The sequence below is a fragment of the Pseudomonas entomophila genome (assembly GCF_029193575.1).
In the GTDB taxonomy this organism is placed as follows: Bacteria; Pseudomonadota; Gammaproteobacteria; order Pseudomonadales; family Pseudomonadaceae; genus Aquipseudomonas; species Aquipseudomonas entomophila_G.
Genome location: NZ_JARGCS010000047.1, coordinates 1 through 227,974 on the forward strand (window position 1 = coordinate 1; position 227,974 = coordinate 227,974).

The 227,974-nt window shown below is 64.8% G+C and carries 200 protein-coding genes, 1 other RNA gene and 6 pseudogenes (1 of these 207 cut by a window edge); 93 read left to right on the forward strand and 114 right to left on the reverse strand.

What is annotated here, in order from left to right; genetic code table 11:
* The 3 genes from P0Y43_RS21465 to P0Y43_RS21475 all read right to left on the reverse strand — a co-directional run.
* Positions 1-1,001 (reverse strand): polyamine ABC transporter substrate-binding protein (locus tag P0Y43_RS21465; protein WP_275639283.1); only part of this gene is annotated, 1,001 nt, incomplete at its 3' end.
* Positions 1,002-1,160: 159 nt separating this feature from the next.
* Positions 1,161-2,522 carry an aspartate aminotransferase family protein gene (locus P0Y43_RS21470; RefSeq protein WP_275639284.1) on the reverse strand — a complete coding sequence of 454 codons (1,362 nt, stop codon included), beginning with the start codon at positions 2,520-2,522 and terminating at the stop codon, positions 1,161-1,163.
* A 48-nt stretch (positions 2,523-2,570) separates the two neighbouring features.
* Positions 2,571-3,929, reverse strand: a complete 1,359-nt coding sequence (locus P0Y43_RS21475; RefSeq protein WP_275639285.1) for a glutamine synthetase family protein — start codon at positions 3,927-3,929, stop codon at positions 2,571-2,573.
* A 668-nt stretch (positions 3,930-4,597) separates the two neighbouring features.
* On the opposite strand from P0Y43_RS21475, the gene P0Y43_RS21480 reads away from it, so the two are divergent.
* Positions 4,598-5,974, forward strand: a complete 1,377-nt coding sequence (locus P0Y43_RS21480) for a glutamine synthetase family protein (protein WP_275639286.1) — start codon at positions 4,598-4,600, stop codon at positions 5,972-5,974.
* A 68-nt stretch (positions 5,975-6,042) separates the two neighbouring features.
* Here P0Y43_RS21480 and argA read toward each other — a convergent pair whose 3' ends face one another.
* A complete protein-coding gene (gene argA / locus P0Y43_RS21485; protein WP_275639287.1) occupies positions 6,043-7,341 on the reverse strand; it encodes an amino-acid N-acetyltransferase in 1,299 nt (432 codons plus the stop codon).
* Positions 7,342-7,467: 126 nt separating this feature from the next.
* Complete coding sequence (argE, locus tag P0Y43_RS21490; RefSeq protein WP_275639288.1) at positions 7,468-8,610, reverse strand: acetylornithine deacetylase; 1,143 nt, start codon at positions 8,608-8,610, stop codon at positions 7,468-7,470.
* A 123-nt stretch (positions 8,611-8,733) separates the two neighbouring features.
* Between argE and P0Y43_RS21495 the strand changes: the two genes are divergently transcribed.
* Entirely contained in the window at positions 8,734-10,101 is a 1,368-nt protein-coding gene (locus P0Y43_RS21495) for a CYTH domain-containing protein (protein WP_275639289.1), read from the forward strand.
* 74 nt (positions 10,102-10,175) lie between these two features.
* Here the strand turns inward: P0Y43_RS21495 and P0Y43_RS21500 are convergent, their stop codons facing one another.
* The gene (locus tag P0Y43_RS21500) at positions 10,176-10,646 is read right to left on the reverse strand and encodes an Lrp/AsnC family transcriptional regulator (RefSeq protein ID WP_275639290.1); all 471 of its coding nucleotides are present in this window, start codon (positions 10,644-10,646) and stop codon (positions 10,176-10,178) included.
* A gap of 126 nt (positions 10,647-10,772) precedes the next feature.
* Between P0Y43_RS21500 and P0Y43_RS21505 the strand changes: the two genes are divergently transcribed.
* From P0Y43_RS21505 to P0Y43_RS21520, 4 genes are all read left to right on the forward strand, one after another.
* Positions 10,773-11,126 (forward strand): hypothetical protein, encoded by a 354-nt coding sequence (locus tag P0Y43_RS21505; protein WP_275639291.1) that lies wholly within the window; start codon positions 10,773-10,775, stop codon positions 11,124-11,126.
* A gap of 37 nt (positions 11,127-11,163) precedes the next feature.
* Positions 11,164-12,834, forward strand: a complete 1,671-nt coding sequence (locus P0Y43_RS21510) for a GspE/PulE family protein (protein ID WP_275639292.1) — start codon at positions 11,164-11,166, stop codon at positions 12,832-12,834.
* Between the two features lie 90 nt (positions 12,835-12,924).
* Entirely contained in the window at positions 12,925-13,239 is a 315-nt protein-coding gene (locus tag P0Y43_RS21515; RefSeq protein WP_275639293.1) for a DUF2388 domain-containing protein, read from the forward strand.
* Between the two features lie 113 nt (positions 13,240-13,352).
* Positions 13,353-13,661: a DUF2388 domain-containing protein gene (locus P0Y43_RS21520; protein ID WP_275639294.1), complete on the forward strand. Its 309-nt coding sequence runs from the start codon at positions 13,353-13,355 to the stop codon at positions 13,659-13,661.
* 35 nt (positions 13,662-13,696) lie between these two features.
* Here the strand turns inward: P0Y43_RS21520 and gcvP are convergent, their stop codons facing one another.
* From gcvP to P0Y43_RS21570, 10 genes are all read right to left on the reverse strand, one after another.
* Positions 13,697-16,570, reverse strand: a complete 2,874-nt coding sequence (gcvP, locus tag P0Y43_RS21525; RefSeq protein ID WP_275639295.1) for an aminomethyl-transferring glycine dehydrogenase — start codon at positions 16,568-16,570, stop codon at positions 13,697-13,699.
* 176 nt (positions 16,571-16,746) lie between these two features.
* The gene (gene gcvH / locus P0Y43_RS21530; protein WP_275639296.1) at positions 16,747-17,130 is read right to left on the reverse strand and encodes a glycine cleavage system protein GcvH; all 384 of its coding nucleotides are present in this window, start codon (positions 17,128-17,130) and stop codon (positions 16,747-16,749) included.
* 52 nt (positions 17,131-17,182) lie between these two features.
* On the reverse strand, positions 17,183-18,265 hold the full coding sequence (gene gcvT, locus P0Y43_RS21535; RefSeq protein WP_275639297.1) for a glycine cleavage system aminomethyltransferase GcvT: 1,083 nt from the start codon (positions 18,263-18,265) through the stop codon (positions 17,183-17,185).
* A 123-nt stretch (positions 18,266-18,388) separates the two neighbouring features.
* Positions 18,389-20,011, reverse strand: coding sequence for an ABC transporter permease (locus P0Y43_RS21540; RefSeq protein ID WP_275639298.1), 1,623 nt, complete (start codon positions 20,009-20,011; stop codon positions 18,389-18,391).
* Between the two features lie 134 nt (positions 20,012-20,145).
* The gene (locus P0Y43_RS21545; RefSeq protein WP_275639299.1) at positions 20,146-21,147 is read right to left on the reverse strand and encodes an extracellular solute-binding protein; all 1,002 of its coding nucleotides are present in this window, start codon (positions 21,145-21,147) and stop codon (positions 20,146-20,148) included.
* A 147-nt stretch (positions 21,148-21,294) separates the two neighbouring features.
* The gene (locus P0Y43_RS21550; RefSeq protein WP_275639566.1) at positions 21,295-22,512 is read right to left on the reverse strand and encodes a 2-octaprenyl-3-methyl-6-methoxy-1,4-benzoquinol hydroxylase; all 1,218 of its coding nucleotides are present in this window, start codon (positions 22,510-22,512) and stop codon (positions 21,295-21,297) included.
* Between the two features lie 9 nt (positions 22,513-22,521).
* Complete coding sequence (locus P0Y43_RS21555) at positions 22,522-23,004, reverse strand: DUF4442 domain-containing protein (RefSeq protein ID WP_275639300.1); 483 nt, start codon at positions 23,002-23,004, stop codon at positions 22,522-22,524.
* The gene (gene ubiH / locus P0Y43_RS21560; RefSeq protein ID WP_275639301.1) at positions 23,001-24,200 is read right to left on the reverse strand and encodes a 2-octaprenyl-6-methoxyphenyl hydroxylase; all 1,200 of its coding nucleotides are present in this window, start codon (positions 24,198-24,200) and stop codon (positions 23,001-23,003) included. The genes P0Y43_RS21555 and ubiH overlap by 4 nt, the downstream gene beginning before the upstream one ends.
* Positions 24,197-25,531, reverse strand: coding sequence for a Xaa-Pro aminopeptidase (gene pepP, locus P0Y43_RS21565; RefSeq protein WP_275639302.1), 1,335 nt, complete (start codon positions 25,529-25,531; stop codon positions 24,197-24,199). The genes ubiH and pepP overlap by 4 nt, the downstream gene beginning before the upstream one ends.
* A gap of 22 nt (positions 25,532-25,553) precedes the next feature.
* A complete protein-coding gene (locus tag P0Y43_RS21570) occupies positions 25,554-26,108 on the reverse strand; it encodes a YecA family protein (protein ID WP_275639303.1) in 555 nt (184 codons plus the stop codon).
* 154 nt (positions 26,109-26,262) lie between these two features.
* Between P0Y43_RS21570 and P0Y43_RS21575 the strand changes: the two genes are divergently transcribed.
* The 4 genes from P0Y43_RS21575 (at position 26,263) to P0Y43_RS21590 (ending at position 27,678) form a co-directional block, all read left to right on the forward strand.
* Positions 26,263-26,472 carry a TIGR02449 family protein gene (locus P0Y43_RS21575; protein WP_275639304.1) on the forward strand — a complete coding sequence of 70 codons (210 nt, stop codon included), beginning with the start codon at positions 26,263-26,265 and terminating at the stop codon, positions 26,470-26,472.
* On the forward strand, positions 26,469-26,786 hold the full coding sequence (locus tag P0Y43_RS21580) for a cell division protein ZapA (RefSeq protein WP_275639305.1): 318 nt from the start codon (positions 26,469-26,471) through the stop codon (positions 26,784-26,786). The genes P0Y43_RS21575 and P0Y43_RS21580 overlap by 4 nt, the downstream gene beginning before the upstream one ends.
* An 18-nt stretch (positions 26,787-26,804) precedes the next feature.
* A non-coding RNA gene (gene ssrS / locus P0Y43_RS21585) (6S RNA) lies at positions 26,805-26,984 on the forward strand.
* A gap of 85 nt (positions 26,985-27,069) precedes the next feature.
* Positions 27,070-27,678: a 5-formyltetrahydrofolate cyclo-ligase gene (locus tag P0Y43_RS21590; RefSeq protein WP_275639306.1), complete on the forward strand. Its 609-nt coding sequence runs from the start codon at positions 27,070-27,072 to the stop codon at positions 27,676-27,678.
* Between the two features lie 18 nt (positions 27,679-27,696).
* Here P0Y43_RS21590 and P0Y43_RS21595 read toward each other — a convergent pair whose 3' ends face one another.
* Positions 27,697-27,846, reverse strand: a complete 150-nt coding sequence (locus P0Y43_RS21595) for a hypothetical protein (protein ID WP_275639307.1) — start codon at positions 27,844-27,846, stop codon at positions 27,697-27,699.
* Between the two features lie 174 nt (positions 27,847-28,020).
* On the opposite strand from P0Y43_RS21595, the gene P0Y43_RS21600 reads away from it, so the two are divergent.
* Positions 28,021-28,473 carry an EVE domain-containing protein gene (locus tag P0Y43_RS21600; protein WP_275639308.1) on the forward strand — a complete coding sequence of 151 codons (453 nt, stop codon included), beginning with the start codon at positions 28,021-28,023 and terminating at the stop codon, positions 28,471-28,473.
* A 40-nt stretch (positions 28,474-28,513) separates the two neighbouring features.
* Here P0Y43_RS21600 and P0Y43_RS21605 read toward each other — a convergent pair whose 3' ends face one another.
* Positions 28,514-28,918, reverse strand: coding sequence for a flagellar basal body-associated protein FliL (locus tag P0Y43_RS21605; RefSeq protein ID WP_275639309.1), 405 nt, complete (start codon positions 28,916-28,918; stop codon positions 28,514-28,516).
* 156 nt (positions 28,919-29,074) lie between these two features.
* Here P0Y43_RS21605 and P0Y43_RS21610 point away from each other — a divergent pair, with 156 nt between their 5' ends.
* On the forward strand, positions 29,075-30,052 hold the full coding sequence (locus P0Y43_RS21610; RefSeq protein ID WP_275639310.1) for an NADPH:quinone oxidoreductase family protein: 978 nt from the start codon (positions 29,075-29,077) through the stop codon (positions 30,050-30,052).
* Between the two features lie 125 nt (positions 30,053-30,177).
* Here P0Y43_RS21610 and P0Y43_RS21615 read toward each other — a convergent pair whose 3' ends face one another.
* From P0Y43_RS21615 to trxA, 5 genes are all read right to left on the reverse strand, one after another.
* Entirely contained in the window at positions 30,178-30,828 is a 651-nt protein-coding gene (locus P0Y43_RS21615) for a gamma-glutamylcyclotransferase (protein ID WP_275639311.1), read from the reverse strand.
* Between the two features lie 294 nt (positions 30,829-31,122).
* Positions 31,123-32,091 carry a CDP-6-deoxy-delta-3,4-glucoseen reductase gene (locus P0Y43_RS21620; RefSeq protein ID WP_275639312.1) on the reverse strand — a complete coding sequence of 323 codons (969 nt, stop codon included), beginning with the start codon at positions 32,089-32,091 and terminating at the stop codon, positions 31,123-31,125.
* Positions 32,091-33,557 carry a 4-hydroxy-3-polyprenylbenzoate decarboxylase gene (gene ubiD, locus P0Y43_RS21625; protein ID WP_275639313.1) on the reverse strand — a complete coding sequence of 489 codons (1,467 nt, stop codon included), beginning with the start codon at positions 33,555-33,557 and terminating at the stop codon, positions 32,091-32,093. Before ubiD ends, P0Y43_RS21620 begins: the two co-directional genes overlap by 1 nt.
* A gap of 192 nt (positions 33,558-33,749) precedes the next feature.
* Positions 33,750-35,009 (reverse strand): transcription termination factor Rho, encoded by a 1,260-nt coding sequence (gene rho, locus P0Y43_RS21630; RefSeq protein ID WP_043212134.1) that lies wholly within the window; start codon positions 35,007-35,009, stop codon positions 33,750-33,752.
* 365 nt (positions 35,010-35,374) lie between these two features.
* A complete protein-coding gene (trxA, locus tag P0Y43_RS21635; RefSeq protein ID WP_275639314.1) occupies positions 35,375-35,704 on the reverse strand; it encodes a thioredoxin TrxA in 330 nt (109 codons plus the stop codon).
* A gap of 280 nt (positions 35,705-35,984) precedes the next feature.
* Between trxA and ppx the strand changes: the two genes are divergently transcribed.
* Entirely contained in the window at positions 35,985-37,487 is a 1,503-nt protein-coding gene (gene ppx, locus P0Y43_RS21640) for an exopolyphosphatase (protein WP_275639315.1), read from the forward strand.
* Here ppx and ppk1 read toward each other — a convergent pair.
* On the reverse strand, positions 37,474-39,711 hold the full coding sequence (gene ppk1 / locus P0Y43_RS21645; RefSeq protein ID WP_275639316.1) for a polyphosphate kinase 1: 2,238 nt from the start codon (positions 39,709-39,711) through the stop codon (positions 37,474-37,476). The two genes, ppx and ppk1, sit on opposite strands and share 14 nt — an antisense overlap.
* A gap of 20 nt (positions 39,712-39,731) precedes the next feature.
* Entirely contained in the window at positions 39,732-40,742 is a 1,011-nt protein-coding gene (gene hemB, locus P0Y43_RS21650; RefSeq protein ID WP_275639317.1) for a porphobilinogen synthase, read from the reverse strand.
* A gap of 208 nt (positions 40,743-40,950) precedes the next feature.
* Here hemB and P0Y43_RS21655 point away from each other — a divergent pair, with 208 nt between their 5' ends.
* Positions 40,951-41,595 carry a DedA family protein gene (locus P0Y43_RS21655; RefSeq protein WP_275639318.1) on the forward strand — a complete coding sequence of 215 codons (645 nt, stop codon included), beginning with the start codon at positions 40,951-40,953 and terminating at the stop codon, positions 41,593-41,595.
* Between the two features lie 501 nt (positions 41,596-42,096).
* Here the strand turns inward: P0Y43_RS21655 and P0Y43_RS21660 are convergent.
* Positions 42,097-42,723, reverse strand: a pseudogene (locus P0Y43_RS21660) (sterol desaturase family protein); the annotation flags it as partial.
* A 112-nt stretch (positions 42,724-42,835) separates the two neighbouring features.
* On the opposite strand from P0Y43_RS21660, the gene elbB reads away from it, so the two are divergent.
* Positions 42,836-43,501, forward strand: a complete 666-nt coding sequence (gene elbB / locus P0Y43_RS21665; RefSeq protein WP_275639319.1) for an isoprenoid biosynthesis glyoxalase ElbB — start codon at positions 42,836-42,838, stop codon at positions 43,499-43,501.
* Positions 43,502-43,562: 61 nt separating this feature from the next.
* Here the strand turns inward: elbB and P0Y43_RS21670 are convergent, their stop codons facing one another.
* Entirely contained in the window at positions 43,563-44,015 is a 453-nt protein-coding gene (locus P0Y43_RS21670; RefSeq protein WP_275639320.1) for a YaiI/YqxD family protein, read from the reverse strand.
* Positions 44,016-44,100: 85 nt separating this feature from the next.
* Positions 44,101-46,032 carry a cytochrome c/FTR1 family iron permease gene (locus P0Y43_RS21675; protein ID WP_275639321.1) on the reverse strand — a complete coding sequence of 644 codons (1,932 nt, stop codon included), beginning with the start codon at positions 46,030-46,032 and terminating at the stop codon, positions 44,101-44,103.
* Positions 46,033-46,308: 276 nt separating this feature from the next.
* Here P0Y43_RS21675 and P0Y43_RS21680 point away from each other — a divergent pair, with 276 nt between their 5' ends.
* Genes P0Y43_RS21680 through P0Y43_RS21695 form a run of 4 tightly spaced genes read left to right on the forward strand, consistent with a single transcriptional unit; the run spans position 46,309 to position 49,444 of the window.
* Positions 46,309-47,703, forward strand: coding sequence for a COG3014 family protein (locus P0Y43_RS21680; RefSeq protein WP_275639322.1), 1,395 nt, complete (start codon positions 46,309-46,311; stop codon positions 47,701-47,703).
* A gap of 15 nt (positions 47,704-47,718) precedes the next feature.
* Positions 47,719-48,087: a YcfL family protein gene (locus P0Y43_RS21685; RefSeq protein WP_275639323.1), complete on the forward strand. Its 369-nt coding sequence runs from the start codon at positions 47,719-47,721 to the stop codon at positions 48,085-48,087.
* Positions 48,088-48,109: 22 nt separating this feature from the next.
* On the forward strand, positions 48,110-48,697 hold the full coding sequence (gene lpoB, locus P0Y43_RS21690) for a penicillin-binding protein activator LpoB (RefSeq protein WP_275639324.1): 588 nt from the start codon (positions 48,110-48,112) through the stop codon (positions 48,695-48,697).
* A 3-nt stretch (positions 48,698-48,700) separates the two neighbouring features.
* Positions 48,701-49,444, forward strand: coding sequence for a penicillin-binding protein activator LpoB (locus P0Y43_RS21695; protein ID WP_275639325.1), 744 nt, complete (start codon positions 48,701-48,703; stop codon positions 49,442-49,444).
* A gap of 131 nt (positions 49,445-49,575) precedes the next feature.
* Here the strand turns inward: P0Y43_RS21695 and amaA are convergent, their stop codons facing one another.
* Both amaA and amaB read right to left on the reverse strand, forming a co-directional pair.
* Complete coding sequence (gene amaA, locus P0Y43_RS21700; RefSeq protein ID WP_275639326.1) at positions 49,576-50,862, reverse strand: L-pipecolate oxidase; 1,287 nt, start codon at positions 50,860-50,862, stop codon at positions 49,576-49,578.
* A 129-nt stretch (positions 50,863-50,991) separates the two neighbouring features.
* Entirely contained in the window at positions 50,992-52,482 is a 1,491-nt protein-coding gene (gene amaB / locus P0Y43_RS21705) for an L-piperidine-6-carboxylate dehydrogenase (RefSeq protein ID WP_275639327.1), read from the reverse strand.
* Positions 52,483-52,620: 138 nt separating this feature from the next.
* On the opposite strand from amaB, the gene P0Y43_RS21710 reads away from it, so the two are divergent.
* Positions 52,621-53,511: a LysR family transcriptional regulator gene (locus P0Y43_RS21710; RefSeq protein WP_275639328.1), complete on the forward strand. Its 891-nt coding sequence runs from the start codon at positions 52,621-52,623 to the stop codon at positions 53,509-53,511.
* Between the two features lie 121 nt (positions 53,512-53,632).
* The gene (gene hglS / locus P0Y43_RS21715; protein WP_275639329.1) at positions 53,633-55,018 is read left to right on the forward strand and encodes a 2-oxoadipate dioxygenase/decarboxylase HglS; all 1,386 of its coding nucleotides are present in this window, start codon (positions 53,633-53,635) and stop codon (positions 55,016-55,018) included.
* A 104-nt stretch (positions 55,019-55,122) separates the two neighbouring features.
* Here the strand turns inward: hglS and P0Y43_RS21720 are convergent, their stop codons facing one another.
* Both P0Y43_RS21720 and P0Y43_RS21725 read right to left on the reverse strand, forming a co-directional pair.
* Positions 55,123-57,096 (reverse strand): methyl-accepting chemotaxis protein, encoded by a 1,974-nt coding sequence (locus P0Y43_RS21720; protein ID WP_275639330.1) that lies wholly within the window; start codon positions 57,094-57,096, stop codon positions 55,123-55,125.
* 241 nt (positions 57,097-57,337) lie between these two features.
* Positions 57,338-58,264 (reverse strand): LysR substrate-binding domain-containing protein, encoded by a 927-nt coding sequence (locus tag P0Y43_RS21725; RefSeq protein WP_275639331.1) that lies wholly within the window; start codon positions 58,262-58,264, stop codon positions 57,338-57,340.
* 154 nt (positions 58,265-58,418) lie between these two features.
* On the opposite strand from P0Y43_RS21725, the gene P0Y43_RS21730 reads away from it, so the two are divergent.
* Positions 58,419-59,801 (forward strand): NorM family multidrug efflux MATE transporter, encoded by a 1,383-nt coding sequence (locus P0Y43_RS21730; protein WP_275639332.1) that lies wholly within the window; start codon positions 58,419-58,421, stop codon positions 59,799-59,801.
* Positions 59,802-59,834: 33 nt separating this feature from the next.
* Here P0Y43_RS21730 and P0Y43_RS21735 read toward each other — a convergent pair whose 3' ends face one another.
* Complete coding sequence (locus tag P0Y43_RS21735; RefSeq protein WP_275639333.1) at positions 59,835-61,499, reverse strand: putative bifunctional diguanylate cyclase/phosphodiesterase; 1,665 nt, start codon at positions 61,497-61,499, stop codon at positions 59,835-59,837.
* 251 nt (positions 61,500-61,750) lie between these two features.
* On the opposite strand from P0Y43_RS21735, the gene rep reads away from it, so the two are divergent.
* Complete coding sequence (gene rep / locus P0Y43_RS21740) at positions 61,751-63,760, forward strand: DNA helicase Rep (RefSeq protein WP_275639334.1); 2,010 nt, start codon at positions 61,751-61,753, stop codon at positions 63,758-63,760.
* A 74-nt stretch (positions 63,761-63,834) separates the two neighbouring features.
* A complete protein-coding gene (xpt, locus tag P0Y43_RS21745) occupies positions 63,835-64,407 on the forward strand; it encodes a xanthine phosphoribosyltransferase (protein ID WP_275639335.1) in 573 nt (190 codons plus the stop codon).
* Positions 64,408-64,438: 31 nt separating this feature from the next.
* Here xpt and P0Y43_RS21750 read toward each other — a convergent pair whose 3' ends face one another.
* The 5 genes from P0Y43_RS21750 to dadA form a co-directional block, all read right to left on the reverse strand.
* Positions 64,439-66,304: an acetyl-CoA hydrolase/transferase C-terminal domain-containing protein gene (locus tag P0Y43_RS21750; RefSeq protein ID WP_275639336.1), complete on the reverse strand. Its 1,866-nt coding sequence runs from the start codon at positions 66,302-66,304 to the stop codon at positions 64,439-64,441.
* A 146-nt stretch (positions 66,305-66,450) separates the two neighbouring features.
* Positions 66,451-66,855 carry a c-type cytochrome gene (locus tag P0Y43_RS21755; protein ID WP_275639567.1) on the reverse strand — a complete coding sequence of 135 codons (405 nt, stop codon included), beginning with the start codon at positions 66,853-66,855 and terminating at the stop codon, positions 66,451-66,453.
* 153 nt (positions 66,856-67,008) lie between these two features.
* Positions 67,009-67,557, reverse strand: a complete 549-nt coding sequence (locus P0Y43_RS21760) for a cupin domain-containing protein (RefSeq protein ID WP_275639337.1) — start codon at positions 67,555-67,557, stop codon at positions 67,009-67,011.
* A 110-nt stretch (positions 67,558-67,667) separates the two neighbouring features.
* Positions 67,668-68,741: an alanine racemase gene (gene alr / locus P0Y43_RS21765; protein WP_275639338.1), complete on the reverse strand. Its 1,074-nt coding sequence runs from the start codon at positions 68,739-68,741 to the stop codon at positions 67,668-67,670.
* Positions 68,742-68,856: 115 nt separating this feature from the next.
* Positions 68,857-70,158: a D-amino acid dehydrogenase gene (gene dadA, locus P0Y43_RS21770; protein ID WP_275639339.1), complete on the reverse strand. Its 1,302-nt coding sequence runs from the start codon at positions 70,156-70,158 to the stop codon at positions 68,857-68,859.
* A 155-nt stretch (positions 70,159-70,313) separates the two neighbouring features.
* On the opposite strand from dadA, the gene P0Y43_RS21775 reads away from it, so the two are divergent.
* Positions 70,314-70,802, forward strand: a complete 489-nt coding sequence (locus tag P0Y43_RS21775; RefSeq protein ID WP_275639340.1) for an Lrp/AsnC ligand binding domain-containing protein — start codon at positions 70,314-70,316, stop codon at positions 70,800-70,802.
* 3 nt (positions 70,803-70,805) lie between these two features.
* Here P0Y43_RS21775 and P0Y43_RS21780 read toward each other — a convergent pair whose 3' ends face one another.
* On the reverse strand, positions 70,806-71,159 hold the full coding sequence (locus P0Y43_RS21780) for a YkgJ family cysteine cluster protein (protein WP_275639341.1): 354 nt from the start codon (positions 71,157-71,159) through the stop codon (positions 70,806-70,808).
* A 131-nt stretch (positions 71,160-71,290) separates the two neighbouring features.
* On the opposite strand from P0Y43_RS21780, the gene P0Y43_RS21785 reads away from it, so the two are divergent.
* Positions 71,291-72,583 carry an NAD(P)/FAD-dependent oxidoreductase gene (locus tag P0Y43_RS21785; RefSeq protein ID WP_275639342.1) on the forward strand — a complete coding sequence of 431 codons (1,293 nt, stop codon included), beginning with the start codon at positions 71,291-71,293 and terminating at the stop codon, positions 72,581-72,583.
* A 24-nt stretch (positions 72,584-72,607) separates the two neighbouring features.
* Here P0Y43_RS21785 and P0Y43_RS21790 read toward each other — a convergent pair whose 3' ends face one another.
* Positions 72,608-72,838 carry a DUF1127 domain-containing protein gene (locus P0Y43_RS21790; protein WP_275639343.1) on the reverse strand — a complete coding sequence of 77 codons (231 nt, stop codon included), beginning with the start codon at positions 72,836-72,838 and terminating at the stop codon, positions 72,608-72,610.
* 178 nt (positions 72,839-73,016) lie between these two features.
* Between P0Y43_RS21790 and P0Y43_RS21795 the strand changes: the two genes are divergently transcribed.
* Both P0Y43_RS21795 and P0Y43_RS21800 read left to right on the forward strand, forming a co-directional pair.
* Positions 73,017-74,447 carry a PLP-dependent aminotransferase family protein gene (locus P0Y43_RS21795; RefSeq protein WP_275639344.1) on the forward strand — a complete coding sequence of 477 codons (1,431 nt, stop codon included), beginning with the start codon at positions 73,017-73,019 and terminating at the stop codon, positions 74,445-74,447.
* A gap of 60 nt (positions 74,448-74,507) precedes the next feature.
* The gene (locus P0Y43_RS21800) at positions 74,508-76,064 is read left to right on the forward strand and encodes a phospholipase D family protein (protein WP_275639345.1); all 1,557 of its coding nucleotides are present in this window, start codon (positions 74,508-74,510) and stop codon (positions 76,062-76,064) included.
* Between the two features lie 10 nt (positions 76,065-76,074).
* Here P0Y43_RS21800 and P0Y43_RS21805 read toward each other — a convergent pair whose 3' ends face one another.
* Both P0Y43_RS21805 and P0Y43_RS21810 read right to left on the reverse strand, forming a co-directional pair.
* Positions 76,075-77,214 (reverse strand): MFS transporter, encoded by a 1,140-nt coding sequence (locus P0Y43_RS21805; protein WP_275639346.1) that lies wholly within the window; start codon positions 77,212-77,214, stop codon positions 76,075-76,077.
* A 178-nt stretch (positions 77,215-77,392) separates the two neighbouring features.
* A complete protein-coding gene (locus P0Y43_RS21810) occupies positions 77,393-78,886 on the reverse strand; it encodes an aldehyde dehydrogenase (protein ID WP_275639347.1) in 1,494 nt (497 codons plus the stop codon).
* A gap of 195 nt (positions 78,887-79,081) precedes the next feature.
* On the opposite strand from P0Y43_RS21810, the gene P0Y43_RS21815 reads away from it, so the two are divergent.
* Positions 79,082-79,453 carry a cupin domain-containing protein gene (locus P0Y43_RS21815; protein WP_275639348.1) on the forward strand — a complete coding sequence of 124 codons (372 nt, stop codon included), beginning with the start codon at positions 79,082-79,084 and terminating at the stop codon, positions 79,451-79,453.
* 82 nt (positions 79,454-79,535) lie between these two features.
* Complete coding sequence (locus tag P0Y43_RS21820; RefSeq protein WP_275639349.1) at positions 79,536-79,736, forward strand: I78 family peptidase inhibitor; 201 nt, start codon at positions 79,536-79,538, stop codon at positions 79,734-79,736.
* Between the two features lie 72 nt (positions 79,737-79,808).
* Here the strand turns inward: P0Y43_RS21820 and rpmG are convergent, their stop codons facing one another.
* Together rpmG and rpmB are read right to left on the reverse strand one after the other, a co-directional pair.
* A complete protein-coding gene (rpmG, locus tag P0Y43_RS21825; RefSeq protein WP_012703270.1) occupies positions 79,809-79,964 on the reverse strand; it encodes a 50S ribosomal protein L33 in 156 nt (51 codons plus the stop codon).
* Between the two features lie 10 nt (positions 79,965-79,974).
* Positions 79,975-80,211, reverse strand: coding sequence for a 50S ribosomal protein L28 (gene rpmB / locus P0Y43_RS21830; protein ID WP_003258972.1), 237 nt, complete (start codon positions 80,209-80,211; stop codon positions 79,975-79,977).
* A 368-nt stretch (positions 80,212-80,579) separates the two neighbouring features.
* Here rpmB and P0Y43_RS21835 point away from each other — a divergent pair, with 368 nt between their 5' ends.
* On the forward strand, positions 80,580-82,166 hold the full coding sequence (locus P0Y43_RS21835) for an ABC transporter substrate-binding protein (RefSeq protein WP_275639350.1): 1,587 nt from the start codon (positions 80,580-80,582) through the stop codon (positions 82,164-82,166).
* 63 nt (positions 82,167-82,229) lie between these two features.
* On the opposite strand, the gene radC is transcribed toward P0Y43_RS21835, so the two are convergent.
* On the reverse strand, positions 82,230-82,910 hold the full coding sequence (radC, locus tag P0Y43_RS21840; RefSeq protein ID WP_275639351.1) for a RadC family protein: 681 nt from the start codon (positions 82,908-82,910) through the stop codon (positions 82,230-82,232).
* A gap of 125 nt (positions 82,911-83,035) precedes the next feature.
* Here radC and coaBC point away from each other — a divergent pair, with 125 nt between their 5' ends.
* The 4 genes and pseudogenes from coaBC (at position 83,036) to argB (ending at position 87,147) form a co-directional block, all read left to right on the forward strand.
* Entirely contained in the window at positions 83,036-84,247 is a 1,212-nt protein-coding gene (coaBC, locus tag P0Y43_RS21845) for a bifunctional phosphopantothenoylcysteine decarboxylase/phosphopantothenate--cysteine ligase CoaBC (RefSeq protein ID WP_275639352.1), read from the forward strand.
* A gap of 5 nt (positions 84,248-84,252) precedes the next feature.
* The gene (dut, locus tag P0Y43_RS21850; protein ID WP_275639353.1) at positions 84,253-84,708 is read left to right on the forward strand and encodes a dUTP diphosphatase; all 456 of its coding nucleotides are present in this window, start codon (positions 84,253-84,255) and stop codon (positions 84,706-84,708) included.
* Between the two features lie 129 nt (positions 84,709-84,837).
* A pseudogene (locus P0Y43_RS21855) lies at positions 84,838-86,211 on the forward strand (phosphomannomutase/phosphoglucomutase); the annotation flags it as partial.
* A gap of 30 nt (positions 86,212-86,241) precedes the next feature.
* The gene (argB, locus tag P0Y43_RS21860; RefSeq protein ID WP_275639354.1) at positions 86,242-87,147 is read left to right on the forward strand and encodes an acetylglutamate kinase; all 906 of its coding nucleotides are present in this window, start codon (positions 86,242-86,244) and stop codon (positions 87,145-87,147) included.
* Positions 87,148-87,246: 99 nt separating this feature from the next.
* On the opposite strand, the gene pyrE is transcribed toward argB, so the two are convergent.
* Positions 87,247-87,888 carry an orotate phosphoribosyltransferase gene (gene pyrE / locus P0Y43_RS21865; protein WP_275639355.1) on the reverse strand — a complete coding sequence of 214 codons (642 nt, stop codon included), beginning with the start codon at positions 87,886-87,888 and terminating at the stop codon, positions 87,247-87,249.
* A gap of 80 nt (positions 87,889-87,968) precedes the next feature.
* Here pyrE and P0Y43_RS21870 point away from each other — a divergent pair, with 80 nt between their 5' ends.
* Positions 87,969-88,748 (forward strand): exodeoxyribonuclease III, encoded by a 780-nt coding sequence (locus P0Y43_RS21870; protein ID WP_275639356.1) that lies wholly within the window; start codon positions 87,969-87,971, stop codon positions 88,746-88,748.
* 109 nt (positions 88,749-88,857) lie between these two features.
* On the opposite strand, the gene P0Y43_RS21875 is transcribed toward P0Y43_RS21870, so the two are convergent.
* On the reverse strand, positions 88,858-89,226 hold the full coding sequence (locus P0Y43_RS21875; protein WP_275639357.1) for a DUF4870 domain-containing protein: 369 nt from the start codon (positions 89,224-89,226) through the stop codon (positions 88,858-88,860).
* 24 nt (positions 89,227-89,250) lie between these two features.
* Positions 89,251-89,973 (reverse strand): ribonuclease PH, encoded by a 723-nt coding sequence (rph, locus tag P0Y43_RS21880; protein WP_275639358.1) that lies wholly within the window; start codon positions 89,971-89,973, stop codon positions 89,251-89,253.
* Positions 89,974-90,198: 225 nt separating this feature from the next.
* Here rph and P0Y43_RS21885 point away from each other — a divergent pair, with 225 nt between their 5' ends.
* Both P0Y43_RS21885 and gmk read left to right on the forward strand, forming a co-directional pair.
* Complete coding sequence (locus P0Y43_RS21885) at positions 90,199-91,062, forward strand: YicC/YloC family endoribonuclease (RefSeq protein ID WP_275639359.1); 864 nt, start codon at positions 90,199-90,201, stop codon at positions 91,060-91,062.
* A 13-nt stretch (positions 91,063-91,075) separates the two neighbouring features.
* Positions 91,076-91,696: a guanylate kinase gene (gene gmk, locus P0Y43_RS21890; protein WP_275639360.1), complete on the forward strand. Its 621-nt coding sequence runs from the start codon at positions 91,076-91,078 to the stop codon at positions 91,694-91,696.
* 127 nt (positions 91,697-91,823) lie between these two features.
* Here gmk and P0Y43_RS21895 read toward each other — a convergent pair whose 3' ends face one another.
* From P0Y43_RS21895 to P0Y43_RS21905, 3 genes are all read right to left on the reverse strand, one after another.
* Positions 91,824-93,368, reverse strand: coding sequence for an APC family permease (locus P0Y43_RS21895; protein ID WP_275639361.1), 1,545 nt, complete (start codon positions 93,366-93,368; stop codon positions 91,824-91,826).
* A 116-nt stretch (positions 93,369-93,484) separates the two neighbouring features.
* Positions 93,485-94,258 (reverse strand): gamma-glutamyl-gamma-aminobutyrate hydrolase family protein, encoded by a 774-nt coding sequence (locus P0Y43_RS21900; RefSeq protein ID WP_275639362.1) that lies wholly within the window; start codon positions 94,256-94,258, stop codon positions 93,485-93,487.
* 4 nt (positions 94,259-94,262) lie between these two features.
* The gene (locus tag P0Y43_RS21905) at positions 94,263-95,645 is read right to left on the reverse strand and encodes a glutamine synthetase family protein (RefSeq protein ID WP_275639363.1); all 1,383 of its coding nucleotides are present in this window, start codon (positions 95,643-95,645) and stop codon (positions 94,263-94,265) included.
* Positions 95,646-95,851: 206 nt separating this feature from the next.
* Between P0Y43_RS21905 and P0Y43_RS21910 the strand changes: the two genes are divergently transcribed.
* From P0Y43_RS21910 to P0Y43_RS21930, 5 genes are all read left to right on the forward strand, one after another.
* Complete coding sequence (locus P0Y43_RS21910; RefSeq protein WP_275639364.1) at positions 95,852-96,727, forward strand: LysR family transcriptional regulator; 876 nt, start codon at positions 95,852-95,854, stop codon at positions 96,725-96,727.
* 160 nt (positions 96,728-96,887) lie between these two features.
* The gene (rpoZ, locus tag P0Y43_RS21915) at positions 96,888-97,151 is read left to right on the forward strand and encodes a DNA-directed RNA polymerase subunit omega (RefSeq protein WP_008091595.1); all 264 of its coding nucleotides are present in this window, start codon (positions 96,888-96,890) and stop codon (positions 97,149-97,151) included.
* A 59-nt stretch (positions 97,152-97,210) separates the two neighbouring features.
* Entirely contained in the window at positions 97,211-99,319 is a 2,109-nt protein-coding gene (gene spoT / locus P0Y43_RS21920) for a bifunctional GTP diphosphokinase/guanosine-3',5'-bis pyrophosphate 3'-pyrophosphohydrolase (protein ID WP_275639365.1), read from the forward strand.
* 23 nt (positions 99,320-99,342) lie between these two features.
* Complete coding sequence (locus P0Y43_RS21925; RefSeq protein WP_275639366.1) at positions 99,343-99,723, forward strand: RidA family protein; 381 nt, start codon at positions 99,343-99,345, stop codon at positions 99,721-99,723.
* 56 nt (positions 99,724-99,779) lie between these two features.
* A complete protein-coding gene (locus P0Y43_RS21930; RefSeq protein ID WP_275639367.1) occupies positions 99,780-100,511 on the forward strand; it encodes a hypothetical protein in 732 nt (243 codons plus the stop codon).
* A 104-nt stretch (positions 100,512-100,615) separates the two neighbouring features.
* Here P0Y43_RS21930 and P0Y43_RS21935 read toward each other — a convergent pair.
* From P0Y43_RS21935 to P0Y43_RS21945, 3 genes and pseudogenes are all read right to left on the reverse strand, one after another.
* Positions 100,616-100,887: pseudogene (locus P0Y43_RS21935) on the reverse strand (DUF3077 domain-containing protein).
* Between the two features lie 16 nt (positions 100,888-100,903).
* On the reverse strand, positions 100,904-101,152 hold the full coding sequence (locus P0Y43_RS21940; RefSeq protein WP_275639368.1) for a hypothetical protein: 249 nt from the start codon (positions 101,150-101,152) through the stop codon (positions 100,904-100,906).
* A 364-nt stretch (positions 101,153-101,516) separates the two neighbouring features.
* Positions 101,517-102,374, reverse strand: coding sequence for an SDR family oxidoreductase (locus tag P0Y43_RS21945; protein ID WP_275639369.1), 858 nt, complete (start codon positions 102,372-102,374; stop codon positions 101,517-101,519).
* A 193-nt stretch (positions 102,375-102,567) separates the two neighbouring features.
* Here P0Y43_RS21945 and exbB point away from each other — a divergent pair, with 193 nt between their 5' ends.
* The 6 genes from exbB (at position 102,568) to P0Y43_RS21975 (ending at position 109,277) form a co-directional block, all read left to right on the forward strand.
* On the forward strand, positions 102,568-103,527 hold the full coding sequence (gene exbB, locus P0Y43_RS21950) for a tonB-system energizer ExbB (RefSeq protein WP_275639370.1): 960 nt from the start codon (positions 102,568-102,570) through the stop codon (positions 103,525-103,527).
* Positions 103,528-103,530: 3 nt separating this feature from the next.
* Positions 103,531-103,959, forward strand: coding sequence for a TonB system transport protein ExbD (exbD, locus tag P0Y43_RS21955; protein WP_275639371.1), 429 nt, complete (start codon positions 103,531-103,533; stop codon positions 103,957-103,959).
* Complete coding sequence (locus P0Y43_RS21960; RefSeq protein ID WP_275639372.1) at positions 103,956-104,690, forward strand: energy transducer TonB; 735 nt, start codon at positions 103,956-103,958, stop codon at positions 104,688-104,690. Before exbD ends, P0Y43_RS21960 begins: the two co-directional genes overlap by 4 nt.
* 93 nt (positions 104,691-104,783) lie before the next feature.
* Complete coding sequence (locus P0Y43_RS21965) at positions 104,784-105,710, forward strand: hydrogen peroxide-inducible genes activator (protein WP_275639373.1); 927 nt, start codon at positions 104,784-104,786, stop codon at positions 105,708-105,710.
* A gap of 4 nt (positions 105,711-105,714) precedes the next feature.
* The gene (gene recG / locus P0Y43_RS21970) at positions 105,715-107,793 is read left to right on the forward strand and encodes an ATP-dependent DNA helicase RecG (protein ID WP_275639374.1); all 2,079 of its coding nucleotides are present in this window, start codon (positions 105,715-105,717) and stop codon (positions 107,791-107,793) included.
* Between the two features lie 80 nt (positions 107,794-107,873).
* Entirely contained in the window at positions 107,874-109,277 is a 1,404-nt protein-coding gene (locus tag P0Y43_RS21975; RefSeq protein WP_275639375.1) for an HDOD domain-containing protein, read from the forward strand.
* Positions 109,278-109,340: 63 nt separating this feature from the next.
* Here P0Y43_RS21975 and P0Y43_RS21980 read toward each other — a convergent pair whose 3' ends face one another.
* The 4 genes from P0Y43_RS21980 to P0Y43_RS21995 form a co-directional block, all read right to left on the reverse strand.
* Entirely contained in the window at positions 109,341-109,715 is a 375-nt protein-coding gene (locus tag P0Y43_RS21980; RefSeq protein WP_275639376.1) for a helicase, read from the reverse strand.
* Positions 109,716-109,874: 159 nt separating this feature from the next.
* Positions 109,875-110,183, reverse strand: coding sequence for an HU family DNA-binding protein (locus P0Y43_RS21985; protein WP_275639377.1), 309 nt, complete (start codon positions 110,181-110,183; stop codon positions 109,875-109,877).
* A gap of 188 nt (positions 110,184-110,371) precedes the next feature.
* Complete coding sequence (locus tag P0Y43_RS21990) at positions 110,372-111,520, reverse strand: NAD(P)/FAD-dependent oxidoreductase (protein WP_275639378.1); 1,149 nt, start codon at positions 111,518-111,520, stop codon at positions 110,372-110,374.
* 36 nt (positions 111,521-111,556) lie between these two features.
* Positions 111,557-111,724: a rubredoxin gene (locus P0Y43_RS21995; RefSeq protein WP_011536423.1), complete on the reverse strand. Its 168-nt coding sequence runs from the start codon at positions 111,722-111,724 to the stop codon at positions 111,557-111,559.
* 165 nt (positions 111,725-111,889) lie between these two features.
* On the opposite strand from P0Y43_RS21995, the gene P0Y43_RS22000 reads away from it, so the two are divergent.
* Positions 111,890-112,447, forward strand: coding sequence for a chorismate--pyruvate lyase family protein (locus tag P0Y43_RS22000; protein ID WP_275639379.1), 558 nt, complete (start codon positions 111,890-111,892; stop codon positions 112,445-112,447).
* Positions 112,447-113,337 carry a 4-hydroxybenzoate octaprenyltransferase gene (gene ubiA / locus P0Y43_RS22005; RefSeq protein WP_275639380.1) on the forward strand — a complete coding sequence of 297 codons (891 nt, stop codon included), beginning with the start codon at positions 112,447-112,449 and terminating at the stop codon, positions 113,335-113,337. The genes P0Y43_RS22000 and ubiA overlap by 1 nt, the downstream gene beginning before the upstream one ends.
* A 94-nt stretch (positions 113,338-113,431) precedes the next feature.
* Here the strand turns inward: ubiA and P0Y43_RS22010 are convergent, their stop codons facing one another.
* On the reverse strand, positions 113,432-113,800 hold the full coding sequence (locus P0Y43_RS22010; RefSeq protein ID WP_275639381.1) for a COG4315 family predicted lipoprotein: 369 nt from the start codon (positions 113,798-113,800) through the stop codon (positions 113,432-113,434).
* Between the two features lie 173 nt (positions 113,801-113,973).
* Here P0Y43_RS22010 and phoB point away from each other — a divergent pair, with 173 nt between their 5' ends.
* From phoB to P0Y43_RS22025, 3 genes are all read left to right on the forward strand, one after another.
* Positions 113,974-114,663, forward strand: a complete 690-nt coding sequence (gene phoB / locus P0Y43_RS22015) for a phosphate regulon transcriptional regulator PhoB (protein ID WP_003253341.1) — start codon at positions 113,974-113,976, stop codon at positions 114,661-114,663.
* Between the two features lie 45 nt (positions 114,664-114,708).
* Positions 114,709-116,016 carry a phosphate regulon sensor histidine kinase PhoR gene (gene phoR / locus P0Y43_RS22020; protein WP_275639382.1) on the forward strand — a complete coding sequence of 436 codons (1,308 nt, stop codon included), beginning with the start codon at positions 114,709-114,711 and terminating at the stop codon, positions 116,014-116,016.
* 153 nt (positions 116,017-116,169) lie between these two features.
* Positions 116,170-117,510: a hemolysin family protein gene (locus P0Y43_RS22025; RefSeq protein ID WP_275639383.1), complete on the forward strand. Its 1,341-nt coding sequence runs from the start codon at positions 116,170-116,172 to the stop codon at positions 117,508-117,510.
* 9 nt (positions 117,511-117,519) lie between these two features.
* Here the strand turns inward: P0Y43_RS22025 and P0Y43_RS22030 are convergent, their stop codons facing one another.
* The 8 genes from P0Y43_RS22030 to P0Y43_RS22065 all read right to left on the reverse strand — a co-directional run bounded on the left by P0Y43_RS22030 (position 117,520) and on the right by P0Y43_RS22065 (position 128,060).
* The gene (locus P0Y43_RS22030) at positions 117,520-118,416 is read right to left on the reverse strand and encodes a M23 family metallopeptidase (protein ID WP_275639384.1); all 897 of its coding nucleotides are present in this window, start codon (positions 118,414-118,416) and stop codon (positions 117,520-117,522) included.
* 139 nt (positions 118,417-118,555) lie between these two features.
* Positions 118,556-119,461 carry a response regulator gene (locus P0Y43_RS22035; protein ID WP_275639385.1) on the reverse strand — a complete coding sequence of 302 codons (906 nt, stop codon included), beginning with the start codon at positions 119,459-119,461 and terminating at the stop codon, positions 118,556-118,558.
* Positions 119,462-119,626: 165 nt separating this feature from the next.
* Positions 119,627-120,397, reverse strand: coding sequence for a phosphate signaling complex protein PhoU (gene phoU, locus P0Y43_RS22040; RefSeq protein ID WP_275639386.1), 771 nt, complete (start codon positions 120,395-120,397; stop codon positions 119,627-119,629).
* 131 nt (positions 120,398-120,528) lie between these two features.
* Entirely contained in the window at positions 120,529-121,362 is an 834-nt protein-coding gene (pstB, locus tag P0Y43_RS22045; RefSeq protein WP_275639387.1) for a phosphate ABC transporter ATP-binding protein PstB, read from the reverse strand.
* A 72-nt stretch (positions 121,363-121,434) separates the two neighbouring features.
* Positions 121,435-123,105 (reverse strand): phosphate ABC transporter permease PstA, encoded by a 1,671-nt coding sequence (gene pstA / locus P0Y43_RS22050; protein ID WP_275639388.1) that lies wholly within the window; start codon positions 123,103-123,105, stop codon positions 121,435-121,437.
* A 17-nt stretch (positions 123,106-123,122) separates the two neighbouring features.
* Entirely contained in the window at positions 123,123-125,411 is a 2,289-nt protein-coding gene (locus P0Y43_RS22055; RefSeq protein ID WP_275639389.1) for an ABC transporter permease subunit, read from the reverse strand.
* Between the two features lie 145 nt (positions 125,412-125,556).
* The gene (locus P0Y43_RS22060) at positions 125,557-126,555 is read right to left on the reverse strand and encodes a phosphate ABC transporter substrate-binding protein PstS (RefSeq protein WP_275639390.1); all 999 of its coding nucleotides are present in this window, start codon (positions 126,553-126,555) and stop codon (positions 125,557-125,559) included.
* 215 nt (positions 126,556-126,770) lie between these two features.
* The gene (locus P0Y43_RS22065; RefSeq protein ID WP_275639391.1) at positions 126,771-128,060 is read right to left on the reverse strand and encodes an MFS transporter; all 1,290 of its coding nucleotides are present in this window, start codon (positions 128,058-128,060) and stop codon (positions 126,771-126,773) included.
* A gap of 362 nt (positions 128,061-128,422) precedes the next feature.
* On the opposite strand from P0Y43_RS22065, the gene P0Y43_RS22070 reads away from it, so the two are divergent.
* A complete protein-coding gene (locus P0Y43_RS22070; RefSeq protein WP_275639392.1) occupies positions 128,423-128,821 on the forward strand; it encodes an acyl-CoA thioesterase in 399 nt (132 codons plus the stop codon).
* Between the two features lie 72 nt (positions 128,822-128,893).
* The gene (locus tag P0Y43_RS22075; protein ID WP_275639393.1) at positions 128,894-129,790 is read left to right on the forward strand and encodes a D-hexose-6-phosphate mutarotase; all 897 of its coding nucleotides are present in this window, start codon (positions 128,894-128,896) and stop codon (positions 129,788-129,790) included.
* A gap of 37 nt (positions 129,791-129,827) precedes the next feature.
* Here P0Y43_RS22075 and P0Y43_RS22080 read toward each other — a convergent pair whose 3' ends face one another.
* The 5 genes from P0Y43_RS22080 to P0Y43_RS22100 form a co-directional block, all read right to left on the reverse strand.
* Positions 129,828-130,397 carry a DUF3299 domain-containing protein gene (locus tag P0Y43_RS22080; RefSeq protein ID WP_275639394.1) on the reverse strand — a complete coding sequence of 190 codons (570 nt, stop codon included), beginning with the start codon at positions 130,395-130,397 and terminating at the stop codon, positions 129,828-129,830.
* A gap of 12 nt (positions 130,398-130,409) precedes the next feature.
* Positions 130,410-130,655, reverse strand: coding sequence for a GlsB/YeaQ/YmgE family stress response membrane protein (locus P0Y43_RS22085; protein WP_054892962.1), 246 nt, complete (start codon positions 130,653-130,655; stop codon positions 130,410-130,412).
* A gap of 95 nt (positions 130,656-130,750) precedes the next feature.
* A complete protein-coding gene (locus P0Y43_RS22090; protein WP_275639395.1) occupies positions 130,751-131,833 on the reverse strand; it encodes a 5-(carboxyamino)imidazole ribonucleotide synthase in 1,083 nt (360 codons plus the stop codon).
* A gap of 10 nt (positions 131,834-131,843) precedes the next feature.
* On the reverse strand, positions 131,844-132,335 hold the full coding sequence (gene purE / locus P0Y43_RS22095) for a 5-(carboxyamino)imidazole ribonucleotide mutase (protein WP_186670110.1): 492 nt from the start codon (positions 132,333-132,335) through the stop codon (positions 131,844-131,846).
* Between the two features lie 172 nt (positions 132,336-132,507).
* A complete protein-coding gene (locus tag P0Y43_RS22100) occupies positions 132,508-133,449 on the reverse strand; it encodes a LysR substrate-binding domain-containing protein (RefSeq protein ID WP_275639396.1) in 942 nt (313 codons plus the stop codon).
* A 180-nt stretch (positions 133,450-133,629) separates the two neighbouring features.
* Here P0Y43_RS22100 and aspA point away from each other — a divergent pair, with 180 nt between their 5' ends.
* The 4 genes from aspA (at position 133,630) to P0Y43_RS22120 (ending at position 138,530) form a co-directional block, all read left to right on the forward strand.
* Complete coding sequence (gene aspA, locus P0Y43_RS22105; protein ID WP_275639397.1) at positions 133,630-135,054, forward strand: aspartate ammonia-lyase; 1,425 nt, start codon at positions 133,630-133,632, stop codon at positions 135,052-135,054.
* 174 nt (positions 135,055-135,228) lie between these two features.
* Positions 135,229-136,221, forward strand: a complete 993-nt coding sequence (locus P0Y43_RS22110) for an AraC family transcriptional regulator (protein ID WP_275639398.1) — start codon at positions 135,229-135,231, stop codon at positions 136,219-136,221.
* A gap of 162 nt (positions 136,222-136,383) precedes the next feature.
* Positions 136,384-137,424 (forward strand): histone deacetylase family protein, encoded by a 1,041-nt coding sequence (locus P0Y43_RS22115; protein WP_275639399.1) that lies wholly within the window; start codon positions 136,384-136,386, stop codon positions 137,422-137,424.
* Positions 137,425-137,426: 2 nt separating this feature from the next.
* Positions 137,427-138,530, forward strand: coding sequence for a polyamine ABC transporter substrate-binding protein (locus P0Y43_RS22120; RefSeq protein WP_275639400.1), 1,104 nt, complete (start codon positions 137,427-137,429; stop codon positions 138,528-138,530).
* Positions 138,531-138,623: 93 nt separating this feature from the next.
* On the opposite strand, the gene P0Y43_RS22125 is transcribed toward P0Y43_RS22120, so the two are convergent.
* Positions 138,624-140,150 carry a PLP-dependent aminotransferase family protein gene (locus P0Y43_RS22125; protein ID WP_275639401.1) on the reverse strand — a complete coding sequence of 509 codons (1,527 nt, stop codon included), beginning with the start codon at positions 140,148-140,150 and terminating at the stop codon, positions 138,624-138,626.
* Between the two features lie 90 nt (positions 140,151-140,240).
* Here P0Y43_RS22125 and P0Y43_RS22130 point away from each other — a divergent pair, with 90 nt between their 5' ends.
* Genes P0Y43_RS22130 through P0Y43_RS22140 form a run of 3 tightly spaced genes read left to right on the forward strand, consistent with a single transcriptional unit; the run spans position 140,241 to position 142,013 of the window.
* Positions 140,241-140,870, forward strand: coding sequence for an FMN-binding negative transcriptional regulator (locus P0Y43_RS22130; RefSeq protein WP_275639402.1), 630 nt, complete (start codon positions 140,241-140,243; stop codon positions 140,868-140,870).
* A gap of 11 nt (positions 140,871-140,881) precedes the next feature.
* A complete protein-coding gene (locus P0Y43_RS22135) occupies positions 140,882-141,328 on the forward strand; it encodes a GNAT family N-acetyltransferase (protein WP_275639403.1) in 447 nt (148 codons plus the stop codon).
* A gap of 13 nt (positions 141,329-141,341) precedes the next feature.
* A complete protein-coding gene (locus P0Y43_RS22140; protein WP_275639404.1) occupies positions 141,342-142,013 on the forward strand; it encodes a GNAT family N-acetyltransferase in 672 nt (223 codons plus the stop codon).
* A gap of 125 nt (positions 142,014-142,138) precedes the next feature.
* Here the strand turns inward: P0Y43_RS22140 and oadA are convergent, their stop codons facing one another.
* On the reverse strand, positions 142,139-143,947 hold the full coding sequence (gene oadA / locus P0Y43_RS22145; RefSeq protein WP_275639405.1) for a sodium-extruding oxaloacetate decarboxylase subunit alpha: 1,809 nt from the start codon (positions 143,945-143,947) through the stop codon (positions 142,139-142,141).
* Positions 143,948-143,958: 11 nt separating this feature from the next.
* On the reverse strand, positions 143,959-145,374 hold the full coding sequence (locus P0Y43_RS22150) for an acetyl-CoA carboxylase biotin carboxylase subunit (RefSeq protein ID WP_275639406.1): 1,416 nt from the start codon (positions 145,372-145,374) through the stop codon (positions 143,959-143,961).
* A 189-nt stretch (positions 145,375-145,563) separates the two neighbouring features.
* On the opposite strand from P0Y43_RS22150, the gene P0Y43_RS22155 reads away from it, so the two are divergent.
* Positions 145,564-146,526 (forward strand): LysR family transcriptional regulator, encoded by a 963-nt coding sequence (locus P0Y43_RS22155; RefSeq protein ID WP_275639407.1) that lies wholly within the window; start codon positions 145,564-145,566, stop codon positions 146,524-146,526.
* Here the strand turns inward: P0Y43_RS22155 and P0Y43_RS22160 are convergent.
* A complete protein-coding gene (locus P0Y43_RS22160) occupies positions 146,468-146,686 on the reverse strand; it encodes a PA3496 family putative envelope integrity protein (RefSeq protein WP_275639408.1) in 219 nt (72 codons plus the stop codon). The genes P0Y43_RS22155 and P0Y43_RS22160 overlap by 59 nt on opposite strands.
* A gap of 199 nt (positions 146,687-146,885) precedes the next feature.
* Positions 146,886-147,752 carry a transcriptional regulator HexR gene (gene hexR, locus P0Y43_RS22165; protein ID WP_275639409.1) on the reverse strand — a complete coding sequence of 289 codons (867 nt, stop codon included), beginning with the start codon at positions 147,750-147,752 and terminating at the stop codon, positions 146,886-146,888.
* A gap of 104 nt (positions 147,753-147,856) precedes the next feature.
* Between hexR and zwf the strand changes: the two genes are divergently transcribed.
* A complete protein-coding gene (gene zwf / locus P0Y43_RS22170) occupies positions 147,857-149,299 on the forward strand; it encodes a glucose-6-phosphate dehydrogenase (protein ID WP_275639410.1) in 1,443 nt (480 codons plus the stop codon).
* Between the two features lie 85 nt (positions 149,300-149,384).
* Entirely contained in the window at positions 149,385-149,690 is a 306-nt protein-coding gene (locus P0Y43_RS22175) for a hypothetical protein (RefSeq protein WP_275639411.1), read from the forward strand.
* 44 nt (positions 149,691-149,734) lie between these two features.
* Here the strand turns inward: P0Y43_RS22175 and P0Y43_RS22180 are convergent, their stop codons facing one another.
* On the reverse strand, positions 149,735-152,602 hold the full coding sequence (locus P0Y43_RS22180) for an EAL domain-containing protein (RefSeq protein WP_275639412.1): 2,868 nt from the start codon (positions 152,600-152,602) through the stop codon (positions 149,735-149,737).
* Between the two features lie 230 nt (positions 152,603-152,832).
* Here P0Y43_RS22180 and uvrD point away from each other — a divergent pair, with 230 nt between their 5' ends.
* The 3 genes from uvrD (at position 152,833) to P0Y43_RS22195 (ending at position 156,623) form a co-directional block, all read left to right on the forward strand.
* Positions 152,833-155,019 (forward strand): DNA helicase II, encoded by a 2,187-nt coding sequence (uvrD, locus tag P0Y43_RS22185; RefSeq protein ID WP_275639413.1) that lies wholly within the window; start codon positions 152,833-152,835, stop codon positions 155,017-155,019.
* Between the two features lie 229 nt (positions 155,020-155,248).
* Positions 155,249-156,100, forward strand: coding sequence for a Tim44 domain-containing protein (locus P0Y43_RS22190; RefSeq protein ID WP_275639414.1), 852 nt, complete (start codon positions 155,249-155,251; stop codon positions 156,098-156,100).
* 115 nt (positions 156,101-156,215) lie between these two features.
* Complete coding sequence (locus tag P0Y43_RS22195) at positions 156,216-156,623, forward strand: SMI1/KNR4 family protein (RefSeq protein WP_275639415.1); 408 nt, start codon at positions 156,216-156,218, stop codon at positions 156,621-156,623.
* A gap of 174 nt (positions 156,624-156,797) precedes the next feature.
* Here the strand turns inward: P0Y43_RS22195 and P0Y43_RS22200 are convergent, their stop codons facing one another.
* Entirely contained in the window at positions 156,798-158,558 is a 1,761-nt protein-coding gene (locus P0Y43_RS22200) for a cation:proton antiporter (RefSeq protein WP_275639416.1), read from the reverse strand.
* 321 nt (positions 158,559-158,879) lie between these two features.
* Between P0Y43_RS22200 and P0Y43_RS22205 the strand changes: the two genes are divergently transcribed.
* A complete protein-coding gene (locus P0Y43_RS22205) occupies positions 158,880-159,362 on the forward strand; it encodes an acyl-CoA thioesterase (protein WP_275639417.1) in 483 nt (160 codons plus the stop codon).
* On the opposite strand, the gene pdxY is transcribed toward P0Y43_RS22205, so the two are convergent.
* On the reverse strand, positions 159,359-160,231 hold the full coding sequence (gene pdxY / locus P0Y43_RS22210; protein WP_275639418.1) for a pyridoxal kinase PdxY: 873 nt from the start codon (positions 160,229-160,231) through the stop codon (positions 159,359-159,361). The genes P0Y43_RS22205 and pdxY overlap by 4 nt on opposite strands.
* A gap of 121 nt (positions 160,232-160,352) precedes the next feature.
* On the opposite strand from pdxY, the gene P0Y43_RS22215 reads away from it, so the two are divergent.
* Positions 160,353-160,745: a DUF3301 domain-containing protein gene (locus P0Y43_RS22215; RefSeq protein ID WP_275639419.1), complete on the forward strand. Its 393-nt coding sequence runs from the start codon at positions 160,353-160,355 to the stop codon at positions 160,743-160,745.
* Between the two features lies 1 nt (position 160,746).
* Here P0Y43_RS22215 and P0Y43_RS22220 read toward each other — a convergent pair whose 3' ends face one another.
* The 3 genes from P0Y43_RS22220 to zigA all read right to left on the reverse strand — a co-directional run bounded on the left by P0Y43_RS22220 (position 160,747) and on the right by zigA (position 163,672).
* Positions 160,747-161,721 carry a CobW family GTP-binding protein gene (locus tag P0Y43_RS22220; protein WP_275639420.1) on the reverse strand — a complete coding sequence of 325 codons (975 nt, stop codon included), beginning with the start codon at positions 161,719-161,721 and terminating at the stop codon, positions 160,747-160,749.
* 113 nt (positions 161,722-161,834) lie between these two features.
* Positions 161,835-162,467, reverse strand: coding sequence for a DUF1826 domain-containing protein (locus tag P0Y43_RS22225; protein ID WP_275639421.1), 633 nt, complete (start codon positions 162,465-162,467; stop codon positions 161,835-161,837).
* A complete protein-coding gene (gene zigA / locus P0Y43_RS22230) occupies positions 162,464-163,672 on the reverse strand; it encodes a zinc metallochaperone GTPase ZigA (RefSeq protein ID WP_275639422.1) in 1,209 nt (402 codons plus the stop codon). Before zigA ends, P0Y43_RS22225 begins: the two co-directional genes overlap by 4 nt.
* A gap of 172 nt (positions 163,673-163,844) precedes the next feature.
* Between zigA and P0Y43_RS22235 the strand changes: the two genes are divergently transcribed.
* Together P0Y43_RS22235 and folE2 are read left to right on the forward strand one after the other, a co-directional pair.
* Positions 163,845-164,162 carry a glutamine synthetase gene (locus P0Y43_RS22235; protein WP_275639568.1) on the forward strand — a complete coding sequence of 106 codons (318 nt, stop codon included), beginning with the start codon at positions 163,845-163,847 and terminating at the stop codon, positions 164,160-164,162.
* A gap of 25 nt (positions 164,163-164,187) precedes the next feature.
* The gene (gene folE2, locus P0Y43_RS22240; RefSeq protein ID WP_275639423.1) at positions 164,188-165,075 is read left to right on the forward strand and encodes a GTP cyclohydrolase FolE2; all 888 of its coding nucleotides are present in this window, start codon (positions 164,188-164,190) and stop codon (positions 165,073-165,075) included.
* Positions 165,076-165,079: 4 nt separating this feature from the next.
* Here the strand turns inward: folE2 and P0Y43_RS22245 are convergent, their stop codons facing one another.
* Positions 165,080-165,610 carry a DUF3617 domain-containing protein gene (locus P0Y43_RS22245; protein ID WP_275639424.1) on the reverse strand — a complete coding sequence of 177 codons (531 nt, stop codon included), beginning with the start codon at positions 165,608-165,610 and terminating at the stop codon, positions 165,080-165,082.
* Between the two features lie 129 nt (positions 165,611-165,739).
* Here P0Y43_RS22245 and cls point away from each other — a divergent pair, with 129 nt between their 5' ends.
* Positions 165,740-167,179 (forward strand): cardiolipin synthase, encoded by a 1,440-nt coding sequence (gene cls, locus P0Y43_RS22250; protein WP_275639425.1) that lies wholly within the window; start codon positions 165,740-165,742, stop codon positions 167,177-167,179.
* A gap of 47 nt (positions 167,180-167,226) precedes the next feature.
* Here cls and cfaB read toward each other — a convergent pair whose 3' ends face one another.
* Positions 167,227-168,411: a C17 cyclopropane fatty acid synthase CfaB gene (gene cfaB / locus P0Y43_RS22255; protein ID WP_275639426.1), complete on the reverse strand. Its 1,185-nt coding sequence runs from the start codon at positions 168,409-168,411 to the stop codon at positions 167,227-167,229.
* Between the two features lie 207 nt (positions 168,412-168,618).
* Here cfaB and lpdA point away from each other — a divergent pair, with 207 nt between their 5' ends.
* Positions 168,619-170,019 carry a dihydrolipoyl dehydrogenase gene (lpdA, locus tag P0Y43_RS22260; protein WP_275639427.1) on the forward strand — a complete coding sequence of 467 codons (1,401 nt, stop codon included), beginning with the start codon at positions 168,619-168,621 and terminating at the stop codon, positions 170,017-170,019.
* A 298-nt stretch (positions 170,020-170,317) separates the two neighbouring features.
* On the opposite strand, the pseudogene P0Y43_RS22265 reads toward lpdA, so the two are convergent.
* Positions 170,318-170,482 (reverse strand): annotated as a pseudogene (locus P0Y43_RS22265) (IS5/IS1182 family transposase); the annotation flags it as partial.
* Between the two features lie 618 nt (positions 170,483-171,100).
* On the opposite strand from P0Y43_RS22265, the gene P0Y43_RS22270 reads away from it, so the two are divergent.
* The 5 genes from P0Y43_RS22270 (at position 171,101) to P0Y43_RS22290 (ending at position 181,816) form a co-directional block, all read left to right on the forward strand.
* On the forward strand, positions 171,101-175,942 hold the full coding sequence (locus tag P0Y43_RS22270; protein WP_275639428.1) for a BapA/Bap/LapF family large adhesin: 4,842 nt from the start codon (positions 171,101-171,103) through the stop codon (positions 175,940-175,942).
* A 185-nt stretch (positions 175,943-176,127) separates the two neighbouring features.
* Positions 176,128-177,525, forward strand: coding sequence for a TolC family outer membrane protein (locus P0Y43_RS22275; RefSeq protein WP_275639429.1), 1,398 nt, complete (start codon positions 176,128-176,130; stop codon positions 177,523-177,525).
* Positions 177,522-179,705, forward strand: coding sequence for a type I secretion system permease/ATPase (locus P0Y43_RS22280; protein WP_275639430.1), 2,184 nt, complete (start codon positions 177,522-177,524; stop codon positions 179,703-179,705). The genes P0Y43_RS22275 and P0Y43_RS22280 overlap by 4 nt, the downstream gene beginning before the upstream one ends.
* Positions 179,706-179,731: 26 nt before the next feature.
* Positions 179,732-180,922 (forward strand): HlyD family efflux transporter periplasmic adaptor subunit, encoded by a 1,191-nt coding sequence (locus P0Y43_RS22285; protein WP_430540272.1) that lies wholly within the window; start codon positions 179,732-179,734, stop codon positions 180,920-180,922.
* Between the two features lie 9 nt (positions 180,923-180,931).
* Complete coding sequence (locus P0Y43_RS22290) at positions 180,932-181,816, forward strand: alpha/beta hydrolase (RefSeq protein ID WP_275639431.1); 885 nt, start codon at positions 180,932-180,934, stop codon at positions 181,814-181,816.
* On the opposite strand, the gene P0Y43_RS22295 is transcribed toward P0Y43_RS22290, so the two are convergent.
* From P0Y43_RS22295 to rpmH, 25 genes and pseudogenes are all read right to left on the reverse strand, one after another.
* Positions 181,813-184,965, reverse strand: a complete 3,153-nt coding sequence (locus P0Y43_RS22295; RefSeq protein WP_275639432.1) for a Mur ligase family protein — start codon at positions 184,963-184,965, stop codon at positions 181,813-181,815. The two genes, P0Y43_RS22290 and P0Y43_RS22295, sit on opposite strands and share 4 nt — an antisense overlap.
* Before the next feature lie 203 nt (positions 184,966-185,168).
* A pseudogene (locus P0Y43_RS22300) lies at positions 185,169-185,381 on the reverse strand (hypothetical protein); the annotation flags it as partial.
* A gap of 52 nt (positions 185,382-185,433) precedes the next feature.
* Positions 185,434-185,637, reverse strand: coding sequence for a hypothetical protein (locus P0Y43_RS22305; protein ID WP_275639433.1), 204 nt, complete (start codon positions 185,635-185,637; stop codon positions 185,434-185,436).
* Between the two features lie 93 nt (positions 185,638-185,730).
* Positions 185,731-186,203, reverse strand: a pseudogene (locus P0Y43_RS22310) (transposase); the annotation flags it as partial.
* Positions 186,204-186,617: 414 nt separating this feature from the next.
* A complete protein-coding gene (gene glmS / locus P0Y43_RS22315) occupies positions 186,618-188,453 on the reverse strand; it encodes a glutamine--fructose-6-phosphate transaminase (isomerizing) (protein ID WP_275639434.1) in 1,836 nt (611 codons plus the stop codon).
* 2 nt (positions 188,454-188,455) lie between these two features.
* Positions 188,456-189,232: a DeoR family transcriptional regulator gene (locus P0Y43_RS22320; RefSeq protein WP_275639435.1), complete on the reverse strand. Its 777-nt coding sequence runs from the start codon at positions 189,230-189,232 to the stop codon at positions 188,456-188,458.
* A 118-nt stretch (positions 189,233-189,350) separates the two neighbouring features.
* On the reverse strand, positions 189,351-190,718 hold the full coding sequence (glmU, locus tag P0Y43_RS22325) for a bifunctional UDP-N-acetylglucosamine diphosphorylase/glucosamine-1-phosphate N-acetyltransferase GlmU (protein WP_275639436.1): 1,368 nt from the start codon (positions 190,716-190,718) through the stop codon (positions 189,351-189,353).
* 112 nt (positions 190,719-190,830) lie between these two features.
* A complete protein-coding gene (locus tag P0Y43_RS22330) occupies positions 190,831-191,256 on the reverse strand; it encodes a F0F1 ATP synthase subunit epsilon (protein WP_043214185.1) in 426 nt (141 codons plus the stop codon).
* 44 nt (positions 191,257-191,300) lie between these two features.
* Positions 191,301-192,677 (reverse strand): F0F1 ATP synthase subunit beta, encoded by a 1,377-nt coding sequence (gene atpD / locus P0Y43_RS22335; RefSeq protein WP_275639437.1) that lies wholly within the window; start codon positions 192,675-192,677, stop codon positions 191,301-191,303.
* 27 nt (positions 192,678-192,704) lie between these two features.
* The gene (atpG, locus tag P0Y43_RS22340) at positions 192,705-193,565 is read right to left on the reverse strand and encodes a F0F1 ATP synthase subunit gamma (protein ID WP_003253195.1); all 861 of its coding nucleotides are present in this window, start codon (positions 193,563-193,565) and stop codon (positions 192,705-192,707) included.
* 48 nt (positions 193,566-193,613) lie between these two features.
* Positions 193,614-195,158: a F0F1 ATP synthase subunit alpha gene (gene atpA, locus P0Y43_RS22345; protein ID WP_275639438.1), complete on the reverse strand. Its 1,545-nt coding sequence runs from the start codon at positions 195,156-195,158 to the stop codon at positions 193,614-193,616.
* Positions 195,159-195,179: 21 nt separating this feature from the next.
* On the reverse strand, positions 195,180-195,716 hold the full coding sequence (locus P0Y43_RS22350) for a F0F1 ATP synthase subunit delta (RefSeq protein ID WP_275639439.1): 537 nt from the start codon (positions 195,714-195,716) through the stop codon (positions 195,180-195,182).
* 12 nt (positions 195,717-195,728) lie between these two features.
* The gene (locus P0Y43_RS22355) at positions 195,729-196,199 is read right to left on the reverse strand and encodes a F0F1 ATP synthase subunit B (protein ID WP_023383136.1); all 471 of its coding nucleotides are present in this window, start codon (positions 196,197-196,199) and stop codon (positions 195,729-195,731) included.
* A 57-nt stretch (positions 196,200-196,256) separates the two neighbouring features.
* Positions 196,257-196,514 carry a F0F1 ATP synthase subunit C gene (gene atpE, locus P0Y43_RS22360; RefSeq protein WP_003097235.1) on the reverse strand — a complete coding sequence of 86 codons (258 nt, stop codon included), beginning with the start codon at positions 196,512-196,514 and terminating at the stop codon, positions 196,257-196,259.
* Positions 196,515-196,658: 144 nt separating this feature from the next.
* Positions 196,659-197,528: a F0F1 ATP synthase subunit A gene (gene atpB / locus P0Y43_RS22365; RefSeq protein ID WP_275639440.1), complete on the reverse strand. Its 870-nt coding sequence runs from the start codon at positions 197,526-197,528 to the stop codon at positions 196,659-196,661.
* Positions 197,529-197,544: 16 nt separating this feature from the next.
* Positions 197,545-197,952: a F0F1 ATP synthase subunit I gene (locus tag P0Y43_RS22370; protein ID WP_275639441.1), complete on the reverse strand. Its 408-nt coding sequence runs from the start codon at positions 197,950-197,952 to the stop codon at positions 197,545-197,547.
* A gap of 149 nt (positions 197,953-198,101) precedes the next feature.
* On the reverse strand, positions 198,102-198,974 hold the full coding sequence (locus tag P0Y43_RS22375; RefSeq protein ID WP_275639442.1) for a ParB/RepB/Spo0J family partition protein: 873 nt from the start codon (positions 198,972-198,974) through the stop codon (positions 198,102-198,104).
* A 9-nt stretch (positions 198,975-198,983) separates the two neighbouring features.
* Positions 198,984-199,775, reverse strand: a complete 792-nt coding sequence (locus tag P0Y43_RS22380) for a ParA family protein (RefSeq protein ID WP_275639443.1) — start codon at positions 199,773-199,775, stop codon at positions 198,984-198,986.
* 18 nt (positions 199,776-199,793) lie between these two features.
* The gene (gene rsmG / locus P0Y43_RS22385; protein WP_275639444.1) at positions 199,794-200,444 is read right to left on the reverse strand and encodes a 16S rRNA (guanine(527)-N(7))-methyltransferase RsmG; all 651 of its coding nucleotides are present in this window, start codon (positions 200,442-200,444) and stop codon (positions 199,794-199,796) included.
* Positions 200,441-202,333, reverse strand: coding sequence for a tRNA uridine-5-carboxymethylaminomethyl(34) synthesis enzyme MnmG (gene mnmG, locus P0Y43_RS22390; protein ID WP_275639445.1), 1,893 nt, complete (start codon positions 202,331-202,333; stop codon positions 200,441-200,443). Before mnmG ends, rsmG begins: the two co-directional genes overlap by 4 nt.
* 555 nt (positions 202,334-202,888) lie before the next feature.
* The gene (mnmE, locus tag P0Y43_RS22395; protein WP_275639446.1) at positions 202,889-204,259 is read right to left on the reverse strand and encodes a tRNA uridine-5-carboxymethylaminomethyl(34) synthesis GTPase MnmE; all 1,371 of its coding nucleotides are present in this window, start codon (positions 204,257-204,259) and stop codon (positions 202,889-202,891) included.
* Between the two features lie 85 nt (positions 204,260-204,344).
* Positions 204,345-206,027 carry a membrane protein insertase YidC gene (gene yidC, locus P0Y43_RS22400; RefSeq protein WP_275639447.1) on the reverse strand — a complete coding sequence of 561 codons (1,683 nt, stop codon included), beginning with the start codon at positions 206,025-206,027 and terminating at the stop codon, positions 204,345-204,347.
* 2 nt (positions 206,028-206,029) lie between these two features.
* Positions 206,030-206,275 (reverse strand): membrane protein insertion efficiency factor YidD, encoded by a 246-nt coding sequence (gene yidD, locus P0Y43_RS22405; RefSeq protein WP_275639448.1) that lies wholly within the window; start codon positions 206,273-206,275, stop codon positions 206,030-206,032.
* A complete protein-coding gene (gene rnpA / locus P0Y43_RS22410; protein WP_275639570.1) occupies positions 206,268-206,672 on the reverse strand; it encodes a ribonuclease P protein component in 405 nt (134 codons plus the stop codon). Before rnpA ends, yidD begins: the two co-directional genes overlap by 8 nt.
* Positions 206,673-206,685: 13 nt before the next feature.
* Complete coding sequence (gene rpmH, locus P0Y43_RS22415; protein WP_003253163.1) at positions 206,686-206,820, reverse strand: 50S ribosomal protein L34; 135 nt, start codon at positions 206,818-206,820, stop codon at positions 206,686-206,688.
* A gap of 582 nt (positions 206,821-207,402) precedes the next feature.
* Between rpmH and dnaA the strand changes: the two genes are divergently transcribed.
* The 8 genes from dnaA (at position 207,403) to P0Y43_RS22455 (ending at position 218,121) form a co-directional block, all read left to right on the forward strand.
* Positions 207,403-208,938, forward strand: coding sequence for a chromosomal replication initiator protein DnaA (gene dnaA / locus P0Y43_RS22420; protein ID WP_275639449.1), 1,536 nt, complete (start codon positions 207,403-207,405; stop codon positions 208,936-208,938).
* A 40-nt stretch (positions 208,939-208,978) separates the two neighbouring features.
* Positions 208,979-210,082: a DNA polymerase III subunit beta gene (gene dnaN, locus P0Y43_RS22425; protein WP_275639450.1), complete on the forward strand. Its 1,104-nt coding sequence runs from the start codon at positions 208,979-208,981 to the stop codon at positions 210,080-210,082.
* A gap of 15 nt (positions 210,083-210,097) precedes the next feature.
* On the forward strand, positions 210,098-211,201 hold the full coding sequence (gene recF, locus P0Y43_RS22430) for a DNA replication/repair protein RecF (RefSeq protein WP_275639451.1): 1,104 nt from the start codon (positions 210,098-210,100) through the stop codon (positions 211,199-211,201).
* 4 nt (positions 211,202-211,205) lie between these two features.
* Positions 211,206-213,626, forward strand: coding sequence for a DNA topoisomerase (ATP-hydrolyzing) subunit B (gene gyrB / locus P0Y43_RS22435; protein WP_275639452.1), 2,421 nt, complete (start codon positions 211,206-211,208; stop codon positions 213,624-213,626).
* A 343-nt stretch (positions 213,627-213,969) separates the two neighbouring features.
* Positions 213,970-214,785 (forward strand): hypothetical protein, encoded by an 816-nt coding sequence (locus P0Y43_RS22440; protein ID WP_275639453.1) that lies wholly within the window; start codon positions 213,970-213,972, stop codon positions 214,783-214,785.
* Positions 214,782-215,666, forward strand: coding sequence for a hypothetical protein (locus P0Y43_RS22445; protein WP_275639454.1), 885 nt, complete (start codon positions 214,782-214,784; stop codon positions 215,664-215,666). The genes P0Y43_RS22440 and P0Y43_RS22445 overlap by 4 nt, the downstream gene beginning before the upstream one ends.
* Before the next feature lie 22 nt (positions 215,667-215,688).
* Complete coding sequence (locus P0Y43_RS22450; RefSeq protein WP_275639455.1) at positions 215,689-217,272, forward strand: asparaginase domain-containing protein; 1,584 nt, start codon at positions 215,689-215,691, stop codon at positions 217,270-217,272.
* A gap of 30 nt (positions 217,273-217,302) precedes the next feature.
* Positions 217,303-218,121: a hypothetical protein gene (locus P0Y43_RS22455; RefSeq protein WP_275639456.1), complete on the forward strand. Its 819-nt coding sequence runs from the start codon at positions 217,303-217,305 to the stop codon at positions 218,119-218,121.
* Between the two features lie 65 nt (positions 218,122-218,186).
* On the opposite strand, the gene P0Y43_RS22460 is transcribed toward P0Y43_RS22455, so the two are convergent.
* Positions 218,187-219,476 (reverse strand): sigma-54 interaction domain-containing protein, encoded by a 1,290-nt coding sequence (locus tag P0Y43_RS22460; RefSeq protein WP_275639457.1) that lies wholly within the window; start codon positions 219,474-219,476, stop codon positions 218,187-218,189.
* A 224-nt stretch (positions 219,477-219,700) separates the two neighbouring features.
* On the opposite strand from P0Y43_RS22460, the gene P0Y43_RS22465 reads away from it, so the two are divergent.
* From P0Y43_RS22465 to P0Y43_RS22475, 3 genes are all read left to right on the forward strand, one after another.
* Positions 219,701-220,585 carry an MBL fold metallo-hydrolase gene (locus P0Y43_RS22465; protein ID WP_275639458.1) on the forward strand — a complete coding sequence of 295 codons (885 nt, stop codon included), beginning with the start codon at positions 219,701-219,703 and terminating at the stop codon, positions 220,583-220,585.
* Between the two features lie 104 nt (positions 220,586-220,689).
* Positions 220,690-221,937 (forward strand): NAD(P)/FAD-dependent oxidoreductase, encoded by a 1,248-nt coding sequence (locus P0Y43_RS22470; RefSeq protein WP_275639459.1) that lies wholly within the window; start codon positions 220,690-220,692, stop codon positions 221,935-221,937.
* Positions 221,934-222,752 (forward strand): sulfite exporter TauE/SafE family protein, encoded by an 819-nt coding sequence (locus P0Y43_RS22475; RefSeq protein ID WP_275639460.1) that lies wholly within the window; start codon positions 221,934-221,936, stop codon positions 222,750-222,752. Before P0Y43_RS22470 ends, P0Y43_RS22475 begins: the two co-directional genes overlap by 4 nt.
* Here the strand turns inward: P0Y43_RS22475 and P0Y43_RS22480 are convergent.
* Entirely contained in the window at positions 222,741-223,628 is an 888-nt protein-coding gene (locus P0Y43_RS22480) for a LysR family transcriptional regulator (RefSeq protein WP_275639461.1), read from the reverse strand. The two genes, P0Y43_RS22475 and P0Y43_RS22480, sit on opposite strands and share 12 nt — an antisense overlap.
* Positions 223,629-223,837: 209 nt before the next feature.
* On the opposite strand from P0Y43_RS22480, the gene P0Y43_RS22485 reads away from it, so the two are divergent.
* Together P0Y43_RS22485 and P0Y43_RS22490 are read left to right on the forward strand one after the other, a co-directional pair.
* Complete coding sequence (locus P0Y43_RS22485; RefSeq protein WP_275639462.1) at positions 223,838-225,487, forward strand: GMC family oxidoreductase; 1,650 nt, start codon at positions 223,838-223,840, stop codon at positions 225,485-225,487.
* A 97-nt stretch (positions 225,488-225,584) separates the two neighbouring features.
* A complete protein-coding gene (locus tag P0Y43_RS22490; protein WP_275639463.1) occupies positions 225,585-227,204 on the forward strand; it encodes an MFS transporter in 1,620 nt (539 codons plus the stop codon).
* Positions 227,205-227,419: 215 nt separating this feature from the next.
* Here P0Y43_RS22490 and P0Y43_RS22495 read toward each other — a convergent pair whose 3' ends face one another.
* Positions 227,420-227,974, reverse strand: partial view of a lysophospholipid acyltransferase family protein gene (locus P0Y43_RS22495; RefSeq protein ID WP_275639464.1) — the 3' portion only. 216 nt of this gene lie beyond the right edge of the window; only the last 555 of its 771 coding nucleotides appear in the window; the start codon falls outside the window, past its right edge — the gene reads right to left on this strand; the stop codon is at positions 227,420-227,422.

Below are 227,974 nucleotides of genomic sequence, written 5' to 3' on the forward strand. Positions count from 1 at the left end.
GCCGGCGGGTAGATGCTCGGGTCGCTGGTGATGTCCTTGTCGACGAACGGGGTCGCGGCCTTGTTGCCGTTCGGGAAGCGCACGGCGTTGGTGATCTCGGCCATGACTTCAGGCTGCATCAGGAAGTCCATGAACTGGTAGGCGGCTTCCTTGTGCTCGGCATCCTTGGGGATGGCGACCATGTCGTAGAAGGTACCAGCGCCTTCTTTCGGAATGACGTAGTCCAGCTTGACCTTGTCGCCGGCTTCGTGGGCGCGGGCCTTGGACTGCTCCAGGTCGCCCGAGTAGCCAACGGCCACGCAGATGTTGCCGTTGGCCAGGTCACCGATGTACTTGGAGGAGTGGAAGTAGGTGATCGAAGGACGGACCTTCAGGAACAGCGCCTCGGCGGCGGCCAGGTCTTCCTTCTTGGTGCTGTCGCTCGGCAGGCCCAGGTAGTGCAGCGCAGCCGGAAGCATTTCGGTCGGCGCGTCGAGGAAGCTCACGCCGCAGCTCTTGAGCTTGGCGATGTTCTCCGGCTTGAACACGGCGTCCCACGAGTCGATCTTGTCCACGCCCAGCGCGGCCTTGACCTTCGCCGGGTTGTAGCCGATGCCGATGGAGCCCCACATGTACGGGAAGGCGTGCTTGTTGCCTTTGTCGCTGGCGTCGCCGACAGCCTTGAGCAGGTCTTCGTCGAGGTTCTTCCAGTTCGGCAGCTTGGAGCGGTCGAGCTCCTCATAGACACCGGCCTTGATCTGCTTGGCCAGGAAGTTGTTCGACGGCACGACGATGTCGTAGCCCGACTTGCCGGCCAGCAGCTTGGCTTCCAGGGTTTCGTTGCTGTCGAAGACGTCGTACTTGACCTTGATGCCGGTCTGCTTCTCGAACTTGGCGATGGTGTCCGGCGCGATGTAGTCCGACCAGTTGTAGACGTTCAGCACCTTGTCGTCAGCCTGAACAGCGGTGGCCATGGCACCCATGAGGGCTGCGGCCAGCAACGTCTTGCCCATTTTCTTCATGCGTTAATGCTCCAGAATTTTTTAGTAGCCATCTGTTCAGCAGCCAGGTCCCGCAGGGCGACTGGAACAGCCGCTAGTCTGGCAAGTTACGAGGCGCGGTTTCAAGAAAACCAAGGGCCTCGCCACCACTTAATGTCGCATTGCTAGCCTAGCAAACGCTCAGCGTATCGCTTCGAGGGTCAGGTCCAGGCACTTGCGCGCCTTTTCCACCAGTTCATCGACCTCTTCGCGGCTGATCACCAGCGGCGGCGCGATGATCATGGTGTCACCGACCGCGCGCATGATCAGGCCATTGTCGAAGCAGAAGTTGCGGCAGACCATGCCCACGCCCTTGCCTTCGTAACGGCTGCGGGTCGCCTTGTCCTTGACCAGCTCGATCGCGCCGAGCAGGCCCAGGCCGCGCACCTCGCCCACCAGCGGGTGGTCCTGCAGCTCACGCAGGCGTTTTTGCAAGTACGGTGCCACTTCCTCGCGGGCGCGTTCGATGATCTTCTCGTCACGCAGGATCCGCAGGTTTTCCAGCCCCACCGCCGCCGCCACCGGGTGGCCGGAGTAGGTGAAGCCGTGGTTGAAATCGCCACCTTCGCTGAGCACCTTGGCCACCTTGTCACGGACGATCACGCCCCCCATGGGGATGTAGCCGGAAGTCAGGCCCTTGGCGATGGTCATCAGGTCGGGCGCAAGGCCGTAGTAGTCGGAGCCGAACCACTCGCCGGTACGACCGAACCCGCAGATCACCTCGTCGGCGACGAACAGGATGTCGTACTTGGCGAGGATCTCCTTGACCTTCGGCCAGTAGCTATCCGGCGGGATGATCACCCCGCCGGCGCCCTGGATCGGCTCGGCGATGAAGGCGGCGACGTTGTCCTCGCCGACTTCCAGGATCTTGCGCTCCAACTGCTCGGCGGCCCACACACCGAACTGCTCGGGGGTCATGTCGCCGCCTTCGCCGAACCAATAAGGCTGCGGGATGTGCACGATGCCAGGGATCGGCAAGCCGCCCTGCTCATGCATGCCGCTCATGCCGCCCAGGCTTGCGCCAGCGACGGTGGAGCCGTGGTAGCCGTTGACCCGGCCGATGATCGTCTGCTTGTGCGGCTTGCCCTTGAGCGCCCAGTAATGGCGGACCATGCGCAGCACGGTGTCGTTGCCCTCGGAGCCGGAACCGGTGAAGAACACGTGGCTCATGCCCTCGGGCGCCACGTCGGTGATCGCCTTGGCCAGCTCCAGCGCGGGCGGGTGAGCGGTCTGGAAGAACAGGTTGTAGTACGGCAGTTCGCGCATCTGCTTCTCGGCCGCCTGCACCAGCTCTTCACGGCCATAGCCGACCGCCACGCACCACAGGCCGGCCATGCCGTCGAGGATCTTGTGGCCCTCGCTGTCCCACAAATGCACACCCTGGGCCTTGGTGATGATCCGCGGCCCCTTCGCCTTCAGCTGCTTGTAGTCGCTGAAGGGTGCCAGGTGGTGCTCGCCGCTCAGGTTCTGCCATTCACGGGTTTGCGGGTTGTTGACGCTCATCTGCTTCTCCACTATCCAACGGCCGCCATCACGCGGCCACAGGGTTGATCACACGGCAAACAGCAGGAACTCACGCTCCCAGGAGCTGATGACGCGTTTGAAGTTTTCATGTTCGGCGCGTTTGGTGGCGACGTAGCCGGTGATGAACTTCTTGCCCAGGTACTGCGCCAGTGCCTGGCTGTTCTCCATGCGCTCCAGGGCGTCCTCGATGGTCAGCGGCAGGCGCAGGTTGCGGCGCTCGTAGCCACGCCCCTGGACCGGCGCGCTGGCCTCGATGCCCTCGACCATGCCGATGTAGCCGCACAGCAGGCTGGCGGCGATCGCCAGGTAGGGGTTGGCGTCGGCGCCCGGCAGGCGGTTCTCGACGCGGCGGTTCTGCGGGCCGGCATCCGGCACGCGCAGGCCCACGGTGCGGTTCTCCTCGCCCCACTCGACGTTCACCGGCGCCGAGGTGTCGGGCAGGAAGCGGCGGAACGAGTTGACGTTCGGCGCGAACAGCGGCAACGCCTCGGGGATGAGCTTCTGCAGGCCGCCGATGTGGTGCAGGAACAGCGTGCTCATGCTGCCGTCTTCATTGGAGAAGATGTTCTTGCCAGTGGCGATGTCGATCACGCTCTGGTGCAGGTGCATCGCACTGCCCGGCTCGCCGGTCATGGGCTTGGCCATGAAGGTGGCGGCCACGTTGTGCTTGAGCGCGGCCTCGCGCATGGTGCGCTTGAACACCAGGATCTGGTCGGCCAGGTGCAGCGCGTCGCCGTGACGGAAGTTGATCTCCATCTGCGCCGTGCCGTCTTCGTGGATCAGCGTGTCGAGGTCCAGCTGTTGCAGTTCGCACCAGTCGTAGACGTCCTCGAACAGCGGGTCGAATTCGTTGGCGGCCTCGATGGAGAACGACTGGCGGCCGGTCTCCGGGCGGCCGGAGCGGCCCACTGGCGGCTGCAGCGGGAAGTCCGGGTCTTCGCTGCGCTTGGTCAGGTAGAACTCCATCTCGGGCGCGACGATCGGCTGCCAGCCTTTGTCGGCGTAGAGCTTGAGGACTTTCTTCAGCACGTTGCGCGGCGACAGCTCGACCGGGTTGCCCTTCTTGTCGTAGGTGTCGTGGATCACCTGGGCGGTCGGCTCGATGGCCCAAGGGACGAGGAACACGGCGTCCTGATCGGGGCGGCAGATCATGTCGATGTCGGCCGGGTCGAGCAGTTCGTAATAGATGTCGTCGTCGACGTAGTCGCCGGTCACAGTTTGCAACAAAACGCTTTCGGGCAAGCGCATGCCTTTTTCGGCGATGAACTTGTTGGTCGGCGAGATCTTGCCGCGGGTGATGCCGGTCAGGTCGCTGATCAGGCATTCGACTTCGGTGATCTTGTGCTCTTTCAACCAATCGGTGAGCTGGTCGAGGTTGTTACTCATAAATACCTCAGGAGGTAATGTGGCCCGGTCAATGGTGAACGGGCGCTACTGACGCCTGGCGTCGCTCAAGGACGGCGCGCTCGGCACCGCGGGGCCGGCGAAGGCCCGCGCCTTGATTCTGGATGGAGTGGATTGCTAAAGCAAAAACCCCGGCGCAGGTCGACAGTGGATACACGCCATGGGCGGGTGTCCGTAACGAAAGCAAAGGGCAGGAAGGAAGAAAAGCGTGCAGTAAACTGCTACGGGGCATGGGCTGACTGTGCCGCGCGTCAATTATTGCGGCCAGTTGGCTCCAAGAGGGGACCCAGCGCGCGATGGCCTTTCGACAGGCGGTGAAAATACCTGACTGCGCGGCGTAGGCGGCGCGTTCAGGTCGCGGCAAGCGGACCATGTGACCCTCGTATTATTACTGTTATGGGTTGAGACCGAGCTTAGCGTCGTTCATTTTTTTTCACAACACCTCCGTAAAAAATAAAAGACGCTTCGTCCGAGATAGCCCTTCACAGTGAAAATAGCGGATAATGCGACGCCCCGATATGCAGCAAAAACGCCGCCGGCGTGCCATTTCAGGGCATCAGGGAGTTGGCTTGACATCACTATGGCTTTTCGATTGACTGGTCTTGCAAGCCCCCCTTGATTGATATTTTTAACAACAAAGGTGTTGCATCATGTCGGTACCCCCGCGTGCCGTTCAGCTTAACGAAGCGAACGCGTTCCTTAAGGAACATCCTGAGGTTCTCTACGTTGACCTTCTGATTGCAGATATGAATGGTGTGGTGCGTGGCAAGCGCATCGAGCGCACCAGCCTCCACAAGGTTTACGAGAAAGGCATCAACCTGCCTGCCTCCCTCTTCGCCCTGGACATCAACGGCTCGACCGTCGAAAGCACGGGCCTTGGCCTGGACATCGGCGATGCCGACCGTATCTGCTACCCGATCCCCGACACTCTCTCCAACGAGCCCTGGCAGAAGCGCCCGACCGCCCAGCTGCTGATGACCATGCACGAGCTCGAAGGAGAGCCGTTCTTCGCCGACCCGCGAGAAGTGCTGCGTCAGGTGGTGAGCAAGTTCACCGAAATGGGCCTGACCATCTGCGCCGCCTTCGAACTGGAGTTCTACCTGATCGACCAGGAGAACGTGAACGGCCGCCCACAGCCGCCACGCTCCCCGATTTCCGGCAAGCGCCCGCAGTCGACCCAGGTGTACCTGATCGACGACCTCGACGAATACGCCGACTGCCTGCAGGACATCCTGGAAGGCGCCAAGGAGCAGGGCATCCCGGCCGACGCGATCGTCAAGGAAAGCGCCCCGGCGCAGTTCGAAGTCAACCTGCACCATGTCGCCGACCCGCTGAAGGCCTGTGACTACGCGGTGCTGCTCAAGCGCCTGATCAAGAACATCGCCTACGACCATGAAATGGACACCACCTTCATGGCCAAGCCCTACCCGGGCCAGGCAGGCAACGGCCTCCATGTGCACATCTCCGTGCTGGACAAAGATGGCAACAACATCTTCACCAGCGAGGATCCCGAGCAGAACGCCGCGCTACGTCACGCTGTCGGCGGTGTGCTCGAGACCCTGCCCGCGTCGATGGCGTTCCTCTGCCCGAACGTCAACTCGTACCGCCGTTTCGGCGCCCAGTTCTACGTGCCGAACGCGCCGAGCTGGGGCCTGGACAACCGCACCGTGGCCCTGCGCGTGCCGACCGGCTCGCCCGACGCCGTGCGCATCGAGCACCGCGTGGCCGGTGCCGACGCCAACCCGTACCTGATGATGGCCGCCGTGCTGGCCGGTGTGCACCATGGCCTGACCAACAAGGTCGAGCCGGGTGAGCCGATCGAAGGCAACTCGTACGAGCAGCTGGAGCAGAGCCTGCCGAACAACCTGCGCGATGCCCTGCGCGAGCTGGACGACAGCGAAATCCTGAACAAGTACATCGATCCGAAGTACATCGACATCTTCGTCGCGTGCAAGGAGAGCGAGCTGGAAGAGTTCGAGCATTCGATCTCCGACCTCGAGTACAACTGGTACCTGCATACCGTGTGAATGAAAACGCCGCCCCTTGGGGCGGCGTTTTTCATTGGGTCTTGCCCCGCGATAGCGGCGGCACTGGCTTACAACGACTTCTCGAAAATCTTCGAATTGCGCTGGTAGTTGTACAACGACGCCCGCGCCGCCGGCAGCCGCTCCACACCGCTGGGCGCGAACCCCCGCTCACGGAACCAGTGCGCCGTGCGGGTGGTCAGCACGAACAGGGTATTGAGCCCCATCTGCCGCGCCCGCGCCTCGATGCGTTCGAGCAACTCATCGCCGCGCCCGCCATGACGGTACTCAGGGTTCACCGCCAAACACGCCAGCTCCCCCGCCTCGGAATCGGCAATCGGGTACAACGCCGCACAGGCGATGATCATGCCCTCGCGCTCGACCACGCTGAACTGCTCGATCTCACGCTCCAGCACCTCGCGCGAACGGCGCACCAGGATGCCTTGCTCCTCCAGCGGGCTGATCAGCTCCAGCAGGCCACCGACATCGTCGATGGTCGCCTCGCGCACCACTTCGAACTGCTCCTGGGACACCAGCGTACCGCCACCGCCGCGAGTGAACAGCTCGGTCAACAGCGCGCCATCCTCGGCATAGCTGACGATATGGCTACGCGCGACCCCGCCCTTGCAGGCCTCGGCGGCGGCATCCAGCAGCTCACCCTGGTAGTCGCTGCCCAGGCGTTGCAAGTGCGCGGGCACCTGCTGCGGGCGCAGCTCGCGCACCAGCTTGCCCTGCTCGTCCAGCAGGCCCGGCGCGGCGCCGAACAGCAGCAGTTTGTCGGCGCCCAGCTCGATGGCGGCGCGGGTGGCCACGTCTTCGCAGGCCAGGTTGAAGATCTCGCCCGTGGGCGAATAACCCAGCGGCGACAGCAACACGATGGAACGCTCGTCGAGCAGGCGGTTGATGCCTTTGCGGTCGACCCGGCGTACTTCGCCGGTATGGTGGTAGTCGACGCCCTCGAGCACACCGATCGGCCGCGCGGTGACCAGGTTGCCCGAGGCCACGCGCAGGCGCGAACCCTGCATCGGCGAAGCGGCCATGTCCATCGACAGGCGCGCCTCGATGGCCAGGCGCAGCGCGCCCACCGCGTCGATCACGCAATCCAAGGTGGCCGCATCGGTGATGCGCAACCCATGGTGGTAGTGCGGGGTCAGGCCACGGGCGGCCAGACGGCTTTCGATCTGCGGCCGCGAACCGTGCACCAGCACCAGGCGCACACCGAGGCTGTGCAGCAGCACCAGGTCGTGGACGATGTTGCCGAAGTTGGGATGTTCCACGCCATCGCCGGGCAGCATGACCACGAAGGTGCAGTCCCGGTGGGCGTTGATGTAGGGAGAGGCATGACGCAGCCAGTTGACGTAATCGGGCATGACAGGGCCTGTGGATAAGTGAACGAGAACGGTGAAGGCGCACAACGTTCGAAAGTCATCGTCGGAACAGGCTTGCGGTCACGCGCGGTCTCCTCATAGGCAGGAACGAATCAGGGCAATGGACGTTTAACTGAGGCAATAGTGCCGGATCAGGTCACGCAATAGACGCACGGTAGGCTCGATTCGTGACATTTCAAGGTACTCGCCCGGCTGGTGCGCGCAGCTGATGTCGCCGGGGCCGAGCACGATGGTCTGGCAGCCAAGCTGCTGAAGATAAGGCGCTTCGGTGCCAAAGGCCACCGATTCGGCGCGGTGGCCGGTGAGGCGCTCGGCCAACTGCACCAATTCAGCGTCGGCGCTTTGCTCGAACGGCGGCACTTCGGGGAACAGCGGCGCGTAGTCGATGCGCACATCATGGCGCTCGGCCAGGGGCACCAGCTTCTCGCGGATCGCCGCGCGCAGCTGCGCCGGGTCCATGCCTGGCAGGGGGCGCAGGTCGAACTCCAGGGCGCATTGGCCGCAGATGCGGTTGGGGTTGTCGCCGCCGTGGATGCAGCCGAAGTTCATCGTCGGCGTCGGCACCGTGAACTGCGCGTTGCGGTACGTCTGCTGCCACTGCTGGCGCAGGCCCATCAGCTCGCCCATCACCGCGTGCATGGCCTCCATGGCGCTGCGGCCGAGGGTCGGATCCGACGAATGGCCGCTGCGCCCGAGAATCTCGATGCGTTCCATGAGGATGCCCTTGTGCATGCGGATCGGTTTCAGCCCGGTGGGCTCGCCGATCACCGCCGCCCGCCCGAGCGGCGCGCCGGCCTCAGCCAACGCGCGAGCGCCGGACATCGAGCTTTCCTCGTCGCAGGTGGCGAGGATCAGCAGTGGCTGCTTGAAGCCGTGCTCCAGCAGCGGCAACACGGCCTCGATCACCAAGGCGAAGAAGCCTTTCATGTCGCAGCTGCCCAGGCCCACCCAGCGGCCATCCACCTCGGTGAGCTTGAGCGGGTCGCTGGCCCACAGCTGCGGGTCGTAGGGCACGGTATCACTGTGCCCGGCGAGCACCAGGCCGCCAGGGCCGGTGCCGCGGCTGGCGAGCAGGTTGAACTTGCCCGGCGTGACCTGCTGGATCTCACAGTCGAAGCCCAGGTCACCCAGCCAGCTGGCCAGCAGGTCGATCACCGGGCGGTTGGACTGGTCCAGCGCGGCCTGGGTGCAACTGACCGACGGGGCGGCGATCAAGGCGGCGAACTGGTCTTTCAACGACGGCAACGGCATGCGCAAATTCCTCGGAAGCGTGGGTCCATCATAACCCTGGGGCGTCATCGCGGGGCAAGCCCGCCCGGTCACTGCCCGACTCCTGTAGACTGCCCCCAAACGATGCCCTCCTTCGAGCCCGCGATGCACAAAGAAACCGAACTCAAACTCCGCGCCAGCCGCGAGACCCTTGCCGCCCTGCGCGAGCACCCCTTGCTGAAGAAGCGCAACAAGTCCGGCTGGCAGACCCGCGAACTGCTCAACCAGTACTTCGACACCCCCGCGCGCGACCTCGCCGCTGCGCGTGTCGCCCTGCGCCTGCGGCGCGACGGCGAGGTCATCATCCAGACCCTCAAGTGCCGCGGCCAGAGCGTCGCCGGCCTGTCCGAGCGCAACGAGTACGAGTGGTACCTGGACAAGGTCAAGCTGGACCTGAAGAAACTCGACGCCACTTGCTGGCCCGAGCAGTTGGCCGACCTGGACAAGAAAACCATCAAGCCGCTGTTCACCACCGACTTCACCCGCGAATACGCCGAGATCTCCTGGGGTCGCGGCAAGGCCAAGGTGGTCATCGAGGCGGCCCTGGACCAAGGCTTCGTGATCGCCGGCAAGCGCAAGGAGCCGATCTGCGAGCTGGAGCTGGAACTGCGCGAAGGCGCCCCTGAAGCGCTGCTGGAGCTGGCCGCGGAACTCGCCGCCAGCCTGCCGCTGATGCCCTGCGACATCAGCAAGGCCGAGCGCGGCTACCGCCTGCTGGAGCCGGACAGCTACGAGCTGAGCCTACCCGCCACCGAACTGGACGCCGAAACCCCGCTGGACGACGCCTACGCCGCCCTCGCCTGGCAACTGCTGGGCAGCAGCCAGCGCCTGGCCGAGCAGTACCGTCACAACGGCCACTGGCGCTTGTTGCAGGACTGGGTCGAGTGCCTGGCCGAACTGCGCGCCCTGACCAGCAGCCTGGGCCAGGCCGCGCCGCGCGCCACCACCCGCGCCCTGCGCGCCAGTCTCGATGCGCTGCTGGAAGACTGGCGCCCGCTGGTGCAGGCCGGTAACGACGACGAAGACATCCGTCGCGCCGCCCCCGAGCAGTTCGCCGAAGAGCTGGAAGACCCGCGCTGGGGCCAGTTCTCGCTGGAGACCTCGCGCTGGCTGCTGGCCCGCGCCTGGACCGTTGAACGCAGCGGCCGTGGCGAGCGCCAGGGCAAGGCGCAGCTCGCCAGCTGGCTGGCGCACCTGCTGGGTGAGGAAGGCCGCGCATTGAAGCTGCCACTGTACGTCCAGCGCCCGGAAGACCTGGCCGAGCAATTGCCGCGCATCGAGCAGGTGCTGGCCTGGCTGCACCACGCCCGCCCGGTGCTCGACGCCCCGCAGATGGACCGCCTGTATGGCGACCTGAAGAAACTGCACGCCCTGGCCGAGCAGCCGCTGTCGGATGAGCTGCTGGAGGCGCGTATCGAGCAGGCGCGCGCGGTGGAGCAGAGCCGCGGCTGGAAGCACCTGATCAAGGGCTGAGCCCATCGCCGGGCAAGCCCGCCCCTACAGGTTCAGCGCCATCCCTGTAGGCGCGGGCTTGCCCGGCGATGGCTTCACCGTCCCAGCGGCAGGCTGGTCGTGGACTTGATTTCCGACAACGCGACAATCGAGTTCACCTCCTGGATCCCCGGCACGTTCGATAGCTTTTCGAAGAAGAACCGCTCGTACGCTTCGATATCCGACGTCACGATCCGCAACAGAAAATCCACCGACCCCATCAGCACATAACACTCCAGCACCTCCGGAAACCCGCGAATCGCCTCGGTGAACTCGGTGAAGTTCGAACGCCCATGGGCATTGAGCTTGACCTCGGCGAAGATCTGCGTGTTGAGCCCGACCTTCTTGCGATCCAGCAGGGTCACCTGCCCACGGATCACGCCCTCCTCCTTCAAACGCTGGATCCGCCGCCAGCACGGTGACTGCGACAACCCCACACGCTCGGCGATCTGCGCGCTGGACAGCGAGGCGTCCTCTTGCAGCAGCTCGAGAATGCGCCGGTCGTAAGCATCCAATTCACCCAGCATTAATAATTCCCTATCAAGACATATCAAGAATTGATCAATTCGCCCATGTGGCGATTTACCGGAATCATAGCGAAGAAATACCGCCAACGACCTGCAAGAATTTCCCCATCCTCGATGGAGACCTTCATGACCGCGCTCACCTCGCCCCGCCTCGACACCTGGGCCGCCAGCACACCCCATACCCGCGTGCGCTACCGCCTGCGGGCCGAAGCCGAACCGGACACCCTGTGCCGAGTGCTGAACCTGTTCGCCCTGCAATTTCTCACCCCGCACAGCGTGCAGGTGAGCCAACTCGACGACCTGCTGGCAATCGAGATCGGCATTGGCGGCCTGAGCTGGCACCGGGCCGAAGTGATCGCGCAGAAGATGCGTAACTTGGTGTGCGTCGCCGAGGTCGATCTGCACGCGGACGTGCATGCCCTGGCGTCGGTGCAAAACCCAGTAACCCATTGCCGCCCCGCGTCCGCCTCCGCCAACTAGCCTTTCCAGCACCTCAGCCCTTGGCACGGATGCCAACATGCTCACCGACGATACCCACAACCTAGACCTCAGGCGCCTGCTCGATGCGCTGCTCGCCGACCAGCGCCTGAACGCCACCGACGTGCTGCGCGCACTCGCCCAGGCCACCCGCCAACCCGCCGACCACCCGTTGGAAACGCTCGCCAGCCTGAACCTGCCCGACCGCTCGCAACCTGGCGCCCCGCTGGACCTCGACACCCTGGGTCACTGGCTGGCGGGCAAGGCCGGCCAACCCTACCTGCGCATCGACCCCTTGCAGCTCGACCTGGCCCAGGTCGGCGGCCTGATTTCCCCCGCCTTCGCCCAGCGCCATGGCATCCTCGCCGTGGCGGCGGACGCGCACGGCGTCACCGTGGCCAGCGCGCAGCCCTTCCAACGCGAGTGGGAAGCCGACCTCGCCCACAGCCTGGGCCGCCCTATCCACCGTGTGGTGGCCAGCCCGGTGCAAATCCGCCAAGTGGCCGAGACCTGCCGGCACCTCTCGCGCTCGGTACAGGGTGCCCATGCGCAGCAGCACAGCCGCCTCGGCGAGCTGGAGCAGCTGCTGGAGCTAGGCAATCGCCAGGCCAGCAGCAATGCCGACGACGCCCATATCGTGCATATCGTCGACTGGCTGTTGCAGTACGCTGTCGAACAGCGGGCCAATGACATCCACCTCGAGCCGCGCCGCGAGCAAGGCCAACTGCGCTACCGCATCGATGGCCTGCTGCACGCGGTGTACGCCTTCCCGGCGGGCGTCACCCTGGCGTTGGTCAGCCGCTTCAAGCACCTGGGGCGCATGGACGTCGCGGAAAAGCGCCGCCCCCAGGACGGCCGCCTGAAAAGCCGGCTGCCCGGTGGCGGCGAAGTCGAGCTGCGCCTGTCGACCCTGCCGACCGCGTTCGGCGAGAAGCTCGTGCTGCGCCTGTTCGACCCTGGGGAACACCGCGAAGGCTTCGACCACCTGGGCCTGGACGGCGACCTGCGAGCGGCCTGGCAGGCGCTGCTGCGACGCCGTCAGGGCATCATCCTGGTCACCGGCCCCACGGGCTCGGGCAAGACCAGCACGCTCTACGCCAGCCTGCGCCAGCTGGCCACGCCACAGGTCAACCTGTGCACCATCGAAGACCCCATCGAACGGCTGGAGCCGGCGTTCAACCAACTGCAAGTCCAACCCGCACTCGACCTGGGCTTCGCCAACGGCGCGCGCGCCCTGCTGCGCCAAGACCCGGACATCATCATGATCGGCGAGATCCGCGACCACGAGACCGCCCAGGTAGCAGTACAAGCGGCACTCACCGGCCACCTGGTGCTCTCCACCCTGCACACCGACGATGCCTGCAGCGCGGTCACCCGCCTGCAGGAGCTGGGTGTGGCCGACTACCTGATCAAGGCCACACTGATCGGCGTGATGGCCCAGCGCCTGGTCCGCACGCTATGCGCCAGCTGTCAGGGCGCCGTCGGCGTATGCGGGGTCTGTCGCGGCACGGGCTACCACGGCCGCACGGGCCTCTTCGAGCTGCTGCTGCCGAGCGCGGCGTTGCGCGCGCGCATCGGCCCCGGCGCCGACCTCGGTGCCTTGCGCCAACAGGCTCTCGCCGACGGCTTGCGTGACCTGCGCCGCTGTGGCGAGGACAAGGTTGCCCGAGGCCTGACCCGCCTGGATGAGGTGCTGCGAGCCTGCGGCTGAAGCGCGAAAGCGCTGCGTACAGGGAACTTGCTTCACCTCGGCGCGATCCAACTCGTCATCTCCAGCCCTCACCAATCGAGGTGATCCACCATGCGTCTCAAAACCGCCATCGCAGCCGCTGCCCTGCTTTCGCTGCCCATTGGCTCCGCCATGGCCGATGGCTTCTGGCGCAACGTCATTTCCTCCGGCGCGACCACCGGGTCGACCTACCTGACCTTCAAGGACCACAAGTTGATCGCCGCCGCACAGGACGATGCCAGCAGCTTCGTCGCCAGCGATGGCGCCGTCCGCGGTCCGTACCTGGAGGCGGCGATGCGCCAGGTGCGGGCAGACAACCCCGGCGTGCAGGCCAGCGACATGGAGCTGGCGAACGCGATCCTGGCGAAGAACACCGTCGCGCCCTGATACACCGCGCTGAACGAGACCCTTCCTACCCGTCATTAGGATGGCTGTGGGACGGGATGCGCACCTTCGACCGCTAGCATGGGGGCTCCCGTTTTCAGCCACGGAGCCCCTCCATGCGCCCTCTACTCATCGCCCTACCCTGGCTACTGTTCACCAGCGGGTTCGCCCACGCATCGGGCACGTCTCGCGCACTGGTGTCCACCGGCAGCCTGTTTTCCTCCAGCTACCTGACCTCCTCGGACCGCAAGCTGGTGTCCGCCGCCCAGGACGACGCCAGCGTCTTCATCGCCAGCGAAGGCAGCGTGCGCGGTCCTTATCTCGAAGCGGCCCTGCGCCAGGTGCGCGCGGCACACCCTGACCTGCGCGCCACCGACATGGAGCTCGCCAGCGCGGTGCTGGCAAACCCGCCCACCCTCGATTGAACCCACGGGGGTGTGCTGGCCACGGCCCCCCCCTCTCAGCGATACGCCTCCACCGGCACGCACGCGCAGAACAGGTTCCTGTCCCCATAGACGTTGTCGACCCGGTTCACCGCTGGCCAGTATTTATGCTGGCGCACGTGAGCGCTGGGGGCGATCCCCTGCTCCAGCGAATAGGGCCGGCTCCACGGCGCCAGCACGTCGGCCAAGGTATGCGGGGCGTGCTTGAGCGGGTTGTCCTCGGCGGGCCAGTTACCCTCCTGCACCTCGGCGATTTCCGCGCGAATCGCCAGCATCGCCTCGATGAAGCGGTCCAGCTCGGCCTTCGACTCGCTCTCGGTCGGCTCCACCATCAAGGTGCCCGGCACCGGGAAGGACATGGTCGGCGCATGGAAGCCGTAGTCCATCAAACGCTTGGCCACGTCCTCCTCGCTGATGCCGGTCTGCGCCTTGAGCGGGCGCAGGTCGAGGATGCACTCATGGGCCACGCGCTGGTTGCGCCCGCGATACAGCACCGGGAAGGCCCCACAGAGCTGGCTGGCCAGGTAGTTGGCCGAGAGGATCGCCACTTCGCTGGCGTCGGCCAGTTGCGGCCCCATCATGGCGATGTACATCCAACTGATCGGCAGGATGCTCGCACTGCCCCAGGGCGCGGCGCTGACCGCGCTGTTGTTCGGGTCCAGGCCTGGCACCGGCACGACCGGATGACTGGCGACGAACGGCTTGAGGTGCTTGCCGACGCCGATCGGCCCCATGCCCGGGCCGCCACCGCCGTGGGGAATGCAGAAGGTCTTGTGCAGGTTCATGTGCGAGACGTCGGCACCGATGTCGGCCGGGCGCGCCAGGCCCACCTGGGCATTGAGGTTGGCGCCGTCCATGTACACCTGGCCACCGTGCTGGTGCACCACCTCGCAGATTTCGCGGATGCCCTCCTCGTACACGCCGTGGGTCGAGGGGTAGGTGACCATCAGGCACGACAACCGGTCACCCGCCTCGCGGGCCTTGGCCTTGAGGTCGTCGAGGTCGACGTTGCCGGCGTCGTCGCATTCGACGATCACCACGTCCATGCCGGCCATCTGCGCCGACGCCGGGTTGGTGCCGTGGGCCGACGACGGTATCAGGCACAGGGTGCGCTGAGGCTGGTGGCGACTGCGGTGGTAGCGGGTAATGGCCATCAGCCCGGCGTACTCGCCCTGGGCGCCGGAGTTGGGCTGCATGCAGATGGCGTCGAAGCCGGTGATGGCGCACAACCAGCTTTCCAGCTCGTCGATCATCGCCTTGTAGCCCTGCACCTGAGCGGCCGGGGCGAAGGGATGCAGCAAGGCGAAGCCAGGCCAGGTGATGGGGATCATCTCACTGGTGGCGTTGAGCTTCATGGTGCAGGAGCCAAGCGGGATCATCGACTGGTTCAGTGCCAGGTCCTTGTTCTCCAGTTGCTTGAGGTAGCGCAGCATCTCGGTTTCGCTGTGGTGCAGGTTGAACACCGGGTGTTCGAGGAACGGGGTGGAGCGCGACAACGCGCTGGGGATGCCGCCGGGCAGGGTCTGGCGGTCGAGTGTGGCGACGTCCAGGCCATGGTCGACGCCAAGGAAGATATCGAACAGGCGCAGCACGGTTTCTTCCGTGCAGGTTTCGTCGAGGCTCACGCCCAGGTGGCCGCGCCCCAGGATACGCAGGTTGATGCGCGCGTCCTCGGCACTTTCGATCACCGCCGCCTGGGTGCCACCAACCTCCAGGGTCAGGGTATCGAAGAAGTGCGCATTCAGGCGCTTGACGCCCTTGGCCTCCAGCCCGGCAGCGAGCACCTGGGTCAGCCGGTGCACCCGCTGGGCGATGCGCCGCAACCCCTCGGGGCCGTGGTAGACGGCGTAGAAGCCAGCAATGTTGGCCAGCAGCACCTGGGCGGTGCAGATGTTGGAGTTGGCCTTCTCACGGCGGATGTGTTGCTCGCGGGTTTGCAGGGCCATGCGCAACGCGGTGTTGCCGCGGGCATCGCGGGACACGCCGATGATGCGCCCGGGCATGGCGCGCTTGTAGTCATCGCGGCAGGCGAAGTACGCCGCGTGCGGCCCGCCATAGCCCATCGGCACGCCGAAGCGCTGGCTCGAGCCGAGCACCACGTCGGCGCCCAGCTCACCGGGAGGCGTGAGCAGCACCAGGCTGAGGATGTCGGCGGCCACGCAGGCCACGGCCTGCTGGCCATGCAACTGGTCGATCAACGGGCGCAGGTCGCGCACCTCGCCATGGGTGTCGGGGTATTGCAGCAGGGCACCGAACACCGGCTGCTTGCCGAGGTTGTCCAACGCGTCGACGATCAGTTCGAAGCCGAAGCCTTCGGCGCGGGTGCGCAGCACCGACAGGGTCTGCGGATGGCAGTGTTCGTCGGCGAAGAAGGCGTTGCTCTTGCTGCGCGCCACGCGCTTGGCCAGTGCCATGGCCTCGGCGGCGGCGGTGGCTTCGTCGAGCAGCGAGGCGTTGGCCAGCGGTAGGCCGGTGAGGTCGATGACCATCTGCTGGTAGTTGAGCAGCGCCTCCAGGCGGCCCTGGGCGATCTCTGGCTGGTAGGGGGTGTAGGCGGTGTACCAGCCGGGGTTCTCCAGCACGTTGCGCAGGATGACCGTGGGGGTGACGGTGGCGTGGTAGCCCATGCCGATCAGGCTGGACCACAGCTGGTTCTGGTTGGCGTAGCCGGCGAGCTTGGCCAGGGCGGCCTGCTCATCGAGGGCAGGCGGCAGGTCGAGCGGGCGGCCGAGGCGGATGCCCGGGGGCACGGTCTGGTCGATCAGCTCGCTGCGCGTGGTGACACCAAGGGTGCCGAGCATGGCCTGCTGCTCCGCGGTATCGGGGCCCAGGTGGCGACGCAGGAACGGGTTGTGCTCGTGCAGTTGATGCAGGGGGGGCGACTGGGACATGGCGACGTTCTCTTCCTGGACCAGTTCTCGGGGAGACTTACAAGTCTAGGAAGGGATCGGCGATGTTGCTGTAAATCGATGGTGGCCGTGCCGGCCCTATCACGGGGCAAGCCCGCTCCTACAAGGTTTCGCATGTCCCTGTGTGAGCGGGCTTGCCCCGCGATGGGGCCATCGGGTCATTCGCCGATGGCAGCCTTGTAACCGACAGCGTCCAGCAGCTTGTCCAGTTCGGCCGCGTCACTTGGCTTGAGCTTGAAGATCCACGCCTGGTAGGGCTCTTCGTTGAGCAGCTCCGGGCTGTCGGCCAGTTCTTCGTTGACCGCGATCACCTCGCCGCCCACGGGCGCGTAGATATCCGATGCGGCCTTGACCGACTCGACCACGCCCGCCGCATCGCCTGCTGCGAACACCTTGCCGACTTCCGCCAGCTCGACGAACACCACGTCACCCAGGGCCTGCTGGGCGTGGTCGCTGATACCGACGGTCACGCTGCCATCGGCTTCCAGGCGGGCCCATTCATGACTTTCGGCAAAACGCAGATCAGCGGGGATATTGCTCATGTCTTGTATTCCTCGATTGGCTCAGCGGTCCGCCCGCCGGTAATAATGGTGTTCAGATCAAGATCTTGCCGTGGCGCACGAAGGTCGGTTTGACCACCCGCACCGGGTACCACTTGCCGCGGATCTCCACCTCGGCGCGGTCGCCAGTGGCCATCGGCACACGCGCCAGGGCAATGGACTTGCTCAGCGTAGGCGAGAAACTACCACTGGTGATCTCCCCTTCGCCAATCCCCGCGACCCGCACGGTCTGGTGGGCGCGCAGCACCCCACGCTCCTCCAGCACCAGGCCGACCAGTTTTTCCTTCACGCCCTGCTCGATTTCCGCGAGCAGCGCGGCACGGCCGATGAACTCACGCCCGGCAGGCTCCCAGGCGATCGCCCAACCGAGGTTGGAGGTCAGCGGGGTATGGGTTTCGTCGATGTCCTGGCCATACAGGTTCATGCCCGCCTCCAGGCGCAGCGTGTCACGCGCGCCGAGGCCACTGGGCGCGATACCGGCGCCGACCAGGTCGTTGAAGAACGCCGGGGCTTGGTCGCCCGGCAGGATGATTTCCAGGCCGTCTTCGCCGGTGTAGCCAGTACGGGCGATGAACCAGTCACCTTCGGGCATGCCTTCGAAAGGGCGCAGCTCACGGATCAGTGCGGCACGCGCGGCGCTGAGCAGCGCGCCGACCTTTTCCCGGGCCTGTGGCCCCTGGATGGCGAGGATGGCGAGCTCGGGACGCTCGTGAAAGCTGACGGCGTAGTCGACGCTGCTGGCGCCCAGCCAGGCAAGCACCTTGTCGCGGGTGGCGGCGTTGGCCACCAGGCGATAGCCCGCTTCAGTGCGGTAGGCGATCAAGTCGTCGATGACGCCGCCCTCAGCATTGAGGAGCGGGCTGTACAGGGCCTTTCCAGGGGCGTCGAGGCGGGCCACGTCGTTGGCCAGCAGGTGTTGCAACCAGGCCGTGGCAGCGGCACCGTCGATGTCGATGACGGTCATGTGGGAAACATCGAAGACCCCGCAGTCACTGCGCACCTGATGGTGCTCCTCGACCTGCGAGCCGTAGTGCAGGGGCATGTCCCAACCGCCGAAATCGACCGTCTTGGCACCCAGCGCCAAGTGCAGGTCATACAAGGGCGTACGCTGTCCCATGGGTTTCTCCTTCCGGGCGTGGCGAAGCGGCGGCGGGGGTGGCGTTGATAACTCACCTGTTGTTGTAGGACCCGCCGCTGCGAATGCCGCGCATTGTAGCCGCAAGGGCGCGGCCTGGCACCCTCAGCGACGCTGCCCCGGCCGCTGGGCCGAGCGACGGATCAGGCCGATCACCGGCAGCAGGCCGACCAGCACCAGGGTCAACGCCGGCAGCGAGGCCCGCGCCCACTCGCCCTCGCTGGTCATCTCGAACACCCGTACCGCCAGGGTGTCCCAGCCGAACGGGCGCATCAGCAAGGTGGCGGGCATTTCCTTGAGCACGTCGACGAACACCAGCAGCGCGGCGCTGAGCGCGCCGGGCACCAGCAACGGCAGATACACCTTGAAAAACAATCTCGGCCCAGCCACCCCCAGGCTACGCGCTGCCTCCGGCAGCGACGGGCGGATGCGTTCCAGGCTGCTTTCCAGCGGCCCGTAGGCCACCGCGACGAAACGCACCAGGTAGGCCAGCAGCAGCGCCGAGAGGCTGCCCAGCAGCAGCGGCTTGCCGGCGCCACCCAGCCAGGTGGACAACGGCACCACCAGCTGGTTATCCAGGTAGCTGAAGGCCAGCATGATCGAGACCGCCAGCACCGACCCGGGCAACGCGTAGCCAAGGTTGGCCAGGCCGACCCCCGCTCGAATCGCCGGGGTAGGTGCCTGACGCCTGGCGAAGGCCAGCAGCAGCGCCGCGCAGACCGTGACCAAGGCGGCCATGGCCCCCAGGTAGAGGGTATGCAGGATCAACCCGGCATAGCGCTCGTCGAGGTCGTGCCGACCCCGCTGCCAGAACCACACCAGCAATTGCAGCAACGGGATGACGAACGCACAGGCGAACACCAGCAGGCACCAGCCGCTGGCCGCCAGCGCCTTGACGCCGCGCAGGTGGTACAGCGCATGCCCCCTGGGCCGCTCGTTGCCGGTACGGCTGGCGCCCCGCGCGCGGCGCTCGCCATACAGCACCAGCATCACCGCCAGCAGCAGCAGGCTGGCCAGCTGGGCGGCGCTGGAGAGGCTGAAGAAGCCATACCAGGTCTTGTAGATCGCCGTGGTGAAGGTGTCGAAGTTGAACACCGAAACGGCGCCGAAGTCCGCCAGGGTTTCCATCAGCGCCAGGGCGATACCCGCGCCGATGGCCGGCCGCGCCATGGGCAGGGCCACGCGCCAGAACGCCTGCAACGGCGACAGGCCGAGCACCCGCGCCGCCTCCATCAGGCCCTTGCCCTGAGCCAGGAAGGCCGTGCGCGCCAGCAGGTAGACATAGGGGTAGAACACCAGCACCAGCACGGTGATCACCCCGCCGGTGGAGCGCACCCGCGGCAGGCGCATCGGCCCGAACACCTCGCGCAGCGCGCTTTGCACCGGGCCGGCGAAGTCCAGCAGGCCGACGAAGACGAACGCCAGCACATAGGCGGGGATGGCGAACGGCAGCATCAGTGCCCAGTCCAGCCAGCGCCGGCCGGGGAATTCGCAGAGGCTGGTGAGCCAGGCCAGGCTCACCCCCAGCACGGTGACGCCGATGCCGACCCCGAGCACCAGCGTCAGGGTATTGCCCAGCAGACGGCCCATCTGCGTGTCGAGCAGGTGCGACCAGATCTGCAGGTCGATCGACTGCCACGACAGCAGCAAAACGCTCAACGGCAGCAGCACCAGGGCGGCGATGAAGGAGACCGGCAGATACCAGTGGCGTTGGGGGGTGTGGGGCAATGCGGGAATCTCGGTTGGAGTTGCGAACGCATCGCGGGGCAAGCCCGCGCCTACAGAAGTTGCGCCGAACCCTGTAGGAGCGGATTTGCCCGCGATAGGGGCCTCGATTACCCCGGGAGCATAAAGCCTGCCGCTTAGTTCCAGCCAGCCCGATCCATCAAGCGAATGGCCTCGGCCTGGCGCTTGCCAGCCACTTCCACCGGAATGTCGTCAGCCTTGAAGCTGCCCCACGCCGCCACTTCGTCGGAAGGCTTGACCTTCGGGTTGGCCGGGAATTCCTGGTTGATGTCGGCGAACAGCTTCTGCGCCTCCTCGCCGGTCATCCACTCCACCAGTTGCTTCGCCGCCTCCGGGTGCGGCGCGTGCTTGGTCAGGCCGATGCCCGAGAGGTTGACGTGCACGCCACGGTCCTTCTGGTTGGGCCAGAACAGCTTGATCGGCAGGTTCGGCTTTTCCTTGTGCAGGCGGCCGTAGTAGTAGGTGTTGACCACACCCACGTCGCACTGGCCGGCCTCGATGGCGTGCAGCAGCGCGGTGTCGTCGGAGAACACGTCGGTGGACAGGTTGTTGACCCAACCCTTGATCAGTTGCTCGGTCTTCGCCTCGCCGTGATTCTCGATCAGCGTGGCGGTCAGCGACTGGTTGTAGACCTTCTTCGCCGTGCGCAGGCACAGGCGGCCTTCCCACTGCTTGTCGGCCAGAGCCTCGTAGGTGCTCAGCTCCCCGGGCTTGACCCGCTCGGTGGAATACACGATGGTCCGCGCGCGCAGGCTCAGGCCGGTCCAGTCATGGGACGAGGCGCGGTATTGGGCGGGGATGTTCTGGTCGATGACGGCCGACTTGATCGGTTGCAGGATACCCATCTGCTCGGCCTGCCAGAGGTTGCCAGCGTCCACGGTGAGCAGCAGGTCGGCGACGCCGTTCTGGCCCTCGGCCTTGATGCGCTGCATCAGCGGGGCTTCCTTGTCGGTGATGAACTTGATCTTCACGCCGGTCTTGGCGGTATAGGCGTCGAACACCGGCTTGATCAGCTCGTCGATGCGCGAGGAATACACCACCACTTCATCCGCCGCCTGGGCGGTGCCACCGAACAGGGTCAGGGCCAGGGCGGCCAGTAGGGGCTTGCGTGGCAACATGGAAGTGCTCCTCGGGTAAGTGAGGTGCAAATGGTAGTGAATCCCATTTTGCGGCTCATCCATACAGCCGTTACTGGATGTTGCAGAGCAGTCGCCGTGAGCCAGCGGTGGCCCTATCGCGGGGCAAGCCCGCGCCTACAGGTACGTTCAGGGCTTGGCCAGCTCCGGCAGGTCGCCGCTCAACCCCAGCGCCTGGCGCACGAACACCGCCTTGGCCTCGGGCATCCCCTCCACCAGCTTCAACCCGGTGTTGCGCAACCAGCGCAGCGGCAGCGGGTTGGCCTGGAACAACCGCTCGAAGCCCTCCATCGCCGCCATCAACGCCAGGTTATGCGGCATGCGCCGGCGCTCGTAGCGGCTCAGCACCTTCACGTCCGCCAGCCGCTCGCCGCGCTCGCAGGCGTGCACCAGCTCCTCGGCCAGCACCGCGGCGTCGAGGAAGCCCAGGTTCACGCCCTGCCCGGCCAGCGGGTGGATGGTGTGCGCGGCATCGCCGATCAGCGCCAGCCCTTCGTCCACGTAGCGCTTGGCGTGGCGCTGGCGCAGCGGCACGCAGAGCCGACGGTCAGCGTGCTCGACCTGCCCCAAGCGGCCTTCGAACGCGCGCTCCAGGGCCCGGCAGAAGGCCGCGTCGTCCAGCGCCATCAACTGCTCGGCCTGCTCCGGGGTGGTCGACCAGACGATCGAGCACCACGCCTGCCCACCGTCACGCGACAGCGGCAGGAAGGCCAGCGGGCCTTCGTCGGTGAAGCGCTGCCAGGCCGTGGCCCGGTGCGCCTCGCTGCAACGCACGCTGGTGACGATGGCGTGGTGCAGGTAATCCCATTCGCGGGTTTCGCAACCGGCGAGGCGGCGCACCGCCGAGTTGGCACCGTCGGCAGCGATGACCAACGGCGTGCGCAGGCGGCGGCCATCGGCCAGGGTCAGCAGCCATTCGTCACCCGAGCGGCGCAGTTGCTCCAGGCGCGCGTTGGGCAGCAGGCCCACGTCGCTGTCGTGCAGGCGCTCCAGCAGGCCGTCCTGCACCACGCGGTTCTCGACGATATGCCCGAGCACCTGGGCGTGCACGCTGGCCGCCGAAAAGTGGATGTGCCCGGTACCGCTGCCATCCCACACCTGCATGTCGGAATACGGCGCCACGCGCCGCCGGGCGATGCCGTCCCAAGCGCCGAGGCGCTCGAGGATGCGCTGGCTGGCGGCCGAAAGCGCGCTGACCCGCGGCTCGAACGGCGAATCGCCCTCGAACGGCTTGACCGACAGCGGCCCGCCATCGAGCAGCAACACCTCCAGGCCGCTGTGGCGCAGGGCCAACGCCAGGGCGCTGCCGACCATACCGGCACCGACAATCAACAGATCCGCGCGCATCTCCATGCCTTACGCCAGCCTCGCTTGCGGCTTGAGCCGCACATATAGGGTTTTGTCGACCCGCGCCACCAGCTCGCCGGCGCCGTCGCGGATGTCGACCTGCAAACGCGGCAGGTACTTCTTGCCGCTGGCGGTCTGCTGGCGGATGTCCTCCAGCAGCGCGTCATCGATGTGGAATTCGGCGAACACCGGGCCCTTGCCGGGCGCGATGAAGTCGATGCTGGCGGCCTTGTCCCAGACGATGTACTCGGGGCCCAGTTGCTCGATCAGCAGCAGCATGTAGAACGGGTCGACCATCGAATAGAGGCTGCCGCCGAACTGGGTGCCGACGTAGTTGCGGTTCCAGCGGGTCAGCTTCATGCGCACCTTGACGCTGCGCATGTCCGGGCTGATGTGCTGGATGCGGATGCCGGCGCCGATATACGGCGGGTAGCAATTGAGCAGCCAGCGCAGCAGACGGGCACGACGCGCGAGTTTGCGGGGCTCGCTCATGCGCGGCCCCGCTGCTCGGGGCGGGTGCCCAGGCCCATGGCCTGGCGGGCGAACCAGCTTTTCGCCGGGGGGAGCAGGTCCAGGCCGAGCAGGCCGAGGTTGCGCCCGGCGGTCAGCAGCGGCTGGTTGCTGCCGAACAGGCGGGTGACCTGGTCGGAGAAGCCGATGGTCAGGGCCTGGTCCAGGCGCTGGCGCTGGTGGTAGGCCTGCAGGGTGGCGAGGTCGCCGGGGTGCTGCGGGCCGCCCAGCAGCGCGTCGGCCAGGGCCTGCACGTCGCGCAGGGACAGGTTGAAGCCTTGGCCGGCGATCGGGTGCAGGCTGTGCGCGGCGTTGCCCAGCACCACCAGGTGCGGGCGCACCTGCTCTTCGGCCTCGACCAGCGACAGCGGGTACAGGTGCCGCACGCCGACCTGGCGCAGCGCGCCCAGGCGGTAACCGAAGGCGTCCTGCAACTCGCGCAGGAAGCTGCGCTCGTCGACCTCGGCCAGGCGCTGGGCGTCCATCCCCTGGCGGGTCCAGACCAGCGCGCAGCGGTGCTCCGGCAACGGCAGCAGGGCCATCGGGCCCTGCTCGGTGAAACGTTCGAAGGCCTGGCCACCGTGGGCCTGGCCGGGGGTGATGTTGGCGATCAGCGCGCTCTGCGCGTAGGGCGTGCGACGCACGTGGATACCCAACTGCTCGCGCAAGCCGGAGCGGCCACCATCGGCCAGCACCGCCAGGTCGCATTCCAGGCTGGTGTCGTCATCCAGTTGCAGGCGATAGCCGCCCTCGATGGCCTGCATCGCCTTGACCTCGGCCGGGCAGCGCCAACTGACCACCTCGCGGTCCAGGGCCTGCCACAGGCACTGGCCGAGCCAGGCGTTTTCCACCACGTAGCCCAAGGCGGGCACACCCTCCTCGGCGGCGTCCAGGCGGGTGGCGCCGAAGCGGCCGCGGTCGGACACCTGGATCTGCCGGATCGGCTCGGCGCGCGGGTCGATCGCCTGCCACAGGCCAAGCTGCTGGTAGATCTGCCGGGTGCCGAACGACAGCGCCGAGGAGCGCGCGTCATAGCTGGGCTGGAAGCTGTCACCGGGGGCGAACGGTTCGATCAGCAACAGCTTCCAGCCGCGCGCCTTGGCCCCGGCCTGAAGGGCCAGCGCCAGGCTGGCGCCGACCAGGCCGCCGCCGATGATCGCCAGGTTGACCCGGCTCATGCCACGCGCCTGCGCGCATCGGCCATCAGTGCCTCGATCTCGGCGACCGTCTTCGGCACGCCCGAGGTGAGAATTTCACAACCTTGCCGGGTCACCACCACGTCGTCCTCGATCCTCACGCCGATGCCGCGCCACTTCTTCGCGACGTCCTGGTTGTCGGCGGCAATGTAGATGCCCGGTTCGACGGTCAGCGCCATGCCCGGCTCGAGCACCCGCCACTGGCCGCCGACCTTGTATTCGCCCACATCGTGCACATCCATGCCAAGCCAGTGCCCGGCGCGGTGCATGTAGAAGGCGCGGTAGGCCTCGCTGTCGATCAGCGCCCGCACCTCGCCCTTGAGCAGGCCCAGTTCCACCAGGCCCTCGGTGATCACCCGCACGGTCGCCTCGTGGGCGTGGTTCCAGTGCTTGCCGGGGGCGATCTCGGCGAAGGCGGCCTCCTGGGCCTTGAGCACCAGTTCGTAGATCGCCTTCTGCTCCGGCGAGAAGCGCCCGCTGACCGGGAAGGTGCGGGTGATGTCGCTGGCGTAGCAGTCGATCTCGCAGCCGGCGTCGATCAGCACCAGGTCGCCGTCCTTGAGCGGCGCGTCGTTCTGCTGGTAATGCAGGATGCAAGCGTTGCGCCCGGCGGCGACGATCGAGCCGTAGGCCGGCATCTTCGCCCCGCCCTTGCGGAACTCGTAGTCCAGCTCGGCTTCCAGGCTGAACTCGTGCAGCCCGGCGCGGCAAGCCTGCATGGCCCGCACGTGGGCGCGCGCGGAAATCGCCGCAGCCTCGCGCATCACCTTCACTTCCGCCGCCGACTTGTACAGGCGCATGTCGTGCAGCAGGTGATCCAGGGCAACGAATTCGTTCGGCGGCTGGGCGCCGAGGCGTGCCTTGGAGCGGATCACGTTGATCCACTCCATCAGCCGGCGGTCGAACTCGGGGTTGCTGCCCATGGCGGTATAGACCCGGTCGCGGCCTTCGATCAGGCCGGGCAGGATCTCGTCGAGGTCGGTGATGGGGAACGCGTCGTCGGCGCCGAAATCGCGCACCGCGCCTTCCTGGCCGGCGCGCAGGCCGTCCCACAGCTCACGCTCGGGGTTGCGTTCGCGGCAAAACAGCACGTATTCGCCGTGCTCGCGGCCGGGGATCAGGGCGATCACCGCCTCGGGCTCGGGGAAGCCGCTGAGGTACTGGAAATCGCTGTCCTGGCGGTACACGTGCTCGACGTCGCGGTTGCGGATGGCGACTGCGGCGGCCGGCAGGATGGCGATGCTGTTGGGGACCATCTGCGCCATCAGCGCCTTGCGCCGACGGGCGTACTCCGCCTTGGGTATGTGGCTCATGGGCAAACGACCCCCGGGAAAATCAATGCAGCGATGGCTTGGGTGCGGGCGCTTCGGGCTGGGCCAGCTCGGTGTACAGCAACAGCGGGGCGACGCGCAGGTACTCCATGACTTCCATGTAGTCGCTCTCGCCGTCCTCGGACTCTTCCAGCGCTTCCTGCACCTGGGAAATGGCCACCAGGTCCTGGAGCACTTCCTTGGCGTCAGTGGACAGGTCCTTGCCTCCGGCGTTCAGGCCGAAGCCGGCGATGAAGCCTTGGCACCACTGGCCCAGGGCGGTGGCGCGCTCGCTCAGCGGCGACTCGTCGCTGGGCAGCAGCAGGACGATGGCGACGTCTTCGCCGGTCAGCTCGGCCTTGACCATCTCTTGCAGGCCGATCAGCGCGGCGCGCACGTTGGCCTCGGGTTCGTTTTCCAGCACCCCGGCGGCATCGGCCAGCCAGGCCTCGGCATCGAAGCCGGCACCGGCGCAGCTGCGGCCGATCAACAGGCCGTGCAGCTCGGCGGGGGAAACAGGGTGACCGTTGCTCGAAAGCAGCGTGGCGAAGGCGGTGTAGGGCGATTGGGTATTGGGCATGGGCGGCTAGGCGCCAGACGGCGCATATGACTAGAATGAAGACCTTGTATCCTAGCACCGGCAGGCGCGCCAAGACCATCTGCACTGGCCCTCCGGCCCCGGCACAAGGCATGATCGCCCAGCGATCGACGACGGAACGAAGCGAGTGCACCCCATGCAAGAGAACGACCTGCAGGCGCTGATGAGCCGATTCGAGTTGCTGATCGAGCGCGTCGAGCAACTAAAACGGCAAAATGCACTCCTACTAGCGCAGGAAAAATCCTGGCGTGAGGAGCGTACCCACCTCATCGAAAAGAACGAGATTGCACGGCGCAAGGTCGAATCGATGATCCTGCGCCTCAAGGCCTTGGAGCAAGACTCATGAGTTCAAGCAACAGCGTCACCGTCCAGATCCTCGACAAGGAATACTCGATCATCTGTCCGCCCGAGGAGCGCAACAACCTGGTCAGCGCCGCGCGCTACCTGGACGGCAAGATGCGCGAGATCCGCAGCAGCGGCAAGGTGATCGGCGCCGACCGTATCGCCGTGATGGCCGCGCTGAACATCACCCATGAGCTGCTGCACCGCCAGGAGCGCCCGGAAGTCGCCAGCGGCGGCACCACCCGCGAGCAGGTGCGCGACCTGCTGGAACGCGTCGACCAGGCACTGGGCGACGACACGGGTACCAAAAACGGCTGAGCTTGATATACTGGCGGCCACTCCCTGGGGGATGCGCCAGTCGGTTATGTCCCTGAGCCGATACGCACAACCACGGGGGTTGCACGCTGGGGCAGGTGTGCATGTCCGCCCGACGGAAAGCCTTAACGCCCCCTGCAATCTCCACCTTGAACTTTCGGGTTCAAGGGCTACACCGATAGCGGTTTCATCGGGGAGCCTGAATTCAAATGCCCGCCTCCCAAGGCGGGTTTTTCATTTTGGCCGACAGCAACCTGCGGCCATCGCCTCCGGGACCGCCTGTGCCATGACCGACACCGCGCCGCTCACCCGCCCCCAGTTGCGCCGACTGCTGCGCAACGCCCGCCGCGCCCTGACGCCCGCCGAACAACGCCAGGCCGCGCTTGGCCTGTACCGCCAACTGGCCCAGCACCCGCTGTTCCGCCGCGCCCGGCACATCGCCCTGTACCTGCCCAACGATGGCGAGATCGACCCGCGCCTGCTGCTGCGCGAGGCCCAGCGCCGAGGCAAACGCGCCTACTTGCCGGTGCTGCACGCCTGGCCGCGCACGCGCATGGTGTTCCAGCGTTTCGAGCAAGGGGAAACACTGCGGCGCAACCGCTTTCGCATTCCGGAACCCGTGACCGATCGCCGGCGCCAACGGCCGGTGTGGGCGCTGGACGTGATCCTGCTGCCGCTGGTGGGGTTCGACGAGGTGGGCGGGCGCCTGGGCATGGGGGGCGGCTTCTACGACCGCAGCCTGGCCTACCAGGCACGCCGCAAGGCGTGGAAGAAACCGCTGCTGTTGGGGCTGGCGCATGAATGCCAGAAGGTCGAGCGGCTGGCCCAGGCCAGTTGGGATGTGCCGCTGCGCGGAACGGTCTCGGACCGTGGCTGGTACCTGGCGCCGAATTGAGCGGCGCCGGCGGAGGGCTTAGCGTTGCTGCTGGGTGTGCTCGACGGGCGTCTGGTAGGCCGCGTCCATCTTTCGCTCCCAGAAACCCTGCGCATAACCGGTGGTGACGACGCCCAGGCCGAAGATAAAGGCCAGAATCCAGAGCACATCCGGTTTGCGTTGTTTCATCAGAGCCCCCCTAAGGCAAACTGATCGGCTCGGCAGCCTTCTTGGTGCTGCCGGAGCATGGTCCTTAAAATCGGCGCATTTTCCGATAACCTGAGTCGGCACGCAAACGCTGACGCCAACCGACTGTCGGTTTGATGCAACAGGTTATTTCAAACTTTGTCAGGAGCAGCATCCATGGCCTACTGGCTGATGAAATCCGAGCCCGACGAGCTGTCCATCGAAGCCTTGGGCCGCCTCGGCCAGGCCCGCTGGGACGGGGTGCGCAACTACCAGGCGCGCAATTTCATACGCGCGATGAGCGTGGGCGACGCGTTCTTCTTCTACCACTCCAGCTGCCCGCAACCGGGTATCGCCGGGATCGCCAAGATCATTGCCGCGGCCTACCCCGACCCCACCGCGCTGGACCCGCAGAGCCACTACTTCGACGCCAAGGCCAGTGCCGACAAGAACCCCTGGAGCGCGGTGGACGTGGCCCATGTGCAGACCTTCCGCCAGGTGCTGGGGCTCGGCCTGCTCAAGCAGCAGGCGGCGCTGGAGGAGCTGGCGCTGGTGCAAAAAGGCAGCCGGCTTTCAGTGATGCCGGTGACCCCGGAGCAGTGGGCGGCGATCGTGGCGCTGAGCGCCTGACCCCATCGCGGGGAAAACCCGTGATGGGCGGGCCGTCAGCTCATTGCACGATCAGGTTGTTGAACAGCAGGTCCTCGACGATCGGTTTGCCTTCCTCGGTGTTCATCACCTGCTGCACCTGCTTCAGCGCTTCCTGGCGCAGCGCTTCCTTGGCCTCGACGTTGTTCATGTTATCCACACCCTGCTGGGTGAACAGCGCCACCAGCTGGTTGCGAATCAGCGGCTCATGGTGCTTGACCGCCGCCGCCGCGGCATCGCCGCTCACGCGCAGGGCCACGTCGGCCTTGTACACGCGCAGCTTCGGGCCGCCGTCGAGGGCGTAGTTGCCAACCAGGGGCGGGCTGAGGTTGATGTACGCCACTTTAGGCTCGCCTTCCTTGCCCTCCTCGGCCATGGCCGCCACCGGCAACATCAGGGCCAGCACCATCAAGATCCACGCTTTCACGAATTCGCTCCTCAATACAGTTGGCGCCAGCTTACCCAGCCCGCCATTCAAACCCAAGCCCGGGCTTATGCCGGCTCATCAGGGCCGGCCATGCTCGTTGACCGGCACCCTCGCCCTCCTACACTTATCGGCCACCACTCGCAAAGGAATAGCCCGATGAAAGCCGTGTTGTGCAAAACCCTGGGCCCCGCGCGGGACCTGGTCCTGGAAGAGGTGCCCGGCCCGACGCCGAAGAAGAACGAGATCCTGCTCGACGTGCATGCCGCCGGGGTCAATTTCCCCGACACCCTGATCATCGAAGGCAAGTACCAGTTCCAGCCGCCGCTGCCGTTCTCGCCGGGCGGTGAGGCCGCCGGCGTGGTGGCCGCCGTGGGTGAGAAGGCTGGCGCGTTCAAGGTCGGCGACCGAGTCATGGCGCTGACCGGCTGGGGCGCGTTCGCCGAGCAGGTGGCGGTGCCGTTCTACAACGTGCTGCCGATTCCGCCGAGCATGGACTTCACCACCGCCGCCGCCTTCGGCATGACCTACGGCACCTCCATGCACGCCCTGACCCAGCGCGGCCAGCTCAAGGCCGGGGAAACCCTGCTGGTGCTCGGCGCTTCGGGCGGCGTGGGGCTGGCAGCAGTGGAGATCGGCAAGGCCCTGGGCGCGCGGGTGATCGCCGCAGCCAGCAGCGCCGAGAAGCTGGCGGTGGCCAAGGCCGCCGGTGCCGACGAGTTGATCGACTACAGCCAGGCCAGCCTCAAGGACGAGATCAAGCGCCTGACCGGCGGCCAGGGCGTGGACGTGGTCTACGACCCGGTCGGCGGTGAGCTGTTCGACCAGGCCGTGCGCGGCCTGGCCTGGAATGGCCGGTTGTTGGTGGTGGGCTTTGCCAGCGGAACGATCCCGCAGTTGCCGGTGAACCTGGCATTGCTCAAGGGCGCGGCGGTGATCGGTGTGTTCTGGGGCGCGTTCGCCCAGCGCCAGCCGGAAGACAACGCCGCCAACTTCCGCCAGCTGTTCGCCTGGCATGCCGAAGGCAAGCTCAAGCCACTGGTGTCGCAGACCTATGCGCTGGCAGAGGCGGGGGCGGCGATCGAGCGGCTGGGGCAGCGCCAGGCGGTGGGTAAATTGGTGGTGGTGGCCAAGTAGGCGTGGCAGTGGTCATGCCCGCCCTATCGCGGGGCAAGCCCGCTCCTAAAAGGGCCCCGTTGGTTTTGAATACAGCGGGGTCCCTGCGGTGGGCTTGACCCGCGAGACTGCGAACGCCGGAAAACCTATACCTCGCGCAGGTTGTGGCAGCGACGGAAACGCGCCTCCAGGTTGCGGTCCGGCATCTGGTGGCTGCGCAGCGCGTTCAGGGTCTGCTCCACGTAATCCCGGGTAGTGCCGAAGCGCCCCTTGGCGCTGGCCAGAATCTGGCTCAACAGTGTGTCCGGCAGGTTGCCGGCGTAGCACGGCAGGTGCCGCTCCAGCACGAAGCCCAATGCCTGCACCTTGCTGCCATCGCCCAACCGGCAGCTCAGCCAGTGCGGTCGGTAAGCCGGGTAGGGCATCTCGCGTTGCCACAAGGCCATCAGCGAATCCTCCAGGCAGCTTTCTTCCAGACGGTAAGCGAAGCCACTGCAGGAACCGCCACGGTCGAGACCAAACACCAGGCCCGGGGTTTCGGGCGTACCGCGGTGCTCGTGGGACCACAGGTAGAGGCCGCGATGATAGCCATGCACACGCGCACGCTGGCGCTCGACCGAATGGCATTCGGGTCGCCAGATCAGCGAACCGTAGGCGAACAACCACACCGGGCCACCTTTGTGCTCGGCCATGGTGAGTTTCATCGAACTGAACAATTGTTCGGGGGTCGACGGTTGCCCGAAGTCGAGGGTCGGGGGATAGGAAACCTGCCAGGACATACTTTCACTTGCCGACATGATATGCCGCCACTGTTCCACATGAACTTATCGAAAGACTTTGCTGCGTGAGTCTGTGCCGGCCCTGTCGCGGGCTCGCCCCGCGAAGGGAACACCGCTACCGTAAGACAAATAGCGGTAAAACCTCAACCCCCGCCGGCAAAGTTTCACACGTATTTACGACGACTGGAAAGTAATGTTTCGAGTATAGCGAAAGTTATTATCGGCGGTGACGACAATACCCGCCTTATAATCAACAATAACAACTTCGGTTATTAGCAAGTACGGCACGCTATTGCAGCGTGCCGTACTCATTCAGCCACGCGGCGCGTAGGCGAATACGTCCGCGCGCATACGGTGGGCATCCATCCCCGCCTCGACCAGCGCATCCAGGGTGCCGTAGACCATGTTCGGCGAGCCGCTGGCATAGACGTGCACGCTGTTGAGGTCGGTGATGTCCTCGCACACCGCTTCATGCAGCATGCCGCAGCGCCCTTCCCAGCCACACAGGTCGCTGACCACCTTGTGCAGGAACAGGTTGGGCAAGCGCTCCCACTCCGGCCAATGCTCGATGCAATAGAACTCCTCGGGCCGACGCACCCCCCAGTACAGGTGCACCGGGTGCTTGAAACCGTGGGCGCGGCAGTGCTCGACCAGGCTGTGCATCTGGCCCATGCCGGTGCCAGCGGCGATCAGCACCAACGGGCCGTCGGGCAGCTCGGCCAGGTGGGCGTCGCCGAACGGCAGTTCGATGCGGGCGATGCGCTCGCGCTGCAACTGTTCGATCAGCGCCTGGGCGCTGCTCTCGCGCGCCAGCACGTGCAGCTCCAGGTCGCGCCCGCCATGGGGCGCCGAGGCCAGCGAGAAGGCGGCCTTGTCGGCCCCCTCGCGCTCGATCATCAAGTACTGCCCGGCGTGGTAGCGCGGCGGCTTGCCTGCCGGCGCACGCAGGCGCACGCGCCAGACGTCGCCGCCGACCTCAGTGCATTCGCTCACCGTACAGGCCAGCTTGCGCACCGGCAGCTCGCCCAGGGCCAGCACACCATCCCAGAGCAACACGCAGTCCTCCAAAGGCTCGGCGATGCAGGTGAACAGCTCGCCGTGGTCACGGACCTCGCCATCCTGACGCACCCGCCCTTCCACCAGCAACGCGGCACACACATGGCAATTGCCATTGCGGCAGCTGTTCGGGCAGTCATAACCCAGGCGCCGCGCCGCATCCAGAATCCGCTCACCCGGTTCGATCGCCAGTACCGCACCGGACGGCTGCAAGGTCACCTGCATCAATCTATTCCCAACTGGTCCCACAACTCATCGATACGGCGGGTGACGGCATCGTCCTTGACGATGACCCGGCCCCATTCGCGTGTAGTCTCGCCCGGCCACTTGTGGGTCGCATCCAGGCCCATCTTCGACCCCAGCCCCGACACCGGCGACGCAAAGTCCAGGTAGTCGATCGGCGTGTTTTCGATCATCACCGTATCACGCTTGGGGTCCATGCGCGTGGTGATGGCCCAGATCACGTCGTTCCAGTCGCGGGCGTTGACGTCATCGTCGGTGACGATAACGAACTTGGTGTACATGAACTGTCTCAGGAACGACCACACACCCAGCATCACGCGCTTGGCGTGCCCGGGGTACTGCTTTTTCATGGTCACCACCGCCATGCGGTAGGAGCAGCCTTCCGGGGGCAGGTAGAAGTCGACGATCTCGGGGAACTGCTTCTGCAGAATCGGCACGAACACCTCGTTCAGCGCCACGCCGAGGATCGCCGGTTCATCCGGCGGTCGGCCGGTGTAGGTGCTGTGGTAGATCGGGTTGCGCCGATGGGTGATGCGCTCGACCGTGAACACCGGGAAGCTGTCCACCTCGTTGTAGTAGCCGGTGTGGTCGCCATAGGGGCCTTCCGGGGCCATCTCGCCGGGGTGGATCACCCCTTCGAGGATGATCTCGGCGGTGGCCGGCACTTGCAGGTCGCTGCCCCGGCACTTCACCAGCTCGGTGCGATTGCCACGCAGCAGACCGGCGAAGGCGTATTCAGAGAGGGTATCGGGCACCGGGGTGACAGCGCCGAGGATGGTCGCCGGGTCAGCGCCCAGGGCCACGGCCACGGGGAACGGCTGCCCGGGGTGCTTCTCGCACCACTCGCGGTAATCCAGCGCGCCGCCACGGTGGCTCAGCCAGCGCATGATCACCTTGTTGCGGCCGATCACCTGCTGGCGGTAGATGCCCAGGTTCTGGCGGTCCTTATTGGGGCCGCGGGTGACGGTCAGGCCCCAGGTGATCAGCGGTGCCACATCGCCGGGCCAGCAATGCTGGATCGGCAACTGGCCGAGGTCGACATCCTCGCCCTCGACCACCACCTCCTGGCACACGGCGTCCTTGACCACCTTCGGCGCCATCGACACGACCTTCTTGAAGATCGGCAGTTTCGACCAGGCATCCTTCAGGCCCTTCGGTGGCTCGGGCTCCTTGAGGAACGCCAGCAGCTTGCCGATCTCGCGCAGTTCGCCGACCGACTCGGCGCCCATGCCCATGGCCACACGTTCCGGGGTGCCGAACAGGTTGCCCAGCACCGGGATGTCGAAGCCGGTGGGTTTCTCGAACAGCAGCGCCGGGCCTTTCGCGCGCAGGGTGCGGTCGCAGACTTCGGTCATTTCCAGGACGGGGGAAATCGGGACCTGGATGCGCTTGAGTTCGCCGCGCTGCTCCAGGCCACGGATAAAGTCGCGCAAGTCGCGGTACTGCATGCGTGAGCCTCGTGTTGGCCGAATCGATCAGGGTGCAGAGTGTACCTTGTTTGGCCGAATGAGTTGGGGCCGCTGCGCGGCCCATCACGCAACGAGCCCGCTCCCACAAGAACCGGTGTGATCCCTGTGGGAGCGGGCTCGCCCCGCGATGGGCTGCGCAGCAGCCCCAGTCAATGCCTTGTCGAGCGGCGCTTACTTGCGCTTCATCGACAGGAAGAACTCGTCGTTGGTCTTGGTCTGCTTGAGCTTGTCGACCAGGAACTCGATGGCCGCGACTTCATCCATCGGGTGCAGCAGCTTGCGCAGGATCCACATGCGCTGCAGCTCGTCGTCGGCAGTCAGCAGCTCTTCGCGGCGGGTGCCCGACTTGTTGATGTTGATGGCCGGGAACACGCGCTTCTCGGCGATGCGGCGGTCCAGCGGCAGCTCCATGTTGCCGGTGCCCTTGAACTCTTCGTAGATCACCTCGTCCATCTTCGAACCGGTCTCGACCAGCGCGGTGGCGATGATGGTCAGCGAACCGCCCTCCTCGATGTTACGGGCGGCACCGAAGAAGCGCTTGGGCTTTTCCAGGGCATGGGCGTCGACACCACCGGTCAGCACCTTGCCGGAGCTCGGGATGACGGTGTTGTAGGCACGCGCCAGGCGGGTGATGGAGTCGAGCAGGATGACCACGTCCTTCTTGTGCTCGACCAGGCGCTTGGCCTTCTCGATGACCATCTCGGCGACCTGCACGTGGCGGGTCGGCGGCTCGTCGAAGGTCGAGGCGACCACTTCGCCGCGCACGGTGCGCTGCATCTCGGTCACTTCTTCCGGGCGCTCGTCGATCAGCAGGACGATCAGGTGGCACTCGGGGTTGTTGCGGGTGATGTTGGCCGCGATGTTCTGCAGCATGATCGTCTTACCGGCTTTCGGCGGAGCGACGATCAGGCCACGCTGGCCTTTGCCGATCGGGGCGCACAGGTCGATGACGCGGCCAGTGAGGTCTTCGGTGGAGCCGTTACCGGCTTCCATCTTCAGGCGCTCGTTGGGGAACAGCGGCGTCAGGTTCTCGAACAGGATCTTGTTCTTCGCGTTTTCCGGGCGGTCGAAGTTGATGGTGTCGACCTTCAGCAGGGCGAAGTAACGCTCCCCTTCCTTCGGCGGGCGGATCTTGCCGACGATGGTGTCGCCGGTGCGCAGGTTGAAGCGGCGGATCTGGCTGGGCGAGACGTAGATATCGTCAGGGCCGGCCAGATACGAAGCATCTGCCGAACGCAGGAAACCGAATCCATCCTGGAGAATCTCCAGCACGCCGTCACCCGAGATCTCTTCGCCGCTTTTCGCGTGTTTCTTCAACAGGGCGAAAATCACGTCCTGCTTGCGCGAACGGGCCATGTTTTCGATGCCCATCTGTTCGGCCATTTCCAGCAGATCGGTAATCGGCTTTTGCTTGAGTTCTGTCAGGTTCATAAGGGGAGTGACGTAATCATGTAAGAAGGGGGGGAATTAAGCTTCTGGCTTAATGAAGCCGCGCCGCAAGATTGGCGACAGGATCGCGTACTGATTCGAATTAGGGATGCGTCGGCGACGGCGTGCAGGGGGCACTGGAGAAGCAGTGCGAGGCCGAATGTAACACTTGCTTTTTTCGACGTCTACTGGTTTTGCCCAGTCTTTGTGACGCGGCGCAACCCCTGTGGGAGCGGGCTCTTCCCACGATTACGGTGGGTCAGGCGACCTGTATTGCCCCTGCTGGCGCTATCACGGGGCAAACCCGCGCCCATAGGCGAAGGTGCTCGATACACAGAAAAAGCCCCGCTTTCGCGGGGCTTTTGGAATCACAGGTGGGCGTCGAGGAACGCGGCCAGCTGGGACTTGGACAGCGCGCCGACCTTGGTGGCCTCGACGTTGCCGTTCTTGAACAGCATCAGCGTCGGGATGCCACGCACGCCATGCTTGGCCGGGGTTTCGGCGTTCTCGTCGATGTTCAGCTTGGCGACGGTCAGCTTGCCCTCGTAGGTGGAGGCGATGTCGTCCAGGACAGGCGCGATCATCTTGCAAGGGCCGCACCATTCAGCCCAGTAGTCGACCAGCACCGGGCCTTCAGCCTTCAGCACGTCGGCCTCGAAGCTGGCGTCGGTGACGTGTTTGATCAGATCGCTGCTCATGGATATCTCCAGAATCGTAGGCAAAAAAAAACGTGGCCCATCATAGCCGCACCAAACGCCGACAGGAAGCCGAACTCGATTGAGTGTAACTATAGTTGTGCAAGACGCCACGCATCGAAACGGTCACACATGCGTCATAAGATTGTCCGGTAGCTTTAATAGATGCCTCCCACAGGCCCATTGCACGTTGCCCTGCATCAAAGCCTTGCCGTGCCATGCGTTGGCGTAAGCCCACGATCGTGGCACGATTGCCGGGTTATCGACCGAGAACATCGAGATCATGCCGCATACCACCGCGAAGAACCTGTCTTTGATCGCCGCCATCGACCTGGGCTCCAACAGCTTCCACATGGTCGTGGCCAAGGCCCACCTCAGCGAGATCCGCATTCTCGAACGGCTCGGGGAAAAGGTTCAGCTGGCCGCCGGCATCGATGAAGAGCGCAAGCTCAGTGAAGAAGCCATGCAGCGCGGCCTGGAGTGCCTCAAGCGCTTCGCCCAGCTGATCAACGGCATGCCCGCTGGCGCCGTGCGCATCGTCGGCACCAATGCCCTGCGCGAGGCACGCAACCGCAACGAATTCATCCTGCGCGCCGAAGCCATCCTCGGCCACCCGGTCGAAGTCATCTCCGGCCGTGAAGAAGCCCGCCTCATCTACCTGGGCGTTTCCCACACCCTGGCCGACACCCCCGGCAAGCGCCTGGTCGCCGACATCGGCGGCGGCAGTACCGAATTCATCATCGGCCAACGTTTCGAGCCGCTGCTGCGCGAAAGCCTGCAGATGGGCTGCGTCAGCTACACCCAACGCTACTTCCGCGACGGCAAGATCACTCCGGCGCGCTACGCCCAGGCTTACACCGCCGCACGCCTGGAACTGATGAGCATCGAAAACGCCCTGCACCGCCTGACCTGGGACGAGGCCATCGGCTCATCCGGGACCATTCGCGCCATCGGCGCGGCGATCAAGGCCAACGGCCAGGGCAACGGCGAGGTCAACGCCGAGGGCCTGAGCTCGCTCAAGCGCAAACTGTTCAAGCTCGGCGAAACCGACAAGATCGACTTCGACGGGGTCAAGCCCGACCGCCGGGCGATCTTCCCGGCCGGCCTGGCGATCCTCGAGGCGATCTTCGACGCCCTGGAACTGCAACGCATGGACCACTGCGACGGCGCCCTGCGCGAAGGCGTGCTGTACGACCTGCTGGGCCGCCACCACCACGAGGACGTGCGCGAACGCACCCTGAACTCGTTGATGGAACGCTACCACGTCGACCAGGGCCAGGCCGCGCGGGTCGAGCGCAAGGCGCTGCACGCCTTCGACCAGGTGGCCAAGGCGTGGCAGCTTGACGAGGGTAACTGGCGCGATTTGCTGGGCTGGGCGGCGAAGGTTCACGAAGTGGGGCTGGACATCGCCCATTACCATTACCACAAGCACGGCGCCTACCTGATCGAGCACTCCGACCTGTCCGGTTTCTCCCGCGAGGACCAGCAGATGCTGGCCCTGCTGGTGCGCGGCCACCGCCGCAACATCCCCAAGGACAAGTTCGCCGAGTTCGGCGACGAGGGCGTCAAGCTGATCCGCCTGTGCGTGCTGCTGCGCTTCGCCATCCTGTTCCACCATATCCGCGGCACCCAGCAGATGCCCAAGGTGCAGCTGCAAGCGAGCGAAGAAAGCCTGGCAGTGGTGTTCCCGGAAGGTTGGCTGGAACAGAACCAGCTGACCCAGGCCGACTTCGCCAACGAGGCGGAGTGGCTGGCCCGGGTCGGCTTCGTCCTCAGCGTACGTTGAGGACCGGGTTGCTCAGGCGCTCCAACAGGGTCGCCTGGGCACTGCGCGGGTTCTGGTTGCCGGTCGGCGTGCTGCGCACGTAGCGCCCGTCCGGTTGCAGGGTCCAGGCCTGGGTGTTGTCGGTCAGGTAACCCTCCAGCTCCTTCTTCACCCGCAGCAGCAACTTCTTGCCCTCCACCGGGAAGCAGGTCTCGACGCGCTTGTCGAGGTTGCGCTCCATCCAGTCGGCGCTGGACAGGTAAATCTGCTCCTCGCCGCCATTGAGGAAGTAGAACACCCGGGTGTGCTCGAGGAAGCGACCGATGATCGAGCGCACGTTGATGTTGTGCGACACCCCAGGAATGCCCGGGCGCAGGCAGCACATGCCACGCACCACCAGGTCGATGCGCACGCCAGCCTGGCTGGCCTTGTACAGCGCCTTGATGACCTTGGCGTCGGTCAGCGAGTTGAACTTGGCGATGATGTGCGCCGGCTTGCCCTCGACCGCGAACTGGGTCTCGCGGGCGATCATGTCGAGCATGCCCTTCTTCAGGGTGAACGGCGCGTGCAGCAGCTTCTTCATGCGCAAGGTCTTGCCCATGCCGATCAGTTGGCTGAACAGCTTGCCGACGTCCTCGGTCAGGGCGTCGTCGGAGGTCAGCAGGCTGTAGTCGGTGTACAGGCGGGCGTTGCCAGCGTGGTAGTTGCCGGTGCCCAGGTGCGCGTAGCGGACGATCTCGCCCTGCTCGCGGCGCAAAATCAGCATCATCTTGGCGTGGGTCTTGAAGCCCACCACGCCGTAGATCACCACCGCGCCCGCCGCTTGCAGGCGGCTGGCCATCTGCAGGTTGGACTCTTCGTCGAAGCGCGCGCGCAACTCGATCACCGCGGTGACTTCCTTGCCGTTGCGCGCCGCGTCCACCAGCGCGTCGACGATCTCCGAGTTGGCCCCGGAACGGTACAGGGTCTGGCGCACCGCGAGCACGTGCGGGTCCTTGGCGGCCTGGCGCAGCAGGTCGATCACCGGAGTGAAGGACTCGAACGGGTGCATCAGCAGCATGTCCTGCTTGCCGATCACGCTGAAGATGTTGTCGGCGTTCTGCAAGATCTTCGGGATCGCCGGTGTGAACGGCGTGTATTGCAGCTCCGGGTGGCTGTCCAACCCGGTGATGCTGAACAGCCGGGTCAGGTTGACCGGGCCGTTGACCTGGTACAGCTCGCTCTCGCTCAGGCTGAACTGCTTGAGCAGGTAGTCGGAGAGGTGTTTCGGGCAGGTGTCGGCCACTTCCAGGCGCACCGCGTCACCGTAGCGGCGCGAGAACAATTCGCCACGCAGGGCGCGGGCGAGGTCGTCGACTTCTTCGGAGTCCAGCGCCAGGTCGGCGTTGCGGGTCAGGCGGAACTGGTAGCAACCCTTGACCTTCATGCCCTGGAACAGGTCGTCGGCGTGGGCGTGGATCATCGACGACAGGAACACGTAGTTGTCGCCAGCGCCACCGACCTCTTCCGGCACACGGATCACCCGTGGCAGCAGACGCGGCGCCGGGATGATCGCCAGGCCCGAGTCGCGCCCGAAGGCGTCCACGCCCTCCAGCTCGACGATGAAGTTCAGGCTCTTGTTCACCAACAGCGGGAATGGGTGGGTCGGGTCGAGGCCGATCGGGGTGATGATCGGCGCGATCTCGTCGCGGAAATAGCGGCGCACCCAAGTCTTGAGCTTGGGGGTCCAGTAGCGGCGGCGAATGAAGCGGATCTGGTGTTTCTCCAGCTCCGGCAGCAGCACGTCGTTGAGGATCGCGTACTGGCGCTCCACCTCGCTGTGCACCAGCTCGCTGATGCGCGCCAGCGCCTGATGCGGCTGCAGGCCGTCGGCGCCGGCTTGCTCGCGGGCGAAGTTGATCTGCTTCTTCAAGCCCGCCACGCGGATCTCGAAGAACTCATCGAGGTTGCTGGAGAAGATCAACAGGAACTTCAGGCGTTCGAGCAGCGGGTAGGACTCATCCAGCGCCTGTTCCAGCACACGGATGTTGAACTGCAGCTGCGAGAGCTCGCGATGAATGTACAGGCTGCTGTCGTCCAGGCCGGGGACGGGGACCGCCGGCGCCGGTGCCGGCGCGGGGGCGGCGGCCTCGGCCGGCACCTCAGGCGCAGGCTCCGGCGGCAGGTCCGGAGGCGTCTGCAGCAGCTCTTCCGGGAGGGCCTGGGCTTCCTTGATCTCGACAGGTGTGAGCACTTCGTTATTCATCTGACGTTCCTGTGAGGGCGTTACTGCCCTCTCAACAATTGCGCGGCACGCACGGCGAAATAGGTCAGGATGCCATCGGCGCCTGCCCGTTTGAAAGCAGTGAGGGATTCGAGGATGACGGCCTCGCTGAGCCAGCCGTTCTGGATCGCCGCCATGTGCATGGCGTATTCGCCGCTGACCTGGTACACGAAGGTCGGCACGCGGAACTCGGTCTTCACCCGATGGACGATGTCCAGGTACGGCATGCCCGGCTTGACCATGACCATGTCGGCGCCTTCGGCGAGGTCGGTGGCCACTTCGTGCAGGGCTTCGTCGCTGTTGGCCGGGTCCATCTGGTAGGAAGCCTTGTTGGCCTTGCCCAGGTTCAGCGCCGAGCCGACCGCGTCGCGGAACGGGCCGTAGTAGGCGCTGGCGTACTTGGCCGAGTAGGCCATGATGCGCACGTTGACGTGGCCGGCCAGCTCCAGCGCTTCGCGGATCGCCTGCAAGCGGCCATCCATCATGTCCGACGGGGCCACCACCTGGGCGCCAGCCTCGGCGTGCGACAGCGCCTGGCGCACCAGGGCATCGACGGTAATATCGTTTTGTACGTAGCCTTCTTCGTCGAGGATGCCGTCCTGCCCGTGGGTGGTGAACGGGTCCAGGGCCACGTCGGTGATCACCCCCAGCTCCGGGAAGCGCGCGCGCAGGGCGCGGGTGGCGCGCTGGGCGATGCCGTCCGGGTTCCAGGCTTCGGCGCCGTCGAGGGATTTCTTCTCGCTCGGGGTCACCGGGAACAGCGCCAGTGCCGGGATGCCCAGCCGTACCCATTCCTGTGCGGCTTCGAGCAGCAGGTCGATCGACAGACGCTCGACGCCCGGCATCGACGGCACTTCCTCGCGGCGGCCCTCGCCGTCCAGCACGAATACCGGGAGGATCAGGTCATCGACGGTCAGGGTGTTTTCACGCACCAGGCGACGGGAGAAATCGTCCCGGCGGTTGCGACGCAGGCGGGTGGCAGGAAACAGGCGGTTGGCGGGGGTAAAGCTCACGGCAGACTCCTGAGCCCGCGCAGGCGGGCTAGCGCGACAGTTATAAGCGGCCATTATGACGCCTGTGTTACACCCTGGGGCAACCCTGCGACTTGTGGCCGCAGGCATTGTCCTTGTAGGAAATGTTCACCTCAAGACACATTTGGACACTTTCACGAACGCGCGCGAAGGGTTAGGCTGCGCGTTCATTTCGCCAGCACGCCAGAAAATGCTTCAACAATTCCTGAACGATTTCGGCTATTTTGCCCTTTTTCTCGGCACGTTCTTCGAGGGCGAGACCATTCTCGTGCTCGCGGGTTTTCTGGCGTTTCGCGAATACATGGACATCAAGCTGGTGGTCGCGGTGGCCTTCTGCGGCAGCTATGCCGGCGACCAGCTGTGGTACTTCATGGGCCGCCGCCACGGGCGCAAGATCCTCGCCCGCAAGCCGCGCTGGCAGGCCATGGGTGACCGGGCGCTGGAGCACATCCGCCGCCACCCGGATATCTGGGTGCTGAGCTTCCGTTTCGTCTACGGTCTGCGCACGGTGATGCCAGTGGCCATCGGCCTGTCCGGCTACCCGCCGCGTCGCTACCTGCTGCTCAACGGCATTGGCGCGGCAATCTGGGCCGTGGCCCTGGGCCTGGCCGCCTACCACTTCGGCGCCATCCTCGAAGGCCTGCTGGGCAGCATCAAGAAATACGAGCTATGGGTGCTCGGTGCCCTGCTGCTGCTCGGCGGCCTGCTGTGGCTGCGCCGGCGCTTTCGCAATGTGCGCGCCGAGCGCCGCGCGGCGGCAGAGCACCAGGCCGCCCAGGCTGAGCAGGCTGTAGCCCAGGAGCAGCAGCCAGAACAGGGGCGTGACCAGCACTAGCCCGAACGCGCCGGCCAGGTACAGCGCTGGCGCATTCGACAGCAACCGCAACACCTCCACGCGCCCTGCCCAGGGCCGATCCTCCAGCGCCGCCCCGAGCGCGAACAAGCCGAGCGCCATCACTGTCCAGCCCAGCACCAGGGCCGCGGCCGGCACCCGCTCGGCCACGTCCATCAGGTAACTGCCCAAGGCGATGTACACGGCGAACTGCGCCACCACGTACAACTGCCAGGCCCTGCCCAAAGGCACCTCGAACTTGCGAAACCGCGCCAGGTCCGGCTTGGCCTGTGGATAACCCTGCGCCACGTCCGCCGGGCGCCAGCCGGTGGGCATGAACCAGATGCGCAGCTTGTCCCACAGGCTGCGGGTGCGCCGCGCGTCGCGCCACAGCTGGGCATAGAACTGCAGGTTGGCCCACAGCGGGTTCCAGCTGGCCAGGGGCGTGGTCACGCCGAACACCACTGGCTCGCGCGCGTCCTCTTCCTGGAAGGTGCCGAACAGGCGGTCCCAGAGAATGAACACGCCTCCGTAGTTGCGATCCAAGTACACAGGATTCTGCGCATGGTGGACGCGATGATTGGACGGCGTGATGAACACCCACTCCAGCCAGCCCAGCTTGGGCACATGGCGCGTGTGCACCCAGAACTGATACAGCAGGTTCAGCGAGGCCACGGTGACGAACACCACCAGCGGCACGCCGAGCAGCGCCAGCGGCAGATAGAAGACCCACGAGAAGATGAAACCGCTGCTGGTCTGGCGCAGCGCCGTGGTGAGGTTGTACTCCTCGCTCTGGTGATGCACCGAGTGCGCCGCCCACAGCACGTTGCGCTCATGGCCCAGGCGGTGCAGCCAGTAGTAGCACAGGTCGTAGAGCACGAACGCCAGCGCCCACACCCACCAGGCGTCCGCCGGCAAGCGCAGCAGCGCCAGGTGCTCGACAGCCAGCGCGTAGCTCACCAGCCCCACGCCCTTGGTCAGCAGCCCGGTGCTGGTCGACAGCGCGCCCGTGCTCAGGCTGTTGATGGCGTCGGCCAGGCGGTAGTTGCGCTGGCCACGCACGCGGTCGGCCAGCAGCTCCACCGCGATCAGCGCGAAGAAGAACGGCACGGCCAGCAGAATCAGGTCCATGGGCAGCGTCTCTTGGGTGATCCCCAAAGATTAGGCCGGGCCAGGGGCGAACCCTATGGCCACATCTGCCAAACTAGAGGACATTCAGCGCCTCGATACGGGAGTAATGAGCATGACGAAAAAAGTTGCGGTGATTCTTTCCGGCTGCGGCGTGTATGACGGCGCCGAGATCCACGAAAGCGTGATCACCCTGCTGCGCCTTGACCAACGCGGCGCCCAGGTGCAGTGCTTCGCGCCGAACATCGCACAGATGCACGTGATCGACCACCTGACGGGCGAGGAAATGCCCGAGTCGCGCAACGTGCTGGTGGAGTCGGCGCGCATCGCCCGTGGCGAGGTGAAGGACATCCGCGAGGCCCGCGCCGAGGACTTCGACGCGTTGATCGTGCCGGGCGGTTTCGGCGCGGCGAAGAACCTCTCCAACTTCGCCGTCGAAGGCGCCAACTGCAGCGTGCACCCGGACGTGCTGGCGCTGGCCGAGGCCTTCGCCGACGCCTGCAAGCCGGTCGGGCTGATCTGCATCTCCCCGGCGCTGGCGGCGAAGATCTACGGGCCGGGCGTGGTTTGCACCATCGGCAACGATGCCGGCACCAGCGCGGCGGTGGTGAAGATGGGCGGCACCCATGAGGAGTGCGATGTGCACGACATCGTCGAGGACACCCAGCGCAAGCTGGTGACCACCCCGGCGTACATGCTGGCCAAGTCGATCAGCGAGGCGGCGGGCGGGATCTACAAGTTGGTCGACCGGGTGCTGGAGCTGACCCACGAGAACGATTGAGGTGTGCCTGTGGCGACCCGCTCCCTGTAGGCGCGGGCGTGCCCCACGATGAGGCCCGCCATCACACCTTCGAAAGCCGCGTCAGAATGCGGTCCAACGCATTGGCGAACGCCTGCTTCTCGCGCTCGCCATAGGGCGCCTGCCCACCCCCCACCTGCCCCTGCTCGCGCAATTCGGTGAACAGGTTGCGCACTGCCAGGCGGTCGCCCATGTTGCGTTCGTCGAACTCGCGGCCACGCGGGTCCAATGCCGCAACGCCCTTCTTGATCAGGCGGTCGGCCAGCGGCACGTCGCTGCAGATCACCAGTTCGCCGGGCACGGCGTTGTCCACCAGGTAGTCGTCGGCCGCGTCCATGCCACTGGGCACCACGATCAGCTTTACCAGGGCGAAGGCCGGCTTGGTCTGGGCCTGGCCGGCAACCATGACCACCTCGAACTTGCGCTTGAGGGCGAACTTGACGATCAGGTCCTTGGCCGCCTTGGGGCAGGCGTCGGCGTCGATCCATACACGCATGGCGATGTTTCCGTGATTCAAAGACTGCGTAGTGTCAGGGCCGGCCCTATCGCGGGGCAAGCCCGCGATAGGTCGCGCAGCGGCCTCAGTTCGCCGCCGCCCTGCGCTTCTCGGCGATCCGCGAGCGCCCGTACAGGATCACGATAGCCAGCAACGCCACGGCCTGCGCACCCAGCGAGTACGCATCGGCGTGAATCCCCAGCCAGTCGAACTCGAAGAACGCCACCGGCCGGGTGCCCAGCACGCCCGCCTCTTGCAGCGCCTTCACGCCATGCCCGGCGAACACCACCGACAGCGCGCACAGCAGCGCCGCGTTGATGCTGAAGAACAACGCCAGCGGCAGCTTCGCCGACCCGCGCAGGATCACCCAGGCCAACCCCACCAGCAGCACCAGCGCCGTGGCGCCACCGGCCAGCACCGCCTGGTGCCCGGCAGGCCCGGCCTGCAGCCACAGGGTCTCGTAGAACAGGATGACCTCGAACAGCTCGCGGTACACCGAGAAGAACGCCAGCATGGCGAACCCGAAGCGCCCGCCGCCGCTGACCAGGCTGCTCTTGATGTAGTCCTGCCAGGCGGCGGCGTGGCGGCGGTCGTGCATCCACACACCGAGCCACAGCACCATCACCGCGGCGAACAACGCCGTGCAGCCTTCGAGCAGCTCGCGCTGGGCGCCGCCGACGTCGATCACGTAGGCCGCCAACGCCCAGGTGGCGAAACCGGCGACCAGCGCCAGCGCCCAGCCGATGTTGACGCTGCGCACCGCCGACTGCTGCCCGGTGTTGCGCAGGAAGGCGAGGATCGCCGCCAGCACCAGGATCGCTTCCAGCCCTTCGCGCAGCAGGATCAACAGGCCGGAGATGTAGCTCAGCGACCAGCTCAGGCCGTCGCCGCCGAGCAGCTTGGCCGCCTGCTCGAGCTTGACCTTGGCCTCGGCCAGGCGCTGCGCGGCTTGTTCGGCGGGCAGGCCGTCCTGCAGCGACTGACGGTAGGCCATCAGCGATTTCTCGGTGTCCTTGCGCACGTCGGCGTCGATGTTGTCCAGCGAGCTTTCCACCAGTTCGAAACCTTCCAGGTAGGCCGCCACCGACAGGTCGTAGGCCTGGTCGTGGTCGCCGTCACGGTAGGCGGCCAGGCTCTTGTCGAGGGTGCTGGAGGTGTATTCGAGCAGTTGCGCCGGGCCACGCTTGACCTGTGGCGGCTGCGCGCGCTGGGCGCGGAACGCGGCCAGCGCCTCGGCGCCTTCGTTGGCGGCGACCTCGGCCGGGGTCTGGCGGGCCAGGTCGGCGAGGTTCCAGGTCTTCTCGCCCTTGGCCGCCTGCGGGTCGGCGCTGAAGCTGGCGATGTAGGCGGCGACGTCCCAGCGCTGGCGCTCGTCCAGTTGGTCGGCGAACGACGGCATCTCGGTGCCTTCGATGCCCAGGCCGAGGGTGTTGTACAGGTCGAACAGGCTCAGTTGGTCGAGGCGCGCGGCGCTGCGCAGGTTGGCCGGTGGCGGCTCCAGGCCGACGCCCGCCGGGCCGTCGCCGGCACCGCTGTCGCCGTGGCAGATGGCGCAGTTCTGCGCATACAGCGAGGCGCCACGGGCTGGGTCCGGGGTGATCACCGGGGCCTGGCTGACCTCGTAGGCCACCGCCAGGCGCGCGCCCAATTGGCGGGCCTGGCGGGCCACGCTGGCACCGTCCTCGCGCTGCTCGATGGCCTGGCGCAAGGCCTGCACGCCCTGGCCCAGGGGCTCGCGCTCGGCGTTGGCCGGCAGGCTCTTGAGCAGCTCGGCCAGCAACGCGCCGAACGCTTGCTGCTCGCGGTACTCACCGTCGTCCAGCACCTTGCCGTCGCGCACGGTGGCCGGGTAGTCGGCGCCGATGTAGTCGAGCAGGTGCAACGCCTTGGTCGCCTCGGCGGGGGCTTCGGCCAGCGCCAGGGTGCTGCACAGGGCCAGCAGCGGCGACAGCAGCCAGGCGAGCATGCGGGAACGGGGAGTCATGACGGATCTCGGCGGGAATACGAAAGCGAACATTGTTCACTTCCACTCCCTTTCGCTCAAGGTTGGCGGGCAGATTTCATGAAAAATCTAGAGACAATTTTGTTCGGGCGAGCCTCTCGCGGGGCAAGCCCGCGTCCACAGGTTCACCACTGTCCATGAAAAACGGCGATGTGCCTGTGGGAGCGGACTCGCCCCGCGAGAGCGGTCCTGAGGACGCCATCACACCAGGATCAAATAGCCATTATCTAGCCACTAACTTTCGCTATAATCCCGCCCTTTGCACCATTCATTCAGGGAAGAAGACCACCAATGGTACCCCGCGCCCGCACCCTGGCGACCTTGCTCGCCACCCTGCAGCTCACCGGCTGCGCCGCCTTCCGCAGCTACGACAGCGAGTTGCAGCAGACCAACCAGCAACTGGCCGCCGGCAACGTCGACGCCGCCCTCGCCCTGCTCGAAAGCAACAACAAGGGCGAGCAGAAAGACCTGCTCTACTACTTCGAGAAAGGCGAGCTGCTGCGTTCCAAGGGCGACCTCAAGGGCAGCCAGGACGCCTGGCGCGCCGCTGACGGCGTGGTGTTCCAATGGGAAGAGTCGGTCAAGCTCGACACCGACAAGTACCTCAGCCAGTTCGGCAGCTACCTGGTCAACGACAAGGTCCGCCGCTACGAAGGCTACGACTACGAAAAGGTCATGCTGACCACGCAGATGGCCCTGAACCTGCTGGCCCAGAACGACCTCGACGGCGCCCGCACGGAAATCAAGAAGACCCACGAGCGCGAGGCCGTGATCGCCGAGCTGCGCGACAAGGAATACCTCAAGCGCGAGGAAGAAGCCGACAAGGAAGGGGTCAAGACCGAGTTCAAGGACCTGCAAGGCTACCCCGTGGCCAGCCTCGACGCCCCGGAAGTGGTCAACCTCAAGAACAGCTACCAGAGCGCCTTCAGCCACTACCTGTCCGGCTTCGTCTACGAGGCGCTGGGCGAGAAAGGCCTGGCCGCGCCCGGCTACCGCAAGGCCGCCGAGCTGCGCCCCAACACACCACTGTTGGAACAGGCCCTGCTGAACCTCGACAAAAGCAGCGCCAAGCCGGGTGAAAGCGAGGTGCTGATCGTCGTGCAGAGCGGCCTGGCCCCTGCTCGCGACTCGGTGCGCGTGCCGCTGCCCCTGCCGATCGACGGCAACCTGGTGATCACCCCGCTGTCGTTCCCGGTGATGAAGGACGACACCTCCACCGCGCACTTCAGCGAAGTGCAGCTCAACGACAAGGCCCTGGCCCTGACCGCGCTCAACAGCACCAGCGCCATGTCGCGCCGCGCCCTGCGCGACGACATGCCGGGCATCATCCTGCGCACCAGCGTGCGCGCCATCACCCGTGGCGTGGCGCAGAAGAAGATGAACGAGGTCAACCCGATGGCCGGCCTGGTGATGGGCATCGCCTCGGCCGTGGTCGAAGGCGCCGACACCCGCACCTGGCGCACCCTGCCCGACCAAACCCAGGTCGCCCGCGTGCACCTGGCCCAGGGCGAGCACCGCCTGAGCCTGCCGTCGAGCCTCGGCGGCAGCCAGGTGAAGGTGAAAGTCGACCGCCCCTACCAGGTGATCAGCCTGCGCGTGGTCGGCAACCGCGTGTTCGCTGGCGGCCCGTCCATCGAACTGCCGCCCGCGGCGCAAGCACAACCCCAGGCCATCGCCCTCAAGTAACCGCAAGGATCGACCATGCGCAACCTCTGCCTCGCCCTGCTCGCCGTCGCCGCCCTGGCCGGCTGCGCCACCCCGCCACCCGCCCCGGGCAGCGCCGCCAGCAAGGTGGTGACCATGGGCCAGTTGGACGACATCGAAGTCGGCCAGATGCGTGTCGCCCGCGAGAACGGTTTCCTCACCGTCAAAGTGGCGCTGAACAACACCAGCCGCAGCAACCAGACCCTGTTCTACCGCTTCGCCTGGCTGGGCAACGACGGTTTCCCGGTGGCCGATGAGGAAGGCTGGAAAGCCCTGCCGTTGTATGGCAAGCAGGCCAGCTTCCTGCCCGCCATCGCCCCGACCCCCAAGGCCACCGACTTCCGCCTCGAAGTCCACACCCGCTGACCCCTGTTTCTGGAGCTTTCCCATGTTTGCACGCGTTTCCCTCGCCGCCGTCGCCATCGCACTGGTCAGCGGCTGCAGCACCCCGTCCCCGGTCCTGGGCGGCAAGAACATCAGCTACGGCGACAGCAAGGCCGTGGAGCTGGTGACCAACGAGTTCGGCTCCACCGACCTGCAGATGATCGCCGAAAGCATGACCCGCTCGCTGGCCCAGTCCGGCGTGCTGCACGGGCGCCCGGTGGTGCAGGTGTACGACGTGAAGAACAAGACCAGCGAGTACATCGATACCCGCGAGATCACCACCTCGATCAAGACCCAGCTGATGAAGACCGGCGTGGCGCGCTTCGCCAGCGACAACACCGACATGCAGAGCCAGGTCGACCAGCTCAAGCTGCAGAACCAGAGCGGCCTGTACAAGAAGAACACCGTGGCCAAGACCGGCAACATGGTCGCCGCGCAGTACCGTCTGGAAGGCTCGATCAGCTCGATCGTCAAGCGCAGCAGCGACTACAAGGACGTGTTCTACAAGTTCAGCCTGCAGCTGATCGACGTGGAAAGCGGCCTGGCCGAGTGGATGGACGAGAAAGAAATCCGCAAGACCACGGAGCGCTGACCGATGCGTGCATGGATGGCAATGCTGGGCCTGGCCTGCGCCTTCGGCGTGCAGGCGGCCCCCAAGGTGGCGGTGACCGACCTGGCCTACCAGGAGCGGGTGCAGGAGTACATCCACACCGTCAACGCCCAGAGCAGCGGCCAGGCGAGCCTGTATCACGCCAGCGGCCAGTCGAGCTACAGCGAGTACGAGAGCCTCACCAGCTACATCGAGCAGACCGAACTGCGTAACTTCGGTGGCGACATCAAGGGCGAGATCCTCAAGGGTGGCATGTTCCAACTGGTGCAAGGCTCGCCGTACACCGCCGAGTCGAAGGAAGACGTCTACGACGTGATCCGCCGCATCAAGAACGGCGCGTTCAAGGGCGCCGACTACGTGCTGTTCGGCACCGTGTCGGACATCGACTTCCAGCAGGACATCAATGCCCTGGACCACACCGACAGCTATTCGGCGGTGCTGGGCCTGACCCTGGTGGCCGACTTCAGCCTGATCGACACCCGCACCTATGCGATCACCTCGGCGTTCACCGCCATGGGCGAAGCGCAGGACACCAAGCTGGTGAAGCGCCAGGACGCGCGGGTGACGCTGAACCGCCCGCGGGTGGTGCGTGAAGTGTCGAAGGAATTGGGGCTGGATGTGGCGCGTCAGTTGGCCGAACAGTTGGGCGGTGGGATGCCGGGCCAGCCTGGGCGGGCGCAGGGGCGGGACACTCTGCCGCCGGATGAGCCGGCGCAGATTCTGCGTTGAGCCCTGGGGCTGCTGTGCAGCCCAATCGCGGGGCATGCCCACGCCTATGGATACCGTGCTGCCCTCATGGCCGCAGGGGTTCCTGGAGCGGGCTTGCCCCGCGACAGGGCCGATAGCGCCTGCGCCCCCCCCTACAGAACGACGCGCAGGCACTGCCCCGCGTGGTACAGCGAGAACCCCGACTCATAGAACGCCGTGCGCAACGCCGGCGCGCTCACCGCCTTCATCGGCGAGAACGGAATCGGCAGGCTGTCCGGGTCGTCCTTGAGCAGGAACTCGGCGAACGCGCGCCCGATCACCGTGCCGGTGGTGTTGCCGCGCCCGTTGTAGCCGGTCACCGCCACCAGCCCCGGCGCCGGCTCGAACAGACGCATCAAGTGGTCGGGGGTGAAGTCGATGCAGCCGGTCCAGTGCATCTCCCACTCGACCTTGCCCAGCTCCGGGAAGTAATGGCCCTGGATGCGGTCGGCCCAGCTGCGCACGAACCACGCCGGCTTGTTGTCGACCCGGCCCAGGCTGCCAAGCAGCAGGCGGCCCTGGTCGTCGCGGCGGATGCTGCTGAGCACGGTGCGGGTGTCCCAGGAGCCCTGGCCGTAGGGCAGGATGCGCTCGGCGGCGGCGCCACTCAGGGGCTGGGAGGCGACCTGGTAGTAGTAGCCGCGGAAGAAGTGCTTCTGCAGGTTGCTCCACTCGCCTTCGGTGTACGCGCCCGTGGAGATCACCACCTTGTCGGCGCGCACGCTGCCACGGGCGGTGTTGACCCGCCAGGCATCGCCGTCGCGTGCCAGGCCCTCGACCGGCGACTGCTGGAACAAGGTGCCGCCCAGGCGCCGCACAGCGGCGGCCAGGCCCTGGGTGTAGGCCATGGGGTTGATGGTGCCGGCGCGGCGATCGAGCAGCGCGGCGGAAATCTTGTCGGTACCGCAGTATTGCTGGCATTCGGCGCCGGTCAGCAGCGCCACGTCGGCGCCGCGACGGGTCCATTGCGCGAAACGCGCCTCAAGGTCGGCAAGACCGGTGGCGTTGTGCGCCATGTGCAGGTTGCCGTGGTGGCGGGCCTGACAGTCGATGCCAAGGCGCTCAATCAGGCTGAACACTTCGCCGGGGGCGTCGCCGAGCAGTTTGTTCAGGCGGCTGCCCTGCGGCTGGCCGAGTGTCGCCTCGACGTCGTCGGGGCGGATCCAGGTGCCGGCGTTGACCAGCCCGACGTTGCGCCCGGAACCACCGTGGCCGACCTGCCAGGCTTCCAGCAGAACCACCGACTTACTCTGTTCGAGCAGGTGGATCGCCGCCGACAGGCCAGTGATGCCGCCGCCGATGACGCAGACGTCGGCCTTGTGCTCGCCGGCCAGGGCCTGCGGGGGCACGGTGGGCGGGGTGATGTGTTCCCACAAGCATTGTTGACGCAGTTCGGACATGGCCCGGCTCCAGCAGTGTTGGCGTTGTGGCGGCCCTCATCACGGGCAAGCCCGCGCCTACAGGATCTCCAGCGCCATTGAGGACGCTGGAGTCGTTGCAGGCGCGGGCTTGCCCCACGATGGCGACCCTCAGTCGAACACGATCCCCTGCGCCAGCGGCAGCTCGCGCGAGTAGTTCACGGTATTGGTCTGACGGCGCATGTAGGCCTTCCACGCATCCGACCCGGACTCACGCCCACCGCCGGTCTCCTTCTCGCCGCCGAACGCCCCGCCGATCTCCGCACCGCTGGTGCCGATGTTGACGTTGGCGATGCCGCAGTCGCTGCCCGAGGCGCTCTGGAAGCGCTCGGCCTCGCGGATGTCGGTGGTGAAGATGCACGAGGACAAGCCCTGCGGCACTTCGTTGTTCAGGCGCAGCGCCTCTTCGAAATCGTCGTAGGCCAGCACGTAGAGGATCGGCGCAAAGGTCTCGTGGCGCACCACCTCGCTCTGCGCGGGCATCTCGGCGATGGCCGGCGACACGTAGTAGGCGTTCGGGTATTGCTCGGCCAGCTGGCGCTCGCCGCCGAACACCTGGCCACCTTCGTCACGGGCCTTGGCCAGCGCGCCTTGCATGGCGTCGTAGGACAGCTTGTCGATCAGCGGGCCGACCAGGTTGTCCTTGCGTGGGTCGCCGATGCGCACCTTGGCATAGGCGGCCTTCACCCGGGCGACCACTTCGTCCTTGATCGAGCGGTGCACGATCAGCCGGCGCAGGGTGGTGCAGCGTTGGCCGGCGGTGCCGACGGCGGAGAACAGGATGCCGCGCACGGCCAGGTCGAGGTCGGCGCTCGGCGCCAGGATCATCGCGTTGTTGCCGCCCAACTCGAGGATGCTGCGGCCGAAGCGCGCGGCCACGCGTGGGCCGACCTCACGGCCCATGCGGGTGCTGCCGGTGGCGCTGACCAGTGGCACGCGCGGGTCGTCGACCAGCGCTTCGCCCGCTTCGCGGCCGCCGATCACCAGTTGGCTCAGGCCCTCAGGCGCATCGCCGAAGGCGTTCAGGGCTTTCTCGAACAGCGCCTGGCAGGCCAGGGCGGTCAGCGGGGTCTTTTCCGACGGTTTCCACACCACGGCATTGCCGGCGACCAGCGCCAGGGTGGTGTTCCACGCCCACACCGCCACCGGGAAGTTGAAGGCGCTGATCACCCCGACCACGCCCAGCGGGTGCCAGGACTCACGCATATGGTGGCCCGGACGCTCGGAGGCGATGGTCAGGCCGTACAACTGGCGCGACAGGCCGACGGCGAAGTCGCAGATGTCGATCATTTCCTGCACTTCGCCCAGGCCTTCCTGGGTGATCTTGCCGGCTTCGATCGACACCAGCTCGCCCAGGTCGGCCTTGTGCGCGCGCAGCACTTCGCCGAACAGGCGCACCAGCTCGCCACGGCGCGGTGCCGGCACGTTGCGCCAGGTTTCGAAGGCGTTCTGTGCCTGATCGATGCGCGCGGTGGTCTCGGCCTTGCCGAGCAGCTTCACCGAGGCGATCCGGCTGCCGTCGATCGGCGTGTGGACAGGGTAGTCGCCCTGGGTGTAAGCCTCGGCGGCGACGCCCAGGCGCTCAAGCAATGCAGCAACCATCGTGCTTCTCCTACATCGGGTGAAGGGTTGAAAAGGTGATGGGGATCAGTATTAATCCGATCACACTGGCGCAACAAACGACCTTTATTCCGCATATCATTCCGTCAGGTAATGATTCCCCTGCCGTAGAGACCGCCCATGTCCAAACGCCTGGTGCCGTCGATGACTGCCTTGCAGTGCTTCGAGGCCGCTGCCCGCCACCTGAGCTTCACCCGCGCCGCCGAGGAGCTGCACCTGACCCAGAGCGCGGTCAGCAAACAGGTGGCGCAGCTCGAGGAGATGCTCCACCACCACCTGTTCCTGCGCATCCGCCGGCGCTTGCAGCTTACGCCGGCGGGCGCTTTGTACCTGGCGGAGGTGAACAAGATCCTCACCCAGGTGGACATGTCCAGCCGCTACGTCCTGACCTACGGCGAGCAGACCGAAGTATTGAAGGTAGCCACTCAACCGAGTTTCGGCGTGCGTTGGCTGATCCCCAGCCTCAAGGGCTTCGGCAAGCGCCACCCGAACATCCACCTGGACATCCGCAACGAGATGGAGCCGTTCGCGCTGTTGCAGGGCTCGGCGGACGTGGTGTTCTTCTTCGGCCAGGGCACCTGGCCGGGGGCGACCTGCGTGGAGCTGTTCGGCGAGGAGGTGGTGCCAGTGTGCGCGCCGGAGCTGCTGGGCGGTCGCGCCCTGGCCGATGCCGGGGCGCTGGCGGAGTTGGTGTTGCTGCAGAGCACCTCGCGGCCGGAGGCCTGGCACGCGTGGTTCCAGGAGCAGGGGTTGCAGAGCGACAACAGTTACCACGGGCCGCGCTTCGACACCTTCTATATGGCCCTGAGCGCGGCGCAGGCCGGCTGCGGGGTGGCGCTGGTGCCGCGCTACCTGGCGGCCAGGGAGTTGGCCGAGGGCAGCCTGGTAGTGGCCTGGAACCATGCGATGCGCAGCCCGGGGGCGCATTACCTGGCGTTTGCCGAGCATGCGGCGGAGGTGCCGAAGGTGCGGGCGCTGGTGGAATGGATTCGCGATCAATTGCCGGAGTAATGCGATAGGGCCGGAAAATTCAATCGCAAAAGGAATGACCCCCGCACTTTTTTTCGCTTGCCGTGAAAGTGCATTCCCCGCTTTCATGTAAGGGTACTCCCCCACCCCCAGGAAGCTAGCGATGCCCGCCCACGATTTCGTCAGCCCCGACCGCATTCGCGCGCAGTTCTCTGCCGCCATGTCGCTCATGTACAAACAGGAAGTGCCGCTGTACGGCACGCTGCTGGCGCTGGTGAGCGAAATCAACCAGCAGGTCATGGCCGAGCGACCGCAGGTCGCCCAGGCCCTGCGCTGGACCGGCGAGATCGAGCGCCTCGACCAGGAGCGCCACGGCGCCATCCGCGTCGGCACTGCCGACGAGCTGGCGACCATCGCCCGCCTGTTCGCGGTGATGGGCATGGCCCCGGTGGGCTACTACGACCTCAGCTCGGCCGGCGTGCCGGTGCATTCCACGGCCTTCCGCGCGGTGCACGAGCAATCCCTGCACGTCAGCCCGTTCCGCGTGTTCACCTCGCTGCTGCGCCTGGAGCTGATCGACAACCTCCCCCTGCGCGAGCTGGCCGAGAGCATCCTGGCCCGGCGTCAGATCTTCACCCCGCGCGTGCTCGACCTGATCGCCCAGTGCGAACGTGACGGCGGCCTGAGCGCACAAGACGCCGAGACCTTCGTGCAGGAGGCGCTGCACACCTTCCGCTGGCACCACGACGCCACGGTCACCGCCGAGCAGTACCAGCAGTTGCACGACCAGCACCGGCTGATCGCCGACGTGGTGGCGTTCAAGGGCCCGCACATCAACCACCTGACCCCGCGCACCCTGGACATCGACGCGATCCAGGTCGGCATGCCGGCCAAAGGCATCCCCCCCAAGGCCGTGGTCGAGGGCCCGCCCACCCGCCGCCACCCGATCCTGCTGCGCCAGACCAGCTTCAAGGCGTTGCAGGAGAAGGTCGCCTTCAGCGATGCCCAGGGCAGCCACACCGCGCGCTTCGGCGAGATCGAGCAACGCGGCGCGGCGCTGACGCCCAAGGGCCGCCAGCTGTACGACCGCCTGCTCGATGCGACCCGCGCCGACCTCGGTGGCGTGCCGGCGGAGGCCAATGCCGAGCGCTACCGGGCGCTGCTGGAGGCACGCTTTGCCGAGTTCCCGGATGACCTGGCGCAGATGCGTGAGCAAGGCTTGGCGTACGTGCGCTACTTCGCCACCGAGAAGGGCCTGGCCGAACGCGGTCAGCCAGGGCGCCCGGGCGACCTGCAAGGGCTGATCGACGCCGGGCACGTGCATTTCGAGGCGTTGGTGTACGAGGACTTCCTGCCGGTGAGCGCGGCGGGGATCTTCCAGTCGAACCTGGGCGACGAGGCCCAGGCCGAATATGGCAGCAACGCCAACCGCGAGGCGTTCGAGGCAGCGCTGGGGCTGAAGGTGCAGGATGAGCTGGCGCTGTATGCGCAGAGTGAGCAGCGGTCGTTGCTGGCGTGTGCGCAGGCGTTGGGGTTTAGCTCGCTTTAAGGCCTGCAGCCCAATCGCGCGGCAAGCCCGCACAGGTACAGCGCCCTTGCCAGAAGCAGCGGTGAACCTGTGGGAGCGGGCTTGCCCCGATTACGCCGGCACCATCACCGCCCGACCCGGAACCGATCCACTTCCTGGCGCAACTGCGCCGCCAACCCTTCCAGCTCACGCGCCGTGGTGGCCAGCTCGTTGGCCACGTCGTGCTGCTCGCTGTTGGCCTGGGCGATGCTCTGCAGGTTGCGGCTGAGCACCGTCGCGGTGCTGCTCTGCTCCTGGGTCGCGGTGCTGATGACGGCGAACTGCTCGCCCGCCACACGGCTTTGCTCGTCGATCCGCGCCAGCGCCTCGGCGACTTTGTCGTTGCGCTCCAAGCCCTCCTGCATCAGGCGGTTGCCCTGCTCCAGGGTGCTGATGGCCTGCCCGGTCTGCTGCTGGATGCTGGCGATCATCCCGGAGATTTCGTCGGTGGCCTGACGGGTACGCGCCGCCAGCCCACGCACTTCGTCGGCGACCACGGCGAAACCGCGCCCCTGCTCACCGGCCCGCGCCGCCTCGATGGCAGCGTTGAGCGCCAGCAGGTTGGTCTGCTCGGCAATGGCGGTGATTACCCCGACGATGCCGCCGATCTCCTGCGAACGCGCGCCCAGGGTGTCCATCACCGTGGCGGTGCCGCCCAGGGCCTCGGCGATCTGCTTGAGCGAGGCCGAGGCCTGGTCCATGGCACTGCGACCGATGCGCGTCTGCTGGGCGTTTTCACGGGCCATGCGCTCGGTGCCGGCCATGTTGTCGGCGATGTTCATCGAGGTGGCGCTGAACTCCTCCACCGCGCCGGCCATGCTGGTGATCTCGCCGGACTGCTGCTCCATGCCCTCGCAGGCCCCGGACGACAGCCCGGACAGCGAGTGGGCGCGGCTGCTGACCTGCTCGGACGCGCTGCGGATGTGCTCGACCATGGTCGCCAACGCCTCGCCCATGTGGTTGAAGCTGCGCGCCAGTTGGCCGATCTCGTCATGGCTGGTGACCGCCAAGCGCGCGTTGAGGTCGCCCGCGCCGAGGGCTTCGGCCTGACGCACCAGGTCGTCCAGTGGGCGCAGCTTGCGGCGCAGCAGCCAGAGGGTGGCGGCCACGGCCAGGAGCATCGCCAGCAGGCTGCCGATGGCCAGGCGCAGGCCGACGCTCCAGGTCACTTCGCGGATTTCCGCCTCGGGCATGCTCGCCACCACGGTCCACGGGCCTTCGGCGAACGGCTCGGAGACACTGAACAGCTGCTGCTCGCCGCTCTGCCAGAAGCGCCCGTCCGCCTGCCCGGCCACGGCCTTGGCCGCAGCGGCTTCGTCGGCAATGCCGGCCGGCGGCACCAGCCACTTACCCTGCTCGTCGAGCAGTGCCAGCGAGCCGGTCTGGCCGATGCGGAAGCGCTTGAGGTTGGCGAACTGGGCGTTCTGCGCGTCGGTGTAGTCGAAGCCGACGAACAGCACCGCGATCACCTGCCCGGCGCCGTCGCGCACCGGCACGTAGCGGGTCATGTAGTTGCGCTCGAACAGCAGCGCCCGGCCGACGTAGGTCTGCCCGGCCACCAATGGCTTGTAGGCCGGGTGCAGGCGGTCGAGCTTGGTGCCGATGGCGCGGCTGCCGTCCTGCTTGGTCAGCGAGGTGCTGATGCGGATGAAGTCGTCGCCGCTGCGCACGAACAGGGTGGCGACGCCGGCGGTCATGCGCTGGAAGTCGTCGACCTGCTGGAAGTCGTTGTTCAGCAGGTGGTCGCCCAGGTACAGCGCCGGGGTGCTCTGCCCGGCCACGTCGACGTTCTCGCCGGCACGCACGCTCAGGCCCGTGGCGAAGCGCCGCTCGAACAGGCCGCTCAGGCGCTGGGTGTTGTCCTTGAGCGAGCCGTGGAAGGTGTCGAGCTGGTCGGCCAGCAGGCGCGCTTCGCTGGCGAGGTGCTCCTGGCGGGTGGCGAGGTTGGCGTCGTCCAGCGAGCGCAGGGCGAACAGGGTACTGCCGGTGATCACCAGCGCCAGCACGATGGCGAGGGCGACGCCGAGTTGCGAAGCGATCCGGGCACGGGGTTGGGACATACAAGGCTCCTGGCAAGGCGCCGGGATCATCCTGATCGCACTGACCGCCCGCTTGGTATTGGCGGCCTCTTCTGGGACGCTGGTTTCAGGAGATCGGCGTCGCTGGCGAATACTTGAGTGTCGGGCCGGGGTATACGCAAACGTTTTCTCTGGGTTCCAGGGCCCTATCGCGGGGCAAGCCCGCTCCTATAAGGGGTATCGCCGTCCGTCAGGACGCGCGATCGGGCCGGCACAGGCACCCCTAGCCCACCCCCAGCACCTTTACCGCCGGCAGATCCATCGCCTGCGCCTCCTCCTGCAAGAACACGCTCAAGCGCCGCAACCGCTCGCCCCCGGGGCGGGTACGCGGCCACACCAGGTAATAATCCAGCCCACTGGCCACCGCCGTCGGCCACGGCAGGCTCAAGCGCCCCTGGGCGACGTCCTCGGCGACCATCAGCAAGTCGCCCATCGACACCCCATACCCGCGCGCCGCCGCGATCATGCCCAGCTCCAGGGTGTCGAACACCTGCCCGCCCTTGAGCGAGACCTTGTCGGCCAGCCCCATGCGCGCCAGCCAGCTGCCCCAGTCGCGTTTGTCGGGGGTCGGGTGCAACAGCTCCACCCCGGCCAGCCGCCGCTCATCCCAAGGGCCATCGGCCAGCAGGTCCGGTGCGCCGACCGGGATCAGCAGTTCGGAAAACAATCGCCGCACCTCCCAGTCCGCCGGGAAGTTGCCGTCACTGAGCAGCACCGCGCAGTCGAAAGGCTCCTGGTTGAAATCCACGTGGTCGACGTCCATCCAGGCGCTGGTCAGTTGCACTTCGTTGCCCGGCTGCAAGTGCCGGAAGCGGCTCAGCCGCGCCAGCAGCCAGCGCATGGTCAGGGTGGAAGGGGCCTTCATGCGCAGGATGTCGTCCTCGCCACGCAGGGTGTTGCAGGCCCGCTCCAGCGCCGCGAAACCGTCACGCACGCCGGGCAGCAGCAGGCGCGCGGCTTCGGTCGGTTGCAGGTTGCGGCCGTTGCGCACGAACAGACGGCAAGCGAAGTGCTCCTCCAGCGTGCGGATGTGCCGGCTGACCGCACTCTGGGTGATCGACAGCTCCTCGCCAGCGCGGGTGAAGGAGCTCAGCCGGGCGGCGGCTTCGAATGCGCGCAAGGCATAGAGCGGGGGAAGCTTGCGAGACATGGGGCACCTGCAATTCGGGCATGAGCGGGAGATGGGCCGGATCATACTGCCATGAGTTCAACTCATGCCAACGATCGCTTTTATCCTTTTGTGGAAAGCTGACCGAGGCCTCAGAATCGCCCTTCCTACAGCCCCATCAGGAGAGGGACTCCCCATGCACGTCGCGCCGACCACAGAGCTCAAGGCATTGCTGCGCCTGGCCGGGCCGCTGATCGCCTCGCAGTTGGCGCACATGCTGATGGTGCTCACCGACACCCTGATGATGGCCCGCATCAGCCCCCAGGCCCTGGCCGGTGGCGGCCTGGGCGCGGCGAGCTATTCGTTCGTGTCGATCTTCTGCCTGGGGGTGATCGCCGCAGTCGGCACCCTGGTGGCGATCCGCAAGGGTGCCGGCGACATCGCCGGGGCCACGCGCCTGGCCCAGGCCGGTTTGTGGCTGGCCTGGGGCCTGGCGTTGGGCGCGGCACTGGCGCTGTGGAACCTCAAGCCGGTGCTGTTGCTGTTCGGCCAGCAGCCGGCCAACGTCGACGCGGCCATGCAGTTCCTCACCCTGCTGCCCCTGGCGCTGCCCGGCTACCTGACCTTCATGGCCCTGCGCGGCTTCACCAGCGCCCTGGGGCGCTCGACCCCGGTGATGGTCATCAGCCTGGTGGGCACGGTGCTCAACTACCTGTTCAACCATGCGCTGATCGAGGGCATGTTCGGCCTGCCCCAATTGGGGCTGGTGGGCATCGGCCTGGTCACGGCGGTGGTCTCGCTGGGCATGGCCATCGCCCTGGCGCTGTACATCCGCTGGCACCCGTCCTATGCGCCGTACCCACTGCGCCAGGGCCTGTCGCGCCCGTCGCTGCCGGCGCTGCGCGAGCTGTGGCGGCTGGGCTTGCCGATCGGCGGCACCTACATGGTCGAGGTCGGCCTGTTCGCCTTCGCCGCACTGTGCATGGGCGTGCTGGGCAGCACGGAGCTGGCGGCGCACCAGATCGCGCTGCAGATCGTCTCCACCGCGTTCATGGTGCCGACCGGGCTTTCCTATGCGGTGACCATGCGCGTGGGCCTGTACTACGGCGCGGGCAACCTGCTGGCGGCGCGTAGCGCGGGGCGGGTGGGGATCGGCTTCGGCGCCTCGGTGATGTTCGCCTTCGCGGCGCTGTTCTGGCTGCTGCCGGATGCGCTGGTGGGGTTGTTCATCGACCGCAACGACCCGGCGTTCGCGGCGATCTTCCAACTGGCGGTGCAGTTGCTGATGGTCGCGGCGTGGTTCGAATTGTTCGATGGCATGCAGACCATCGCCATGGGCTCGATTCGCGGGCTGAAGGATGCCAAGACCACCTTCCTGATCGGGCTGGTGTGCTACTGGCTGGTGGGCGCGCCGTGCGCCTGGGTGTTCACCTTCACCCTCGGCGGGGGCGCGCTGGGCGTGTGGTGGGGGTTGGCGCTGGGGCTGGCGTGCGCGGCGGTGGCGTTGACGCTGGCCTTCGAATGGCGGATGAAGCGGATGCTGGGCAAGGCGGGCGTGGGGGCGGCGGTTTCGGCCTGAGAGTCGGCGGCCCCACGATAGGGCCGCTACTGACTAGACACTCACCAACTGCGGCTTGGCCGCCTGGAACAGGTAGACGATCAGCTCGTCGATCGGCAATGGCCGGCTCACCAGGAACCCTTGCACCTGGTCGCAACCGAACCCACGCAACAGCGCCAGTTGCTCCTCGCTCTCCACCCCTTCGGCCACCACCTCCAGGTTGAGGTTGTGCGCCAGGTTGATCATCGCGTGCACCAGCTTGCGGTTCTCCTCGCGCTGGTCCATGCAGCCGACGAAGCTGCGGTCGACCTTGAGCAAGGTGATCGGCAGGCTGTTCAGGTGCACGAACGATGAGAACCCGGTGCCGAAGTCGTCCAGCGAGAAGCGCACGCCCAGGCGCCCCAGGGCATCCATGGTCTGGCGCACCAGCTCGTTGCGGCGCATCACTGCGGTTTCGGTCAGCTCGAACTCCAGCCAGCGGGCATCGACGCCATGCTCGACGATCAGCCGGCTCAGGGTGGCCAGCAGCTGGCTGTCCTGGAACTGCCGGAAACTCAGGTTCACCGCCATGTGCAGCGGCGTCAGGCCGCGCTCGCGCAACGCCTGCATGTCGCGCAGGGCGCGGGAGATGACCCAATAACCCAGCGGCACGATCAGCCCGCTCTGCTCGGCCAGCGGCACGAACTCGCTCGGTGGCAACAGGCCGCGCTCGGGGTGGCGCCAGCGCACCAGGGCCTCGAGGCCGACGATGCGCCCGTCGGCCAGGTTCAGCCGCGGCTGGTAGTGCAGCTCCAGTTCGTCGCGGCGCAGGGCGCGGCGCAGTTCGCTTTCCAGGTCGGCCAGGCTGCGCGCGTTGCGGTTGATCCGTTCGTTGAACACATGGAAGGTGCAGCCCTGGCTGCCCTTGGCCTGGCGCATGGCGATGTGCGCGTGCCACATCAGCGGGTCGGCGCCAGCCTGGGCGCGGGCGTGGGCCAGGCCCAGGCTGCAGCCGAGCAACAGGCTCTCGCCGTCGATCCAGTAGGGTTCGGCCAAGGCCTCGACGATACGTTCGGCCATCCACTCGGCGCGATTGGCATCGCGGCGGGTGTCGATCAGCAGGGCGAACTCGTCGCTGCCCAGGCGCGCCAGCTGGTCGCCGGCCTCGAGCTGCTGCTTGAGGCGGGTCACCACTTGCAGGATCAGGCGGTCGCCACCCTGGTGGCCAAGGGCGTCGTTGACGTGGCGGAAGTTGTCCAGGTCCAGGTGGCCGAGGGCCAGGCCGCGGCCTTCATTCTCGGCCAGGCGCGTGGTCAGCAGGGCCTGGAAGCCCTGGCGGTTGGCGATGCCGGTCAGCGGGTCTTGCTCGGCCAGGCGTTGCAGGGTGGCCACCAGCACGCCGCGCTCGCGCACATGGCGCAGCGAACGGCGCAGGGCGTCGTCGCTCAACTGGGTGCGCACCAGCCAGTCGCTGACCCCCACTGGCGGGGTCTCGGGCTCGTGCTCGAGCAGCAGGATGGTCGGCAGGTCGCAACGTCCCGGCGCCGGTTGCAGGGCCGGGGTGGCCAGGACCACGGCCTGGCGGTCATTGGCGAACAGGCTGTCGACCGCCTCCCAGTTCGGCGCGGTCAATAGCACCGCGCTGCCCGCCAGCGGCTGCACGCACTCGCGCAACACGGCGGCCCATTCCGGCTCATCGGCCAACAGCAGCAAGCGCAACGGTTCGATGGGCGTGGACAAGCGGGCTCCTTAAGGGCTTGAACGGTGAACGGCGGGCGCGGGCTATCCTACCCGATAAGTGGAAATGATTCTCACTATTGACGAGTGGCATTCCTTGGCCAGCATGCCGACATATTTTGTCGTGCATCCTGCTCGAAAGTCGCTGCGCCCGCAATTGCGATTCGCACATCGCGCTGTCAGACGGTCGCGCCATAACCGGGTCATGCCTGCTAGAATGCGCGGCTATTTTCTGGTTACCCCCGGTTTCTAGCATGTCCCGACTCAATCCCCGGCAACAGGAAGCCCGTGACTACGTCGGCGGCCCTCTCTTGGTGCTCGCCGGTGCAGGCTCCGGCAAGACCAGCGTGATCACGCGCAAGATCGCCCACCTGATCCAGAACTGCGGCATCCGCGCCCAGTACATCGTCGCCATGACCTTCACCAACAAGGCCGCGCGCGAGATGAAGGAGCGGGTCGGCACCCTGCTGCGCCCCGGCGAAGGCCGCGGCCTGACCGTGTGCACCTTCCACAACCTGGGCCTGAACATCATCCGCAAGGAGCACGAGCGCCTGGGCTACAAGCCGGGCTTCTCGATCTTCGACGAGACCGACATCAAGGCGTTGCTGTCGGACATCATGCAGAAGGAATACTCCGGCGACGACGGCATCGACGAGATCAAGAACATGATCGGTGCCTGGAAGAACGACCTGATCCTCCCCGCCGAGGCCCTGGAAAAAGCCCGCAACCCGCGCGAGCAGACCGCCGCCATCGTCTACACCCACTACCAGCGCACGCTCAAGGCGTTCAACGCGGTGGACTTCGACGACCTGATCCTGCTGCCGGTGAAGCTGTTCGAACAGAACCCGGACATCCTCGAACGCTGGCAGAACCGCGTGCGCTACCTGCTGGTGGACGAATACCAAGACACCAACGCCAGCCAGTACCTGCTGGTGAAGATGCTGATCGGCATGCGCAACCAGTTCACCGTGGTGGGCGACGACGACCAGTCGATCTACGCCTGGCGCGGCGCCCGCCCGGAAAACCTCATGCTGCTCAAGGAGGACTACCCCTCCCTGAAGGTGGTGATGCTGGAGCAGAACTACCGCTCCACCAGCCGCATCCTGCGCTGCGCCAACGTGCTCATCGCCAACAACCCGCACGCCTTCGAGAAGCAGCTGTGGAGCGAGATGGGCGTGGGCGACGAGATCCGCGTGATCCGCTGCAAGAACGAGGAAGCCGAGGCCGAGCGCGTGGCCATGGAGATCCTCACGCTGCACCTGCGCACCGACCGGCCCTACAGCGACTTCGCCATCCTCTACCGGGGCAACTACCAGGCCAAGCTGATCGAACTGAAGCTGCAGCACCACCAGGTGCCGTATCGCTTGTCCGGCGGCAACAGCTTCTTCGGCCGCCAGGAGGTAAAAGACCTCATGGCCTACCTGCGCCTGCTGGTGAACCCGGACGACGACAACGCCTACCTGCGGGTGATCAACGTGCCGCGCCGGGAAATCGGCTCGACCACCCTGGAGAAACTCGGCAACTACGCCACCGAACGCGGGGTGTCGATGTACGCCGCCAGTGAGGAGCTGGGCCTGGGCGAGCACCTGGATGCGCGCTACACCGAGCGCCTGCAGCGCTTCAAGCACTGGCTCGACGGGGTGCGCCACAAGGTCGCCCTGGAAGACCCGATCGCCGCGTTGCACGAGATGGTCCGCGACATCGACTACGAGAACTGGATTCGCCAGCAGACCGCCAGCGACAAGGCCGCGGAGTTCCGCATCAGCAATGTCTGGTTCCTCATCGATGCGTTGAAGAACACCCTCGAGAAGGACGAAGAGGGTGACATGACCATCGAGGACGCCATCGGCAAGCTGGTGCTGCGCGACATGCTCGAACGCCAGCAGGAAGAGGAAGAAAACGCCGAGGGCGTGCAGATGATGACCCTGCACGCCTCCAAGGGCCTGGAATTCCCCTACGTGTTCATCATGGGCATGGAGGAAGAGATCCTCCCGCACCGTTCCAGCATCGAGGCCGATACCATCGAGGAAGAACGCCGCCTGGCCTACGTGGGCATCACCCGCGCCCGCCAAACCCTGGCCTTCACCTTCGCCGCCAAGCGCAAGCAGTACGGCGAGATCATCGATTGCACGCCCAGCCGCTTCCTCGACGAACTGCCGCCGGAAGACCTGTCGTGGGAAGGCCTGGACGACGCGCCGGTGGAAGTGAAGGCGGCGCGCGGCAACACTGCGCTGGCCGACATCCGGGCCATGCTCAAACGCTGATCTACCCTGACTCTTTAAACCTTCGCCGCTACCCCGTTGGATGCGGCCACCTTTGCTACATCGAGGAAACAACAGTGCAAGCACTGCAGCAGAAGATTCGCGAAGAAGGCATCGTGCTTTCCGATCAGGTCCTGAAAGTCGATGCGTTTCTCAACCACCAGATCGACCCGGCGCTGATGCAGCTGATCGGCGACGAGTTCGCCCGCCTGTTCGCCGACTCGGGTGTGACCAAGATCGTCACCATCGAAGCGTCGGGCATCGCCCCGGCGGTGATGACCGGCCTGAAACTGGGTGTGCCGGTGATCTTCGCGCGCAAGCACCAGTCGCTGACCCTGACCGAGAACCTGCTGACCGCCTCGGTGTACTCCTTCACCAAGCAGACCGAGAACACCGTGGCCATCTCGCCGCGTCACCTCAACAGCAGCGACCGCGTGCTGGTGATCGACGACTTCCTGGCCAATGGCAAGGCGTCGCAGGCGCTGATCTCGATCATCAAGCAGGCCGGCGCGACCGTCGCGGGCCTGGGGATCGTGATCGAGAAGTCGTTCCAGGGCGGGCGCGCCGAGCTGGACAGCCAGGGCTATCGCGTCGAGTCGCTGGCGCGGGTGCAGTCGCTGGAAGGCGGTGTGGTCAGTTTCATCGAGTAAAACCACAGGGGCTGCACAGCAGCCCCCGCTTTCACCGCCGGCTCGCTTGCAACCCCGCCAGCAGCAACCGCTGGTACACCTCCTCCTTCAGCCCCTTCGGCCGATCCAGCTTCATCCGCGCCAGCTGCGCCCTATACCCCTCAGGCTCAGGCGCCTCCAATGCCGCCTTGCCCAGCTCCAACACCTCGCTCAACTTGAACTTGCTCTTGAGCCAGTTCAGCGCCCGCAGCAAATCCCGCTCCTCCCCCGTGAAGTCACTGCCCAACGGATACTCCGGGAACAACCGCGCATGCCGCGCGCGAATCGCCTCCAGGCGCTCGGGCGTGTTGTCGGTGAAGCGCGCCGCCAACTGGAACCCCTCGGCCAGCTTGCCGGCCTTCTTCGCCTGCGCCATCAGTTCGCCTTGGAAGCGCGAGTCGCTGATCGCCAGCAAGCGCGCGATCACCTCGCTGTCGGTCTGCCCGCGCAGGTCGGCGATGCCGTACTCGGTCACCACGATGTCGCGCAGGTGCCGCGGGATGGTGCAGTGGCCGTATTCCCACATCAGGTTGGACGTCACCTCCCCGCCCGCCTCGCGCCAGCTGCGTAACAGCAGGATCGAGCGCGCGCCCGCCAGCGCATGGGCCTGGGCGACGAAGTTGTACTGCCCGCCAACGCCGCTGAGCACCCGGCCGTCTTCGAGCTGGTCGGCCACCCCGGCGCCGAGCAGGGTCATGCCGAACACCGTGTTGGCGAAACGCGCGTCGCGGCGCTGGCGGCGCTTGAGGGCTTCGTCGCCGTACAGCTCGTTGATGAAGCTGATGGCGCTCATGGCGTAGCGCTTGCGCTGCTCGAACGGCATCTCGCGCAGGCGCTGGTAGAAGTCGCGGGGGCCGAGGAAGAAACCGCCGTGCACCAGCACGCCCTGCTCGTCCGCCGGGCGCCGCACCACACCGGCCTCGGCCAGTGCCAGCAGACCGTTGACGAACATTTCGCTGCAGCCGTACAGGCCCTGGGCGAAATCATCGACACCGCCTTCGCGGTCGATCAGCGCCTGCCAGGGCGCCAGGTCGAGGTCGGCGAGCAGCGCGCGGTAGCCGGGGTTGTCGCCCTGGCGCGCCAGCAGCGCGGCGGCCACCGCGTCGCCCATGGCGCCGATGCCGATCTGCAGGGTGCCGCCGTCGCGCACCAGGGTGCTGACGTGCAGGCCGATGCAGTGGTCCTGGGTGGTGACCGGCATGTTCGGCGTGGAGAACAGCCGGCGCCGCTCCGGTTCATCGATCAGCAGGTCGAAAGCGTCGCGTTCGAGCTCCGCATCGCCGGGCATGTAGGGCAACTCGTCGTGCACCTGGCCGAGCAGCAGGAGGGTTTCGCCGGCGGCGCGGCGCTGGGCGATCATCGGCAGCAGGTCGAGGGTGATGTCGGGGTTGCAGGCCAGGCTCAGGTGCCCGGGGCGCTCCGGGGCTTCGGCCACCAGCTGGGCGATCAGGTTCAGGCCCTTGGCGTTGATGTCGCGGGCAGCGTGGCTGTAGTTGCTGCTGACGTAGTCCTGCTGGGCGCTGGCGCTGTGCAGCAACGAGCCGGGCTGCATGAAGAACTGCTCGACGCGGATGTTCGGCGGCAACGTGTCGCGGCGCAGGTCGGCGAGGTAGTCGAGCTCCTCGTAGTCGGCGAACACGCGCTCGACGAAGGGTTCGAGGAAGCGGCGCTGCAGGCCGTCGCCCAGGGGTGGGCGGCCCAGGGTCAGGGCGGTGTAGATCGTCAGCTGGCGTTCGGGGGTTTGGCGGATGCGCGCGTACAGCGCGTTGACGAAGGCATTGGGTTTGCCCAGGCCCAGGGGCAGGCCCAGGTGGATGTGGGCAGGGAGGCGGGCCAGCGCCTGGTCGACGGCCTGGTCGAGGGAACAGCGGTGGGGCATGGGGAGCTCCTGTGGCGTCCGGGCATACAGGGGTTTGACCATTACCTTAGTTGATTTGCTGCCAGCGCCCCGCGATAGGGCCGGCACACACCGCACAAAAACAAAACCCGCCATCAAGGGCGGGTTTGGCTGGAATCAGGCCAGGCTCACAGCCCGGACATCTTCTGGATCGCCTTCTTCAAGTCTTCATCCGAACAGTCCGCGCAAGTGCCCTTCGGCGGCATGGCGTTGATGCCGGTGATGGCCTTGGCCAGGATGCCATCGAGCCCGCCCTGGTGGTCGGCGCGCTCCTTCCAGGCCGCGGTGTCGCCGATCTTCGGCGCGCCCAGCAGGCCGCTGCCATGGCAGGCGTTGCAGTGCTTGGCGATGACCTCGTCGGGGGTCTTGGCCCCGCCGCCGCCGGCAGCGACCGCCACTTCCATGCCCTTGCACGCTTGCCCCTGCACGCAGACCTGGCCGACCGGCTCCAGGCGCTTGGCGATGTCGTCGTTGGTCGCTGCGTGTGCGTTGAGCGCCCAGAGGGCGAATACGGCTGCTGGTACGGCCAGCATCTTCTTGATTTGGTTCACGCGTACACCCTCATGGTGGCTAATCACGCCCGCGGCCACGGTTCGCAGGCGCTGGAAAGTATAGCGGCAACCTGGAACCCGTGAAACGACCCTACAGGGGAAAGGGGTATTGGCGCGTCAATACGCTGCGCTGGATCAAAAGTTCGAGGGGGTGGCCGCGCTGATCAGCCGGGCGGGCTCGTCGAAGGGGTTGCGGAAACGGTGCGGGCGGGTGCTTTCGAAGTAGTAGCTGTCACCGGCTTCGAGGATGAACACCTCGGCGCCGACCACCAGCTCCAGGCGCCCTTCGAGCAGGATGCCGGTCTCTTCGCCATCGTGGGTGAGCATTTCTTCACCCGTGTCGGCGCCCGGCGGGTAGACCTCGTTGAGAAAGGCGATGGCGCGGTTGGGGTGCGACTTGCCGACCAGCTTCATGGTCACCGCGCCGTCGGAAATGTCGATCAGTTCGTGGGCCTTGTAGACGATCTGCGTGGGGCTTTCCGGCGCCAGTTCGACGGAAAAGAACTCGACCATGGACATGGGAATACCGCTGAGCACCTTGCGCAGGGAGCTGATCGACGGGCTCACGCTGTTCTTCTCGATCATCGAGATGGTGCTGTTGGTCACACCCGCGCGCTTGGCGAGTTCGCGCTGGGACAGGCCCTTGAGCTTGCGGATGGCTTGAAGTCGTTCGCCGACGTCCAAAGCTTGAGCCTCCTGAAACGGTCGAGATGGGGGTCGAATGTGAACGATATCATGGCAATGCCGTTCAGTATTTACAACACTCGACCCCGCAGCCCGTCCGCTTCAGCGGCTCATTCGCCGCAATACTCCAGCGGCACGCGCTTGAGGTTGCAGAACAGCTGGTAGGGAATGCTGCCGGCCTGTTGCGCCACCTCACTGGCCAGCACCTGCTTGCCCCACAGCTCGACCGGGCTGCCGACGTTGGCCTCGGGCACGTCGGTGAGGTCGATGCAGAGCATGTCCATCGATACGCGACCGATCAGTTGGGTGCGCTTGCCGGCGACCAGCACCGGCGTGCCGGTAGGGGCGTGGCGCGGGTAGCCGTCGGCGTAACCCATGGCGACCACGCCGACCCGGGTGGGGCGTGGGCTCGTGAACTTCGCGCCGTAGCCCACCGGCTCACCGGCCGGCAGTTCGCGCACGCTGATCACCCGCGATTGCAGGGTCATCACCGGTTGCAGGCGCGCGGCCTGGGCCTGGTCGACCTCGAACGGCGTGGCGCCGTACAGCATGATGCCCGGGCGCACCCAGTCACTGGGCACCTGCGGCCAGCCAAGCACCGCGGGCGAGTTGCGCAGGCTGACCTCGGCGGCCAGGCCCTGGCGCGCGGCCTCGAACACCGCCAGCTGTTGCTCGGTGGTGCTGCTGTCGAGTTCGTCGGCGCGGGCGAAGTGGCTCATCAGCACGATGCGCGCGACCTTGCCGCTGGCCAGCAGGCGCTGGTAGGCGTCATGGTAGTCCTTCGGGTGCAGGCCGACGCGGTGCATGCCGCTGTCGAGCTTGAGCCAGATGTTCACCGGCTTGTGCAGCGGGGTCTGCTCGATGGCGTCGAGTTGCCACAGCGAATGCACCACGCACCACAGGTCGTGCTGGGCGATCAGCGCCAGCTCGCTGGCCTCGAAGAAGCCCTCGAGCAGCAGCACCGGGGCCTTGATACCCGCGGCGCGCAGCTCCAGCGCTTCCTCGATGCAGGCCACCGCGAAGCCATCGGCCTCGGCCTCGAGCGCCAGGGCACAGCGCACCGCGCCATGGCCGTAGGCGTCGGCCTTGACCACGGCGAGGGCCTTGGCGCCGGTCAGCTCACGGGCCAGGCGGTAGTTGTGACGGAGGGCTTGGAGGTCGATCAGGGCACGGGCGGGACGCATGGCGGCAGCCTTCTGGCAGTTCTGGTGTTGAATAAAGCCCCGGCGCGGTGAGTGGGGGTAGGTACCCACCGCACCGGGGTGAGGGAACGGTTGTAGCAGCGGTGGCTTCAGCGAATCATTGGTGAGCCGGCGCCGGGCTCCCTTGCTTGGCCACTTCACGGTGGTTGCCATAACGGGAGATATCCAGGCCTTCGGCGCTGATCTGCGGCTTCTTGCGCGCGATCAGGTCGGCCAGCAGACGGCCGGAGCCGCACGCCATGGTCCAGCCCAGGGTGCCGTGGCCTGTGTTGAGGAACAGGTTGCGCAACGCTGTGGCGCCAACGATCGGGGTACCGTCCGGGGTGGCCGGGCGCAGGCCGGTCCAGAAGCTCGCCTGGCTCAGGTCGCCGCCGCGAGGATAAAGGTCGTTGACGATCATCTCCAGCGTTTCGCGCCGACGCGGGTTCAGCGACAGGTCGAAACCGGCGATCTCGGCCATGCCGCCGACGCGGATGCGGTTGTCGAAGCGGGTGATGGCGACCTTGTAGGTCTCGTCGAGGATGGTCGAGGTCGGCGCCATGTCGCCATTGGTGATCGGCACGGTCAGCGAGTAGCCCTTGAGCGGGTACACCGGGGCCTTGATGCCCAGTGGCTTGAGCAACTGCGGCGAGTAGCTGCCCAGGGCCAGCACGTAGCGGTCGGCGGTTTCCAGCTTGCCGTCGATCCACACGCCGTTGATGCGATCGCCCGCGTGGTCCAGGCGCTCGATGTTCTGGCCGAAGCGGAACTCCACGCCCAGCTTGATGGCCATGTCGGCGAGCTTGGTGGTGAACAGCTGGCAGTCGCCGGTCTGGTCGTTGGGCAGGCGCAGGGCACCGGCGAGGATGTCCTTGACCCCGGCCAGGGCCGGCTCGACGCGGGCGATGCCGTCGCGGTCGAGCAACTCGTAAGGCACGCCGGACTGCTCCAGCACGGCGATGTCCTTGGCCGCGGCATCCACCTGGGCCTGGGTGCGGAACAGCTGGGTGGTGCCCAAAGTGCGGCTTTCGTAGGCGATGCCGGTTTCCGCGCGCAGTTCGTCGAGGCAGTCGCGGCTGTACTCGGACAGGCGCACCATGCGCTCCTTGTTCACCGCATAGCGGTTGGCGGTGCAGTTGCGCAGCATCTGCGCCATCCACAGGTACTGGTCGACGTCGCCGGTGAGCTTGATGGCCAGCGGGGCGTGGCGCTCGAGCAGCCACTTGATGGCCTTCAGCGGCACGCCCGGGGCGGCCCAGGGCGAGGCGTAGCCAGGCGAGATCTGGCCGGCGTTGGCGAAACTGGTTTCCATGGCCGCCGCCGGCTGGCGGTCGACCACCGTCACGTCGAAACCTTGCCGGGCCAGGTAGTAGGCACTGGCGGTTCCGATCACACCGCTACCAAGCACCAGAACTCGCATCGTTTATCCCTCGCACGCGGCACACCGCGTTGTTTTGTTGAAATGGCATGGATGCGCGCAGTATATGAATTCGAGACCAGTGCAATTCACTATATAAGCGCCTATATTTGGCGAGAATTCTCGGCAAAATCGCCTTTCACGGAGGGGCATCCCCTATGAGAACCCAGCATCAGACCAAGCGTGAACTGGACAAGATCGACCGCAACATCCTGCGCATCCTGCAGAGTGACGGGCGCATCTCGTTCACCGAACTGGGCGAGAAAGTGGGGCTTTCCACCACCCCCTGCACCGAGCGCGTGCGACGCCTGGAACGCGAGGGGATCATCATGGGCTACAACGCCCGGCTCAACCCGCAGCACCTTAAGGGCAGCCTGCTGGTGTTCGTCGAGATCAGCCTGGACTACAAGTCCGGCGACACCTTCGAGGAGTTCCGCCGCGCGGTGCTCAAGCTGCCCCATGTGCTGGAGTGCCACCTGGTGTCGGGCGACTTCGACTACCTGGTGAAGGCGCGCATTTCCGAGATGGCCTCGTACCGCAAGCTGCTCGGCGACATCCTGCTCAAGCTGCCGCACGTGCGCGAGTCGAAGAGCTACATCGTGATGGAAGAGGTGAAGGAAAGCCTGGCGCTGCCGATTCCGGACTGAGCGTCAGACCAGCACCTGGCGGGTGGTGGCGATGAACTGGTGCACCAACTGCTCGGCCTCGGGCTCGATCATCTGCGCCGGGCCACGGCCACGCGGGCACGGCAGGCGTTCGGTGGTGCCGAACAGGCGGCAGATCATCGGGCGCTCCGCGTAGACCGTGCAGCCTTGGGGGCCGAGGTGCACGCAGTCCAGGCGCTCGAGGGCGGCGTCCTGCTCGGCCTGGGACTTACGCGGCAGGCGGGCCATTTCCTCAGCAGAAGTGGTGACCGGGCCGCAGCAGTCATGGCAGCCGGGTTCGCACTCGAACGAGGGGATGAGTTCGCGCAGGAAGTGAATCTTGTGGCGGTTGCAAGGCATGGCGTGTGACGTCTTCGAGGGGTGCGCTGGATTATAGCCCCGCGATCGAGGGCGCAGCCCTCGCCCGGTTGCCCCATCACGAAACCCCGGCTTATCCTCGCCCCCCTCGCACCGACTCCAGGGCCTTTCCGATGATTCACAGCGCGCAGCACGCCGCCTCCTACTATGCCGCCAGCAGCGCGCCCCACCCCGACCATGCCTTCCTGCAAGGTGAGCACAGCGCCGACGTGTGCATCGTCGGCGGTGGCTATTCGGGCCTGAACACCGCCATCGAACTGGCCGAGCGCGGCTTCTCGGTGATCCTCCTGGAGGCCCGCAAGCTCGGCTGGGGCGCCAGCGGGCGCAATGGCGGGCAGTTGATCCGCGGCGTCGGCCATGGGCTGGAGCAGTTCCTCCCGGTGCTCGGCGAGGACGGTGTGCGCAACCTCAAGCGCATGGGCCTGGAGGCCGTGGACATCGTCCGTCAACGCATCGAACGCCACGCCATCGCCTGCGACCTGACCTGGGGCTACTGCGACCTGGCCAACAAGCCCGCCGACCTCACTGGCTTCGCCGAGGACGCCGAGGAACTGCGCAGCCTCGGCTACCACCATGAACTACGCCTGGTGCAACCCGGCGACATCCGCAGCGTGGTGGGCTCGGACCGCTACGCCGGCGGCCTGGTCGACATGGGCTCCGGCCACCTGCACCCGCTCAACCTGGCCCTCGGCGAAGCCGCCGCAGCCAGCCGCCTGGGTGTGGGCCTGTTCGAGCAGTCCGAGGTCACGCGCATCGACTACGGCCCCGAGGTGAAGGTGCACACCGCCCAGGGCCGGGTGCGGGCCAAGACCCTGGTGCTGTGCTGCAACGCCTACCACAACGACCTCAACCGCGAACTGGGCGGCAAGGTATTGCCCGCCGGCAGCTACATCATCGCCACCGAGCCGTTGGGCGAGGCGCGCGCACGCCAGTTGCTGCCGCAGAACATGGCGGTGTGCGACCAGCGCGTGGCGCTGGACTACTATCGGTTGTCTGCCGACCAGCGGCTGCTGTTCGGCGGCGCCTGCCACTACTCCGGGCGCGACCCGAAGGACATCGCTGCCTACATGCGGCCGAAGATGCTCAAGGTCTTCCCGCAACTGGCCGACGTGCGCATCGACTACCAGTGGGGCGGCATGATCGGCATCGGCGCCAACCGCCTGCCGCAGATCGGCCGCCTGAGCGGCCAGCCGAACGTCTACTACGCCCAGGCCTATGCCGGCCACGGGGTGAACGCCACCCACCTGGCCGCACGCCTGCTCGGCGAGGCCATCAGCGGCCAGCAGAGCGGGCGTTTCGACCTGTTCGCCAAGGTGCCGCACATGACCTTCCCAGGCGGCCCGCAGCTGCGTTCGCCACTGCTGGCGCTGGGGATGCTCTGGCACCGGCTCAAGGAACTGGTCTAAGGCCGCGCGGCGCCCCTAGCGCCGTCACTCCAGCCAAAACGGCTTGCGCCCCTCGACCCGCGCCTGCTGGCGGCTGACACCAATGTCGAACAGTTGTTCGTCACTCAACGCCAGCAGGGCCTTGCGCGTACGCCAGCGATGCAGCATCAGCCCAATCCGCCCCAGCCCCTGCGGGGCGCTGTAGACCTTCGGGCGTTGCCCGGCCGTCAGTTCCTCGGCCAACAGTTGCAGGCGCACATCGCTCAAACCGTTCATTGCTGCGTTCTCCTCGTCACTTCGAAGCGTGGAGACAGCATGCCGTGCCGGTCATGCAAGGATACAGATCCAACTGAGCGTTATTATTTCCATACAGAATTGGCGATCCCGCAGCTGAATGCAGTATTTTCACGCAATCTGTACTGGTTATTTCCTACAAATGACTCGGGAGTATGCCGTGACCCTGTACGTCAACCTGGCCGAGCTGCTCGGCGCCCGCATCGAACAGGGCCTGTACCGCCCCGGCCAGCGCTTGCCCTCGGTGCGCTCGCTGAGTGAGGAACACGGCGTCAGCCTGAGCACCGTACAGCAGGCCTACCGCGTGCTGGAGGATAGTGGCTTGGTCGCGCCACGACCGAAATCCGGCTACTTCGTCACCGAGCAACGCGGCGCGCCCGCCCTGCCCGCCGTCAGCAGGCCAGCCCAGCGGCCTGTGGATATCTCCCAGTGGGAACAAGTGCTGGAACTGGTCCGCAGCAACCCGCGCGCCGACGTGATCCAGCTCGGCCGCGGCATGCCCGACATCGACAGTCCGACCCTCAAGCCCCTGCTACGCAGCCTCGCCCAGCTCGCCCGACGCCAGGACATGCCCGGCCTGTACTACGACAACATCCACGGCAACGAAGCCCTGCGCGTGCAGATCGCCCGGCTGATGGTCGACTCCGGCTGCAGCCTCGGCCCCGGCGACCTGGTGGTGACCACCGGCTGCCATGAGGCGCTGTCGACCAGCATCCGCGCGGTATGCCAGCCCGGCGACATCGTCGCGGTGGACTCGCCCAGCTTCCATGGCGCCATGCAAACCCTGAAGGGCCTGGGCATGAAGGCCCTGGAAATCCCCACCGACCCGGTCACCGGCCTCAGCCTGGAAGCGCTGGAACTGGCCCTGGAGCAATGGCCGATCAAGCTCATCCAGATCACCCCCAGTTGCAACAACCCCATGGGCTACATCATGCCCGAGGCGCGCAAGAAGGCCCTGCTGACCCTGGCCCAGCGCTACGACGTGGCGATCCTCGAAGACGACGTGTACGGCGACCTGGCCTACACCTACCCGCGCCCGCGCACCCTCAAGTCGTTCGACGAAGACGGCCGCGTGCTGCTGTGCAGCTCGTTCTCCAAGACCCTCGCCCCCGGCCTGCGGGTCGGCTGGGTGGCGCCGGGGCGCTACCTGGAGCGGGTGCTGCACATGAAGTACATCAGCACCGGCAGCACCGCATGCCAGCCGCAGCTGGCCATCGCCGACTTCATCGCCGGCGGCCACTACCAGCCCCACGTGCGGCGCATGCGCGCGCAGTACCAACGCAGCCGCGACCAGATGCTCGACTGGGTCGCCCGCTACTTCCCGGCAGGCACCCGCGCCAGCCGCCCGCAGGGCAGCTTCATGCTGTGGGTGGAGCTGCCGGAAAGTTTCGATACACTGCGCCTGAACCGCGCTTTACTGGAGCAGGGCGTACAGATTGCCGTCGGCAGCATCTTCTCGGCCTCGGGCAAGTACCGGCACTGCTTGCGGATGAACTTCGCCGAGCGCCCGACGCCACAGCTCGAAGCCGCGGTGCGCAAGGTCGGCGAAACCGCCACTCGTCTACTGGCCGAGGAAGCACCTGGCGCGTAACGTTGCGCCGCCCTCACGGTCCAACCCCATAAGCCCCCAGTCGAACAGGACGATCCGCCCTTGAGACGCCCGCGTGCCCTGCCCCTCTTGCTGGTGCTATTGCTCGGCCTCGCCGGCTGCGCCAGCGTCAACCCGCCGCGTGAAGTGAGCCAGGCGCTGCCGGCCAACGACTCGGCGTTCGGCCGCTCGGTGCAGCGCCAGGCCGCGCCCTACGAGGGCCGCTCGGGCTTTCGCCTGCTGCCTAACAGCAACGAGGCGTTCCGCGCCCGCGCCGAGCTGATTCGCAACGCCCAGACGAGCATCGACCTGCAGTACTACATCGTCCACGACGGCCTGAGCACCCGCGCCCTGGTGCATGAGCTGCTGCGCGCCGCCGACCGCGGCGTGCGCGTGCGCATCCTGCTCGACGACACCACCAGCGACGGCCTCGACACCCTGATCGGCACCCTCGCCGCCCACCCGAACATCCACATCCGGGTGTTCAACCCGCTGCACCTGGGGCGCAGCACCGGCGTCACCCGCGCCGTGGGGCGGCTGTTCAACCTGTCGCTGCAGCACCGGCGCATGCACAACAAGCTGTTCCTGGTGGACAACAGCATGGCCATCGTCGGCGGACGCAACCTGGGCGACGAATATTTCGACGCCGAGCCCAACCTGAACTTCACCGACATCGACCTGCTCGGCGTAGGGCCGGTGGCCGAGCAACTCGGGCACAGCTTCGACCAGTATTGGAACAGCGCCTTGAGCCGGCCGATCGGCGATTTCCTCTGGCGCATGCCGGACGCCGCCGACCTGCGCGCCAGCCGCCAACGCCTGGAGGTGTGGCTGGCCCAGGCGCGGGTCGAGCGCAAGGCGCTGTACGACCGGCTGATGGCCTACCAGTTCGCGCCGCGCCTGGATGTCTGGCGCAACGAGCTGATCTGGGCCCACAGCCAGGCGTTGTGGGACGCGCCGAGCAAGGTGCTGGCGCGCGGCGAACCCGACCCGCAGTTGCTGATGACCCAGCAACTGGCGCCGGACCTGAACAGCGTGCACCGCGAACTGATCCTGGTCTCGGCCTACTTCGTGCCCGGCGAGCCGGGCCTGCTGTACCTGACCAGCCGCGCCGATGCCGGCACCTCGGTCAAGCTGCTGACCAACTCGCTGGAGGCCACCGATGTGCCCGCCGTGCACGGTGGCTACGCGCCCTACCGCCGGGCGCTGCTGGAGCATGGCGTCGAGTTGTTCGAGCTGCGCCGCCAACCGGGCGACCCCAGCGCCCGGCGCGGGCTGAGCTTCCATGGCAGTTCGGACTCGAGCCTGCACAGCAAGGCGATCGTCTTCGACCGGCACAAGACCTTCATCGGCTCGTTCAACTTCGACCCGCGTTCGGTGCTGTGGAATACCGAGGTAGGGGTGCTGGTGGACAGCCCGGAGCTGGCCGAATACACCCGCGCCCTGGCGCTGCAAGGCATGGCGCCGGCGGTGAGCTACCAGCCCAAGCTGGTGGACGGCACATTAGTGTGGGAGACCGAGGACAATGGCCAGGTGCATACCCTGACTGCGGAGCCCGGGGGCATGTGGCGGCGGTTCAATGCCTGGATCGCCAAGGCGGTGGGGTTGGAGAGGATGCTCTAACCCGCGTTGGTCAGGCGGAGGCGGGCTCGAAGGCATCGCGGCGCCGGGTCAGCAGCACCAGCCCCGCCGCGCCCACCGCCATGATCAACGGCAACGCATGCCCGCTGATCCACTGGCTCCCCGCCCCCGCCAGCAACGGCCCGAGCAGGCAACCGATGCCCCACAGCTGCGCCACGTGGGCATTGGCGCGCACCAGCGCATCGTCCCGGTAACGCTCGCCAATCAACACCAGCGACAGGGTGAACAGCCCACCCGCGCTGGCCCCGAACAACACCCACAGCGGCCAGATCGCCGGGGTGTGCAGCAGCAGCGGGATAGCCAGGCTGGAGACCATCAAGGTCAGCGCGCAACCGCTGAACAGCGTGCGCCGCGACATGTGGTCGGCCAGCGCGCCGATCGGCAGTTGCAACACCGCATCACCGACCACCACGGTACTGACCATGAACAGCGCCACTTCCGTAGTGAAGCCCTGTTGCAGGCAGTACACCGGCAACAGCGTGAGGATCATCGCCTCGAACGCGGCGAACAGGGCGATGGCCCAGGCGATCACCGGCAACCGTCGGCAGAAGCCGAACAGGTCGCCGAAGGTGACGCTGCAGGCCTCGGTGCTCGGCGCGCCGCCACGACCCAGCAACAGCAGGGGCGCGAACAGCAGCAGCGCGGTGGCGGCCCAGAAGCCGAAGTCGTCGTCCGAGCCCAGGAAGCCGAGCACCAGCGGGCCGGCCAACTGGCTCAGGGCGTAGCTGCTGCCATACAGCGCCACCAGCCGGCCGCGCCATTCTTCGACCACCAACTGGTTGATCCAGCTTTCGCCGAGGATGAACACCACCGTCAGCGACATGCCGATCATCAGCCGCAGCAGCAACCACAGCGGGTAACTGGGCAACAGCGCCACTAGGGCGATGGACAGCGCCCCGCCCCACAGGCACAGGCGCATCGCCGACGGCACCCCGACCCAGCCGGCCAGGCGGCTGGCCAGGCTGGCCCCCACCAGCACGCCGATCGCCGGCATCGCCGCCATCACGCCGATCGCGAACCCACCGTAGCCCCAGCCCTCCAGGCGCAAGGACACCAGCGGCATGCTCACGCCGAGCGCGAGCCCGACACTGAGCACCGCCGCCAGCACGGCAAAATAGGTTCCCCAACGCATGACAGCCTCCCAGGCAGTGTGTGAATGGCAGAGACGACACAGCCGGGACGGCAAGAACCGGCCCGGCTGTGTCAGGGGGGCCGCCCGCTCCCCCAAGCAGCACCGCGCTCATGGGCTGCGGTTTACCTGTGGAAGCGGGCTCGCCCCGCGATTGGGCCGCAACGCGGCCCCAGGGTTTTTACAGTTTGATCCAGGTCGCCTTCAGCTCGGTGTACTTCTCCAGCGCGTGCAGCGACTTGTCACGGCCGTTGCCCGACTGCTTGAAGCCGCCGAACGGCGCGGTCATGTCGCCACCGTCGTACTGGTTGACCCATACGCTGCCAGCACGCACGGCGCGGGCGGTCTTGTGCGCCTTGCTGATGTCCGAGGTCCAGATACCGGCGGCCAGGCCATACGGGGTGTCGTTGGCGATGGCGATGGCTTCTTCGGCGGTGTCGAAGGCGATCACCGACAGCACGGGGCCGAAGATCTCTTCCTGGGCGATCTTCATGGCGTTGGTCACGCCGTCGAAGATGGTCGGCTCGACGTAGGTGCCGCCGGTCTCCTCCAGAGTGCGCTTGCCACCGGCCAGCAGCTTGGCGCCGTCCTTGTGGCCGGCGTCGATGTACGACAGCACGGTGTTCATCTGCTGGGTGTCGACCAGCGCGCCCACGGTGGTCTGTGGGTCCAGCGGGTTGCCCGGCTTCCAGCCCTTCAGGGCCTCGACCACCAGCGGCAGGAACGTGTCCTTGATCGAGCGCTCGACCAGCAGGCGCGAACCGGCGGTGCAGACTTCGCCCTGGTTGAAGGCGATGGCGCTGGCGGCGGCTTCGGCGGCAGCCTGCAGGTCAGGCGCGTCGGCGAAGACGATGTTCGGGCTCTTGCCGCCGGCTTCCAGCCAGATGCGCTTCATGTTCGACTCACCGGCATAGACCATCAGCTGCTTGGCGATCTTGGTCGAACCGGTGAACACCAGGGTGTCGACGTCCATGTGCAGTGCCAGGGCCTTGCCCACGGTGTGGCCATAGCCGGGCAGCACGTTCAGCACGCCGGCGGGGATGCCAGCCTCGATGGCCAGCTGGGCGATGCGGATAGCGGTCAGCGGCGATTTCTCGGAGGGTTTCAGCACCACCGAGTTACCGGTGGCCAGCGCCGGGCCGAGTTTCCAGCAGGCCATCAGCAGCGGGAAGTTCCACGGCACGATGGCACCCACCACGCCGACCGGCTCGCGGGTCACCAGGCCCAGCTGGTCGTGCGGGGTCGGGGCGACCTCGTCGTAGACCTTGTCGATGGCTTCGGCGGTCCAGTGAATGGCTTGCGCGGCACCCGGGATGTCGATGGTCGAGGAGTCGCCGATCGGCTTGCCCATGTCCAGGGTTTCCAGCAGCGCCAGTTCCTCGACGTTCTTGCGCAGCAGGTCGGCGAAGCGGATCAGCTTGGCCTTGCGCTTGGCCGGGGCCAGTTGCGACCAGACGCCGGAAGCGAAGGTGGCGCGGGCGTTCTCCACGGCGCGGTTGGCGTCGGCCAGGTCGCAGCTGGCGACCTTGGCCAGGAAGCGTCCGTCGACCGGGCTCAGGCAATCGAAGGTTTCACCGGAGGCGGCGTCGGTGTATTCGCCATTGATGAAGGCGCGACCTTCGATCTTCAATTGCTGGGCACGTTGTTCCCAGTCCGCACGAGTCAGGGTGGTCATACGAAACTCCTCTCTTGTTAAGGTGCAACGCCGCACTGAGGACTCACAGGCGCTGTCGAAAATTCTGGCCGTGCGACGAGCGCACACAGGCATCAGACACCCTAAACCAGGCGCGACAAACTATCAATATATTTGACACGAAACGCCTAAAAGCCTACTGATGTGCATTTTATTAAACAATAACGAGGCCGCACCATGAGCATCACCACCATCATCGACTTCGCCCAGGTCCTCACCGAGGCCGAGCGCTACCGCCCGGCTGCGGAAAAAATCCTCAAGGGCGAGCCTGACCAGGCCGTCTACAACCACTATTCCAGCCCGTGCGGGCAGTTCGCCGCAGGCGTGTGGGAAGGCGCGGTGGGGCAATGGACGGTGAGCTACACCGAGCACGAGTACTGCGAGATCGTCCAGGGCGTTTCGGTGCTGCGCGACGAGGAAGGCAACGCCAAGACCCTGCGCGCCGGTGATCGGTTCGTCATCCCCGCAGGGTTCAAAGGCACCTGGGAAGTCCTCGAACCCTGCCGCAAGATCTATGTGCTGTTCGAGAACGCTTCCACGGCCAGGTAATACGGTTATACCGCAGGGTCGGCAGGCTTGGGCGGCAACCTTGATCGCGTCCAATCACGGACACCATCCAAGGAGACACACCATGACTACCGACGTACTCGCCCCTGTTCGCCACCTGATTGGCACTGCCTATTCGGACAGCGTCAAAGCCACCATTCTGGAGGCGACCGGCCTGGCAGTCGCTGTAGGCCCTACCGACATCGCCACCATGGAGATTCGCAATGATCGTGTGCAAATCAAAGTGGATGGCAACGGTATCATTGAAGATTTGATTATCTCCTGAGCCCGTTCAGCGCAGCAAAAAAAAACCCGCATTCTTGACAGGATGCGGGTTTTTTCTGGTCACCGGGATCAATTACTTGATCTTGGCTTCCTTGTAGATCACGTGCTTACGGACGACCGGATCGTACTTCTTGATCTCGATCTTGTCCGGGGTGGTGCGCTTGTTCTTGTCGGTGGTGTAGAAGTGGCCAGTGCCAGCACTCGAAACCAGACGGATCAATTCACGCATGACGTTCTCCTTAGAACTTTTCGCCGCGAGCGCGCAGCTCGGCCAGCACTACGTCGATACCACGCTTGTCAATGACGCGCATGCCTTTGGCGGAAACGCGCAGACGCACGAAACGCTTCTCGGACTCAACCCAGAAACGGTGGTGCTGCAGGTTCGGCAGGAAACGACGACGGGTTTTGTTGTTTGCGTGGGAAATATTGTTCCCAGTTACCGGACCCTTACCGGTAACTTGACAGACTCTCGACATGCCTCAGCCCTCTAAAACCACATGCCCAACCCGGCATGGGTTGGCCGCTTAATCTCTCAGTCTTTGGCGCCAGGCGCCGTAATTCCGGGGGTCTTATCGACCTGGTCGGCTTATGCGACAGAGCGAGCCCCTAGAAAAGAGCGCTGCTTTATACCAGAAAGACTCCACCACAACAACAGAAGATACATCTGCCGGTCGGGCAGAGTGCGCCGGGGCAGCATAGCGACAAGGCCAGCGCGCTGTCGACCGCTCGTCGCCGCGGCACTGAAAAAGAGGGTGGTCATTTCCCGACAAGCGCACTAGGGTAGGACGATTCCGTTTCCAGACTGCACCGGCAGATGGCCCACCTGACCCGCCGAGGACCCTCCATGCGCGTTGCCGCCCTGTCACTCCTGTTCACCGCCCTGCTCGCCGCAGGCACCACCCAGGCCGCGCCGCTGCAGGTGTGCACCGAGGCCAGCCCGGAAGGCTTCGACGTGGTCCAGTACAACTCACTGACCACCACCAACGCCTCGGCCGACGTACTGATGAACCGCCTGGTGGAGTTCGACGCCAAGGCCGGCGAAGTGGTGCCGAGCCTGGCCGAGCGCTGGACGGTCTCGGCGGATGGCCTGGTGTACGACTTCACCCTGCGCGACGGCGTGAAATTCCACACCACCCCCTCTTTCAAACCCACCCGCGACCTGCAGGCCGAGGACGTGCTGTTCAGCTTCCAACGCATGCTCTACCCGGCCCACGCCTGGCACAAGACCGCCCCGGGCGGCTACCCGCACGCCCAGTCGCTGCAGTTGGGCAGCCTGATCAAGTCGATCGAGGCGCCCGACCCGCACACCGTGCGCTTCACCCTCACCCATGCCGACGCCACCTTCCTGGCCACCCTGAGCATGGGCTTCGCGTCCATCTATTCCGCCGAGTACGCCGACAAGCTGCTCAAGGCCGGCACGCCGGAGAAACTCAACAGCGAGCCGGTAGGCACCGGCCCGTTCGTGCTGCAGCGCTTGCAGAAAGACGCGGTGGTGCGCTACCGCGCCAACCCCGACTACTTCGCCGGCAAGCCCGCCGTCGACCCCCTGCTGTACGTCATCACCCCCGACGCCAACGTGCGCCTGCAAAAGCTCAAGCGCGGCGAATGCCAGGTGGCACTGTCGCCCAAGCCGCTGGACATCGCCGAAGCGGCCAAGGACAGCAACCTCAAGGCCGAAGCCACCCCTGCCTTCATGACCGCCTTCGTCGCCCTCAACAGCGAGCACCCGCCCCTGGACAAGCCCGAGGTGCGCCAGGCGATCAACCTGGCCTTCGACAAACCGGCCTACCTCAAGGCTGTGTTCGAAGGCACCGCAACCGCCGCCAACGGCCCCTACCCGCCCACCACCTGGAGCTACGCCAAGGACCTGCCCGGCTACCCCACCGACCTGAAGAAGGCCAAGGCGCTGCTGGCCAAGGCGGGCCTGCCCGATGGTTTCAGCACCACGATCTGGACACGCCCCTCCGGCAGCCTGCTCAACCCCAACCCGAACCTTGGCGCGCAAATGCTCCAGGCGGACCTGGCGAAGGTGGGCATCAAGGCCGAGATCCGGGTGATCGAGTGGGGCGAGTTGATCCGCCGGGCCAAGGCTGGCGAGCACGACGTGCTGTTCATGGGCTGGGCCGGCGACAACGGCGACCCGGACAACTTCCTCACCCCGCAGTTTTCCTGCGCGGCGGTGCAATCGGGGACCAACTTCGCCCGCTTCTGCGACAGCCGCCTGGACCAGCTGATCAGCGCCGGGCGCACCACCAGCGACCAAAGCGTGCGCAGCCGCCTGTACCAGCAGGCGCAGGCGTTGATCCAGCAGCAGGCGCTGTGGGTGCCGCTGGCGCACCCGACGGCCGCCACGCTGCTGCGCCAAGGGGTCGAGGGGTACCAGGTGAGCCCATTCGGGCGGGTGGACTTCAGCAAGGTTTCGGTACGCTGAAGCACGCGTCGGTCTGTACCGGCCCTATCGCGGGGCAAGCCTGCGATAGGGGCCTCACCCCCACTACCCCGCGATCCACCCCTGCTCGACCATCGACAACGGCTCCCCTTCCCCCACGATCACATGGTCGATCACCCGCACGTCGATCAACGCCAACGACCGCTTGAGCATCATCGTCAACTGCAGGTCATCGTCACTCGGCTCGCAATGCCCCGAGGGGTGGTTGTGGCAGATGATCAACGCAGCAGCGTTGTGCAACAGCGAGCGCCGCACCACCTCGCGCGGGTAGATGCTCGCGCGGTCGATGGTGCCGCGAAACAGGATCTCGAAGGCCAGCGGTCTGTGCTTGGTATCCAGGAACAGGCAGCCGAACACCTCGCTGGGCTCGTGACGCAGCATGGACTTCAGGTAGCGCCGCACGGCTGACGGGTTCTCCATCGCCGAATCGCGCTCGATCGACGTGGCGAGGTTCCTGCGGCCGATCTCCAGCAGTGCCTGCAACTGGCTGTACTTGACCGGCCCAAGCCCCAGCTCCCCGAGAAACACCTCCCGGTCCGCCTCCAGCAGTTGGCGCAAGCTACCGAACTTCGCCAACAACCCACGCGACAACTCGACGACGTTGCACCCACGCACCCCTGAACCGAGAAACACCGCCAGCAGTTCGGAATCCGACAGGCTAGCGGCGCCCCGCTGCAACAACTTCTCCCGCGGCCGTTCGTCGACCGGCCATTCCCTGATATGCATACCCCTCCTTGTGTGCTACTGCGGCGCATTTCGGCCCTGTGTTAATCTATTTCGCTTCGCACATGCGACGTTCTGCCGCAGGCGGCGGTCGTCGCGGCCCGCTTTCACTGGAAAAAGGCAAGCCTATGCAGCGGCTGTATCGCAAGCGCATCGTTCTCGGCGTGGGTGGCGGCATTGCCGCCTACAAGAGCGCCGAGCTGATTCGCCGACTCCTGGAACACGGCGCGCAGGTGCGCGTCGTCATGACCCGCGGCGGCGCCGAGTTCATCACCCCGCTGACCCTTCAGGCGCTGTCCGGGCACCCGGTGCACATGGACCTGCTCGACCCCGCCGCAGAAGCGGCCATGGGCCACATCGAACTGGCCAAATGGGCCGACCTGGTGCTCATCGCCCCGGCCACCGCCGACCTGATGGCCCGCATGGCCCAGGGCATGGCCGACGACCTGCTGACCACCCTGGTGCTGGCCACCGACGCCACCGTCGCGGTGGCCCCGGCGATGAACCAGGCCATGTGGCGCGACCCGGCCACCCAGGCCAACCTCGACCTGCTCAAGAGCCGCGGCATCCAGGTGTTCGGCCCGGCCTCCGGCAGCCAGGCCTGTGGCGACGTCGGCCTGGGGCGCATGCTCGAAGCCACCGACCTCGCCTGGTGCGCCGCCGAGAGCTTCAAGCGCCAGGCGCTCACCGGCAAGCACGTGCTGATCACCGCCGGCCCGACCCAGGAAAACATCGACCCGGTGCGCTACATCACCAATCATAGCTCCGGGAAGATGGGCTTCGCCCTGGCCGAGGCGGCCGTGGAAGCCGGGGCTCGGGTGACCCTCGTCACCGGCCCCGTGCACCTGCCGACCCCCGACCGGGTCAACCGGATCGACGTGGTCAGCGCGCGGGACATGCTCGCGGCCTGCGAAGCGGCCATGCCGTGCGACCTGTTCATCGCCTCGGCGGCGGTCGCGGACTACCGCCCGGAAGTCGTCGCCTCGCAAAAGCTCAAGAAAGACCCTACGACCGGCGACGGCATGCTGCTGCAGATGGTGCGCAATCCAGATATCCTTGCGACCATCGCCGGCCGCACCGACCGCCCGTTCAGCGTCGGCTTCGCCGCCGAGACCGAACACCTGCTCGATTACGCCACGCGCAAGCTCAAGGACAAGAACCTCGACCTGATCGTCGCCAACGATGTTGCCAACCCCAGCATCGGCTTCAACAGCGAGGAAAACGCCCTGACCGTGATCGACCGCCAGCAGCACCAGACCCTCTTCGCGCAGACCAGCAAGGGCAAGATCGCCCGCCAGTTGGTCGCCTTCATCGCCGAACGGCTCAACCAGGTTCAATAAGTTCCATGCACGCTCTTCAAGCCAAGATCCTCGACCCCCGCCTGGGCAACGAATTCCCCCTGCCGCAGTACGCCACCCCCGGCTCCGCCGGCCTGGACCTACGCGCCCTGCTCAAGGAAGACACCGTCCTCGAGCCGGGCCAGACCCTGCTGATCCCCACCGGCCTGTCGATCTACATCGGCGACCCGGGCCTGGCGGCGCTGATCCTGCCGCGCTCGGGCCTGGGCCATAAGCACGGCATCGTGCTCGGCAACCTGGTCGGGCTGATCGACTCGGACTACCAGGGCGAGTTGATGGTCTCCTGCTGGAACCGCGGCACCACCCCGTTCACCATCACCGTCGGCGAACGCATCGCCCAACTGGTGCTGGTGCCGGTGGTGCAGGCGCACTTCGACATCGTCGAGGCGTTCGACGAAACCCAGCGCGGCAGCGGCGGCTTCGGCCACTCCGGCACCCGCTGAGCTGACCGTCGGGGCCATGGATGGCGAACTCTCTGGCGAAACGGCCGTCCAACCGTTCAGTTTGCGCCTCCCCCGGAAGCCTTTGACTACTTGGAGTCCCCAGAGATGAACGACATGGCCCACCTGGTCCCCGCACTGCCGGACAGCATCTTCCGCGCCTATGACATCCGTGGCGTGGTCGGCAAGACCCTGACCGGCGAGACCGCCTATTGGGTCGGTCGCGCCATCGGCGCCCAGACCCTCGCCCAGGGTGAGCCCCAGATCGCCGTTGGCCGCGACGGCCGGCTATCTGGCCCGATGCTGGTCGAACAGCTGATCAAGGGCCTCGTCGACGCTGGCTGCCTGGTCAGCGACGTTGGCCTGGTGCCGACGCCCGCGCTGTATTACGCCGCCAACGTGCTGCCTGGCAAATCCGGCGTGATGCTGACCGGCAGCCATAACCCACCGGACTACAACGGCTTCAAGATCGTCATCGATGGCGACACCTTGGCCAACGAACAGATCCAGGCCCTGCTGACCCGCCTGAAGACCAACGAACTCGCCCAAGGCGACGGGCGCGTCGCGAAAGTCGAGATCCTCGAGCGCTACTTCCAGCAGATCACCCGCGACGTCAAGCTGGCCAAGCGCCTGAAGGTGGTGGTCGACTGCGGCAACGGCGCCGCGGGCGTCATCGCCCCGCAATTGATCGAAGCGCTGAATTGCGAGGTGATCCCGCTGTTCTGCGAGGTCGACGGCAACTTCCCCAACCACCACCCGGACCCGGGCAAACCCGAGAACCTCGAGGACTTGATCGCCAAGGTCAAGGAAACCGGCGCCGACCTCGGCCTGGCCTTCGACGGCGACGGCGACCGCGTGGGCGTGGTGACCAACACCGGCAGCATCGTCTACCCCGACCGCCTGCTGATGCTGTTCGCCCAGGACGTGCTGTCGCGCAACCCAGGCGCCGAGATCATCTTCGACGTCAAGTGCACCCGCCGCCTGACCCCGCTGATCGAACAGCACGGTGGCCGCGCCCTGATGTGGAAGACCGGTCATTCGTTGATCAAGAAGAAGATGAAACTGACCGGCTCGCTGCTGGCCGGCGAGATGAGCGGGCACATCTTCATCAAGGAGCGCTGGTACGGTTTCGACGACGGCATCTACAGCGCCGCGCGCCTGCTGGAAATCCTCAGCAACACCGACCAGGACGCCGAAAGCCTGTTCGCCGCGTTCCCGAACGATATTTCCACGCCGGAAATCAACATCGATGTGACCGACGAGAGTAAATTCAGCATCATTGATGCACTGCAACGCGACGCCGACTGGGGCGAGGCCAACCTGACCACCATCGACGGTGTGCGGGTCGACTACCCCCACGGCTGGGGCCTGGTTCGCGCCTCCAACACCACGCCGGTGCTGGTGCTGCGCTTCGAGGCCGACAGCGACGCAGAACTGCAACGTATCAAGGCTGTATTCCGCACGCAGTTGCTGCGGGTCGACCCCGGCCTGCAACTGCCGTTCTGACCGACTATCTGTTCCATACTGGAGCCCTGCATGACCCTCGATCGCGATGCCGCTTCCCATGTAGCCGAGGTTTTGTCCGAAGCCCTGCCCTATATCCGACGCTTTGTCGGCAAGACCCTGGTGATCAAGTACGGCGGCAACGCGATGGAGAGCGAAGAGCTCAAGACCGGCTTCGCCCGTGACATCGTGCTGATGAAGGCGGTGGGCATCAACCCGGTGGTAGTCCACGGCGGTGGCCCGCAGATCGGTGACCTGCTCAAGCGCCTGTCGATCGAAAGCCACTTCATCGACGGCATGCGCGTCACCGACGCGGCGACCATGGACGTGGTGGAGATGGTCCTGGGCGGCCAGGTGAACAAGGACATCGTCAACCTGATCAACCGCCACGGCGGCAGCGCCATTGGCCTGACCGGCAAGGACGCGGAGCTGATCCGCGCCAAGAAGCTCACCGTCACCCGCCAGACCCCGGAGATGACCACCCCGGAAATCATCGACATCGGCCACGTGGGCGAGGTCGTGGGGGTCAACACCGAGCTGTTGAACATGCTGGTCAAGGGCGATTTCATCCCGGTGATCGCGCCGATCGGCGTGGGCGCCAACGGTGAGTCGTACAACATCAACGCCGACCTGGTGGCCGGCAAGGTGGCCGAGGCGCTGAAGGCCGAGAAGCTGATGCTGCTGACCAACATCGCCGGCCTGATGGACAAGCAGGGCCAGGTGCTGACCGGGCTGACCACCGAGCAGGTCAACGAGCTGATCGCCGACGGCACCATCTACGGCGGCATGCTGCCGAAGATCAAGTGCGCGCTGGAGGCGGTGCAGGGTGGTGTGAACAGCTCGCACATCATCGATGGGCGCGTGCCTAACGCGGTGCTGCTGGAGATCTTCACCGACAGCGGCGTGGGCACCCTGATCACCAATCGCAAGCGCCACTGAGCGCGTCCGTTCCGGCCCTATCGCCCCGCGATAGGGCCAGAACCGACACCCACAAAAAAGGCGACCTCACGAGGTCGCCTTTTTCATTCCCGGGACCTCTCAGATCCCGTACTGCGCCCGATACGCTTCCACGGCCGGCAGATGCTGCTTGAGCTGCGGGTCATCGGCGAGGAACTCCAGCACCTGGGTCAGCGAAACGATGCTGACCACCGGAATGCCGAAATCGCGCTCCACTTCCTGGATCGCCGACAGCTCGCCATTGCCGCGCTCCTCGCGGTTCAGCGCGATCAGCACGCCCGCGGCCTTGGCCTGCTGGGCATGGATGATCTGCATGACTTCGCGGATGGCGGTACCGGCGGTGATCACGTCGTCGATGATCAGCACGTCACCGGCCAGCGGCGCGCCGACCAGGCTGCCGCCCTCACCGTGGTCCTTGGCTTCCTTGCGGTTGAAGCACCATGGCACGTCGAGCTGGTGCTGCTCGGCCAGCGCCACGGCGGTCGCCGAGGCCAGCGGGATGCCCTTGTAGGCCGGACCGAACAGCACGTCGAAGGGGATCTTGCTGTCGACGATGGCGGCGGCGTAGCAACGCCCCAGCTGGGCCAGCGCCGAGCCGCTGTTGAACAGGCCGGCGTTGAAGAAGTACGGGCTGGTACGCCCCGATTTCAGGGTGAACTCACCGAAGCGCAGAACCCCACGATCGATGGCAAAACGAATGAAGTCGCGCTGATACGGCTGCATGGAAAGTCCCGGACACCACGGATTTAGCTAAATGAGTTGAGCTCGGGTATCATACACGCACGAGATTTTTGGGGCCATTTATGCGGATCATCAGTGTGAACGTAAATGGCATTCAGGCTGCGGCCGAGCGTGGATTGCTCAGCTGGTTGCAAGCCCAGAATGCCGACGTCATCTGCCTTCAGGATACCCGCGCCTCGGCCTTTGAACTCGACGACCCAGCTTTCCAGCTCGATGGCTATTTCCTTTACGCCTGCGACGCGGAGGTGCCCGCCCAAGGGGGTGTGGCGCTGTACTCGCGGATGCAGCCCAAGGCAGTCATCACCGGCCTGGGCTTCGAGACAGCCGACCGCTACGGACGTTACCTGCAGGCCGACTTCGACAAGGTCAGTATCGCCACCTTGCTGCTGCCTTCGGGCATGAACGGCGATGAAGACTTGAACCAGAAGTTCAAGTTGATGGACGACTTCGCCAAGTACCTGGACAAACAGCGCCGCAAGCGCCGTGAATACATCTATTGCGGTTCGCTCTACGTCGCCCAGCAGAAGCTCGACATCAAGAACTGGCGCGACAGCCAGCAGTCGCCCGGCTTCCTGCCGCCAGAGCGCGCGTGGATGGATGCGATCATCGGCGAGATGGGCTATGTGGATGCCCTGCGTGAAGTCAGCCGTGAAGGCGACCAATACAGCTGGTGGCCGGACAACGAGCAGGCCGAGATGCTCAACCTCGGCTACCGCTTCGACTACCAGATCCTCACCCAGGGCCTGCGCCGCTTCGTGCGCAATGCGCGCCTGCCACGCCAGCCACGCTTCTCGCGGCACGCGCCGCTGATCGTGGACTACGACTGGACGCTGACCATCTAAGCCTGACCCTGGGGTCGCTTGCAGCCCTCTCGCAGAACGAGCCCGCGCCTACCGGTACGACGCTGTACCGGTAGGCGCGGGCTCGTTCTGCTATGAGACCAGCGAAAGGCTACTTGATCGGCCGCCAGATCCACGGGTAGCGATACGCCTTGCCTTCATTGGCCCGCACCCCCGCCAGGATGATCAGGATCAGCACCGCCACCGCAAGAACGGCCAGCAGTACGAACCCGATCACCAGGACCATCAGCAGGAAGCACACGAACCCGGCGAGGGTGACGTTGATCTGGAAGTTCAACGCCTCCTTGCCGTGGGCATCGACGAACGGGTCGACCTCACGCTTCCATACCCACATCACCACTGGCCCGAGCAGATGGCCCAGCGGCACCACCAGCCCTAGCAACGCGCTGAAGTGGCAGAACATCGCCCATTGCCGGGCTTCGGCGCTGGGCACTTCCAATGGCAGGTTCGGATCGCTCATGTCGTTCGCCTCCGTGGCGGTCGGTCAGTCGGCGAGGGCGGCCTTCTGCAGGTCGAAGATCTCGTTCATGCCCTTCTGCGCCAGCGCCAGCATGGCGTTGAAGTCTTCAGGCTGGAACGGCGCGCCTTCGGCGGTGCCCTGCACTTCGATGAAACCACCGGCGCTGGTCATGACCACGTTCAGGTCGGTCTCGGCGGCGGAGTCTTCCAGGTAGTCGAGGTCGAGCACCGCCTCGCCCTGGTACATGCCCACCGACACGGCGGCGATCATGTGCTTGAGCGGGTCGCCGGCCTTCAGGCCGCCGCGCTTCTTGATCACCCGCAGGGCGTCGACCAGGGCGACCATGGCGCCAGTGATCGACGCGGTGCGGGTGCCGCCGTCGGCCTGGATCACGTCGCAGTCGACGTACAGGGTGATGTCGCCCAGCTTGCTCATGTCCAGCGCGGCGCGCAGCGAGCGGCCGATCAGGCGCTGGATTTCCAAGGTACGACCGCCCTGCTTGCCACGGCTGGCTTCACGCTGGTTACGCTCGCCGGTGGAGCGCGGCAGCATGCCGTACTCGGCGGTCAGCCACCCCTGGCCTTGGCCCTTGAGGAAGCGGGGGACACCATTCTCGACGCTGACCGTGCAGACGACCTTGGTGTCGCCGAACTCGACCAGTACCGATCCCTCGGCGTGCTTGGTGTAGTTGCGGGTGAGGCGGATCGAGCGGAGCTGATCGGCGGCGCGACCACTTGGACGTTTCATCTGGGATACCTGTACCGGGACTTGAATCTGGCGAGCATTATAGAGCCGCCCGCCCGGGGAAGACACGCCTGTCGTCGCGCCCCGGCGCCCTGTCGCCTTTTCCCACCGCGCGCGACAGGCTCTGTAAGATGGCCTGATTGGGCGCCAGGGCCGCACTGCGCTACAATCCTGCGCCTTGCAGCCGAAAGGCTTCCCCCGTCTCCCCGAACCCGCGAGGTACTCCCCATGGTGCACAGCATGACCGCTTTTGCTCGCGTCGAGCGCGCAGGCAGCCAAGGCACCCTGACCTGGGAACTGCGCTCGGTCAACCACCGTTACCTGGAACCCCACCTGCGCCTGCCCGAAGCCCTGCGCGACCTCGAAGGCGCGGTGCGCGAAGGGTTGCGCCAGGGCCTGTCGCGCGGCAAGGTCGAATGCACCCTGCGGCTGTCCGACGACAGCACCGGCAAGCCGCTGCAGGTCGACCGCGAGCGCGCCGCGCAGCTGGTCGCCGCCGCCGAGACCGTGGCCAGCCTGATCAAGCAGCCGGCGCCGCTCAACCCGCTGGAGGTGCTGGCCTGGCCCGGCGTGCTGGTGGCCGATGCCGCCGACCCGCAGGCGCTCAACGCCGAAGCCGTCGCGCTGTTCGACGAGGCGCTGGCCGAGCTCAAGGCCGGCCGCCTGCGCGAAGGCCAGGAGCTGGCCCGGCTGATCAACGAGCGCCTGGACGCCATGGCCCACGAAGTCACCACCCTGCGCGCCCTGGTGCCGCAGATGCTCGCCGCGCAGCGCCAGCGCATCGTCGACCGCTTCAGCGACCTGCAAGCCGAGCTCGACCCTCAGCGCCTGGAGCAGGAGATGGTGCTGCTGGCGCAGAAGAGCGACGTGGCCGAGGAGCTCGACCGCCTCAGCACCCACGTCACCGAGGTGCGCCGGGTGCTCAAGTCCGGCGGCGCCGCCGGCCGCCGGCTGGACTTCCTGATGCAGGAGCTCAACCGCGAAGCCAACACCCTGGGCTCCAAGGCCTTCGACCCACGCAGCACGCAGGCGGCGGTCAACCTCAAGGTGTTGATCGAACAGATGCGTGAACAAGTACAGAACATCGAGTAAGGCCACCCCCACCATGAATCACAGCAGCGGCACCCTCTATATCGTTTCCGCCCCCTCCGGCGCCGGCAAGACCAGCCTGGTCACGGCGCTGACCCGGGACGACCAGCAGGTTCGCGTGTCGGTGTCCCACACCACCCGCGCCATGCGCCCGGGCGAGGTCCACGGGGTGAACTATCACTTCGTGGTCCACGAGGCGTTCAAGGCACTGATCGCCAAGGGCGACTTCCTCGAGCACGCCGAAGTGTTCGGCAACTTCTACGGCACCTCGCGCAGCGCCTTGCAGCAAACCCTCGACCAGGGCATCGACCTGATCCTGGAAATCGACTGGCAAGGCGCCCAGCAAGTGCGCGAGCTGATGCCCGAGGCGCTGTCGATCTTCATCCTGCCGCCGAGCCAGGAGGCCCTGCGCCATCGCCTGGACAACCGTGGGCAGGACAGCGACGAGATCATCGCCGGGCGCATGAAGGAAGCGGTCAGCGAGATGGCGCATTACGACGAGTACGACTACGTCATCATCAACGACGACTTCGCCACGGCGCTGGAAGACCTGAAGTCGGTGTTCCGCGCCAACCGCCTGCTGCTCAAGACCCAGCAGCAGCGCCATGGCGCGCTGTTGAAGCAGTTGGTCGGCTGAACCACGCGCTGAAACCCTCGCGGGGCAAGCCCGCTTCTACAAGCTCACCGCCGTTATCGAACACGGCGGTGAGCTTGTAGAAGCGGGCTCGCCCCGCGATTGGGCTGCGCAGCAGCCCCCTTGCGCCCTATTCCTGCAACGGCAAGGTCGCCTGCTGACGCAGCGTCGCCCCCAGGAAATACGCCGGCGCCCGCAGGCGCGACAGCATCATCAGCACCACACCCAGCACCGAGATGATCGCCGCGATCACGAACACCAGCCCCACCCCACCCACGTGCGAGCCACTGCCGAAGTCCGGCGAGGCGCTGTCGATCGCCGTGCGCACGAAGATCACCGACAGGATCACCCCACCCACCAGCGGGCACAGGCCGCGCATGAAGAAGTGGCGCAGGCTGTCGAACAGGCTGTCACGGAAGTACCACACGCAGGCGAACGCGGTCAGCGAGTAGTAGAAGCAGATCATCATCCCCAGCGCGGTGATGGTGTCGGCCAGCACGTTCTCGCTCAGGGTCCGCATGGTCACGTAGAACAGGCCGGCGGCAACGCCCGCGCAGATGGTCGCGTAGCGCGGGGTTTGCGAACGCGGGCAGACACTGGCGAAGCGCTGCGGCACGGCGCCGTAGTAACCCATGGCGAGCAGGGTGCGTGCCGGCGACACGAAGGTCGACTGCAACGACGCCGCAGTACTGGCCAGCACGGCAATCGACATCAGGATCGCCAGCGGCCCCATCACCGGCCCGGCCAGGTGGGCGAAGACGTTCTCCTGGATGCGCGGGTTGCCCAGGCCCAGGCCGATGTCGCTGATCCCGGCGAACTGCAGGGTGGCGATGGCGGTGAACAAGTACAGGCCGAGAATCAGCAGCACCGTCCAGGTGGCCGCCTTGCCCGGCACTTCGTCACTGCCGATCGACTCCTCGCTCACGGTCAAGCACACGTCCCAACCCCAGAAGATGAAGATCGACAACGACAGGCCCGCGGCGAACGCCGAGAACGACTCGACGCCAAACGGGTTGAACCAGGCGAAATCGAATGCCAACGGCGGTGGCGCGGTGGTCTCGCCGAACGCGGCGAAGCCAAAGCCGACCAGCACCAGCAGTTGCAAGGCCACCAGGCCGTACTGCACGGTCATCGTGGTGCTCATGCCGCGACAACAGATCCACACCGCCAAGGCAATGAACACGCAGCAGGTGGCGATGTTGATCAACAGGTTGTCGGCCAATGCCGCCAAGCCATGGTTGCCCGTGATCTGCCCGAGGAACAGGTAGAAGAAGTCGACCGCCACGCCGGCCAGGTTCGACAGCACGATGGTGGTGGCGACCACCAGCCCCCAGCCGCCGATCCAGCCGATCATCGGCCCGAAGGCACGCGCCGACCAGGTGAACGAGGTGCCGCTGTCCGGTTCGGCCGAGTTCAGCTCGCGGTAGCCCAGGGCGACCAGCAGCATCGGCAGGAAGCCAACGATGAACACCGCCGGCAAGTGGGCGCCGACCTCGCGCACGGTCGGGCCGAGGGCGCCGGTCAGGGTGTAGACCGGGGCGATGGTGGAGATGCCCAGCACCACGCTGGCCAGCAGGCCAAGGCGGCCTTTGGCCAGGCCTTTGCTGGCCGCTTGGGTGTTGCCCGAGTCGGCCGCCACATCGGGTGGGCGGCCGGCTTCTGTGTATTCGCTCATGAGTAATCGTGCCGTTGCTATTGGTATTGTTTTCACAGGGCCTTCCGGGGAAGGCCCGCTTTCACTCATTGAAAGCTTGCTGCGGGGGGCGAGTCATCCAAGACCTTCGGGTAACGTCAGCGTGCCGTCTGGCGTGAACCCTCCCGTGCAGCATGGGCAATGCAGGCCTCGCGGAACGCCTGGAAAAGGCGCACGGAGACCGGGTTTTCAGCGAAACGCCATTCAGGGTGCCATTGCACGCCGAGCACGAAGCCCGGCGCACCGGGCATCGACACCGCCTCGATCAAGCCATCCGGGGCCCGTGCCTCGACGCGCAGCCCGGGGGCCAGGCGCTCGATGCCCTGGCTGTGCAACGAGTTGACCTCGAACGACGCAGCCAGGCCCAGGCGCTCGAACACCCCGCCCGGCTCGACGCCGACGGGGTGACGAGGGCCGTACTGCACCTCGACGGGCGCATCCTCAGGTTCTCGGTGGTCCAGGTAGCCGGGCAGGTCCTGCACACGCGGGTGCAGCGTGCCGCCCAAGGCCACGTTCAACTCCTGGAAGCCACGGCAGATGCACAGCACCGGCACCCCGGCCGCGATCGCCGCCTGCAGCAACGGCAGGGTCAGGCGGTCACGTGCGGGGTCGTGGCGAGTGCCAGGCGCGCTGGGGGCGCCATTGTAATGATGCGGCTCGACATTTGAAGGCGAGCCGGTGAAAAGAATGCCGTCCAGGGCCCCCAGCAACGCCTGGGGGTCACTGGCCACGTCGCGCGCCGGCAGGATCAACGGCACCCCGGCGAACCCGGCGGCCTCGACGTACTTGTCGCCCACCGTGTGCGACGAGTGCCTGCCCACCTGCTGGCGGCAGGCGCTCACACCGATCAACGGAACCGCGTTTGCGCTCATGGGCTTACACCGTGTGCAGGTACCAGTTGTACTCGAGGTCGGAGATCGAGACTTCGAACTCGGCCAGTTCGCTTTCCTTGCAGGCGACGAAGATGTCGATGTAGTCCGGGCTGATGTACTGGTTGAGCACTTCGCTGTCGTCCAGCGCGCGCAGGGCGTCGCGCAGGTTGTTCGGCAGGCTCTGCTCCAGTTGCTCGTAGGAGTTGCCTTCGATCGGCTCGCCCGGCTCGACCTTGTTGGTCAGGCCATGGTGGATGCCGGCGAGGATCGCCGCCAGCATCAGGTAGGGGTTGGCGTCGGCGCCCGCCACGCGGTGCTCGATGCGCACGTTGTCGCTGTTGTCGGTGGGCACGCGCAGGGCCACGGTGCGGTTGTCCAGGCCCCAGCTCGGCGCGTTCGGCACGTAGAACTGCGCGCCGAAACGACGGTAGGAGTTGATGTTCGGGCAGAGGAACGCCATCGACGCGGGCATGGTTTCCAGCACACCGCCGATGGCGTGGCGCAGGGTCTCGCTCTGCAGCGGGTCATCGTGGGCGAAGATGTTCTTGCCGGTGGCCTTGTCCAGCAGCGAGATGTGCACGTGCAGGCCGTTGCCCGCCTGGCCCGGGTAGGGCTTGGCCATGAAGGTGGAGTCCATCTCATGGTCGTAGGCGATGTTCTTGATCAGGCGCTTGAGCAGGATCGCGTAGTCGCAGGCCTTCAGCGGGTCGGCAACGTGGTGCAGGTTGACCTCGAACTGTGCCGGGGCGCTTTCCTTGACGATGGCGTCGGCCGGGATGCCCTGCTCCTTGGCCGCTTCGAGCATGTCCTGCAGGCAGTCGGCGTATTCGTCGAGGTCGTCGATCAGGTACACCTGGGTCGACTGCGGGCGCTTGCCGGAAATCGGCGAACGCGGCGGCTGCGGCCGACCGTTGAGGTTGTCCTGGTCGATCAGGTAGAACTCCAGCTCGAACGCCGCGCAGATATCCAGGCCCAGGGCGTCGAACTTGGCCACCACCTGGCGCAGCACTTCGCGCGGGTCGGCGAAGAACGGCGCGCCATCCATCTCGTGCATGGTCATCAGCAACTGCGCGGTCGGGCGCTTCTGCCACGGTTCGTCGCACAGGGTGCCGGGAATCGGCCGGCAGACGCGGTCGGCATCGCCGATGTCCAGGCCAAGGCCGGTGCTTTCGACGGTCGAGCCGTTGATGTCCAGGGCGAACAACGAGGCCGGCAGGTTGATGCCTTTCTCATAGACCTTGTGCAGGCTGGCCCGCTCGATGCGCTTGCCGCGCACCACACCGTTCATGTCGGAAATCAGGAGGTCGACGAACTGGGTATCCGGGTGGGCTTCCAGGAACTCGTTCATCTCGCGGGAGGAGCTGGCGCACGGGGAGACCGACGTCATGGCTGTACATCCTTTGATTCGGGGGCGGCGATGGGGGGCTGCGGCTGACGCCTCGGAGGGCGGCGATGGTTGCTGCTGTTGTTCTTTTCACTGTCCCATCGTGGGGCTTGGCCCGGTCGGGCGCATTGATTCCCGGGGGCCGTTCCACTATAAAGTGGGCTTCGACGCAACAGACATTGGCAATTCGGCAAGCAGAGCGTGCACTCATGCAATATCAGATCACTCACGCCGACCTCTCCCTGGTCCTCGCCCTGGAGCGCGGCCGCTCGCTGGCCAAGGCGGCCGAGCTGCTGAAGGTCGATGTTTCCACGGTGTTCCGCTCGATCCGCCGGCTGGAGTCGGCGCTGGGCACCGCGCTGTTCGTCAAGAGCCGCAAAGGCTACCTGCCGACCGATACCGCCCAGGCGTTGGCCGAACAGGCCGAGCGCGCCGAGCAGGCGCTGGACGCCGCACGCATCGCCCTGACCAGCGGCGAGCAGGTGGTCAGCGGCACCGTGCGCCTGACCTGCACCGAGGCGGTGCTGCACAGCCTGCTGCTGCCGGCGCTCGCCGACTTCATGCCGAATTACCCGGCGCTGTCGCTGGAGATGGGCACCTCCAACACCTTCGCCAACCTCAGCCGCCGCGATGCCGACATCGCCCTGCGCCTGACCAACACTCCGCCCGAGCACCTGGTGGGCCGTTGCCTGGGCTCGACCTCCTACGTGGTCTGCGGGCGCCCGGAGTTCGCCGCGCGGCTGGCCGAGGCGCCGGGCAGCGTGCCGTGGATCGCCCCCGACGACTCGATGCAGGACCACCCCACGGTGGTCTGGCGCAACCAGCAGCATCCGGGGCTGATGCCGCGCTACCAGTGCAGCGGCATGTCGACCATCGCCGAGTTGGTGAGCACCGGCTTGGGCGTGGCCGCGCTGCCCGACTACATGGTCCACGACCTGCCTGGGGTCGACGCCCTGAGCGGTGCGCTGCCGGGCTGCGACACCCAGCTGTGGCTGCTGACCCGGCCGGATTGCCGGGCGCTGCGCTCGGTGCAGACGCTGTTCGAGGAGCTGACGCCGCGTTTGCGTGAGGCGATGTCGCGTTGACATACGCCGGCCTGTTGTAAGCGGGCGCTGGGAACCGTTATCGTCAGCCATCGGCCCCGACAAAACAGTCCTTCCCTATTGGCTGGTGATTTTTTAAACTATCGAGTCCGCCTGCCCATTCTGGGCTGCACGCCCACCGCATTTGCTACTGAGGAAGACCATGGCCCGCGTAACTGTTGAAGACTGCCTGGAACACGTGGATAACCGCTTTGAGCTGGTCATGCTCTCGACCAAGCGCGCCCGCCAGCTGGCCACCGGCGGCAAGGAACCGCGCGTGGCATGGGAAAACGACAAGCCCACCGTCGTCGCCCTGCGCGAAATCGCCGAAGGCATCGTCACCCCCGAGTTCATCGCCGCTGAAGAGATCGTCACCGAGGATCCGGTGTTCGCCGCGTTTGAGGACGAAAACAACGAGGCTGTCTGATTCATGCCCGGTCGACGTCGCGCGGCACAAGGCCCTGATCCTCGGCAGGAGGTAACCCCATGCCGAGCATAGATACCCTCGCCGAACGGCTGTCGACCTACTTGGGCGCGGAACAGGTCAACCTGGTCCGCCGCGCCTACTTCTATGCCGAACAGGCCCACGACGGGCAGCGCCGCCGCAGCGGCGAGGCCTACGTGACCCACCCGCTGGCGGTCGCCAGCATCCTCGCCGACATGCACATGGACCATCAGAGCCTGATGGCCGCCATGCTGCACGACGTGATCGAAGACACCGGCATCGCCAAGGAAGCCTTGAGCCAGCAGTTCGGCGAAACCGTCGCCGAGCTGGTCGACGGGGTCAGCAAGCTGACCCAGATGAACTTCGAGACCAAGGCCGAGGCGCAGGCCGAGAACTTCCAGAAGATGGCCATGGCCATGGCCCGCGACATCCGCGTGATCCTGGTCAAGCTGGCCGACCGCCTGCACAACATGCGCACCCTGGAAGTGCTGTCCGGCGAGAAGCGCCGGCGCATCGCCAAGGAAACCCTCGAGATCTACGCCCCCATCGCCAATCGCCTGGGCATGCACACCGTGCGCGTGGAGTTCGAGGACCTCGGCTTCAAGGCCATGCACCCGATGCGCTCCTCGCTCATCCACCGGGCGGTCAAGAGCGCGCGTGGCAACCGCAAGGAAATCGTCGCCAAGATCGAGCAGTCGCTGGCCAACTGCCTGGCCGCCGACGGCATCGAGGGCGAGGTCAGCGGCCGGCAGAAGCACCTCTATGGCATCTACAAGAAGATGCGCGGCAAGCGCCGCGCCTTCAACGAGATCATGGACGTGTACGCCTTCCGCATCATCGTCGACAAGGTCGACACCTGCTACCGCGTGCTCGGCGCCGTGCACAACCTGTACAAGCCGCTGCCGGGGCGCTTCAAGGACTACATCGCGATCCCCAAGGCCAACGGCTACCAGTCGTTGCACACCACGCTGTTCGGCATGCACGGCGTGCCCATCGAGATCCAGATCCGCACCCGCGAGATGGAAGAGATGGCCAACAACGGCATCGCCGCGCACTGGCTGTACAAGTCCAACGAGGACGAGCAGCCCAAGGGCAGCCACGCCCGCGCCCGCCAGTGGGTCAAGGGCATCCTCGAGCTGCAGCAGCGCGCCGGCAACTCGCTGGAATTCATCGAGAGCGTGAAGATCGACCTGTTCCCGGACGAGGTCTACGTGTTCACGCCCAAGGGCCGGATCATGGAGCTGCCCAAAGGCTCCACCGCCGTCGACTTCGCCTACGCGGTGCACACCGACGTCGGCAACAGCTGCATCGCCTGCCGCATCAACCGCCGCCTGGCGCCGCTGTCCGAGCCGCTGCAAAGCGGCTCGACGGTGGAGATCGTCAGCGCCCCGGGCGCCCGCCCGAACCCGGCCTGGCTGAACTTCGTGGTCACCGGCAAGGCGCGCACGCACATCCGCCACGCCCTCAAGCAGCAGCGCCGCTCCGAGTCGATCAGCCTCGGCGAGCGCCTGCTGAACAAGGTGCTGACCGGCTTCGACAGCAGCCTGGAGAAGATCCCGCAGGAGCGCATCCTGGCGATCCTCAGCGAATACCGCCTGGAGCTGGTCGAAGACCTGCTCGAAGACATCGGCCTGGGCAACCGCATGGCCTACGTGGTCGCGCGCCGCCTGCTGTCCGCCGAGGGCGAGCAACTGCCGGCGCCGGAAGGCCCGCTGGCGATCCGTGGCACCGAAGGGCTGGTGCTCAGCTACGCCAAGTGCTGCACGCCGATCCCCGGCGACCCGATCGTCGGCCACCTGTCGGCGGGCAAGGGCATGGTCGTGCACCTGGAAGACTGCCGCAACATCAGTGAAATCCGCCACAACCCGGAGAAGTGCCTGCAACTCTCCTGGGCCAAGGACGTCACGGGCGAGTTCAACGTCGAACTGCGCGTCGAGCTGGAGCACCAGCGCGGCCTGATCGCGCTGCTGGCCAGCAGCGTCAACGCCGCCGACGGCAACATCGAGAAGATCAGCATGGACGAGCGCGACGGTCGCGTCAGCGTGGTCCAACTGGTGGTCAGCGTGCACGACCGCGTGCACCTGGCCCGCGTGATCAAGAAGCTGCGCACCTTGACCGGCGTGGTCCGCATCACCCGCATGCGTGCGTAGTCCGTCAACCGCAAGGAGTCACCATGACCAAGACCGTCATCAACAGCGACAAGGCCCCCGCCGCCATCGGCACCTACTCCCAGGCGATCAAGGCCGGCAACACCGTGTACATGTCCGGGCAGATCCCGCTGGACCCAAAGACCATGGAACTGGTTGAAGGCTTCGAGGCCCAGACCGTGCAGGTCTTCGAGAACCTCAAGTCGGTGGCCGAGGCCGCTGGCGGCTCGTTCAAGGACATCGTCAAACTGAACATCTTCCTCACCGACCTGAGCCATTTCGCCAAGGTCAACGAGGTCATGGGCCGCTACTTCGAACAGCCCTACCCTGCCCGCGCCGCCATTGGCGTTGCCGCCCTGCCAAAGGGTTCGCAGGTCGAGATGGACGCCATCCTGGTCCTCGAGTGACACCCCGGGTGGCGGGCACCACGCCCGCCACCTGCCCTGCCCAAGGTTTCCCCACCATGCGTCATGCCCTGCCCCTCGCGCTGGCCGCACTGCTATTGGGCGGTTGCGCCAGCCACAAACCTGAAGATTTCAACGGCACCTGGGTCAACCAGGAGGCCATCGATGCCGCCGTCAAAGGCACCAGCCTGCGCCAAGCCCTGGCCGAGCATGGGCACGTGCTGGAATGGCAAATCGACGTGGCCAACCAGAAGGCCACCTACAGCAACGGCTTCGAGGCCGCCGAAGGCCAACTGGCCGCGGCGGACCAGCAATGGCAGGTCAATTTCGAAGGCGGCCAGACCGAACGCCTGAGCCTTGATGGGAAGGAACTGCACTCCGCCGATGCCTCTGGCGGAAAACAGACCTTTGTGCGCAGCAACCCGCCAGCCCCTGCTGACGCCCCGCTCGGCAGCAGCTTCGAGAAGGCCCTGTACAAAGCCTACCTGGGCGGCGACTGGAAGATCGTCGAAGGCCAGGGCCAGGGCGCCGTGGTGCGCTTCAGCGACAACGGCACCGTCACCGGGCTGCCTGGGCCTGATCGGTACGCGCTGTGCCTGGCCGGCGACTGCGCGACCATGGGGGCGGGTAACGACAGCCTGTGGCTGGAGCGCAACCAGCGCGGTGCGCCGTGGATCTTCAAGCGCGATGACGACAAGCTGGAGATCTTCCAGGCGGTGAACACCGCCCAGCAGGACGAGATGCCGCAGTTGGCGCCAGGTGCGCGCCAGTGGTTGCTTGAGCGGGATTGATGTGCTCGGGCTGTAACGGCCCTATCGCGACAGGGTTAACGCGCGCTCCTTTATAGGAGCGGGCTTACCCCGCGATAGGGCCCGCCCTGACACCACAGAACCCATCAATGCAGCCGATTTCGGGCAACCTCGATGTCATCCATGATCGCCTTGGCGAACGCGCTCAGGTAATCCGCCGCACCCAGCAGTTTATGGTCATCCCCCATATCCCTTCACGCACCAGGTGCTTGATGTACCCCAGCAGCACTGACACCTGCTCGTAGGCATCGTCGAACGGCACGCCGGGCATGACCCGGAACAAATGCATCGGCGCTTCACCGGCCTCGCAGAAGGTCTCGACGCCAACGGTCACGCCGGGTTTCGTCTCATCGCTCATTCCATCACTCCTTCGGTTACATACGCGCCAGCGCATGCTCGATCAGCGCGTGGGCGGTATCGGCCGAGCGACCGGCGTTGGAGAGCCGGTTCAGGCCTGGCAGGCCGGCATTGGCGCGGCAGTATTCATCGATGACTTCGGAGATGCCCAGCAGCAGGTCGTTGGCGACGGCGAGTGCGTCGGGTGGGATGAGGTCGGGGTGAGGGGTGGCGTAGAGGGTGTTGATCAGTTGGAGACGGGGTGGGTCGGGGACGATTTTTTTCATCTAGGCACCATGCAGTGTGGGGATGCCACCCGTTCGTTTCCACACATTAGGGTGACAGCTGTACACGGGGTGGAAAGACCGGTGCATGGTGAACCCGGCAGGTCCTGGGACCTCCCGCGTACAGCCGTCATGACGACAACAACCATGCGAACCACTGGGTTTCCACACCCGATCACTGAACCTTTCAGCGACCAGGTGAGCCTAGAGAGCTAGGTTTTCCAGGGCAATCAGACGGGAGCCGACATGTTTTGTAGGGTATTTCGACAAGGCTAGGGCAGGTAGTAGGACCCGACCTAGGCCACCGTAGGACATTTCGTAGATGTTGGTTTTTAGGGCCCTATCGCGGGGCAAGCCCGCGATGGCCTCACCCCCGCCCTTGCAGAATCGCCGCATACCCCTCTTTGTAGCTGGCATACGCCGGCGCCCACCCCAACGCCCGCGCCCGCGCATTGCTGCAACGCTTGCTGCCAGTGCGCCGCACCCGCTGCTCATCCGACCACTCGGTAACGCCCATGTACTGACGCAACCACGCCACCACGTCAGCCAATGGCGCCGGGTCGTCGTCGACACCGATGTAGTAGTCCTCCAGCGCCACGCCGTCCCTATCCGCCTGCAACAGGAACGCCAGCAACCCGGCGGCATCCTCGGCATGGATGCGGTTGCCATACAGCGGCGGCTCTTGCGCCACCCGATAACCCTGGCGCACCTGGCTGAGCAGCCACTCGCGCCCCGGCCCGTAGATGCCGGTCAGGCGCACCACGCTCGCCGGAATGCCACTGCCCAGGGCCAAGCGCTCCGCCTCGAGCATGACCCGCCCCGAATAACCCTCTGGCTCCGTGGCAGCGGTTTCGTCGACCCACTCGCCGTTCTGCTGCGCATAGACGCTGCTGCTGGAAACGAACAGCAGGCGACGCGGACGCTGGCCAGCGCTTTCCAACCAGCCCAACACATGGCGCAGGCCCTCGACATAAGCGGCCTGGTAACCCGCCTCGTCATGCTGGCTGGCGGCCACGCAATACACCAGGTAGTCGGGCGCCTGGGTCGGCCAAGCCGCTGGAACGCGGGGCTCAGACAAATCGGCAGCCACCGGGCGAACGCCGTCGGGCAGCTGCGCTATCGAGCGCCGCAGGCCGTCGACGCGCCAGCCGCGAGCGAGCAACTGGCGGGCTAGACGGCCGCCCACATCGCCACACCCTACGATCATCGCGGATAGGTCTGACATCACAAAACTCCAGGGATGAAAGGCTCAGGCTATCCGGATTACACGATCAACGGCTAGGCGAAGACAAAAAAAGGCTACTCTATTACTTTTGTTAACAAGAATTACTTGCAATAATGGCGCCCAATCAGTTCTCGGCCCATCTCGAGAGGCCATGGAGAACGCGACTTCTTTTTCTTCATCAGGTCCGGCCAGCATGACTCGTACTCAACCTTCCGCTTCGCCAACCACGTCGCGCGCCTGGCGCGCCATCGCCGCGCTGCTGTTCAGCCTGGTGCTGGCCCCGGTCGCCATGGCCGAAGAGCCCACCGCCAACGCTGCAACCGCACCCGCGGCGGCCAGCGCGCCGGCAGCGGCAGGCGGCGAGCAGGCACCGGTTGAGGCCACCCCCGTCGACGCCCAGGCGCCGGCAGGCGACAACGTCGAAGCGCTGGTCGAAGACACCTCGCTGGGCATGGCCCACGACCTGTCCCCCTGGGGCATGTACAAGAACGCCGACGTCGTGGTGAAGGCCGTGATGATCGGCCTGGCCATCGCCTCGATCATCACCTGGACCATCTGGATCGCCAAAGGCTTCGAGCTGATGGGCGCCAAGCGCCGCCTGCGTGGCGAGATCGCCGTGCTGAAGAAGTCGGCCAGCCTGAAAGACGCCAGCGACGTGGCGAACAAGGAAGGCACCCTGGCCCATACCCTGGTGCATGATGCCCTCGAGGAGATGCGCCTGTCGGCCAATGCCCGCGAGAAAGAAGGCATCAAGGAACGCGTGAGCTTCCGCCTGGAGCGCCTGGTCGCCGCCAGCGGCCGCAACATGAGCAGCGGCACCGGCGTGCTCGCGACCATCGGTTCCACCGCGCCGTTCGTCGGCCTGTTCGGCACCGTGTGGGGCATCATGAACAGCTTCATCGGCATCGCCAAGACCCAGACCACCAACCTCGCCGTGGTCGCCCCGGGCATCGCCGAAGCCCTGCTGGCCACCGCCCTGGGCCTGGTCGCGGCGATCCCTGCCGTGGTCATCTACAACGTCTTCGCCCGTTCCATCGCCGGCTACAAGGCCCAGGTCTCCGACGCCTCGGCGCAGGTGCTGCTGCTGGTCAGCCGCGACCTCGACCACCAGGCTGGCGAGCGCGCCGCCCCGCACATGGTGAAAGTGGGGTAAGCCATGGGCCTGCATCTCAACGAAGGTGGCGACGACCTCGCCGAGAACCACGAAATCAACGTCACGCCGTTCATCGACGTGATGCTGGTACTGCTGATCATCTTCATGGTGGCCGCGCCGCTGGCGACGGTCGACATCAAGGTCGACCTGCCCGCCTCCACCGCCAAGCCGGCGCCGAGGCCCGAGAAGCCGGTGTTCGTCAGCGTCAAGGCCGACAAGAAACTGTACGTCGGCGACGACGCGGTGGCCCAGCCCGAGCAGCTTGGCGCGATGCTCGACGCCAAGACCAAGGGCGACAAGGAAACCACCATCTTCTTCCAGGCCGACAAGGGTGTTGACTACGGCGACCTGATGGAAGTGATGAACACCATGCGCGCGGCGGGCTACCTCAAGGTCGGCCTGGTCGGGCTCGAGACGGCAGCCAAGAAATGACCAAGACGCGCTCCAACCTGGCGCGCTACGGCGGCAGCCTGGCGATCGTGCTGGCGCTGCACGTCATCGCCGTGCTGCTGACGCTCAATTGGTCGGTGCCGCAAGCCATCGAGCTGCCCCCCGCGGCGATGATGGTCGAGCTGGCGCCGCTGCCCGAGCCGGCGCCGCCGCCACCGCCCAAAGCCGCTCCACAGCCACCGGCGCCGGTCGAAGAACCGCCGCTGCCCAAGCTGGTGGAGGCACCCAAGCCGAAGATCGCCATCGCCAAGCCGCCCAAGCCGCAGCCCAAGCCCCAGCCGCCCAAGCCCGAGAAGAAGCCTGAGCCGCCGAAGGACGAGCCACCGGCCAAGGAACAGGTCGCGGACACGCCGCCCAGCAACACGCCACCGCAGAAGTCGGCGGCACCGGCGCCGAGCATCGCGTCCAACAGCAACGCCCTGCCGAGCTGGCAGAGCGACCTGCTGCGCCACCTGGCGAAGTACAAGAAGTACCCGGACGACGCGCGCCGCCGCGGCCTGCAAGGCATCAACCGGCTGCGCTTCGTGGTCGACGCCGAAGGCAAGGTGGTGTCGTACGCCCTGGCCGGCGGTTCCGGCAGCGCCGCGCTCGACCGCGCCACGCTGGAGATGATCCGCCGCGCCGGGACAGTGCCCAAGCCGCCGGCGGAATTGCTGAACAACGGCACGATCGAGGTAGTGGCGCCCTTCGTCTACTCGCTGGACAAACGCTGATACTTTGCTTCTGTCACAAAACCGCAAGTCTGATAACGTGCGTCTATCGATTGCACCCGCTATGCTGGGCCCGCAACTTCATGGACGCACGTTATGACCCTCACTGAACTCCGCTACATCGTCACACTCGCCCAGGAGCAGCACTTTGGCCACGCCGCCGAGCGTTGCCACGTCAGCCAGCCGACCCTGTCGGTCGGTGTGAAGAAGCTTGAGGACGAGCTGGGTGTGCTGATCTTCGAACGCAGCAAGAGCGCCGTGCGCCTGACCCCGGTCGGCGAGAGCATCGTCGCCCAGGCGCAGAAGGTCCTTGAACAGGCCCAAGGCATCCGCGAACTGGCCCAGGCCGGCAAGAACCAGCTCACCGCCCCGCTGAAGGTCGGCGCCATCTATACCGTCGGCCCGTACCTGTTCCCGCACCTGATCCCGCAGCTGCACCGCGTGGCGCCGCAGATGCCGTTGTACATCGAAGAGAACTTCACCCACGTGCTGCGCGAGAAGCTGCGCAACGGTGAGCTGGACGCGGTGATCATCGCCCTGCCGTTCAACGAGGCCGACGTGCTGACCCTGCCCCTCTACGACGAACCGTTCTGCGCGCTGATGCCCAGCGACCACCCGTGGACCGCGCGGGACACCATCGACACCGCGATGCTCAACGACAAGAGCCTGCTGCTGCTCGGCGAGGGCCATTGCTTCCGCGACCAGGTGCTGGAAGCCTGCCCCACCCTGAACAAGGGCGGCGAAGGCGCCAAGCACACCACGGTGGAGTCCAGCTCGCTGGAGACCATCCGCCACATGGTCGCCTCGGGCCTGGGGGTGTCGATCCTGCCGCTGTCGGCGGTGCACAGCCACCACTACGCACCGGGGGTGATCGAGGTCCGGCCGCTGACCGCGCCCGCGCCGTTCCGCACCGTGGCCATCGCCTGGCGCGCCAGCTTCCCGCGGCCGAAGGCCATCGAGATCCTCGCCGACTCGATCCGCCTGTGCTCCGTGGCCAAGCCGCCCGTGGAACAACCGGCCTGATCCCATGACCGAGCTGTCGAGGGTGCCGGTCACCGAGCTCAAGGGCGTCGGCGAGGCCATGGCGGAAAAACTCGCCAAGGTGGGCCTGGAGAACCTGCAGGACCTGCTGTTCCACCTGCCCCTGCGCTACCAGGACCGCACCCGCGTGGTGCCCATCGGCCAGTTGCGCCCCGGCCAGGACGCGGTGATCGAGGGCGTGGTCAGCGGTGCCGACGTGACCATGGGCAAGCGCCGCAGCCTGGTGGTGCGCCTGGGGGACGGCAGCGGCAGCCTGAGCCTGCGCTTCTACCACTTCAGCAACGCGCAGAAGGAAGGCCTCAAGCGCGGCACCCACCTGCGCTGCTACGGTGAAGCCCGCCCCGGCGCCTCGGGCCTGGAGATCTACCACCCGGAATACCGCGCGCTCAACGGCAACGAGCCACCGCCGCCAGTGGAACAGACCCTCACGCCGATCTACCCGACCACCGAAGGCCTGACCCAGCAACGCCTGCGCCTGCTGTGCCAGCAGAGCCTGGGCATGCTCGGCCCGCGCAGCCTGCCCGACTGGCTGCCCGACGAGCTGGCCCGCGACTACCACCTGGCGCCGCTCGACGACGCCATCCGCTACCTGCACAACCCGCCCGCCGACGCCGACCTCGACGAGCTCGCCGAGGGCCAGCACTGGGCCCAGCATCGCCTGGCCTTCGAGGAGCTGCTGACCCACCAGCTGTCGCAGCAGCGTCTGCGCGAAAGCCTGCGCACCCTGCGCGCGCCCGTGCTGCCCAAGGCCAGCCGCTTGCCCGCGCAGTACCTGGCCAACCTCGGTTTCGCCCCCACTGGCGCGCAACAGCGGGTCGGCAACGAGATCGCCTACGACCTCAGCCAGCCCGAGCCGATGATGCGCCTGGTGCAGGGCGACGTCGGCGCCGGCAAGACCGTGGTCGCCGCCCTCGCCGCCCTGCAGGCGCTGGAAGCCGGCTACCAGGTGGCGCTGATGGCGCCCACCGAGATCCTCGCCGAGCAGCACTACATCACCTTCAAGCGCTGGCTCGAACCGCTCGGCCTGGACGTCGCGTGGCTGGCCGGCAAGCTCAAGGGCAAGGCCCGCGCCAGCGCCCTGGAGCAGATCGCCGGCGGCGTGCCGATGGTGGTCGGTACCCACGCGCTGTTCCAAGAGGAAGTGAAGTTCCAACGCCTGGCCCTGGCGATCATCGACGAACAGCACCGCTTCGGCGTGCAGCAGCGCCTGGCCCTGCGCCAGAAGGGCGTGGCCGGTGAGCTGTGCCCGCACCAGTTGATCATGACCGCCACCCCCATCCCGCGCACCCTGGCGATGAGCGCCTACGCCGACCTCGACACCTCGGTGCTCGACGAACTGCCACCTGGCCGCACCCCGGTGAACACCGTGCTGGTGGCCGACAGCCGGCGCTTCGAGGTGGTCGAACGGGTGCGCGCGGCCTGCGCCGAGGGGCGCCAGGCGTATTGGGTATGCACCTTGATCGAAGAGTCCGAGGAGCTGACCTGCCAGGCTGCCGAAAGCACCTTCGAGGAGCTCGGCAGCGCGTTGGGCGAGTTGCGCGTGGGGTTGATCCACGGGCGCATGAAACCCGCCGAGAAGGCCGCGGTGATGGCCGAATTCAAGGCCGGCCAGTTGCAACTGCTGGTGGCCACCACGGTGATCGAGGTCGGTGTGGACGTGCCCAACGCCAGCCTGATGATCATCGAGAACCCCGAGCGCCTGGGCCTGGCGCAACTGCACCAGTTGCGCGGTCGGGTCGGCCGGGGCAGCGCGGTGAGCCATTGCGTGTTGCTCTACCACCCGCCGCTGTCGCAGATCGGCCGCGAACGCCTGGGGATCATGCGCGAGACCAACGACGGCTTCGTCATCGCCGAGAAGGACCTCGAGCTGCGCGGCCCCGGCGAGATGCTCGGTACCCGCCAGACCGGCCTGTTGCAGTTCAAGGTCGCCGACCTGATGCGTGACGCCGACCTGCTGCCGGCGGTGCGCGATGCCGCGCAGGCGCTGCTGGCCCGCTGGCCCGAACACGTCAGCCCGCTGCTCGACCGCTGGCTGCGCCACGGCCAGCAATATGGCCAAGTGTGACGCCGGTCCCATAAGGCGCCCAGCTTGGCCCTCAGGCTGGTTATACTTCGCGTTTACAAAGAAAAGATTGGATACAGACCATGACTGAAGTGGCCCTGGACACTGCAACCCCGCATGCACCGTCGGTCATCCGGCTGTTGCTCGACAAGCTCGGCGTGGCCTACCACGAGGTGGCGGAGCATCCGCAGCTGCTAGCCGCGTCGCGCGTTCAGGCGATTCTGCTCGACGATGAAGTCGGGGCGCTCATGGTGCTGTTCCCGCAGAGCCAGCTGCTGGACCTCAAGCTCCTCGAGGAGCTGACCGGGCGCAAGCTGGTGGCGGTGCCGCTGGCGCGCCTCAAGCACATGCTCGACAAGCACGCGCTCAAGGCCCTGCCTGGCATTCCGGCGCTGACCAGCTCGCCATGCCTCTACGAGAAAAGCCTGCTCGACGCGAACACCCTGCTGATCGAGTCGGGCGAGAAGGGCGTGCTGCTGGAAATCAAGCGTGATGATTTCAAGCGCATGCTGACCAAGGCCAGCGCTGGTAATTTCGGCGTGGAGGTCAAAGACATCGAGCGCAACCTCGACCGGCCGCATGACGACACCCAGGAAATTTCCAACGCGGTGCAAGCGTTCACCGCCCGGCGCATCCAGAAACGCCTGGAAGAAACCATCGAGATCCCGCCACTGGCCGATACCGCGCAGAAGATCATCAAGCTGCGTGTCGACCCCAACGCCAGCGTCGACGACATCACCGGCGTGGTGGAAACCGACCCGGCGCTGGCCGCGCAGGTGGTCAGCTGGGCCGCCTCGCCCTACTACGCCTCACCCGGCAAGATCCGCTCGGTGGAAGACGCCATCGTCCGCGTGCTGGGCTTCGACCTGGTGATCAACCTGGCCCTGGGCCTGGCCTTGGGCAAGACCCTGAGCCTGCCCAAGGACCACCCGCAACAGGCCACGCCGTACTGGCAGCAGTCGATCTACACCGCCGCGGTGATCGAGGGCCTGACCCGCGCCATGCCGCGCGCCGAGCGCCCAGAGGCGGGCCTGACCTACCTGGCCGGGCTGCTGCACAACTTCGGCTACCTGCTGCTGGCGCACGTGTTCCCACCGCACTTCTCGTTGATCTGCCGACACTTGGAGGTCAACCCGCACCTGTATCACAGCTACGTGGAACAGCACCTGCTGGGCATCAGCCGCGAGCAGATCGGTGCCTGGCTGATGAAGCTGTGGGACATGCCGGAAGAGCTCTCCACCGCCCTGCGCTTCCAGCACGACCCGGCCTACGACGGCGAATACGCCGCCTTCCCCAACCTGGTGTGCCTGGCCACTCAACTGCTGCGTTCGCGGGGCATTGGTTCGGGGCCGCAGGAGGAGATTCCCGACGCGCTGCTGGAGCGCCTGGGGCTGACCCGCGACAAGGCCGAGGATGTGGTGAGCAAGGTATTGGAGGCCGAGGCGCTGCTGCGCGAGCTGGCGTCGCAGTTCCACACCCCGCATTGAGCATTGCAGGCGCCCTATCCCCCTGTGGACGCGGGCGTGCCCCGCGATGGGCGCCGCCCGATCTCAGCCCTTCTTCTTCGGTTTCAGGTACTTCATCAGCCCCTGGAACCAGATCACCAGCGCCGGGTTGCCCTTGATCTGGATGGCCTTGTCCTGAATCCCCTGCATGAATGCCAGCTGCTTGTTGCTGGCCTGCAGGGTGGCGAAGCCAAAGGCGGCGTCCTTGAAGGCGATGGCGAACGCCGGTTGCGGGTGCAGGCCACCCTTGCTGCTGATGCGCTCGCCACTGACGATGAAATGCCGGGCGACCTTGCCGTCCAGGGTCTGCATCTGGAACACCAGGTCCTTGTCACGCAATTGCTGCTGGAACGCCGGGTTGCTGCGGCTGGCCTTGGCCATCAGCAGCCCCATGGCCCAGAGAAGAAAGCGGAACTTCATCAACGCGCCTCGATTAAAAAATGACTGAGGCGCGCAGTTTAGCCTTTTCTCGAACTTTTTATGCAAGTTCGCTGCAAACCCCTGTATTTCCACCCCAGAAAGCATAACGGGCGCCAGAGGCGCCCGTTCGAATTGACACTGGGGAGTATCAGGGTTCGATCACTTCTTCTTGGCGGCAGCCTTGGCAGGCTTGGCCGGGGTATTGACGCTGTCGCGCAGGTTCTTGCCAGGCTTGAACGCCACGGTATTGCTGGCTTTGATTTTCACCGGTTGACCGGTTTGCGGGTTCTTGCCAGTGCGGGCACCACGATGGCGTTTCTCGAAAGTGCCGAAGCCGACCAGGGTAACCGTGTCCTTGTCCAGGGCACCGGTAATGCTGTCGAGAATCGCGTTCAGCACCTGATTGGCCTTTTCCTTGGTCAGATCGGCCTTTTCGGCGATGACGGCGGCGAGTTCTGGTTTACGCATAGTGAAGCCTCTTTGACGGGATTTTTTGTTGTTATGCCGTGCTGCCTGCGAAAGCAGCGCTCAAGGCGCCGCAGGCTCTAATCTGCGGCAGACGCGAGTGAGAATGGCACGCCGTCCGAGGCCGCGCCAGTAGCTGAGTGGCCATTGTCGCGGTAAGAACAGGTCAAAACCGACAGAACGACCTCCATTTACGCCATCAGCGGTGGCAACTGCCGGTTCAGCGCCAACTTCTCCATTACCGCCGTGCCCGTCAGGGCGTAACCCAGCAGCTGGCCGTCTGCATCGCGGCACAGCACCTTGAGGTCGCTGCCCTCGCCCTCCACCTGCCATGCGCCCTCAAGCCCGGCGGGCGGGGGCGAGACCACCAGCGGGCAGGCAGGCGTCTTCACGGTGACCGGCATCGGGCCGTAGCTGACCGCCGTGGGGTTGCCGGCGAGGGTCTGGGCCAGGGCGCGGGCGCAGGTCATCAGCGGCATCACGTAGAGCAGGTTGATGCCGTCGACCTCGGCACAGTCGCCGAGGGCGAAGATATGGCTGTGGGAGGTGCGCAGCTCACGATCGACCACCACACCGCGGTTGACCCGCAGGCCCGCTGCCGCGGCCAGGTCGGTGCGCGGGCGCAGGCCGATGGCCGAGACCACCAGGTCGCAGGGGATCACGCTGCCGTCGGACAAATGCGCTTGCAGGGCGTCGCCCGCGTGTTGCAGGCGGTTCAGCACCGGGCCCAGGTGGAAACGCACACCCAAGCCCTCGAGCCCGGCCTGCACCGCACCCGCGGCCGCCGGGTGCAGCAGGGTCGGCATGACCTGCTCGCACGGCGCCACCACCTCGACCTGGTAGCCGCCCAGGCTCAGGTCGTTGGCGAACTCGCAGCCGATCAGGCCGGCGCCCAGCACCAGCACGCGCCGTTTACCGGCCGCTGCGGCGCGAAAGCGCGCGTAGTCTTCCAGGTCGTTGATCGGGAAGATCAAGCCACCCGCGTCGCCCTCGACCGGCACCTGCACGGTCTGCGCGCCCCAGGCCAGCACCAGGTCGCGGTACTCGATGGCTTCCTCGCCAACCCACAGGCGCTTGTGGCCCGGGTCGATGCCGCTGATGCGGGTGTGGGTGCGGATCTCGGCCTTGAGCTGCTCGGCCATGGCGCCCGGCTCGGCCATGCACAGGCCGTCGGCGTCCTTCTGCTTGGCGAAGCCGGTGGAGAGCATCGGCTTGGAGTAGGAACGACCATCGTCGGCGGTGATCAGCAGCAGCGGCGTTTCAGCGTCGAGCTTGCGGAACTCGCGGGCCAGGTTGTAGCCGGCGAGGCCGGTACCGATGATCACCACGGGGGACGTCATGTCGTGCTTCCTCTAACTAGGGCTTTACGGGGGCGATCAGCCGATGGCGATCATTTCGAAGTCGCTCTTGCCGACACCGCAGTCAGGGCACAGCCAGTCTTCCGGCACGTCTTCCCAGCGGGTGCCAGGGGCGATGCCGTCGTCCGGCCAGCCCTCGGCTTCGTCGTAGATCAGGCCACAGACGATGCATTGCCATTTCTTCATGGGGGTGGGTTCCTCGTTCAGGCTCGGTTTGCGGGTGACGCTGTTATGGTTTTGCCGGGCCACGCCCGGGTGGCAGGCTTTGTATCGGCCCTGCCAGCAGTATGCAAGCAATCCGGGCAATCATGCTAAGCTCGCCGCCTCTCTGGTTGTAACAAGCATACCGACGTGCCGTACGAAACCTCGCAAGCAGCCGCCGTCGCGTGGCTGGCGCATTCGCAGCTGGCTGACGACGTGACCCAACCGACCCTGGACTGGCTCTTCGACCAGGGCTCCCTGACCCGCCGCCTGACCCGCCTGTCCCACGACCACTTCCGTGTCACCCCGTTGTTCGAGGGCTGGCAGGCGCTGCGTGACGATGAATGCGCGGCCCTGGGCCTGGCAACCGGGGAGCAGGGTTGGGTGCGTGAAGTGTACCTGCGCGGCCATGAGCAGCCCTGGGTGTTCGCCCGCAGCGTGGCCAGCCGCAAGGCCCTGGAGCGCGGCGGCCTGGACTTGGAAACCCTGGGCAACCGCTCGCTCGGCGAGCTGCTGTTCTGCGACCAGGCCTTCATTCGCCACCCCATCGAGGTGTGCACTTATCCACAGGCGTGGCTACCCGCCGACGTCGCCGGCGCCGGGCTCTGGGGCCGGCGCTCGCGCTTCGAGCGCGACGGCCTGCAACTGCTGGTGGCCGAGGTGTTCCTGCCGGCGATGTGGCACGCGGCCAAGGAGGAATCGCGCTGATGTACCTGCAACTGCTCAAGTCGCTCAACCGCCTGCACCCGCGCGCCTGGGACTTCATCCAGCTCAGCCGCCTGGACCGCCCGATCGGCATCTACCTGCTGCTGTGGCCGACGCTGACGGCAGTGTGGATCGCCGGCAACGGCTCGCCGACCCTGGCCAACGTGCTGATCTTCGGCCTCGGCGTGGCGCTGATGCGCGCCGCTGGCTGCGCGATCAATGACTTCGCCGACCGCAAGGTCGATGGCCACGTCAAGCGCACCGCCGACCGCCCCCTGGCCAGCGGTCGGGTGAAGCCCCGCGAGGCGGTGCTGCTGTTCGTCATCCTCACTGCGGTGAGCTTCCTGCTGGTGCTGTGCACCAATGCCACCACCGTCTGGCTGTCGTTCGGCGGCGTGGCCCTGGCATTCTGCTACCCATTCATGAAGCGCTACACCTATTACCCGCAGGTGGTGCTGGGCGCGGCGTATTCCTGGGGCATCCCCATGGCCTTCACGGCGGCGGGTGGCGAGCTGCCGGCGGCGGCGTGGCTGCTGTACATCGCCAACCTGCTGTGGACGGTGGCGTTCGATACCTACTACGCAATGGTCGACCGCGACGACGACCTGAAGATCGGCGTGAAGTCCACGGCCATCCTGTTCGGCGAGGCCGACCGGGCGATCATCCTGGCCTTGCAGTTGCTGTCGCTGGGCTGCCTGCTGCTGGCGGGTAGCCGCTTCGAGCTGGGCGGGTGGTTCCACCTGGGGCTGCTGGGCGCGGTGCTGTGCTTTGCCTGGGAGTTCTGGTCGACGCGCAGGCTGGACCGGGAGTCGTGCTTCAAGGCGTTCCTGCACAACCATTGGGCGGGGTTGTCGATCTTCGTCGGGGTGGTGGTGGACTACGCGCTGCGCTGAATGGAGGAGCGGGCTCGCCCCGCGATTGCGGTGGTGGATTCACTGACGCAATCGCGGGCAAGCTCGCGCCTACAGAGGCCGCGCACGCTTCAGGTCAGGGTTTGGCGATGTGCCAGACGTCCTTCACGCCGTCACCGGTCTTGTCCCCGGCTTTCTTGTCCTTGACGAAGGTGTACAGCGGCTTGCCGTCATAGGCCCACTGCATCGCGCCGTCGTCACGCTTGATCTGCGACCACTTGCCCTCGGCTTTCTCGCCATCCTTGACCAGCAGCGGCGGCCAGTTGGTGGCGCAGTCGCCGTTGCACACGGACTTGCCGCCGGCATCCTTGCCGAAGGTGTACAGCGTCATGCCGTTGTGATCGACCCACATGCCGTCCTTTTCCTCAGCATGGTGGGCCATCGCCAACCCCGGCAGTGCCAGCGTAGCGAAAAGGGCCATCCAGCTCAGCGTATGTCGTGTCATTGGAATCACCATCGTATCGGGGGTGGAATGCGTTCGAGTACCGCCGCGGCGGCCTCCTGAAGCCTAGCCCAGTCACGCAATGTCGCCAGAACGGCCAACGCCCTGTCACACAGCTGCAATAATTCCGTTATCTAATGCGGGCCAAGACACCGTTCCTGGGAGAGGTTTTGAGCATGGTTGGCAGAAACATTCTGATAGTCGACGACGAAGCGCCGATTCGCGAGATGATCGCCGTTGCATTGGAAATGGCCGGCTATGACTGCCTGGAAGCGGAAAATTCGCAGCAGGCCCACGCCATCATCGTCGACCGCAAGCCGGACCTGATCCTGCTCGACTGGATGCTGCCAGGCACCTCGGGCATCGAGCTGGCCCGCCGCCTGAAGCGCGACGAGCTGACCGGCGACATCCCGATCATCATGCTCACCGCCAAGGGCGAAGAGGACAACAAGATCCAGGGCCTGGAAGTCGGCGCCGACGACTACATCACCAAGCCGTTCTCGCCGCGCGAGCTGGTGGCGCGCCTGAAGGCCGTGCTGCGCCGCACCGGCCCGAGCGACAGCGAGGCGCCGATCGAGGTCGGCGGCCTGCTGCTCGACCCGATCAGCCACCGCGTGACCATCGACGGCAAGCCCGCCGAGATGGGCCCTACCGAATACCGCCTGCTGCAGTTCTTCATGACCCACCAGGAGCGCGCCTACACCCGTGGCCAACTGCTCGACCAGGTCTGGGGCGGCAACGTCTACGTCGAGGAGCGCACCGTCGACGTGCACATCCGCCGCCTGCGCAAGGCGCTGGGTGAGGCGTACGAAAATCTGGTACAAACCGTCCGGGGCACCGGCTACCGCTTCTCGACCAAGAGCTGACAAGCCCGAAAGCCAAGCCGCACGCCGCTGTACAAGGACTGTCAATTGAACCAGAACTGGCACTCGACCCTGATTCGCCACCTGCTGCTGCTGACCACCGTCTGCCTGATCGGCGGGCTGGTCAGCGGCCAGTACGGCTGGAGCCTGGCCATCGGCCTCGCGCTGTACCTGGGCTGGACCCTCAAGCAACTGCTGCGCCTGCACGAATGGCTGGGCAACCACCAGCCCGACGAGGCACCACCCGATGGCTATGGCCTGTGGGGCGAGGTGTTCGACAGCATCTACCACCTGCAACGCCGCGACCAACGCGTGCGTGGCCGCCTGCAAGCGGTGATCGACCGCGTGCAGGAGTCCACCGCGGCCCTGCGCGACGCGGTGATCATGCTCGACAGCGAAGGCAACCTGGAATGGTGGAACCGCGCCGCCGAGACCCTGCTGGGCTTCAAGACCCCGCAGGATGGCGGCCAGCAAGTCACCAACCTGGTCCGCCACCCGCGCTTCAAGGAATACTTCGAGGCCGAGAACTACGCCGAGCCGCTGGAGATCCCCTCGCCGATCAACGACCGTATGCGCGTGCAACTGCACATCACCCGCTACGGCAACAACGAGCACCTGATGCTGGTGCGCGACGTCACCCGCATCCACCAGCTCGAACAGATGCGCAAGGACTTCGTCGCCAACGTGTCCCACGAGCTGCGCACACCGCTGACGGTGATCACCGGTTACCTGGAAACCTTGCTGGACAACGTCGAGGACGTGAACCCACGCTGGAGCCGCGCGCTGCAGCAGATGAGCCAGCAGGGCGCGCGCATGCAGACATTGCTCAACGACCTGCTGCTGCTGGCCAAGCTCGAAGCCACCGACTACCCCTCGGACAACCAGCCGGTGCTGGTCGATGGGCTGTTGCAGTCGATCAAGGCCGACGCCCAGGCGCTGTCCGGGCCACGGCAGCAGCACATCACCCTGGAGGCCGCGCCGGGCGTGCGCCTCAAGGGCAGCGAGTCGGAGCTGCGCAGCGCCTTTTCCAACCTGGTGTTCAACGCCGTCAAGTACACCCAGGAGGGCGGCAACATTCGTATCCGCTGGTGGGCCGATGAACAGGGCGCGCACTTGTCGGTGCAGGATTCGGGGATCGGCATCGACGCCAAGCACCTGCCGCGCCTGACCGAACGCTTCTACCGGGTCGACTCCAGCCGCGCCTCCAACACGGGCGGCACCGGGCTGGGGCTGGCGATCGTCAAGCACGTGCTGCTGCGTCATCGCGGGCGCCTGGAGATCAGCAGCGTGCCGGGGCACGGCAGCACGTTCACCTGTCATTTTGCGCCGGCACAAGTGGCGGCGGTGAAAGGCTGAGACCCGCAGGGGCTGCTGCGCAGCCCAATCGGGGGACAAGACCGCGATGGGGTCACACAGCCACCTCGGTGAACCGCTCCCCTTTGCTTTTAACCCCCCAGCCGCTACATTGGCTGCTTCTTTTTCAAAGACGGACCCCCGTAACCCCCCATCATGGACCCTTCCCCTGGCATCAGCCTCACCTCTCTGTTCGCCGATTTCGGCATGATTCTCTTTGCGCTGTTCCTGGTGCTGCTCAACGGCTTCTTCGTTGCCGCCGAGTTCGCCATGGTCAAGCTGCGCTCCACCCGCGTCGAGTCCATCGCCGAACTGCACGGCTGGCGCGGCACCATCCTGCGCAAGGTGCACAACCAGCTCGACGCCTACCTGTCGGCCTGCCAGCTGGGTATCACCCTGGCCTCGCTGGGCCTGGGCTGGGTCGGCGAGCCGGCGTTCGCCCACCTGCTCGAGCCGCTGCTGTCCTACCTGGGCGTGAACACGCCGGAGCTGGTCAAGGCGATCTCGTTCTTCGTCGCGTTCTTCGTCATCTCGTACCTGCACATCGTGGTCGGCGAGCTGGCGCCCAAGTCCTGGGCGATCCGCAAGCCCGAGCTGCTGTCGCTGTGGACCGCCGTGCCGCTGTACCTGTTCTACTGGGCGATGTACCCGGCCATCTACCTGCTCAACGCCAGCGCCAACACCATCCTGCGCATCGCCGGCCAGGGCGAGCCGGGGCCGCACCACGAGCACCACTACAGCCGCGAGGAGCTCAAGCTGATCCTGCACTCCAGCCGCGGCCAGGACCCCAGCGACCAGGGCATGCGCGTGCTGGCCTCGGCGGTGGAGATGGGCGAGCTGGAGGTGGTCGACTGGGCCAACTCCCGCGAGGACATGGTGGTGCTCGATGCCAAGGCGCCGCTCAAGCAGATCCTGGCGATGTTCCGCCGCCACAAGTTCAGCCGTTACCCGGTGTACGACGCCGAGCGCGAGGAGTTCACCGGCCTGCTGCACATCAAGGACCTGTTGCTGGAGCTGGCCGACCTCGACCACATTCCCGAGAACTTCGACCTCGACGACCTGACCCGCCCGCTGGAGCGCGTCTCGCGGCACATGCCGCTGTCGCAGTTGCTGGAGCAGTTCCGCAAGGGCGGCGCGCATTTCGTGCTGGTGGAGGAAGCCGACGGCAAGGTGATCGGCTACCTGACCATGGAAGACGTGCTGGAAGTGCTGGTCGGCGACATCCAGGACGAACACCGCAAGGCCGAGCGCGGCATCCTCGCCTACCAGCCGGGCAAGTTGCTGGTGCGCGGTGACACGCCGCTGTTCAAGGTCGAGCGCCTGCTCGGCATCGACCTGGACCATATCGAGGCGGAGACGCTGGCGGGGTTGGTGTACGAGTCGCTCAAGCGCGTGCCCGAGGAAGAGGAAGTGCTGGAGGTCGAGGGCCTGCGCATCATCATCAAGAAGATGAAGGGGCCGAAGATCGTGTTGGCCAAGGTGCTCAAGCTCGATTGAGCCGGCGGCTCAAGGATTCCCCGCCGTGAAATCCGGCAGCCCGCCAATCGGCCGGTCGAAGCGGTAGGGAATCGACTCCAACGCCAGCCCGACGTTGCGCTGCACCACGAAATGCAGGTGCGGCCCGCTGCTGTTGCCGGTGTTGCCCGACTTGGCCAGCACCGCCCCCTGCGCCACCCGCTGCCCCTCGCCGACCACCACCGAGCCGCGCATCAGGTGCAGGTACACGCCCATGGTGCCGTCGGCGTGCAAGATCCTCACGAAATTGCCCGACGGGTGCGTGCCGCGCCCGCTCTGGTGGTTCTCCACCTTCACCACCACGCCACCGCGCGCGGCGACGATCGGCGTGCCCTCGGGCATGGCGATGTCCATGGCATAGCGGCCCTTGGGGCCGAAATGGCTGTAGCGCCCGTTCGGCCCCTGGCTCAGGCGGAACGGCCCACCCTGCCAGGGGAACGGGTAGCGATAGGCCTGCGGCCGCTGGGCGGGGTCGCCCATGGCGTGGCGGAACTTGGTCTGGTACGCCAGTCGGCTGCCGGGGCGCGCCATCACCACGCTCAACAGCAGGGTCGAACGCGGCGCCACCACCCGCCGCACGATGCGCGGCGCATTGCCACCCTGGGCGTTGGCCAGGCGCTCCAGGCGCAACTCCACTTCCACCGGGGCGAACAGGTCGTTGCGCGCCAGGAAGCGCACGCCACCGGCAAAGGCCTCGCTGTGCAGGCGAATATGCTCGTCCAGGCGCTCGACCATCGGCTCGCGCAGGGCCATGGCCCGGGCACCGGGGCTGGGTTGGTAGGAATAGGACGCCACACCGTAGGTGTCGGTGGTGGTGTAGAGGGTCATCGCCAGGCCCGACGCCGAGGCCGTGAGCAAGATAAAGAACAGCAGTAGGCGGGCGGGCATGATGGTGGCTTTTTGACAGTTATTATGTCTGGAAGCCTAGCAGCGGGATTTCGATGGGGTATGGCAGTTGGTCGGGCGGTGAAGCGATGGCGGGGCAAGCGCTCGCCTGTAGGCGCGCTTGCCCCGCGATAGGGCCGGCTCAGGCGCCGGGGGTGAAGTGCTTCTGCGCCGTGCCGCGAGCGATCAGCCGCGAGAGGTAGTCCAGCTTCTGCGCATCCTGGTCGACGAACTTGAAGGTCAACTGCAACCAGTCGCTTTCAGGCTTGGGCTCCAGCGCCGCGATGGCATGCAGGTAACCATTCAACCGCGCGACCTCGGCGTTCTCGCCTTGCTCCAGGTCCAGCACCGCGCCTTCCAGCACCTGCGGCAGAGTTGCGCTGCGGCGTACCACCAACAGCGCTTCCTTGAGGCTCAGGGCCTTGATCACGCACGGCTGGGTGCCGCTCGACAGCCGCAACTGCCCTTGACCGCGCCCGGTCTGGGCCGCCGCCGCCGCCGCGCTCTGCGGGGCCGGGGCGCTGATCAGCGGCTTGGCCGCCGCCGGTGCCGGTGCGGGCGCCACCTTCACGGCCTCCGGCTTTCCGCCGGTCAGGGCGCTCAACGAATCGTTGGCGAACGCCGAATTGACTCGTGCCGGCGCGCTGGCCACCAGGGCGTCGAGCTTGCCGATCTTGGTCAGGGACTTCTTCACCTTGGTCAGCAGCTGCTCGTTGGTGAACGGCTTGCCGACGAAGTCCGAGACCCCGGCCTGGATGGCCTGGATCACGTTCTCCTTGTCACCACGGCTGGTCACCATGATGAACTGCAGGGCTTTCATCTCTTCCTGCTGACGGCACCAGGTCAGCAGTTCAAGGCCCGACATCTCAGGCATTTCCCAGTCGCACAGGACCAGGTCGAAACGTTCCTTGCTCAGCATGGCCATGGCCTTGCGGCCATTGACCGCATCTTCGATGACCATGCCGGGGAAGGCATTGCGCAGGCACTTCCTCACCAGGTCGCGGATGAACGGCGCATCGTCCACGACCAGCACATTGACTTTACTCATCGATACTCCTCTTGAATCCCGACTAGCATACCGCCGACTGATGGCTATTTGCCAAACCACTGGTCACGCCGGGACAGCTCAAGAACGTTCGCGGGTGCCTGCTGGATGCCCCACCAAGAACGAAAACGCCCGGACGAGGCCGGGCGTTGATGCGCGGGAGCAATACTATTTATCGTCCGGTTCAGCCGGAACATTAGCGCTTTCAGCCGCTTCGCCGGTATCGCCCTCGACCTCGGCCTTCATGCGCTTGAGGCCCAGGTGGCGCACGTCGGTGCCGCGCACCAGGTAGATCACCAGCTCCGAGATATTGCGCGCGTGGTCGCCGATACGCTCCAGCGAACGCAAGGCCCAGATGACGCTCAGCACCCGCGAGATCGAGCGCGGGTCTTCCATCATGTAGGTCACCAGCTCGCGCAGGGCGGTCTTGTACTCGCGGTCGATGGTCTTGTCGTACTGGGCCACCGACAGCGCCAGCTCGGCATCGAAGCGGGCGAAGGCGTCCAGGGCGTCACGGACCATGTTGCGCACCTGGTCGCCGATGTGGCGCACCTCGACGTAGCCGCGCGGCGACTCGCCCTCCTCGCACAGTTGGATGGCGCGGCGGGCGATCTTGGTGGACTCGTCGCCGATGCGCTCCAGGTCGATCACCGACTTGGAAATGCTGATGATCAGGCGCAGGTCGGAGGCGGCCGGCTGGCGACGGGCGAGGATGCGCACGCACTCCTCGTCGATGTTGCGCTCCATCTGGTTGATCTGCTCATCGACCTCGCGCACCTGCTGGGCCAGGCCCGAGTCGGCCTCGATCAGCGCGGTGACGGCGTCGTTGACCTGCTTCTCGACCAGGCCGCCCATGGCCAGCAGGTGGCTGCGCACCTCTTCGAGCTCGGCGTTGAACTGCTGGGAGATGTGATGCGTAAGGCTTTCTTTGTTGATCATGCTTTCGCTCCGCGAAGAAGCTGCGAGCCTCAAGCTGCAAGCTTCAAGTGGTTCGTGTCGTTCCCTGGCCTGGTGCTAGCCACTGCTCTTGCAGCTTGCAGCGTGAAGCTTGCAGCTGCGCCAAACGCGCCTTAGCCGTAACGACCAGTGATGTAGTCCTCGGTCTGCTTCTTCGCCGGGTTGGTGAACAGGGTATCGGTATCGCCGAATTCGATCAGCTTGCCCATGTACATGAACGCGGTGTAGTCCGACACCCGCGCCGCCTGCTGCATGTTGTGGGTGACGATGACGATGGTGTACTTGGATTTCAATTCGTAGATCAGCTCTTCGACCTTCAGCGTCGAGATCGGGTCCAGCGCCGAGCACGGTTCGTCGAGCAGCAGCACTTCCGGCTCCACGGCGATGGTGCGGGCGATCACCAGACGCTGCTGCTGGCCACCGGACAGGCCCAGGGCCGAGTCGTGCAGGCGGTCCTTGACTTCCTCCCACAGCGCCGCGCCCTTCAGGGCCCACTCGACGGCCTCGTCGAGCACGCGCTTCTTGTTGATGCCCTGGATGCGCAGGCCGTACACCACGTTCTCATAGATGGTCTTGGGGAACGGGTTGGGCTTCTGGAACACCATGCCAACGCGGCGACGCAGTTCGGCGACGTCCTCGCCCTTGCGGTAGATGTTGTTGCCGTACAGGTTGATGGCGCCTTCCACGCGGCAACCGTCGACCAGGTCGTTCATGCGGTTGAAGGTGCGCAGCAGGGTCGACTTGCCACAGCCGGACGGGCCGATGAAGGCGGTCACGCGCTGCTTGGGGATGTTCATCTTGACGTCGTACAGCGCCTGCTTGTCGCCGTAGAACAGGGACAGGCCCGGGACCTCGATGGCCACGGTCTCTTCGGCCAGACGCAGGCTCTGCTTGTCGCGGCCCAGGGCCGACATGTCGATGCCGTGGGCGTGGGATTCTTGCTGCATGGTCAACTCCATACGCTATCAATTCGTTTCAAGGGGCCGCCCGGCTGGCGGGCGGCGCGCTGGCAATCAGGGTCAGCTGTCGAGGGCCTTGTACTTCTCGCGCAGGTGGTTACGGATCCACACCGCCGAGAGGTTGAGGGTGGCGATCACCAGCACCAGCAGCAGCGCGGTGGCGTACACCAGCGGCCGCGCGGCCTCGACGTTGGGGCTTTGGAAACCGACGTCGTAGATGTGGAAGCCCAGGTGCATGATCTTCTGGTCCAGGTGCAGGTAGGGGTAGTTGCCATCCACCGGCAGCGACGGCGCCAGTTTCACCACGCCCACCAGCATCAGCGGCGCCACTTCGCCGGCGGCGCGGGCCACGGCGAGGATCATGCCGGTCATCATCGCCGGGCTGGCCATCGGCAGGACGATCTTCCACAGCGTCTCGGCCTTGGTCGCGCCCAGGGCCAGCGAGCCTTCGCGCACGGTCCGCGGGATCCGCGCCAGGCCTTCCTCGGTGGCCACGATCACCACCGGCACCGCCAGCAGCGCCAGGGTCAGCGAGGCCCACAGCAGGCCCGGGGTACCCAGGGTAGGCGCCGGCAGCGACTCGGGGAAGAACAGCCGGTCGATCGAGCCGCCCAGCACGTAGACGAAGAAGCCCAGGCCGAACACGCCGTAGACGATCGCCGGAACACCGGCCAGGTTGTTCACCGCGATGCGGATCAACCGGGTCACCGGGCCCTGCTTGGCGTATTCACGCAGGTACACCGCCGCCAGCACGCCGAACGGGGTGACGATCACGGCCATGATCAGGGTCATCATCACGGTGCCGAAGATCGCCGGGAAGATACCGCCCTCGGTGTTGGCTTCACGCGGGTCGTCGCTGAGGAACTCCCAGACCTTGGCGAAGTAGGCACCGAGCTTGGTGGTGATCGACATGCCGTTGGGCTGGATGGCATGCACCACCTTGCTCAGGTTGATCTCCACCTGGCGGCCATTGCCATCGCGGGCCACCAGGCTGTCGCGGGCGAAGGCCTGGTGCAGGCCGGTGAGGCGCTCTTCGATGGCCTTGTAGCGGCTGTTCAGCTCGGCGCGCTCGGCCTCGATGTCGGCCTGGGCGGCGGCGTCCAGCTTGCCGTCCAGCTCCAGCTTGCGGCTGTGCAGGCGCAGGCGCTCCAGGCCATGGTTGATGGCGCCGATGTCCTTCTTCTCCAGGCTCTGCAGCTGGTCGTTCAGCTCGCTGGCGCGCTTGAGGCGGCTTTGCAGCTCGTTCCACGCGCTTGGGCCTTCGGCGACCACGCGGCCTTCTTCCTTGACGCTGACCAGGTAGCCGTAGAAGTTGCCCCACTCGCGGCGCTCCAGGGCGATCAGGTCGACCGGCTTGCGCTGGTCCACCAGCCATTCGCCGACCAGCCAGGTGAAGTCGCTGCCGTTGAGGTCGCGGTTACCGACCTTGACCAGCTCGCGGGTCATGAACTCCGGGCCCTGGTCGGGCACCGGCAAGCCGGCGCTCTTGAGGCGCTCACGCGGCACTTCTTCCTTCTGCACCACTTCGCCGACGATCACATGGTCGGCCTGGCCCGGTACCTTGTAGGTGGCCTGGACCAGGTCGGCTGGCCAGAAATGGCCCAGGCCGCGCACGGCGATCACTGCCAGCAGGCCGACGGTCATGATCACCGCCATGGCGACCGCGCCACCGCTGATCCACACGCCGGGAGCACCGCTCTTGAACCAGCCTTTGAGGGAATCCTTTTTCACGGATCTCTACCTTTCTATCAAAGCGAGGAGTATTTCTTGCGCAGGCGCTGGCGAATCAGCTCGGCCAAGGTGTTCATGACGAACGTGAACATCAGCAGCACGAGGGCGGCGAGGAACAGCACACGATAGTGGCTGCCGCCGACTTCCGATTCAGGCATTTCCACGGCCACGTTGGCGGCCAGGGTGCGCATGCCCTCGAACAGGTTCAGCTCCATCACCGGGGTGTTGCCGGTGGCCATGAGCACGATCATGGTCTCGCCCACCGCACGGCCCATGCCGATCATCAGCGCCGAGAAGATGCCCGGGCTGGCGGTGAGGATGACCACGCGGGTCAGGGTCTGCCACGGCGTCGCGCCTAGGGCCAGGGAGCCCAGGGTCAGGCTGCGCGGCACGCTGAACACGGCGTCTTCGGCGATCGAGTAGATGTTCGGGATGACCGCGAAGCCCATGGCGATACCAACCACCAGGGCGTTGCGCTGGTCGTAGGTGATGCCTAGGTCGTGGGTGATCCACAGGCGCATGTCGCCGCCGAAGAACCAGCTTTCCAGGAACGGGCTCATGTACAGGGCGAACCAGCCGATCGCCAGGATCACCGGGATCAGGATCGCCGCTTCCCAGCCATCCGGGATGCGCAGGCGGATCGACTCTGGCAGGCGGCTCCAGGCGAAGCCCGCGACCAGGATGCCGACCGGCAGGATCAACAGCAGGCTGAACACGCCTGGCAGGTGGCCCTCGAGGTACGGCGCCAGGAACAGGCCGGCGAAGAAGCCGAGGATCACCGTCGGCATCGCTTCCATCAGCTCGATCACCGGCTTGACCTTGCGGCGCATGCCCGGGGCCATGAAGTAGGCGGTGTAGATGGCGGCGGCGATGGCCAGCGGGGCAGCGAGGATCATCGCGTAGAACGCGGCCTTCAGGGTACCGAAGGTCAGCGGCGACAAGCTCAGCTTGGGCTCGAAGTCGGTGTTCGACGCGGTGGACTGCCAGACGTACTTCGGCTCGTCATAGTTCTCGTACCACACCTTGCCCCACAGCGCGCTGAAGGAAACTTCCGGGTGCGGGTTGCGCAGGCTCAGCGGCAGCAGCTTGCCGCCTTCCTCGATGACGATGCGGTTGGCGCGTGGCGACAGCGCCAGGGTGCCGGCGCCCGGGGCCACCGGCTCGACCAGCAGGGTGCGGTGCGCGGTGCTGTGGAACACACCGAGCTTGCCCTCGGTGTCCAGGGCGATGAAGCCCTTGCGGCGCTCCTCGGCATCGATCTGGGCGATCGGCGCCTTGCCCAGCTGGAAGCTGCGAATCAGCTTCAGGCGCGACTCGCCATCCGGGTCGCGGGCCATGAACCACTGGCTCAGGCCGCCCTTGGAGTCACCGAAGATCAGCGAGATGCCACCGACTAACTGGCCGCTGGCGGTGATTTCGGCATTGCCGTCCTCCAGCAGCTTGTAGCGGCCATTGAGGCTCTTCTCGCGCAGGCTGAAGACATCCGCCTGGGCACGCCCGTTGAGCACGTACAGCCACTGCTGGCGCGGGTCGACGAAGATGGCTTTGACCGGCTCGGTCATCTGCGGCAGATCGATGCGGTTCTGCTCGGTGCTGACCTCGCCGGTCATCATGTTTTCCGTGCGTTCCAGCTTCACCACTTGCAGGTGCGAGCCGCTGGAGCCGGCCAGCAGCAGGGTCTCGCCGTTGACGTTGAGGCTCACATGCTCCAGGGCGTTGCCCTGGTCGTCGAGCACGAACGGCTGCTGACCGTAGGGGTAGTCGATGCCCGGCTCGATGGTCTTCTTGTTGTCCGGGTAGGTGATCTTGTAGGCGTGGTGGAACACCAGTGCCTGGCCGTTGGACAAGCCCAGCACCACCAGCGGGCTGCCCGGCTGGTCGCTGCCGATCGAGCTGACCTGGGTGCCCGCTGGCAAGGGCAGGTCGACGCGCTTGAGCTCGTTACCGGTCTTGGTGTCGAAGAACAGCGCCTGGCCTTTGTCGGAAACCCGCATGCCGACGAGGTTCTGCTCCTCGAGGGCGATCATCAGCGGCTTGCCGGCATCCTGTTGCAGCCAGGTTGGTTCCAGGGCCTTCTTGCTGGTCAGCTCGGCGCCCTGGAACAGCGGCAGCACCACATAGGCCAGGTAGAAGAAGATCAGCGTGATCGCCGCCAGCACGGCAAGCCCGCCCACCAGTACGTACCAGCGGGTCAGGCGGTCCTTGAGGGCGCGCATGCGGCGCTTGCGTTGCAACTCGGGCGTATTGAAGTCAATCCGCACGGGAGGGGAATTTTGGGTCATTGTGGAGTTGGCCAGATCATTCATGCGCACACCCTAGCGGTCCCGTATGACAGAAACATGACAATGCAGTGACGCAAAAAAGCCCGACGCTCAGGCACCCTGGCTTCGGACTGATGAATTCGTGAAAGAGGCCGGCGCATCAGGGTGCCGACCCCTTCCCGGTTACTGCTTACTTCTTGGCAACGTTGGCGCTGTGGGACAGGCCCAGGTCAGCCAGGGTCTTCTCGACCACTTTGGCCGGCAGCGGGATGTAGCCATCCTTCACCACGACCTGCTGGCCAGCTTGCGACAGCACCAGCTTGACGAACTCGGCTTCCAGCGGGGCCAGAGGCTTGTTCGGGGCCTTGTTGACGTAGACGTACAGGAAGCGCGACAGCGGGTACTTGCCGTTCAGGGCGTTCTCTTCGGTGTCCTCGATGAACTCGCTGCTGCCTTTCTTGGCCAGGGCCACGGTCTTGACGCTGGCGGTCTTGTAGCCGATGCCCGAGTAGCCGATGCCGTTCAGCGAGGAACTGATCGACTGCACGACCGACGCCGAGCCAGGCTGTTCGTTGACGTTAGGCTTGAAGTCGCCTTTGCACAGGGCTTCTTCCTTGAAGTAGCCGTAGGTGCCGGATACCGAGTTGCGGCCGAACAGCTGGATTGGCTTGTTGGCCAGGTCGCCGGTCACACCCACGTCGCCCCAGGTCTTGACGTCGGCCTTGCCGCCGCACAGACGGGTGGAGGAGAAGATCGCATCGACCTGTTCCATGGTCAGGTGCTGGATCGGGTTGTCCTTGTGCACGAACACGGCCAGGGCGTCGACGGCGACCGGGATGGCGGTCGGCTTGTAGCCGTACTTCTGCTCGAAGGCCTGCAGCTCGACGTCCTTCATCTTGCGGCTCATCGGGCCCAGGTTGGCGGTGCCTTCGGTCAGCGCGGGTGGCGCGGTGGAGGAGCCGGCGGCCTGGATCTGGATGTTTACGTTCGGATATTCCTTCTTGTAGGACTCGGCCCACAGGGTCATCAGGTTCGCGAGGGTGTCGGAACCGACGCTGGAGAGGTTGCCCGATACGCCAGTGGTCTTGGTGTAGGTCGGGATTGCAGGATCGACAGCGGCGACCGCATTGGCGGTGGCAACGCCAGCGGCGGCAAAGGTCAGGGCCGCCATCAAACGCTTCAGTTTCATGCCTTGCTCCTAGCAGGAATATTGGGTGTGTTGGATGGATCGGGCCCAAGTATCAGCAGGCCGCATGAACACGATATGACTTGAATGTGACAATTGGATGAAAGGCCATCACCGGGTATCCGGGATGGCCTTTTCAGGGTGTTGCAGGGGAAAGGATTTGCGGGGCGGATGGCCCTATCGCGGGCTTGCCCCGCGATAGGGCCGGCACCGACGCCTCAGCGCTTGTTGACCAGCAGATAGATCCCGACAAACAGACCGACGGTACACAACCCCGCCACGTAATACGCCGGCGCCATCGGGCTGAACTTGAGCAACGAGGTGACTACCAACGGCGTCAACCCGCCAAAGATCGCGTAGGCCACGTTGTAGGAGAACGACAACCCACTGAAACGCACCACCGCCGGGAACGCCTTGACCATCACATACGGCACCGCGCCCACCAGCCCGACGAACAAACCGGTCAGGGCATACAGCGGGAACAGCAGGTCCGGCCGGGTCGGCAGGCTGTGGTAGAAGGCCCACGACGACGCCAGCAGCGCCAGGCTGCCGATCACGAACACCCGGCCCGCGCCGAAGCGGTCGGCCAGGCTGCCCGCGCCGATGCAGCCCAGGCTGAGCAGCACGATCGCCAGGCTGTTGGCCTTCAGCGAATCGGTAGGGCTGACGTGGTAGAGGCTTTGCAACAACGCCGGGGTCATCAGGATCACCACCACGATGCCGGCCGACAGCAGCCAGGTCAGCAGCATCGACAGGATGATCGCGCCACGATGGTCACGCAGCACCGCGCGCAGCGGCAGCTCCTCGGCCAGCGCCTTGCGCTGCTGCATCTCGGCGAACACCGGGGTCTCGTGCAACCACTGGCGCAGGTATACCGCGAACAGGCCGAACACACCGCCCAGCAGGAACGGGATGCGCCAGGCGTAGTCAGCCACTTCGGCAGGGGTATAGACGGTGTTGATCAGCGTGGCCACCAGCGAGCCCAGCAGGATGCCCGCGGTCAGGCCGGCGGTCAGGGTGCCACAGGCGTAGCCGGTGTTGCGCGCCGGCACGTGCTCGGAGACGAACACCCAGGCGCCCGGCACCTCGCCGCCGATCGCCGCGCCTTGCACCACGCGCATCAGCAGCAGCAGGATCGGCGCCCACAGGCCGATCTGCGCGTAGGTCGGCAGCAGGCCCATGATCAGGGTCGGCAGCGCCATCATGAAGATGCTCAGGGTGAACATCTTCTTGCGCCCAAGCAGGTCGCCAAAGTGCGCCATGATGATCCCGCCCAGGGGGCGCGCCAGGTAGCCGGCGGCGAAGATGCCGAAGGTCTGCATCAGGCGCAGCCACTCGGGCATGTCCGCCGGGAAGAACAGCTTGCCCACCACCGTGGCGAAGAACACGAAAATGATGAAGTCGTAGAACTCCAGCGCTCCGCCGAGGGCGGACAGTGAGAGGGTTTTGTAGTCACTGCGGGTCAGCGGCCGCGAGGGCTGCTCGATACTGTTCGGCACGGAGGTCATGGACGGTCTCTTTATAGGGCTTGCAGGCCGCGTTGGGCACGGCTTCTGGACTGGGAACCGGGAAGATAACAAATTGCCGTGCGCCGCTCATAGCGATACAAAAACCCTACAGTTATTCATCAATGCACGGTCGTCGCTGGCTTTTTGCGTCTATATACTGCCTGCTCGTGGGAAAAGGTTGCTCTGGATGTGGGATGTTGTGCGAAAACGCCCGTCTTAAAGTGCTCGGGCGGTTTCGCAGAGTTTCCCTTTGGCCGCCCACCGAAGCGAAATCAGCGTAGTATGTTTCCGGCTGAATCGTTTTTTAAGGCGTCCGTCACTGCGCCAACCAACGAAGCGTCACGGGTCAGAGGCCCCACGACATGATTGAGCTCGAACAAGAAGATCCTATCCCGCAGGGCGACCTTGCCTTGCAGATCACTGCGCTGCCCCGTGAAACCAACGGCTTCGGCGATATTTACGGCGGCTGGCTGGTCGCCCAGATGGACCTGGCCGGCACCGCCATGGCCAGCCGCGTCGCCGGTGGCCGGGTGGCCACGGTGGCGATCGACCGCATGGCCTTCCTGGTGCCGGTGGCCGTGGGCGCGCAACTGTCGTTCTATACCCAGACCCTGGAGATCGGCCGCAGCTCGATCCAGATGATGGTCGAGGTGTGGAGCGACGACCCGCTGTCCAGCGAATGGCGCAAGGTCACCGAAGCGGTGTTCGTGTTCGTCGCCATCGACGGCAGTGGCCGCACCCGCTCCGTCCCTCGTCGCTGAGCCAGGCGCGCGGTAAACTCGTTGCATCACGCGAGGTCCAACGGCCTCACCCGTAATCGACGAGACAAGCGCATGGCTACCTTCCAGGTCGAAACCGAGCAACACGGCGAACTCAACTGCTGGCGCATCACCAGCGACCGCGCCGAACTCCTGATCGCCCAGCAGGGCGCGCAGATCCTCAGCTACCAGCGGCTGGGCGAGCCGCCGCTGCTGTGGCTCAGCGACCAGGCCATCTTCCGCCAGGGCAAGTCAGTGCGCGCAGGCGTGCCGGTGTGCTGGCCATGGTTCGGCATCTTCGAACGCAACCCCGAGTCGGTGAAAAGCCAGTACCAGGGCGCGCAGCCCCCGGCCCATGGCCTGGTGCGTGGGCGTGACTGGCAGTTGCTGGGGGTCGAGGAACGTGGCGACGCCTTGCGCATCGAGTTCACCCTGCCCGAAGCCCGCGGCGACCTGCCGGGGTGGCCGCATGTCGTTGAACTCAAGCTGACCATCGAGCTGGGCGAGCAACTGAGCGTGACCCTGACCAGCCATAACCAGGGCAACCACAGCGTGACCCTCAGCCAGGCGCTGCACAGCTACTTTGCCGTCAGCGATGTGCGCCAGGCACGGGTCGAGGGTGTCGACGGCTTGGCCTATATCGAAACCCTGGCCAACTGGGAACAGCGCCAGCAGCAAGGCGCGCTGGGCTTTACCGGCGAGACCGACCGCATCTACCTCGACACCCCTGCGCAACTGAGCATCGTCGACCCGCACTGGAGCCGGCGCATCACCCTGCGCGCCAGCGGCTCACGCACGGCGGTGATCTGGAACCCCTGGACCGACCGCGCCCGCGACCTGCCGGACATGGCCGACGATGGCTGGCAGCGCATGCTGTGCATCGAGACGGCGAACGTGTGGGATGACGTGGTGGAGCTCAAGCCAGGGGCGAGCCACTCGATGGGGGTGAGCATCGGGAGTGAAGCGATCTGATCCACAGCATCGGGGCCGCTGCCCGGCCCCGGCAACCTCAGAGGTCAGCGTCCTCGACCACCCTCACCTTCCCCGCATCCAGCGCATAGGCCGCATCCGCCAGGTCATTGCTGACCTTCTCCACCTTCAACGTGCCGGTCACCCACAGCGGCGTGTAGATATCGGCGATCTTCAACCCCTTCGGGTAGCGCACCAGCACCAGCTGGTTCGGCGGCGGCGGCGGCACGTGGATGCACGCCCCTGGGTACGGCACCAGGAAGAACAGTGTGCTATTGCCCTTGGCATCGCTCTCCAGCGGCACCGGGTAGCCGCCCAGGCGGATCTGCTTGCCGTTCATGGCGGCGACGGTCTTGGTCGAATACATCACCGCCGGCAGGCCCTTGCTCTGCTTCAGGCCGCCCTTCTGGTCGAAGATGCCGTTGGCCTCGGGGGAGTTGTGGTCGATTTCGGGCATGGCTTCGAGGGCCTTCTGGTCCGACTTGGGCATCAGCTCCAGCCAGTCGGTCTCGGGCAGCTCGGCATGGGCCAGGGTGCTGGCCAGCAACAGGGGAAGGAGAAACAACGCACGCATGGCAATGCTCGGCAACTCAGGTGAATTGCCGCGCATTCTAGCCTGTGTTCAGCGTTTCTTGATGAATCCGTAGATCACCAGCAGCACGATGGCACCGACCAGCGCGCCGAAGAAGCCCGCCGCCTGCCCGGCCTGGTAGATGCCCAGGGCTTGACCGCCGTAGGTGGCGACCAGGGAGCCGGCGATACCGAGGAGGATGGTCATGATCCAGCCCATGCTGTCGTCTCCCGGTTTCAGGAAGCGCGCCAGCAGGCCGACGATCAGGCCGATGAAGATGGTTCCAATGATGCCCATGGCAATCCCTCTGCAGTGAAATGGAACACGCCAAAGCCTAGACAGTGCTTTGGCGTGTTGCCATCTCAGAGGGTGCGGCCCCGGCAGAAGTTCGATCAGCCGGCGATCAACGCCTCTACTTCGGCGATCTTGGCCTCGAGGGTGGCCATGTCCTGGCAGCGCAGGGTGGCGTGGCCGACCTTGCGCCCGACCTTGAAGGCCTTGCCGTAGTGGTGCAGGTGGCAGTCGTCGATGGCCACGACCTTGTCCACCGCCGGCACTTCGCCGATGAAGTTGAGCATGGCGCTCTCGCCGACCTTGGCGGTCGAGCCCAGCGGCAGGCCGGCGACCGCCCGCAGGTGGTTCTCGAACTGGCTGCACTCGGCGCCTTCGATGGTCCAGTGCCCGGAGTTGTGCACGCGCGGGGCGATTTCGTTGGCCTTCAGGCCACCGTCGACCTCGAAGAACTCGAAGGCCATCACGCCGACGTAGTCGAGCTTTTGCAGCACGCGGCCGACGTAGTCCTCGGCCAGCGCCTGCAGCGGGTGGCCCTGGCTGGCCACGGACAGGCGCAGGATGCCGCTCTCGTGGGTGTTGTGCACCAGCGGGTAGAAGCGCGTTTCGCCATCGCGGGCACGCACGGCGACCAGCGAGACTTCACCGGTGAACGGCACGAAACCTTCCAGCAGGCACGGCACGCTGCCCAGTTCGGCGAAGGTGCCGACCACGTCCTCGGCGCTGCGCAGGACCTTCTGGCCCTTGCCGTCGTAGCCCAGGGTGCGGGTCTTGAGCACCGCCGGCAGGCCGATGCTGGCCACCGCGGCATCCAGGTCGGCTTGCGAGAGGATGTCGGCGAAGGCCGGGGTCGGGATGCCCAGGTCGCGGAACATGCTCTTCTCGAACAAGCGGTCGCGGGCGATGCGCAAGGCCTCGGCGCTCGGGTAGACCGGCACGAACTGCGACAGGAAGGCCACGGTCTCGGCCGGGACGCTCTCGAACTCGAAGGTCACCAGGTCGACTTCGTCGGCCAGCTGGCGCAGGTGGTCCTGGTCGCCGTAGTCGGCGCGCAGGTGCTCGCCCAGCGGGGCGGCGCAGGCGTCCGGGGCCGGGTCGAGGAAGGCGAAGTTCATGCCCAGCGGGGTGCCCGCCAGGGCCAGCATGCGGCCCAGTTGGCCGCCACCGATTACACCGATCTTCATGTCGTTAGCCTCAAGCCTGGCGCGGGTCCGGGTTGTCCAGGACGGTTTCGGTCTGCTCCGTGCGGAACTGCTTGAGCGCCGCGTGGTACTGCGGGTGCTTGGCACCCAGGATGCTCGCCGACAGCAGTGCGGCGTTGATCGCGCCAGCCTTGCCGATGGCCAGGGTGGCGACCGGGATGCCGGCCGGCATCTGCACGATCGACAGCAGCGAGTCGACGCCCGACAGCATCGAGGACTGCACCGGCACGCCCAGCACCGGCAGGTGGGTCTTGGCGGCGCACATGCCTGGCAGGTGGGCGGCGCCACCAGCACCGGCGATGATCACCTCGATGCCACGGCCCTCGGCCTCCTCGGCGTACTGGAACAGCAGATCCGGGGTACGGTGGGCGGAAACCACCTTCACCTCGTAGGGAATGCCGAGTTTTTCCAGCATATCGGCGGTGTGGCTAAGGGTGGACCAATCGGACTTGGAGCCCATGATCACGCCAACCAGTGCACTCATCGTCGAGCCTCTTCGCTTGTGCGCCCTTGGGCGCGTCAAAAAACAACAAGCCACGCGGGACGACCGGCGTGGCTTGTTTGCTGATCACGACCGGAAACGCATCCGGTCAAAGGGCCGCGCAGTATACCGTAACGCGGTGCCTTAAAGGCACCCCGGCGACCAACTGTCGCCCTTATTTTTCGGGGCCTTGACTGACTTTCAGGTCAACTGCGCCGGCCATCGCGCCACCTTCCAGCTTGCGCCACAGCAAACGCACGTTGGCCTTGCGCACCAGGGCGCAGCGGTACAGGCGGATTTCCAGCGGCACGTGCCACTGGCCGCCACCGCAGATCACCAGCTCACCGCGCTCCAGCTCGCCGCGCATCGACAGCCGTGGCACCCAGGCGATGCCCATGCCTTCCAGGGCCATGCTCTTGAGACTGTCGGCCATGGCGGTTTCATACACCGTGGTATAGCGCAGGTTGCGCTGGCGCAGCAGCAGGTTGACCGAACGACCGAGGAAGGCCCCGGCGCTGTAGGCCAGCAGCGGCACGCTGCCCTCGCCTTCGAGGTCGAACAGCGGCTTGCCGTCGGCACCCACCGCGCACACCGGCAGCATCTCGGTGGTGCCCATGTGCAGGGACGGGAAGATCTCGGCATCCATCTGCAAGGCGGCGTCCGGGTCGTAGAACGCCAGCATCAGGTCGCAGCCGCCCTCACGCAGGGCATGCACGGCATCCCCGACGTTGGTGGCCACCAGGCGGGTGGCGATGTTCAGGCCGTCGTTGCGCAGTTGCGCCACCCAACGGGGGAAGAAGCCCGAGGCCAGCGAATGCGCGGCGGCGACCTGGATCACCTCGCCCTGCCCGCCTTCAAGGTGATGCAAATGGCGGAGAACTTCGCTCAACTGGTCGACAACGGTACGCGCAGTGACGAGAAACAGCTGCCCCGCCTCGGTCAATTCGATCGGGGTGCGGGAACGGTTGACCAAGGTCAGCCCCAGGGCGGCCTCCAGGCTGCGAATGCGGCGGCTGAACGCCGGCTGGGTCACGAAACGCCGCTCCGCCGCCTGGGAAAAACTGCGCGTGGCGGCCAGGGCGCTGAAATCTTCCAGCCATTTGCTTTCAAGGTTCATGCACTGCTCCGAAGGCGCGCACCAAAATGGAACACGCTCGATTGTCAATCGGCGTCACATCAATCCGTATGCCGTTTGTGCATAGGTTAGCGTGCAACAGCATTGGCCGCAAAATCCGCCGAGACCTAGGATTGGCGGCATTCCGGCAGGTGCCGGGTTTAAATCGAGATGATATCCGTCATGTCCTCCGCTGCATCGTTCCGCGTCGAAAAAGACCTGCTTGGTACCCTTGAAGTCCCTGCCGATGCCTACTACGGCATCCAGACCCTGCGCGCTGCCAACAACTTCCATCTCTCCGGTGTTCCGCTGTCGCACTACCCGAAGCTGGTCGTGGCCCTGGCCATGGTCAAGCAGGCCGCTGCCGACGCCAACCGTGAGCTGGGCCATCTGAGCGATGCCAAGCATGCCGCCATCAGCGAGGCCTGCGCCCGCCTGATCCGTGGTGACTTCCACGAGCAGTTCGTGGTGGACATGATCCAGGGCGGCGCTGGCACCTCGACCAACATGAACGCCAACGAGGTCATCGCCAACGTTGCGCTGGAGATCATGGGTCACCAGAAGGGTGAATATAAGTACCTGCACCCGAACAACGATGTGAACATGGCGCAGTCGACCAACGACGCCTACCCGACCGCCATTCGCCTGGGCCTGCTGCTGGGCCACGATGCCCTGCTGAGCAGCCTCGACAGCCTGATCCAGGCCTTCGCCGCCAAGGGCCAGGAGTTCGACCACGTACTGAAGATGGGCCGTACCCAGTTGCAGGACGCCGTGCCGATGACCCTGGGCCAGGAATTCCGCGCCTTCGCCACCACCATGACCGAAGACCTGCAGCGCCTGCGCTCGCTGGCCCCGGAACTGCTGACCGAAATCAACCTGGGCGGCACCGCCATCGGCACCGGCATCAACGCCGACCCGGGCTACCAGGCCCTGGCCGTGCAGCGCCTGGCAGCCATCAGCGGCCAGCCGCTGGTACCGGCCGCCGACCTGATCGAAGCCACCTCCGACATGGGCGCCTTCGTGCTGTTCTCCGGCATGCTCAAGCGCACCGCGGTCAAGCTGTCGAAGATCTGCAACGACCTGCGCCTGCTGTCCAGCGGCCCGCGCACCGGCATCAACGAGATCAACCTGCCGGCACGCCAGCCGGGCAGCTCGATCATGCCAGGCAAGGTCAACCCGGTGATCCCGGAGGCCGTCAACCAAGTCGCCTTCGCCATCATGGGCAACGACCTGGCACTGACCGTCGCCGCCGAAGGTGGCCAGCTGCAGCTGAACGTGATGGAGCCGCTGATCGCCTACAAGATCTTCGACTCGATCCGCCTGCTGCAACGCGCCATGGACATGCTGCGCGAGCACTGCATCGTCGGCATCACCGCCAACGAACAGCGCTGCCGTGAACTGGTCGAGCACTCGATCGGCCTGGTCACCGCCCTGAACCCGTACATCGGCTACGAAAACGCCACCCGTATCGCCCGCGTCGCCCTGGAAACCGGCCGCGGCGTGCTGGAACTGGTGCGCGAGGAACAGCTGCTGGACGAAGCGATGCTCAACGACATCCTGCGTCCGGAAAACATGATCGCTCCCCGTCTGGTTCCGCTGAAGGCGTAACCCGACCGCTGTAGACGTCTCACCAGGTCGAGGGACTAGACACCTCTCAACCTTTCAAGGGCCCGAGCGCACGCTCCGGGCCCTTTTTTTATGTCTGCCCCCACGTTGGCGAGGTTGCGCCAGACGGCACACAACTTGCTCCATAATGCCCCTCAGCCCAACGGGATGCCGAGCATGCTGCACAGCCACCTGACCACCCTCAATGCCGTCTCGCTGATCCTCAACGTGTTCCAGGAGGAGGGCTGCGCGGCGTCCGCCTTGTTGGCCGGCAGCGGCATAGGCCCGGCCGACCTGGGCCTGCCGGACGCGCGCATCACCACCCAGCAAGAGCTGCAGGTGTGCGCCAACGCCGTGGCCCGCCGCGAGGAGATCGGCCTGGAGCTGGGGCGGCGCATGCATGTGTCGTGCTACGGCATGCTCGGTTACGCCCTGCTCTCCAGTGCCACTTTGGGTGACGCCCTGCGCCTGGCGCTGCGCTATCCGGCACTGCTGGGAACAATCTTCCAACTGCGCCTGGTCGACGATGGCCAGCGCGTCTGGCTCAGCGCCAGCGACTACCGCGAAAGCCCGGCACTGGCCGCGTTCAATGCCGAATTCTGCCTGGTGTCGCTGAAAGTCATCTGCGACGACCTGCTCGGCCGCCCGCTGCCGCTGCTCGGCGCGCGCTTCGAACATGCACGCCCTGGCTACCACCCGCTCTACGCCGGTGCATTCGTGTGCCCGCTGGAGTTCGGTGCCAGCGACAACGCCTTCGCCTTCGAACGCCGCTGGCTGGACATGCCGCTGCCGCTGGCCGACCCGATCACCCACAAGGCCATGAGCGAGCGCTGCCGCCTGCTGAACCTGGAATTCACCGGACGCCAGGCCTGGCTGGGGCGGATTCGCCAACTGCTGCTCCAGCAACTGGATGCCGCGCCCGGCCTGGAGGGGCTGGCGCGCCAGATGAACTGCTCGTCGCGCACCCTGCGCCGCCACCTGCAGGCGATGGGCAGCAGTTATCAACAGCTGCTCGACGAACTGCGCTTCGAACGTGCCAAGCAGTTGCTGGCCGAGGACCAGATGCCGATCTACCGTATCGCCGAGCGTCTGGGGTTCAGCGAGACGGCGAGTTTCCGGCATGCGTTCCAGCGCTGGAGTGGCGTCGCTCCCAGCCATTATCGGGGGTAGTCGGTGCAGAACCTGAGCGGGCTCGTCCCGCGATAGCGCCCGCACAGACTACCCACAACCGCCCGTTGGCCACATCGATCCCCTTTTGGCCGTTTCCGTCGTTCTCCCCCACTGGGCCACCTCCCACAATGAGGCCACGCCAGTAACCCCGGAGAACAAAAAATGCTGACGATCTATTCCGATGACCATCGCCTGCACCACGGCCGCTGCGAGCTGATCGACGGCAAGCTGATGCCGTGCTTCGAGATGCCCTCGCGCGCCGACCACGTCCTCGCCCAGGTGGAAGAACGCCACCTCGGCCCGGTCAAAGGCCCCGACGACTTCGGCCGCGCCCCGCTGCTGCGGGTGCACAGCGCCGCCTACCTGGACTTCTTCGAAGGCGCCTGGGCGCGCTGGGCGCAGATGGGCCAAGAGGGCGACCTGCTGCCCTACACCTGGCCCGCCCGCACCCTGCGCCACAAGAAACCCACTGGCCTGCATGGCGAACTGGGCTACTACAGCTTCGACGCCGGCGCGCCGATCACCGTCGGCACCTGGCAGGCCGCCTACAGCGCCGCCCAAGTCGCCCTGACCGCCCAGGCCGCGATCCAGCAAGGCGCCCATTGCGCCTTCGCCCTGTGCCGGCCACCGGGGCACCACGCCGCCGCCGAAGTGATGGGCGGCTACTGCTACCTGAACAACGCCGCCATCGCCGCCCAGGCGTTCATCGACCAAGGCCAGCGCAAGGTCGCCATCCTCGACGTCGACTACCACCACGGCAACGGCACCCAGGACATCTTCTACGACCGCGCCGACGTGTTCTTCGCCTCGATCCACGGCGACCCGCAGGACGAGTTCCCGTTCTTCCTCGGCTATGCCGACGAGACCGGCACGGGTGCCGGCGAAGGCTGCAACGTCAACTACCCGCTGCCCGCCGGCAGCGGCTGGGCCGCCTGGAGCAGCGCCCTGGACGACGCCTGCCAGCACATCGCCGCCTTCGATGCGGACGTGCTGGTGGTCTCCCTGGGCGTGGACACCTTCAAGGACGACCCGATCTCGCAGTTCAAGCTCGACAGCCCGGATTACCTGAAGATGGGCGAGCGCATCGCCGCGCTGGGCAAGCCGACCCTGTTCGTGATGGAGGGCGGCTACGCGGTGGAGGAAATCGGCATCAACGCGGTCAATGTGCTGGAAGGCTTCCAGCGCGCCCAGCCAGGAGCCTGATCATGGTCCGTCTCAAGCGTCTGCTCGCTCCGCTCGTCGCCGCCAGCCTGTTCGCCGGGGCCCTTTCGGCCCAGGCCGAGCCGCGCACGCTGCGGGTATACAACTGGTTCGACTACATCACCCCGCAAACCCTGACCGACTTCCAGAAGGACGGCCAGGTCAAGCTGATCTACGACATCTTCGACACCAACGAGGCGCTCGAGGCCAAGCTGCTCACCGGCAACTCCGGCTACGACGTGGTGGTGCCGTCCAACGTGTTCCTGGCCAAGCAGATCGAGGCTGGGGTGTTCCAGCCGCTGGACCGCGCCAAGCTGCCGAACTGGCAGCACTTGGACCCGGCCCTGATGAAGCTGATCGAGGCCAACGACCCGGGCAACCAGTTCGCCGTGCCCTACATGTATGGCACCGTGCTGATCGGCTTCAACCCGGACAAGGTCAAGGCAGTGCTCGGCACCGACGCCCCGGTGGACAGCTGGGACCTGATCTTCAAGGAAGAGAACATCGCCAAGCTCAAGCAGTGCGGCGTGGCCCTGCTCGACTCGCCGTCGGAGGTGCTGCCGCTGGCCCTGAAGTACCTGGGCCTGGACCCCAACAGCAACCAGCCCGAGGACTACAAGAAGGCCCAAGCGCTGCTGCTGAAGATCCGCCCGCACATCACCTACTTCCACTCCTCCAAGTACATGGCCGACATCGCCAACGGCGACATCTGCGTGGCGGTGGGCTATTCGGGCAGCTTCTCGCAGGCCGCCAACCGTGCCCGCGAGGCGAAGAACGGCGTGGTGGTGGACATGCGCCTGCCCAAGGAAGGCGCGCCGATCTGGTTCGACATGCTGGCGATTCCGAAAGGCGCGGCGAACCCGCAAGACGCCCATACGTTCATCAACTACCTGCTGCGCCCTGAGGTGATTGCGCCGATCAGTGATTTCGTCGGCTACCCGAACCCCAACAAGGATGCGACCGACAAGGTCAACCCGGAAATCCGCAACAACCCGAACCTGTACCCCACGGCGGAGGCGATGAAGACGCTGTATACGCTCAAGCCGTTGTCGCGTGACGGTGAGAGGGCGCGGACCCGGGCCTGGACACGGATCAAATCCGGGACCTGAGCCGCCCCCATCGCGGGGCAAGCCCCCCACAGGAATCACACCATCCCTGTAGGAACGGGCTCGCCCCGCAATGGGGTCGCACAGCGGCCCCCGCTATCGCCAGGCCCTGCGCAAGCGCATCAACGCCTCGGCGATTTCCCCCTCCGGCACCGCCGCGAATCCCAGTACCAACCCTGCGCGCTTATCCACAGGCTCTTCGCTGTCCTCCAGCCAATACCGGCTCAGTGGCTGTACCTCCACACCGACCGCCTCGGCCAACGCCACCAGCGCCTGCTCGCGCGCGAAGTTATCCACAGCCACCTTGACGTGCAGCCCCGCCGCCACCTCCGGCATCGCCCCCAACCCCGGCACATCCGTCGGCCAGCCGGCCTTGAGCACATTGCGCCGCGCCAACGCCGCCCGGCGCATGCGGCGGATATGCCGCTGGAAATGCCCCTGGGCCATGAACTGCGCCATCACGCACTGGCTGCCAACCTCCGAGTGCCGCACCGCCAGTGCCCGCCCTTGACTGAAGGCCTGCACCAGCCGCTGCGGCAACACCAGGTAACCTAGACGCAACGCGGGAAAGGCGACTTTGCCGAAGGTGCCCACGTAGATCACCCGGCCCTGCCGGTCCAGCGCCGCCAGAGGGGCCAATGGCGCGCCGCTGTAGCGGTATTCGCCGTCGTAGTCATCCTCGATCACCCAGCCGTCCTGGCGCTCGGCCCAGGCCAGCAACGCCAGGCGCCGGGCCAGGCTCATGGTGACGCCGGTGGGGTACTGGTGCGCCGGGGTCACGTAGGCCAGCCGGCAGTCGCGCAGGCGCGCCAGGCGCTCGCAGTCCAGCCCCTCGTCATCCACCGGCACGCCCCGCACCTTCGCCCCGGCCAAGGCGAAGGCATGCCCGGCCGCGCGATACCCCGGGTTTTCCACAGCCACCTCCTCGCCGGGTTGCAGCAGCAACTGTGCACAAAGGCTGATGGCCTGCTGTGCACCACTGGTGATCACAATTTGCTCAGCCGTGCAGGAGAGGCCGCGCGAACGGCGCATGTAGGTCGCGATCAATTCACGCAGCAGGGGTTCGCCCGCAGGGTCACCATAGCCGAGCAGCGCAGGGTCGGGGTCGCGCCAGAAACCCGCTTGCAGCTTGGCCCAGACGTCGAACGGGAACAGGTCGAACGCCGGAATGCCGACGCGAAACGCCCTCGGCGCGCCTGTCGGCGGCGCGGCAAGATGGTGATTTTTCAGGCGGTCCAACGCCCCTGTGGAGCGGCTCGAACTGGACAAATCCTCAGTATCATTCGCTGAAAATGTGGATAAACCTGTTGATAACCCCAGGGATAACCTTGTGGGTAACTGTGTGGATAGTTTCGGCAGCTGACTGACGTAGGTGCCATCGCCCACCCGGCTTTCGATATAGCCTTCGGCATACAACTGGTCGTAGGCGCGCACCACGCTGTTGCGCGACAGCGCCAGCACCGTCGCCAGGTCGCGGGTGGCAGGCAGGCGCGTGCCGCTGCCCAGACGGCCATCCAGCACCCGCGCGCGCAGGGCCTGGTACAACTGCTGGCTGAGGCCACGGCGGCGGTCGAGCACAATGCCGGCGGGGTCGAAAGGCAATGCGAAGGGGGGCTCGCTCATGGTATTGGACCTATCAAATCAGTCGGTAATGGCTCTTACACTAGACCAATACCCTGCCTAGGATGGTGCCAATCGACAAGGGACAGCACCATGTACAACGCCAAGCCCCACCAGGAACACGACCTCGAACACCTGCACCGGCAGATGCACGACACCCGCCTCGCCCTGCTGGTCAGCCACGGCGCCCAGGGCCTGCTGGCGACCCACCTGCCGGTGCTGCTGGCGCCCGAGGAAGGCGAGTTCGGCACGCTCTACGCCCACCTGGCGCGGGCCAATCGCCAGTGGCAGGACCTGGCGCAAGGCGGCGAGGCGCTGCTGGTGTTCCCCGGTGCCGATGCCTATGTCAGCCCCAGCTTTTATCCGAGCAAGACAGAAAACCCCAAGGTAGTGCCCACCTGGAACTACCTCTCGGTGCACGCCTACGGCGCGGTGGAGGTGATCCACGACGCCCCGCGCCTGCTGGAGATCGTCAGCCGCCTCAGCGACCGCCACGAGCAGGGCCGCGCCGAACCGTGGCAGGTCAGCGACGCACCCTCCGACTACATTGACGGCATGCTCCGCGCCATCGTCGGCATACGCCTGCCCATCGGCCGCCTCCAGGGCGCGCGCAAGCTCAGCCAGAACCGCTCGGCCGAGGACATCGCCGGCGTGCGCGAAGGGTTGGGCGCCAGCAGCGACCCCCGGGACAACCAACTCGCGGCGCAGATGCGCCACCTCTGAAGGAAAGCACCATGCCGAGTGTCACGATCCGCCCGGTCAGCGCCAACGACCACGCCGCCTGGCAGCCCCTATGGCAGGCCTACCTGCGCTTCTACCAGACCACCCTGGCCGACGAGGTCAGCCAGACCGCCTGGCAGCGCATCATCGAGCCCAGCGAACCGACCAACGCGGCGCTGGCCTGGGTCGATGGCAAGGCGGTGGGCATGGTCAACTGGATCTACCACCGTTCCAACTGGAGCATCGAGAACGCCTGCTACCTGCAAGACCTGTACGTGGAGGGCGAACAGCGCGGCCTGGGCATCGGTCGCCAACTGATCGAACACGTCTACGCCACGGCCAAGGGGGCGGGCTGCATCAAGGTGCACTGGCTGACCCACGAGACCAACGACACCGCCATCAGCCTGTACGAGCAGGTGGCCGAGCGTCCGGGGTTCATTCAATTTCGCAAAGCGCTGTAGGACGAGACAGATCATGACCCAATCGCTGAACTGGCAACCGGCCAAGACCCCTCAGGCGGAACCGCTCGAGGGCCGATTCATCCGCCTGGAGAAACTCGACCCGGCGCGCCATGGCGACGACCTCTGGGAAGTCCTGCAAGGCCCGGGCTCGGACCCTGTGCTGTGGGACTACCTGCCCTATGGCCCGTTCAACGAGCGCGGCGCGTTCGATCGCTGGCTGCAAGGCAATGCCGCCAGCCGCGACCCGCTGTTCTACAGCGTCGTCGACCTGGCCAGCGGCCAGGTGCAGGGCATCCTCAGCTACATGTCGATCGTGCCCGAGCAGGGCCGCTTCGAGCTTGGCCACATCGCCTTCGGCGCGGCCATGCAGCGCACCCCCAAGGGCACCGAGGCGGTGTACTTGCTGGGCAAGCTCGGCTTCACGCTGGGCAACCGGCGCCTGGAGTGGAAGTGCAACGACGCCAATGCCCGCTCCAAGCGGGCGGCGGAGCGGTTCGGTTTCGTCTTCGAGGGGGTGTTCCGCCAGCACATGGTGGTGAAGGACCAGAACCGCGACACGGCCTGGTATTCGATCACCGATGGGGAGTGGCCGGCGGTGGCGGCGGGGTTCGAACGCTGGTTGAGCACGGAGAACCAGCGGCCTGAAGGCCAGGTGAAAACCCTGGAAGCGTGTCGCCAGAGCTGACGCAATCGCCGGGCAAGCCCGCTCAGGGACGGTGGTCAACCTGTAGATGGGCCCTGAAACCCAACACAAAAAAAGGGGAGCATCCGCTCCCCATGAGGTTAACCGCTTCTAGCCGAGGGCCTCGCTCAGCCCTCGATCTCGATCAGGATCTCGCCCGGCGTCACCCGGTCGCCCTTGGCCACGTGGATCGCCACGACCTTGCCGGCGATAGCCGCCTGCACTTCGGTCTCCATCTTCATCGCCTCGGTGATCAGCACCGCCTGCCCCGCCTTGACCACGTCGCCTTCCTTGACCAGCACATCGACGATGTTGCCCGGCATGGTGGTGCTGACATGGCCCGGCCCGCTGGCCTGCTTGCGCTTGCTGCTGCCGCCGCCGACGAAGTCGTTGAGCGGCTCGAACACCACCTCTTCCGGCATGCCGTCGATGGACAGGTAGAAGTGCCGCTTGCCTTCGGCCTTCACGCCCACGCCGGTGATGTCGACGCGGTAGGTCTCGCCGTGCACGTCGATGACGAACTCGGTCGGCACACCTTCACCGCTGGCCGAGGCCACCGCGCCGGCTTCCGGAATCGGCAGCAGGGCTTCGGGCTTGAGGGTGCCGGCTTCGCGTTCTTCGAGGAACTTGCGGCCAATGTCCGGGAACATGGCGAAGGTCAGCACGTCTTCCTCGCTGTGGGCCAGGTTGCCGATGTCGGCGCGCAGCTTGGCCATTTCCGGCTTGAGCAGGTCGGCCGGGCGCACATCGATAACCTCTTCGCTGCCGATCGCCTGGCGGCGCAGCTTCTCGTCGACCACGCCCGGCGCCTTGCCGTAGCCGCCTTGCAGGTACAGCTTCACCTCGTTGGTGATGGTCTTGTAGCGCTCGCCGGCCAGCACGTTGAAGAACGCCTGGGTGCCGACGATCTGCGAGGTCGGGGTGACCAGCGGCGGGAAGCCGAGGTCTTCGCGCACCCGCGGGATCTCCGCCAGCACTTCGTTCATGCGGCTGAGCGCGCCCTGCTCCTTGAGCTGGTTGGCCAGGTTGGAAATCATCCCACCCGGCACCTGGTTGACCTGCACGCGGGTGTCCACGGCGGTGAACTCGCTTTCGAACTGGTGGTACTTCTTGCGCACGGCGTAGAAGTACAGGCCGATCTCCTGCAGCAGCTCCAGGTCCAGGCCGGTGTCGAACTCGCTGCCCTTGAGCGCGGCGACCATCGACTCGGTGCCTGGGTGGCTGGTGCCCCAGGCGAAGCTGGAGATCGCGGTATCGATATGGTCAGCACCGTTCTCCACTGCCTTGAGCTGGCACATGGCGGCCAGGCCGGCGGTGTCGTGGGAGTGGATGAACACCGGCAGCGACTGCTCGGCCTTCAGCGCCTTGACCAGCTCGCCAGTGGCGTAGGGGGTCAGCAGGCCGGCCATGTCCTTGATCGCCACCGAGTCGCAGCCCATGGCTTCCATCTGCTTGGCCTGCTTCACGAAGGCATCGATGGTGTGCACCGGGCTGGTGGTGTAGGCGATGGTGCCCTGGGCATGCTTGCCAGCGGCCTTGACCGCTTCGATGGCCACGCGCAGGTTACGCACGTCGTTCATGGCGTCGAAGATGCGGAACACATCGATGCCGTTGACCGCGGCCTTGGCCACGAAGGCCTTGACCACGTCGTCGCTGTAGTGGCGGTAGCCCAGCAGGTTCTGGCCGCGCAGGAGCATCTGCAGGCGGGTGTTGGGCAGCGCGGCGCGCAGCTTGCGCAGGCGCTCCCACGGGTCTTCCTTGAGGAAGCGCACGCAGGCGTCGAAGGTGGCGCCACCCCAGACTTCCAGCGACCAGTAGCCGACCTTGTCGAGCTTGTCGCAGATCGGCAGCATGTCTTCGGTGCGCATGCGGGTGGCCAGCAGGGACTGGTGGGCGTCGCGCAGGATCGTGTCGGTGACAAAGATTTTCTTGGACATTGGGGTATTCCTCACAGGCCTGCGTGGGCGGCGATGGCGGCGGCGATGGCCAGGGCCAGCTCTTCGGGTTTGCGCTTGATCGAGTAGTTGGTCAGTTCCGGGTGGCTTTCCACGAAGCTGGTGTTGAACTGCCCGCTACGGAATTCCGGGTTGCGCAGGATTTCCTGGTAGTACGCGGCGGTCGTCTTCACGCCTTGCACGCGCATGTCGTCCAGGGCCCGCAGGCCGCGGTCCATGGCTTCTTCCCAGCTCAGCGCCCAGACCACCAGCTTCAGGCACATGGAGTCGTAGAACGGTGGGATGGTGTAGCCGGTGTAGATCGCCGTGTCGGTACGCACGCCCGGGCCGCCGGGGGCGTAGTAGCGGGTGATCTTGCCGAAGCTGGGCAGGAAGTTGTTCTTCGGGTCTTCGGCGTTGATGCGGAACTGCAACGCGTAGCCACGGTGCTGGATGTCTTCCTGCTTGACCGACAGCGGCAGGCCCGAGGCGATGCGGATCTGCTCGCGAACGATGTCGATGCCGGTGATTTCCTCGGTGATGGTGTGTTCCACCTGCACCCGGGTGTTCATCTCCATGAAGTACACCTCGCCATCAGCGAGCAGGAACTCCACGGTACCGGCATTCTCGTAGTTCACCGCCTTGGCCGCGCGCACCGCCAGGTCGCCGATGTAGGCGCGCTGCTCGGGGGTCAGCTGGGGGCTTGGGGCGATCTCGATGAGCTTCTGGTTGCGCCGCTGGATCGAGCAATCGCGCTCGAACAGGTGCACCACGTTGCCGAAGCTGTCACCGAGGATCTGCGCCTCGATGTGCTTGGGGTTGACGATGCATTTTTCCAGGAACACTTCCGCCGAGCCGAAGGCCTTGGTGGCCTCGGAAATCACCCTGGGGAAATTCTGCTCCAGTTCCTCGCGACTGTTGCAGCGGCGAATGCCGCGGCCGCCGCCACCGGAAGTGGCCTTGAGCATCACCGGGTAGCCGATGCGGTCGCCTTCGCGCAGGGCCTCGTGGATGTCGGCGACGTTGCCTTCGGTGCCCGGGGTGACCGGCACGCCGGCCTGGATCATGGTGCGGCGGGCTTCGGTCTTGTCGCCCATGCGGCGAATGACGTCGGCGGCCGGGCCGATGAACTTGATCCCGCGTTCGGCGCAAACTTCCGCAAGCTCGGCATTTTCCGAAAGGAAACCGTAGCCTGGGTGCAGGGCGTCGCAGCCGGTTTCCACCGCGAGGTTCACCAGCTTGCGCGGGTTCAGGTAGCCGGCCAGGGGCTCGGCACCGATGCTGTAGGCCTCGTCGGCGCGCTTGACGTGCAGGGCATGACGGTCGGCGTCGGAAAAGATCGCCACCGAGCGAATGCCCATCTCGGCGCAGGCGCGCACGATCCGAACTGCGATTTCACCCCGGTTGGCGATCAGGATTTTTTTTATCACTGGAGTCTTCCCAAAGCCGTAGGAACTGACGATCCGGTTCTACCGGTCGGCGCGTGACCAGACGCAGCTGGCCAGTCGCACAATCAAACTAGCGCCGTAGGTCGATAAACAAAAATCAATATTTATTAGAGGCTGCATTAGCAAAAGCTTATAGTTCGGTAACAAGGTTTTGCCAAAGCCGGGGATAAAATGCGTAAGTCATTGATGCGTATGACATTGCGTCAATTGCAGATCTTCAACGAGGTGTGCGATTTGCGCTCCTACAGCCGGGCGGCGGAGGAGATGGCGCTGACGCAACCCGCCGTTAGTCTACAAATACGCCAGCTCGAAGAGCTGGTCGGCCAGCCGCTGTTCGAGTACGTCGGCAAGAAGCTCTACCTGACCGAGGCGGCGGAGGCGTTGCAACGGGCCAGCCGGGATATCTTCGGGCGCCTGGAGAACCTCGACATGCAGCTGTCGGACATGCAGGGCTCACTGCAGGGTCAGCTGAAACTGGCGATCGAATCCAGCGCCAAGTACTTCGTGCCACACCTGTTCGCCGCCTTCAAGCAACGTCACCCGGAGGTCAACCTGACACTCACGGTGGTCAACCGCGCCCAGGCGATCCGGCGCCTGTCGGACAACCGCGACGACCTCACGGTGATGTCGATGGTGCCGCAGGACATGGGCCTGGAGTTCATGCCCTTCCTGAACAACCCGATCGTCGCCGTGGCACCGCCGGACCACCCGCTGTGCCAGCTCGAGCGCCTGCGCTTGCAGGACCTCGAGCCTCATACGCTGCTGATCCGCGAGCAAGGCTCGGGCACGCGCAAGGCCTGCGAGGAGTACTTCAAGGACAAACGCGTGCACTTCACCCAGACCCTCGAGGTGGCATCGGCCGATGCCCAGCGTGAATGCGTGATCGCCGGGCTCGGCGTCGCGCTGCTGACCCGCCATGCGCTGAACATGGAGCTGGCCACGGGGGTGCTCAAGGAGTTGCCGGTGGAGGAGTTGCCGCTGTACCGCAGCTGGTGCGTGGTGCAATCCAAGGCCAAGCGGCAGTCGCCGGTGGCCTTGGCGTTCCTGGCGTTCATTCGCAGCGAACGTGCGGCTATCAGCGGGCTTGCGGAGCGATTTTCTGGGAGTTTGCCGCCGATACCTGCCACACGGTGAGGTCGCTCAGGTCGGGGTAATCGGTGATGTCGCGCAGCAGTTGGCGCTGGTCGCAGTAGCTTTCGATCGCGCGGCGATACTCCATGCGGCGCTGGTCTTTCTCGGCCTGCTTGCGAGCCTTGGCGCTGGGTTGGTACGAGTTTTCGTAGTCGTGAGCCATTGCCTGTCTCCCAGATCGGGTGCGGGGAGCTTCAGGGTGGGCCCGGGGGTTTACCGATTGGTGACAGGGGCATGAATTTTGGTTGTCATCACCGGCCCTATCGCGGGGCGAGCCCGCTCCTACAGGTACCGCGCCGTTCTCATGGATGGCGGTGAAGCGGAAGCGGGCTTGCCCCGCGATAGGGTCGGCGCCAACACCCTCAATCGTCGGTGGCTTTCACCGACTTGGGCGACAGGCGCAGGCTACGCAAGCTGCGCTTCACGCTCTTCAGGTGGTTGACCAGGCTCGGCCCGCGCGCCATGGCCACGCCCATCGCCAGCACGTCGATCACCACCAGGTGGGCGATGCGCGAGGTCAGCGGGGTGTAGATCTCGGTGTCTTCGTGCACGTCGATGGCCAGGTTGACCGTCGACAGTTCCGCCAGCGGAGTCTGGCTCGGGCACAGGGTGATCAGGTTGGCGCCGCTCTCACGCACCAGGTTGGCGGTGATCAGCAGGTCCTTGGAGCGGCCAGACTGCGAGATGCACACCGCCACGTCGCCCGGCTTCAAGGTCACCGCCGACATCGCCTGCATGTGCGGGTCGGAGTACGCCGCGGCGCTGAGCAACAGGCGGAAGAACTTGTGCTGGGCATCGGCGGCCACCGCGCCGGATGCGCCGAAACCGTAGAACTCCACGCGCTGGGCCTGGGCCATGGCGCTGACCGCCTGCTGCAACGCCTGCGGGTCGAGGTGCTCGCGCACTTCCATCAGGGTGTGCAGGGTGGTGTCGAAGATCTTCAGGCTGTAGTCGGCGACCGAGTCGTCTTCATGGATGGCGAACTGGCCAAAGCTGGCACCGGCGGCCAGGCTCTGCGCCAGCTTCAGTTTGAGGTCCTGGAAGCCCGAGCAACCGATGGCGCGGCAGAAGCGCACGATGGTGGGTTCGCTGATGCCGACGCTGTGCGCCAGATCGGCCATCGAGCTGTGCATGACGGCAGCCGGATCGAGCAGCACATGGTCGGCCACTTTCAGTTCCGATTTGCGCAGCAGGTGGCGCGATTGGGCGATATGTTGCAACAGATTCACAGGCTGGACTCGGTTATGATCGGCTGGCCGGGGATGTAGCTATCTTGTAGTTATACTACATGACCGGCGAACCGCCCAGCTAAACGAACGTGGAGAGTGGTGGCTTGACGATCCCTTGCGACATCCTGGTCTTCGGCGGCACGGGCGACCTGGCCCTGCACAAATTGCTGCCGGCGCTCTATCACCTGTATCGCGAGGGCCGCCTGCACAATGCCGTGCGCATCATCGCCCTGGCCCGTCGCCAACTGCCGCGCAACGACTACCTCAAGCTCGCCGAGCGCCATTGCCGCGTGCAGATCGCCCGCAACGACTTCGACGAAGACGTCTGGCAGCGCTTCTGCGCGCGCCTGGACTACTTCGCCATGGACGCCTCGCAAGGCGCCGACTTCGGCCGCTTGGCGCGCTACCTCGGTGAGCCCGGCGGGCTGACGCGCGTCTTCTACCTGGCCACCGCACCCAACCTGTTCGCGCCCATCGCCACCCACCTGCGCCTGGCGGGCCTGGCCGACAGCGAGGCGCGCATCGTGCTGGAAAAACCCATCGGCCATTCGCTGGAGTCAGCCACGGCGATCAACGAAGCCATCGGCGCGGTGTTCGACGAGCCGCAGGTGTTCCGCATCGACCACTACCTGGGCAAGGAGACCGTGCAGAACCTCATGGCGCTGCGCTTCGCCAACGCCCTGCTGGAGCCGGTGTGGCGCAACAGCCAGGTCGACCACGTGCAGATCAGCGTCTGCGAGACCCTGGGCGTGGAGAACCGCGGCGCCTACTACGACCGCGCCGGCGCCACCCGCGACATGCTGCAGAACCACCTGCTGCAGCTGCTGTGCCTGGTGGCCATGGAGCCGCCCGCGCAGTTCGAGGCCGAGGCGGTGCGCGACGAGAAGGTGAAGATCCTCCGCGCGCTCAAGCCCATCACTGGCCAGGACGTGCAGGACAAGACCGTGCGCGGCCAGTACAGCGCCGGCAAGATCGGCGGCCAGGAGGTGCCGGCCTACTACTTCGAGAAGGACGTCGACAACGACAGCGACACCGAAACCTTCGTCGCCGTGCAGGCGCACATCGACAACTGGCGCTGGGCCGGCGTGCCGTTCTACCTGCGCACCGGCAAGCGCATGGCACGGCGCAGCTCGCAGATCGTCATCCAGTTCAAGCCCGTGCCCCACGAGCTGTTCAACGGCGGCCAGGTCAACCAGTTGCTGATCCAGCTGCAGCCCGATGAACACATCAGCCTGCGCATGATGACCAAGAGCCCGGGCAAAGGCATGCGCCTGGCGCCCGTGGAGCTGGACCTGAACCTGGCCCAGGCGTTCGGCCAGACCCGCCGCTGGGAGGCCTACGAGCGCCTGTTGCTGGATGTGCTCGACGGCGACTCGACGCTGTTCATGCGCCGCGACGAGGTGGAGGCCGCCTGGGCCTGGGTCGACCCGATCTTCAAGGGCTGGGAGGAGCACTTCCAGGCCCCGCGTCCCTATGCCGCCGGCAGCAGCGGCCCGGAACAGGCCAATATGTTGCTGACGCGACAAGGCAGGCACTGGCATAGCTGAACAGTTTCTCGGTGCCCTCGACTCCTTGAAAACATGAAGGTGACTAGGCGTTAGCGCGCCCACCTTCATTCAAGGAGACACCCACATGATCAATCTCGATAACTTCATCGCCATCAACGACAAGCGTCCGGGCCAGAACCGCTTCAAAGTCTTTGGCACCGTTACCGTCGCCACACCCTCCGTCACGCCAGTGCTGGTCGAACCTGCCATCCGGCACAAAGGTGGTTGGGAGGTTCTGCGCCTGACCCTCGAAGACGACGGCGACGTCACCCTGCAGGCGCTCACCGAGAAGCCGGTCTACTTCGAGCGCGCAGGCGGCACCAGTTGGACCCAAGTGGAAGTGGATTTCCCTGGAGGTCAGCACAAACTCCCGATCGTGACCGTCGAGTGACGTCCTGATTGCGAGCGCCGGGGTAGCAGGCTCTCCATGGTCCGCTACCCCTGCGCGGAACGCTGCAACAGCCCCATGAACACGCAGGCATCCACCGGTCGGCTGATCAGGTAGCCCTGCGCTTCGTCGCACCCCTGCTCACGCAGGAACGCCAGTTGCGCCTCGGTCTCCACTCCCTCGGCCACCACTTGCAATGCCAGGCTCTTGGCCATGGCGATGATCGCGCGAATGATCGCCGCGTCCTGGTTGCCTTCGTGCAGGCCACGAATGAAGGCCTGGTCGATCTTCACGTAATCCACCGGGAAGCGCTTGAGGTAGCTGAGCGACGAATAGCCGGTGCCAAAGTCGTCGATCGCCAGTTTCACCCCCAATGCGTGCAGTTGCTCGAAGGTGGCGATGATGTGCTCGACGTTGTCGAGCAACTGGCTTTCGGTCAGCTCCAACTCCAGCAGGTGCGGCGCCAACCCGCTCTCCTGCAACACCTGGCGCACCAGGCTGACCACCTTGCCCTGGCGCAACTGATACACCGACAGGTTGACCGACACCCGCACCTCCATGCCCTGGCGCCCCCACTCGCACGCCTGCCAGCAGGCCTGGCGCAGGACGAACTCACCCATCGGCGCGATCAACCCGGTCTCCTCGGCCAGGCCGACGAACTCGCTCGGCGGCACCATGCCCAACTGCGGGTGCTGCCAACGCACCAGTGCCTCGGCCGCGTGCAGGCGTCCGCTGCGCAGGCACAGTTTGGGCTGGTAGTAGACCAGCAATTGGCCTTCGTCGATGGCCTTGCGCAGTTGGTTCTCCAGTTGCAGGCGCTCCAACGTGCTGGCACGCAGGCTCTCGGTATAGAACTGGAAGCTGTCGCCCCCCAGGTGCTTGGCATGCTGCTTGGCCATGTCGGCCTGGCTGAGCAGGGCATTGAGGTCGACGGTGGCGTCCGAGAGCACGCTGATGCCGATCGAGGCGCTGATCACCAACTCGTGGCCGTCCAGACGCTGCGGCACGCGCAACTTATCAAGCAGCCGCGTGGTCACTCGCACCAGGCTGGACAGGTTGCTGTAGCCGTCGAACAGGACGGCGAATTCGTCGCCCGACAGCCGCGCCACGGTATCGGCCTCGGGCACCGCATTGGCGATGCGCTGGGCCATCTTCTTCAGCAACTGGTCGGCCAGCTCGTGGCCGAGGCTCTCGTTGAGCAGCTTGAAGCGGTCCAGGTCGACGTGCAGCAACGCCAGGCTGCGCCCGTGCCGACGCACCCTGCGCCCAGCCTCGTGCAGACGCAGGCGGAACAGCGCACGGTTGGCCAGCCCGGTGAGGTCGTCGTAGTGCGCCAGGTAGCGCAGGCGCTCCTCCGACTCGCGCCGCGCCGACAGGTCGGTGAAGAACGCCACGATGTTACTGATGTTGCCGCGCTCGTCGCGCACGCCCTTGAGCTGCAACCACTGCGGGTAGAGCTCGCCGTCCTTGCGCGCCTCGACCAGTTCGCCTTGCCAGCGCCCCTGCTGCTCCAAGGCCTGGTGGATGGCCTGGCTGTGGCGCCGGGCATCGCGGCTGCACGCCAGCTCCAGCAGGTTGCGCAGGATCAGTTCCTCGCGCCCGTGGCCAGTGACGTCGCAGAAACGCTGGTTGACCGCCAGCAGCTGGAAGTCCGCATCGAGGATGGCGATGCCCTCGCTGGCGGCCTCGAACACGGTGGCCGCCAGGCGCTGTTGTTCTTCCTGTTCCTTTTGCGCCGTGATGTCGCGGCGGGTGCCGAGCATGCGCAGCACCTTGCCATCGGCGCCCCGCTCCACCGCCCGGCCACGGTCCTCGATCCAGCACCAGCGGCCTTGCACGTGGCGTACACGGTACTCGACGCGGTAGTCCTCGCTGCGGCCCTTGAGGTGTTCCACCAGGGTACGGCGCAGTACCGGCAGGTCTTCGGGGTGCAAGCGTGGCTTGAGGTCGGCACGCACCGAGCGCACCTGGCTGGCCTCCAGGCCGAACAGCGCGTGCAATTGGGTGTGGTGGACCTCGTCGTTCTCCAGGTTCCAGTCCCACAGCCCCAGCTCGCTGGCCTCCAGCGCCAGGGCCAGGCGTTGCTCGCTCTGGCCCAGCGCCTCGTTCGCCTGGGCCAGCGCCTGGCCGCGCTCGGTCACCCGCTGCTCGAGAATGGCCTGGGCCTGGCGCAGTTGCTCCTCGGCCCGGCGTCGCTGCTCGACCTCGGCGCTCAGGGCTTGGTTCAGGTGCTCTCCGTGGCGCTGGGCGCCCTGCAGGTGCTCGATCAGCGCCTGGTTCTGGAAGCGCCGCAACAGGCCGCGCTCGATCAGTCGGTTGACCTGCCAGGCCACCACCATCAGCGCGCCCAGCAGGATCAGGCCGAGCCAGCCCCAGCCACTCTGCTGGCCATCCTGATAAAGGAAGAGGAACACCGTCGGCGGCAACAGGCAGGGCAAGACGAAACTGAGAAAGGCGGTCAGGCTCACCGCGTAGGCAACACTGGCCGACAGCGCCGCCGCGCCCAGTAGGCCGAATACCCAGGCCTGCTGCACGAAGTTGTCCACCGGCACCAGCGCCACCGCGGCGCAGGCCAGGGTCAGGCCGCTGAACGCCGAGCCGAACAGGAACATCCGCCACCAGGTCGGCTTGGCCTGGCGTGCCGCGCTCGCCGCCTCGAAGGCCGCCACCTGGATCACCCGCAACGCCACCAGCGCCAGCAACCAGGCCAGCCAGACGCCGACCAGCAGGTAGCGCGCAGGGCTCCACAAGAGCCAGGCGCACAGCAGGCCGTTGAGCAGCATGAACAGGGTGGGCAGCAAGGAGCCCTGGTAAAGCAGGCGGGTTCGCTCGATGGAGAGCTGGGTTGCGAATTGCCTGCGAACGTCCCTCGTCGAGCCGGACGATGCGTCGATCGCCACGCTATTCTGGGTCATATGGCAGTGTTCTTATAATGGTTAGCCGCGAACGTGCACGGAGCATACACAAGCGCGGCCTCCGGCCAAACTGCTCTGCATCAGGATTTCAGAAATGCCCTGCGGTTTGCGCAAATGGACGGCTCAAGCACGGGCGCGCCCACCGATCGCCGGATGAACGGCGCACTGCCCGGGAAGTTTTCTCCCCGGCGCGTTTGCCCCGCTCCCCCGCCCGGCCCTAGAATGGCCGGATGCGCAACGATGACCTCTCCTTCCTGCTGAACTCCCTCAACGATGCCCAACGCCAGGCCGTAGCGGCCCCGGTGGGGCGTCAACTGGTGCTGGCCGGCGCCGGCTCGGGCAAGACCCGCGTGCTGGTGCACCGTATCGCCTGGCTGATCCAGGTCGAACAGGCCTCGCCGCACTCGATCCTGTCGGTGACCTTCACCAACAAGGCCGCGGCGGAGATGCGCCAGCGTATCGAACAACTGCTGGGCATAAACCCGGCCGGCATGTGGGTCGGCACCTTCCACGGCCTGGCGCACCGCCTGCTGCGTGCCCACTGGCAGGAAGCGCGACTGGCGCAGAACTTCCAGATCCTCGATGGCGACGACCAGCAGCGGCTGATCAAGCGGGTGATCCGTGAGCTGGGCCTGGACGAGCAGCGCTGGCCAGCCCGCCAGGCCCAGTGGTTCATCAACGGGCAGAAGGACGAAGGGCTGCGCCCGCAGCACATCCAGGCCGGCGGCGACCTGTTCCTGGCGACCATGCGCGGCATCTACGAGGCCTATGAACAGGCCTGCGAGCGCGCGGGGGTCATCGACTTCTCCGAGCTGCTGCTGCGCGCGCTGGACCTGTGGCGCGACCATCCCGGCCTGCTGGAGCACTACCAGCGCCGCTTCCGCCACCTGCTGGTGGACGAATTCCAGGACACCAACGCCGTGCAGTACGCCTGGTTGCGCCTGCTCGCGGCGGGTGGCGACAGCCTGATGGCGGTGGGCGACGACGATCAGTCGATCTACGGCTGGCGCGGCGCGAAGATCGAGAACATCCACCAGTACACCGCCGACTTCCCCGACGCCGAGCTGATCCGCCTGGAGCAGAACTACCGCTCCACCGGCGGCATCCTCAAGGCCGCCAACGCGCTGATCGCCAACAACAGCGGGCGCCTGGGCAAGGAGTTGTGGACCGACATGGGCGAGGGCGAACCCCTGACCCTGTACGCCGCCTACAACGAACACGACGAAGCGCGCTACGTGGTGGAAACCATCGAACGGTTCATTAAGGACGGCAACGCGCGCAGCGACATCGCCATCCTCTACCGTTCCAACGCCCAGTCGCGGGTGCTGGAAGAGGCCCTGCTGCGCGAGCGCATTCCCTACCGCATCTATGGCGGCCAGCGCTTCTTCGAGCGTGCCGAGATCAAGAACGCCATGGCCTACCTGCGCCTGCTCGAAGGCCGCGGCAACGACGCGGCCCTGGAGCGGGTGATCAACGTGCCGCCACGCGGCATCGGCGAGAAAACCGTCGAGACGATCCGCGAGCATGCCCGCCACAGCCAGCTGTCGATGTGGGAAGCGATGTGCCAGCTACTCGCCGCCAAGGCCCTCAAGGGTCGCGCGGCCAGTGCGCTGGGTGGCTTCATCGAATTGATGGAGAACCTCGCGGCGAAAGTCACCGACATGCCGCTGCACCTGATGACCCAGACGGTCATCGAGCAGTCCGGGCTGATCGTCTACCACCAGGAAGAGAAGGGCGAGAAAGGCCAGGCCCGGGTGGAAAACCTCGAGGAACTGGTCAGCGCGGCGCGCAACTTCGAGCCCAGCGATGACGACGACGAGCTTTCGCCGCTGTCGGCCTTCCTCGGCCACGCCTCGCTGGAGGCCGGCGAAGCCCAGGCCGACGAGCACGAAGACAGCATTCAGCTGATGACCCTGCACAGCGCCAAGGGCCTGGAGTTCCCCTACGTGTTCCTGGTGGGCATGGAGGAAGGCCTGTTCCCGCACAAGATGAGCCTGGAAGAACCCGGCCGCCTGGAAGAGGAGCGGCGCCTGGCCTACGTGGGCATCACCCGGGCCATGCGCCAGTTGGTGATGACCTACGCCGAGACCCGTCGCCTGTATGGCAGCGAGACCTACAACAAGGTGTCGCGCTTCGTACGGGAGATTCCTGCGGGGCTGGTGCAGGAAGTGCGTTTGTCGAACAGCGTCAGCCGGCCGTTCGGCGGGGCCAAGGCCAGCAGCACCAGCAGCCTCTTCGCCAACGCCAACATTCCGCAGACCGCCTTCAACCTGGGGCAGCGGGTACAGCATTCGGTGTTCGGCGAAGGCATCATCCTCAATTTCGAGGGCTCCGGCGCGCAGGCGCGGGTGCAGGTGAACTTCGCCGAGGGCAGCAAGTGGCTGATGCTGGGGTATGCCAAGCTGGAAGCTATCTGAGGCAGTGGCTGCCCCATCGCGGGGCAAGTCGGCTCGTCGCAGCGCCGCGCCTACAGGGACCGCGACATCCGTGAGAACGACGCCGCCCCGCGATGCTCTTTCAGACACCACATTCAGAACACGCCTACGCCATTAGGCAAAAGCTGGAAACATTTGGTCGCTGGTCATGTGCCCAGGAACCTGTGCACCATGGCGCGCGTGCAATCCACAAAACGGGAAATCCCATCTTATGCAACGTTTTCTTAGCATCGCACTGGCGCTCTGCGTCGGCCTGACGCTGAGCCTCGACGCCAACGCCAAGCGCTTCGGTGGTGGCAAGAGCTCGGGCTCCGCGCCTATCCACCAAACCCGCCAGGCTACCCCCGCCACCCCAGCCGCGGCGCCGACCGTACCCGGCCGCGCCCCGGCCGCCGCCAGCGGCGCTTCGCGCTGGCTGGGCCCGCTGGCCGGCATCGCCGCCGGTGGCCTGCTGGCCTCCATGTTCATGGGTGACGGCTTCGAGGGCATGCAGATCCTCGATTTCCTGCTCATGGGCCTGATCGCCTTCCTGGTGTTCCGCTTCATCGCCGCGCGCCGTCGCCAGCAGCAGCCGCAAGTGGCCGCCGCCGGCCATGCGCCGTACCAGCGCGAAGCCCAACCGCAGCAGCCTGCGCCGTCGATCTTCGGTGGGTCCGCCGCGCCTGTGGCCACCGCCCCGGTGATCAACGCCCCGGCCTGGTTCAACGAGCAGAGCTTCCTCGCCGCTGCGCGCAGCCACTTCCAGTCGCTGCAGCAGCACTGGGACGCCAACGAGATGGACAAGATCGCCGAGTTCGTCACCCCGCAGATGCTCGACTTCCTCAAGCGCGAGCGCGCCGAGCAGGGTGAAGGCTTCCAGTCCACCTACATCGACAACCTCGATGTACAGCTGGAAGGCGTCGACGACCGCGCCGACAAGACCATCGCCACCCTGACCTTCCGTGGCGTGTCGAAGACCTCGCGTTTCGACCAGGGCGAAGCCTTCAACGAAAGCTGGCACATGGAGCGCGCACAAGGCGAAAACCAGCCTTGGATGCTCGCCGGTATCCGCCAGAACGGCTGAACCTGACACGCTGCACAAAAAACCCCGGGCCCTGGCCCGGGGTTTTTGCTTTTGCCACAGTGGCCTACTAGGGTATAACGCGCAGCGTCGTCATCAAGGTCAGAGGATGTGAACCGTGGAAGAAGTGATCGAACAACTCCGTGAAGCCAACGAGCCGGTACCGGTGCCCCTGGAGCTTCCCGACGAAGACCAACTGGTCGAGATCGAGGAACAACTGTTCATCAACATTCCCTTCGTCTTCAAGGAATTCCTGCTGACCGTCAGCGACGTGGTGTATGGGTCACTGGAACCGGTGACCGCGACCGACCCGCAATCGCACACCTACCTGCCGGACGTGGCAGCCAATGCCTGGGATGCCGGCGTGCCGCGCGACCTGATCCCGCTGTGCCAGGATGGCGACAACTACTACTGCGTCGAGGAAGACGGCACCGTGGTGCTGTGGGACGGCGACGAGGAAGCCATCGGTGAAGACAGCTGGGAGTCGGTGTGGCACTGGGCGCGGGATGTGTGGCTGGAGAGCTGAGTAGCCGCCGGCGGTTGCCATCACCGGGCATTCCCGCTCGCGCAATGGGTCATTGAAATAGACGGCTCATTGCCACCTCCCGCCGTAGAATCGCCAGGCTTTCTGCGCCTGGCGACACCGCTACCGCCTCTTCCCCTCGGACGTCGGTGCGGCCAGCGCAGAGAGCCGTCCGCCTCAGTGCGAATGGTCGCGGCTGTTCTCCAGTGTCTCCAGCAAAGCGATCTGCATCCGCGTGTGCACCCGCACGAACCAGCGCCACAGCACCGCGACCACCACCGCCGCCACCACCGCGATGACCAGCAGCAGCTCGTTGGTCGGCAGGATGCTTGCCGACAGCGCCGACAGCAGCAGGAAGATCACCAGCAACGACAGCAGCGGAATCACCTCGGCGATCACCCGTCGCACACGCTGGGTATGCCGCCCGGCCATCTCCGGCTTGACGCCCATCTCCGCCAGCAGCATCGACAGCGCCTTGAGCTTGCGATACGCCGCGATCAGGAACGGCAGCGACAGCAGCAACGCCGCGCCCCAGATGAACGCCTTCTGCTGGCCCGCATCGCCCACCCACTCGCTCAGCCAACTGCCGATACGCTCGGCGAAGTAGCCACCGCTGAAGAAGATCGCGATCACCAACGCCAGATTCACGCCCACCTGCAGCAGGATGCGCCGGATCATCGCCGCCAACATGGCGCTCTCGCCCTGGGGCTGGATGTTGCGCAGCCACTCGCCATACAGCGACAGCACCCGCGCCAGGCGCTGCGGCACGACCTTGCCGAGCTTCAGCGACAGCGGGTCGGCAGCGCGGATCAGGTAAGGGGTCAGCAGGGTGGTGATCGCCGACACCGCCACCGCCACCGGGTAGAGGAAGTCGCTGGTGACCTGCAGGGTCATGCCCAGCGCGGCGATGATGAACGAAAATTCGCCAATCTGTGAAAGGCCCATCCCCACGCGCAGCGAGGTGCGTCCGTCATTGCCGGCGATGAACGCCCCCATGCCGCAGGACAACATCTTGCCCAGCACCACCGCCAGGGTGATCACCACGATCGGCCAGGCATAGTCGATCAGCACCTGCGGGTCGATCATCAAGCCGATGGCGACGAAGAAGATCGCACTGAACAGGTCACGCACCGGCTCGATCAGGCGCTCGATCTTCAGCAACTGGCGCGACTCAGCCATGATCGCGCCGATCAGGAACGCCCCAAGGACCATGCTGTATTCCAGCTTGACCACCAGCAGACAGAAGCCGAAACACAGCCCCAGCACGGTGATCAACAGCATCTCGTTGCTTTCGAACTTAGCCACGTAGGCCAGCAGCCGCGGCACCAGCAGGATGCCGATGACCAGCGCGACGATCATGAACAGCGACAACTTGCCGACCGTGGAGAACACCTCGCCAGAGCTCACCGCGCCGCTGACCGCGATCCCCGAGAGCAGGGCGATGATGCCGATGCCGAGGATGTCTTCGACGATCAGCACACCGAAGATCAGCTGGGCGAAGCGCTCGTTCTTCATCTTCAGGTCGTTGAGCGCCTTGACGATGATGGTGGTCGAGGAAATCGCCAGGATTGCGCCGAGGAACAGCGAATCCATGGTGCTCCAGCCGAACCAGCGGCCGATCTCGAAGCCCAGCCAGATCATCAGCACGATTTCCAGGAACGCGGCGATGAACGCCGTGGCCCCCACCTTGAACAGCTTGCGCAGGCTGAACTCCAGGCCCAGGCAGAACATCAGGAAGATCACCCCCAGTTCGGCGAGGGTCTTGATCGTGTCTTCGTCGTGGATCAGGCCGAACGGCGGGGTGTGCGGGCCGATGATGAAACCGGCGACGATGTAGCCCAGCACCACGGGCTGGCGCAGGCGATGGAAAAGGATGGTGACCACACCGGCGACCAGCATGATGACTGCCAGGTCTTGAATGAAGCTGATGGCATGCATGGCGTGGGACTCCTTTCTCGATGCACGGGGCGGACCGCTCCTCTGTCAGGCAACCCCGATCGAGTAGCAAGCACATTCTGTATTAAGCGTAAGAAAAGCCCGTGGGACACGGGCTCGCTCAGGGTAACATCGCGCTCGTCCGTCAGAAGGCGGTGCAATATGCAGAAACAGATCGGCCGTTTCACTCCCGCTGATGGCATGATCAGCGTGACGATAGAGCGTCAGGGAACGTCCCGTACCAGGATGGGAACTTTCAACAGGGGAACAGAAGTGTCTACAGATACCCGCCCCGTTTCAGCGCAACCTCACCGTGAGCACACTATGGAACCTGGAAACGCCCAGCTGACCATGACCGTCCTGATGACCCCGGACATGGCCAACTTCTCCGGCAACGTACATGGCGGCACCCTGCTGAAATACCTGGACGAAGTCGCCTACGCTTGTGCCAGCCGCTACGCCGGCACCTACGTGGTGACCCTGTCGGTCGACCAGGTAATCTTCCGCGAGCCGGTGCACGTGGGCGAGCTGGTGACCTTCCTGGCGTCGGTCAACTACACCGGCAACACCTCGATGGAGGTGGGCATCAAGGTGGTGACCGAGAACATCCGCGAGCGCTCGGTGCGCCACTCCAACAGCTGCTTCTTCACCATGGTCGCGGTGGACGACGACCGCCGTCCGGTGCCGGTGCCACCGCGCCAGCCGCAGAACAGCGAAGAGAAACGCCGCTTCCTGCAAGGCCAACAGCGCCGTCAGATCCGCCAGGAGCTGGAAAAGCGCTACCAGGACCTGAAGACCGACGCCTAGAGCGAAAGGCGCTGCGCCTCGAAGCGCACGCGCGGGTGGGCGATGCGATCCTGGGCCCGCACCAGTTGCAATTCGTAGCTGGCGCAGGCCTGGGTTTCCAGCAGCACCTCGTGCACTGCCGCGGCGGTGAACTCGAAGGCCTGCACCCAGCTGTCCCCCAGCAGCACCCGGGCCAGGAACAGGCCGGATGTCAGGTCGCCCACGCCCACCGGCTGGCGCGGGAAGGCCAGCAGCGGCCGGCGCAGGTGCCAGCTGTGCTCGGCGGTCACCAGCAACATCTCAAAGGCATCCGCCGCACGGCCCGGGTAGGCCAGGTGCTTGACCAGCACCACCTGCGGGCCACGCGCCAAAAGGCTGCGCGCCATGGCCACGCAGTCGTCCAGGGATTCGGCATGGCGCCCACAGAAGCTGTCCAGCTCCAGCTGGTTGGGGCAAAGGATGTCCGCCACGGACGCGGCCTGTTCGAGCAGGAAGTCGCTGACCTCCTGCGGGACGATGCAGCCTTTTTCCGCATGCCCCATCACCGGGTCGCACAAGTACAGCGCGCGCGGGTTGACCGCCTTGATCCGCGCCACCCCGGCGAGGATCGCGCGGCCCTGCTCGGCGCTGCCCAGGTAGCCGGACAGCACCGCATCGCAGTGGCCCAGCTCGCCGATGTTGGAAATGCCTTCCACCAACGCAGGAATTTGCGCGGGCGCAAGCACTTCGCCAGCCCACTGGCCATACTGAGTGTGATTGGAGAACTGCACGGTGTTGAGCGGCCAGACATTCACGCCGACGCGCTGCATGGGAAACACCGCGGCGCTGTTTCCGGCATGGCCGAAGACCACATGGGACTGGATCGCGAGCAGGTGCGGTGTACGTTTCATGCAGGACATTTCCAAAGCGTGTGTTGATAAGTGTGCGGCGCGCAGTATGAACCCGAAAGCCACCTGTACGACAGGCCAGGGGCGCAGGTAAGCTGAAGCGACCTGTCTGGAGCCTATGCAAATGTTGACCCTCGAGAACCTCTTCGTCCTGATGCTGCTGGCGACAGCCGGCGCGTGGTTGTGGCACAACCATGGGCTACGGGAGAAAGCCCTCGAGCGGGTCAAGCAGCACTGCGCCAAGCTCGACCTGGAGCTGCTCGACGACAACGTCGCACTCAAGCGCATCGCCTTCCTGCCCGATGCCAATGGCCGCAAACGCCTGGCGCGGGTGTATGGCTTCGAGTTCACCGTCACCGGCGAGCAGCGCCACCCCGGCACCGTGACCCAATTCGGCGCCCACACCGTGCAGATCGAACTGGCGCCCTACCCGTTCGAAATCAAGACCCCACCGCCCACCGACAACGTCATCGAGATGCAGCAGTGGCGCCAGGAGCACAACCGCTGGCGTCACTGATTCACACGCCCAGGCGGCAACGTGCCAGGGCGTGTTGCAGCGCCTGTTCGGGTTGCGGCTGGTCGAAGATCAGTTCGATACGAGAGTCCTTGCGCCATTCACTAGCCCGCCATTCAGGGGCATTCCCCGCCAGGCCGTTGAACGACAGCCAGCCTTCGTCGCTGTGGATAACCCCTTTGGCCCGACGCCAGGGCCATTGCCCCAGGAAAACCCGCAGTTGCGCGGCTTCGAAGCGCTGGCTGGGGTGCCAACGCCACCCGATGCTCCAGCCGCCCTCGCCCTGCTGTGCCAGGCAGATGGGCTGGTCTGGGGTTGTCCACAGGGTGGGACGTGCGGCCGGGCTGCTGTCCACAGGCAGGTCGATGGAAGCTGCCTGGAGGGTGCAGTCTGTGGATAGAATCGGCAGCCGACTGAGTGAAAGATGCCCATAGTCGGTCCAGACCAGGGGTATTCCGACGAACCGGGAAGTTATCAACAGCCGCGCCTGTTGATCCACAGCGGCGGATTTATTACCTATCAACAGGCCGGCCTGCACCAGCGCCTGCTGCTGGGCCTCGGGCAAGGGCTCGCCGCGCGCCAGGGCCGGGCCGTCCAGCACCATCAGCAGCGGCTGCACCGCAAGCACGCCTGCCCAAGGCGCCTCGCCCAACTGCTTGAGCAGTTGCAGCGGGTGGCCGAGGCCCGAGGGCTCGATGAACAGGCGATCTGGCCGGGCCTTGCGCAGCAGGCGGCCAAGGCCGACCTGGAAGGGTGCGCCGTTGACGCAGCACAGGCAGCCGCCAGCGACCTCGCCTAGGGTGATGCCGGTTTCATCGCGGCTGAGCAAGGCGGCGTCGAGGCCGATCTGGCCGAATTCGTTGACCAGCACAGCCCAGCTTTCGTCGGCCGGGCGCTGGGCCAGGAGGTGGCGGATCAGGCTGGTCTTGCCGGCGCCCAAGGGGCCGGCGATGACGTGGGTGGGGAGGTTGTGCAGCATGGTCCGGGGCCGGGGGATGGAGGGAGGCAGTCTAGCCTGAGATCAGGGCCGGGCGCAGCCTGTACCGATCCTATCGCGGGCTTGCCCCTCGATAGGATCGGTACAGGCACCCCTTACCCTAACCAATCCAGGCTCAACAGCAGCCGTCGCTCTCCCACCGGCGTCATTGGCGACCGGTGCACCAACCCCGCCCCCTCATTGCCCAGCCACTTCTCACCCTTGAGCAACGCCACCTCCCCCGCCGCCAACCGCGAAATGTTATCCACAGGCGGCGGCACATGCTGCAAGCGCGCGCGGTCGATGCGCCCTTCCTTCAGCCACTCGCTACCCGCCCCCGCATAGGTGGTGAGCATGCGCAGCGGCACATGGTCGACATGGAAGCGCGGACACATGGCTCCGTCCAGCACCCGCAGGCGCACACCGATGCGCCGGGCACCAAGCAGGCAGGTATAGGCCGCCACCAGCCACGCTACATCGGCCACGAACCCTTCGTAGCCATGCAGGTCCGCAGCCTGTGACAACAATCCCGGCAGCACCGGCGTGGTGCGCTCGTCGACCTCGACCACACGCTCGTCGGCCATCGTCTGGCCAAGGTTGAGCACCAGCGCGGCGAAATCCTCGACCTGGGCCGGCAGGCGCCGGCGCCACACCGCCAGGTTCACGCCATCTTGAAGAATTTCGGTCATCACCTGCGGCGACTCGCCGAACACCTGGCGGATATCCACAACCCGTGGCGCCAACATCACGCAGCCACCTCGTCGTGCCAGGCGCCGAACGGGTCCGCCAGGCGCAACCAAGCCATCGGCCCGAGGTCCATCTCCGCCTCGGTCAACAGGCAGGCTTCGAGGTCTGTGGATAACTTCGCGAAGTCGATGTTCTGGCCGATGAACACCAGTTCCTGGCGGCAGTCGCCGGTTTCCACAGTCCACTGCTTCAGGATCGCTTGCATATTGTCTTCGTCCTGCGGCCACTGATCACGAGGCACGAACCGCCACCAACGCCCGGCCAGGCCATGGCGCATCATCCCGCCGGCCTGTGACCAACTGCCGGCCTCCTGATATTTGCTGGCCAGCCAGAAGAAGCCCTTGGAGCGCAGCAGCCGACCATTGGCCCAGGGGGTGTGGATAAAATCGAAGAAGCGCTGTGGATGAAAAGGCCGGCGCGCCTGCCAAGTGGTAGCGGCGATACCGTACTCCTCGGTTTCCGGCACATGCTCGCCACGCAACTCCTGCAGCCAACCCGGCGCCTGCGCGGCCTGGTCGAAGTCGAACAGCCCGGTGTTGAGGATGCGCTTGAGCGGCACCTGGCCCATCACCATGGGCACGATCTGCGCCCGCGCGTTGAGGCTGCGCAGGATGGCGGTGAGCTCCTCGCGCTCGTGCTGGCTGATCAAGTCGATCTTGCTCAGCAGCAGCACGTCGGCGAACTCCACTTGCTCGATCAGCAGGTCGCTGATCGAGCGCTCGTCCTCTTCCCCCAGGGTTTCGCCACGGCTGGCCAGGCTGTCCGCGGCCTGGTAGTCGCGCAGGAAATTCAGGCCGTCGACCACCGTGACCATGGTGTCCAGGCGGGCCATGTCGGACAGGCTGCGGCCCTGCTCGTCGCGGAAGGTGAACGTCTCGGCCACCGGCAGCGGCTCGGAGATGCCGGTGGATTCGATCAGCAAGTAGTCGAAGCGGCCCTCGCGAGCCAGCCGCGCGACTTCCTCGAGCAGGTCTTCGCGCAGGGTGCAGCAGATGCAGCCGTTGCTCATCTCCACCAGTTTTTCTTCCGCGCGGTTGAAGCTGACGTTGCGCTGAACTTCACTGGCATCGATGTTGATTTCACTCATATCGTTGACGATCACCGCTACCCGCAGGTTGTCGCGGTTACGCAGGACATGGTTGAGCAGGGTGCTCTTGCCGGCCCCCAGGAAGCCGGAAAGCACGGTGACAGGGAGACGGTTGGGCATGACGACCTCATCAGGCAAAGCGCATTCGAAACGATGCATTGCACAATGTTATAGTATAACAATACAATTTCGCCAAGCCGTCTTCGCCGAACGGCCGCCCGGAGATGCCATGAAACTGCTCAGCGCCGCCTCGCTGCTGCTACTCGCCGCAGCCCCTTCGGTGTTCGCCGCAATGCCCCGCACCGAACTTGCCGTGTGCACGCGCAGCGCCACCCTACTGGCCTGCCAGGACAACCAGGGCAGCTACTACAGCGTGCGCACCGAAGGCAGCACCTTCTACCTGCGCGGCTACGACAGCGCGACCCGCCGCCTGTGGGCGCAGACCAACAGCCGCTATGGCCAGCTGACCTTCTTCACGGGCCTGGCCAGCGACGGCGAGGCTTGGGTGGGCTACAGCCGACGCGTTGGCTGGACGACCCTGAACCGCGTGTCCAGCTCCAGCGGCCAACGCTTCAACCTGCATTGCAGCCTGATCGGCGGCTGCCGCTGACACCCCTCTTCACGGAACCCTTTAGATGACCAGCCTGACCCTCCCCGACATTGCCGCCCAAACCAGCCACAAGGTCCTGCCGCTGGATTGGGTGGGCATGCGCGGCATCGCCCAGCCCGTTCAACTGAACGGCCGCAGCCTGGTCGCCAAGGCCGACGCCGGTGTGAGCCTGGACGACGGCGAATCCCGTGGCATCCACATGTCGCGCCTGTACCTGGCGCTGGAAGCCTTGGAGCAGACCGACCTGACGCCACTGACACTTCGCCAGATGCTGTCGCGCTTTCTGGACAGCCACACCGGGTTGTCGAACGCCGCTTACCTGCGCCTACGGTTCGATTACCTGCTGAAACGGCCTGCGCTGGTCAGCCCTCTGGAAGGCTGGAAGACCTATCCCGTCATCGTCGATGCACGCATCGAAGATGAAATGTTCCACGTGGAACTTCAGGTGCAAATCCCCTACTCATCGACTTGCCCATGCTCGGCCGCACTGGCCCGACAGCTGATCCAGCAGCAGTTCATCAAGGATTTCGCCAACCGCGAGCTTGACCCGCAAGCCGTCCTGCAATGGCTGGGCAGTAGTGAAGGCATCGTCGCCACGCCCCACAGTCAGCGCAGCCAAGCGTCGATCCAGGTGCGCCTGCACAGCAGCCACCAGGCGCTGCCGCTGGTCGAGCTGATCGATACGGTGGAGTCCGCGCTGGGCACGGCCGTGCAAACGGCGGTGAAGCGCGCCGATGAGCAGGCCTTCGCCCTGGCCAATGGGCAGAACCTGATGTTCTGCGAGGATGCCGCGCGGCGCCTGCATCAGGCGTTGCGCGGCCTGGGCTGGGCCACGGGGTTCAAGCTGTGCGTCGAACATGCCGAAAGCCTGCATGCCCATGACGCGGTGGCGGCCAGCCAGTGGCAGTGGTGAAGCTTCAGCTACGCGGACGCACCGTGCCGCAGTCGTTGCCCAGCCACACCGCGCGGGTGTTCATGCTGCCCTGCTGCTGAACCCCAGAGGCATTGAAGGTGCCATTGACCTGGGTGACGAACTCGCGATCACTGAGGAAGGTGGCCTGCCCATTGCCTTGGGCGCGGGGGCAACTGAACTGGAACTTCCAGACATTGCCCTGGCGCTCGGTTATCTTCTGAGTGCAACCGGATTGCGGGTCTTGCAGCGGAATGTCGTTGGTTTTGACCTGCTCCGGCGTCAGGCAAGAACGCACGCCCTTGCCGGCGACGGTGATGCCCTGCTTGGCCAAAGCGCCTTCCATCATCGCGCGCTGCTCCGGTGGCAGGTTCTTCAACTGACCGAGCATGAACTCCATGTCCGGCAGTGGCTTGCCATCGACCTGCATGTTGCTGGTGGTCAACTCCCACAGGCCGGGTTGGAGCATTTGCGCGTTGGCCAGCAACGGGCTGCCCAGGCCCAGCGCCAGGGCGATCAGTGGCAGACGAATGTTCATGGGTGAATGCTCCTCGAAAGACCGACTCCTGGCCGGACAGAGGCTTAGACGCGTTTTCCGCTTCCAGGTTGCAAGCGCCCCCTCGAACATGCTCTGTTAGGGGACTGTGTTTCTGAAAGCAGGATGCGTATGGATTTCCACAGCCCCTACTTCTTCGGTTACCTGCTCGGCGTGATACACCTGCTGGGTGGCATCGCCGCGCTGCACGCCCTGTTCACCGTGCGCACCGCCCAGGGCGCGATCGCCTGGGCCATGTCGCTGTTCTTCATCCCCTACCTGACGCTGATCCCCTACCTGGTGTTCGGCGCTCGCTCGTTCTACGCCTACATCCAGGCCCGGCGCCAGGCCAACCAGGAAATGCACGTGGCGATGGCCACCCTCAACTGGCGCCCTTGGGTCGAGGAAGCCCTCACCGCCCGCGAGTCGCAAAGCTACGCCGCGCTGCGTGCCATGCCGCGGCTAGGGCGCATGCCATGCCTGGCCAACAACCAGGTACGTCTGCTGATCGATGGCGAAGCCACCTTCGAGGCGATCTTCGCCGCCATCGGTGAGGCGCGGGACACCGTGCTGGTGCAGTTCTTCATCATCCACGACGACGCCCTCGGCCGTGAGCTGCAACGGTTGCTGCTGCGCAAGGCGGCCGAAGGGGTGCGCGTGTTCGTGCTCTACGACAGCGTCGGTAGCCATGCCCTGCCTGCCAGCTACAGCCAGGTGCTGCGCGACGGTGGCGTGCAGATCCAGGCCTTTGCCACGCGCCGTGGCTGGTTCAACCGCTTCCAGGTGAATTTCCGCAACCACCGCAAGATCGTGGTGGTCGATGGCTTGCAGGGGTTCGTCGGTGGGCACAACGTAGGCGACGAGTACCTGGGCGCCCATCCACGCCTGTCACCGTGGCGCGACACCCATGTGCAGGTCAGCGGGCCGGCATTGGCGTGCCTGCAGGAGTCATTCGCCGAGGATTGGTACTGGGCCACCCGCCAACTGCCGCCGCTGATCCTGCCGGACACTTACCCGGACAACGGCATGCTCTGCCAGGTATTGGCCAGCGGCCCCGCCGACCCGCAGGAAACCTGCGCGCTGTTCTTTCTCGAAGCCATCCACTCGGCTACCCGCCGGGTGTGGATCACCAGCCCGTACTTCATCCCCGACGAGGCGGTATTCGCCGCCCTGCGCCTGGCGGCGCTGCGAGGGGTCGATGTACGGGTGCTGATCCCCTCGCGACCGGACCACCGCATCGTCTACGCAGCCTCCAGTCTGTTCGCCTTCGAGGCGGTGCGCGCGGGGGTGCGGATGTTCCGGTACCTGCCGGGGTTCCTGCACCAGAAGGTGGTGCTGGTGGATGACGAGATCAGCGCGATCGGCAGCGCCAACCTGGATAACCGCTCGTTCCGACTGAATTTCGAAATCACTTTGTTGACGGTGGACCGGGCATTTGCCGATCAGGTCGAGCGCATGCTGCTGGAGGACTTCGAGCAGTCGCGGGAGATCACCGCGGAGGACAGCCGCGATACCCATCGGTTGCAGCGGTTGGGGATGCGTATTGCGCGGTTGATATCGCCGATTCTGTGAGGGCCGCATCGCGGGGCAAGCCCGCGCCTGCACCGCGATGCGGTCTGTCAGCGATACAGGTCCTCACGGGTCCACGGCAGGTCATGATGCCCATCCTTGTACGGCTTCACCGCCAGGATCTGGTGCAGGTTGATCCAACCCTTGGTAAAGGCGTAGGCGCAACCGGCCAGGTACAGACGCCAGATGCGCAGGGTCTTCTCCGGCACTAGGGCCGCGGCCTTGTGCAGCTGGTTCTCGAGGTTCTCGCTCCAATGGTTGAGGGTCTTGGCGTAGTGCAGGCGCAGGCTCTCCACGTCCACCACCTCAAGGCCCGCCTCGCAGATGCTGGCGCTGATCATCGAGATGTGCGGCAGCTCGCCATGGGGGAACACGTAGCGGTCGATGAACTCCCCTGCCCCGCGCCCGACCGGGCGCCCGTCGACGTGTTTGGCGGTGATGCCATGGTTCATCACCAGGCCGCCCTCGCGCACCGCGCCGAACAGTTTCTGGCAGTACAGCGCCAGGTTGGCGTGGCCGACATGCTCGAACATACCCACGCTGACCACCTTGTCGAAGCGGCCGTCCTGGGGCAAATCGCGGTAGTCGAGGATCTGCAGGTCGACCTTGTCGGCCAGACCCTCGTCCTTGACCCGCTGGCGGCCCAACGCCAGCTGTTCCTTGCTGAGGGTGATACCGAACACCTTGGCACCGTACTCGCGCGCGGCGAAGCGTGCCAACCCACCCCAACCACAGCCGACGTCGAGCAGGTTGTCGCCAGCCTGTAGCCGTAGCTTGCGGCACAGGTGGTCGAACTTGTCTTGCTGGGCCTGGGCCAGGGTGTTGTCGGGCTCCTTGAAGTAGGCGCAGGAATAGGCCATGTCCGCGTCGAGCCAGAGCTGGTAGAAGTCGTTGGACAGGTCGTAATGGTAGGAAATAGCTTCGGCGTCCGTGTCCTTGTCATGGGCGGCACGCACAGGGGGGGCGTCGTCCTCGTCCTGGAGCAGCGCTTCGCTGAGCTCGTCGCAGACGCGGATGACTTCGCCGATATCGCCTTCCAGTTCAAGCTTGCCTTCGACGAAGGCCGCCCCCAGCTCATCCAGGCTCGGATGGGTCAGCTGAGTGATCAGCTGCGGCTCCTTGACCAGGATGGTGACCTGCGGGCTTGGCCCTAGATCGAACTGGTTGCCGTCCCACAGCTTCAGACGCAAAGGCAAGTGCAGGCTTTGCAACGCAGGTGGAAGTTGCGCAAGCATGAATGACCCTCCGTTTCATGTTCCGGACGCCCTCTCATATTTTGAGCGTCACCGGGAGAGGGTAGTTCATCCCCACGAAGTTTCCGTTAATAGTGGCCATAGTCTAGAACTATCAAGTTAGAGCGGCGCGATGGATTGTATACAATCCTTGGCGCAGCGACTAATCTTGTGGGCCTTTCGCGCTTCTTCTTCCCTGGAGAGAGACCCATGAAATCCTATGATGTGGTGATCATCGGCGGCGGCCCCGGCGGCTACAACGCGGCCATCCGCGCCGGTCAGCTGGGCCTGAGCGTAGCCTGCGTCGAAGGCCGCTCGACCTTGGGCGGCACCTGCCTGAACGTCGGCTGCATGCCTTCCAAGGCGCTGCTGCACGCCTCGGAGCTCTACGAAGCGGCCAGCGGCGGCGAGTTCGCCCATCTGGGCATCGAGGTCAAGCCGACCTTGAACCTGGCGCAGATGATGAAGCAGAAGGACGAAAGCGTGACCGGCCTGACCAAGGGCATCGAGTACCTGTTCCGCAAGAACAAGGTCGACTGGGTCAAGGGCTGGGGCCGCCTGGAGGGCGCTGGCAAGGTCGTGGTCAAGGCCGAGGACGGCAGCGAGAGCACCTTGCAGGCCAAGGACATCGTCATCGCCACCGGCTCCGAGCCCACCCCACTGCCGGGCGTGACGATCGACAACCAGCGCATCATCGACTCCACCGGCGCCCTCGCCCTGCCCCAGGTGCCCAAGCACCTGGTGGTGATCGGCGCCGGAGTCATCGGCCTGGAGCTGGGCTCGGTATGGCGCCGCCTCGGCAGCGAGGTGACAGTGATCGAATACCTGGACCGCATCTGCCCCGGCACCGACGAGGAAACCGCCAAGACCCTGCAGAAGGCCCTGGCCAAGCAAGGCATGGCCTTCAAGCTGGGCAGCAAGGTCACCCAGGCAACCAGCAGCGCCGATGGCGTCAGCCTGGCCCTGGAGCCCGCCGCCGGGGGCGTCGCCGAGACCCTGCAAGCCGACTACGTACTCGTCGCCATCGGTCGTCGCCCGTACACCCAGGGTCTGAACCTGGAGAGCGTGGGTCTGGAGACCGACAAGCGCGGCATGCTCGCCAATGACCACCACCGCAGCGGCGTGCCGGGCATCTGGGTGATCGGTGATGTCACCTCCGGCCCGATGCTCGCGCACAAGGCCGAGGACGAGGCGGTGTCGTGCATCGAGCGCATCGCCGGCAAGGCCCATGAGGTCAACTACAACCTGATCCCGGGCGTCATCTACACCCGTCCGGAACTGGCCAGCGTGGGCAAGACCGAGGAGCAGCTGAAGGCCGAGGGCCGCGCCTACAAGGTCGGCAAGTTCCCCTTCACCGCCAACAGCCGCGCCAAGATCAACCACGAGACCGAAGGCTTCGCCAAGGTGCTGGCCGACGCCAACACCGACGAGGTGCTGGGCGTGCACCTGGTGGGCCCTAGCGTCAGCGAGATGATCGGCGAGTTTTGCGTAGCCATGGAGTTCAGCGCCTCGGCCGAGGACATCGCCCTCACCTGCCACCCGCACCCGACCCGTTCCGAGGCGCTGCGCCAGGCGGCGATGAACGTTGAAGGCATGGCCATGCAGATCTGAGTCGTCCTCATCACTGGGCGAGCCCGCTCCTAAAGGAAATGCGCGGCCCTTGTAGGAGCGGGCCCGCCCCCGCGATGGCGCTCTCAACTCACCCCACCGCCCACTTTTTATCCACAACCCCAGCAAACCGCCCCGCCAAGAATGGTGTGATATCCGGCGGCAACGCCTCGTTGTGGATAACCTTGTCCAACCCCTGCACCAGCTCGCCGCGTCGGGGGTAGCGCTCGATAGAGCAAACTGTCGCAGCCAGCCACCACGCGGCCTCCGGCGGCTTCTGCAGCCTCGGTTGACATCGGCGCGGATACGGCGGAGGGCTACCTTCGCCCTTCGGACAATGAGGCTCGATCAGGGCGATCAAACCCTGTCACGGCACCACCTGATTCATTTCGATCAGGAATAGCTCCTTGCAGGCGCGCTTGCGCCTGCCGGCGTACTCGACGTCGGCGAAAGTCATCTGCTTCATCGGGAAGCTCAGGCAACGGGATTGGCATATTTCACCAGATTTGGAAGTCTGCTTCAGGCTTTCCTTAGAGGAGAAGTGCTTCATTATCATGCCGTGATAATAGATTAATACGTAATGTGCGATCAGTGTGCAGTGAGTGTTATGTTTAAGTTCTCATGTTTAATACATCTTTAGTTTCCCTTTGATGTTGACTATGGACTTGTTAGTATCGGCCTCGCGGGCGTTTTCGGCGGAGCTCTGTCTCGAGGGTTCCCGCCCAAGTACTTTTTAAAGTTGTGTAGGTGCATCAGCGATGGCTAACGAAAGGAGTCGTACATCGGATATCCCTGGGCGACCGCAGCTGCCCGGGAGCTTGTAACGGCCCGTCTCGCGGCCCGCCATCACTCCCGCTTGTTTGATCTCTGGGCATACCAGCCCCTCTCCTGAATCGGCGCGAACACGCTGCATGTATGAGTGGGTTGACGTGCAACCACGTGAAGTAACCCGCGTGGGTTGACCCGCGCGGATTCTGAACAGCCCTTAAATAACGCAACAACACGTCAAGTGCTCGGCGGTTATCCGCCGTGGGCATTCGCTCGCGCTGCACTCTGCGTATCCATCGATAGAAACGGGTGAAAGATGAAAAACATAACAATTGTCGACAAGGCGACGGGGGGGGCGACGGAGCATCCCTTTGGCAATGCCAGCCTTAAAGGCACCAGCATTGTAAAACTGCCCTTCGGACCGGAAAGCGTTCAAACCTTTCAACAGTCCGGCCAGAATTTGGTGGTCACTCTGAAGTCCGGAGAAACCGTCACTATTCAGAACTTTTTTGTGGTGGGCACTGACGGCGCGACGAACCAACTGGTTCTGGAAAACACCGACGGAACACTGTTGCTGGGCAACTATTCCACCCCGTATTCGGGCTTCAACTTTACGCAGATTTCTACTCTCGACGACTTGGGCGTTGCCGCCATCGCCGCCGACAGTTCGATCCCGAACTGGGTGTTGTGGGGGCTGGGGATTCTTGCTGTGGGCGGTGCCGCAGCGGCCATCGGCGGGGGCGGGGGCGGTGGAGGGGGCGGTCATCATGACGCGCCGTCGCCCGTCACTCCACCCACCACGCCACCCGGGGCGGCGAGCGGATTGTCAGTGAACAGCGCGGGCACGGTCCTTAGCGGTAAGGGCCAAGCCGGCACCACCGTGACGGTCAAGGATGCTGCCGGCAATGTGATCGGCACCGGGACTGTCGGTGCCGATGGTAATTTCCAGGTCAACCTGGGCACGCCGCAAACCAATGGGGAAACCCTGCAGGTGGTCCTCAAGGATGCGTCAGGCAAAGAGTCGACGCCAACTACGGTTGTGGCGGGTAGCACTACCACGCCTGCTGCCGCTACCGGGCTGGAAATCAGCCCTGATGGCACCACTCTCACCGGCAAAGGTGAACCCAATGCCACTGTCACCATCACCGATGCCAACGGCAACGTGATCGGTACCGGCACGGTTGGGACTGACGGCAACTTCCAGGTCATCCTCACGACGCCACAGACCAACGGCGTAACCCTCAACGTTGTCCTCAAGGATGCCGCTGGCAATGAATCGCCCGCCAGCACCGTTGTGGCGGGTGACATCACCGCCCCTGCCCCGCCTGCCGCACCATCCGACCTGACGATCAGTGCCGACGGCGCAAGGGTCAGCGGTAAAGGTGCACCCAACACCGCAGTGACCATCAAGGACGCCGCCGGCAACGTGATCGGCACCGGTACTGTGGGTGCCGACGGTACCTTCCAGGTGTCACTCGACACCCCGGCGGCCGACGGCGAGAGCCTGCAAGTCATCCTGACCGATGGCGCCGGCAATCAATCGCTTCCCGGTGACCTGCTGGTTGCAGACATTGAAACGCCGCTGGCGCCCAGGAACCTGTCGATCAGCGAAGCGGGCGATACCCTCAGCGGCGAAGGTTTGGCCAATCACAACGTCACGGTACTCAACGACGCCGGCGAAGTGGTCGGCACCGGCACCGTGGGGGACGACGGCACCTTTGTAATTCAACTCAATTCCCTGCACATCAATGGCGAGCGCCTGAGGGTTTTCCTCAAAAACTTTGCCGGCAAGGAATCGCTGCCAGGCACCGTGTTCGCAGGCGATACCGTCGCTCCCGACGCCCCGACCAACCTCGCTGTCAGCCCGGAAGGCATCACCGTCAGCGGTAAGGGCGAGCCCGGCGCGACCGTTACTGTCAAGGATACCGACGGCAACGTCATCGGCACCGGAACCGTGGGCGACGACGGAAACTTCCAGATCACCCTGGACCCGCCTCAAGTCAACGGCGAAACCCTCAGCGTCACGCTGACGGATGCGGCAGGGAACGAGTCTGTTCCGACTACCGTGGTTGCGGTTGATATAGATGACAACGACGCTGATGCTGATGCTGATGCTGATGCTGACGCCGATGCGGATGCGGACGCCGACGCCGACGCCGACGCCGATGCGGACGCGGATGCCGATGCCGATGCCGATGCCGATGCGGACGCCGACGCCGACGCGGATGCTGACGCCGATGCCGACGCCGACGCCGACGCCGATGCTGACGCGGACGCGGACGCCGATGCCGATGCCGATGCCGATGCGGACGCGGACGCGGATGCTGACGCCGATGCTGACGCCGATGCGGATGCCGATGCGGACGCCGACGCGGATGCTGACGCCGATGCGGATGCCGACGCGGACGCTGACGCGGATGCTGACGCCGATGCGGATGCCGATGCGGACGCCGACGCCGACGCCGATGCCGATGCCGACGCGGATGCCGATGCGGACGCCGACGCGGATGCTGACGCCGATGCCGATGCCGATGCCGATGCGGACGCCGACGCCGACGCCGACGCGGATGCTGACGCCGATGCGGATGCCGATGCGGATGCCGACGCGGACGCGGACGCGGATGCTGACGCCGATGCGGATGCCGATGCGGATGCTGACGCCGATGCGGATGCCGACGCGGACGCGGACGCTGACGCTGACGCGGATGCTGACGCCGATGCGGATGCGGATGCCGATGCGGACGCCGACGCCGATGCCGATGCGGACGCCGATGCCGATGCCGATGCCGACGCCGATGCTGACGCCGATGCGGATGCCGATGCGGACGCCGACGCCGACGCCGATGCGGATGCCGATGCGGACGCCGACGCCGATGCGGATGCCGATGCGGACGCCGACGCCGATGCCGATGCCGACGCGGATGCCGACGCCGACGCCGACGCCGACGCCGACGCGGATGCTGACGCCGATGCGGATGCGGATGCCGATGCCGATGCCGACGCGGATGCCGATGCGGATGCCGACGCGGATGCGGATGCGGATGCGGATGCTGATGCTGATGCTGATGCTGATGCTGATGCTGATGCTGATGCTGATGCCGACTCCGACCTCGAAGCCTTCGACGACCTCGCCACGGGCGAAGTGACGATCAAACCCGTCACGTCCAATACCGACATGGCCGATATGCGCGTCTTCACCTTGTTGGGTCTCGGCGGCATCGTCCTGGGCGATCACACCAAAACCCAGGAGTTCGGGGTAGCCGAGGGTTCCACTGGTACGCTGAACCTGCATTTCGCCAACGCAGATCTGGTCTCGCTGCTGGGTGGTGGTTTCACCGCGATTCTGGAAGTGAGCGACGGTGCCGGTGGTTGGTTGCCGGTTCAACAAGGCAGCAACGGTTCGGGCTTGCTCGACCTGCTGGGCCTGTTCGGCAAAAGCTCCAGCGCCAAGATCGAAGGGCTGGAAGCCGGGCAATACCGTTTCACCCTCAAGCTTGATCCGAACCTGGTGAGCGTTGGGGCGGGTGCGACGGCCAACTTGAGCGTCACCAACGAAAGCCTGACTGAGTTCACCGGCGAGGCGGGGCCGGAAATCTCCGGCAACGTCATCACCGATCCAGGTGTTGGCGGCCAACCGGATGCAACGGGCAATGGCGGTCCTGTGAAGGTGCAGGTCGAGGTCGACGGCGAGTTCGTCGATGCCGATGCCACCGTCGGTACGGTGCTGCAGGGCCAATACGGTCAACTGACGATCTTTGCCAACGGCGACTACAAGTACACCCCGAATGGCGATATCGCCAGTATCGGCAAGGTGGATGCTTTCGAGTATCACCTGGTGAACGGTGCAGGCGGTTCGGCGTCGGCCACCTTGTATGTGCGCATCGACAGCCCAAGCGTCGAAGTGATCTGGAGCGAAACCGATCCATCGCTCCCGGGGGTGATCAATATGGTTGCCAACGATCACCTGGGCTCGGCGCAGATCGAGATCGTCAACCTGGTGACCGAGACGACAGCACCGTCTCTGACCTACACCCTGCCTGCGGTGGGCACGGGTACGGGTGAGGGGCAAGTCATCGAGGTAGCGGCAGATTCTACGGCTGTGTTGAAAATCGATATCAGCGCCACCGGCCTTACGCTGTTGCCGAAGACCACCGTTAACCTGCAGAAGCTGATTGACGGTACGTGGACCACGGTGCAGACCACGACCGAGGCAAAGCACACGTTTACCGAGCTGGACGCCGGTTCGTATCGCCTCACTGGTTCGACCGGATCGGTGCTGTCGCTGAGTAAAATCACGATTGCCCAGACACTGACCACCACTTCGCTCACGCAGTTTTTGGCGGGTGACATGGCCAACGCCACGGGCGACCTGTTGGCCAAAAACCCGTCGGGACCGGACGTGCACGGCTCGCCGCTGACGGTATTGAGTGTACTGGTGAACGGGGTCTACGTGATTCCCGGACAGACCGGGGCGAAAGTCGAGGGTGAGCACGGCACGTTGACTGTGTTTGCCGATGGCAAGTACGTCTACACCCCGCACGCAGGCCTGACGCTGGATGAGATTGGCCAGGTGGACAAATTCACCTACAAGCTCACCACGCCGACCGGGCAGTCAGACACTGCCGACCTGTACATCCGCATCGACTCGCCAGACCGCGACCTGGTCTGGGACGACGCCAACCCGGGTGCACCGGCCACTGAAGGCGCTGGCTTTGCCGCCGCCCACAGTGCGGTGGACCAGGCCGCGGATGACAGCGCCAACGTTGACGCTGACCACCACCCTGGCGTGGCGGTCGACGACGCCGACTTCACCCATGTCGATGCTGGCACGGGTGCAGACGGGTTGCTGTGGGAAGGCGGCGATGCAGCCATCAACCTCACCGACCTGATCGGAAAAGTCAGCGATGTAAGCAGCATCGATCTGAACGACGTCAGCACCGTTGACCTGACCCTGAGCCTCGAAGACCTGGTGTCCATCACCGGGCCTGAGTCGGATCGCTTGCTGATCCAGGGTGACGAACAGGACAGCGTGCACCTCACCGGTGACTGGTCGAGCGGCGTGACCCAGGTAGAGAACGGTCTGGAGTACGTGATCTACACGAGCCCCGAAGATCAGACCCATCAGCTCTGGGTACAAAGCGGCATCAACGTGGTGTAACGCCCCCCGGACGACCGGGCCGCCTGGCCCGGCTTTCATCACCAACGGTAGTGCAGCAGCAGCGCGTGACGGATGTGTATCACGCGCTGTTGCTGTCCCCATCCGGTTTGACAACAGTCAAGTGAGTTGCAGTGACGTATAAGAGTTTGGCCACACAACTATCTGCCGCAGTATTGGCAGGCGTAATGCTCGCGCCAGGGATTGAGCCGGTCATGGCCACGTCACTTCTGGACGACGAAGAACGCGTCAACATCATCAGCCCCAGCAACCTGGGCACGAATTTACCGGGAGGGCCAACGGGCGTCAGCGCACCGGTGGCACCGCAACGTGACATCCCGAATAACCTCGACCTCACACAGGCCATTCAATTGGCCGTGGAATGGCACCCGGCCATTGCCGAGGCGATCGGTCAGCTCTACCAACAAAACGAGAACGTGAACATCGCCCGTTCCGGCTACTACCCGCAAGTCAGCGGCGGCTTCAATTCGGGCTATGACAGCGGCCTGAGCGGCAATGGTCAGAGCCGCGCATTTTCCCTATCGGCCTCGCAGATGCTTTACGACTTCGGCAAGGTTTCAAGCTCGGTGGACAGCGCGCGGGCGCGGGTCAGTGGCAGTCAGGCGACGATCTTGCTGTCAATTGACCAGGTGGCCCGCGACACCTCGTTCGCGATGATTGAACTGCAACGCTCACAACGCCTGGTGAGCCTGGCCCGTGAGCAAATCGACGGCATTTCGGCGATTGCCGAGTTGGCCAAAAAACGCAGTGACATGGGCGCCAGCACCCGCTCCGACCTGATCCAGGCACGTTCGCGGGTCGAGGCTTCACTGGCTGTCCAGCAGCAATTCAGCGCGCAACTCAATCGCTGGCGCAGTGCCTTGGGCAGCCTGCTTGGCGCGCAATCGCCGGTGAGTGTGTCCGACGCGTTTCCTGCCCCACTGGAGCAATCCTGCGTAGGCGTGGTGCCCGACGAAGCGGTTACCCCCGCGCTGCTGATCGCTCAGGCCCAGCGTGTGGATGCCTTGGCGCTCATCGCCCAGGCGCGCGCCGAAGCCTTGCCGACGGTTTCCCTGGACCCCTCGATTACGCACTACCTGGACAACAACGACGCCAGCAACCTGCCCGGCGGACGTGATCGCACCCGCTATGGCGTGTTCCTCAACGTGAAGATGCCGCTGTACCAGGGCGGCGCTATTACCGCGCGCAAATCTGCTGCACAGCAGGCATTACGCTCCGCCGATGCGGCCAACGACGCCGCGCGCCTGGTGGTTCGCCAAGGGTTGCTGGAGGCACGAGACCAGATCTCCAGCCTATCGCAACGCTTGTCGACCCTGGATTTTCGTGAACGCAGCATCTCCGAAACCCGCGACCTTTACCGCCAGCAGTACCTCGAGCTGGGCACGCGGCCGCTGCTCGACTTGCTCAATGCAGAGCAGGAAATCCACCAGGCGCGCATGGACCGCGAAAACACCGCGGCCGACCTACGGCGCCTGAACATCGATTGCCTGTACAACACCGGCGGGCTGCGTACGGCGTTCCATTTGGACAACAGCACTCTGCAAGGTGTGGAGATTCGGCCATGAATGAAGCCGTGAAACTTGACGATGACCTGAGCGCCATCCAGGCGCCTTTCACAGCACCGCCCGCGTTTGACTATGAAGTATGGCTGGAGGCCATCCTGACGGTTGCCCGGCATTACCGTCTGGAGTGTTCGGCGCAAAGTGTGCGGCTCGCGGCCCAGTGGACCGACAGCGCGTCGGTGGAAGACGTGGTGCGGCGCATGGCGCGCCAGGCCGGGTTGAATTGTGTGATCGCTGACTTTTCTGCCTCAACCTTGATGCAACGCCAGCTGCCGTTGGTGCTGCAGTTCGATGACGGCCAGGTCGGCGTGCTGGAAACCCTCGGTGACGACGACAATGTCGGCATCGCCTACAGCGGCGATGGCGGGTTGCAAAGCCTTCTGGGCCGTCGCGAACTGCTGGAGCAGGCACGCAAGGCGGTGATCCTGCGGCCCATGGGCGCGGTGCGCGACAGGCGGATCGACGACTACACCAAGCCGTATCAGAAAAACTGGTTCAGCCGCATCGTGCTGCGCGACCTGCGGCCCTACGGCTACGTGATGCTCGCTTCATTGGTGACCAGCGTGCTCGGCCTGGCTGGGGTGCTGTTTTCCATGCAGGTGTATGACCGCGTCATTCCCGCTGAATCTATGCCCACCCTGTATGTGCTGTTCGGTGGGGTGATGCTGGCACTGGTCTTTGACTTCATCCTGCGCACCACCCGTGTGCGCATCACCGACATGCTCGGCAAACGCGCCGACCTGCGGGTTTCCGACCTGGTGTTCGGCCACGCGATTCGCCTGCGCAACAGTGCACGGCCCAAATCCACCGGGTCGTTCATTTCCCAGCTCAAGGAACTGGAGCAACTGCGTGAACTGATCACCTCCAGCACCGCGACGGCGTTGGCAGACCTGCCGTTTTTCCTGCTGTTTCTGGTGATCTACTGGATGATCGCCGGCCCATTGGTGGCCGTGCCGTTGGTGGCGGTGCTGTTTCTGGTGGCGCCGGGCCTGCTGGCGCAAAAGAAACTCGCGGCGCTAGCCAGCGAGTCGATGCGTGAGGCCTCGCTGCGCAGCGCGATGCTGGTGGAAACCGTGCAGGGCCTCGACGACATCAAGGCGCTGCAAGCCGAGCAGCGCTTTCAACAACAGTGGAACCATTACAACGCGACCTGCGGCGATGCCAGCCTGCGTTTGCGCATGCTCACCAATAAGCTGGTGGCGTGGAGCAATAACGTACAGGGTTCGGTGTTTGCCGTGGTGGTGGTGTTCGGTGCGCCGATGGTCATGGCCAGCGACATGACCACCGGAAGCCTGGTGGCCGCGTCCATTCTGGCCTCGCGGATGATGGCGCCAATGTCGCAGATCACCCAGGTGCTGACCCGTTGGCAGCAGGCCAAAGTGGCGCTGCAAAGCCTGAACCGCATCATGGAGTTGCCGGTGGACCACGCCGAAGGCAGCAAGCGTGTGCACCTGCCGGCGATCAAGGGGCATTACGTGCTGAACCAGGCGGCGCTCCAGTACAGCGAGGATGCCCCGGTGCCCGCGCTGCGGGTGGCGGATCTGCAGATACAGCCCGGTGAACGCATCGCCATTCTCGGCCGCAACGGCGCGGGCAAGTCCACCTTGTTGCAGGCACTGGCCGGCATGCTGGACCTCAAGGCCGGCAGCATCAGCCTGGACGGTGTTGCCCTGGGGCATATCGACCCGGCGGACGTGCGCCGCGACGTGGGCCTGATGACCCAGAACTCGCGGTTGTTTCACGGCACGCTGCGCGACAACCTGATCATGGGCGCGCCGCATGCGTCAGACGAGGAAATACTCCAGGCCCTGGCCCTGACCGGCGCCGCCGAATTCATCGGCAAATTTGCCGATGGCATGGACCACATGATTCTCGAAGGCGGCCTAGGGCTTTCCGGCGGGCAGCGCCAATCGTTGCTGTTGTCGCGCCTGATCATTCGCCAGCCGCACATCGTGTTGCTCGACGAGCCCACCGCGTCCCTCGATGAAGCCACCGAGCGCCAATTGATTCAAAACCTCGACCGCTGGGCTGCCGGCCGCACGCTGATCATCGCCACCCACCGTATGAGCGTGCTGAGTCTGGTGAACCGCATCATCGTGGTCGACCACGGCCAGATCATCGTCGATGACGACAAGGACAGCGCGATTGCCCGGCTGTCCAAACCCAAGGGGAAAACCCAGTGAAAACCCAAACGCCGAAAAGAATTCCGCTGCTCGCCAGCGAAGATGAAGGCATCGGGCACGCCCACGACGGGGTGGATGACAGCACGGTGCTGCGCTCCACGCGGGTGGTGCTGTGGGTGCTGATCATGCTGATGGTGTTTGGCGTTTGGGCCTACGTGTTTGAAGTGGATGAAGTGTCCACCGGCAGCGGCAAGGTGATTCCCACGTCCCGCGAACAAATCATTCAGTCGCTGGAAGGCGGCATCGTCACCGAGCTGAATGTGGCGGAGGGCGATATCGTCAAGCTTGGCCAGACCCTCGCCAAACTGGACCCGACCAAGACTGAATCCAACTTCGATGAAAGTGCCTCCAAGTACCGCGCATCCCTGGCCAGCGTGGCGCGATTGCAGGCGGAGGTGAGCGGCAAGCCGCTGGTGTTCCCGCAGGAGCTGGCGCGGTATCCGGCGCTGATCAGCGCTGAAACCGACCTGTTCAACACTCGGCGCAAAGGCCTGGAGGAGTCTCAGGCCGGGGTACGTTCCTCCCTGGGGTTGGTGCGCAGCGAACTGGAGATTACCGAGAACCTGGCCAAGGTCGGCGCTGCCAGCAATGTCGAGGTGCTGCGCCTCAAGCGCCAGAAAGCCGAGCTGGAGTTGAAGCTGACCCAAGCCCGCTCCGATTACATGGTGCGGGCTGGCGAGGACCTGGCCAAGGCCAACGCTGAAGTCGAGACGCTGTCGTCGGTGATGCGCGGGCGTTCCGACTCGGTCACCCGCCTGACCTTGCGCTCGCCAGTGCGCGGTATCGTCAAGGGCATCGAGGTCACCACCATTGGTGGGATCATTCCACCCAACGGGCGCCTGATGCAGATTGTGCCGCTGGATGAACAACTGCTGATTGAGGCGCGTATCTCGCCACGGGACATCGCCTTCATTCACCCCGACCAGGTGGCCAAGGTCAAGATCACCGCCTACGACTACGCCATTTACGGCGGGATGGACGGCAAGGTGGTGACCATTTCTCCTGACACCATTCAGGACGAGGTCAAGCCGGAAGTCTTCTACTATCGCGTGTTTATCCGCACTGATGCCGACACCTTGAAAAACAAGGCCGGCAAGTCGTTCTCGATTGTGCCGGGCATGATCGCTTCCGTGGATATCAAGACCGGCCAGAAGACCGTGCTCGACTACCTGATCAAACCGATGAACCGTGCGCGTGAGGCGTTACGCGAGCGCTAGGAGATAGTGATGGGCAGAGCACTCCTGTTCGGGTGGGCCATGGCCTGGGCCTCGTGGGTGCAGGCGTTCGATGACGCTACGACGCCGCTGCCCTGGAACACCCCCGCCGACAGGGCCACGTGTACCGCGCCAGCCTCGGCGTTGTGGGTCGAGTTCGCCGGGGGCACTGCTTGTATTCGCTACTTTGCAGGAGGCGCCCTCGAGCGTGCGTCGACGGTGATCGTGATGTTCCACGGCGACCGCACGGCCGAGATGCATCGCGCTCCGCAGGCGATTGCGGGCAACACCCTGGTCGCCAAAGTGGCCCAGGCCCGGGCGATGAGCAAGCGCGCGGCGGTGCCCGTGGTGATTGTCGGCCGGCCCGGGACGTATGGCTCCAGCGGCGACCACGGACAACGGCGTCAGGCGCAGGAGTTTATGGCCCTCAATGGGGCGCTGGATGAATTGCGCGCGCGCTATGGCATCGGGCAATTCGTTTTGCTCGGCCACAGCGGCGGGGCCACGGCCGCCGCCGCGCTGCTGACGCTGGGCCGAACTGACGTGAAATGCGCGGTGATGACCTCGGGGGCTTTCTGGCTGGTACAGCGTGCGCAGATGATTCGCCAGAGCAAGGGCCTGCCCTCAAAGCCCGGGCGTGATACCAACGGGTTGCCGCACCCTTACGACCCGGCTCAACACATCGAAGACATTGCCGTCGCACCGCAACGGCAGTTGTTTGTGATCGGCAGTGTTGACGACCAGGTCGCGCCGTTTGCCCTGCAGGAAGGTTTTTATCAGGCGCTGAAGCGTGCCGGGCATCCTGTGCAGTTGATCAAGGCCCAAGGTGTGCCGAAGGCCTTTCATCAACTGCGTAATGACATTGGGTTGAAGACCGCTGCAGCTTGCGCGGGTTAGGCCGGCACTGCCTGTTCACGCTGGATCAGCAGTTCACACAACTGCGACAGTCCCGTCCCGCCGGAGCTTTTCACCATCACCCAATCCCCGGCTTGAAACCACGAGTTCGGGTCTTTCACCAGTGTCTGGGTCAGCGCCTTGGCCTGCTCGAACCATTGCACCGACAGTTCATCGCGAAGTGCCAGGTACAACTGATGCATCAGCGGACCACAGAGCACCACATGCCGAGGCGCCACGGCGCGCAGTGCGTCAGCAAGCTCCAGGTGATAGTGCTGGGCGTCGGGACCGAGTTCGAGCATATCCCCCAGTACCAACACGCGGTGGCGCGGAGCAATGGGCAGGTCGGCCATTGAGCGCAGTGCTGCCCCCATGGAGCCGGGGTTGGCATTGTAGGCGTCGTCGATCAGTTGGAAATGGCCGTCGGCGCATTTGATCGACAGGGTATTGCCGCGACCCTCTACTGGCAGGAATGAGCCCAACGTCGCCAGCGCTTCTTCGGCCTCAAGGCCGGCTGCAGAAAGCGCAGCCAATACCGCCAAGGCGTTGAGCACCATGTGCCGCCCGCGCGCTTGCAGGCTGAAATTCAGCGGTTTGCCGGCGTAGTGCGCGCTGACGTTCACCTGATGCGCCTCGCTGTTGCACGCGAGCAAGCGCAGGTCAGCCTCGGCGTGCTCACCAAAACTGATCACCTGCAACCGAGCCGCTTCGGCGGCTTCGGCGAACAATTCGTAATATGGCATGTCACGGCTGAGCACCGCATGCCCGCCGGGGGCCATCGAGCGGAAGATAGCGCTTTTTTTACGTGCCAGGTTTTCCAGCGTGCCGTGATGTTCCAGGTGCGCCGGTGCGATTCCGGTAACCAAGGCGATATGCGGCCTGACCAGCTCGGCATTGATCGGCATGCGGCCCACGGCCATTTCCAGCACCCAGAATTTTGCCGGGAAGGTCATGCTCGCCAGGTTCCAGGCAATGCCATGGGGCAGATTGGCATTCGCTTCGGTCTGGCCCACGTCGCCCCAGTGTTTCAATGCGTGGGCCAGCATCGCGACCACGGTGGTTTTGCCAAAGCTGCCGGTGACGCCGAATACCTTTCCCGAGAAGTGTCGCCGGGCGTGGCGACCCATATGCAGCATGGCGTCCCTGGTGTCGGCGACTTGCAATACAGGTAGGCCGCTCCCCAGGTAGGGCGTGGGGTCCACGCACATTAACGCGGACGGGCGACGTTCGGGGCTTGCCTGGGCCCAGCGTTGCGCCGATTGGGCTTCATTGGGGCCGACCTTGCTCGGATGGCGACTGAGGATACGTTGTGGCTTGAAGAACTGCATGGAGGGCGTCAGCCCGGTTGCGCTCCAACCGGTCGGCGGCTGGCTGGCCCAGGTACCCAGAGTCACTTGGGCCAGGGTGTGGGCGTCCCAGGTCCGGTCCGGGGTGGTTTCAGCTTCGACGCTGCCCACCTGGGGAGCGCCCTCCAGCAGGTATCGGTGATAGGCGATCAGCCCGGAAAGGTAGTGCTCCACATCATCAATGCGCACCCGGAAGGAATGGTGGCGAATGAAAAACGCCCCGGCGATGCACGCCGGGTTGGCAAAGTACATCGCCAGTTCCGGCCAGAAATAGCCGTTGAGCAGGTAGCGAGCGCGATGGTGCAAGGCGCGGTAGAACGCGTGCAGGTCGACCTCGTTGAGCAGGTGGCTCAGCTCGGGGTGCCCGGCGATGCGCGCGAGCATCTGTTGCGCGGCCATCATCAACTCGAGCAAGGTCGGAAAGGTGGTGATGCGCTGCTGCACGAAGCCCAGGTAGCCGACCACATTGTTCAGGCCGAAGCGAAAGTACTTTTCGTCGGGGCAGTAGCGGGTCAGTTCGTTCACGCAGTAGCTGAGCCAGTGGTCATGCTCGCGCCAATGTTCTTTCTCGATGAAGTAGTCGAAGGCTTTTTCCACCACCGTCAGCCAGCGTTTGTTACCGGTGAGCCCGTAGAGGCGCATCAGGCCGAAGGCGGCCTCGCCGTCGTAATAGATGATCCGAAACGGCGCTTTGACGCTGAGGTCTTTGGCGTGCAAGACATGCACGAAAGCCCCACTGGCGGGGTCCTGCATCCAGGCCATGCCGTTGGCAAGCGCTTCCAGCAGCGGCAGGTGGTGACGCGTGCCGGTGACTTCGCTGTACTTGACCAGCGCCAGCAGGCACACCGCGTTGCCGCCTAGTTTGATTTCATCACCGGTGTCGGTGAGGAACGCCGCGACACTGCCATCGGGCAGCAAATAGGGCTTGATCAATACATTAGTCAGATAGTCCAGCGAACGCTCGATGGCCGCCTTGAGGTGCTGATCACCGGTCAGCGCCCAGGCCTCGATCATCGAGTAGGTACTGCTGGCGTGACGCAAGGTGTTGTAGGTGTTGATAACCCGGTCAAAACACGGAAAGTAGCCGTAGATGAACTGTCCGCTGTCTTGCACTTGTGTGCTCAGGTACCTGGATGCGCTGTCAATGCAGGCCCGCACTGTATCAGGGGTAAGGGCGCCCAGTGCGCGCCAACCGGTTTCCAGCCCGTTGCCACTCAGTGTGTGAGCCTCACCCTCTTCGGCGCAGAATACGCCTGCGGTGTTGAAAACGAATAGGCAGGTTTCCGGTGTCAGGCCGGCGAGGATGTCAGCCGCGTGGGTGCCAGCGAACCGGCGCCGGGCGTAAGCGGCGAAATTCTTTGGGTTGAAGGTGGCGTGGGCAATGTCGCTGCCGCCATACAGTATGGCATTGGCGTTCAGTTCCTGTTCGGTCATTGCCACCTGCAGCTCACTGTCGAAGGCGATGCCTTGCCTGAAGTAATTGCGTTTGTGGCGTTTGAGGCTTTCGTTGAGTTTGGCCCAGGTGATTGGCGTCACGTTGAGCGCACGTTCGACACGAATCCATACACGTTCGGGGTTATACGTTCCCTGCGAAACGCCTTGGTCGTATCGGCGTTGTAATTCGTGAGCTCCGGTTTGCCAAGCGTTTTCGAAGCTGTCAGCGGTAATATGAAAAACCTGCGCACGTTGTGTTGTGTCAGTGATTGAAAAGAATAAAGTGCAGGAGGGTGAGGCGTCTGAAGAGACAATGAGCCCACTCGGGGCGCGGGTTAAAAGCGCATGACAAGCGAGCAATTGCTGTTTCACAGGCGTAAATTTCCATGAGTCAAACACTTGGCGAGGGCGGCCATAGATTGAAATGATGGACACGTATCAATCCAGTTCAAGTCCGCTCGCTGTCCAAGTTATTTTGGATAAAGACAACACGTCCATATGTAGATCAAGCACACAGGGAGGGCCTGCAGTGGTCATGCCTCTCTGGCTGATTTCAGCGGCTGCCAACTTCAAAAGCGGTCGGACGGGCCGCAATCGCCCAGGTAACCGTTGATCACCGCCAGAATCCCAGCCGCCAGCTCATGTTTTTCCAGCAGGCGGCGGAAGTTGAGAATGGTGGTTGCGTCTGGAATGCGCGCAAGGCGCAGTCCAGAAATCAGGAATAGCGCCTTGCGGACCTGCTTGCGCCTATCGGCGTACTCGGCGTCGCCGGAGGTCATCTGCTTCATCGGGAAACTCGGGCAACGGGATTTGCGTATTTCACCAGATTGGAAGTCTTCTTCAGGACTTCCACAGCGAAAAATTTTCCCGGTCCGGTTCTCGTACAGGAGAAGCGATTTGACTTTCATATTGCTGAAGGTGATCGCGAATCAGCTTGCGAATGACCTGGGAAATAGTAAGGTCAACTTCCTCGGAAAGGGACTCCAGCCGCTGCTTGGTTGGGGAGTCGATGAGGATGGTCAGGCGCGTTGTTTTATCAGGCATGATATAGGTCCTTTTACAAAAATCGCGATTTCAACTGTCGCGTGCAGTGCTTAATACACAAGTGATAGCGTTTTAGAGAAATCCAACGGAAGTTTTACCAGGTCGATCAACACCACCGGTACGTGGATGCCGGCTGGTTTTACGTTGCCGCAGGCAGATGATCAGATACCTTGCGCAACTCGCCCATTGGCAGGGCATAGATGGCGGTGTGAACCGTCTCGCGACAGACGAACGAGCCATCAAAGTTGGGCAGTTCCATGTCGCGCAGCTTGCCGGCCATTCGTTGGGGAGAAAAGCGTTTCGCAGAAGGTAGACCACGAGGTCGAACAACTCGTTCCAGGCACCAGCTTTCGCGCTGGTCTGCACTCAACGCGGCGCTGACGCAGGTGCTGATGAGCTTCGCTTGCAGAGTACTTGCCTGGGGTCAGGGCGTTTCGGCGAAGCTCCCGGCTGACCGTCGAGGGACTTCGCTCCAGCATCTTGGTGATGGTGCGATGGCTAAAGCCCTGGCGCCGGCCGAGGGGGATCGTGATGCGTTCTTCAATGCTGGGTTCGTGATAATGCATGCGCACACCTTACCGGATGGGTCAGGTATTGCACTCAGTTTTTGCCGCCGTTTTATAATTCGATGCGATGGAAGTCTAAGTTTTGTCTGAAAAAGGTGTCGTAGGCACCGAATGACTCAAGCAAGCGAGACCATCGCGCCATAACTTTTTGCGAGCGTGTCGAAGATACCCATGTTGCTCGCACGCCCGTTGAGGTGCAGATTACGTCTGACGCACGAGGCGAGCGATTCATCGGGTTGGATTTGGAGAGGCATGGCTGAGCGTCGACACAGGGTTGCGGTGAGCGCAACAGCTGAAAGGAGCTGCGCAACGAAGAAGGGAGCCGGTTAAGGCTCCCTCCGTGTGCGACAGTTTTTATTGCGGTGCGAGAGTTTTAATTCTCAGAATCCAGTGAACCGTCACGAATGACCTGTTCTACTCCACCGTCACCGACTTGGCCAGGTTACGCGGCTGGTCGACGTCAGTGCCCTTGAGCACGGCCACGTAGTACGACAGCAACTGCAGCGGGATGGTGTAGAGGATCGGCGCCAGGGCGTCGTTGATGTGCGGCACCTTGATCACGTGGATACCTTCGCCGTTGCTCATGCCCGACTGCTCGTCAGCGAACACCACCAGCTCGCCACCCCGGGCGCGGACCTCCTGCAGGTTGGACTTCAGCTTCTCCAGCAGCTCGTTGTTCGGCGCCACGGTCACTACCGGCATGTCGCTGTCCACCAAGGCTAGCGGGCCGTGCTTGAGCTCACCGGCTGGGTAAGCTTCAGCGTGGATGTAGGAGATCTCCTTGAGCTTGAGCGCCCCTTCCATCGCCACCGGGTATTGCGCGCCACGGCCGAGGAACAAGGTGTGGTGCTTGTCGGCGAACAGCTCGGCGGTCTTCTCGACCACGCTGTCCATCGCCAGCGCTTCACCCAGGCGCGTCGGCAGGCGACGCAGTTCTTCGACCAGCCCGGCTTCGACACCGGCTTCGAGGGTGCCGCGAACCTGGCCCAGGGCCAGGGTCAGCAGCATCAGCGAGACCAACTGGGTGGTGAAGGCCTTGGTCGAGGCCACGCCGATCTCGGGGCCCGCCAGGGTCAGCAAGGTCAGGTCGGACTCACGCACCAGCGAGCTGATGCCGACGTTGCAGATCGCCAGGCTGCCGAGGAAGCCCAGCTCCTTGGCGTTGCGCAGCGCGGCCAGTGTGTCGGCGGTCTCGCCCGACTGAGAGATGGAGACGAACAGGGTATCGGGCTGCACCACCACCTTGCGATAGCGGAACTCGCTGGCCACTTCGACCTGGCACGGAATGCCCGCCAGGCTTTCCAGCCAGTAACGAGCGACCATGCCGGCGTGGTAGCTGGTGCCGCAGGCGACGATCTGCACGTTGCGCACCTTGGCGAACAGCTCGGCGGCCTGCGGGCCGAAGGCCTGGACCATGACGTGGTCCTTGCCCAGGCGGCCTTCCAGAGTGCGCTGCACCACCGACGGCTGCTCGTGGATCTCCTTGAGCATGAAGTGGCGGTAGGTGCCCTTGTCGGCGGCCTCGGCGCCTTCGTGGTACTGCACGGTCTCGCGCTGCACCGGTTGGCCAGCTTGGTTCCAGATACTCACCTGGTCACGGCGGATCTCGGCGATGTCGCCCTCTTCCAGGTACATGAAGCGGTCGGTGACCTGGCGCAGGGCCAGTTGGTCGGAAGCCAGGAAGTTCTCGCCATGGCCCAGGCCGATCACCAGCGGGCTGCCGCTGCGCGCAGCCACCAGGCGGTCGGGCTGCTTGACGCTGATCACCGCCAGGCCGTAGGCGCCGTGCAGGCGCTTGACGGCCGTCTTGAGGGCGTCGGCGAGGTCCGGCACGCTTTTCAGGATGTGGTGCAACAGGTGGACGATCACCTCGGTGTCGGTTTGCGAAGCGAACAGGTAGCCCAGGCCTTTGAGTTCTTCACGCAGCTCTTCGTGGTTCTCGATGATGCCGTTGTGCACCACCGCCACCTCATGCCCAGAGAAGTGCGGGTGGGCGTTGTGCTCGGTCGGCGCGCCGTGGGTGGCCCAGCGAGTGTGGGCGATGCCCAGGTGGCCGTTGAGCGGCTCGGCGCTGACAGCCGCCTCCAGCTCGCTGACCTTGCCGATGCGACGACGGCGCTCGAGCTGGCCCTGCTGGGTGTAGACGGCCAGGCCGGCGCTGTCATAGCCGCGGTATTCCAGGCGCTTGAGGCCTTCGATGAGGATGGAGGTAATGTTGCGCTCGGCGACTGCACCGACGATTCCACACATGGTCATTGCTCCTGGCTGATCGCGGCACAGATCAGGTTGATGCCGCGTGCTTGTATCTGTTCGCGTGCCGCCATGGGCAGGCGATCGTCCGTAATGAGGGTGTTGACGCTGCCCCAGGGCAGCTCAAGGTTGGGGATCTTGCGCCCGACCTTGTCCGACTCGACCATCACGATCACTTCCCGCGCCACTTCGGCCATCACTCGGCTGAGGCCAAGCAGTTCGTTGAAGGTGGTGGTGCCGCGCTCGAGGTCGATGCCATCGGCGCCGATGAACAACTGGTCGAAATCGTATGAGCGTAGTACCTGCTCGGCGACCTGGCCCTGGAACGACTCGGAATGCGGGTCCCAGGTACCGCCGGTCATCAGCAGCACCGGCTCGTGCTCCAGCTCGCTGATGGCGCGCGCCACGTTCAGCGAGTTGGTCATCACCACCAGGCCGGGCTGGCGCGCGAGTTCGGGGATCATCGCGGCGGTGGTGCTGCCGCTGTCGATGATGATCCGTGCGTGCTCACGAATGCGCCCAACGGCGGCGCGGGCGATGGCTTGCTTGTAGTGCGAGATCGGCTGCACGGGGTCGGCCAGCAGTTCCTGCGGCATGGTCACCGCGCCACCGTAGCGGCGCAGCAGTAGGCCATTGGCTTCGAGGGCAGCAAGATCCTTGCGGATGGTCACTTCCGAAGTTTCGAAATGCCGGGCCAGGGCGTCCACGCTCACCTCGCCCTGCTCATTGAGCAAGGCGAGGATATTGTGGCGACGCTGGGGGGTGTTTCGTTTCGACATGACAGCTTTAAGTTTCGTTTCGAAAGATAATGCTGGCAATCAAAACCCAAGACGGACGACTCGTCAAGCTGTGGATAAAAAACACCGCCGCTCCTACAGGAGACGGCGGTTTTAGGCCTCAGCTCTTCTTGAGTTTCTCCGGGCGCTTCCAGCCATCGATGTTGCGCTGACGCGCGCGGGCCACCGCCAACTGGCCAGCCTCGACGCCCTGGTTGATGGTCGAACCCGCCGCGGTGGTAGCCCCCGCCTGGATTTCCACAGGCGCCACCAGCGAGTTGTTGGAACCGATGAACACGTCCTCACCCAGGATGGTCTTGAACTTGTTCGCGCCATCGTAGTTGCAGGTGATGGTGCCGGCACCGATGTTGGTGCGTGCGCCGACCTCGGCATCGCCCAGGTAGGTCAGGTGGCCGGCCTTGGCGCCTTCGCCCAGGTGCGCATTCTTCAGTTCGACGAAGTTACCCACATGGGCCCTGGCCTCCAGCACACTGCCGGGACGCAGGCGGGCGAACGGGCCGGCATCACTGCCCTCGCCCATCACGGCGCCTTCGATGTGACTGTTGGCCTTGACCACCACGCCCTTGCGCAGGGTGCTGTTCTTGATCACGCAGTTCGGGCCGATCTGCACATCGTCCTCGATGACCACCTTGCCTTCGAGGATCACGTTGACGTCGATCAGCACGTCGCGGCCGACGGTGACCTCACCGCGCACGTCGAAGCGCGCCGGGTCGCGCAGGGTCACGCCCAGGGCCATCAGGCGACGGCCTTCGCGCAGTTGGTAGTGACGCTCCAGCTCGGACAGCTGGCGGCGGTCGTTGGCGCCCTGCACTTCCATCGGGTCGTGCGGCTGCTCGGTGGCCACCACCAGGCCGTCGGCCACGGCCATGGCGATCACGTCGGTGAGGTAGTACTCGCCTTGGGCGTTGTTGTTGGACAAACGGCTCATCCACCCGGCGAGCTGCTGCGCTGGCAAGGCAAGGATGCCGGTGTTGCCTTCCTGGATCGCCTTCTGCGCGTCGCTGGCGTCCTTGTGCTCGACGATCGCCGTCACCTGGCCCTGGGCATCACGGACGATGCGGCCATAGCCGGTCGGGTCTTCGAGGTTGACGGTGAGCAGGCCCAATTGCTGTTCGGTGACCTGGGTCAGCAGGCGCTGCAGGGTTTCCACCTCGATCAACGGCACGTCGCCGTAGAGCACCAACACGGTGTCAGCGGTGATCGCCGGCAGGGCCTGGGCCACGGCGTGGCCGGTGCCAAGCTGTTTGTCCTGCATGACGAAGTTCAGGTCATCCGCCGCCAGGCGCTCACGCACCTGCTCGGCGCCATGCCCGATGACCACGTGAATGCCCTTGGGCCGCAGCTGGCGCGCGCTGTGGATAACATGGCCAAGCATGGAGTTGCCAGCCACCGGGTGCAGTACCTTGGGCAACGCGGAGCGCATGCGGGTGCCTTGGCCTGCGGCGAGAATAACGATATCGAGCGACATTACTGGCTACCAATCCTGGGCGGTCAGCGAGATGACCGGAATGAGGGAGTACAAAAAGAAAAAGGGTAGCCGATGGCTACCCTTTTTCTCAATCTGCCTGAAGCCTGCGGTATCAGCCGCCGAACTTCTTGCGGATCTGCTGGACGGTACGCAGCTGGGCTGCGGCCTCGGCCAGGCGTGCGGACGCGGCGCTGTAGTCGAAGTCCGCGCCTTTCTCATGCAGGGCCTTCTCAGCAGCCTTGACGGCATCCTGAGCGGAGGCTTCGTCCAGGTCGGCGGCACGTTGCACGGTGTCGGCGAGTACCTTGACCATGTTCGGCTGCACTTCGAGGAAGCCACCGGAGATGTAGAACACCTCACGATCGCCACCCTGCTTGGTCAGCGTGATCGGACCTGGCTTGAGATTGGTGATCAGCGGCGCGTGGCCCGGAGCGATACCCAGATCGCCCAGGTTGCCGTGCGCAACTACCATCTCGACCAGACCGGAGAAGATTTCCCCTTCCGCGCTGACGATATCGCAATGGACTGTCATAGCCATCTGCTTGCCTCAACCTGATTAGCGCCCCTTGCGGGGCGCCGGGATTACAGTTTCTTGGCTTTCTCGATCGCTTCGTCGATGCCGCCGACCATGTAGAACGCTTGTTCTGGCAGGTGGTCGTAGTCGCCTTTGAGGATGCCGCTGAAACCAGCGATGGTGTCCTTCAGGGAAACGTACTTGCCTGGCGAGCCGGTGAAGACTTCGGCCACGAAGAACGGCTGCGACAGGAAGCGCTGGATCTTACGAGCACGGGCAACCAGTTGCTTGTCGCTTTCGGACAGTTCGTCCATACCCAGGATCGCGATGATGTCCTTCAGCTCTTTGTAGCGCTGCAGAACATACTGAACGCCACGCGCGGTCTCGTAGTGCTCGTTGCCGATCACGTTCGGGTCCAGCTGACGCGAAGTCGAGTCCAGTGGGTCGACCGCTGGGTAGATACCCAGGGAGGCGATGTCACGGGACAGAACGACGGTGGCGTCCAAGTGGGCGAAGGTGGTGGCTGGCGACGGGTCGGTCAGGTCGTCCGCAGGTACGTATACGGCCTGAACGGAGGTAATCGAGCCTTCTTTGGTCGAAGTGATACGTTCTTGCAGAACGCCCATCTCTTCAGCCAGGGTCGGCTGGTAACCTACTGCCGAAGGCATACGGCCCAGCAGTGCGGATACTTCGGTACCGGCCAGGGTGTAACGGTAGATGTTGTCGACGAACAGCAGAACGTCGTTACCTTCGTCACGGAACTTCTCAGCCATGGTCAGGCCGGTCAGCGCTACGCGCAGACGGTTTCCTGGTGGCTCGTTCATCTGACCGTAGACCAGCGCTACCTTGTCGAGAACGTTGGAGTCCTTCATCTCGTGGTAGAAGTCGTTACCCTCACGAGTACGCTCACCCACACCAGCGAACACGGAATAACCGCTGTGTTCCATGGCGATGTTACGGATCAGTTCCATCATGTTTACGGTCTTGCCGACACCGGCACCACCGAACAGACCAACCTTACCACCCTTGGCGAACGGGCAAACCAGGTCGATAACCTTGATGCCGGTTTCCAGCAGGTCGTTGCCGCCTGCCTGGTCAGCGAACGAAGGCGCTGGCTGGTGGATACCGCGACGCTCTTCTTCGCCGATCGGGCCGGCTTCGTCGATCGGGTTGCCGAGGACGTCCATGATACGGCCCAGAGTGGCCTTACCAACTGGAACGGAGATGGCCGCGCCGGTATCGACGACGTCCAGACCGCGCTTCAGGCCTTCGGTCGAGCCCATCGCAATGGTACGAACCACGCCGTCGCCCAGCTGCTGCTGAACTTCCAGGGTGGTTTCCGCGCCTTGTACTTTCAGCGCGTTGTAAACACTCGGCACGACGTCACGTGGGAATTCCACGTCGATGACGGCGCCGATGATTTGAACGATACGTCCGCTACTCATAGCTGGATCCTCTGAATTTTTGAACCGTTAAACCGCGGCAGCGCCGCCGACGATTTCCGAGATCTCCTGGGTGATCGCAGCCTGACGCGCCTTGTTGTAGATCAATTGCAGCTCTTTGATCAAATCACCGGCGTTGTCTGTGGCGTTCTTCATGGCGATCATCCGGGCCGCTTGTTCAGCAGCGTTGTTCTCGACCACCGCCTGGTATACCTGCGACTCCACGTAACGCACCATCAAGCCGTCCAGCAGCTCTTTTGCGTCGGGTTCGTACAGGTAATCCCAGTGATGCTTGAGATCCTGATCCGGGGTTGCCACCAACGGTACCAATTGCTCGACCGTCGGTTTTTGGGTCATGGTGTTGATGAACTTGTTCGAAACCACCGAGAGGCGATCGATACGGCCATCGAGGTAGGCGTCCAGCATCACTTTGACGGAGCCGATCAGATCGTTGATCGATGGCTCTTCGCCCAGGTGGCTGATCGCGGCTACGACGTTGCCGCCAAAGATGCGGAAGAAAGTTGCACCCTTGCTGCCGATCACGCACAGGTCGATTTCCACGCCCTGTTCGCGGTTTGCGCTCATGTCCTTGACCAGGGCCTTGAACAGGTTGGTATTCAAGCCACCGCACAGACCACGGTCACTGCTCACCACGATATAACCGGCGCGCTTTACAGGGCGCTCGATCATGAACGGGTGGCGGTATTCCGGGTTGGCGTTGGCCAGATGACCGATCACCTGGCGGATACGCTCCGCGTAAGGACGGCTAGCAGCCATGCGCATTTGTGCCTTGCGCATCTTGCTGACCGCCACTTTCTCCATGGCGCTGGTAATTTTTTGCGTGCTTTTGATGCTCGCAATCTTACTGCGAATCTCTTTTGCGCCTGCCATGTATCACCTATCAGGTTAGCAAGCGGGGGCCGGAGCCCCCGCTGCGGCTTACCAGGTCTGGGTGGCCTTGAACTTCTCGATACCGGCTTTCATGCCAGCGTCGATTTCGTCGTTGAAGTCACCTTTCACGTTGATCTTGGCCAACAGTTCGGCGTGATCGCGGTGGAAGTAGGCGATCAGCGCTTGCTCGAAGCTGCCGACCTTGGAGACTTCTACGTCAGTCAGGAAACCACGCTCAGCGGCGTACAGCGACAGGGCCATGTCGGCGATCGACATTGGCGCGTACTGCTTCTGCTTCATCAGCTCGGTAACGCGCTGACCATGCTCCAGCTGCTTGCGGGTAGCCTCGTCCAGATCCGAAGCGAACTGGGCGAATGCAGCCAGTTCACGGTACTGAGCCAGTGCGGTACGGATACCACCGGACAGTTTCTTGATGATCTTGGTCTGAGCGGCACCACCTACACGGGATACCGAAACACCGGCGTTCACTGCTGGGCGGATGCCCGAGTTGAACATGGCCGATTCCAGGAAGATCTGACCGTCGGTGATCGAGATCACGTTGGTCGGAACGAACGCGGAAACGTCGCCAGCCTGGGTTTCGATGATCGGCAGGGCGGTCAGGGAACCGGTCTTGCCAGTCACTTCGCCGTTGGTGAACTTCTCGACGTACTCTTCCGAAACGCGCGATGCACGCTCCAGCAGACGGGAGTGGAGATAGAACACGTCGCCTGGGTACGCTTCACGTCCTGGTGGACGGCGCAGCAGCAGGGAAATCTGACGGTAGGCAACGGCCTGCTTGGACAGGTCATCGTAGACGATCAGGGCGTCTTCACCGCGGTCACGGAAGAACTCGCCCATGGTGCAGCCGGCGTATGGCGCCAGGAACTGCAGTGCGGCGGATTCCGAAGCACTGGCAACGACCACGATGGTGTTGGCCAGGGCGCCGGCTTCTTCCAGCTTGCGAACGATGTTGGCAACGGTGGAACGCTTTTGGCCGACTGCAACATAAACACAGAAAATACCGGAGTCTTTCTGGTTGATGATGGCGTCGATGGCCATGGCGGTCTTGCCGATCTGGCGGTCACCGATGATCAGCTCGCGCTGGCCACGGCCGACAGGGATCATGGCGTCGACGGACTTGTAGCCAGTCTGTACAGGCTGGTCTACCGACTTACGCCAGATCACGCCTGGGGCCACTTTCTCGACCGCGTCGGTCTGGGTGTTGCCCAGAGGACCTTTGCCGTCGATCGGGTTGCCCAGTGCGTCAACGACGCGACCCAGCAGTTCCTTACCAACCGGAACTTCCAGGATGCGGCCGGTGCACTTGGCGCTCATGCCTTCGGCGAGGGTGTCATAGGCACCCAGGATCACGGCACCTACGGAGTCTTGCTCCAGGTTCAGGGCCATGCCGAATACGCTGCCAGGGAACTCGATCATTTCGCCGTACATGACGTCGGCCAGACCGTGGATCCGCACGATACCGTCGGATACCGAAACAACGGTACCTTCGTTACGGGCTTGGGAGCCGACATCGAGTTTCTCGATGCGACCCTTGATGATTTCACTAATTTCGGAAGGATTGAGTTGCTGCATTGCTCTGCTGCCCCTTCAAACTCAAGATTTCAATGCTTCGGCCAGTTTCGCGATCTTGCCGCGAACCGAGCCATCGATTACCAGGTCGCCGGCGCGGATGACGACGCCGCCGATCAGGCTGGCATCCTCCGACGCGTGCAGGCGTACTTCCCGGCTGAGCCGTGCACTGAGAACCTTGGCGAGTTTGTCTTGCTGTTCTTGGTTCAACGCAAAAGCACTGGTGACTTCCACGTCCACGGACTTTTCCTGCTCGGCCTTGTACAGGTCGAAAAGGTTCGCGATCTCCGGCAGAAGCAGGAGACGGTCGTTTTCCGCGGCAACATGAATGAAATTCTGTGCCTGAGCGTCGAACTTGTCACCGCACACTTCAATGAATGCGGCGGCCTTGTCTGCGCTAGTCAGTTGCGGGGCCTTGAGCAGGCGCTGCATGGTGTCGTCTTCCGACACCGCAGCAGCCAGGCCGAGCATGGCTGACCAATTGGCCAGTTGCTGATGGGCCTGGGCATGCTCGAAGGCAGCCTTAGCGTAAGGTCGGGCCAACGTGGTCAGTTCTGCCATGATCGCCCTCGCTTAAATTTCAGCGGCCAGTTTGTTAACCAGCTCCGCATGCGCGTTTTGATCGATTGTGGCGCCAAGGATCTTTTCAGCACCGCCAACGGCCAGGGCACCCACTTGGGCACGCAGGGCGTCTTTGACGCTGTTCAGTTCCTGTTCGATCTCGGCTTGAGCCTGAGCTTTCACACGGTCAGCTTCGACGCGAGCCTGTTCACGGGCTTCCTCGACAAGCTGAGCAGCGCGTTTCTTGCTTTGCTCAATGATTTCGGCTGCCTGTGCCTTCGCTTCACGCAGTTGCTGACCCGCTTTCTCTTGGGCCAGCTCCAGGTCGCGAGCTGCGCGGTTGGCAGCGTCCAAGCCGTCGGCAATCTTCTTCTGGCGCTCTTGCAGAGCAGTAATGACCGGAGGCCATACGTACTTCATGCAGAACAGCACAAAAATCAGAAAAGCAACGGATTGGCCAATCAGGGTTGCATTAATGTTCACGCCAACACCTCGCTCGGTCTTTGTCCATCACACCAATCAACTCGTAGGAACGAGTGATTAGCCGGCGATCTGACCAACGAAGGGGTTCGCGAAGGTGAAGAACAGGGCGATACCAACACCGATCATGGTTACGGCGTCGAGCAGACCGGCAACGATGAACATCTTAACCTGCAGCATCGGAACCATTTCAGGCTGACGAGCAGCGCCTTCCAGGAACTTGCCGCCCAGCAGGCCAAAACCAATGGCGGTACCCAGAGCACCCAGGCCGATCAGCAGAGCAACAGCGATAGCGGTCAGACCAACTACAGTTTCCATCTTTCCTCCCGACTTTTACGTCGTATTGGTTAGGTTTTTTAGTTTGAAGCGGTAAAACAAATCGTTTGGTACAACTGCCCTTGCGGACTTTTTCAGCCTTCCCCCCGAACCGGCGGGGAAGGCTATCAGACACGCCAGGCGGTCTTAATGGTTATCTTCGTGAGCCATCGACAGGTAGACGATGGTAAGCATCATGAAGATGAACGCTTGCAGGGTGATGATCAGGATGTGGAACACCGCCCACGCCCACTGCAGCACCACACCCAGGCCGCTCAGCCACAGGATGCCGGCGCCGAACATCACCGCGATCAGGATGAACACCAGCTCACCGGCGTACATGTTGCCGAACAGACGCAGTGCCAGGGAGATCGGCTTGGCGATCAGGGTGACGAATTCCAGCAGGAAGTTCACCGGGATCAGCAGGATCTGCACGAAGATGTTCTTGCTGCCGAACGGGTGCAGGGTCAGCTCGCCGATGAAGCCGCCCAGGCCCTTGACCTTGATGCTGTAGAAGATGATCAGGGCGAACACGCTGAAGGCCATGGCCAGGGTCGCGTTCGGGTCGGTGGTCGACACGGCGCGGAACGGAATGTGCGGGTCACCGGAGATCAGGATGGCCAGCTGAGGAATCCAGTCGACCGGTACCAGGTCGATGGCGTTCATCAGGAAGACCCAGACGAAGATGGTCAGCGCCAGCGGGGCGATCACCGGGCTACGGCCGTGGAACGAGTCCTTGACGCTGCCGTTGACGAAGTCGACCAGCACTTCCACGAAGTTCTGCAGGCCCGAAGGTTGACCGGAAGTCGCCTTCTTGGCCGCCATGCGGAAGATGAACAGGAAGATCAGACCCAGCGCGACGGACCAGCCCAGGGTATCCAGGTGGAAGGCCCAGAAGCCCATCGCCTTGGCTTCGGCGGCCGAATGGGCGAAGCCCCAGCTGCCGTCTGGTAGTTGACCGTAGGTCAGGTTCTGCAAGTGGTGCTGGATATAGCCCGAAGCGGTTTCTGCTGCCATGGTTGCCTCAAACGCCCTAAGGTCTCGAAAGTCTTTTATTCATCAGCAGGGGCGCGAACCAGCTGACCAACAGGGTCAGCAGGAAGACGCCGAAGACTGCTAACGGCGCCAGTGGCTTCACTCCTGCGAAGGTCAGTGCGAACAGCACTGCCGTCAAAATCAATTTGCCTGCCTCGCCCGCGTAGAACGACTTGACGATGGCCTGCGCCGCCCGGGCTCCGCTGAAGCGAAACGCCTTCCAGGCGAAATACACGTTGGGCAGCCAGCCGATCAAACCTCCACAGAGGCCTGAATAACCGCTGACCTTGCCCTGCCACTGCCACAACACCAGCGTTGCCAGCAATAACACCCCAAATTGAGCCAGCAGTACTGGGAATACCGCCCAGCGATGGAAAGGCAGGCGGTTTGGCGTGCGGATTTCCATCAGAACTGCTCCTCGAAAGTCGACCGTCAAGTCAGCAATGACTTGGCATAATTTGTGCCGACAAAATGCGCGCAGAGTATAGGGGTGGATTAACCCCTATTCAACTATCGGGTAGTGATTTCCGACTGCGCGCTACAACAGGAATTGTTTCAGCGGATGTGAGCAAGGACGCCCTGCAACTCATCGAGCGAGTTGTAGCGAATAACCAGTTGGCCCTTGCCCTTGTTGCCGTGGCGGATCTGCACCGAAGAGCCCAGGCGCTCTGCCAGACGCTGTTCCAGACGCGCGATATCCGGATCAGGTTTGCCCGATTCGACCGGCTCAGATTTACCGCTCAACCACTGACGCACCAATGCCTCGGTTTGGCGCACGGTAAGCCCGCGTGCGACAACATGTCGCGCCCCTTCTTCCTGACGGCTGTCTTCCAGACCCAGCAATGCACGGGCATGGCCCATTTCCAGATCGCCGTGGGCCAGCATGGTCTTGATCGCCTCAGGCAGCGACAACAGGCGCAGCAGGTTGGCCACGGTCACCCGCGACTTGCCCACGGCATCGGCCACTTGCTGCTGGGTCAGCTCGAACTCCTGCTGCAGGCGCTGCAGGGCGATGGCCTCCTCGAGCGGGTTGAGGTCCTCACGCTGAATGTTCTCGATCAGCGCCATGGCGATGGCGGTTTCATCCGGCACCTCGCGGACCATCGCCGGGATGGTGTCCAGGCCGGCCTGCTGGCTGGCGCGCCAACGGCGTTCGCCGGCGATGATCTCGTAACGGTTGTCGCCGATCGGGCGCACCACGATCGGTTGCATCACGCCCTGGTTGCGGATCGAGTGCGCCAGTTCCTCCAGCGCCTCCGGGTCCATGTCGCGGCGCGGCTGGTATTTGCCGCGCTGGAGCAGTTCGACCGGCAGGTGTTGCAGTTCCTTCTGGTCGACCGTGACAGCCTGCGCCTCGAGCGCGCTGACGGTCGGACCACTGAGCAGTGCATCCAACCCACGTCCGAGACCGCGTTTCTTGATGGCCATGCGGATTCCTTAAGTTGTCTGTGCAGTGCGGGATTGACGGCGTTGACGGCGCACGAGTTCCCCGGCCAACGCCAGGTAGGACAGCGCGCCACGCGATTGCTTGTCGTAGGCCAGGGCCGGCATGCCGAAACTCGGCGCCTCGGCCAGGCGGATGTTGCGCGGGATGACCGTGTCGTACAGCTGGTCGCCGAAGTGCTCCTTGAGCTGCGCCGACACGTCGTTGTTCAGGCTCAGGCGCGGGTCGTACATGGTCCGCAGCAGGCCTTCGATCTTCAGCTCCGGGTTCAGCCGGGCGGCGATGCGCTTGATGTTATCCACAAGGTCGCTGAGACCTTCGAGCGCGTAGTACTCGCACTGCATGGGGATGATCACACCGTCGGAGGCGACCAGCGCATTGAGCGTCAGCATCGACAGCGAGGGTGGGCAGTCGATGAGGATGTAGTCGTAGTTCTCGCGGATCGGCGCCAGCGCGTTGCGCAGGCGGCTCTCCTTCATCTGCATCTCCAGCAGCACGACCTCCGCGGCGGTCAGGTCGCGGTTGGCCGGCAGCAGCTGGAAGCCGCCGTGCTCGGAATAGTGCATGGCCTGGGCCAAGTCGCATTCGCCGATCAGCAGGTCATAGACCGAATGCTCGAGCTCGTGTTTATCCACACCGCTACCCATGGTGGCGTTGCCCTGTGGATCGAGGTCGATCAGCAGCACGCGACGCTTGGTCGCGGCCAGCGATGCGGCGAGATTGATACAGGTGGTGGTCTTGCCGACACCACCCTTCTGGTTCGCGATTGCGAATACCTTAGCCATTGTTGCGTGTGTTCCCAGTCAAGCCTTGCGGCGCAGTATCAGCAGATGGCGCTGGCCCTGGCAACCCGGAACGGTCAGGGCCTGCTCGCTTTCCACTGTGAAGTCTGCGGGCAATGCTACCAGTTCATCGGCAGGATGCAGCCCCTTCATTGCAAGCCATTGCGTGTCGCTGTCGCCCAGGTGGCGCGTCCAGCCGGTGAAGTTCTCCATGCTGCTGAACGCCCGGGAGATGATCCCGCTGAACGGCTGCGGGGGTTGGAACTCCTCCACGCGGCTGTTGATAACCTGCAGGTTGTCGAGTTTCAGCTCCATCTTCACCTGGGTCAGGAAGCGGGTCTTTTTGCCATTGCTGTCGAGCACCGTCACCTGCTTGTGCGGATACAGGATAGCCAGCGGAATGCCTGGCATGCCGCCGCCGCTGCCTACGTCCAGCCAGCGCTCGGTGTTTTCCGGGATGAACGGCATGACACTCAGGCTGTCGAGCAGGTGGCGCGAGACCATTTCATCCGGGTCGCGCACGGCGGTCAGGTTGTAGGCCTTGTTCCACTTGATCAGCAGGGCCAGGTAACCCAGCAGCGACGCGTGCTGCTGCGCGCTCAGCTCGACACCGAGCTGACGCGCACCTGTGGATAATTCTTCAGCGTGTTGCGGGGTGACCAGGGCACTCAAGCGCTTTGCTCCAGTTCGCGGCCTGCGCCGCGTTTTTTCAGATGAATCAGCAACAGGGAAATCGCCGCCGGGGTCACACCGGGGATACGCGACGCCTGGCCGAGGGTTTCCGGGCGGGTCTCGCCGAGCTTGCCCTGGATCTCTTTGGACAGCCCGGAGATCGAAGCGTAGTCGATATCCACAGGCAGGCGTGTGTCTTCGCTGGCACGCAGGCGGGCGATCTCTTCCTGCTGGCGGTCGATGTAGCCGGCGTACTTGGTCTTGATTTCGACCTGTTCGGCGACCTGCGGGTCGATGTTATCCCCCCCCGTGGCCTCGATCAGCCCGGCGTAGTCGATTTCCGGGCGGGCCAGCAGGTTGAGCAGGTTGTATTCGTGGGCCAGCGGTGTGCCGAACTTATCCACAACGGCTTGGCCTTGTGGCGTGCCTGGGCGCACCCAGGTGCTCTTCAGCCGCTGCTCCTCACGCTCGATACCGTCGCGCTTGGCGCAGAACGCCGCCCAGCGCGCGTCGTCGATCAGGCCCAGCTCGCGGCCCTTCTCGGTCAGTCGCAGATCGGCGTTGTCTTCGCGCAGGATCAGCCGGTATTCGGCGCGCGAAGTGAACATGCGGTACGGCTCCTGGGTGCCGAGGGTGATCAGGTCGTCGACCAGCACGCCGATGTACGCCTCGTCGCGGCGCGGGCACCAGCTGTCACGGCCCTGAGCGCGCAGCGCGGCGTTGGTGCCGGCCAGCAAGCCCTGTGCACCGGCCTCTTCGTAGCCAGTGGTGCCGTTGATCTGGCCGGCGAAGAACAGGCCGCCGATGACCTTGGTCTCCAGGCTGTACTTGAGGTCGCGCGGGTCGAAGTAGTCGTACTCGATGGCGTAGCCGGGGCGCACGATGTGGGCGTTTTCCATGCCGCGGATCGAACGCACGATCTCCAGCTGCACGTCGAACGGCAGCGAGGTGGAGATGCCGTTGGGGTACAGCTCATGGGTGGTCAGGCCTTCCGGCTCGATGAACACCTGGTGGCTTTCCTTGTCGGCGAAGCGGTGGATCTTGTCTTCGATCGACGGGCAGTAACGTGGGCCGATGCCTTCGATCACGCCGGAGTACATCGGCGAACGGTCGAGGTTCGAGGCGATGATCTCGTGGGTGCGGGCGTTGGTGTGGGTGATCCAGCAGCTGACCTGGCGCGGATGCATCTCGGCCTTGCCCATGAACGACATCACTGGGATCGGCGTGTCGCCGGGTTGCTCGCTCATCACCGAGAAGTCCACCGACCGGCCATCGATGCGCGGTGGGGTGCCGGTCTTCAGGCGACCGACGCGCAGCGGTAATTCACGCAGGCGGTGGGCCAGTGCGATCGCGGGTGGGTCGCCGGCGCGGCCGCCGGAGTAGTTCTGCAGGCCGATGTGGATAAGTCCGCCGAGGAAGGTGCCGGTGGTCAGCACCACGGCATCGGCGAAGAAGCGCAGACCCATCTGCGTGACCACACCCTTGACTTGGTCCTGCTCGACGATCAGGTCGTCGCAGGACTGCTGGAATATCCACAGGTTGGGCTGGTTTTCCAGGATCTCGCGCACCACCGCCTTGTAGATCGCGCGGTCGGCCTGTGCACGAGTGGCGCGCACGGCCGGGCCCTTGCGGTTGTTCAGGATACGGAACTGGATGCCGCTCTTGTCGGTGGCCAGCGCCATGGCGCCGCCGAGCGCATCGATTTCCTTGACCAGGTGGCTCTTGCCGATGCCACCGATGGCCGGGTTGCAGCTCATGTGACCGAGGGTTTCCACGTTATGGGTCAGCAGCAGGGTTTTCACACCCATGCGTGCGGACGCAAGCGCAGCCTCGGTACCGGCATGGCCGCCGCCGATGACGATCACTTCAAAACGGGAAGGGAAATCCACCACGCACCTCGTGCCTGTTTTTGCGAATAGAGAAGGTAAGCGGACAAGTATAGGGACTTCACCCGCTCTAATGAAACCGTCTGAGCAAATTTTGACCAGTCTGTGGATGAATGGCAGACAACAGAAATCAAAGAGGAAGAAGTTAAAAAAGCTTTGTTTTTATGTTTATTCTTAGGGACCCCTCTCTCTGTGGATAAGCATACACAGCCCAGTATTGACAAGGCTTTTAGGAATTCATAACCCTGTACCAAAGTAGGCCTGAGGCCTCTGGATAACGTCCTTTAGCCTGTGGATTAAATCATTGGTTACCCACAGGCGGGTTTATCCTCAACAAAAAAGGCCATTTATCAACGGAGCTGAAGCGGGGTTTTCCACAGGGCACAGGCGAGCGTCATCGGGCCTGTTGATGAAAATCAAAGGCCGACGCATACAGGAAAAATCTTTCAGATCGCCCAACGGCTCCCTGTGGGAGCGGGGTTGCCCCGCGATAGGGCCGGAACGGGCACCCTCACGACCCGCCTGGAGCCGTGAAGGCAGGTTCCCTAAGGAAGGGGGCTACTTGCCAATGCAGAAGCTGGAGAAGATCCGCCCCAGCAGGTCATCCGAGCTGAACGCCCCGGTAATCTCGCCAAGGGCTTGCTGGGCCTGGCGCAAGTCTTCCGCCAGCAACTCCCCGGCCCCCGCCAGGGTCAGTTGCGCATGCCCGTGATCCAGGTGATCGCAGGCCAGGCGCAACGCCTCCAGGTGCCGCCGTCGCGCGCTGAAGCTGCTCTCGGCGGTCTGTTCATAACCCATGCAGGCCTTGAGGTGATCGCGCAACAGGTCCAGCCCGGTATCGTCGTGCTTGGCGCTCAGGGTAAGCGTCACATGGCCATCTTCACACTGCTCCATTCCCACGGCCTCGCCACTGAGGTCGGCCTTGTTGCGAATCAGCGTGACCTTGGCCGGGTCCGGTCGCTGGTCGAGGAATTCCGGCCACAGGGCGAACGGGTCGCTGGCCTCGGGGGCGGTGGAGTCGACCACCAGCAGCACGCGGTCCGCCTCGCCAATGGCCTTCAGCGCGCGTTCCACGCCGATCTTTTCCACATGGTCATCGGTGTCGCGCAGTCCTGCGGTGTCAACGACGTGCAGCGGCATGCCATCGATGTGGATATGTTCGCGCAGTATGTCCCGGGTGGTGCCGGCGATATCGGTGACAATCGCCGCCTCGCGCCCAGCCAGCTGGTTGAGCAGGCTGGACTTGCCGGCGTTTGGCCGACCAGCGATCACCACGGTCATGCCATCACGCAGCAACGCACCCTGCCCGGCTTCGCGTTGCACTGTGGACAACTCTGTCCGTACCGCCTCGAGCATTTGCAGCACGTGGCCATCAGCGAGGAAGTCGATTTCCTCCTCCGGGAAGTCGATCGCCGCCTCGACGTAGATGCGCAAGGCGATCAGCGACTCGGTGAGCCCATGCACACGCTTGGAGAACGCGCCTTGTAGCGAGCGCAAGGCATTGCGCGCAGCCTGGGTCGAGCTGGCTTCGATCAGGTCGGCGATGGCCTCGGCCTGGGCCAGGTCGAGCTTGTCGTTGAGAAACGCCCGCTCGCTGAATTCGCCTGGACGCGCCAGGCGGCAGCCCAGTTGCAGGCAGCGTTGCAGGAGCATGTCCATGACCACTGGGCCGCCATGGCCTTGCAGTTCCAGCACATCTTCGCCGGTGAACGAGTTCGGGCCGGGGAAGAACAGCGCGATGCCTTCGTCCAGGACCAGCCCGTCAGCGTCGCGGAACGGCCCGTAATGGGCATGCCGCGGCGTCAGCGTGCGCCCGGTGATGGCCTGCCCGGCCTGGCTGGCCAGCGGCCCGGACAACCTGACGATGCCGACGCCCCCGCGACCCTGGGCGGTGGCAATGGCGGCGATGGTTTCACGCACAGTGTTCATGCTCGAAGCCTCTACGACGAAATACACAGATAGCAAAAACGCCCCCGAGGGGGCGTTTTTATTCACAGGCTAGCGCAGCAGCCCGTCAAGCGGCAGCTTTCTTGGTCGCTGCCTCGATGCTGCGGGTGATGTACCACTGCTGTGCGATCGACAGGCAGTTGTTCACAACCCAGTACAGCACCAGACCAGCCGGGAACCACAGGAAGAAGAAGGTGAAGATGATCGGCATCATTTTCATCACCTTGGCCTGCATCGGATCCGGCGGGGTCGGGTTCAGGCGCTGCTGGATGAACATGGTGGCGCCCATGATGATCGGCAGGATGAAGAACGGATCCTTGATCGACAGGTCGGTAATCCACAGCATCCAAGGCGCCTGGCGCATCTCGACGCTTTCCAGCAGCACCCAGTACAGGGCCAGGAACACCGGCATCTGCACCAGGATCGGCAGGCAGCCGCCCAGCGGGTTGATCTTCTCTTTCTTGTACAGCTCCATCATCGCCTGGGACATCTTCTGGCGATCGTCACCGAAGCGTTCCTTGAGCTGGGCAAGCTTCGGCGCCACGGCACGCATGCGCGCCATCGAACGATAGCTGGCGGCCGAGAGCGGGAAGAACAGGCCCTTGATGAGCATGGTCAGGACGATGATCGACCAGCCCCAGTTGCTCAGCAGGCTGTGGATATGTTGCAGCAGCCAGAAGATCGGCTGGGCGATGAACCACAGGAAACCGTAGTCGACGGTCAGCTCCAGGCCTGGGGACAACTCCTTGAGCTTGGACTGAATCTTCGGGCCGGCGTACAGCATGGCGCTGGTCTCGGCCTTGCCGCCGGCAGGCACGTTCAGCGCCGGGCCGGTGTAGCCGATGATGTAGTTGCCCTGGCTGTCCTTGCGGGTCTGCACGGCGTTGTTGTCCGACTTGGCCGGAATCCATGCGGTCACGAAGTAGTGCTGCAGCCAGGCTACCCAACCGCCGGTCACATTTTCTTTCAAACTACCTTTGTCGATGTCCTTCATCGACACCTTCTTGTACGGCTCCGCAGTTGTCCACAGGGCAGCACCCAGGTAGGTGGCCGTGCCGGTCGCGGTGCTCGAAGAAGGATCGGAGCTGGCGTCACGCTTGAGCTGGGCAAACATGTTGCCGGTCCAGGCCTGCGCGCTCTGGTTGTCGATCAGGTAGCTGACGGTCAGGTCGTACTCACCGCGCTTGAGGCTGAAGCGCTTGATGTAGTTGACGCCGGCGTCGCTGAACTTCAGGTCGACCACCAGTTGTTCCTGGCCGTCGGCCAGCTGGTAGCTCTTCTGCTCGGCGGCATACAGCGGGCGTCCCGTGGAACGGGCGTCCGGGCCGTTGGTGCCGGTCAGGCCGCTCTGGGCCAGGTAGGTGCGCTCGCCGCCATTGTCGAACAGCTGGAAGGCGATGTCCGGGTGGTCCTGGCGACGCGGGTACTGGGGCAGGGTCAGCTGGACGATGTCGCCGCCGACCGGGTCGATAGCCAGGTCCAGGACATCGGTCTTGACCCGGATCAGGTCCTTGCTGACGGCAACCAGCGCGATTTCGGCAGGGCTGGACTCGGCGTTGGCGCTCGGCACATCGGCGCTGGCGCCGGTATTGCCTGCAGGCACGGTGTCCGGCAGGGCCGGGGCAACGTTGCTGGCAGCGGCATTCTGAGTCGGCAGGGCTGCCTGACCGTAGTCCTGGTTCCATTTCAGGACCAGTACGTAGGACACGATTGCCAGGGCGACGATCAGGATCGTGCGTTTAATATCCATGATTACTCGGCTATCGAAGAAGTTCGGGAGGAAGGAGCAGGTGGAACGGGGTCGTAACCGCCGTGGTTCCACGGATGACAACGCCCCAGGCGACGAACGGCCAGCCACCCACCACGCAAGAGGCCATGGTTTTCGATGGCTTCGTAGGCGTAGCAGGAGCAAGAAGGGTAGAAACGACAGTGACTGGCCATCAGAGGACTAATGGCGTAACGGTAAAACTGGATCGGAACGAGTGCCAGTTTACGCATCGTGACTGTCTACCCCTGCGGATTCGGCATTGACCGCTGGAGAGGGCCGACTGCGGGCCAGGCGCTTCCAGAGTTTGCCAAAGTGTTGGTGCAATTCTGGGTTTTCTACCTCGCCCAACCCCTTGCGCGCGACGATCACGATATCCAGGCCAGCGAGCATCTGCTGGTTCTGGCGAAAGGAATCGCGCATCAGGCGTTTCAGGCGATTGCGTTGAACGGCGAGCTTGACGCTCTTCTTGCCGATCACCAAGCCGAGGCGCGGATGATCGAGGCCGTTCTCGCGGGCAAGGATAAGCAGGTTTTTCCCTGGAACCTTGCCGGTTGGGGAGTCGAAGACCGCTTTGAAATGTCGGGGTGTAAGCAGTCGCTTGTCCCGACTGAAGTCCTGACTCACCACCTGTGCCGAAAAATCAAATTGCCAGACGCTTACGGCCTTTGGCACGACGACGCGACAGAACAGCGCGGCCGTTCTTGGTGGCCATACGGGCACGGAAACCGTGGGTGCGCGCGCGCTTGATGGTGCTTGGTTGGAAAGTACGTTTCATGGCGTGTTACCTGGGTTGTCGACAACGGGCCGGGATGGCCCCCTTTTTAAGAGACCGGCGATTCTAGAGAAAGCAAGCCGATAGGTCAATTTCCAACCAACGATCCTTATAGGAAGGCAGACCGGCGATCACTGTCCTGTCGGTGGCTGAGCAGATTGACACTGAAGCTCAAAAATTGAAAAAAAAGAAATCCATATAGAAAGCTTTTCTGAAGAACTTATAGATCTTAAGTGGATAACCTTCTGTGGATAACCTCAACGAGCCCTTATTTCATGGGCTGTACAGAGATTCAAAACCTTGTCGGTAACGCGTGCTGCGGCTGTGCCGGACATGCGCGTAACCTGTGGATCGAATAGCTATTTATCCACAGGAGGATTATCCACAGGGCTCAGGGGTGGGTTGTGCATAGCCCTCACGGGGCGTTATCCACAGGGCTTATTCACAATGGTGTGGTGCCATTTATGCCGCTAAATGACTGATTTACGGCGATTCAACTGCCCGCGATATGTGGATAAGTGACCGCTCGCCCGGTACAATGGCGGTTTGTTTTGCCTCATCCGGCTTTCAACTCAGGGGATATCCGTGTCAGTGGAACTTTGGCAGCAGTGCGTGGAGCTTCTGCGCGATGAACTGCCTGCCCAGCAATTCAACACCTGGATCCGTCCGCTACAGGTCGAAGCCGAAGGCGACGAGTTGCGCGTCTATGCGCCCAACCGCTTCGTTCTCGATTGGGTCAATGAAAAGTACCTGGGTCGCCTGCTGGAACTGCTGGGGGAGCAAGGCAATGGCCTGGCCCCCGCCCTTTCCCTGTTGATTGGCAGCCGTCGCAGCTCCGCACCGCGTGCTGCGCCGAACGCGCCTGTGAGCGCCGCCGTGGCCGCGTCTCTGGCCCAGAGCCAGGCACAGAAGGCCACACAGGTGATCCCGGCCAGCGAGCCGGCGGCCGTAGCCACTGCCGTGGTGCCGGAGCAGGCAGTCGAGCCGGAAACCGCACCTTCCCACGATGGTTTCGACGCCATGGGTGAAGCTGCACCCGCCGCGGGTGCGAGTAGCCGTACCGAGCAGCGCACCGTTCAGGTCGAAGGCGCGCTCAAGCACACCAGCTACCTGAACCGCACCTTCACCTTCGAAACCTTCGTCGAAGGTAAGTCCAACCAGCTGGCCCGCGCGGCGGCCTGGCAGGTGGCGGACAACCCCAAGCATGGCTACAACCCGCTCTTCCTTTATGGTGGCGTGGGCCTGGGTAAGACCCACCTCATGCACGCTGTGGGTAACCATCTGCTGAAGAAGAACCCGAACGCCAAGGTCGTGTACCTGCATTCGGAGCGTTTCGTCGCGGACATGGTCAAGGCGCTGCAACTCAACGCCATCAACGAATTCAAACGCTTCTACCGCTCGGTGGATGCGCTGCTGATCGACGACATCCAGTTCTTCGCCCGCAAGGAGCGCTCCCAGGAAGAGTTCTTCCACACCTTCAACGCACTGCTCGAAGGCGGCCAACAGGTGATTCTCACCAGTGACCGCTACCCGAAGGAGATCGAAGGCCTGGAAGAGCGCCTGAAGTCGCGTTTCGGCTGGGGCCTGACGGTGGCCGTGGAGCCGCCGGAGCTGGAAACCCGTGTGGCGATCCTGATGAAGAAGGCCGACCAGGCCAAGGTCGAGCTGCCGCACGACGCCGCGTTCTTCATCGCCCAACGCATTCGTTCCAACGTGCGTGAACTGGAAGGCGCGCTGAAACGAGTGATCGCCCACTCGCACTTCATGGGCCGCGACATCACCATCGAGCTGATTCGCGAGTCGCTGAAGGACTTGCTGGCGCTGCAAGACAAGCTGGTGAGTGTGGATAACATTCAGCGTACTGTGGCCGAGTACTACAAGATCAAGATCGCCGACCTGTTGTCCAAGCGCCGTTCGCGTTCGGTGGCGCGCCCGCGCCAGGTGGCGATGGCGTTGTCCAAGGAGCTGACCAACCACAGCTTGCCGGAAATCGGCGACATGTTTGGCGGTCGTGACCACACCACCGTGCTGCACGCATGCCGCAAGATCAACGAATTGAAGGAATCCGACGCGGACATCCGCGAGGACTACAAGAACCTGCTGCGGACCCTGACCACCTGAAGGGGGTCGGTGCAGCTTATTGAAGGCAAGGGACTAGACCATGCATTTCACCATTCAACGCGAAGCCCTGTTGAAACCCCTGCAACTGGTCGCCGGCGTCGTCGAGCGCCGCCAGACCTTGCCGGTCCTGTCCAACGTGCTGCTGGTCGTGCAAGGCCAGCAACTGTCGTTGACCGGTACCGACCTGGAAGTCGAGCTGGTTGGCCGCGTGCAACTGGAAGAGCCGGCCGAACCCGGCGAGATCACTGTCCCGGCGCGCAAGCTGATGGACATCTGCAAGAGTCTGCCCAACGACGTGCTGATCGATATCAAGGTCGACGAGCAGAAGCTGCTGGTCAAGGCCGGTCGCAGCCGTTTCACCCTGTCGACCCTGCCGGCCAACGACTTCCCGACCGTGGAAGAAGGCCCAGGCTCGCTGACCTGCAACCTGGAGCAGAGCAAGCTGCGCCGCTTGATCGAGCGCACCAGCTTCGCCATGGCCCAGCAGGACGTGCGCTATTACCTCAACGGCATGCTGCTGGAAGTGTCCACCGACACCCTGCGCGCCGTCGCCACCGACGGTCACCGTTTGGCCCTGTGCGCCATGCAGGCGCCTATCGGCCAGGCCGACCGCCACCAGGTGATCGTGCCGCGCAAGGGTATCCTCGAGCTGGCGCGCCTGCTCACCGACCCGGAGGGCATGGTCAGTATCGTTCTCGGCCAGCATCACATCCGCGCTACCACCGGTGAGTTCACCTTCACCTCCAAGCTGGTGGACGGCAAGTTCCCTGACTACGAGCGCGTGCTGCCCAAGGGCGGTGACAAGCTGGTGATCGGTGATCGCCAGGCACTGCGCGAAGCGTTCAGCCGCACCGCGATCCTTTCCAACGAGAAGTACCGTGGCATTCGCCTGCAACTGGCCAGTGGCCAATTGAAGATCCAGGCCAACAACCCGGAACAGGAAGAAGCGGAAGAAGAAATCAGCGTCGACTACAACGGCGGTTCGTTGGAGATCGGTTTCAACGTCAGCTACCTGCTGGACGTGCTGGGGGTGATGACCACCGAACAGGTTCGCCTGATTCTGTCGGACTCCAACAGCAGTGCCCTGCTGCAGGAAGCCGGCAATGACGACTCCTCCTACGTTGTCATGCCGATGCGTCTGTAACCCGTAGCAGGCCAAATGTCCCTTCGACGTATTTCGGTCACCGCGGTGCGCAACCTGCACCCGGTGACCTTCTCCCCCTCCCCCCGCATCAACATTCTCTACGGCGCCAATGGCAGCGGCAAAACCAGCGTGCTGGAAGCCGTGCACCTGTTGGGGCTGGCGCGGTCGTTTCGCAGCACCCGCCTTACTCCGGTGATCCAATACGAGCAGCCTACCTGCACCGTGTTCGGACAGGTCGAGATGGGTGATGGCGCTACCAGCAACCTGGGAATTTCGCGGGACCGCCAGGGGGAGTTCACCATTCGCATCGACGGCCAGAATGCACGCAGCGCCGCGCAGTTGGCCGAAATGCTACCCCTGCAACTGATCAACCCCGACAGCTTCCGCCTGCTCGAGGGGGCGCCGAAAGTGCGTCGGCAGTTCCTGGATTGGGGCGTGTTCCACGTGGAACCACGGTTCATGGCCACTTGGCAGCGCCTGCAGAAGGCCCTGCGGCAGCGGAACTCGTGGCTTCGACATGGTACACTTGACGCCGCTTCGCAAGCCGCCTGGGACCGGGAGTTATGCCTGGCCAGCGCGGAAATAGATGAATACCGTCGCAACTACATCAAGGCCTTGAAGCCTGTCTTCGAGCGAACCCTGAGCGAACTGGTCGAACTGGACGGGCTGACCCTTAGCTACTACCGGGGCTGGGATAAGGACCGCGAGCTTAATGAAGTCCTCGCCGCCTCTCTCACCCGCGATCAGCAGATGGGGCATACCCAGGCCGGTCCGCAGCGTGCGGACCTGCGCCTTCGGTTAGGCGCAAACAATGCCGCCGATATCTTGTCCCGAGGCCAGCAGAAGTTGGTCGTGTGCGCCCTGCGGATTGCCCAAGGGCACCTCGTCAGCCAGGTTCGCCGCGGCCAATGTATTTATCTGGTGGATGACCTGCCGTCCGAGCTGGACGAGCACCACCGCCGTGCCCTGTGCCGCTTGCTTGAAGAATTACGCTGCCAGGTGTTCATCACCTGTGTAGACCACGAATTACTGAGGGAAGGCTGGCAGACGGATACGCCAGTTGCCTTGTTCCACGTGGAACAAGGCCGTATCACCCAGACCCACGACCATCGGGAGTGAAGGCATGAGCGAAAATCAAACGTACGACTCCTCCAGCATCAAGGTGCTGAAAGGGCTGGATGCCGTACGCAAGCGTCCCGGCATGTACATTGGCGACACCGATGATGGTAGCGGCCTGCACCACATGGTCTTCGAGGTGGTCGACAACTCGATCGACGAAGCCCTCGCCGGGCACTGCGATGACATCACCGTCATCATCCACCCGGACGAATCCATCAGCGTCCGCGACAATGGCCGTGGCATTCCGGTCGACGTGCACAAGGAAGAAGGCGTCTCGGCCGCCGAGGTCATCATGACCGTCCTGCACGCCGGCGGTAAGTTCGATGACAACTCCTACAAAGTTTCCGGCGGTCTGCACGGTGTAGGTGTTTCCGTGGTGAACGCCCTCTCCGAGAAGCTGGTGCTGACCGTTCGCCGCAGCGGCAAGATCTGGGAACAGACCTACGTGCACGGTGTTCCACAGGCGCCGATGGCGGTGGTCGGTGACAGTGAGTCCACCGGTACCCACATTCACTTCAAGCCTTCCGCTGAAACCTTCAAGAACATTCACTTCAGCTGGGACATCCTGGCCAAGCGTATTCGTGAATTGTCGTTCCTCAACTCGGGCGTCGGCATCCTGCTCAAGGACGAACGCTCCGGCAAGGAAGAGTTCTTCAAGTACGAAGGTGGCCTGCGTGCCTTCGTCGAATACCTGAACACCAACAAGACTCCGGTGAACTCCCAGGTGTTCCACTTCAACGTCCAGCGTGACGATGGTGTGGGCGTGGAGGTTGCGTTGCAGTGGAACGACAGCTTCAACGAAAACCTGCTGTGCTTCACCAATAACATCCCGCAGCGTGATGGCGGTACCCACTTGGTGGGCTTCCGCTCCTCGCTGACCCGCAGCCTGAATACCTACATCGAGCAGGAAGGCCTGGCCAAGAAGAACAAGGTCGCCACCACCGGTGACGACGCCCGCGAAGGCCTGACCGCGATCATCTCGGTCAAGGTGCCGGACCCTAAGTTCAGCTCGCAGACCAAGGACAAGCTGGTCTCCTCGGAGGTGAAAACCGCCGTGGAGCAGGAGATGAACAAGTACTTCGCCGACTTCCTGCTGGAAAACCCCAACGAAGCCAAGGCCGTCGTCGGCAAGATGATCGACGCCGCACGCGCTCGTGAAGCCGCGCGCAAGGCCCGAGAAATGACCCGCCGCAAAGGCGCGCTGGACATCGCCGGCTTGCCGGGCAAGCTCGCTGACTGTCAGGAGAAAGACCCTGCCCTCTCCGAACTGTACCTGGTGGAGGGTGACTCCGCAGGTGGCTCGGCCAAGCAGGGCCGTAACCGTCGCACCCAAGCCATCCTGCCGTTGAAGGGCAAGATCCTCAACGTCGAGAAGGCCCGCTTCGACAAGATGATCTCGTCCCAGGAGGTCGGTACGCTGATCACCGCCCTGGGCTGCGGTATCGGTCGCGAAGAGTACAACATCGACAAGCTGCGCTATCACAACATCATCATCATGACCGATGCTGACGTCGACGGTTCGCACATCCGTACCCTGCTGCTGACCTTCTTCTTCCGTCAGTTGCCCGAGTTGGTCGAGCGCGGCTACATCTACATCGCCCAGCCGCCGCTGTACAAGGTGAAGAAAGGCAAGCAGGAGCAGTACATCAAGGACGACGACGCCATGGAGGAATACATGACGCAGTCGGCCCTGGAAGATGCCAGCCTGCACCTGGACGAATCGGCGCCGCCGGTTTCCGGTGTCCAGCTGGAAGCCCTGGTGAATGAGTTCCGTGGCGTGATGAAGACCCTCAAGCGCCTGTCGCGCCTGTACCCGCAGGAGCTGACCGAGCACTTCATCTACCTGCCGGAAGTCACCCTGGAGCAACTGGCCGACCACGCTGTCATGCAAGCCTGGCTGGCCAAGTTCCAAGAGCGCCTGAGCAACAGCCAGAAGTCGGGCCTTGTGTATCAGGCCAGCCTGCGCGAAGACAAAGAGCGCAACGTCTGGCTGCCGGAAGTGGAAGTCACCTCCCATGGCCTGGCCAGCTACGTGACCTTCAACCGCGACTTCTTCGGCAGCAACGACTACCGCACGGTCGTCGCCCTGGGTGCGAAGCTCTCCACCCTGCTCGGTGAAGGTGCCTACGTGCAGCGCGGCGAGCGTCGCAAGGCCGTCATCGAGTTCAAGGAAGCGCTCGACTGGCTGATGAACGAGACCGCCAAGCGCCACACCATCCAGCGCTATAAAGGGCTGGGTGAGATGAACCCGGACCAGCTGTGGGAAACCACTATGGACCCAACCGTGCGCCGCATGCTCAAGGTGACCATCGAGGACGCGATCGCTGCCGACCAGATCTTCAACACCTTGATGGGCGACGCGGTGGAACCCCGCCGCGACTTCATCGAAAGCAACGCGCTCTCGGTTTCGAACCTGGACTTCTGATTTTCCAGGTCTGGCCCTATCGCGGGGCAAGCCCGCGATGAGGTCCACAGCCCCGATCAAAAAAAGCCAAGGCCTAAAACCCTTGGCTTTTTTATTGCCCGCCGCTCTTTGGTTTATTCACAACCGGCCCTGGCAGTCCGTGCAAAGCGAACTAGGCTGAGCAAACCCGAAACGGAAGTCATCAATATGCCAGCATTCGCGCAAGGCCGCGCAGTCGATCCTTTGGCGTGCTTCGTGCCCGCGCCTTCCCTCTCGTGTACCCCCGGTATCCCCTTCGCGCCCTCGGCCTGTATCGCCGAGCGGTCGAGCCTTGTTGTCCAACCCGACGTATCAAGGAGTAGCCATGTGCACCATAGGAGCCGTTTTCAGTGAGGGTCGCCTCAACACCTTCAAGCAGTGCGACCTGATTCCGATCACCCACTTCAACGAACCCGACGTGCGGGCCGGCCGCAACGGTGTCGGCAGCTACGTGGCGATGACGCGCCAGGGCGGGAGGGTCTGGGCAGGGTACAACGACCAAGGCGTCTCGTTCGTCGCCGCCGATGCCTACACCACCACGGCGGCCAATTACTACGCCACCGACGACCAAGTGAACGCGCTGTTCACCGCCTACGAAGACAGCATCAGCAGCTACCGCACCGCGCCCGAGGCTGCCGAAAGCCTGGCCAACTTCTACCGGACCATGGGGGGTAATACGCCCTTCCCCGCGCCGGACATTTCCTTGATCACCGGCTGGGCGGATGCGCAGCGCACGCGCCAGGTGGCGATCTTCATCGAGTACATGCCCACCCCGTTCAACCAGTCGCCGGTACGGCAGATCGTGCGCAGTGATGGCTTCTTCGTATCGACCAACAACTTTCGCCTGCAACCCAACGCGGTGGACTACCCGGCCAACCACAGCACCTACCTGCGCTTGGACCGGGCCGAAAAGATCCTGCAGAACGACCCGACCCTGCGTGGCGTCAAGACACTGCTCAGCGACCAGTACTACGGCCGCACCGAGTTGTCGATTTGCCGCGAGACCGACTACCCCGGCGTCGAATTCCAGACACAGGCCACTGCGCTGTTCACCGCCAGCCGTGATGAGCTGATGTGCGAATACCAGATCAACGGCAACCCCGCCAATAACCCGCTGCGCATCTTTGGAGCCCGGCCATGAAAGTCGACGTCGCCTTCGTCCTGAATGACAACGCCCCCGTGGACCCTCCCGCGCAGGGTTTCGAATATGTCGACCAGGGTAATTACCAGAGCTTCGAGCTGGTCGCGGGTCGGCCGCTCACCTGCTACTCCGACAGCGCCACCTCGTGCATCATCACCGTCGTGGTGGCCAGCCACGGCGATCGCACCACGGCGACTATCGCCCACTTGGACAGCCCAAGCTGCATCAGTGCGTTCTTCACCATCGTCGCTGCGCAGCTGGCCGACAACTACCGCATCTACGCCCAGGGTGCCAACCCGGCGGACAACGACACCTCGAAAGAGAATGCCGAGCAGTTGCGTGTGTGTGTCGACCAGCTGGGCAGCAAGGTGATCGAGGCCAAGTTGTCGCTGCTTCAAGGAGACCCTAACCAGCAAAACCGTGGCGTTTTCGGGCTGAAATTCGACGGCGCTGGCAAGGCGGTCGCCAGCAACCAGCCCTATACCTTGCAGCTGTTCCAGCGCGACCCCACCTGCGGTGGCCAGACCGTGTACTGCATCATGCGTCGCCAGGAGCACCCGCCCCGTCAGATCCGCGATGCCGGCCTGCCCTTCACCCACCAGGAACTGGTGGAACTGGCCTCCATCGCCCTCCAGTTCCGCAAGACCCCCAGCGACCCGTCTACCGCCTTCACCAACATCGTCAACCTGCAAAGCGACGAGATCCGCCAGAACTGGTCGACCACCCCGGCCTACGAAGCGCCGTGGTTCTCCGATCAGCTCAAGCTGGGCGCAGCCTTCGCCATCGCCATGGCGCCGGTGGTCAGCCTCAGCGAACTGCACCTGCGCAAGTCCACCCCGCCGTCCTTCGCGCGCCTGCGCAAGGTCTTGCTGAACCACTGAGCCGAGCAGAGGAAGCACGCTCATGAAAATCGCAGTCATCAATACCGGTGGCACCATCAGCTGCGTCGGCAACCCGCTGGCGCCCATGACCGCCGCGCAGTTCGCCAGCGCCAGCCAGCAGTTGATCGACCCGATCCTGCGCCAGCAATTCAGCGACCTGCAGGTGGACTACCTGACCTCGGTGACGTTCCCCGAGTCGAGTACCCAGACTCTCGACAGCACCAATTTGCAGCCCAGCGATTGGTGCATCATGGCCAAGGGTATCCTCGACAACTACGCCGCCTATGACGGCTTCGTCGTGCTGCACGGCACCGACAGCATGGACTTCACCGGCACTGCGCTGGCGTTCCTGCTCAACAGTTTCGACAGCCAGGGCGTGGGCACGGCGCTGTTGAGCAAACCCGTGATCATCACTGGCTCGCAAGTGCCGCTGTACTACCAGGCGAGTGCCGGCGCCAGCCTGACCTTGAACTTCAACACCGACGCCTTCCAGAACGTCTGCGGCGCAGTGGCGCTGGCGCAGAGTGGCCTCCCGGAAGTCGGCGTGTATTTCCAGAACCACCTGTACCGCGGCAACCGGGCGGTGAAGACCAACGCCAGCGAGTTCGACGCCTTCCATTCACCGAACTACCCGACCCTGGCCGAGTATGGCGTGGAGCTGACGCTGCACAACGCCAACTGGCTGCCGGGCCCGGTGCACGCCAGCGTCAGCCTCGATGACGCCTCGGTGCTGGCGGCGCAGCAGGCGGCACTGGCGGCGATCGACAATTACCCGGTCATGCAGCTCAACGCCTTCCCGGCGTTCTACAGCCAGAGCCCGGCGAAGTCGTTCATGGCCGACCTGATCAACGCGGTGGTCGCCGCAGGCGCCACGGGGATCATCCTGGAGTCCTACGGTGAGGGTAACTTCCCCTCCGGTAACCCTGACACGCCGACCCAGGGTGCGATCTACCAGGCCCTGGACCTGGCCAACGAGCAGGGCGTGAACATCGTCGACTGCACCCAGGTGATCGCCGGCACGGTGAACAACAGCGCCTACGCGGCCGGTGCCTGGCTGCCGCAGGTCGGCGCCCTGGCACCGGCCGACATGACGCCGATGGCCGCACTGGCCAAACTGATGATCCTCATGGCCTCGGCCAACTACCGCGGTTGGACCCGTAGCCAAGTGCAGGAGCTGTTCCAGACCAACCTGGCCGGCGAGATGCTCAGCGTCAACCTACTCGACAGTCGGGCCAATGCCACCCTGCTGCCGGGCCAGTCGATCGCGGCCCTGGATGGCAGTGCCCAGTTGTTGAATGACCCTGAGCGTGGCCCCGTGCTGAGCGGCGCGGGTACCACCACCGCGCTCTGGCAACTGCCCTCCCCACCCAGCGCCAGCGCGCTGCCCGGTAGGCTGGTCATGCAGGACGACGGCAACCTGGTGTTCTACGGGCGTGATAACCAGGCGCTGTGGGCCAGCAACACCGGCAATCCTGCGGGGGCCTCTTCACGGCTGGTGCTCACCGGCCGCTATGTCGCCGCCACTCCGGCGGCCAGTACCTTGAAGTTGCAAGTGCTGAACTACTCGGCGAACACCATCGCCGTGACGTTGTACCCGGCAGTCTGACGCAATCACACCTTACGAGAGGATCGAGCGATGTCTGTATTCACACGGCAATTCAAGCTCAGTGGCAGGGTAGCCGCCCTGGACCAGTTCCATCAGATCATCACCGATGCGGCGCTGCTGGCCGCACCCGATGAGCATTACATTGCGCCGACGGTGGTGAAGGTGAACATCGTTTACCCGCAGGCCCAGACCATCGGTGTGCCGCAATACTCGCCAACCGTGGTGGGCGAGCCGGCTGGGCGCTACGACCCGGCCGGCGATTGCCATGGCAACTTCATGTCGTACAAGTTCCAGCCCAACAACAACTGCTACGCCTATGGCTGCAACATCACCCCGAACACCTTCCCGCAACCCGGCCGGCAAAGTGGTTATCTGCTGACGGCGGCCGACTTCAAGAAGTCCGTTGCGGATCTCGGTGCCCTGGTCAGCAGCTATGCGGTGAAAGATGGCCTGGTGCTGGCTGGGCGTAACCTCGATGAGCTGATGAAGTTCAAGTCGAGCAAGCAAGGGACCAACCCCGGCGTCGGTGTAGGAGGTGGTGCCGGTTACTTGGCCGGGCACTTCGTGGCATTGATGGTTTCACCGGCGGGCGACGCGAACTGGCCGGGCGACTACCACTGGGCCCGCTGCGACAATTCGTCGGGCGCCTGTGATTCGTGGTCGCAGAAGGATGGCTCGGACCAAGTCACCAACTTCGACTTCGCCGGCAACGCGATCAAGAACCCGGCAACGGCGAACTGGACCGTCAACCAAGGCCCTGTCTCCAGCACCGACAAGCGTGAACTGGTGGCCAACTATGAGTTCTACTGTTTCATGTTCGTACCCGAGAAGGGCGTGAACATCATCTGATGGTGTGTGGCGTTGGGCACCCTGACAGGTGTCCAACGCCAAGCACGTTCCACGTGGAACAGTGCTCAGAGATCGAGCCTTTTCAGACGGCGGTACAGGGTTCGCTCACTCATCCCCAATTGCTCTGCCAGTTCCCGGCGCGAACCTTTGAAGTTGTCCAGCGCCTGCACCAGCGCTTTCAACTCGTTGAGGTCGCGCCCGCGTGGGGCTGCACCCGGTACGCTGTCATCCAGCAGGTGCTCGCTGCGGATGACACCATCATCGGCGAACAGCCACGCCCGTTCGAGCATATTGCGCAGCTCGCGGATGTTTCCAGGAAACGGATGCAGGCTGAGGCGCTCAAGTGCCTGCGGCGCTATTCGCGGCGACTGTTTGCCGGCGATGCGTTGCAGCAGGCTTTCGACCAACAGCGGCAAATCCTCCACCCGCTCGCGCAGGGCCGGTAGGCGAATGGGGAAACCGCTGATGCGGTAGTACAGGTCTTCCCGGAAGGTGCCAGCGCTGACCATCGCCTTGAGTGGTTTGTGCGTTGCCGAGACCAGGCGAAAATCCGCATGCACCGTGCGCAAGCTACCCACTGGGCGAAAGCTGCCGGACTCGATCAGCCGCAGCAGCTTGACCTGCATGGCCATCGGCACTTCGCCGATTTCATCGAGAAACAAGGTGCCACCGTGGGCGGCCTCTGCCAGGCCTATCTTGCGTTGGGTGGCACCGGTGAAGGCGCCCTTCTCGTAACCGAACAGCTCGCTTTCGAACAGTGACTCGGTCAGCCCGGTGCAATCGACCACCACCAGCGGGCCGTTGGCGCGCGGGCTGCCCAGGTGCAACGCGCGGGCGAACAGCTCCTTGCCCGTGCCGGACTCGCCCTGCAGCAACACTGGAATCTGCGCGGGTGCTGCCCGCTGCAGGCTGGCCAGTGCCGTCTTGAACGCCGGGGCACGACCCACCAACCCATGTTGCTGGGGTTGCGCCGACGCTAGCGTGACGCGGGTGAGGCGCTCGACGAACGCCACCACCTCGCCTTGCCCGTCGAAGATGGGCCGCAGTTCCACATCCACATGCTCAGGCCCGCGTGGGGTGTGGTGAATGTGCAACACCCGCTCCGGCGCCTTGCTGTCCCACGCCTTGCGCAGTGGGCAATGCTCACCCGCTTGGTCGCAAGGCACGGCGTAATGATGCGATACCCGGTGGCATTTCTGGCCCAGGGGCGCCTGCTCATTTGTGGCGAACTGTCGTCGGTAGGCGGCGTTCGCGGCGAGAATGTTGTAGTCGGTGTCCAGCACGATGCACGGTTGCACATCGTGTTCGAGGTAGGACACCAGGGCGAGGATGGCGGGTTGGGAGGGGGCGGACATGACAGCACCAGCAGGACGATGCGCCGAGCCTAGCAAGGACTGCCAAACACTGCCATCGGCTGACAGCCGACTGCCACGCAGGGTGACGGTAATGGCGGTGGTGGCGCCCCTGTGCCGGGCAAACCCCCGCCCGCCGGGCGGATGATGAGTGGCATGCATCTTGATAAAGGCTGGTTTACTGCCTACGCCTCTATTATAGAGGCGCAGCGGAACTGGAGAGAGTGATGATCATCGGCAACAACCTTCACGTGGAAGCCTTGTTCGACGAGGCGACCTCGACCATCAGCTACCTGCTGATGGACCGCGGCACGCGCCACTGCGCGTTGATCGACAGCGTGCTGGACTACGACCCGAAGTCCGGGCGCACCCGTTGCGTCTCGGCGGACAAGCTCATCGCCCGTGTCGAGGCGCTGGGCGCCAAGGTGCAGTGGATTCTGGAAACCCATGTGCACGCCGACCACCTGTCGGCGGCGGCCTACCTCAAGGAGAGGCTCGGCGGACAAGTGGCCATCGGCGCCCAGATCACCCAGGTACAGAAAGTGTTCGGCGCGCTGTTCAATGCCGAGCCGGGCTTTGCTCGCGATGGCAGTCAGTTCGACGTACTGTTCGAGGACGAAGCGGTATTCATGATCGGCAGCTTGCGCGCGCGGGCTCTGCACACGCCTGGGCATACCCCGGCGTGCATGAGCTATGTGGTCGAGGATGGCGGCGAGACCGCGGTGTTCGTCGGCGACACCTTGTTCATGCCCGACTATGGCACGGCGCGCTGTGACTTCCCGGGCGCCGATGCGCGTACCCTGTACCGCTCGATCCGTCGCTTGCTGGCGTTCCCCGAGGCGACACGGCTGTTCATGTGCCACGACTACCTGCCGGGTGGGCGCGAGATGCGTTACGTCACCACGGTGGCCGAGCAGCGCACCAGCAACATCCACATTCATGAAGGGGTGAGCGAGGACAAGTTCGTCGCCATGCGCGAGGCGCGTGACGCGACGCTCGACATGCCGGTGCTGATCCTGCCGTCGGTGCAGGTGAACATGCGCAGCGGGCAGTTGCCGGAGCCTGAAGAGAATGGCGTGCGTTACCTGAAGATTCCATTGAATGTGTTGTAGGCACCGGCCCTGTCGCTGGGCCAGCCCGCGCTGTCCCTGTGGGAGCGAGCTGGCCCCGCGATAGGACCCTGCGCGACACCTCAAACCCAATGAAGGAAGACCCGATGTCCCCCCACCACAAGGTCGTGATCGTAGGCGCCGGTGCCGCCGGCATCGCCACCGCTGCCAGCCTGCTCAGCCGCGACCCCTCCCTCGACGTGGCGCTGATCGACCCCGCCGATGTCCACTGTTACCAACCCGGCTGGACCCTGGTCGGCGCCGGCGTGTTCAACGCCGCCAGCACTGCCCGCCCCATGGTCGCCACCCTCCCCCGCAACGCCCAGTGGATCAAGGCCCGGGTCGAGCGTTTCGACCCCGACGCGCAGTGCGTGTACCTCGATGACGGTCGCGTTGTCAGCTACGAACAACTGGTGGTCTGCCCTGGCCTGACGCTCGACTGGGGCGCCATCGATGGCCTGGAGCACACGCTGGGCCGCAACGGCGTCACCTCCAACTACCGCTACGACCTGGCGCCCTACACCTGGGAGCTGGTGCGCAACCTCAAGCAAGGCCGTGCCCTGTTCACCCAGCCGCCGATGCCGATCAAGTGCGCCGGCGCCCCGCAAAAGGCCCTGTACTTGTCGTGCGACCACTGGCTGCGCGCCGGTCGCCTGGGCGCGGTCAAGCCCAGCTTCTTCAACGCGGGCGCAGTGCTGTTCGGTGTGGCCGACTACGTGCCGGCACTGATGGCCTACATCGACAAGTACGGCGTCGACCTCAACTTCGCCGAGCGGCTGGTGGCGGTGGACGGTCCCAACCGCCGCGCGACCTTCGTCCGCGCCCTGGCCGATGGCAGCAGCGCCACCCGCGTCGAAACCTTCGACCTGTTGCACGTGGTGCCGCCCCAGGTAGCGCCGGGCTTCATCCGCCACAGCCCGCTGGCCGACGCCGGCGGCTGGGTCGAGGTCGACCCGCACAGCCTGCGCCACCGGCGCTTTGCCAACATCCATGCGCTGGGGGACGTGATCAACACCAGCAACGCCAAGACCGCCGCCGCTGCGCGCAAGCAGGCGCCGGTGGTGGCTAACAACGTGCTGGTAGCGCTGGGCCGCCGTGCGACCCTGGCCGGCTACGACGGCTACGGTTCCTGCCCGCTGACCGTCGAGCGTGGCAAGATCGTGCTGGCCGAGTTCACCTACGGCGGCACCCTGGCGCCAAGCTTCCCGCGCTGGCTGCTCGATGGCCGTCGCCCTACCCGCCTGGCCTGGCTGCTCAAGGCGAGGTTGCTGCCGCCGTTGTACTGGCAAGGCATGCTCAAGGGGCGTGAGTGGTTGGCACGGCCGAAACCCTTGGCAGGCGAGGCCACCCCGTGATCGAACAGCAACTGCTCGGGACAGCCTTGGGCATGATCATTGGGGCGGTGCTGGCGCTGACCGGCGCCGGCGGTGGCATCCTCGCCGTGCCGCTGTTGGTGTTCGGCCTCGGGCTGTCGATGGTCGAGGCGGCCCCGATCGGCTTGCTTGCCGTCGGGCTGGCCGCCGCCGTGGGGGCGATACTCGGCTTGCGCCAAGGGTTGGTGCGTTATCGCGCCGCGCTGTTCATCGCGCTGATCGGCATCAGCGCCGCGCCGTTCGGGCTGATGCTCGCGCACCGTGTGCCCAACACCCCCTTGGCCCTGGCGTTCGCCGGGGTGCTCATCTATGCCTGCCTGCGCATCTGGCGCAAGGCGTCGCGGGAACTGCGTGGCGAAGCCAACGAGGCGCACCGCTTCATCGAGCCCTGTGTGCTCAACCCGCTGCAGGGCCGTTTGCGCTGGACGCTGCCGTGCGCGCGGGCACTGGCCATGACCGGTGCGCTGTCAGGGTTGTTGTCCGGCTTGCTCGGGGTGGGCGGTGGCTTCGTGATCATCCCCGCCCTGAACCGCTACACCAACCTGCGCATGAAAAGCATCGTCTCGACCTCCCTGGCGGTGATCGCCCTGGTTTCCACGGGCAGCGTGGTCAGCGCCAGCCTCGCCGGGGTGATGCACTGGTGGGTGGGCGCGCCCTTCGCCGTGGGCGCGGTGCTTGGCCTGCTGCTGGCCCGGCCGTTGGCGGCCAGGCTGGCCGGGCCACGGGTGCAGCAGTTGTTCGCCGTCACCGGCTGGAGCGCCGCACTGCTGCTGGCGGGCAAGGTGCTACTCGGCTAGCAGCTCGTCCTGTTGCGCGGCGCACAGCGCCAACAGGTAATCCCACACCACGCGCAAGCGCACCGACTTGTGCAGCTCGCGGCGCGTGCTGATCCAGTAGCTGCGCTGGATCGTCTCGCTGGGCAGCACGCGCACCAGCGTGGGGTCGTGGCGGGCCATGTAGTTGGGCAGCACGGCGATGCCCAGCCCGGCCCGCGCGGCGTACTGCTGGGCGATCACGCTGGTGCTGCGGAACACCACGTTGGGCGAGCGGCAGAAGCTGTTGAGGAACAACAGCTCCTGGCTGAACAGCAGGTCGTCGACGTAGCCGATCCAGCTGTGCCGGGCCAGGTCCTCGCGATGGCGCAGCGACGGCGCGCTGTCCAGGTAAGCCTGGCTGGCGTACAGCGCCAGGCGGTAGTCGGTGAGTTTGCGGGTGATCAGCAAATCGGCGTTGGGACGCTCCAGGTGCACGCTGATCTCCGCCTCGCGGTTGAGGATGCTGACGAAGCGCGGCACCGCCACCAGTTCCACTTCCAGGCCCGGGTAGCGTTCGAACAGCGGGTTCAAGCGCGGGGTGAAGAAGGCGATGCCGATGCCTTCGGTGACCCCCAGGCGGATCTTGCCCAGCGGGGTGATCGACTGGGTGATTTCCTCCTGCGCCAGCAGGGCGACGTTCTCCATGGCTTCGGCATGCTTGAGCAGGGCGTGGCCGGAGGGGGTCAGCTCGTAGCCCTGGGCGTGCTGCACGAACAGCGGCGTGCCGAGGCTCTTCTCGATGCTTTCGATATGCCGGGCCACCGTGCTGTGGGTGGTGTTGAGGCGCTTGGCGGCGGTGAGCAGGCGGCCGCTGCGCTGCAACTCCAGGAAGAACCGCAGGTCATTCCAGTCGAACATGGGGCGCTCCTCCGTGGTGGGGGCAACGGTCTTCGTTGTGCCTGGGCGGGCCTCATCGCGGGGCGAGCCCACTGCTGCAGGTGCTCCGCTGTGCTCGCCGGTGGTTGTGCTAAAACGCACAACGGCTGCGCAAAATCTCGTGTTTCGTCAGCGAAATTAATCAATAAGATGAGGGGCGACAAGAACAATAATCAGGCGCGAGGTTGCACATGCCATCAGCCGATTCTGTTTTCGATTACGTGGTCGTAGGGGCCGGCCCCGCCGGTTGCCTGCTGGCCAACCGCCTTTCCGCCGACCCGTCCTGCCGCGTGCTGCTGCTCGAAGCGGGCGGGCGCGACAACTACCCGTGGATTCACATCCCCGTCGGTTACCTCTACTGCATCGGCAACCCACGCACCGACTGGTGCTTCAAGACCGAGGCCCAACCCGGCCTGGACGGCCGCGCCCTGGGCTACCCGCGCGGCAGGGTGCTCGGCGGCTGTTCGTCGATCAACGGCATGATCTACATGCGCGGCCAGGCGGCGGACTACGACCGCTGGGCCGAGCAAGGCAACGACGGCTGGGCCTGGCAGGACGTGCTGCCGCTGTTCAAGGCCAGTGAGAGCCACTTCGCCGGTGCCAGCGACAGCCATGGCGCCGACGGCGAATGGCGGGTCGAGCGCCAGCGCTACAGCTGGCCGATTCTCGATGCCTTCCGCGATGCCGCCGAGCAGAGCGGCATCGCCAAGGTCGACGACTTCAACACCGGCGACAACCAGGGCTGTGGCTACTTCCAGGTCAACCAGCGCAGCGGCGTGCGCTGGAATGCATCCAAGGCTTTCCTGCGCCCTATCCAGCAGCGCGCCAACCTCACCGTGCTGACCGACGTGCAGGTCGACCAGGTGCTGCTCGACCACGCCCGCGCCACGGCGGTGAAGGCTCGCTGGCAAGGTGCCTGGCATGAATTCGAGGCGCGCCGCGAGATCATCCTCTGCGCAGGCTCCGTCGGTTCGCCCGGCATCCTCCAGCGCTCCGGCATCGGCCCGCGCAAGCTGCTCGAAGGCCTGGGCATCGGCGTGCGCCACGAACTGCCCGGCGTTGGCGGCAACCTGCAGGACCACCTGCAACTGCGGTTGATCTACCAGATCCGCAACACCCGCACCCTCAACCAGATGGCCAATAGCCTGTGGGGCAAGCTGGGCATGGGCCTGCGCTACCTCTACGACCGCAGCGGGCCGTTGGCGATGGCGCCGAGCCAGCTGGGCGCGTTCGTGCGCTCCGGCCCCGAGCAGGCCACCGCCAACCTGCAATACCACGTGCAGCCGTTGTCGCTGGAGCGCTTCGGCGAGCCGCTGCACGACTTCCCGGCGTTCACCGCCTCGGTGTGCAACCTGCGCCCGGCCAGCCGTGGGCGCATCGACATCCGCTCGGCAGACCCGGGCAGCGCGCCGCTGATCGACCCCAATTACCTCAGCGACCCGCAGGACCTGCGCGTCGCCGCCGACGCCATCCGCCTCACCCGGCGCATCGTCCAGTCCCCTGCCCTGGCGGCCTTCGCCCCGCGCGAATACCTGCCCGGCCCGTTGCTGCAGACCGAGGAGGAACTGCACGATGCCGCCGGCAAGATCGGCACCACCATCTTCCACCCGGTCGGCACCTGCCGCATGGGCAATGGTCCACTCGACGTGGTCGACAGCCAGCTGCGCGTGCACGGTATCCCGGGCCTGCGGGTGGCCGACGCCTCGATCATGCCGCAGATCGTCTCCGGCAATACCTGTTCACCTACATTGATGATCGCCGAGAAGGCGGCGCAACTGATCCTCAGGGGGGCTTCCAGGCAAACCAACCTCAGCGAAAGCAACGCGATACCGACGCCCTGACCCGGGTGCGTGCAACACCGGTGGCTTGCGGTCGAAAGCCGCCGACAGTGGAACAACAAGAATAATCACTGTGGCCTGCGGGCCGAGGACAGCAACGATGTCGGATTACATCCAAGAGCAAGGCGCGGCGGCCACCAGCAGCAGCCGGCGTGAAGAGCGCAAGATCATTTTCGCGTCATCCCTCGGGACGGTGTTCGAGTGGTATGACTTCTTTCTCTACGGCGCGTTGGCGGCGGTGATCAGCAAGCAGTTCTTCGCTGGGGTCAACGACACCACCGCGTTCATCTTCGCCCTCATGGCCTTCGCCGCGGGCTTCCTGGTACGGCCCTTCGGTGCCTTGGTGTTCGGCCGGCTGGGCGACATGATCGGGCGCAAGTACACCTTCCTGGTGACCATCGTGCTGATGGGCCTGTCGACCTTCGCCGTCGGCCTACTGCCGACCTACGCCAGCATCGGCATCGCCGCGCCGATCATCCTGGTGATCCTGCGCATGCTCCAGGGCCTGGCCCTGGGCGGCGAGTACGGCGGCGCGGCGACCTACGTGGCCGAGCACGCCCCGCCGGGCAAGCGCGGCTTCCACACCGGGTTCATCCAGTCCACCGCCACCCTCGGCCTGCTGCTGTCGCTGGTGGTGGTGCTGGGCAGCCGCTACATCAGTGGCGACCAGTTCGAAGCCTGGGGCTGGCGCCTGCCGTTCCTGCTGTCGATCGTGCTGCTGGCGATTTCCACGTGGATCCGCATGAGCATGCACGAGTCGCCGGCGTTCGTGAAAATGAAGGCCCAGGGCAAGGTGAGCAAGTCGCCGATCCGCGAGTCGTTCACCTCCTGGCCGAACCTCAAGGTGGTGCTCACCGCGCTGTTCAGCATCAACGCAGGGCAAGCGGTGACCTTCTACACCGCGCAGTTCTACGTGCTGTTCTTCATGACCCAGATGCTCAAGATGGACCCGGCCCAGGCCAACACGCTGCTGATCATCAGCGTGATCATCGGCGCGCCGTTCTTCGTGTTCTTCGGTTGGCTGTCGGACCGTGTGGGGCGCAAGCCGATCCTGATGCTCGGCCTGCTGCTGGCCACGGTGTGCTACTTCCCGATGTTCAAGGCCCTGAGCCATTACGCCAACCCGCAGATCGACGCGGCCAGCCGCCAGGCGCCGATCGTGGTCAACGCCGACCCGCAGGGCTGCACCTTCCAGTTCGACCCGGTTGGCAAGGCGCGTTTCGACAGCCCGTGCGACAAGGTCAAGACCTTCCTGGTCAAGCAGGGGCTGCCGTACAGCTCGGTCAATACCACGGGCAGCGACGTGTCGGTGAGCATTGGCGACAAGACCCTCAACGGCTTCGACGAAGCGGCCCTGCGTGCAGCCATCCAGCAGGCTGGTTACCCGGCCAAGGCCGACCCGGCGCAGGTGAACCAAGTGATGGTGGTGGTGCTGATCGTCGCGATGATCCTGATCGCCACCATGACCTATGGGCCGTTGGCAGCGGTGATGGTGGAGCTGTTCCCGACGCGCATCCGCTATACCTCGATGTCGCTGCCGTACCACATCGGCAACGGTTGGTTCGGCGGCTTCCTGCCGACCGTGTCGTTCGCGCTGGTGGTGTACACCGGGGATATCTTCTACGGGCTGTGGTATCCGGTGCTGATCACCGGGGTGAGCCTGGTGGTGGGGATCTTCTGCCTGAAAGAGACGCGCGATGTGGATATCGACAAGGTCTGAGTGAGGGCCCGCAGCGCAGTGCTCTGGGTTGGCGGTGAACCTGTAGGAGCAGGTACAAAAAAACCGGCGTAAAAGCCGGTTTTTTTATGCCCTGAAAAAACTTATGCACGATTTTCGAAAAAACGTCATACAGAGAAATAAATAGCTAATTCAACCACTTAGCTTGTTCTGAATAAGGTTAATCCAAAAATTGCTAACACGTTATCCACAGATCGTCAGGCGATAGGCTGCGGGGTGTTTTCCGCCGCCGGCGGCAGCGAGCCCATGGCCCGCTGCGCCGCCTCGTTCCACGCCTGGGCGCGGTCGTTCAGCTCGGCAATGGCGCGTGGCCCGCTGCCCACCGGGTACATGGGTTCGCCGATCACCACCTCGATCGTGCCCGAACGCTTGCCCCAGCCCGACTTGGGCCAGAACTTGCCAGCGTTGTGCGCCACGGGCAGCACCGGCAGGCCGGCATTCACCGCCAGCGCGGTGCCGCCCCGGGAGAACTTGCCCACCTGGCCGTGCGGCACGCGCGTGCCTTCGGGGAAGATCAGCACCCACACGCCCTGCTTGAGCAACTCGTCGCCCTTGCTCGCCACGTGGCGCAGGGCTTCCTTGGGGTTGCCGCGGTCGATGGCGATCGGCCGCAGCATGGCCATCGCCCAGCCGAAGAACGGCACGTACAGCAGTTCGCGCTTGAGCACCTGGCTCAACGGCGAGAAGTACGCCGAGAGGAAGAACGTCTCCCAGGTGCTCTGGTGGTTCGACAGGATCACGCACGGCTGCTG

Excerpts from the sequence above, each read along its gene's own strand:
- P0Y43_RS21555 (WP_275639300.1), bottom strand. The coding sequence starts at position 23,004 with ATGAGCGAGCCCCGCAAACTCGCGCGTCGTGCCCGTCTGCTGCGCTGG.
- ppx (WP_275639315.1), top strand. The coding sequence starts at position 35,985 with ATGCCGCATACCACCGCGAAGAACCTGTCTTTGATCGCCGCCATCGAC.
- uvrD (WP_275639413.1), top strand. The coding sequence starts at position 152,833 with ATGCGCAACGATGACCTCTCCTTCCTGCTGAACTCCCTCAACGATGCC.
- P0Y43_RS22440 (WP_275639453.1), top strand. The coding sequence starts at position 213,970 with ATGTGCACCATAGGAGCCGTTTTCAGTGAGGGTCGCCTCAACACCTTC.
- P0Y43_RS21505 (WP_275639291.1), top strand. The coding sequence starts at position 10,773 with ATGACCGCGCTCACCTCGCCCCGCCTCGACACCTGGGCCGCCAGCACA.
- P0Y43_RS22330 (WP_043214185.1), bottom strand. The coding sequence starts at position 191,256 with ATGGCTATGACAGTCCATTGCGATATCGTCAGCGCGGAAGGGGAAATC.
- P0Y43_RS22215 (WP_275639419.1), top strand. The coding sequence starts at position 160,353 with ATGTTGACCCTCGAGAACCTCTTCGTCCTGATGCTGCTGGCGACAGCC.
- pdxY (WP_275639418.1), bottom strand. The coding sequence starts at position 160,231 with ATGAAACGTACACCGCACCTGCTCGCGATCCAGTCCCATGTGGTCTTC.
- P0Y43_RS22205 (WP_275639417.1), top strand. The coding sequence starts at position 158,880 with ATGGAACCTGGAAACGCCCAGCTGACCATGACCGTCCTGATGACCCCG.
- P0Y43_RS21720 (WP_275639330.1), bottom strand. The coding sequence starts at position 57,096 with ATGTCCCAACCCCGTGCCCGGATCGCTTCGCAACTCGGCGTCGCCCTC.
- amaA (WP_275639326.1), bottom strand. The coding sequence starts at position 50,862 with ATGTCCGAACTGCGTCAACAATGCTTGTGGGAACACATCACCCCGCCC.
- P0Y43_RS22190 (WP_275639414.1), top strand. The coding sequence starts at position 155,249 with ATGCAACGTTTTCTTAGCATCGCACTGGCGCTCTGCGTCGGCCTGACG.
- P0Y43_RS21910 (WP_275639364.1), top strand. The coding sequence starts at position 95,852 with ATGCAATATCAGATCACTCACGCCGACCTCTCCCTGGTCCTCGCCCTG.
- P0Y43_RS22135 (WP_275639403.1), top strand. The coding sequence starts at position 140,882 with ATGCCGAGTGTCACGATCCGCCCGGTCAGCGCCAACGACCACGCCGCC.
- rpmB (WP_003258972.1), bottom strand. The coding sequence starts at position 80,211 with ATGTCGAGAGTCTGTCAAGTTACCGGTAAGGGTCCGGTAACTGGGAAC.
- P0Y43_RS22460 (WP_275639457.1), bottom strand. The coding sequence starts at position 219,476 with ATGTCCGCCCCCTCCCAACCCGCCATCCTCGCCCTGGTGTCCTACCTC.
- amaB (WP_275639327.1), bottom strand. The coding sequence starts at position 52,482 with ATGGTTGCTGCATTGCTTGAGCGCCTGGGCGTCGCCGCCGAGGCTTAC.
- P0Y43_RS21960 (WP_275639372.1), top strand. The coding sequence starts at position 103,956 with ATGACCAAGACGCGCTCCAACCTGGCGCGCTACGGCGGCAGCCTGGCG.
- trxA (WP_275639314.1), bottom strand. The coding sequence starts at position 35,704 with ATGAGCAGCGATCTGATCAAACACGTCACCGACGCCAGCTTCGAGGCC.
- P0Y43_RS21870 (WP_275639356.1), top strand. The coding sequence starts at position 87,969 with ATGCGGATCATCAGTGTGAACGTAAATGGCATTCAGGCTGCGGCCGAG.
- rph (WP_275639358.1), bottom strand. The coding sequence starts at position 89,973 with ATGAAACGTCCAAGTGGTCGCGCCGCCGATCAGCTCCGCTCGATCCGC.
- rep (WP_275639334.1), top strand. The coding sequence starts at position 61,751 with ATGTCCCGACTCAATCCCCGGCAACAGGAAGCCCGTGACTACGTCGGC.
- cfaB (WP_275639426.1), bottom strand. The coding sequence starts at position 168,411 with ATGCTTGCGCAACTTCCACCTGCGTTGCAAAGCCTGCACTTGCCTTTG.
- P0Y43_RS22375 (WP_275639442.1), bottom strand. The coding sequence starts at position 198,974 with ATGGCCATCAAGAAACGCGGTCTCGGACGTGGGTTGGATGCACTGCTC.
- atpG (WP_003253195.1), bottom strand. The coding sequence starts at position 193,565 with ATGGCAGGCGCAAAAGAGATTCGCAGTAAGATTGCGAGCATCAAAAGC.
- rpoZ (WP_008091595.1), top strand. The coding sequence starts at position 96,888 with ATGGCCCGCGTAACTGTTGAAGACTGCCTGGAACACGTGGATAACCGC.
- P0Y43_RS21810 (WP_275639347.1), bottom strand. The coding sequence starts at position 78,886 with ATGACCACCCTGACTCGTGCGGACTGGGAACAACGTGCCCAGCAATTG.
- P0Y43_RS22270 (WP_275639428.1), top strand. The coding sequence starts at position 171,101 with ATGAAAAACATAACAATTGTCGACAAGGCGACGGGGGGGGCGACGGAG.
- P0Y43_RS21480 (WP_275639286.1), top strand. The coding sequence starts at position 4,598 with ATGTCGGTACCCCCGCGTGCCGTTCAGCTTAACGAAGCGAACGCGTTC.
- P0Y43_RS21895 (WP_275639361.1), bottom strand. The coding sequence starts at position 93,368 with ATGAGCGAATACACAGAAGCCGGCCGCCCACCCGATGTGGCGGCCGAC.
- P0Y43_RS22245 (WP_275639424.1), bottom strand. The coding sequence starts at position 165,610 with ATGAACATTCGTCTGCCACTGATCGCCCTGGCGCTGGGCCTGGGCAGC.
- P0Y43_RS22065 (WP_275639391.1), bottom strand. The coding sequence starts at position 128,060 with ATGACCTCCGTGCCGAACAGTATCGAGCAGCCCTCGCGGCCGCTGACC.
- P0Y43_RS21995 (WP_011536423.1), bottom strand. The coding sequence starts at position 111,724 with ATGAAGAAATGGCAATGCATCGTCTGTGGCCTGATCTACGACGAAGCC.
- radC (WP_275639351.1), bottom strand. The coding sequence starts at position 82,910 with ATGCATATCAGGGAATGGCCGGTCGACGAACGGCCGCGGGAGAAGTTG.
- P0Y43_RS22350 (WP_275639439.1), bottom strand. The coding sequence starts at position 195,716 with ATGGCAGAACTGACCACGTTGGCCCGACCTTACGCTAAGGCTGCCTTC.
- gcvP (WP_275639295.1), bottom strand. The coding sequence starts at position 16,570 with ATGTCCCAGTCGCCCCCCCTGCATCAACTGCACGAGCACAACCCGTTC.
- P0Y43_RS22480 (WP_275639461.1), bottom strand. The coding sequence starts at position 223,628 with ATGTTCGACTGGAATGACCTGCGGTTCTTCCTGGAGTTGCAGCGCAGC.
- P0Y43_RS22100 (WP_275639396.1), bottom strand. The coding sequence starts at position 133,449 with ATGAACCTTGAAAGCAAATGGCTGGAAGATTTCAGCGCCCTGGCCGCC.
- folE2 (WP_275639423.1), top strand. The coding sequence starts at position 164,188 with ATGACCAGCCTGACCCTCCCCGACATTGCCGCCCAAACCAGCCACAAG.
- P0Y43_RS22025 (WP_275639383.1), top strand. The coding sequence starts at position 116,170 with ATGGACCCTTCCCCTGGCATCAGCCTCACCTCTCTGTTCGCCGATTTC.
- P0Y43_RS21945 (WP_275639369.1), bottom strand. The coding sequence starts at position 102,374 with ATGTCAGACCTATCCGCGATGATCGTAGGGTGTGGCGATGTGGGCGGC.
- P0Y43_RS21730 (WP_275639332.1), top strand. The coding sequence starts at position 58,419 with ATGCACGTCGCGCCGACCACAGAGCTCAAGGCATTGCTGCGCCTGGCC.
- P0Y43_RS21925 (WP_275639366.1), top strand. The coding sequence starts at position 99,343 with ATGACCAAGACCGTCATCAACAGCGACAAGGCCCCCGCCGCCATCGGC.
- cls (WP_275639425.1), top strand. The coding sequence starts at position 165,740 with ATGGATTTCCACAGCCCCTACTTCTTCGGTTACCTGCTCGGCGTGATA.
- P0Y43_RS21755 (WP_275639567.1), bottom strand. The coding sequence starts at position 66,855 with ATGCTGGCCGTACCAGCAGCCGTATTCGCCCTCTGGGCGCTCAACGCA.
- P0Y43_RS21750 (WP_275639336.1), bottom strand. The coding sequence starts at position 66,304 with ATGCCCCACCGCTGTTCCCTCGACCAGGCCGTCGACCAGGCGCTGGCC.
- P0Y43_RS22455 (WP_275639456.1), top strand. The coding sequence starts at position 217,303 with ATGTCTGTATTCACACGGCAATTCAAGCTCAGTGGCAGGGTAGCCGCC.
- P0Y43_RS21710 (WP_275639328.1), top strand. The coding sequence starts at position 52,621 with ATGTCCAAACGCCTGGTGCCGTCGATGACTGCCTTGCAGTGCTTCGAG.
- argA (WP_275639287.1), bottom strand. The coding sequence starts at position 7,341 with ATGCCCGATTACGTCAACTGGCTGCGTCATGCCTCTCCCTACATCAAC.
- pyrE (WP_275639355.1), bottom strand. The coding sequence starts at position 87,888 with ATGCAGCCGTATCAGCGCGACTTCATTCGTTTTGCCATCGATCGTGGG.
- P0Y43_RS21725 (WP_275639331.1), bottom strand. The coding sequence starts at position 58,264 with ATGTCTCGCAAGCTTCCCCCGCTCTATGCCTTGCGCGCATTCGAAGCC.
- P0Y43_RS21885 (WP_275639359.1), top strand. The coding sequence starts at position 90,199 with ATGGTGCACAGCATGACCGCTTTTGCTCGCGTCGAGCGCGCAGGCAGC.
- exbD (WP_275639371.1), top strand. The coding sequence starts at position 103,531 with ATGGGCCTGCATCTCAACGAAGGTGGCGACGACCTCGCCGAGAACCAC.
- P0Y43_RS22490 (WP_275639463.1), top strand. The coding sequence starts at position 225,585 with ATGTCGGATTACATCCAAGAGCAAGGCGCGGCGGCCACCAGCAGCAGC.
- ubiH (WP_275639301.1), bottom strand. The coding sequence starts at position 24,200 with ATGAGCCGGGTCAACCTGGCGATCATCGGCGGCGGCCTGGTCGGCGCC.
- P0Y43_RS21805 (WP_275639346.1), bottom strand. The coding sequence starts at position 77,214 with ATGCGTTGGGGAACCTATTTTGCCGTGCTGGCGGCGGTGCTCAGTGTC.
- lpoB (WP_275639324.1), top strand. The coding sequence starts at position 48,110 with ATGTTTGCACGCGTTTCCCTCGCCGCCGTCGCCATCGCACTGGTCAGC.
- P0Y43_RS22200 (WP_275639416.1), bottom strand. The coding sequence starts at position 158,558 with ATGCATGCCATCAGCTTCATTCAAGACCTGGCAGTCATCATGCTGGTC.
- pepP (WP_275639302.1), bottom strand. The coding sequence starts at position 25,531 with ATGAGCCACATACCCAAGGCGGAGTACGCCCGTCGGCGCAAGGCGCTG.
- P0Y43_RS22370 (WP_275639441.1), bottom strand. The coding sequence starts at position 197,952 with ATGGAAATCCGCACGCCAAACCGCCTGCCTTTCCATCGCTGGGCGGTA.
- gyrB (WP_275639452.1), top strand. The coding sequence starts at position 211,206 with ATGAGCGAAAATCAAACGTACGACTCCTCCAGCATCAAGGTGCTGAAA.
- recF (WP_275639451.1), top strand. The coding sequence starts at position 210,098 with ATGTCCCTTCGACGTATTTCGGTCACCGCGGTGCGCAACCTGCACCCG.
- P0Y43_RS21520 (WP_275639294.1), top strand. The coding sequence starts at position 13,353 with ATGCGCCCTCTACTCATCGCCCTACCCTGGCTACTGTTCACCAGCGGG.
- pstB (WP_275639387.1), bottom strand. The coding sequence starts at position 121,362 with ATGCAGCAAGAATCCCACGCCCACGGCATCGACATGTCGGCCCTGGGC.
- P0Y43_RS21815 (WP_275639348.1), top strand. The coding sequence starts at position 79,082 with ATGAGCATCACCACCATCATCGACTTCGCCCAGGTCCTCACCGAGGCC.
- P0Y43_RS21990 (WP_275639378.1), bottom strand. The coding sequence starts at position 111,520 with ATGACGTCCCCCGTGGTGATCATCGGTACCGGCCTCGCCGGCTACAAC.
- P0Y43_RS22010 (WP_275639381.1), bottom strand. The coding sequence starts at position 113,800 with ATGACACGACATACGCTGAGCTGGATGGCCCTTTTCGCTACGCTGGCA.
- P0Y43_RS21985 (WP_275639377.1), bottom strand. The coding sequence starts at position 110,183 with ATGCGTAAACCAGAACTCGCCGCCGTCATCGCCGAAAAGGCCGATCTG.
- rpmH (WP_003253163.1), bottom strand. The coding sequence starts at position 206,820 with ATGAAACGTACTTTCCAACCAAGCACCATCAAGCGCGCGCGCACCCAC.
- coaBC (WP_275639352.1), top strand. The coding sequence starts at position 83,036 with ATGCAGCGGCTGTATCGCAAGCGCATCGTTCTCGGCGTGGGTGGCGGC.
- argE (WP_275639288.1), bottom strand. The coding sequence starts at position 8,610 with ATGCCGTTGCCGTCGTTGAAAGACCAGTTCGCCGCCTTGATCGCCGCC.
- zigA (WP_275639422.1), bottom strand. The coding sequence starts at position 163,672 with ATGCCCAACCGTCTCCCTGTCACCGTGCTTTCCGGCTTCCTGGGGGCC.
- P0Y43_RS22280 (WP_275639430.1), top strand. The coding sequence starts at position 177,522 with ATGAATGAAGCCGTGAAACTTGACGATGACCTGAGCGCCATCCAGGCG.
- P0Y43_RS22175 (WP_275639411.1), top strand. The coding sequence starts at position 149,385 with ATGATCAATCTCGATAACTTCATCGCCATCAACGACAAGCGTCCGGGC.
- P0Y43_RS21510 (WP_275639292.1), top strand. The coding sequence starts at position 11,164 with ATGCTCACCGACGATACCCACAACCTAGACCTCAGGCGCCTGCTCGAT.
- P0Y43_RS21790 (WP_275639343.1), bottom strand. The coding sequence starts at position 72,838 with ATGAACGGTTTGAGCGATGTGCGCCTGCAACTGTTGGCCGAGGAACTG.
- P0Y43_RS22090 (WP_275639395.1), bottom strand. The coding sequence starts at position 131,833 with ATGAAGATCGGTGTAATCGGTGGCGGCCAACTGGGCCGCATGCTGGCC.
- P0Y43_RS22085 (WP_054892962.1), bottom strand. The coding sequence starts at position 130,655 with ATGGGCATCATTGGAACCATCTTCATCGGCCTGATCGTCGGCCTGCTG.
- rpmG (WP_012703270.1), bottom strand. The coding sequence starts at position 79,964 with ATGCGTGAATTGATCCGTCTGGTTTCGAGTGCTGGCACTGGCCACTTC.
- P0Y43_RS22030 (WP_275639384.1), bottom strand. The coding sequence starts at position 118,416 with ATGCCCGCCCGCCTACTGCTGTTCTTTATCTTGCTCACGGCCTCGGCG.
- glmS (WP_275639434.1), bottom strand. The coding sequence starts at position 188,453 with ATGTGTGGAATCGTCGGTGCAGTCGCCGAGCGCAACATTACCTCCATC.
- ubiA (WP_275639380.1), top strand. The coding sequence starts at position 112,447 with ATGTACCTGCAACTGCTCAAGTCGCTCAACCGCCTGCACCCGCGCGCC.
- purE (WP_186670110.1), bottom strand. The coding sequence starts at position 132,335 with ATGAGTGCACTGGTTGGCGTGATCATGGGCTCCAAGTCCGATTGGTCC.
- ubiD (WP_275639313.1), bottom strand. The coding sequence starts at position 33,557 with ATGCAGTACCGCGACTTGCGCGACTTTATCCGTGGCCTGGAGCAGCGC.
- rho (WP_043212134.1), bottom strand. The coding sequence starts at position 35,009 with ATGAACCTGACAGAACTCAAGCAAAAGCCGATTACCGATCTGCTGGAA.
- atpB (WP_275639440.1), bottom strand. The coding sequence starts at position 197,528 with ATGGCAGCAGAAACCGCTTCGGGCTATATCCAGCACCACTTGCAGAAC.
- P0Y43_RS21680 (WP_275639322.1), top strand. The coding sequence starts at position 46,309 with ATGGTACCCCGCGCCCGCACCCTGGCGACCTTGCTCGCCACCCTGCAG.
- P0Y43_RS21905 (WP_275639363.1), bottom strand. The coding sequence starts at position 95,645 with ATGACGTCGGTCTCCCCGTGCGCCAGCTCCTCCCGCGAGATGAACGAG.
- P0Y43_RS22290 (WP_275639431.1), top strand. The coding sequence starts at position 180,932 with ATGGGCAGAGCACTCCTGTTCGGGTGGGCCATGGCCTGGGCCTCGTGG.
- phoB (WP_003253341.1), top strand. The coding sequence starts at position 113,974 with ATGGTTGGCAGAAACATTCTGATAGTCGACGACGAAGCGCCGATTCGC.
- P0Y43_RS22160 (WP_275639408.1), bottom strand. The coding sequence starts at position 146,686 with ATGGCTCACGACTACGAAAACTCGTACCAACCCAGCGCCAAGGCTCGC.
- P0Y43_RS21515 (WP_275639293.1), top strand. The coding sequence starts at position 12,925 with ATGCGTCTCAAAACCGCCATCGCAGCCGCTGCCCTGCTTTCGCTGCCC.
- P0Y43_RS21875 (WP_275639357.1), bottom strand. The coding sequence starts at position 89,226 with ATGAGCGATCCGAACCTGCCATTGGAAGTGCCCAGCGCCGAAGCCCGG.
- atpE (WP_003097235.1), bottom strand. The coding sequence starts at position 196,514 with ATGGAAACTGTAGTTGGTCTGACCGCTATCGCTGTTGCTCTGCTGATC.
- P0Y43_RS21930 (WP_275639367.1), top strand. The coding sequence starts at position 99,780 with ATGCGTCATGCCCTGCCCCTCGCGCTGGCCGCACTGCTATTGGGCGGT.
- P0Y43_RS21620 (WP_275639312.1), bottom strand. The coding sequence starts at position 32,091 with ATGCAGGTGACCTTGCAGCCGTCCGGTGCGGTACTGGCGATCGAACCG.
- dut (WP_275639353.1), top strand. The coding sequence starts at position 84,253 with ATGCACGCTCTTCAAGCCAAGATCCTCGACCCCCGCCTGGGCAACGAA.
- P0Y43_RS21590 (WP_275639306.1), top strand. The coding sequence starts at position 27,070 with ATGACCGACACCGCGCCGCTCACCCGCCCCCAGTTGCGCCGACTGCTG.
- P0Y43_RS22380 (WP_275639443.1), bottom strand. The coding sequence starts at position 199,775 with ATGGCTAAGGTATTCGCAATCGCGAACCAGAAGGGTGGTGTCGGCAAG.
- P0Y43_RS22110 (WP_275639398.1), top strand. The coding sequence starts at position 135,229 with ATGCTGCACAGCCACCTGACCACCCTCAATGCCGTCTCGCTGATCCTC.
- P0Y43_RS22305 (WP_275639433.1), bottom strand. The coding sequence starts at position 185,637 with ATGCCTGATAAAACAACGCGCCTGACCATCCTCATCGACTCCCCAACC.
- P0Y43_RS21570 (WP_275639303.1), bottom strand. The coding sequence starts at position 26,108 with ATGCCCAATACCCAATCGCCCTACACCGCCTTCGCCACGCTGCTTTCG.
- exbB (WP_275639370.1), top strand. The coding sequence starts at position 102,568 with ATGACTCGTACTCAACCTTCCGCTTCGCCAACCACGTCGCGCGCCTGG.
- P0Y43_RS22075 (WP_275639393.1), top strand. The coding sequence starts at position 128,894 with ATGGCTACCTTCCAGGTCGAAACCGAGCAACACGGCGAACTCAACTGC.
- P0Y43_RS21545 (WP_275639299.1), bottom strand. The coding sequence starts at position 21,147 with ATGTTGCCACGCAAGCCCCTACTGGCCGCCCTGGCCCTGACCCTGTTC.
- P0Y43_RS21965 (WP_275639373.1), top strand. The coding sequence starts at position 104,784 with ATGACCCTCACTGAACTCCGCTACATCGTCACACTCGCCCAGGAGCAG.
- gcvH (WP_275639296.1), bottom strand. The coding sequence starts at position 17,130 with ATGAGCAATATCCCCGCTGATCTGCGTTTTGCCGAAAGTCATGAATGG.
- P0Y43_RS22035 (WP_275639385.1), bottom strand. The coding sequence starts at position 119,461 with ATGAGTAAAGTCAATGTGCTGGTCGTGGACGATGCGCCGTTCATCCGC.
- P0Y43_RS21615 (WP_275639311.1), bottom strand. The coding sequence starts at position 30,828 with ATGTCGGCAAGTGAAAGTATGTCCTGGCAGGTTTCCTATCCCCCGACC.
- P0Y43_RS22220 (WP_275639420.1), bottom strand. The coding sequence starts at position 161,721 with ATGCTGCACAACCTCCCCACCCACGTCATCGCCGGCCCCTTGGGCGCC.
- P0Y43_RS21900 (WP_275639362.1), bottom strand. The coding sequence starts at position 94,258 with ATGAGCGCAAACGCGGTTCCGTTGATCGGTGTGAGCGCCTGCCGCCAG.
- elbB (WP_275639319.1), top strand. The coding sequence starts at position 42,836 with ATGACGAAAAAAGTTGCGGTGATTCTTTCCGGCTGCGGCGTGTATGAC.
- P0Y43_RS22465 (WP_275639458.1), top strand. The coding sequence starts at position 219,701 with ATGATCATCGGCAACAACCTTCACGTGGAAGCCTTGTTCGACGAGGCG.
- alr (WP_275639338.1), bottom strand. The coding sequence starts at position 68,741 with ATGCGTCCCGCCCGTGCCCTGATCGACCTCCAAGCCCTCCGTCACAAC.
- phoU (WP_275639386.1), bottom strand. The coding sequence starts at position 120,397 with ATGATCAACAAAGAAAGCCTTACGCATCACATCTCCCAGCAGTTCAAC.
- P0Y43_RS22320 (WP_275639435.1), bottom strand. The coding sequence starts at position 189,232 with ATGTCGAAACGAAACACCCCCCAGCGTCGCCACAATATCCTCGCCTTG.
- P0Y43_RS22080 (WP_275639394.1), bottom strand. The coding sequence starts at position 130,397 with ATGCGCGGCAATTCACCTGAGTTGCCGAGCATTGCCATGCGTGCGTTG.
- P0Y43_RS21785 (WP_275639342.1), top strand. The coding sequence starts at position 71,291 with ATGATTCACAGCGCGCAGCACGCCGCCTCCTACTATGCCGCCAGCAGC.
- lpdA (WP_275639427.1), top strand. The coding sequence starts at position 168,619 with ATGAAATCCTATGATGTGGTGATCATCGGCGGCGGCCCCGGCGGCTAC.
- glmU (WP_275639436.1), bottom strand. The coding sequence starts at position 190,718 with ATGTCGCTCGATATCGTTATTCTCGCCGCAGGCCAAGGCACCCGCATG.
- P0Y43_RS21820 (WP_275639349.1), top strand. The coding sequence starts at position 79,536 with ATGACTACCGACGTACTCGCCCCTGTTCGCCACCTGATTGGCACTGCC.
- P0Y43_RS21575 (WP_275639304.1), top strand. The coding sequence starts at position 26,263 with ATGCAAGAGAACGACCTGCAGGCGCTGATGAGCCGATTCGAGTTGCTG.
- P0Y43_RS21600 (WP_275639308.1), top strand. The coding sequence starts at position 28,021 with ATGGCCTACTGGCTGATGAAATCCGAGCCCGACGAGCTGTCCATCGAA.
- P0Y43_RS22470 (WP_275639459.1), top strand. The coding sequence starts at position 220,690 with ATGTCCCCCCACCACAAGGTCGTGATCGTAGGCGCCGGTGCCGCCGGC.
- P0Y43_RS22155 (WP_275639407.1), top strand. The coding sequence starts at position 145,564 with ATGCGTAAGTCATTGATGCGTATGACATTGCGTCAATTGCAGATCTTC.
- P0Y43_RS22115 (WP_275639399.1), top strand. The coding sequence starts at position 136,384 with ATGCTGACGATCTATTCCGATGACCATCGCCTGCACCACGGCCGCTGC.
- P0Y43_RS22140 (WP_275639404.1), top strand. The coding sequence starts at position 141,342 with ATGACCCAATCGCTGAACTGGCAACCGGCCAAGACCCCTCAGGCGGAA.
- P0Y43_RS21675 (WP_275639321.1), bottom strand. The coding sequence starts at position 46,032 with ATGTTCGCTTTCGTATTCCCGCCGAGATCCGTCATGACTCCCCGTTCC.
- P0Y43_RS21670 (WP_275639320.1), bottom strand. The coding sequence starts at position 44,015 with ATGCGTGTATGGATCGACGCCGACGCCTGCCCCAAGGCGGCCAAGGAC.
- P0Y43_RS21695 (WP_275639325.1), top strand. The coding sequence starts at position 48,701 with ATGCGTGCATGGATGGCAATGCTGGGCCTGGCCTGCGCCTTCGGCGTG.
- P0Y43_RS21980 (WP_275639376.1), bottom strand. The coding sequence starts at position 109,715 with ATGAAGTTCCGCTTTCTTCTCTGGGCCATGGGGCTGCTGATGGCCAAG.
- P0Y43_RS22450 (WP_275639455.1), top strand. The coding sequence starts at position 215,689 with ATGAAAATCGCAGTCATCAATACCGGTGGCACCATCAGCTGCGTCGGC.
- gcvT (WP_275639297.1), bottom strand. The coding sequence starts at position 18,265 with ATGGGACAGCGTACGCCCTTGTATGACCTGCACTTGGCGCTGGGTGCC.
- P0Y43_RS22130 (WP_275639402.1), top strand. The coding sequence starts at position 140,241 with ATGTACAACGCCAAGCCCCACCAGGAACACGACCTCGAACACCTGCAC.
- gmk (WP_275639360.1), top strand. The coding sequence starts at position 91,076 with ATGAATCACAGCAGCGGCACCCTCTATATCGTTTCCGCCCCCTCCGGC.
- P0Y43_RS21610 (WP_275639310.1), top strand. The coding sequence starts at position 29,075 with ATGAAAGCCGTGTTGTGCAAAACCCTGGGCCCCGCGCGGGACCTGGTC.
- P0Y43_RS22180 (WP_275639412.1), bottom strand. The coding sequence starts at position 152,602 with ATGACCCAGAATAGCGTGGCGATCGACGCATCGTCCGGCTCGACGAGG.
- P0Y43_RS21595 (WP_275639307.1), bottom strand. The coding sequence starts at position 27,846 with ATGAAACAACGCAAACCGGATGTGCTCTGGATTCTGGCCTTTATCTTC.
- hglS (WP_275639329.1), top strand. The coding sequence starts at position 53,633 with ATGCCCGCCCACGATTTCGTCAGCCCCGACCGCATTCGCGCGCAGTTC.
- P0Y43_RS21655 (WP_275639318.1), top strand. The coding sequence starts at position 40,951 with ATGCTTCAACAATTCCTGAACGATTTCGGCTATTTTGCCCTTTTTCTC.
- P0Y43_RS21780 (WP_275639341.1), bottom strand. The coding sequence starts at position 71,159 with ATGCCTTGCAACCGCCACAAGATTCACTTCCTGCGCGAACTCATCCCC.
- dnaN (WP_275639450.1), top strand. The coding sequence starts at position 208,979 with ATGCATTTCACCATTCAACGCGAAGCCCTGTTGAAACCCCTGCAACTG.
- argB (WP_275639354.1), top strand. The coding sequence starts at position 86,242 with ATGACCCTCGATCGCGATGCCGCTTCCCATGTAGCCGAGGTTTTGTCC.
- P0Y43_RS21500 (WP_275639290.1), bottom strand. The coding sequence starts at position 10,646 with ATGCTGGGTGAATTGGATGCTTACGACCGGCGCATTCTCGAGCTGCTG.
- P0Y43_RS21685 (WP_275639323.1), top strand. The coding sequence starts at position 47,719 with ATGCGCAACCTCTGCCTCGCCCTGCTCGCCGTCGCCGCCCTGGCCGGC.
- P0Y43_RS22275 (WP_275639429.1), top strand. The coding sequence starts at position 176,128 with ATGCTCGCGCCAGGGATTGAGCCGGTCATGGCCACGTCACTTCTGGAC.
- mnmE (WP_275639446.1), bottom strand. The coding sequence starts at position 204,259 with ATGAACACTGTGCGTGAAACCATCGCCGCCATTGCCACCGCCCAGGGT.
- yidD (WP_275639448.1), bottom strand. The coding sequence starts at position 206,275 with ATGCGTAAACTGGCACTCGTTCCGATCCAGTTTTACCGTTACGCCATT.
- P0Y43_RS21940 (WP_275639368.1), bottom strand. The coding sequence starts at position 101,152 with ATGAAAAAAATCGTCCCCGACCCACCCCGTCTCCAACTGATCAACACC.
- P0Y43_RS21475 (WP_275639285.1), bottom strand. The coding sequence starts at position 3,929 with ATGAGTAACAACCTCGACCAGCTCACCGATTGGTTGAAAGAGCACAAG.
- oadA (WP_275639405.1), bottom strand. The coding sequence starts at position 143,947 with ATGTCCAAGAAAATCTTTGTCACCGACACGATCCTGCGCGACGCCCAC.
- P0Y43_RS21975 (WP_275639375.1), top strand. The coding sequence starts at position 107,874 with ATGACTGAAGTGGCCCTGGACACTGCAACCCCGCATGCACCGTCGGTC.
- P0Y43_RS21775 (WP_275639340.1), top strand. The coding sequence starts at position 70,314 with ATGAGAACCCAGCATCAGACCAAGCGTGAACTGGACAAGATCGACCGC.
- yidC (WP_275639447.1), bottom strand. The coding sequence starts at position 206,027 with ATGGATATTAAACGCACGATCCTGATCGTCGCCCTGGCAATCGTGTCC.
- aspA (WP_275639397.1), top strand. The coding sequence starts at position 133,630 with ATGTCCTCCGCTGCATCGTTCCGCGTCGAAAAAGACCTGCTTGGTACC.
- P0Y43_RS22060 (WP_275639390.1), bottom strand. The coding sequence starts at position 126,555 with ATGAAACTGAAGCGTTTGATGGCGGCCCTGACCTTTGCCGCCGCTGGC.
- P0Y43_RS21550 (WP_275639566.1), bottom strand. The coding sequence starts at position 22,512 with ATGCGCGCGGATCTGTTGATTGTCGGTGCCGGTATGGTCGGCAGCGCC.
- atpA (WP_275639438.1), bottom strand. The coding sequence starts at position 195,158 with ATGCAGCAACTCAATCCTTCCGAAATTAGTGAAATCATCAAGGGTCGC.
- P0Y43_RS21580 (WP_275639305.1), top strand. The coding sequence starts at position 26,469 with ATGAGTTCAAGCAACAGCGTCACCGTCCAGATCCTCGACAAGGAATAC.
- P0Y43_RS22055 (WP_275639389.1), bottom strand. The coding sequence starts at position 125,411 with ATGAATGATCTGGCCAACTCCACAATGACCCAAAATTCCCCTCCCGTG.
- P0Y43_RS22070 (WP_275639392.1), top strand. The coding sequence starts at position 128,423 with ATGATTGAGCTCGAACAAGAAGATCCTATCCCGCAGGGCGACCTTGCC.
- P0Y43_RS21495 (WP_275639289.1), top strand. The coding sequence starts at position 8,734 with ATGCACAAAGAAACCGAACTCAAACTCCGCGCCAGCCGCGAGACCCTT.
- ppk1 (WP_275639316.1), bottom strand. The coding sequence starts at position 39,711 with ATGAATAACGAAGTGCTCACACCTGTCGAGATCAAGGAAGCCCAGGCC.
- P0Y43_RS22235 (WP_275639568.1), top strand. The coding sequence starts at position 163,845 with ATGCCCCGCACCGAACTTGCCGTGTGCACGCGCAGCGCCACCCTACTG.
- P0Y43_RS21470 (WP_275639284.1), bottom strand. The coding sequence starts at position 2,522 with ATGAGCGTCAACAACCCGCAAACCCGTGAATGGCAGAACCTGAGCGGC.
- spoT (WP_275639365.1), top strand. The coding sequence starts at position 97,211 with ATGCCGAGCATAGATACCCTCGCCGAACGGCTGTCGACCTACTTGGGC.
- P0Y43_RS22125 (WP_275639401.1), bottom strand. The coding sequence starts at position 140,150 with ATGAGCGAGCCCCCCTTCGCATTGCCTTTCGACCCCGCCGGCATTGTG.
- P0Y43_RS22120 (WP_275639400.1), top strand. The coding sequence starts at position 137,427 with ATGGTCCGTCTCAAGCGTCTGCTCGCTCCGCTCGTCGCCGCCAGCCTG.
- recG (WP_275639374.1), top strand. The coding sequence starts at position 105,715 with ATGACCGAGCTGTCGAGGGTGCCGGTCACCGAGCTCAAGGGCGTCGGC.
- P0Y43_RS21835 (WP_275639350.1), top strand. The coding sequence starts at position 80,580 with ATGCGCGTTGCCGCCCTGTCACTCCTGTTCACCGCCCTGCTCGCCGCA.
- P0Y43_RS22485 (WP_275639462.1), top strand. The coding sequence starts at position 223,838 with ATGCCATCAGCCGATTCTGTTTTCGATTACGTGGTCGTAGGGGCCGGC.
- dadA (WP_275639339.1), bottom strand. The coding sequence starts at position 70,158 with ATGCGAGTTCTGGTGCTTGGTAGCGGTGTGATCGGAACCGCCAGTGCC.
- P0Y43_RS22445 (WP_275639454.1), top strand. The coding sequence starts at position 214,782 with ATGAAAGTCGACGTCGCCTTCGTCCTGAATGACAACGCCCCCGTGGAC.
- atpD (WP_275639437.1), bottom strand. The coding sequence starts at position 192,677 with ATGAGTAGCGGACGTATCGTTCAAATCATCGGCGCCGTCATCGACGTG.